This is a genomic window from Paraburkholderia phenazinium (genome assembly GCF_900100735.1).
Classification (GTDB): Bacteria; Pseudomonadota; Gammaproteobacteria; order Burkholderiales; family Burkholderiaceae; genus Paraburkholderia; species Paraburkholderia phenazinia.
The window spans coordinates 399,898-628,833 of the sequence record NZ_FNCJ01000003.1; the positions used below are offsets into that span (position 1 = coordinate 399,898).

Sequence of the window (228,936 nt, forward strand, 5' to 3'; positions counted from 1 at the left end):
GCACCAGCAAGGGCAGCCATTCATGCGCAAACCAGCCGCGCGCGGACAACACGGCGCCAAGCAAGGCGACGGCGAGGCCGCCCAGCCCGGTCGCGACCTCAAGCGCGGCGCTCTGGCGCGCAAGATCATCCAGCAAGGCCGAGCGCTGCTTTTGATAGGTGGCGATGTCGGCGAGAAATACCTCGCGGCGCCGGCCGGTCGCCTGGAAGGCGGCGAGTTCGGCGAGGCCCTGGATCGTTTCCGTGAGATGCGCGCCAAGTTGCCCCAGCGCGGCGCGGGCCTGACTGCCCAGACGGTCGATCTTGCTGCGCGCGAACACCGGGGTCAGGCCTGCCCAGGCGAGGAACGGCAGCAGGACCAGGGCGAGCGGCCAGGCCGCCCATGCCAGCAGCGCCAGCACACCGGCGGGGATCAGCACCGCAACGAAGGCCGGCGCCACAGTGTGGGCGTAGAAATATTCGACCGTCTCCACGTCCTGGGTTGCCAGCGCCACCAGGTCGCCGGAGCGCCTGCGCAGCAGATAAGCGGGAGCGAGGCGCTCGAGCTTGGCGAACAACTCAATGCGCATTTCCGCGAGCAGCCGGTACGCCATGTCATGCGCGAGCCACGATTCCAGCCAGTGCAGCGTCGCCGCGACCGGGGCCGCGAGCAACAGGCCGACCGCCAGCGCGAAGACCGGCCGTCCCGAGGCGACCCCGGCAACCACGAGCGCGCCCAGGATGCCCACGCCAATGAAACCCAGCACCCGGCCAATGCCGCACAGCACCGTCAGCGCCAGCTTCACCCGCCATGGCCAGATGAAGCGCAACAAGGTATGCAAGGTCTCGCCCCAGCCGATTCCCGCCGCGTCCTCGGCGAGCGGCCGAACCTGCGGCCCCGACGACGCCGGCGCCGCGCTCAAAGGTTCCATCGCGACCGGGCGTTCGCCGCTTGCCGCGACCTGCGGTCCCATCAGGCGGCGATACGCCCCGGAGCGCATAATCAGTTCGGCGTGCGTACCGCTCTCCACGACCCGTCCGTGATCCAGCACCAGGATCCGGTCGGCGCCGATGACGCTCGACAGACGGTGCGCGAGGATCAGTGTCGTGCGACCTTTCATTAGCCGGTCCAATGCCTGCTGGATGATCGCCTCGTTTTGCGCGTCGACCGCCGACAGCGCTTCGTCCAGCAACAGGATGGGCGCGTCGCGTAGCAGCGCGCGGGCAATCGCGATGCGCTGGCGTTGCCCGCCGGAGAGCGTCGCACCTCGTTCGCCGATGCGTGTCGCATAGCCGTCCGGCAAGGCCTTGATGAAATCGTGGATATTGGCCGCGGTAGCGGCGGCGACCATCTCCGCGTCGCTGGCGTCGTGCCGGCCGAGCCGCAGGTTGTCGGCGATCGTGCCGTCGAACAGCGTGCTGTCCTGAGAGACGATTGCGATCATGCCGCGCACCTGGTCCGGGTCGAGGGTGCGGATGTCGTGGCCGCCGATCTTGATCACGCCGGCCTGCGCATCGTGCTGGCGCAGCAAGAGACGCAGGATGGTGGACTTGCCGGCTCCGCTCGGGCCGACGATTCCGACGGTCTCGCCGGCGCCGATCTCGAAGCTAAGTCCCGCATGGGCGTCGGCACGACGGCCCGGATAGGCAAAGCCAACGTTGTCGAAGGCGATGCTCGCGGCGAGATCCGGCACCTGTGCTCCACCCCCAGCCGGCGCGTCGCTGCGGGCCTCCAGCAGCGTATGGATGGCGCTCGCCGCCGATTGCCCGATCATGCCCTGGTGCAGTACCGAGCGCAGGTCGCGCAGCGGCCGGAAGATTTCCGTTCCGGCCATCAGGATGATCAGCAGCGCTTCCAGGCTCATTTCGCCATGGCTCACGCGCCACGCGCCGAGCGCGATGGCGGCGGCCGCGCCGAGGCCCGTGCCGAGATCGGTGAAGAAGCGGGTGAGCAGACCCAGCGCCAGTACCCAGAATGTGCTGCCGGACAGGGCTCGTGCACGCTCTGCGAGCTTTTGCGCGAAAGCGCCGCTCTGACCGAACGCCTTGAGCGTAGGGAGACCCTGTACCGCATCGAGGAACTCTTCCCCAAACGCCTTGAACGCTCTCGCACGGGCGATGGCCGCGCGCTTGTCGGCGTTGTGGACCAGCATCGGCAGCGCGAGCGTCGCGAGTGCGGCGACCAGCAGCACGGCCGCGGTCGGCACATCCCACCAGGCCAGCACGGCGAAGATCACCACGGGTGCGCAGGCGGCAATAATGAGCTGCGGCACGTAGGCGCCGAAGAAGGTCTGCAACTGCTCCACGCCATCGATGACGGCGAGCATCACGCCGCCGGTGCGCTCGGCGCCGAACCACGCCGGTCCAAGTTCGGCGATACGGTCGAACAGGCGCGCGCGCAGCACCGACTGAACGCGCCCGGCCGTCCCTTGCGCGAGGACGATCCGGCGATGGTCGAGCCAGGCCCGCAGCAACATGCAGGCGACCGTGCCGGCCGCCGCCAGCGCCACCTGCCGCAGCGGCGCGCCGCCGAAGGCAAGCGCGAGGACCCGGCCGAGGAAGACGAAGCGCAGAACGCCAAAGCCCATGGCGAGCAAGCCAAGGCCCACCGCGCCGGCCACGCGCAGGCGCAGCCCTGCCATCATCAGCCACAACCTGCTATCGAAATACATGCCTGTCTCCGGTCGATTCAGTGCCACATCGGGTTTATGCGACCTTACCTTGTGCCGGAGGGGCAGGCAAAAGATGGTTTTTCAAGGGGTGTTGAATATCCTACAATACCTCCCTATGTCCAACATCCCTCCTCTCCCAGCGTTGCGCGCCTTCGAGGCGGCGGTGCGGCTCGGCGGCTTTGCCCGGGCGGCGGCCGAACTGAACGTGTCGACCAGCGCCGTCAGCCATCAGATCCGTAACCTGGAGGAATTGCTGGGCGCCCGCCTCATCGAGCGCAGCACCGGTATCGGCGGGATTCGTTTGACAGCCGCGGGGACCACCTTGCTGCCGGCCGCGAGCAGTGCGCTGTCGCTGCTGGAGGATGCGTGTTCACAGATCAAGGGCGTCGCCAGACAACTCACTGTGTCGGCCAATGTGCCGTTCTCCGCCATGTGGCTGGCGCGCCGTCTTGCCGAGTTTTCAGGCCGCCATCCCGAGACCCGGCTGAATGCGATCATTCAGGATGGCGAACCAGATTTTGCCCGCTATGATATCGACCTCGCTGTGGTGCACGTACCGGAACACAAGCTGCGCCCCGATGACGTGATCCTGCTGCAGGAGGAGGTGTTTCCGGTCTGCAGCCCCGAGCTGCATCCGTTCGCCTCCACAGCGGTGTGTCGTTGCCGCCTGTTGCAGGAGACGCACGACAACTCCCCTGAAATCGATTGGCACACGTGGTCGGCGCATTTCGGCCTTCCCAACGATTTCGAAACCAAGATCGTCCGCTATAGCAGCTTCAGTCAGGTGATTGGTGCGGCCATTGGGGGCGCTGGGCTCGCGTTAGGCCGCTCGCCGCTGATTGACCCGGAACTGGCGAGCGCTCGCCTGGTGCGGCTATTTCCTGACCTGTCGCGCCCGGCGTCCTGGCGCTTCGTCCTGCGTCGAGGCCCAGGGCGCCAGCACCGGATGCTTGACCCGTTGATTGAGTTCCTCCGCGCGGAGGCCGCAGTACCTGCAATGCGCCCTATCGATGCTTATCTGATATCCGCGAACGCTTGAAGCAACCCTCGACGTCCGTCACCCGAGCGTCGCAAGATATTGGTGTACGGCCTGAATGGCGGCCGCCCCTTCCCCCACGGCAGCCGCTACTCTCTTGACCGAGCCGCTGCGCACGTCACCGGCGGAAAAGATGCCGGGCCGGCTCGTCTCGAGATCGTGCGGCGGCCGCTCCGCTGTCCACTGGTCGCCCGTATCGGCGCCGGTCAGCACGAACCCATCCTTGTCGAGCGCGACACAATCGCCAAGCCACTTGGTACTCGGCTCGGCCCCAAGAAACAGGAACACGTGCCGGATGGGCTTGTGCTCGATCTGCCCCTGCCGGTTCCACGTGATCGACTCAAGTCTCGATTCGCCGCATAACTCGACGATCTTTGTCCTCGTGTGAAGCGTGATGTTGGCCGCCGCGTTGATCCGCCTGATCAGATACGCGGACATGCTGGCACTCAGTCCGTCGCCGCGAATCGCGACGTGGACATGACGGGCGAACCTTGCAAGGAATACGGCAGCCTGTCCGGCCGAATTCCCACCGCCAACCACGATCACCTCTTCGTTGTTGCAGAACGCACCCTCCATGAAGGTTGCACTGTAGTAGACGCCGCGCCCTTCGAAATGCCCAAGCCGCGGCAGGTCGGGTTTCCGATAACGCGCGCCGGTAGCAATGACGACCGCGTCGGCGTAGACGCCCTCATCATGATCCAGTCCGAGGTGAAACGATTGGTTCTCCGTGCAATCGATCTTCAGTGCCTCGATGGGCACGCCGACCTCGGCACCGAACTTGCGACATTGCGACAGGCCTCGGCCGGCTAGCGCCTGCCCCGATATGCCGGTCGGAAATCCAAAGTAATTCTCGATCTTCGAACTGGTGCCCGCTTGCCCTCCTGGCGCCTTGGCGTCCAGCACCGCCACTTTGAGTCCCTCCGAGGCGGCATACACCGCGGCCGCAAGCCCCGCGGGTCCGGCGCCGACCACCACGAGATCGAAGCGCTCGCCGTTCAGCCGGTCCGGGCTCAGGCCGATCGCATCGGCGGCGGCCCGGTTGCTCGGTTGTCTGAGCACGGTGCCTTGAAACGTGACCAACACCGGAATATCGGCCTCCGTTACGTCATAACGTGTCAGGAGCTCTTTTGTTTCCGCGTGCTCGACAATATCGAAGTAGGCCGAAGGCTGGCCGTTGCGGCTCAGGAAGTGACGCAGGCGCAGCGTTGGGGCTGAGGAGGTACTGCCAATCACCATCACGCCGGTATGCTGTCCCTGGATGAAAGCGACCCGGCGCAGGATGTAGGCGCGCATGATGGTTTCGCTTAACTCCGCTTCGGCAATCACAAGCGCGCGCAGTGACTCCTCGTCTATGACGATGACCTCGCAATCGGAAATGGCGCGCGTCGTTGCCGCTGCGGCCCGGCCGGCGAGCGTGCCAACCTCGCCGGTGAAACTGCCGGGGCCATGTGTGCCGAGGAATCTGGGCCCATCAACGGAGCCTCTGGTCGACTCGATCGTTCCGGAGAGAATGGCGAACATCGCGATGTGCCGGTCGCCTTCGGAATAGAGGATGTCGTTGGCTTTGAGCCTGCGTCGCTCGCCGTAGCGCTCCAGGATCGCCAGTTGCCTCTCGTCCAGCGTGGGATATATCTGGTGATAGCGGCTGCCGCCTGATGCCAGCTCGTTGGGCTTGCCTGAAGAGTCTTTGCTCATAGCGGATTCCGTCAAGTCAAGAAGCGATCCTTGTCGTGGAGCGGCTGCACCCACTATCCGTATGATATCTCCGCTTGCGACACGCGAGCGAGCCGTGCCTGCTCGCGTGTCCCTTCGCGTGTCCCTTCGCGTGTCCGCTTATCTGTCCGCTTATGTCACCGTTCAGGCGGCGACTTTTCGTTCCACGCCAAGCGGCAATTCAGGCATCTCCCGGTCGGACTGCGGCACGGAACCCAGCCGGCGATGCACGTCATGCGTCACGAAACCCTGTTCGCGGCTCGGCACATCGAACCACTCCCGATGCGCGAACGAATCGCGGATGTCTTCGAGACCGCTTTCCCAATGCTCCTGCATCGTGTCGATGCTGAACTCGTAGTCCTTGTAGTGCCCCTCATACGGCTTGTTCTTGTAGATCAGGTGCACCACATTGATCGCGCTGCCGTCGGCCGCCTCTTCCGCGAGGCGGAAGAGCGGATCGGTCTTGCGCAGATCGGGCGGAACGTGCGCCAGCAACTCCTTGATGAAGCGTGCATGCTTCTGACGATCCGCGAGCATGCTGGTAATCGCCCGCGTACGGCTCGAGTACTGAATATCTTTGGCACGCTCGGACACATCGAGGAAATCCCCGGGCGCATTGCCTCTCGCGCTCCACAGATCGACCTGAAAAACCAGCGCATCCTTGTGGTCCGCATCGCGCAGCACTTCGGTCAGCGGTGTGTTGGAAACCAGACCGCCGTCCCAGTAGTACTCGCCGTCGATTTCAACCGCCGGGAAACCCGGCGGCAACGCCCCTGACGCCATGAAATGCTCCGGCTCAAGACGCATTTTCGTGTTGTCGAAATACACCAGGTTGCCGGTTCGCACGTTCACGGCGCCCACCGAAACGCGAATGTCGCCGTCATTGATACGGTCGAAATCGGCGAACTTCAGCAGCGTTTCCCGCAGCGCGGCCGTGTCGTAATGACTGACCATGTTGGGGCTTTGCTTGCCAAAACCTGGCAGCGGCGATGGCACGCGCGGCGAGAAAAAGCCCGGCTGGCCCTCGGTGAGCGCGCGCCCGGCGGCCCACATGCTCGCCCACTTGCGCGACAGGTCGTGCAGCCCGAAGCCCGGCAGCGTCCATGCTCCCACCGCGCCGAGCCAGTCGCGCGGATGGCAGATCGAATTCCAGAAGCCGCGTAACGCTTCCACGCGTTTGTCCGGCGCATTACCGGCGATGATCGCGGTATTGAGTGCGCCGATCGAAACACCGGCAATCCAGTTCGGTTGCACTCCGGCCTCGGCCAGGCCTTCGTAGACGCCTGCCTGGTAAGACCCGAGCGCGCCGCCGCCCTGAAGCACCAGGGCAATTTCGTCGTAGCGCGGCAGCACGAAAGCATCTTGCTGCCGGTTGGTTTTTTTTGTGCTGCTGCGCATACGCACTCCCTTATTGCATTGACCAGCCGTGGCTGACAATCACGGACTGCCCCGTCAGCGCCGACGATTCGAAGCCCGCAAGAAACGCGACCGTATTGGCGACGTCTTCGACCGTGGTGAATTCACCGTCCACGGTTTCCTTGAGCATCACGTTCTTGACGACTTCGGCTTCGGAAATGCCGAGGGCCTTGGCCTGCTCGGGAATCTGCTTGTCGACGAGCGGTGTGCGCACAAAGCCTGGGCACACCACGTTCGCCCGCACGCCGCGCGGCCCGCCCTCTTTCGCCACCACCCGGGCCAGTCCCAGCAAACCGTGCTTGGCCGTCACATAGGCAGACTTCAGTTTCGATGCCTCGTGCGAATGCACCGAACCCATGTAGACGATCGAGCCGCCCTTGCCGCCCGCGTACATGTGCTTGATCGCCGCCTTGGTGGTGAGGAAGGCGCCATCCAGATGGATCGCCAGCATCTTCTTCCAGTCGGCGAACGCATACTCCTCGATGGGAGCGACGATCTGGATGCCCGCGTTCGAGACGAGCACATCAAGACTGCCCAACTCCTGCACAGCACGTTCAATGCCGCTATTGACGGCTTCTTCGCTGGTGACATCCATGGCGACTGCGAGTGCCTTGCCGTCCGCCGCGACGATACTGCTGGCGACCTTCTGCGCGTTCTCGAGATTCAGATCGGCGATGACCACCGCGGCGCCGAGGCTCGCGAGTTTGCGAGCGCACTGCTCGCCGATACCGCTTGCTGCACCGGTCACAAGTGCGACTTTATGATTCAACGACATGTTGCTTTCCTTGCCTTCAGGTTCACGAACCGCTATTGATTGACCGCGAGCTTCACGCTCCCGGTTGAGGCCATCTCGGTTGACGCCAGATAGTCCAGCGCAACCTCGCCGATATCCAGGGTGAGATTGGCGATCACATGCCGCGCGCCAACCACCCGCTTCACCGGTAGATCGGCAACGGGCGCGAGAGCGTGCGCATGCAGTTCGAGCGCGGCCGGACCCGACCACGCGCCCAGCACGCTCACGTCGCGCAGATAGAAGCGCACCAGTTCGCAGATGCGCGGCGAACCATCGACATGCGGTATCACCTTCAACAGGTAATTCGGTGTGTCCGCAAGCTTTTTGCGTTCGGTTTCCAGGTCAAGCGGGACATGCTTGAAGCCCATCGTGCCGGTGGCGACACGTTGCGTACCGTAGTCGAGCGTGCCGAGCAGCATGTCGTTGCCGTCGACGCTCAAGGTCGGCTTGGCGAGCTTCTTCGGAAAGCCCCAGATCTCCCGGCCGCCGGCGATCGGGCCTTCGTCATCGAGGTACATCGAATGCGTGTAGTTGCCGAGGCGCCCTTGCTGGTCGCGCACCGAGATGACCTGACCGCTTTCGGTGTAATCGCCGAAGCCCGACGAGTCCGGCATGCGAATAAATTCGTAGTGCACGAGATCGTTTTCCGGATGCAATGGCTCCGGCACAATGGCGCGCAGCGCGTCGAAATCGGTCTCATACGAAATGATGAAGTACTCCCGATTGATGAAGCGGTACGGCGGGCGAGGATAGGCTGGATTGTGAACAGGCATCGCAAAAGCGTCTTTGCGGATCGAAGCAAGGTTCATGAGACTCCTTATGGCTGGCAGCGCATACCGCGCCGGTGCAATGGTAGAGGCAATCGTCACGCGATGCGTACCGCCGTTTCTCAAAACACCGTTGTTGAAAATGCAACACCGGCGCTGGAACTTCGGCTGCGTCGTGCAACTCGGTGGGCGTTCAAATATGAGGCGCCAACGGCATGGCAAGCAAAATCGTTGCGGGTTCGGTGAAATCGTTTCGTAATGCGCGCGCCCCTTGCTTGCGGACCCTCATAGGTTATTTCCTGGGTAAAGACGGCGAGGACAATCGATTTCGAGTTTCGGCCAACCTTGAAGAGTGGCGAGACGCAGAGGAAGACGCCGGATTTACGCCGCTATAATTGACGCGATCTCAGATCGGAGGGCGCAAGCATGAAGTCGATTCTAGCGATGCTGACGGTGATGCTGTCGACGCAAGCGCGGCCGGCCTGAAGCTGATAGACATACCTGCGGACGCCGAAGGCCCGGCCTTGAAAGGTGCGGTTTGGTATCCCTGCGCCGAGGCGCCGTCCGATTTAAAGATTGGGCCGATCAGCGCGCCGGGGACAAAAGACTGCCCCGTTATGGGTAACAAGTTGCCACTAGTAGTGATTTCGCACGGAGCCGGCGGCTGGTTCGGCGGCCATCACGACGTTGCCGAGACGCTTGCCAACGCCGGCTTTGTCGTCGCCGCGATTGATCACCCACTGGATAGTGGCCGCTCGAAGATACGGCGTCCGGGCGACATCGCCTCCATGACCGAACGGCCAACTGACATCAAGCGGTTGATCGACTACATGCTTTCGGGCTGGCCGGACTCATCGCGGATCGACCCACAGCAGATTGGTTTTTTCGGGTTTTCAAGGGGCGGCTTTACAGGCCTGGCTCTAATCGGCGGTAGTCCTGATTTCCAGTTGTTGCTGGCCCACTGCCCGACCTATCCAGGCAATCACTGGTGCGAGCAAATCCGCAATGACTCCACTTTTGCTCAATCCCTGACACATGATCGACGGATCAAGGCTGCCGTGATTGCGGATCCGGGACTCGGCGCCGAATTTACAGCGAACGGATTGAAAGATGTGACGGTCCCGGTTCAACTCTGGGCCTCAGCATTCGGCGGGGACGGCGTGTCGCCGGAAGATGCCGCGACCGTCAGTCGAAATCTGCCGACGAAGCCGGATTATCGGGTGGTGCCCAATTCCGGCCATTTCGCGTTCATGGCCCCATGTGACGCCGAATTTACCAGGACAGTGACCAACTTTGGCGAGCCAGAGATTTGCACGGATGCGAACGGCTTCGATCGTGTGGCGTTTCATCGGTATTTTGACGCCGACGTTCTCGCTTTTTTCCGCAGCCATTTGGCCCAAACCGGTCAGCCCTGAATGGTGAGCCGGTGGCCGGCACTGGCGCCTCTCCCGGGTCGCCTTGGCGAAACCACGCACAGCGCCGGATGCGTCGTGGACCGCTGAAATCACCACGTTGGCCCAGAACCGCGAATCAAATCCCAGGTACCGGAACGGCTTGATCCAGATCAGCAGTCGCGGTCCATTCGTTGTCCATGATGAACACATACAGCATCCATCGGCGAGGTCCAACATGTATCGGCACATTCTTGCCGCCATCGACGGCAGTGACACATCCGCGCGAGCGTTCGAAACCGCCGTGCAACTCGCCCGCGAGTCCGGCGCAGAGTTGCAGCCACTTTATGTCGTCGATGTGCCGTTGATGGTCTACGACGCCCCTGGCTACGATCCAGGCGTCGTACGCGACGCGTTTCTTAAGGAAAGCAAGCATCTGGCTGACGACGCGCTTGCCCGGATGAAGCACGACAGCGTCCACGGGGCGCCACGGATCATCGAGACCAATCCGGTTGGCGGCGATTTCGATGTCGCCCATTGCATCCTCCATGCCGCCACCGACCTGAAGGCCGATCTGGTCGTGATGGGCACGCACGGCCGGCGCGGAATCCGGCGGCTCGTGCTCGGCAGCGTCGCCGAACGCTTTTTGAGGATTGCCGAGTGTCCGGTCCTGATGATCTCGGCCCACGGCGTTCCCGAGGTGGCCACAGATACGGTTGGTGCAGTCGAAAGCGACAAGAGCTCAACCTGCGCTGCAGAACGCCTGCCGACCGCGTGACTGGCGATCCTCGTTAGCGGATTGCCAGCACCGCGGCCCCCGTCAGTTTTCCCTCGCGCAGATCGGCGAGCGCCTGGTTTGCCTCGCCGAGCGGATAACGGGTCGTTTCGATGTCGAGCGCAACCTCGGCAGCGAGGCGCATGAACGCAAGCCCGTCTTCCCGCGTGAGATTGGCCACCGACACCACGCGCCGCTCGCCCCATAAAAAGTCATAGGGAAAGGATGGGATATCGCTCATGTGAATCCCACCGCACACCACCACACCGCCTTTGACCACGGCCTGCAACGCAAGCGGCACGAGTGCACCGACTGGAGCGAACAGCAGCGCGGCGTCGAGCTCGTCCGGCGCCGCTTCGTTGCTGCTGCCGGCCCACGTCGCGCCGAGCCGCAGCGCGAGCCGTTGCGCCGCCATATCGCCGTCACGCGTGAATGCATAGACCGAGCGTCCTTGATGACGCGCGATCTGGGCGACGATATGCGCTGCCGCGCCGAAGCCGTAGATGCCGATCCGCTGCGCATCGCCTGCCATGGCCAGCGTGCGATAGCCGATCAGTCCCGCGCACAGCAGCGGCGCTGCCTCCAGGTCCGAATATTGTTCCGGCAGATGGAAGCAATAGCGGCTGTCGGCGACCGTGCGCTCCGCATAGCCGCCGTCAATCGTGTACCCCGTGAAACCGGGTTCATCGCACAGATTCTCGCGACCGGAGCGACAGTAACGGCATTGGCCGCACGTGTGGCCCACCCATGGGACACCGACCCGTTGCCCAACACTAAAGCCGCTTACACCCGGCCCCACCGCGGCAACGGTGCCGACGATCTCATGGCCGGGGATCACGGGTCGCTTGGGATGGGGCAGCTCGTGGTCAACCAGATGCAGGTCGGTGCGGCAGACGCCGCAGGTATGGACGTCGATCAACAACTGGCCCGCTGCGGGGACAGGGTCCGCAACCTGCAGGTCGCGCAGTTGTCCGTCGGCGCCGTCGAATACCATTGCACGCATGTCACATCTCCCTTGCGCGATGCTTGCCACAGGCACGGTCATGGGAAGCGCGCTGCCCCACCTTGTCGCGTACCCGCTTGATCGCGAGTACCTGAATGTACTCCTGGATCCGCGCGCCGGCCGACAGCCGGCTGACTTCATCACGTACCATGCGAACCAGATCGTCTTCGCTAAGCGCCGTCCCTTGTGCGATCTCAAGCAGCGGCACCAATAGTGTATCGCGAGGCATGACAGAACTCCCCAGGGTGAACAGATACAGCGGATGGAGGTACACCTTAGGGACGTCAATTCAACGCAACGTGCGAGCCGTTCCTGCGTACCGATACGCTATAGGGTGTACGCTCGCCCCGGTCCACCGCTTGACGCACATCACGTTGCTTGCCGGTTGGATCGATACTTGAACGTTTCACACAAACGATTCGACTCGGGTGCCGCCTGAAACCATGCTTGATCTGCATCACCCGCTTTCCTTGCACGGCGGATAGACTTCAGATCATGGATCGCGCCTGGCAGATCCGGTTGATTCGAAATGCGCGGTAAGAGCCCTCGCGCACTTTTGGCGCCCGTTGTGCGGGCGCCCCTTTTTATCTGCCGAGTCATCGGGAAAGCACGACCTCATGCTTGAAAGACCGTGCGTCGCCTACCGGAAGCACCAAGCGTCCATAGGTTTCGTTGAGCATTAGCGCTGCAGACATCGAGAAGGCGCGCGGTGCGTTTCGGTGCAGGTGCGTTGCCTGTATCTGCGGCGCGCGTGTCAGCGTCTGTGCGCCGTTAGCGTCAAAGTTGAACCGTTATGACCGGCTCGACAGTGATGCAGATCAAGTCGCGGTGCGCTGAGGCGCCGATCCGCGGGTATATACGGATGCTGGCGGCAAAGCCCGTTATTCCGGCTCGCCGACCACTTCACGAAAATTTATCTCGGCACGCCGGATCTGCGCCGCGCAGCCCGCATAAGTCCACGCCGGTTCGCCGTCGCTCGCATACATGCCGCGGCACATGCCCTTCAAACGGATGGTGGTGGTGCCGTTTTCGTCGGTGCGCCGATCCGCCCAGAAATACGCTATGCCCGATTCGAGCGGCGTCCTGGTTTCGATCACGGACTCGTCGAGCCGGCTGATCGGCGTGCGGGAGTACAGTTGGACGTAGAGCCGCGTGCGGTTCCATACCTGATCGCAGGCGCTGCGCGAAATGCAAGTCACCCAGGCATGTTCGCGCGCCTCCTGAAGTTGCGTTTCGGTATCGCGAAACGCTGACAGTTGCGATTCGGTGCTGCATCCAGCCAGAACTGCAGCCGCGATCGCCAGTCGCAGCCAGGTTTTCATATGCCAGGCATCACCGGGTAAGATTCAGTATGGTCTTCGAAGCCTTTGACGCCAGGAATGCCTTGCGCTGCCACGCGCATGGCCTGCACCGCATCGGTCGACCAGATCACGCCCCACAGATGCACCACGCCGTCGCGCACGACGATATTGCGGCCGGCGAACGCCCATGGGTGGCCGCTCAGTTCACCCATCAACATGGCTCTGATCTCGCGGTCGCTTGGCGAGACCTCCGGTGCGGGCTCTTCCGGAACGCTCGCTAACGCCTGCACGAGATTGGCACGGCTAACGATGCCCACCACCCGGCCGTCGCGCAGCACTGGCAGGCGCTTGATGCGTTTCGTTTCCATCAGGTTGGCCACTTCGCTCAGCGGTGTAGTTTCGTTGACGGAAATCACCTCCTGCGTCATCGCATCCGCTACCGTGAGGGCGTGCGACTTGACGTAATCCACGGCGTCGCGGCTCGCAGAAAGGTGGTCCAGCCACCACGAGCGCCGGCGCTCAGCGGTCTCGAGTTCCGTGCGGTGAATCAGATCGCCTTCGCTCAGTATGCCGACGAGGTGGCCGTCCGCATCGAGCACGGGCGCACCGCTGATGCCGTGGTCCACGAGCACTTTGGCGGCCTCCCGTACGGTCATTTCAGGTTTGACCGATACGACGGTCGTGGTCATTACATCGAAAACGCGCATGACTATCTCCCAGGGTGGATGTCGTGAGCCGCCCGTACTGGCGGTGTGAGCGCTGATAACGGGTGTATGGCATGCGTCGCATGCCGCGACCCGAATTCGGATTCCGGACGCGCCGTGACCCTCACGCTTCAGACTACGCAATGCAGCGGCCGCCCAGTTGACGCACGTCAATGGCGCCCCCCAAGAAGCGCCGGGCTGTTGTTGGCGCGAGCGCCCTATTCCTGACCCCGGCTCCCGACGATGCAACCTTCAGACATTAGGCCGCCGGATTACGCGTGGCGTGCTCGAACTGGGTCTGCCGATCCTGGTCGACGCCACCTTCCTCAAGCAACGGCATCGTGCGCGTTTTATCGAACTGGCTACCGAGCTGGGCACGCCGGTATTTCTGCTCGATTTTTACGCGAGTCCGCGACGCCTCGCGCAACGTGTATGGAAGCGTTCAGGGGACCCCTGGCGCGCTTCCGACGCCGGTCCCGCAGTACTGGTGAGGCAACTGGCCAACGAGGAGCCGCTGACGCCGGAAGAGGCTGCGCTCACGGTCGGCTTCGACACCGACGTTCCGCCCGGTTCGTACGAGAACCCGCGATACTGGCACCGTTTGATCCTGCGCCTGCAGCGCGGCGCGCGCCACGGCGAAATCCCGGACAGCGCGCCGAGGTTGAGGCAGGCTTGACCTGATCAACCACCGGTCAGGGCGGTTCATAGACATCGCATGCCGGAGTGACATGCGTCAACACCAGCACCGGCGCAGTCCATACACTCGCCCTATGTCCGTTCAATGGAGTCCCCGCCGTGAATGCACCAGGAAGCACATTTCGCAACGTCAGCGTTGCCTGCCTGCTGGCCACGGCGAGCGCTGCCGCGTTCGGGCAAGCTGAACCGGACGGGCTCGTGGACCAGCATCATTGCATGTTCTGCCATACCAACGATGCGCCCTTTCTCGCCCCTTCGTTCCAGCAGATCGCCGATCGCTACCGCAACGTGCCGAACGCCAGCGCGATGCTCGAAGAAAAGCTGCGGCTCGGCGGCAAGGCTCACTGGGGTGATATGGCGATGCCGCTGCCGGCAGATCGCGGAGGGCCGATTTCTCCGCAGGATGCCCATGCGCTCGTTCAGTGGGTCTTGATCCAGTAGTGCCTGGGTTGTAGTGCCTGGGTCGTTTATCGGGCGCGCTGCTCGATCGCCGGTGGTGTGCTGCGATCAGCCCCCCGCTCCCCCATCGAGCGACGCCGCCCGCATCGCCTCGGCAGGATTGGTGAAAAACTGCCGACGCAACTGCGCAACCTGCGCATCGTGATCCGGTTGGGACAAGCCACGCTTGTCGATCTGCGCACGCTGCGACGCATAGTCCGCATAACGGGCACGCCAGGCGTCGTCGTCTTTCTGCATCTGGACGACCCGTTCCGCCGCTGCGGGTCCCAGTTTCTGCGCGATCTGTGCGCGCATCTCGTCAAGCGACGCCCCCTGCTTCTGTAACTGGGCAATCTCATCTACCGACGCCTGCTGTTGCCGGGCCCGCTCGCGAGCCGCGCGTTCTTGCGGCGGCAATGTTGCATCCAGAGTCGCGAGGCGTGCGGCCTTTTCTGCTTCGGTGAGGGTTGGGTCCGAGTTGATGCGCAAGCGCGCCAGATCGTTTCGTTGACGCTGCTGTTCGTCGCCGAAAAACGGCTTGCTCCATTCGCCCATCATGCGGGTGCTCAACGCATCGCGCTGGTCGAGCGCCAGTTGTACCGCATCGAGATCCAGCTTGCTGCCAGGCATGCTGGCCGGCTGCGGCAACTGATCCCGCGCGGTGAGGTACGCGGTGTAGCGTTGCCATACGGCCACGGCTTCATCGTTGGCAGCCGTGCCCTCGAGCTGCGCGGCGATCTGCCGGCGCACCAGCGCATCCAATGCGGTTGCCGACATCTCGCTCTGCGCGCTCAGGAAGTAATCGAAGAAATCGCGTACCGCCCGCGTGTGTGCGAGGCGTCCGCCGGCCACGAGCGGCAGGCGCGGCGGCGACGATCCATTCAGCGAGGCGGGCAGCGCATTGGCGGCAGGGCCACCGGCGAATGGGGCGTTAGTGGCTTGCGGTGCCGCCGGCGAACCATCCGCATGCTGCGCTGCGGCACGACTGGCGCGCAGCGGCGCGGTATTGAACCAGAGCGTGGCCCCGATCGACACCGCGCCCACCACCGCAACAGCGAGCCATGTGCGGCGCGCGCCGACGGCGCGCCCTTGCCTGCGTGACATCGCTCAAACGCCCTGGGTCTTCAACCGGTTTGCGTGAGTGCGGATGACCGCCACCGGGTCGGCGGCATTCTGGCCGAGTATGCCGAGCAACTGGTTGATTTCGTCGAGGTGGTTCCATTTGTACGTCGTGCTGAGCACCTGGCCATAGAGTGCGCTGCAGACCGCCACCACGCCGTCGTTCGGTCCAGCCTGGCGGTTCACCATGACCACACCGCTGCCGTATAGCAGCGGCGTTGCCGGGTCGAGGACTTCCGCGGGGTCAAGCGGGCCGGAGACACTCGTATCCACAGCGCCCTGAATGCCGAGTATCGAGGTCGGCTGGATGGCGCTGCCGGCCCACGAGTACAGCAGATGCGTATTGCCGTTGACGGTTTCGGTGGGCGCACCGGTCTGGCAGGAACCGGGCGCGCCGAGGCCGGCACTCGGATAACTCGAGTTGAAGGACGCGGCGCCCGCGGTGGTCAGCACGCCGAGCGCTGCGAGGGCATTCTGGTTGGTGTTGTGGGAGTCACTGGTCACCACGCCGAATAGATTGGCGAACGCTGCGAGGATCGGCGTCGACAAGCCGGTCGGGTCTTTTTGCAAGGCCTCTTGAACGAAGTCGGCAAACTGGGAGCCGAAATGCGGTGTGCCGATCGTCGTCACCGAAGCCACGAGATCCGGCGCGACAGCGGCGACATAGCGCGAGGTCAAACCGCCCTGGCTATGGCCGATCAGATTGACTTTGGTTGCGCCGGTCGCGGCCAGCACCTGCTTCACGTAGGCGAGCAACTGTTCGCCGCGGCCATTCGGCCCGGCGTCGCTCTGAAAGCCCGACAGGTCCGCGACATAGACGTTCGCGCCATGCTGTTCGAGATCCGCCTGGATGCCGTAAAAGTAGTCGAGTACGCCGAGGTACTTGGAGGTGCCGGTAATGCCGTGCACGAGGATGATGGGATAGCGAGTGGCCGCATAGTCGTCGGTACTGGCCGGCGAGCTGGCGGCGACGGCAGGCGCGACCGCGGAAGGAGCGAGGGTCATCAGCGCAGCAAGCGGTGCGTTGCTTAGCACCGCAGCTACAGCCCATGCGATGACACGAGAAGCTTTTGATTTCGACATATGACAGTCTCCGGTGCAAAGTTGGCGTATTTAGCACTGGAAAACGGTACCGGGGCAATAGAGCGAGGACTCCAAAACGTTTGCGCGGCGGGGATTTCTAGCGTTAACGGGGATGTTGCGATGCGGTGTGAATGTCAATGTTTAAACATCGAGGATGCGCTCCGCATGTGCGCTTGCCGTTGCGACGTCGTGATATGACAAATCCCGTATACGTTAAAGATCGCCAATTGATAAAGATAACTAACATTATAGATTGACAGAATTTCCCGGTGTGGTCGGCTCGCCGGTGAGCCACCCGCGTGGCTCAAGCGCCCGACAAGCTAGAATAGCCGCCGCCCTTCCCGGACAGATTTGGCCTGTAAACAGATAGAAATCTATGCATTCCGCATTCGAGAAAATCCGCCTCGGCAAATGGGTCAAGCCCGTGCCGGTTTACCAGGCCCTCGAGCCGCGAAGCGCCAAAGCAGGCACAGCGCCTTTTCGCATAGAATCGCTGTCACATCCACGTCGGACCGGTAGCTAAAGAACAATGCGGGGTAACCCGGAGCAACGGGGGCAGCGCGGCTATCTGCACCCTAACCTTTCCTTGCCTGAGATTGCCGGTTGGCAAAAGCGTCGCTATGAAACCCGCCCTATGAAAGCTGAAGTATTCGTTGCCCGTCAGCCGATACTCGATCGGAACGGCGTCACCGTCGCGCAGGAACTGTTGTTCCGGGAGACCGGCAAGGATGCAGCCCAGGTTCAGGACGATTACGCGGCCACCGCTGCTGTGGTCGAGCGCACCGTAGGCGTGTTTGGTATTGAACACGTGCTCGGTCATGGCGATGGTTTCCTGAACTGCACGGGCGATTTCCTCCATTTCGGCAGTGTCGATGTTCTGCCCGCAGCGCGTTTTGTGCTTGAAATTCTTGAAGGAACCGCGCTCACCGCCGAACTGGGCGAGCGCTGCGACGAATTGCGCCATGCGGGCTTTCGCATCGCACTCGACCATGTGCGTTCCATTAGCTCGCAGACTGAGCGTTTTCTGCCGCACGTCGATATCGTCAAGCTCGACTGGCCGTACATCGCAACCGACGAACGCAGCCATGTCGTCGAGGACTGCCGGCGTCACGGAAAACGGGTGCTCGCGCAAAAGGTCGAAGACCGGACCGATCATGCCGCAGCAATGCTCGCCGGATGCGACCTGTTTCAGGGCTTCTACTTTGCACGGCCACAGCTGCTGACTGCCAGCAGAACACCCTCCCGGTTCGCGGCGGTCTTCCGGGTGCTCGAACTGCTGCGGGAAGACGCAGGCAGCGGGCCGCTGGAGGAGGCGCTCAAACATGCGCCCGCCCTCGTCATTCAACTGCTGCGGCTTGCCAACAATGCAAGCCAGCGGCGCTGGCGCCACGCCCCCATCACGTCGATCGGACAAGCGGTGGCGGCGGTCGGCAGCAAAACCTTGATGTTGTGGTGCTGCCTGTTGCTGTATGGCAATCCGGCGGACCTGCAATTCGGCCGCAGTCCGCTGGCGCAGCTCGTAGAGCAAAGGGCGAACTTCATGGAGCGGGCGGCCACGGAACTCGCGCCGGAGGATGACGGCTTCCACGAAGCGGCGTGGCTCGCCGGGCTGCTGTCGCTCGCGTATGTTCCTTGCGGCGTCACGGCCGAAGTGTTTTTCGCCGACATGCCGATCGACGCCGTCATCCAGCAGGCCATCCTCGGACACGAAGGCGTGCTGGGTACCCTGCTCGCGATTGCCGAGCATCTGGAACAAGGGCAGTTTGACGCCGCATACCAGCAAGCGGGTGCGCTCGGCACGGAGTTCGCCGTAAAGCTGCCGGGTCTGGTCCTGTGAGCTGAACAAGCAGGTCGGGTGTGCGCCTGGCGGCGGACATAAGCCCGGCTCATCGGCGGCGTCGTGATACTCAAGCTGACGCCACAAGTGCTGGTGGGATGAGCGCGGCCAGCTCATGCTGGCCTAAACATGCCCCTTGTAGGCCGTGAGCGGTTGCCCGATGCGCGCGCCCATCTCCGCGCCGAGCGCCTGCAGGCCGCTCAGCGGCCGCACCATCACTTCGAAATCGACGATCCTGCCGGTCTCGTCGAAGCGGATGAAGTCGATCCCTTTGAGGTTCTTGTCGCCAACCCGCGCACTGAACTCGAGCACGACACTCAGGCCGTCATCCGAGGCGAGCTGGCGATGGTAGGTGAAGTCCTCGAATACCTGCAGGACGGTTTTCAGCGCCAGTTCCAGCGCAGGCGCCGAATGATACGGCGTGAACGCCATGGGCGAACGGAATACGACCTCCGGGTGCGTAATCGCGCCAAGACCGCCGAGATCGCGGCGCTCGATCATCGCATGCCACTTCGCAAGCGACGGCGCGACTGCAGGATGCAAGCCGGCAGGTGGGGACGAGTGGCTCTGGGTAGTAGTCAACATGCTCTCCTCGTGGAATCTGGATTCAACGGCCGGGCAATGATGTTCAGCGTAACCGCGACTTCAGAGCGTCGCCGCAAGCGTCGCACCCTGCAGGATCGCCCGCTTCGCGTCGAGTTCCGCGGCGACGTCCGCTCCGCCGATCAGGTGCACCGCGCAGCCCGCTGCACGCAAACCTTCGTACAGTTCGCGCAGCGGTTCCTGTCCCGCGCAGATCACGATATGGTCGGCCGCCAAGGTCTGCCGCTCGCCATCGATGCTCACATGCAGGCCGGCGGCGTCGATGCGCTCGTAGGTGACGTTCGACGACATCGCCACGCGGCGCGCCTTTAACGAGGTGCGGTGAATCCAGCCGGTGGTCTTGCCGAGCTGCTCGCCGACCTTGGTGGCCTTGCGCTGCAGCAGATGGACACGGCGCGCCGGCGTCTCGACGTGCGGCATGCGGATGCCGCCGCGCGCTTCATAGGCGGTGTCGATACCCCATTCGGCGTAGAACTTCGCCGGCTCGACGCTCGCGCTCGCGCCTTCGTGGGTCAGGTATTCGGCCACGTCGAAGCCGATCCCGCCGGCGCCGATCACCGCCACGTTCGCGCCGACCGGCTTGCCGTCGCGCAGCACATCGAGGTAGCCGAGCACATTTGCGCGGTCCACGCCGTCGATCTCGGGCACGCGCGGCGTCACGCCGGTCGCCAGCACGATCTCGTCGAACTGCCCGTCGACCAGGCGCGCGACGTCGATGCGCGTATTGAGCCGCACGTCGACGCGCTGCAGTTCGAGCTGCCGGCGGAAGTAGCGCAGCGTCTCGTTGAACTCTTCCTTGCCGGGGACTTTCCTGGCGATGTTGAACTGGCCGCCGATCTGCGCGCCGGCCTCGAACAGCGTGACGTCATGCCCGCGTTCGGCGGCCGTGATCGAGAAGCTGAGGCCCGCAGGACCCGCGCCCACGACCGCGATCCGCTTGCGCTGCGGAGCCGGCTCGATCACGAGCTCGGTTTCGTGGCAGGCGCGCGGATTGACAAGACACGAGGTGATCTTGCCGCCAAACGTGTGATCGAGACACGCCTGATTGCAGCCAATGCAGGTGTTGATTTCATCCGCGCGCCCCTCGCGCGCCTTGCGCACGAAGGCGGGGTCCGCGAGGAACGGCCGCGCCATCGATACCATGTCGCACACGCCATCGGCGAGCAACTGCTCGGCGACTTCAGGCGTGTTGATCCGGTTGGTCGCGATCAGCGGAATGCCGACCTTGCCCATCAGCCGCTGCGTGACCCACGCATACGCGGCGCGCGGCACCTTGGTGGCGATGGTCGGAATGCGCGCCTCGTGCCAGCCGATGCCGGTGTTGAGAATCGTCGCGCCGGCCGCCTCGATCGCCTGAGCGAGCTGGATCACCTCGTCGAGCGTCGAGCCGCCTTCGACGAGATCGAGCATCGACAGCCGGTAGATCACGATGAAGTTCTTGCCGACACGCTCGCGCACCCGCTGCACGATCTCAACCGCAAAACGGATGCGGTTCTGGTACGCGCCGCCCCACTCATCCTCGCGATGATTGCTGCGCCGCGCGATGAATTCGTTGATCAGGTAGCCTTCCGAGCCCATGATCTCGACGCCGTCATAGCCCGCATGCTGCGCGAGCGCGGCACAGCGCACGAAATCGGCAATCGTCTGCTCGACCTCCTCGCTGCTTAGCGCATGCGGCGTGAACGGATTGATCGGCGCCTTGAGCGCACTCGGCGCCACCAGCGCGGGGTGATATGCGTAACGGCCGAAATGCAGGATCTGCATGGCGATCTTGCCACCTTCGGCATGCACCGCGCGTGTCACGACGCGATGGCGCTCCGCCTCCGCTTCTGTGGTCAGCATTGCGCCGCCGGCCGCGGGCCTGCCCCGCTCGTTTGGCGCGATGCCGCCCGTGACGATCAGGCCGACTTCACCCCGTGCCCGCTCCGCATAGAACGCGGCCATCCGCTCGAAACCGTTCGGTGCCTCTTCCAGGCCAACGTGCATCGAGCCCATCAAGACACGATTTCTGAGTGTCGTAAAGCCGAGGTCAAGCGGCGTCGTCAGATGCGGATAGGGATTCATCGAAGTTGTCTCCGTTTATGCAACCAGTTGCACGGATACTAGCTCGCAGTCGTCGTTAATGCAACTGGTTGCATTAAATTTCCCGGTGGAGGATCCTGTGTCCCCAATATGGCAAGATGCGCGTATTCCTGTGGCCTCCGCTGATTCGATTTCGACATGTCCCTGCCTCATGCACTGCTCACCTCGCTTGCCGAACGCCCCGGCTCCGGTTCTGAACTGGCGAGCCGCTTCGACCGCTCGATCGGCTATTTCTGGCACGCCACCCATCAGCAGATCTATCGCGAGCTAGGCCGTCTGGAGGAAGCGGGCTGGATTGAGTCGCTGCCTGCCGAGTCGGGGCGTGGCCGCAAGCGTGCCTACCGGATCCTGCCGGCCGGCAAAAAGGAACTGCGGCGCTGGATTGCCGAAAGCGAGAACCCGACGCCGCTACGCGACGAGTTGATGGTGCGGTTGCGCGCGGAGGCGGTACTCGGTCCTGCTGGCCTGGAGGCGGAAATCGAGCGGCGCCTCGCGCTGCATCAGGAGAAACTCGACCTGTACCGCGAAATCGAGGCACGCGATTTCCCGGAGGATCCCGCATCGCGAACCGCGCGCCTTCAGCATCTGGTGCTTAAGGCCGGCATCGCGCAGGAGCAGTTCTGGGTCGAGTTCTCCCGCGAGGCGCTCGACATATTGGGTCCATCGAAGCGGAAATGATGGTGTGACGGCAAGCGCGGTTGTGCGGCTCGCGTTTGCGCTGAGGTTTCGATGCAAACGTGCGTCCTGGACTTGGCGGTTGCATGCACGGCTCTCGCGAAATTTTTTCGCCCGCGCTTGACAGCGCCTACATGAGCAACTAATCTCTACACGCTGCTTAGCTCAGCGGCCGTAAGCGTTTAACGTCAACCAACGCGCAACATCGATCCCGGGTGAATTTTTTCGCCTTTGGGTCGTCTGCGCATGAGGTTGACGAAAATGTCTTGCCAGTCTTACCCACTCCTTCATCGGCTTCCAGCAAGCCATCTCCCAGGTACTCCGCTTTCTGCCGGCGCGCAATTCGCCTGGCGGATGCCTTTGCCTGCTTCGTTCCCGCGCCGTTTCGCCAAAACTGCCTGCAAATGGCGCGGCGTTTCGCGTCTGCCGCACTGCCCTCCAGCAAGCATCGCAGCAAGCTGCGCGTCTGCCCTGCACAGCGGCTTCGATCCTGCTTGCAGGCGAAGCAAGCGTGGTGATTCCGATGAAATTGGCAATTAAATAAGCAGTCCTAGGTAGATTCCACTCCGAAAATACCATTCGGAATAACTCTATTAAACAGGTGAAACCTTGAAACTCAACCATCTTAGCTTTCCCTCGTCCGACGTCGAAGCGACGGCCGCATTCTTCGAGCGTTACCTTGAATGCAAGGTCGCACCGGCTGGAAGCGGCCGCTTCCTGTCACGTCCCGACTTCGACATTGTTATCGAACACGCCGAAGGTCGCGTCGACGAATGGCCCAGGAATTTCCACATTGGAATCGAGCTCCCGGCAGTCGACGACGTACAGGCCATGTACGAGCGTTTCGTGGCGGAAGGGATCAGAATGGAGACCCAACTGCTCAAACATCCGCGGGGCTCGCGGTTCTTCTGCTGGATTCCCGGCGGCTTCTTGCTGGAGGTCAACACGCGCGCGGACGTCGCGGAGCGTTATCGTCCGATGTTCGCGGGCGGCCAGACGCTGAGCGCTGACTCCTCGCAATAACGCGGGAACCACGGGCGCTCGATAGCGCCCGTGCAAGCCCGTGTCGATACGTGCAACTTGCCCCGCTCACCGTCGCCGTATCGCGAGGCAACGAAGCGGGCCACTGACGCATGCAGATAAGCGCGGCACATAGGGTTGGAGTTAGCGCCGGGTTGCGTCTATCCTTGTTTCACCGCCTCGCCGCCCACCGCGCCTTGATGCATTTCGCGCTGAGCGTAGCCGCCGCGGCGCTTGCAAGGTTCACGCCTCGCAGGCTAAACCTCAGAACGGAGAAAACCAAATGACAGTTTCGATCTCGCGTCGCGCTCTCATGCTTCTCGCCGGCCTCGCGCTCGCAGGCACCGTCTCGCTCGCGCAAGCGGCGCCTGTCGCCTTTACCGTCCCGCTCACCGGCGACCAGCAGGTGCCGCCGGTCCAGACTCCCGGCAACGGCACGGCCAACCTGACCTACGACCCAAGCACACGGATCGTCACGTGGAATATCACCTTCAGCGGCCTCTCCAGTGACGCCACCATGGCACACTTTCACGGTCCCGCTCCGGCCGGTAAAAATGCCGGAGTAAAAGTCTGGATCTCGCAGAAAGGCACGATGTCGGTGACCAGTCCGCTCAGCGGTCAGGCCACGCTATCGCCTGAAGAGGCACAGGAATTCATCGCTGGCGACATGTATATCAACGTGCATACGAAGACCAACCCGGGCGGCGAAATCCGCGGTCAGGTCGTGCCACCTAAATGAAACTTAGGGAGACTAAGAGCAGTTGATAGCCATTGAAAGCAACTGACCTGATACGTCGCTGCGTCCTCACAGATAAGCGGCGAGCAACATCACCGCGATCGCGCCGGCTATCAGCATCAGCAGCGCCAGCCACGCTGGCGTCTGCCGCGGCGCGGCGACCGATGCGGGCAAGGGCTTGTAGCCGGTCAGCATCGGCCGTACCAGGTTGTGGCCCTTCACTAGCGCATAGAGCGTGATCACCAGCACGTGCATTGCGACGGCTGCGAGCAGCACGTCCCACACCACCGCATGCAGCGTCGAAATGGCATTGGCGATCCAGGCGGGCACCCATTCGCTTAACGGGCCTTCGTCGGCCACTTCGTTGTAGACGTAGAGACCGCTCAGCGTTTCCAGCAACAGCAACGCGAGCAGCAGCAACACCATCCAGCCGCCCGCCGCATTGTGGCCCACCTGGTCGTCCGGTTCACGGCGAAACAGATGCCGCAGATGTCGCAAGGCCGCTGCTGGCGAGGCGACGAAACTGCCGAAGCGCGCCGTCTCGCTGCCGAAGCAGCCCCACAGCACACGAAACAGCAACAACGCCAGCAGCGCCTCGCCTATGCGCACGTGCCAGTCGATCCAGTTGAGCTTGAGCGTCGCATAAGCCGAGGCGACCAGCACCACCACCAGCCAGTGAAACAGGCGGGTCGGCGCATCCCACACAAGCACCCGGCGGCGCACGGGTGGCTCCCCATGCACCGGCGGCGGAACAGGATCGTCAGCGTTCATAGGTCGCGCCCTGGCAAACGAGACAGCATCCGGACGAGGTTTGCAACTAGTCTAGAACAGATACAAACCCGCAATGAACACGGCACCCGAGAACAACAGCGCCGTGACGCAATAGCCCATGATGTCGCGTACGCCAAGGCCGGCAATCGCCAGCGCCGGCAGCGCCCAGAACGGTTGCGCCATGTTGGTCCAGGCCTCGCCGTAGGCGATCGCCATCGCCGATTTGCCGAGGTCGGCGTGCAATGCCTGAGCCGCCGGCATCACAAAGGGCCCCTGCACCACCCAATGGCCGCCGCCGCTCGGCACCGCGAAATTGATGACCGCGGAACTGAGGAACGCGAGCAGCGGGAAGGTATGCACATTGGCAATTTCCACGAACCACGTGGTGATGATGCCGGCCAGCCCCGAATGATCCATCAGCGCCTGAATCCCGGCGTAAAACGGAAACTGGATCATGATGGCGGAGGCGCCCTTCGCTGCGGCGCCGACCGCTCGCGCATACGCCATCGGCGTCTTGTGCAGCACCATGCCGGCGGCGAGGAACACCAGGTTCACCGTGTCGATATCGAGCGTAAACCCCTTCTGGACCGTACGCACCACCAGATACGCCGCGCACACCAGGGCGACCAGTAGCGCCAGAACGCGGCTCTCCTCGATCCGCTCGGCGAGCGTCGCATTGGCCGGCAGCGTGCGTTCGACCGAAGGCGGCTCTTCGAGCAGCGCCGGGTCCACCGCCACCACGTCTTCAGGCTTGGGCATCATCAGCCGCGCGAGAATCGGCAGCAGCAGGATCAGTCCAAACGTGATGAAGGCGTTGTAGCCGGTGAAAATCGTATGCGACACCGGAATCAGCCCAATGGTCTTTTCCATCGGATTGCCCTTGGTGGCAGCCACCAGCGGCACCGAGCCGGACAGGCCGCCGTGCCACGTCAGGAAGCCCATATACGCACAGGCCACCAGCAGACGGTAATCGGTGCCCTTGACTCGCCGCGCCACTTCGCGCGCCAGCATCGCGCCGAGCACGAGGCCGAAGCCCCAATTGATGGCGCATGCCACCGCCCCGCAAAACGCCACCAGCATCACGCCCTGCGCGGGCGTGCGGGCCGAACTGGCCAGTCCCACCAGCAGGCGTTTGACCGGACCTGAACTGGCGAGTGCATGGCCGGTGACGAGAATCATCGCCATCTGCATCGAGAACGCCAGCAGATTCCAGAAGCCGCCGCCCCACATGACGACCAGTTCCGCCGGCGCCTTGGGCGTCAACCCAAACGCGAGCGCGAAGGTCGCAATGGTCAGGAAAATCGCGAAGATTAAAGGGTCAGGCAGGACGCGATGCACCACCTGCGTGAAAAAGCTCGAGATACGCTGAATCAACTGTCTACTCCTCGTCACCAATGATATTTTTAGTGGGCGCCGTGATGCGGCCTTCTGCCTTTTGTTGGCGGCCTTCCGATGGTGGCCTTCTGTCGAGCCCACTGCCCCGGCCGCGATTTTTGCATGAAACCCGGGGTTTTGCTGCGGCGCGGGCAAGCGCCTTCGCCGCGCCATTGGGATGGCGCGTCACGCAGACAACGAAGAGGGATGCGCCTAGATGGGGGTGGCGTGCGAGCGCCGGTAGTGAATATGCGCCGGCACCTGCAGCGACTCGGGATTCGCATTGCCCTCGAGCATCGCAAACACGGATCGCAAGCTATGCTCGGCCAGTTGCCGGCTGTCCTGCACGATCGCGTCGATGGCAAGCGGCAGGCAATCGAGCAGTTGATGATCGTCGAACGACATCAACAGGTCAGGCGCCTGCGCCAGCTTGTGCGCCTCGCTCATGAACGACAGAACCCCTTCGAGCAAGGTGATCGAGCCGGTGAACAGCGCCTGCGGATAGCGCCCATGCGTGGCAAACCATTCCTGCATCAAGACGCGGCCGGATTCGCGCTGGAAGTCGCGCTCGTACACCCAGTCGCTCTGCTCGGCAAGACCATGCGCGGCCAGCGCCTGACGGTAACCGGCGAGGCGATCGCGGCTTGCCGACACTTCCGGGCGGCCGCCGAAGTACACCACTTCGCTCGCGCCCTGCTTGAGCGCGTCGCCGACCAGCGTCGCGACGATTTCGGTGGCGTCCGTGACCACATACGGAATCTCGCTGTCGTCGACCCGGCGGTCGGCGAACACGAGCGGCAAGCGTTTTACCCACTTCTGATAGCGCTCCGCTTCCGCCGTGCACGGCACCACCACGAGGCCGTCGACCTGATGCGAAACGAGGTGGGCGATCCCCTCGGTTTCGCGCACCGGGTCTTCATCGCTCGTCACCACCACGAGCTGGCAGCGGTACTGCTCACGGCATTGCCATTCCATTGCCTGAGCCAGCGCGGAGTGTACGGAGTTTGTGATATCGGGAATAACCAGGCCGATCGTATTGCTGCGGCGCGAACGCAACGCGCGGGCCGATTGCGAGGGCGTGAAATGATGCTCCTTCGCGACCTGCAGCACCCGTTCGACCGTGGCGGCGGAAATCCGGTAGCGTTCCGCATAGCCATTCAGCACCATGCTCGCGGTCGTGCGCGAAACGTTCGCGAGACGTGCGATGTCATCAATGGTCAGGCGCTCGAACTGGGTCACGCTGGCTTCCTCGCGGCAGTAGGTCGACGCCCTCGCTTCATGCAAACCCGGCAGGCCCGGCAGCGGCTGCTGCGGCGAGCTGCCATCGGCCACGGGCCTATGCGGCATGCACCAGTCAGGTCGTGGCGGGAGGCGCCGCCACACCGGTCAACACCGGGTGGCGGGCGGCACTGCATCGACGTTGATTTCAGTGCCAGATGGTACTACGCGGATGAGCCGCTGAGAACTTGCAGTTTTTACAGGTTACTGCTTATAGAGGTTCAGCGGTACCGGGATGAACTTGTCCACGGCCTGGCCGTCGACCAGCTTCTTCGCCGTCTCTACGCCATACTGGCCGATCAGTTCCGGCTGCTGCTGCACGGTGGCCGCCATCGAGCCGGCCTTGACAGCGGCAATCGCGTCGTCGGTGGCGTCGAAGCCCACCACGGCCACGTTCTTCAGGCCAGCCGCCTGCAGCGCCTTCACCGCGCCGAGCGCCATCTCGTCGTTCTGCGCGAATACGCCCTGGATGTCCTTGTTGCTCTGGATGATGTTTTCCATCACCGACAAGCCCTTGGCGCGATCGAAATCAGCCGGCTGTTTGGTGACGATCTTCACGCCGCCCTTCGCCTCCACTTCGGTATCGAAGCCGGCGCCGCGCTCGTTCGCGGCCGACGAGCCCGGAATGCCCTGCAACTCGACCACATGACCCTTGCCGCCCAGCTTGTCGACGAGGAAGTCCGCAGCCATCTTACCGCCGGCCTTGTTGTCCGAGGCGATATGCGAGCTGACCTCGGCGCCGTTCACGCTGCGGTCGAGCGAGATCACCTTGATGCCCTTGCCGGTGGCTTCCTTGACGACGTTGGCGACAGCCGACGAATCGGTCGGATTGATCAGGATCACGCTGACCCTCTTCTGGATCAGGTCTTCGACGCTCGCCTGCTGTTTGGCCGGATCGTTTTGCGCGTCGACGGTGATGAGGGTCACGCCTTCCTTCTTCGCTTCGTCTTCGGCGCCCTTGCGCAGCGAGACGAAGAACGGGTTGTTGAGCGTCGAGATCGACAGGCCCACCGTCACGGCGCCGCCTGCGGCCGGTGCCGAGGCGTCGCTCGCAGGAGCGGCGGCGGTGGTGTCCGGGCCTTGCTTCGAACAGGCGGCCATGCCGACAACCAGCAAAGCAGCGACGAGTGGCGAAACCAGCGGGGAAATCATTTTCTTCATGGTCGTCTCCTGAGTCCTATCGGTAGAGTGTGACTGCATCATTTAGTCGTACTACGCGGCTTGCGCCGCTTCTGCGGTAAAAAAATCCTTGCGGCCGCTTCGTTGCAAGATGCGCCGAAGCGGCCGCGTAACCCGGTCTTACTTCTTGTTGCCCCGGTCGATCAGCACGGCGAGCAGGATCACCCCGCCCTTGATAACCTGCTGGTAGAACGACGACACGTCCATCAGGTTCAGGCCGTTATTCAGCACGCCGATCAGCAATGCGCCCACCAGCGTGCCGAAGATCCAGCCGCGCCCGCCTGTCAGGCTGGTGCCGCCCAGCACCACCGCGGCGATGGCGTCGAGTTCGTAGCCGGTGCCGGCGGTCGGCTGGGCGGAATTCAGGCGCGAGGTCAGCACCACGCCGGCAATCGCCGCCATCACGCCGGAGATCGTGTACACCCACAACTGAACGCGATCGACCTTCACCCCCGAAAGCCTGGCCGACTCGGCGTTGCCGCCGGTCGCATAGACGTGGCGGCCAAACACGGTCTTCTTCAGCACGAACCAGAAAACGGCGAACATGATGAGCATCAGCACCACCGGAATCGGCACGAGCCGCGCCACATAGCCGCCCCCCAGCATCGAGAAGAAGTCGCTGTTAAAGCTGCTGATCGGGCTGCCGTTGGAGACCACCAGGGCGAGCCCGCGCAGCACGGTCATCGAGCCGAGCGTGGCGATGAACGGCGCCACCTTGCCTTTGCTGATGACGAGGCCGTTAAAGAGCCCCATCACGCCGCCGGCGGCGATGCCGGCGAGCGTCGCGAGCACGGCCGGCGTGCCGCTTTGCATCAGACTCGCAATGATCACCGACGAGAGCGCCAGCACCGAGCCCGCGGACAGATCGATGCCGCCCAGCAGGATCACAAGCGTCATGCCGAAGGCAATCAACGCATTGATCGACGCCTGGCGCATCACGTTGAGCAGGTTGTCGAGCGTGAGGAAGTTGGGGCTGATGATGGAAAGCCCCACCGCGATGATCAGCAGCGCGATGAACGGCCCGAGCTTTTGCAGCGTGGCCTTGTTACTGGGTGTCATGGTCAATTGCGCCATTTCGTGTCTCGCTCGGGTCTCGATTGCCGGCTGCGTGGGCTGTCGGCAAATGGGTTGATCAGGTGTGTCGCCGCTTATGACTTATAAAACCGTGCTAAGCCGTACTAAGCCGTGGCCGGGTTGCCGCCGGTGGCGGCCGTCATGAGCACTTCCTGGGTGGCGCCGGCTGCCGCGAAGATGCCGTTCTGCCTGCCTTGGTGCATCACCAGGATGCGATCGCTCATCGCCAGCACTTCGGGCAACTCCGAGGACACCATCACGATCGCCACACCCTGTGAGGCCAACTGGTTGATGATGGTGTAGATCTCGGCCTTGCCGCCCACATCGACGCCGCGAGTGGGCTCGTCGAGCAGCAGCACCTTGGGCGGTTCCGCGAGCCACTTGGCGAACACCACCTTCTGCTGGTTGCCGCCGGAGAGCGACTTCACGTCCAGCTCCGCATCGCGGGTGCGAATGCGCAACTGCTTGATCAGGTCGGCGACGGCGGCGCGTTCGGCGCGCTCGTTCACGACGCCGAGACGCGCGTAGCGATCCAGATGGACCAGCGTCGCGTTTTCGCGCACCGACATGCCGAGCACGAGGCCCTGGCTCTTGCGGTCTTCGGTGACAAAGCCGATGCCGGCCGCAATCGCGCCGGACGCATCGCGCACCTCGAGCGTGCGGCCGTCGAGCGAGACCGAGCCTGCCGTCTTGCGGTTCAGCCCAAACAGCGTGCGCAGGATCTCGCTGCGGCCCGCTCCCATCAAACCGGCCACGCCGAGCACTTCCCCGGCGCGCACGTCGAACGAAATGCCGGAGATGTTGCCGTCGTCGGCGAGGCCCGACACAGCGAAGCGCACCTCGCCGGGCGTATGGTTGCGCTTCGGAAAGCGCTCGCCCAGCTCGCGCCCCACCATCAGGCGCACCACTTCATCGAAACCGGTGTCCTTGACCGCACGTTCGCCCACAAAATGGCCGTCGCGCAGCACGCTGACCTTGTCGCAGATGCGGAAGATTTCTTCCATCCGGTGCGAGACGTACACCAGCGCCACGCCGCGCGCCTTGAGCGCCAGCATGATCTCGAACAGCGTCTCGATCTCGCGGTGCGTGAGTGCGGCGGTCGGCTCGTCCATCACCAGCACGCGTGCGTCGAGCGAGAGCGCCTTGGCGATTTCCACCAGTTGCTGCTGGCCGATCGAGAGGCGCCCGGCTTCCGTTTGCGGATCGATATTTTGCGCGCCGACCATGTCGAGCCATTTGCGCGACTGCTTGCGCATCGCGGCGGAGTCGACCACGCCGAAGCGGCTGGGCTCGCGGCCGAGAAACAGGTTCTCCATCACCGACAATTGCGGAATCAGATTCAATTCCTGGTGGATGATGGCGATGCCGGCGCGTTCGGCGTCGACGGTGTGGCGGATCTGCACGGCCCGGCCGTCGATCAGGATCTCGCCGGCATCGGCCTGGTAGACGCCGCTCAAAATCTTCATGAGCGTCGACTTGCCGGCGCCGTTCTCACCCATCAGCGCGTGAATCTCGCCCGCGCCGATCTTGAAGTCGACACCTTCGAGCACGCGCACCGGCCCAAAAGCCTTGCCGATGCCCCGCATGGTCACTTGCATGACACGCCTCTTTCAGAAAAACGCCGCGCCGCTAACGGCTTGCGCGGCGCTCAAAAAATCACACCCGAATGCAGGATCACATTCGCGTAGGGACTGCACTCGCCGGTGCGAATCACAGCCTTGGCCTGCTGGCAAAGGCGCTTGAATTGCTCATGCGGCACATCCTCGACAGCAACCTCGGCAACGCGCAACTGCGTCATGCGCTGCGCTACCGCAGCGTTGTGCGTCAGGCTTTCGCTTGCGAACACCGCGCGCTCGACCTTGAAATCGGCCAGCACGCTGTCCAGCACGTCGAAGAAGCCCGGCACGCCAAGCGTGAGCGAGACGTCGATACATTCGACGCCATCGGGAATCGGCAGACCGCAGTCGGCAATCACGACGCTGTCGGTGTGGCCCATGCCGGCCAGCACGCGGGCGATATCGCGGTTCAGGTGTCCGAGTTTTTTCACGCTTGAGCCTTCAGAAACTGTTCGAGTTCGGCGAGCGTGGGCATGCCGCCCTGCGCGCCCGCGCGGGTGACGGACAAGGCGCCCGCCGCATTGGCGCGGCGCATGGCCTGCCCGGCCCCCAGATGCCAGAACGCGGCGAGCGCGCCGTTGAAAGTGTCGCCGGCGCCGGTGGTATCCACCGCTTCGACCTCAAAGCCAGCCTCGTGGACCAGTTCGCCATCCTCACGACTGGTGTAGGCGCCTTCCTTGCCGTGGGTCATCGCAATGCGCCCCGGCATGCGTCGCAACACTTCGGCCCACGGCTCGCCCGCGGTTTGCAGTGCAGCGGCGAGTTCGTGTTCGTTCGGTGTGAGCAAGGTGGTCAGCGCGATCAGCTCGGCAGGCAACGCAACGGCCGGCGCCGGATTCAGGAAGAACGGCTTGCCGAGGCGCCTCGCGAGCCTTGCCGCATGCAGGACCGTGTCGAGCGGCACTTCGAGTTGCGCGAGGACGATATCGGCCTCCGCGAATGCCTCGTGCGCACGATCGAGATCGGCGGCAGCGAGTTCATGATTGGCGCCCGGCACCACCACGATGGCGTTGTCGCCACCGGACAGCGTGATCGAAGCAATCCCGGTCGCGGCGTTTCCAGTAGAGACCCAGCGTGTATCGATGCCCTCGCGCACGAGGGTCGCCTTCAACTGTTCGCCGAATGCATCCGCACCGACGCAGCCGATCATCGTCACTTCGGCGCCCAGACGCGCTGCCGCGACCGCCTGGTTGGCGCCCTTGCCGCCCGGCCAGGTGGCGAAATGCGTGCCGAACAGCGTTTCGCCAAGACGCGGAAACGCCTCGGTCGCGACCACCATGTCCATGTTGATGCTGCCCACCACCACTACGCGCGCCATACCGCTCCTTCAAACTGCCCGCCCCGCGCTGTTGACGGGAGCGTGAATTTTTGTCGTGCTAAAACGTAATCAGCTTTGGAGCGGATTTATACCAGAGCCGTCCGCCGGACGGAAGGTCTCCCAGGGTATAACCCGATAAGGGTCAGGTGAGCAGGTGGATGGCACCTGCCTGTATCTGCAAGAAGCAGGTTTAGCTGCGCCGCTGTTCCAGCCGTTGTTCGAGGCGTCGCGGGATCAGAACGGGCAAGCGCAGGAGGAAGCCGAAGAAAAGCCGCAGATGCATCCACGACAACAGCAGGTTGTCGCGCAGGTAGTTGAAATGCGACACACCGCCCTCTTCGGCGCGGAAATAACGCACCGGGGCGTCAATGTTGATCGGCCGCACGCCTTCCCAGCACAAACGCACGGCGGCCTCCGGATCGAAATCGAAGCGGCGCATCCAGACGTGCTGACTCATCACCTTGCGCAACGGCTCGACCGGATACACGCGAAATCCGTACAGCGAATCGCCGATGCCGGCCCACAGGGTCTCGAGGTTGGCGCAGCCATTGGAGAGCCGCCGGCCATAGACGCGCGCCTTCGGCGCCTGCGCGTCGAACTTCGGCATGCCGAGCACCATCGTGCCCGGTTGTGCCTGCGAGGCGTTCATGAAACCCGGGATCAGACTGGCCGGATGCTGGCCGTCGGAGTCCATTGTCAGGACATGCGTGAAACCGAGGCGCGCGGCTTCGTCGAGACCGTGCAGCACGGCCGCGCCTTTGCCCTGGTTGTGCGGCAGCACGATGACGCGCAGCCCGGCATCCTGCTCGGCCAATGCCTGCAAACGCGCGGCGCTGCCATCGGTGCTGCCGTCGACCACCACCCACACAGGGTTCCAGTGTTCGCGCGCGCTGCGCACGGTTTCATAGACTTTTTCGCCGGGGTTGTAGCTCGGAATCAAAACCAGGTGAGTTGGCGAGGGGCTCGTTGTGCGCATGGAATACAGCAAATCGAATAAGGGTTTTTTATGGTCGGTCTAATGCCCGGCTTGATCGTCCGTCTTACGGTCCGCTTTGTGGTTCGCTCCGTGGTCCGCTTTGTAGCCCATCCGTCACGCGCAGATTGCGCCGCCGGCCGCGCCATGCGTGCCAGGTGCGCGGCGCGTTCAGCAGCGCCGACACGTAGTACACGCCCTTGAACAGGCCGAGCGAGCGCCAGATCGGCGTGTTCTCGAAGATATCGCCGGCGAGGAGCGAGAGCAGCGCCTCTTTCATGCGCAGCACGTTGCGCGGCGCCATGAAGAGCTCGCGCATCGCCGGCGAGGTCATCCGGTAGATGAACCAGGAGAACGCTTTGGGCCCATGCCGCAGACGTTTGTCGAAACGCGCCAATGCTGCATCGGCGCGCGCCGGATCGCGCAGGCAGACGTCGATCGCCTCGGCGCCGGCGAACGCGCTTTGCATCGCCAGCATCACGCCGGACGAGAACACCGGATCGATGAACGCAAACGCATCGCCCAGCAGCAGGAAATTGCGGCCATGCGTCAGCTTGCCGGTGTACGAATAGTTGCCGGTGGCCGTCACCTCGTTCACGCGCTCGGCATGCTCGAGGCGTTCGGCGAGCGGTGCGCACAAGGCGATCGTGTCGGCGAAAAACGCTTCGAGCGAGCGGCCCTTCGGCCGGCTTTTCAGGTAATGCGGCCACACCACCGCGCCGACACTGGTAGTGCCGTCGGCAAGCGGAATGAACCAGAACCAGCCGTGCTCGAACCAGAAGACGGTGATGTTGCCTTCGTGCTCGCCGAGGTTGCGCTGTGCGCCGCGAAAGTGCCCGTACAGCGCGGAGCTGTTGTGCCTGTCGTTGCGGCGCTTGCTCTTGAACTGGTTCGCGAGCAGCGTGTCGCGGCCCGAGGCATCCACCACGAAGCGCGCGCGGCACCGCTCTTCACTGCCGTCTTCATGCTGCGCGCGAATCACGGCGCCGGAGCCGTCCGGCAGAAACGCGACGTCGCGCGCCTGGCAGCCTTCCACCACCTCCACGCCATGTACCGCTGCATTACGCAGCAGCAGGTGATCGAGCTCCGAGCGCCGCACCTGATAGGCACCCGGCATCGATTTGTCCCACGCATCGGCGAACAGGAAGCGCTCCATGCGGTTGCCATGCTGCGGCGAAACAAATTCGGCGCCCAGCTTGACCATGCCGATCGCCCTCACCTGCTCGCCCACGCCAAGGCGGTCGAACAGGCGCAGATTGGCGGGCAACAGCGACTCGCCGATATGAAAACGCGGGTGCCGTGCCTTCTCCAGCAGACGCACGCGGTAGCCGCGGTCGGCGAGCAAGGTGCCGGCGCTCGAACCGGCCGGCCCGCCGCCGATCACGATGACATCCCAGAGCGCTGCGTCAGGTTGAATTGCTTCGGCCATCGTTTTCCTCTCGATACTGACGTTGCCTCGTGAGCACGTGCCGTGCCACGCCGTCAGTGTCAGGCGAGACCACCGTTGATGGACAGTACCTGGCCAGTCACATAAGCCGCGGCATCGGAGACGAGGTAGGCGACCATGGCCGCGACTTCCTCAGGTTGGCCCGCGCGCTGCGCCGGCACTAGTTGCTTGATCCGCTCAGGCGCAAATGCCGGGTCCGCCATGGGCGATTCAATAACGCCGGGCGCCACCGCATTCACGGTAATGCCGCGCGAAGCCAGTTCGAGCGAGAGCGATTTCGTCGCGCCGATCAAGCCGGCCTTCGCCGCCGCATAGTTCACCTGACCGCGATTGCCCATCACGCCCGCCACCGACGCCATGTTGACGATGCGCCCCCAGCGGGTGCGGATCATCGGCATCAGGAGCGGCTGGGTGACGTTGAAAAAGCCGTTCAGCGTCACATCGATCACGCTGCGCCATTGCTTCTGGGTCATGCCGGGCATCGGCGCGTCGTCGTGGATCCCGGCGTTGTTGACCAGAATCTGCACGGGCGCCTGCTCCAGCATGCCTTCGAGGGCGATCCGCGTCGCGTCGGCATCGGTCACGTCGAAGGCGATCGCATGAGCTGTGCCCCCCGCCGCGACGATTCGCTGTACGGTGGCCTCGGCCTGCGCGAGGCCGCGGTTCGCATGCACCCAGACTTCGTGGCCCGCCTGCGCCAACGCCACGCTGATGGCCTGTCCCAGCGCGCCGCTGCCGCCTGTCACAAGCGCTCGCATCGACTCTCCATTACTCTTTGCTTTCAAGACTCACCGAGCACGTCCGTGCACCGCCGGCACGGGCCCGCTCGCTAGCGGATCCGGTGCGCCGCCACGTATGCGGCCAGCGCCCCAAGCGTGGCGAAAATCTTCTGGTTGTCCGGATTGTCCGAACGCAGTTCGAAGCCATACTTCTTCGAAATCAGCAGCGCAATTTCGAGGATATCGATCGAGTCGAGTCCCAACCCTTCGCCGTACAGCGGGGTATCGGGGGTGAGCTCGTCGAGTTGCACGTCTTCGAGATTCAGTTCGCCGACGATCAGCGCGGCGAGCTCTTCTTCCAGTTTATTCATTGTCTTGTCTGCCGGGATCAATGCCAGTGGAAGGGGGGCCAAACGCCCGCTATGCAGCTTCTGCGCGGCCCCCTTCAGGACAGCGTCTGGGCGCAGCAGGCCTTGTTACCCCGTCGGACCGGCACGCTGCCCGCTGTATATGGGATTGTAAGTCTGCGGCGATTCTAGAGGAGCGGTTCTGGCTCGTATACGGTGAAAGGGTTACATGACGTTTTGTGGCGGCTGCGTCCACGAGTCAGGGTCCGAAAGGCGAAACCCCGTGCGCGCCTTGCTTTGGACGGTGCGCTAGAATTGCGCCCGCCGCACGCCGTGCACGCAATCACACAAACAGTTACAAAACCGGGTGCGAACCCGGTGCGTTCAGACTGGTCTTTACACAGGTTCCGGTCAGGAACGAAAAATGCGTAGCAAGCGGTACCGTCGCTGACGGCCAGTGTGTCAATCATGTGATGAAAGAGCCGGCGGCATATCGTCCGAACCGGCTTTGAAATATCCCCACTTATGCAGCGTATTGACCTTATTCCCGATGCGCGAACGCGCATCTCGCTCCCTCGTATCCTGCGCGGCGCCGGAACCGTCGGCGTCATCGCGGCCTGCGAGATCGGCACGCATTACGCGGCCAGCACGCCTCGCGCACAAGGTTTCGGTCTCGCCGTGGTGGTCGCGCCGCTGCTGTTGATCGGACTCGCCGCTGCCGCCCGCGCGCCGCAGCGCGCCTGGCTGCTGCCGCTGTGGGCCTGCTTCTGTGCCGCCCTATGGCTGGCGCGCGAGCCGCTGATCCGCCACTTCGGATGGGGCGCCTATCTCGAGCAACTGAGCTTCAATCTCATCATGGCGTTCGTGTTCGGCCGCACCCTCGCGGCGGGCCGCCAGCCGCTCTGCAGCCAGTTCGCCACGATGGTCCATGGCACGCTCACGCCGGCGGTGGCGCACTACACGCGGCAGATTACGCTGGCGTGGACGGGGTTTTTCCTGCTGGTCGCAAGCGTCTCGACGCTGCTGTTCGTTACCTCGCCGCTGGTTGTGTGGTCAACCTTCGCCAACTACATGACGCTGCCGCTGGTTGTCGTGATGTTCGTCGGCGAGCATGCCTGGCGGCGTATTGCACTGCCCAACGTGAAACGCTCCAGCATGCTCGCCGCCGCCCGTGCCTACCGGCATACCATGCACGGCCGCGCCGAACGCGCACAATGAAGCCGGGCTCGATGCCCACGCTGCGGCACAGACCCAAGATCACTGTTTTCACTGACGTTATGCCGAGCTTTCCTCTGCTATTCCACTCCTCGTCCGCCGAGACGATTGCCTGGCGCGACGGCACGCCGGTTTCGGTGCGCGAGTTTCTCGCCGACGTGACGCGTCTCGCCAGGGCGCTGCCGGCCGGCGGCCATGTCTTCAACATGTGCACCGACCGCTACCGGTTTGCGGTCGGCCTGTGTGCGACCCTGGTCGCCGGCAAGATCAGCCTGCTGCCCTCGGCGCACACGCCCGAAGCGGTGCGGCAACTGGCGGCCTTCGCGCCGGACACGTTCTGCCTGCACGATAGCGCCCACTGCAGCGTCGAGTTGCCGCGCTTTCGCTTTCCTTCGGAGTCCGGTGCGAATGCGCCAGACAGTGGCGCTGAGACTCATGCCGAGACTCATGCCGAGACTCGCGCTGATCCGAACGCTGAGATCTCTGTGCCGCAGATCGATGCAGAGCAGGTCATGGCGTATCTGTTCACTTCCGGTTCGACCGGGGTGCCGGTGCCGCATGGCAAGAAATGGGGTTATCTGGTGCGCTGCCTGCGCACCTCGGCCGCGCGCCTCGGCCTCTCGGAGATGGGCGCCTGCACGCTGGTCGGCACGGTGCCGCCGCAGCATATGTACGGCTTCGAAACCACCGTGCTGCTGGCCTTGATTGGCGGCTTCGCGTTCGGCAACCGGCAGCCGTTCTATCCCGGCGATGTCGCCGCCGAACTCGCGGCGCTTCCGCAGCCGCGGGTGCTGGTCACTTCGCCAGTGCATCTGCGCGCACTGATGATGTCGGGCCAGGCGCTGCCGCCCGTCGCGCTGGCCTTGTCCGCGACCGCACCGCTCACGCAGGATCTGGCGCGCACCGCCGAGGCGCGGCTTCATGCGCCCTTGCTCGAAATCTACGGCAGTACCGAAAGCGGTCAGATCGCCACGCGGCGCACCGCACTGCACAATGCCTGGCAGCTCTATCCGGAGCTGAAGCTGGAGACGCGACATGCGCAAGGCAGCGCAAACGACCGCGGCGATAGCGCAGACGATGTCACTGTCTGGGTGTCCGGCGGTCACGTGGAAACGCCCGTGCCGATGGGCGACGCGCTCGAACTGCTTGACGATGGCCAGTTCCTGCTGCACGGACGCAAAGGCGATCTGGTCAATATCGCCGGCAAGCGGACCTCGCTCGGTTATCTGAATCATCAGTTGAACGAGATACCGGGCGTGGTGGATGGCGTGTTCTTTATGCCGGATGCGGCTCCCCGTGCTGCAGGCGCCGCGTCCTCCGTGTCTGCCGCGAGCCCGGGTCCTGTGTCCGATCCTGAGGTGGCGCGCGTGGGGCGTGGCGAACCGGTCACGCGTCTGCTTGCTCTCGTCGTAGCGCCCGATCTCACGCCCGCCGACCTGCAGCGTGCCTTGCGCGATCGCATCGACGCCGCGTTCATGCCGCGCCCGCTGATCTTCGTTGCCTCGCTGCCGCGCAATGCCACCGGCAAGCTGCCGCGCGACGTGCTGACGGCATTGGTGGCGCAACATACGCGCAGCGCATCGCTCGCGGCACAGAACGGCCCGACCACCCTCACCTTCACGATCGCCCCCGATCACGCGGCCATCCCCGGGCACTTCCCCGGCCAGCCGATCGTGCCGGGTGTCGTGCTGCTCGACCACGCCATCAGCGCGATCGGCAGCGCGCTGAACCGCTCGCTCGACGCCTGCCGCGTTAGCTCGGCCAAGTTCCCGAGTCCCGCGACGCCAGGCACACCGCTTGATCTGAAGTTCGAGACCACCGCCAGCGGCACGATCCGCTTCACCATCAGCGCCGCCACGCGCACGGTGGCGAGCGGCGTGCTGGCGGCACCCGCGCCCGTCGAAGAAGCGGTGGCATCATGAAGCGCCCTGCATGGACCCAGCGCAAGGAGCGCAGCAATCCGGCGCTGATGCGCCTGATGAGCTGGCTGTCGCTACGCCTCGGCCGGCGCGCGAGCCGGATCGTTCTGGCGCCGGCGGCGATCTATTTCCTGCTGTTTTCGCCTGCCGCATGCAAGGCCTCGCGCGACTACCTGAGTCGCGCGCTCGGCCGGCCGGCGGCCTGGCTCGACGTCTGGCGTCATCTGGTGGTGTTCGGCACCACCATCCATGACCGCATCTATCTGCTCAACGACCGCTTCGACCTGTTCGATCTGCGTCTCTACGGCGAAACCCTCGTGCCCGAGGCGCTGGCCGAAGGCCACGGCGCGTTTCTGATCGGCGCGCACCTGGGCAGCTTCGAAGTGATCCGCGCGATTGGCCGCACGCAACCGAACCTGCGCGTCGCGGTGACGATGTACGAGGAAAACGCGCGCCGCATCAACGAAATCCTGGCCTCCATCAATCCTGCGGCGAAGCCGGACGTGATTGCGTTGGGCCAGGTGGATTCGATGCTGAAAGTGCGTGAGTCTCTCGACGCCGGCAGCATGATCGGCATTCTCGCCGACCGCACCTTGCTCGGCGACGCACGCGACTCGATGCGCTGGCTCGATTTTCTCGGCACGCCCGCAGCGTTTCCGCTCGGGCCGCTGCATATGGCGGCCATGCTGCGGCGCCCGGTGATCTTCATGACCGGGTTGTACCGCGGCGGCAATCGCTATGACATTCACTTCGAAAAGCTGGCCGATTTCTCCCAGGTCGAACGCGGCGAGCGCAGCGCTCAGGTGCAAGCTGCTCTCGGTCAGTACGTCGCTTTGCTTGAAAAATACTGTCGCGCAGCGCCGTACAACTGGTTCAACTATTTCGACTTTTGGCACACTGAATCGGCCGATGAAAGCGCCAATCAACAGGCCAATGAGAAGGCCGCTGGATTGGCCGCCAGGCCCGCGGCCCGAAGCGCTGCAAAATCGGCCAGCGAATTTGCCTCTAATCTGGCTACGAATCGTGCCAGCGGATCGACCGTGAAGCCGGTCGCGCCTAACACCGATCTGATTACCCCGAGCAGGAAGACCTGAGATGTCTGCACGCCCCCTGTCCCGTGTTTCGCTGCGCCGCAAGGCCGGTATGCTGGCCGCCTCGGCTACCTTGGCCGCGGCGGCCCTCATCCCCATTACCGCCCACGCGGCCAGCCCCGACGCCTCAAGCTGGACGCTCGACCGTCTGATGTCGACGCTCGGCCAGAAGAAATCCGGCCACGCGACCTTTGTCGAGACTAAATACCTCTCGATTGCCACCGAGCCGGTGACGTCCTCCGGTGAACTGGTATTCACCGCACCGGACCATCTGGAAAAGCGCACCGATAGCCCCAAGGCGGAAGACCTTGTCATCGACGGCGACAAGCTGACGATCGCCCGCAACGGCCACCGCTACACGCTCGCGCTGACGCAGTATCCGGAGCTATCGGCCTTCATCGACAGCATTCGCGCGACGCTCGCCGGCAACCGTTTTGCGCTCGAACAGGTCTATAAAGTGGTCGTCACGGGCGCCGGCGACGACTGGACACTCACGCTTACGCCGCTCGATGCGCGCATGCTGAAGTCGATCAGCACGATTACGCTGACCGGCACGCGCGACCTGCTGCATACGGTCGAGATCCAGCAGGCCGACGGCGACCATTCGCTGATGCGTCTGCAAAACGACACGGCCAACTGATGCGCGAGCCGCTTGCCACCGTCACGCCAGCGCAGGGTCTCGGCCATGCGTTGCGGCAACGCGCGGTGCTGCTGTGGCTGGTGTTCCTGCTCGCCTGTGCGGTGGTGATCAGCCGCACCACGTTTACCGCCGACCTGTCCGCCTTCCTGCCGCGCTCACCAAGCGCCGGGCAGCGCGTGCTGGTCGACCAGTTGCGCGACGGACTGGTGTCGCGGCTGATTCTGGTGGGCATCGAGGGCGGCGACTCTGCCGCCCGCGCGACCCTGTCGCGACGCATGGCGGCCAGCTTGCGGGGCGATGCGCAGTTTGCTTCGGTCAACAACGGCGAGCCGGTGAGCGAGGCACGCGATCAGCGCTTTATCTTCGAGCACCGTTATCTGTTGAGTCCGGCGGTGACGCCGCAGCGCTTCTCGGCTGACGGACTGCATCAGGCGCTCGGCGACAGTCTGGATCTGCTCGGTTCGTCGGCGGGCATGTTCACCAAGGACCTGCTGCCGCACGATCCGACCGGCGAAGTGGCCACGCTCGTCAACCGGCTCGACAGCGGCGCGCAACCGAACTCGCAGGACGGCGTCTGGGCCTCGCGCGACGGCCGGCGCGCGGTGCTGGTCGTGCAGACCGCCGGCGCCGGTTCCGACACCGACGCACAGGCTCGCGCGATGGCCGCGGTGCAGCGTGCCTTCGATGCCGCTGCCGGCAGCATGCCGAATCCTTCGTCGTACCATCTGCTGATGACCGGGCCCGGGGTGTTCTCCGTCGAGACCCGCGACAACATCAAGCATGACGTGGCGCGGCTGTCTGCCGTCAGCCTCGTGCTGATCGTCGCGCTGCTGCTGGTCGTGTACCGCTCGCCGCTCGCGCTGCTGCTCGGCTTGCTGCCGGTGCTCTCGGGCGTCGCTGCGGGGCTTGCCGCGGTCAGCCTCGCGTTCGGCACCGTGCATGGCTTGACGCTCGGCTTCGGCACGACGCTGATCGGCGAAGCGGTGGATTACTCGATCTATCTGTTCGTGCAGTCCTCGCGGGTGCAGACGCGGGGCGGCGCTGCAATGACTCCAACAACAGCAGCGACAGCAAACACCGGCCGCGACCCGGCGCTGCGCGAATGGATCGCCACCTATTGGCCGACCATCCGCCTCGGCGTCTTGACCTCGATCTGCGGCTTCGCCTCGATGCTGTTCTCCGGCTTTCCCGGGCTCGTGCAACTGGGGCTGTATTCGATTGCGGGCTTGACGAGCGCTGCGCTCGTCACGCGCTTCGTGTTGCCGCATCTGCGCGGCGCACGCTTTGCGATTCGCAATGTCGTGCCGCTTGGGAGCGCGCTTGCACGCTTCACCGCTGCCGCGCCGCGCTTGCGCTGGCTGCTGGTCATTGTGCTGGCGGCGTCGGTGGCGACGCTCGGGTTGCATCGCCAGCAGATCTGGAGTCACGAACTGTCTGCGCTGAGCCCGGTGTCGCCGCAAAGCCTGGCGCTCGACGAGAGCCTGCGAGACGATGTCGGCGCACCCGATGTGCGCTATCTGGTGGTGATCTCGGGGGCGAGCCAGGAAGCGGTGCTGGAAGGCGCCGAGAAGGTCGCCGCGCAATTGCAGCCGCTGGTGGACAAGGGCGTACTGGCCGGATATGAAAGTCCGGCGCTGTTTCTGCCGAGCGTCGCTACACAGCGTGCCCGGCTCGCCAGCCTGCCGCCAGCCGACGTGCTCACCGCGAGGATGCGCGAGGCCGTCGCCAACCAGGCGATCAGCGTGAAGCCGGAAGCGTTCGGGCCGTTTATCGCGGACGTTCAGGCCGCGCGCCAGCAAGCGCTGCTGCAGCGCGCGGACCTGCAAGGTACGTCGATGGCGCTGGCCGTCGATGCGCTGCTGACCGAGCGCGCCGGCCGCTGGAGCGCGATGCTGTCGCTGCGTGCGCCGGCTCACGCGGCCGCCGCCGCAAGCCCAGGTCAAGCTGCAGCCAGCGACACAGCGAGCCTCGATGCCGCGACGATCCGCGCCGCCGTGGCCCAGGCACAAGTGCCCGATGCGCTCTTCGTCGACATGAAGGCCGAGGCCGATCGCCTCTATATCAACTACGTGCGCGAGGACATTCACCTGTCGCTCGCCGGGCTTGGGGCGATTGTCGTGTTGCTGCTGATTGCGTTGCGCTCGCCGCAGGCAGTCGCGCGCACGCTTGCCCCGCTGCTTGCCGCCGTGCTGGTGGTCAGTGCCGGTCTCGCACTAGCGGGTGAACAACTGACGATCCTGCATCTGATCGGCATGCTGCTGATCGTGGCAGTGGGGTCCAACTACGCGCTGTTTTTCAACCGCCCAGGCCACGCGAGCGATGGCGTTCCGGCGATTGCGCCTCAAACGCTGGTCTCGCTGTTGATCGCCAATCTCGCCACGGTGGCCGGCTTCGGCCTTCTGGCGCTCGCCCGGGTACCGCTGCTCAAGGCCTTCGGCCTGACGGTGGGACCCGGCGCGATTCTCGCGCTGCTGTTCTCGGCGATTCTCGCGCCTGCCATGACGAAGCGTGCGGCGCAACGGACCAGCGCGGCCGTGCCCGACGAACCACGCCGCGGAGAGCGCGTATGACGCCTACCAAGCCAGGCTCGCAAACAGAGGTTCAGCAGGCACCGCAGCCACCGAATGCCTTCAGCGCTCCCGGCGCGGCTGCTGCGCGGACTACTTCCGACGTGTCTGCAGCCCCTATCGCCCCTACGACAACAGAAGCTCCCGGTGCTCCGCGCCGCTGGAAGCCCTCGCCGTTCATCACCGGCACGGCGGCGCTGCATGCCGGCGCAGCGGCGGCCGTGGTATTGCAGCCAGTACTCTGGCCGTGGGCGCTAGGCAGCGTCGTCGCCTCGCATCTGGCATTGACGGCGGCCGGCTTGTGGCCGCGCAGCACGCTGCTCGGTCTGAACTGGACCGCGCTGCCGGAAAGCGCGGACCGGCAGATTGCGCTTACCATCGACGACGGACCGGACCCCGAGGTCACGCCGCGCGTACTCGATTTGCTCGAGCGCTACGGTGCCCACGCGACGTTCTTCTGCATCGGCGAGGTGGCGCGCCGCCATCCGCAGATTGTCGAAGCGATCGTCGCGCGCGGGCATGCGGTCGAAAATCACAGTCAGCGGCACCGGCACAACTTTTCGTTGCTCGGGCCGCGCGCGCTCGCGCGTGAGATTGCAGCCGCGCAACAGACACTCACGGAGATCAGTGGGACGCGGCCGCTGTTCTTTCGCGCCCCCGCCGGTCTGCGCAATCCGTTTCTCGAACCGGTGCTGTGCCGGCTCGGGCTGCAGTTGGCGAGCTGGACCCGGCGCGGCTTCGACACGCGCACCCGCGACGCCGCCGTGGTGACGCAGCGCCTGCTGCATGGCCTGGCGCCACGTGACATCCTGCTGGTGCACGACGGCCATCCGGCCCGCGACGCGCGCAACCAGCCGGTCGTGCTTGATGTTCTGCCGGCGCTACTCGGCGCGGCCGCCGCCGCGCAGTTGCGCTGTACCACGTTGCGCGCGGCGATCGCACCGGGAGTCGGCGATGTTTGAGACGCACTGCGAACGCGTGGCGGCGTCATCCCCGCAAGCCACGCCGCCCCACGCGCTCCTGACGCAGCGCAGCAGCCAGGCGCGTGCACGCCGTTTGCTACCATTGATGGATAGACAGGGCCGCTAACCGGCGCTGCCCCATCGACCCGTAACAGGACCGTACTGTAGTGAAACCTCTCCTGCTCTCGCACTTTACCGCCACGAGTTGTATCGGCCGCGGACTCGACGCCACGCTCGCCGCGCTGCGCGCCCAGCGTGGCGGCCTCGCGCCGTGCCGCTTCGAGCGCGCGAGTCTCGACACATGGATCGGCGAGGTGGAGGGTATCGATGCCGAGCCGGTGCGCACCGACCTGAGCGAGTTCGACTGCCGCAACAACCGGCTCGCGCAACTCGGCCTGACGCAGGACGGCTTTGCCGAGGCGGTCGCCGCAGCCGCGCAGCGCTATGGCGCGCAACGGGTCGGTGTATTTATCGGCACCAGCACGGCTGGCATTCTGGAAACCGAACGTGCCTACCAGCAGCGCGATCCGCAAAGCGGCGCCCTGCCCGCCAGCTTCCGCTATGCCGAGAGCCACACGCCCTATTCGGTGGCCGCCTTCGTGCGCGCGTATTGCGCGCTGCAAGGACCGGCACTGGTGGTGTCGTCGGCCTGTTCGTCCGGCGCCAAGGTGTTCGGTTCGGCGCGGCGCATGCTGGCCGCCGGGCTGATCGATGCCGCCGTGGTCGGCGGCGTCGATTCGCTGTGCCTCACCACGCTGTACGGTTTCAACTCGCTCGAATTGCTGTCCTCGGGACCGTGCAAGCCGTTCGACGTCAAGCGCAGCGGTATTTCGATCGGCGAAGCGGCCGCTTTCGCACTGCTCGAACGCCCGCAGGAAGCGAACGACTCGGCTGCGGGCGCGCCGCTTCACGATGGCGCGATCCTGCTCGCGGGCATCGGCGAATCGAGCGACGCGTATCACATGTCGTCACCGCATCCGGAGGGCCTCGGCGCCCGTCTCGCGATGGAACAGGCGCTCGCGAGCAGCGGGCTCAGCCCGCAGGAGATCGACTACATCAACCTGCATGGCACCGCCACCCCGAGCAACGATGCGGCCGAGAGCCGCGCGGTGAGGACCCTGTTCGACAGCACGCCGTGCAGCTCGACCAAGGGAGCGACGGGCCACACACTCGGCGCAGCCGGGGCGCTCGAAGCGGTGATCGCCGCGCTCGCCTTGCGCGAGCAGTGGCTGCCCGCCGGCATCAACACCACCGAGGCCGACACCGCGCTCGGGCTCAACTACCTGCTGACGGGTCGAGCGGCTCCGTTGCGCACAGCCCTCAGCAATTCGTTCGGCTTCGGCGGCACCAATTGCAGCCTGCTGTTTGCACGCGCCGCTGCGGCGCGCAACAGAGGGGGCGCAGCATGATCGCCTTGACCGCCTTTATCGACAGCGTCGGCTTGCTCGGGCCAGGGCTTGCCAACTGGTCCGATGCCAGGGATGTGCTAGCCGGCCGCGCGGCCTACGTGTGCGCCCGCACCGTCGTCCCCGCACCCGCCAGCCTGCCCTCCGCCGAACGCCGCCGCACTGGCACAGGCGTCAAGCTGGCGCTCGCGGCCGGCCTCGAGGCGTTAGCGGCAAGCGGCCGCGACGCGGCGTCGCTTGCTACCGTGTTTGCCGCCTCGGGCGGTGACGGTCAGAACTGCCATGTGATCTGCGAGACGCTCGCCAGCGACGACCGGGCCCTTTCGCCGACGCGCTTTCACAACTCCGTGCACAATGCGCCGGCCGGCTACTGGAGCATCGCGACACAGGCGATGGCGCCGTCCAACGTGTTGTCGGCGTATGACGGCAGCTTCGCCGCAGGCTTGCTCGAAAGCGTCTGCCAGGTCGCGGTCGACGGCGTGCCCACGCTGCTGATCGCCTTCGATACCGACTACCCGGCGCCGATGCGCGAAATGCGGCCGATCCCCGATGCCTTCGGCGTGGCGTTGGTGCTCGCGCCGGTGGCTGGTGCGAACACGCTGGCGCGCATCGACGTGCAGCTCACCGATGCACCCGCGAGCGTGCTCGCCGCGCCCGAGCTCGAAGCGCTACGCCTTGGCAACCCGGCAGCCCGCGCGCTGCCTTTGCTCGACGCACTCGCCGCGCAAGCTCCGGCGAGTGTGGTGCTGGATTACCTGCAGGACGTCCAGTTGCGAGTCGACCTGACAATGTCGAACCGTTCCGGCGAGTTTGCGCCATGAATTTAGGCTTTCCGCTCTCGCCGCCGCTCGATCATGCGTGGATTGCCGCGCATATCCCGCACAGCGGCTCGATGTGCCTGCTCGACGAGGTCGCCGAGTGGGACGCCGAGCGCATCCGCTGCACCGCGACGAGCCATCTCGATGCGCACAATCCGCTACGCGCGCACGGACGGCTCGCCGCCGTCTGCGGCGTCGAATACGCGGCTCAGGCGATGGCGGTGCATGGCGCACTGCTGGGCGCAGGCGAGGAACGTCCGCGTGCGGGGTTTCTTGCCAGCGTGCGGGAGGTCGAGGCGCAGGTGGCCCGGCTGGACGGACTGGATGGGCCGTTGAGCGTGGAAGCCGAGCGCTTGAGCGGCAATGGCAATAATATTCTGTACCGCTTCGCATTGAGCTGCGGCGCGCGCGTGCTGCTGACCGGCCGCGCCGCCGTCATGCTCGATGCCAGCGGCGTTACCCTAACGGCCGGGCTCGCATCGAGCACCGGCGCTACTTCAGGACCCGCGTTATGAAGAAGTTCAGACTGTTGCTCACCGCGCTTGGCGCGCTCACTTTCGCGACGCTCACGCCGCTAGCCCACGCGGACTTCGCCGAGGGCGCGCATCAGTTCAAGACCGACGTGAAGACCGCCGGCAAGGAAACCGGCCATGCGATTGCGCATGGGGCACGTGCCGTCGGACATGGGGCGAAGACGGCCGGTCACGCGGTGGCGCACGGCGCAAAAAGCGCCGGCCATGCGATTGCCAATACCACCAGCCACGGGTACCACGCGACCAAGCAGTGGGTGAAGGAAAAGACCTGACACCGTCGATGCCGCTCGCGCGGCATCGGGCGGCGTAGCGGCGCAGGCCGCGCGCGGCCCCCCCTCAATGCTTGACGACTTCCTGCCCCACGGCATAAAGCTCGCACTGCGTTCCGCCCATCCGTATGCACTCGGCGAGCGCCCGCTGCCCGGCGTTTTCGCCCAGACGGTACGCCCAATGTCCATCCGGCGACAACGCGAACGCGCGCGGCGGCGCGAGCCACAGGAAGTGCCGGTAACCGTCGCGGCCGGCCGCCTTCAGATACGGCACAGCGTCGACATCCTCGATGTCCGGGCCCGGTGCATGGGCGCGCAGATCGTAGCGAACCTCGAACGGCAGCCCCAGCGACGTCAGGAACTGGCCGACTGCCGGCAACCAGATCGGCAGGCCGCTGTACAAGCTGAACATGATGTGGCCGTCGCTGCCGAACGTACCGTAGTCGATGAATTGCGCGTGGCCTCCGGCGCTCTCATAGGCCGTGAGCATCCGCTTGACGAGCGGCGGCGGAAATAGCGAGTCGTTGTCGCCGTACATCCATAGCGACGGCACCCGGGTGGTCTTGCCATACGCGCCGAATGCCTCCACCAGGCTGCGCTCGGAGCCCGGGCAATTGGCGAAATGCAGGCCGCCGGCGAAGTTGATCAGCGCCACCACACCCGGCGGATTCAGCGAGCCCAGCGCCATCGTGGCTAAGCCACCGTGCGACTGGCCGATCACCACGATGCGCCTGGCGTCCACGTAAGGCAATTTTTTCGCGTAGTCGATTGCGGCAAGCACGTCGGCGGCCTGGGTGAGGCCGTCGTCTTCGTCGTTGCAACTGTCGGCCCGGTAGGTCCCGCCCGACTTCGCGAAACCTTCTCGCATCGGCACGATCACCGCATAGCCGCGCCGGACGAATTCGAGCGCCTGACCGTAGTAGTCGGCGCTTTGCTGGAAATGCGGATCGCCCCACTCCTTGCCGTGATTGATGACGACCAGCGGAAACGGCCCGTCGCCGGGCGGCGCGTAGATGTGCGTTTCGAGTTCGACGTGAAACAGGCCGTGTCCCTTCGGCACCATCACCGATTCGTCGCGCAGCGTCGCCGCCCCTGCCGCTTGCGCGACACATACGGTGAACGCAAGCAGCAGGCGCAGTAGATTCATCAGCGTCCCCTCATCAGCGCATGTTGCCGGTATGCCCCAGAGAATAGCGTCCCGGCTGCGGCCACACTGTCAGGCCGTGCGGTTCCATGCCGACCGGAATCGACTGGATGTTACCGGTTGTCGTATCGATCGCGTACACCACATCGTCGAAGCGGCCGGAGAGCCACAGCATCTTGCCGTCGGCGCTGACGTTGCCCATGTCGGGACTGCCGCCGCCGGGAATCGGCCAGGTGACCAGCACCTTGCGGGTGGCGAAGTCGAGCACCGAAATGCTGCCCTTGCCGTGCTTCGGCCCATGCACGAGATTCGAGCCGCGGTTCGAGATATACAGCTTGGTGCCGTCGCGGCTCGGATAGAGCCCGTGCGTGCCGACGCCGGTATGGATGAAGCCGATCTTGGTAAAGCTGTCGCCGTCGACGAGGAACACGCCATCGGCCATCATGTCCGCCACGTAGAACACCTTGCCGTCAGGCGAGATGCGGATGTCCTGCGGCATGCCCTTCGCATTGATTTGCAAATAGCCCACCACCTTGCGGTTCACCATATCGATCTTGGCCAGCTTGCCGCCGAATTCGCAGGTGAAGAGCGCGTATTTGCCGTCAATCGAAAAGTCCGCGTGGTTGATCCCCTTGCACTCCGGCACATCGAGGCTGGCCTTCAAGGCCATCGTGTGGGCGTCGCGAAAGTCGAGGCGCGCGCGCGCTTCCGCGACCACGATCGCTTCCTTGCCGTCCGGCGTGAAATACATGTTGTACGGATCGTCGACCTTCACCGCCTGGCCCGGCTTGCCGGTCTTCGGATCGATCGGCGTGAGGCTGCCATCGGGCCGGCCTTCCGCATTGTTCGCCACCCACAGCGTCTGCAGGTCCCAGGACGGCACGACGTGCTGCGGGCTGTAGCCAACCTTGAACTTGTCCACTACCTTGAGGGTGGCCGGATCGATCACATAGACATCGTTCGAACGCAGGTTGGGCACATAGACGCGCTGCAACGCACCCGCTACCGCCGGACTCAGATGATTGACACCCGCCTCGCTATACAGGTTGGCGGGGTTGACCACCGGCGGCATGCCGGCCACGGTAGTAACGCTCGCCGCGGCCGCGGCGGGACCCGCCATCCACAGCCCCGACAGGACGACGCCAACCGACGATGCAAGCCGCACCCAGCGACTGGAACGGAAAGCCATAGCGATGAACTCCATGAATAAGTGAGTGACGCAAACGAATAACGAAAACGCGTAACGGACACGCATCACGAAAACGCAAAACTCAGCGCCCCGCCGTATCTCTCTTGATGGCGTCGATGGTGCGCGACACGATCGCGTCGACGCCTAGCTGGCCGAGTTCCGCGGTCGCCCGGCGCGGATCGCCGCCGTAGACGCCGTCGGCCGGGCCGAGCTTAGGCCCGCTGCGCAGCTTGTCGACGCGCACCATTTGCGGCGCGACCGCGAGCAGCAGCGCGGTGTCCGCGAGGCCCGCATGGGTGCCGATTTCGTCGTCGTGAAAGCCATGCTCGCGCAGGATCGCGTTGTAGCCATCCGAACTGGTGCCGTAGTACTCCGGCGGCACAAAGGCGCGCGCTTGTGTACCGGCCCATGACTTGTTCAGTTGTGCCACCACACGCTTGACGTCGTTCTGATAGCCGCCATGGTCGCCGAGAAACACGATGTTCTTGAAGCCATGCACGGCGAAGCTGTTGGCGGCGGACTCGAGCAGCTTCTCGAACACGTCGTCCGGAATCGTGATGGTGCCGGGAAAGCGCATATGTGACGTTGGCGGCGCATAGCCGCCTTCCGGCACATAGGCGATGATCGGCGCGACCAGCGCATTGCCGAGCCCCTGCGCGATGCGCTGCGACAACACCGCGACGCGCGCGTTGTGCTTGCCGAGCGCGACATCGGGGCCGCTTTGCTCGGTGCCGCCGATCGGAATGATGATGGTGGTTTTGCCCGCCTGAACTTCGTCGCGGACCTCGGTCCACGTCAGGTTTTCGAGGAACACGGTTTTCGGCGTTTGCGCGAAAACGGTCTGGATAGCGGTTTGTGAAGCGATCAGCAGAACGATCGACGCGAGGCTTCGCCGCAGTGACAAGCGCATGAGGAGTCCCATTCCGGAGATTTGACGACGCCTGTGAGTATATCCGCCGCTACGGCCCGCGCAGGAGGCTTTGTGGGGTCTTTATTGGGTCGGCATTGACCAGCGATAAGGCACGGCGTTACGGGTTATCCCTGGGGCATGAAGGGCCGCCAAACCTTTCTTTTTACTTTCAACATTCTTTCTGTTGCTGTTAAATGAGGTTCTTCCTTTAACGCCTGGAGACCTTTCTATGTCGAATTTCATGCAAGGTGCGGTAACGCTCGGCAGCTGCATCGGCGTGTTCACGCTGGTCGTTGCATTGATCGAAATGCTGGGGGGATGAGCCCCCCAGCGAGGCCGCAAACCTTAAACCAGCACCTCAAACGGGCGCCGGATTGCGTTCGGCAAACCCTTCCTGATGCCAATACGGGTACGCCGGACGCACCGCGCTCGCGGCATCGAGCTTCGCCATCTGCTCGGCGCTCAGGTTCCAGCCGACTGCACCGAGGTTCTGCCGCAACTGTTCCTCGTTGCGCGCGCCGATCAGAACCGTGGCGACCGTGGGCCGCTGCAACAGCCAGTTCAAGGCGATCTGCGGCACAGTCTTGCCGGTTTCGGCGGCCACCTCACCGATCGCGTCGAGCACGCGAAACAGATACTCATCCGGCACCGGCGGCCCCATGTCGGCGGTCTTGTGCAGGCGGCTCTTCTCCGGCAGCGGTTGGCCGCGCTTGAGCTTGCCGGTCAGCCGCCCCCAGCCAAGCGGACTCCACACCACCGCGCCCACGCCCTGGTCGAGGCCTAGCGGCATCAGTTCCCACTCATAGTCGCGCCCCACCAGCGAGTAATACGCCTGATTGGCGACGTAGCGCGGATAGCCATACCGGTCCGCGACATCCTGCGATTTCATCAGATGCCAGCCGGAGAAATTCGACACACCGGTGTAGCGGATCTTGCCTGCCCGCACCAGGTCGTCGAGTGTCGACAGGACTTCGGCCACTGGCGTTCTGGCGTTCTGGCGTCGAAACCGTGCAACTGGAACAGGTCGATATAGTCGGTTTGCAGCCGCTTTAATGCTGCGTCGACGGCCTGAATCAGGTGAAAGCGCGACGAGCCGACGTTGTTCGGTCCATCGTCGAAGCGGAAGGTCGCCTTGGTCGAGATGATGACCTTGTCGCGCTTGCCCTTGATGGCCTCGCCTAGCACCGCTTCAGAAGAACCGCTCGAATAGATGTCGGCGCTGTCGAACATCGAAACGCCCGCGTCGAGGCAGATATCGATCAGGCGGCGTGCCTCGGCCACATCGGTTGCGCCCCACGCCTCGAAGAATTCGCCTTTGCCGCCAAACGTGCCGGTGCCGAAACTGAGCACCGGCACCTTGAAACCGGATGCGCCCAAATGTCTGTATTCCATCGAATGCCCTCCATCAGGTTGCGATTGGGTTGCCAACGGAGGCTCAGTCTACGCGCGTCCTTCGAATCGCGTCGGCAAGCCGGCGCGCTTGGGACGGGTCATGCGTCTCACGCTACTAGCAGCTCACGAGCGCATGCAGTTCGTCGATGTTGAACGGCTTGGCCAGAATCGCGACGCCGATATGCCTGGCGCGTTCGAGCTCGTCGGCATAGCCGGTCATCAAGGCGATCTTCTGTGCCGGCCACTCGCTGCGCACCCGTTCGGCGAGGTCGACGCCGTTAAGCTTGCCGGGCATCTGGATGTCGGAGAGCACCAGCTCGAACCGTTCGCCGGCAGTCAGCACATCGAGCGCCCGGTCGGCGCTGGCCTCGTGATGCACGGCGCAGCCGAAGGTTTGCAGCACGGCAGCGATGCCCGCCGCGACGTCCTCGTTGTCCTCTACCAGCAGCACCATGCCTTGCGAGATGGAGCGCTCGTCGGGCGACGCCTGCTGGGCTACCGTTGCGACGGCCCGGGCTTCGCGCAGACGCGGCAAATAGAGCCGCACGGTCGTGCCGCTGCCCACCACGCTGTCGATCTTGGCGGTGCCGCCCGACTGCTCGCACATGGCGAGAACCTGGGCCAGTCCAAGCCCGGTGCCCGAGCCCTTCAGCTTGGTGGTGAAAAGCGCTTCGAAGGCGCGCCGGGCAACCGATTCGGTCATGCCCTCGCCGTCGTCGGAACAGGAGATCAGTACGTATTCGCCGTCCGGCAACAGCGTGTCGCTCGAGACCAGCCGGACGTTCTGGCAGCGAATCACAAAGCGTCCGCCGTGCGGCATCGCATCGCGCGAGTTGACGGCGAGATTCATGATGGCGAATTCGAGTTCCGTCGGATCGACCAGCACACGCCAGATATCCGTGACCAGATTGACGCTCACCTGCACCTTGTCGCCCACCGCCGAATCGATCAGCGTGGCGGCGCCCGGCAACCATTTCGCGAGATCGACCGGTTCCTGCTTGAGCGGTTGTTTGCGCGCCACGCTCAGGAGACGCCGCGTCAGCGCTTCGGCCGTGGCGGTGGCGCGCTCGACTGCCTTGACCTCGTTTTCGACGTTCCTGAAGTCCTTGTGGCGCGCCATTTGCATGTTCGACGACACCACCATCAGCAGGTTGTTGAAGTCGTGCGCGACATTGGCGACCAGATTGCCGAGCGCCCCCATGCGTTGCAACTGGCGGCTCGACGCCTCAGCCGACAGGCGCATGGCCACTTCGCCCTGCCAGCGCTCCCAGGCGATTCGCTCGGTCTCGAGCTGGCGCAGCGAGAAGAACACCAGCAGCCAGATGGCAATGCATGGCGCCACCGTAATCGCACCGATCAGCAGGAAGTGACGCCACCACTGCTGGAAAATCGTATCCGTCGCATAGGCGCTCATCACATACAGCGGATAGTCGCCCACCCGCCTGAACGCCAGCAGCCGCTCGACGCCGTCGACGCTCGAGGTCATGCGCACATGGCCGAACAGTTCCTTGTCGCGCAACGCATCGGTAAACGGTGTGCGGGCCGTCAGCGAGGTGCCCGGCGGCCAGCCTGGATAGCGCACCAGCAACTGGCCGTCCTGGCGGTACAGACCGAGTGCGAGCGAGGGGTCGCCGTCCGTCAGCTCGCGGTAAAAGCGCGAGAAGTAGTCGTTGCGCAGCGCGATCGTCACCGCACCGAGAAACCGGCCGTCGGCCGCCGAGCGGCCCAGCGTCGTATTGAACACATCGGTCTGCGAGATCGCGCCGTACATCGGCAGCGAGAAGTAAGGTTCGGGGCGAATCGCCCGCGCCGAAATGAAATCGTCGCGCGTGCCGATCGACAGCGTCGGCGCCGGATAGGCGCGGCTATTGACCAGCAGCTTGCCGTCCGCTCCGAAGATCGCAATGATGGCCACCTGCGGGAAGTCGCCGCCGATCACGCGCAAGCGATGGTGCAACTCGCCTTCGTGGGCGCGAATCGTGGCCTCGTCGTCATCGTCGAGCAATTCGAGGATGCGGGCGCTGATCTGCTGGTTCAGATCGAGCACCTTGACCGCCTGCTCTTCGGCCACACGCGTGAGGCGGTCGATCATGTTGTCCGAATCGGCCACCCGGCGCTGATAGTCTAGGTAGCCATAGCCCCCGAGGCAGGCAAGCGGAAACACGATCGAGACGAGCAGCACCACCAGCAAAACGCGCCGCGTCGCAGCAAAGTTGCGTAGCGGCAGCGGAAAGTCGGCGGCGGCGCGCTCCGCGTGTTGCACGTGACGATCTCCTGTGAGAGAAGATGGATTCAGTGTAAGCAGAACTGGACGGTTCGGTTTCGCCTGACTTTACGACAGCCCGCGCGGCAACACAAACACCTGGCGCGATCGGCAGGCTCAATGGCGTCGGCTTGCGAGCCGTCGTGTTTAGATCAGACGTTTGCCTTTCAACGCTTGAGGAATGCTTACGGATCGCCGCAGCAGCGCGCCTAGGGCTTTTCCTTAGCAGTCGGCGTGGGCAGGACGCCCTTTTTCGACTTGCCGTCCTTGCTGTCCTGTTGCGGCGCTTCCTTCTCGATCTCGGCGCGCGCCTGCTCCCAGTATTCGTCCGGGTGGCCCTTGGGATCGGTTGCCCGCTCCCACAGGTAATACGCGCGGGTGCGGATCTTTTCCTCGGTGCTGACTTCCTCGCGGGACTCTGCGTTTGGCTTTTCGTTTGGCTGCTCGTTTGGCTGCTCGCTTGCCGCTTCGATACCCGGGTACTGCTGCTGGTCCTGTGCCATCTTGCCTCTCCTGGTGTCATGCCTCGATGGGAGCAACCGCCGCCGCGTTGCCTCGCTGCCCGGTTCACGCGCACGCGACGCCAGGCGGCGGCGACTACGCCCACACCTTCAGCAAGCGCTGTACCTGGCGGCGGCCATGCCCTCAAGCGGTCTTGCCGGTGTCGTCCGTGGTCAGTTGCTGTTCGAGACCGTCCAGTACGCGTTGGGTTGCGCGGCTCGATGCATCGAGCGCAAACAGCAACAGCGAGCGGCCGGTGACCTGGTAAGCGGCTCCGGCATAAAACGCCGGCAACTCGTCGCGTACCGGCATATTCGTATCCAGCAGACAGGTCCATTGAGCGCCGTCCGGAATCTCCGGCAGCGTGAAATTGACCACGTCGTGATGCGCATTGAGGACCAGCAGCAAGGTCGCGTCGGAGGCCGGCCGGCGGATGCCGCTCGCCTGGGCGCGGCCGTCGATCACCAGCCCGAAGCAGCGCATCGCCGCGTCGTCCCATTGCTCCTGATTGAGGTCTGTGCCGGCCGGCGACAGCCAGCGCGTATCCGTCACCTCCAGCGCGGCGTTGTATTCGCCGGTCAGAAAGCGGCCGCGCCGCAATACCGGCAAGCGGTGCCGCAGCGTGGTCAGGTTCTTGACGAACTCGGTGAGCGCGCGCCCTTCATCGTCGATGCCTTCCCAGTCGAGCCAGCTAATCTCGTTGTCCTGACAATACGCGTTGTTGTTGCCCTGCTGGGTGCGGCCGAACTCGTCGCCGGCGAGAATCATCGGCGTGCCCTGCGAGAGCAGCAAAGTGGCAAGCAGGTTGCGCTTCTGCCGCTCGCGCTGCTGACGGATATCCGCATCGTCGCTCGGTCCTTCGACGCCGAAATTCCAGGATTTATTGTCCGAGTGGCCGTCCTGGTTATCCTCGCCGTTGGCCGCGTTGTGCTTGTCGTTGTACGACACCAGATCGCTGGTGGTGAAACCGTCGTGAGCGGCGATGAAATTCACGCTGGCCCATGGACGCCGGCCGCGCCGGTTGAACTTGTCGCCCGAACCGGTGAGCCGTTTGGCGAGGTCAGGCGCCATGCCTTCGTCGCCCTTCCAGAACGCGCGGGTGGTGTCGCGGAAGCGGTCGTTCCACTCCGCCCAGCCGGGCGGAAAGCCGCCCACCTGATAGCCGCCGGGGCCGCAGTCCCACGGCTCGGCGACAAGGCGCACGCTCGAGAGCACCGGATCCTGCCGGCAACTGTCGAGAAAGCCGCCGCCTTCGTCGAAGCCGTGCGGCTCGCGGCCGAGAATCGTGGCGAGATCGAAGCGAAAGCCATCCACCTTCATCTCGCTCACCCAGTAGCGCAGGCTGTCGGTCACCATCTGCAGCACACGCGGATGCGACAGGTTCAGCGTGTTGCCGGTGCCCGTGTCGTTGATGTAATAACGCGGTTCATCCGGCATCAGACGGTAGTACGAGGCGTTGTCGATGCCCTTGAACGAGAGCGTCGGGCCGCGTTCGTTGCCCTCGGCCGTGTGGTTGTAGACCACGTCGAGGATCACTTCGAGATTGGCGTTGTGGAAGCGGTCGACCATCTCCTTGAACTCTTCCACCGACGCATTCACCCCCGCAAAGAAGCGCGGATCCGCGGCGAAAAAACCGATCGTGTTGTAGCCCCAGTAGTTCGTCAGACCTTTGTCGAGCAGATAGCTGTCGTTGACGGCCATGTGGATCGGCAGCAGTTCGACCGTCGTGACGCCCAGGCCCTTGATGTAGTCGATGACCGCTTGCTGGCCGAGGCCGGCAAAGGTGCCGCGCAGGTTTTCCGGCACGGCGGGATGGCGTTTGGTGAAGCCGCGCACATGCGTTTCGTAGAAAATCACCCGCTCCCATGGCAGCGCATTGCGTTCGGGATGGGTCCACGAGAAGGTCGTGTCGACCACCTTGCACTTGGGCACGAAGGGGGCGCTATCGCGCTCGTCGAACGAGAGATCGCCGTCCTCGTGCTCGAGCGTATAGCCGAAGATCTCCGGCGCCCATTTCAGCTCGCCGATATGCGCTTTCGCATACGGGTCGAGCAGCAGCTTGTTCGGATTGAAGCGATGCCCTTCGGCGGGTGCATAGGGGCCGTGTACCCGATAGCCATACACCGCGCCCGGCTTCAGGTCGGGCACGAACACGTGCCAGACCTCGTCGGTAAATTCGGGCAGTTCGATGCGCTCAATTTCCTCGTTGCCGCTCGGATCGAACAGGCACAGTTCCACCTTGGTGGCGTGCGCCGAGAACAGCGCGAAATTGACGCCGACGCCGTTCCAGGTCGCGCCCAGCGGGAAAGGCACGCCTTCGGCGATGCGGGCCGCGTAGCGCGTGGGAGGGGCTTGAGTCGCCTCGCGTGACATGGTTCTTCCTTTGACGATGGGAGGTCCGCGCACAGGAACCGGTGCGAGAGCCTAGCTCAAGCAAGTTACGGTCCTGAGGTGGACTTCGCCCCGGCATGCAGGCGATGCGAATGACTCGAATGCTAGCGGCGAAGTTTGGACGGCGGGCAGAACGGCGGCGCTGTCCCCGCGGTCCCCTCTGCCCCTCAAGGCGCCTCGTACGCGCGGCATGTCGTCGCCGCTTCGAGAATGCGCAGCAGGCGCTGCGGCGTGAGCGGCTTTGTGCAGTGCGCATCGAACCCCACGGCTTTCGCGCGGGCCCGGTCGTCCGCCGATGAGAATGCCGTGCACGCCACCAGCAGCATATGCGAGGTGGCAGGATCGGCGCGTAGCCGCCTTGCCAGTTCGAGACCGTCGAGCCCCGGCATCTTGATGTCGAGCACGACCGCGAAGGGTTGCCACTCGGCGGCCAATTTGCAAACCGCCAATGGGTCTTCGAGTGCACGGCACTCGAAACCGTCCGCAATCAGCAGCAACTGCAAAGCGTCGGCAGCCTCGCGATAGTCGTCGACCACCAGCACACGGCGATGCGACACGCTCGCGTGGGCGATCGACCGCCACACCACGACGTCGTCGTTATCGTTCATCCCGTAGTCTGCGGTCACTGTTCTCTCCCTGGCGCCGGAAACGGGCACATCGGATATTAGCCGCAACATTCGCTCCTGATAGCGACGCGACAGGTCTTATGCCCAGGTGTTCTTCTCGGACACGGTTGCTACATGACCTCAAGCGATGCAGGTCGCATAACTCATGACGTTCATGGCTACACAGCGGCCGCGGCGTCTGCGCCCACGCTTCAAGAAGTATCAAAATGCACCTGGCCTGACCACCCTCGGAAAACCCTTGAGGACGCAACCAAAGCCGCCTGGCCACGGATTTGGCATAAGAATCAGGGAAAGTCCCGAGTCGTCCTGGCGCAAGCGCAGCGCGTGCGCCAAAAAGAAAAGGCATTCAGGCGGCCTACGCAACGGTGCGGCCGGCCTGAATGCCTGAATGCCTTCGCAGTGATCGCGCGATGCTACTTCTTCTGCACGCGGGCAATCTGTCGTTTTGCTGCGTCGTAGACATGCTCCGGCGTAAAGCCGAACTTGCGTTTCAGATCGGCCAACGGCGCGGACGCACCGAACGTGCGCATCACCACTTTCGTGCCGAAACGACCCACGTAGCGGTCCCAGCCGAGTTCGGCGGCCTGTTCGACGCAAACCCGCGCAGCGACGTCCGGCGGCAGCACCGAATCCTGATACGCGACGTCTTGAGCTTCGAAGATGTCCCACGACGGCATCGACACAACGCGTGCCGCAATGCCCTCGCCCTTCAGCTTTTCGTAGACCTCCACGCAGATCGACACCTCGCTGCCGGTGGCGAGCAGCAGCACTTGCGGCTTCTGGCCCGCGTCAGCATCGGCCAGCACGTAGGCGCCCTTGCGCACCCCTTCGGCCGATGCGTACTTGCTGCGATCGAACGTGGGCAATGGCTGGCGCGTCAGCACGATGCACGATGGATGACGCGGCTTCGACAAGGCCACCCGCCAGGCTTGCGCAACCTCGTTGGCATCCGCGGGACGCAGCACCGTTAGTCCCGGCACGCCACGCAGCGACGCCAGTTGTTCGATCGGCTGGTGGGTCGGGCCGTCCTCGCCGACGCCGATCGAATCGTGCGTGAACACGAAGAGCGCGGGCACTTCCATGATGGCCGACAAGCGGATCGGCGGCTTCATGTAGTCGCTGAAAATCAGGAACGTCGAGCCGTAGGCACGCAGGTTCGACAGTGCGAGACCGTTCACGACCGCCCCCATGGCGTGCTCGCGAATCCCGAAGTGCAGATTGCGGCCGCCATAGCTGTCGTGCTCGAAGCTGCCCGCGCCTTCGAACTTCAGATTGGTCTTGGTAGACGGCGAGAGATCGGCCGCGCCGCCCAGCAGCCAGGGCACGCGTGCGGCGATTGCGTTGAGCACCTTGCCCGAGGCATCGCGCGAGGCGACGCCTTTCGCGTCTGCATCGAAGGTGGGGATATCGGCGTCCCAGCCGTCTGGCAATTCGTGCGCTTCGATCTGTGCAAACTCGCGCGCGAGCTCCGGATACTTTTGCCGGTAGGTATCGAGCTTAGTCAGCCACTCGCTGCGCGCCGCCTTGCCGCGTGCGCCGATGCCGTCGGCAAAGCGCGCCATCACGCCGTCCGGCACATAGAACTTCTTGTCTTCAGGCCAGCCGTAAAAGCGCTTGGCGGCAGCCACTTCCTCGTCGCCGAGCGGCTCGCCGTGCGCCGCCGAGGTGTCCTGCTTGTGTGGCGCGCCCCAGCCGATGATGCTGTTGACCACGATCAGCGTCGGCTTGTCGGTGACATTTTTTGCTTCGGTAAACGCGGCTTCCAGTGCGGCGGCATCGTTCGCGTCGGTGACGTGGATGGTATGCCAGTGGTAGCCGTGAAAGCGCGCCTCGACGTCGTCGCTATAGGCGAGATCCGTGTGCCCTTCGATCGTCACGCGGTTGCTGTCGTAGATCCAGGTGAGGTTCGACAACTGCAGATGCCCCGCAAGCGAAGCCGCTTCATGCGAGATGCCTTCCATCATGTCGCCGTCGCCGCATAGCGCATAGACGTGATAATCGAACAGCGGCGCATCGCTCTGGTTGAAACGGGCCTCGTACCAGCGCGCCGCCATCGCCATGCCGACGCTATTGCCGAGGCCCTGGCCCAGCGGCCCGGTGGTGGTTTCGACGCCGCTCGTGATGCGGAATTCGGGGTGTCCGGGCGTCTTGCTGTCGAGCTGGCGGAATAGCCTGATGTCGTCCAGCGACACGGCGGGCGCACCGGTCGGCTTGCCGTGTTCATCGACGGCCTTGACGCCCGCCAGATGCAACAGCGAGTACAGCAGCATCGACGCATGCCCTACCGACAGCACGAAGCGGTCGCGATTGGGCCACAGGGGCTCGTCGGGGTCGTAACGCAGATGGTTTTGCCATAGGTGGTAAGCAACCGGGGCCAGCGCCATCGGCGTGCCGGGGTGGCCGGAATTCGCCTTTTGCACGGCATCCATCGATAGCGTACGGATCGTATTGATGCATAGCTGATCGAGGGAAGGATCGTTTTGCATGGGAAGCTCCTGTTCGACGAGTGACGACGCGGCGACGACCGGCAGCGGCCGACCGTCCGATCATGCGCCGATGCGCGGCAATAGCCAACTGCAAGCCAGGTGCCGGGCAACCCACGGTATCACGCATAATTTGCGCCCGCTCGCAGCACAGATCCAGCTTTCCGGGTGCGGCCCCCGTACCCGCCTTTGAGGACCTACTTTGTAAAAAGGAGAGCGCCATGGCCGCACCGTCAAGGTTCCGGTGCGGCCCGGTCTGCCGCGACAATCGCTCGGCCGTACTCGATCGCGGCGCGGCGTGCTTCGTCTGCGCTATCGTAGGGGCCGATCTGCGGCGCGCCGTCGAATGGAAACAGGATCCGCCGGTCGGCCTTGCGGATGACCTTTAGGCCACCGATATATCGGCCGTCCCCCGTGCTGTGGTAACTCGCGAAGATCTCGAATTCATCATCGGCTACGTCGGCTTTGTGTCGCGCCATGCTGCATGCTTTCCAGGTAGAGGCTTGCTTCGCCGCGTTCCTTTGCGCTTGCCGGGCGGCTTCGCGCATAGGGGGTGTTTCACGAGCATCGAGCAACCCCTGTTCCTGGACATGCCGAAAGACCGCGTCTGGGTAGTTCGCCGCCAGGTACATTGGCACGCGCCCGAACGCAACGATACGTTAGCCCATCGCGCCCACCACGATGCGCGCTGCCGCCGCGATAACATCGTCGCGCGCCTTCGCATCCTGCTGCGGTTGCGTGTGATAGATGCCGAGGATCAGCGGCGGCCGCGACGGCGGCCAGACCAGTCCGAGATCGTTGGCGGTGCCGTAATCGCCAGTGCCGGTCTTGTCGCCGCGCGTCCAGCCGGCGGGAAGCGCCGCGCCGATCCGCTGCGCGCCCATCTGGTTGCCGCGCAGCCAGTCCAGCAATTGCGTGCGCTGCGCGAGCGGCAAGGCCGCGCCGAGCGTCAGCGTCTGCAGGCTGCGAACCATCGCAGCGGGCGTCGCGGTGTCGCGCGGATCGCCGGGTATTGCGTCGTTCAGCGAGGTCTCCAGACGATCCAGCCGGAACACAGGATTACCGATCAGGCGCGCATACGCCGTCACGGCGTTTGTGCCACCCAGCAGCTTGATCAGCAGATTGGCGGCGGTATTGTCGCTGCGCTGGATCGCGGCCGCGCACAGTTCGGCTACCGTCATGCCCTCGCTGACGTGCTCAGCCGTGACGGCCGAGTAATGCACCACGTCGCTTTGCGCGTAGTGAATGCGCTGCTGCATGAGCCCGGCCACCTGCGTGCTGCGCGCCAGAATCGCACCGATCAGGATCACCTTGAAAGTGCTGCAGAACGGAAAGCGCTCGTCGGCGCGATGGCCGATCTGCGCACCGGTGGCGGTATTCAGGGCAAACACGCCAAGACGGCCACCCGAGCTTTGTTCGAGCTGGGCGAGCTGGGCTGCGGGCGAATCTGCCGCGGACGTTTGTGCGGCCCGGGCGCCGGCGGCGAGGGCCAACGGAAGGGTCGCGGCAATCCGCAACCATGTGCGGCGGTGTTGAGAACAGGTCATCAGGAAAATCTCGTGGGCTAAGGGTGGCAACTAAGCGTGGCAACTAAGGATGGCCACTAAGTGCCAACCAAGCATGCCAACTGAAGGCTGAACGTAAACGTTCCAGGAAGACGCGACTATCGTCCCTTTGCGCGCGGATGGCAAACGAGGATAATTTGGCTCAGGGTAAAGAAAATCTTTTGGCTAGCCATCCATGCGTCCACATCTGCCGCTCAACGCCTTACGTGCTTTCGAATCGTCGGCACGCCACCTGAGCTTCACGCGCGCCGCGCTCGAACTGAACGTGACCCAGGCGGCCGTCAGCCAGCAGGTGCGCATGCTGGAAGAGCGGCTCGGCACCGCCCTCTTCAAGCGGCTGCCGCGCGGGCTGGGCATGACCGACGAAGGGCGTGCGCTGCTGCCGGTCCTGAGCGACGCGTTCGGCCGCATCGAGAGCGTGCTCAAGCAATTCGAAGGGGGGCATTTTCATGAGGTGCTGACGGTAGGCGTGGTCGGCACCTTCGCGGTCGGCTGGCTGATGCCGCGGCTCAAATCGTTTCGCCAGGCGCATCCGTTCGTGGAGCTGAGGCTCCTGACCCATAACAATCTCGTGGATCTCGCGTCAGAAGGTCTGGACTTTGCGATTCGCTTCGGCGAGGGCATCTGGCCGGGCACCCACAACGAGTTGTTGCTCGACGCACCGCTTAGCGTGCTGTGCGCGCCGGAGATTGCCCGCCGGCTGGCGGCGCCGGGCGAGTTGGCACGCGAAACCCTGTTGCGCTCCTATCGCGCCGACGAGTGGAGCCTCTGGCTCGCCGCTGCGGGGCTCGATCCATGGAGCGTCAACGGCCCGGTGTTCGATTCGTCGCGTTTGATGGTGGAGGCGGCGGTGCAAGGCGCCGGCGTGGCGCTGGCGCCGCCGCGCATGTTCGAGCGCGAGTTGCAGACCGGTGCGCTGGTTTGCCCGTTCAAGACCGAAGTGAAAACCGGCAGCTACTGGCTCACGCGGCTGAAATCGCGGCGCATGGCGCCGGCGATGGAGGTGTTTCGCAACTGGATACTGTCCGAGGCGAACGGCATGCCGCTTGCTGACTGATCGGTACCGCGGGATTCCGGCTACGGCGTAACGACCTCGCGCCGATCCCCCGCCACCTTGAAGGCCGCGGTCAAGGCGCTCAACTGTTGCGCCTGACTCGCGAGCGAGCTCGCCGTCGCCGCGCTCTCCTCGACCAGCGCCGCGTTGTGTTGCGTGACTTCGTCCATCTGCGTGACGGCGAGGCTCACCTGCTTGATGCCCTCGCTCTGCTCGCGCGAGGCCGCCGCAATCTCCCCGACGATGCGCGCCACCCGGCTGATCGCCGCTTCGACCTCCTGCATCGTGCCGCCGGTTTGGTTGACGAGGCCCGCGCCATTCTCGACGCGCGAAGTCGACTCCGCGATCAGCGCGCCAATCTCCTTGGCCGCGGCCGCCGAACGCTGCGCGAGGCTGCGCACTTCGCCGGCCACCACCGCGAAACCGCGCCCGTCTTCGCCGGCGCGCGCCGCTTCGACCGCCGCGTTCAAGGCGAGGATGTTGGTCTGGAAGGCAATCGCCTCGATCGCCGTGATGATGCCGGTCATCTTCGACGAGCCGGCATGAATCGCCTGCATGGTCTCGACCATGCTGCCCACCGAAGCGCGTCCGCGCGCCGCCATCTCGGAGGCATGCGAGGCCAGTTCGCTCGCATGGCGGGCGTTTTCCGCGTTCAGTTCGACGGTGGCGGTCAACTGCTCCATCGCCGAAGCGGTTTGTTCGAGAGAGGCCGCCTGCTCCTCGGTGCGCTGCGACAGATCGAGATTGCCCGCGGCGATCTGCTGCGTCGACGAAGCGATCGAATGCGAACCGGCCCGCACCGTCGTGACGGTGGCGCCGAGCCTGGCCTGCATCGCCGCGAGGCCGCGCAGCAACAGCGCCATTTCGTCGTTGGAGCGGATCGGCACCTGGGTGGTCAGCTCACCGGCCGCGATCGCGTCGAACTGGCGCAGCGCGTCGTGCAACGGCGTCATGATCGCGCGGCGCAAGGTGCGCCAGCTCAGGAAGGCTACCGTCAAACCCAACGCGATGCTGCCGAGGCTCGCCCACAGCAGCCGGTGAAAACGCGCCGCCGAGCGTTCGTTGGCCTCTTGCGCCTGCTGGTTCAGATACTGTTCGAGCGCGCCCTGGCTCGTATTCATCGCGGTGTAGAGGCCAATCAGACGGTTGGCGCGGCTCTCGTCCATCCAGTTGGTGTCGCCGCTGCGGATCGCCGCGATCAGTTGGTCGATGGCGTCGCGCCTGACGGCCGTGCGTTTCGCGGCGAGATCGTCGGTAAGCTGTTGCAGCTCCGGCGTCTTCGGCAGCTCGCGGAAGCTGTTCCACCATTTGTCCGACTCGGCTAGCAGCGCGCCTGCGCGGTCGAGCTGCGCGGTGAGTTGCGGCGAATGCGGGTTGCTCATCGCCCAGTCGAGTCCGAAGCGGGCCCGCGACATGGCGGTCCCCGACTTGCCCAGCGCCACCACTGAGGCGAAATGCACCGCGTAGGCGTCGTGCTGCGCGTCGTTACTCTGCGACATCCCGACCATGCCCAGCACGCCGGTCCCGATCAGCAACGCGGCGAGGAAGGCGATCGTGATCGCAATCCGCAGATTGATGGTGAGATTCTTCGTCATCGTAGTCGGTGGTCTTTCCAGGCTGGACGTGCGGGCTCCGCGCACGTTCGGGCAGCAACCTCGCCGCTCGCTTCGTTCCACACAAGGAACAACGTATCGTATTTGGAAAGTATAACGACTCGCCGGACGCGGCAAAAGCAATTTTGAGAATGTGTGGCGCGTATTCGACGCCACGTGGGGCCGCGGTGCGGGGATGCTGTTCTCGAAGTGACTCACCAGACTGTGCGCCCAAATGGGCATCCAGGCGGGCACCCAAGCGCGGCAAACTACTCGCCGATCCACGAGCCGCGCAGGTCGCTATCGTGCAGCAGTTGCAGCAAGGTGCCCGCCGGGCGGCTGAGCCGTTTCGCGGCAAGCGCGATGAATTCCACCGCCGGCAGCACCGGCAGACTGGCGTTGTTGACTGGCGGCGCGAGGCCGCGGGCGGCCAGATACTGCGGCCGCACGGTGATGCCCAGGCCGCCGCGCGCCGCGGCAATGCAGCCGGCGTGGCTGCTGCTCGTGCACACCACCTGCCAGCTAAAGCCCGCTTCGGCGAGCGCATCCAGTACGACTGCGCGCGTCACGCTCGGCTCGGCCACGAGGATCAGCGGCAGCGGCTGCGTCATATCCACCAGCGTGCCGGTGCGCGCGAGCCACTCGAGCCGCCCCGTGAAAAGCGGTACGCCACGCCGGTCGCCAAGGCGCCGCTTGCCGACCAGCAGGTCGATCGAGCCGGCATCCAGCAATTCGTAGAGCTTGCCGGTCATGCCGATGGTGATCTCCAGCTCCACATCGGGATGGGCGTTGCGAAATGCCGCGAGCACAGTGGGCAGCGGCCCGAGCGCGACGTCATCCGAGGAACCCAGCCGCACACGGCCTTTCAGGCGCGGCGCGCGAAACTGCGATTCGGCGCGCTTGATGGCCTGCAGGATCACGCTGGCATGGGCAAGCATCGCCTCGCCATCGGGCGTCAGGGCGAGTGAGTGGGTGTCGCGCACGAACACCCGCCGGCCGATCTCGTGTTCCAGGCGGCGAATGTGCTCGCTCACGCTCGACTGCGTGAGGCCGAGTTGCCGCCCCGCCTCCGTGAAGCTATGGCACGCGGCGACGGTGGCGAAGGTCTTGAGCCAGATGGGATTGAGCATGCGCCATTGTTATCGGCAATATCGATAACAGTCAACGTCCTTAGTGGGGTTCCCGATTGACTGGCATGTCAATATCATGTCGGCATACCCAACGCTTGCCTCGCAGATCACCTTGCACCGCCATGCTGCGGTGCAAAGCGACTGAGGCGGCCCCGCATGCCGAGAAGTTCACCATGAGTAAGGATTCAAGCCAGACTGCGTTGCTCTGGATCGTCGCTGCCGGTTTTTTCATGCAGTCGCTCGATACGACGATCGTTAACACCGCGTTGCCCTCCATCGCCCATAGCCTGCACGAAAGGCCGCTGGCGATGCAGCCGGTGATCGTCGCCTACACGCTCACCATGGCCATGCTCACGCCCGCCTCGGGCTGGCTCGCCGATCGCTTCGGCACACGCCGGGTCTATTTCGCGGCCATCCTGATCTTCGTGCTCGGCTCGCTATGCTGCTCGAGCGCGCATACGCTGGGACAACTGGTGATCGCGCGGGTGCTGCAAGGCGTCGGCGGTTCGATGCTGCTGCCCATCGGGCGGCTTGCCGTGCTGCGCAGCGTCTCCGGCGAGCAGTATGTGTCGGCGCTGGCGTTTATCTCGGTGGCGGGGCAGGTCGGGCCGATCGTTGGACCGACGCTCGGCGGCTGGTTCGTCGAAGCCATCTCGTGGCACTGGATTTTTCTGATCAACGTGCCGATCGGCGCGATTGGCCTGTTTGCCGTGCATCGCTATCTGCCGCGCAGCACCACTTCGGCTGCGCCACCCTTCGACCTGGCCGGCTGCGCACTGCTCTCGCTGTGCATGATCGCCTTTTCACTCGCCGTGGATACACCGGTACAGACGCATCGCGCCGCTTGGGCCACGGGTCTGTTCGTACTCGGCCTCGTCTCCGCCCTCGCCTATGTACCCTACGCGAAGCGCCGCGCCAATCCGCTGTTCAAGCTCAAACTGTTTAGCGAACCTAACTTCAGCGTCGGGCTGATCGGCAATCTGGTGTGCCGGATCGGTTCGAGCGCGGTGCCGTTCCTGCTGCCCTTGCTGATGCAGTTGCAGCTCGGCTATACGCCGCTGCATTCCGGCATGATGATGTTGCCCGCCGCACTCGCCGGCACCGTCGCCAAACGCTGGATCGCACCGCTCATCCGGCGCTACGGCTACGACACGTTCCTGCTGGTCAACACCATCATCGTGGGCTCGGCAATTGTCGGGTTCGCGCTGATCTCGCGCGGCACGCCGCTCGCACTCGAAATTGCCGTGCTCGCGGTGTTCGGCGCGGCCAATTCGATGCAGTTCGCGGCCATGAACAGCGTCACGTTGAAGGGGCTCTCACATGAGGACGCCGGCAGCGGCAACAGCCTGTTCTCGATGGTGCAGATGCTGGCAATGGGGCTGGGTGTGTCGATTGGCGGCGGGCTCGTCAATCTGTTCTCGGCACAACTCGGCTCAGCGGCGCTCGGTTTTCGCTTGAGCTTCGTGTGCGTCGGCGTGATTACGCTGGTGTCCGCGCTGGTGTTTCGGCGCCTCGAAGAAGCGCCGCTGGCGCCGGCTGGCGTGGGACGCGCGGCGTCCAGCGTTCCGATGGCCTAGCGGATGTGATCGCCAAAGAGACCGAGCAAGCCGATGATGATCAGATACAACGCCACGATGTAGTTAAGCAGGCGCGGCACCGCAAGGATCAGAATGCCGGCGATCAGCGCCGCGAGCGGGCCCATGTTGGTCACGATATGCATGTTCTTTTTCTCCTGGATCGATAGCGGAAAATTCCGCGTGGCTACTGGCGCCGGCAACCGGCGCGCTGCGCCGCAAATGCCGCGGGTGCGCTCGCACAGCGGCGAACCTTGCGTGGGCGGCTGCTAGAGCCGCTTGCTGTGAGGCAGCAATCCGCATGCCTGCCTGAGTCCATTCTATGCCCTCTATCCGTCGCAGCATCACCCGCCTGCCAAGGTGCGGGCCTCCTTCGACTTGAGCGTTTCATTGACCGCGCCAACGGCTCGGGCCGCCACGCGATTGAGCGAGCGCAGTGCGCAAGCCCCGCCCATCTGCTAACCTGATTGTCTTCCCGACTACAGCGTCCTCAGGCGCGTTTCTCATGCCCATCCGGTTCATCACTGCGCACAAGCTCGCCACCCGCGCCACGCTTGCCGCGGTACTCGCGCTCCCCTGCGCAGCGTTCTCCCAGGTGCAGGCTGTCACCAACGAGCCTGTCAACCTGATGTCCGGACCCGGTGACGACTATCCCGTGGTCGCCGGACTCGCGCCCAATCAGCCGGTCGAGGTAATGGGCTGCGTGAGCGGCTATGAGTGGTGCGACGTCGTGCTCGACGACCTGCGCGGCTGGGTCTACGGCGGCGCTCTCACCTATGCGTATGAAGGTAATTACGTGCCGCTCATCAGCTACGGCGCGGTGATCGGCTTGCCGGTGGTAGTGTTCTCGTTCGACTCGTATTGGGACAACTACTATCGCGGCCGGCCGTGGTATGGCGATCGCGATCGCTGGCGCCATGGCGGGCCATCCGGCTATCCTGGCCATCCGTATCAAGCGCCGCCGCAACAGTCCCAGCCGTACCGGCCACCGGGCCAGCCCTATCCGAACGGCGGCAATGCATACGCGCCGCCGGGCCAACCGGTCTACCGTCCGAACACCGGACCGGTCCCGCACGGCGGACAGCCGCAGCCTCAAGGGCAGCCGCAGCAGCAATTCGGCGGTCGTCCGCCGGCGCCGGTGCAGCCTCAGCCTCATCCACAGGCGCAGCAGCCGCAGCAACAGTTCGGCGGCCGGCCGCCGATGCAGGAGCGTGCGCAACCACAGCAGCAGCCGCAGAGCCGCGGACAGCAAAACGAGGGACATCGCGAGCCGCCGCAGTAGCCTTGCTCACGTCGTGAAGTCCGCCTGGTCAGACGAACAAAGGCCATCCCCGGCGCGCGACGCGTCGGGTTTCCGGTTCAGATCTGTACCCTCGGCGAGCTTCACGTCCAGCGCCGCTTCCCCGGCAGGCGCGAGCGCCAGATCGGCGCAGGCGGCCCACGCCGACAGCGTATCGCCGAACCCGCCGCGCGCCCGGCTCGCGCGCCGCGCACTGGTGACCACACGCGGCGCGGCGCTCCACGCGATGCACGCGCCGCTCGCCAGCAACTGCTCGACGAGAGCCACATCCTCACTGCATGCGAGCGGAGCGAAGCCGCCCGCCCGGCGATAGGCCTGCGCGGAAACGCCTAGGTTGGCGCCGTGCACATGCCGATGCCCATCGGCGTCCAGATAGATCCGACCGAAGTAGTCGCGCACGTGTGGCGGATGCGCGGCCCAGTCGTCGACGCAGATCGAACCGCACACCGCATCCACGCCCAGCGCCAATTGCGCCGCGAGCCAACCCGGTCCGACGCGGCTGTCCGCATCCGTAAATGCCAGCCAGCGTGCGCCCGCCGCGAGCAGGCGCTGTGCGCCGGCACCCCGCGCGATGCCGACATTGCGCGCCTGCAACACGAGCGTTTCGACGCCGCAGCAGGTGGCGATTTCGCTGGAGCGGTCCGTGCAATCGTCGAGCACCACGATCGTTCGCACCACTTCGCCGCCTAGCGCGGGATCGCGCGCCGCTTCGAGGACTGCGGCAAGGCAGCTTGCCAGCGAAGCATCCTCGTTGTGGGCGGGAATCACGACGCCGATCATGCGAGCCCCTCGTGTTGCGCCACTGAGCGTGGGTCGGCGGACCACACGTCGAGCAGTACATCCGCATCTTCGTGATGGGCGAGCCGCGCGAGTCCGCAGCGTGTATCGAGCACGGCATGGACCGTCGCCGCGGGCTGCGGCGCGGCTTCGAATGGCCGCCGCCAGTGGCACGCCAGCAAGGTGCCGTCCGGCGTGAGCGCAGTCTTGATGCGGTCGGCCAACTGCTGCAGTTCCGGCTCGCGGAGGTAATAGGCAAGCTCGCTGATCACGATCAGATCGAATGCCCCGTCCGGCCAGTCGTACGGGATAGTGCGGCGCTCGACGCACACGTGCGGCAGCGCCGACAGGCGTTCGCTGGCGAGACGCACGGCCGTTTCGTTCAGATCGGCCACGAGCAGGCTGTCGCAACGGGCGGCAAGCTGCGCCGACAGTTCGCCGTTCGCGCAGCCCGGCTCGAAAGCGCGCCGGAAGCGCTCGCGCGGCAGCAAGGCTAGCGTCAGCAGGCGCTTGCGGCGCTCGTACCAGCGGTTGCGAAAACCCCAGGGATCGTCGCAAGCTTCATAGAGCGATTCAAAATAACCGTTGGATGAAATCATTTCGGATACCTTGTCATATGGCCTGCGACTTAGAGAGCCCACCTGGCGCCGCCCGCAAGGTCGAAGCGGTCCGGGTGCTCGCGAATGCCGGTGTCGCGCTCCTGCAGCAAGCGCTCGCCGAGTGCAGCCAGGTCGCGCTCGGCATGGCTTTGTCGAAGGAACACCGGCAGATCGGCCATCGCGCGAGCAAACCGTGCGTCGCGGCACAGCGGCGCCGCGCCGAGCGCCCGACCGGCATGCTCCATCACCGTGGTGGCGGCCGTCTCGACCAGCAGACGCGTGCGCAACGCTGCGCTCTGGTGGTTGCCACCGGGATCGGCGTCGATCTGCGCAGCGCTGGCGCGTAGCACCGCCGCCGCACCGGCGAGCGCGACGTCGATTGCGCCGAGATGCGCGAGACGGTGGACATCTGCGGGGCGGCCTTCTGCGGGGCGGCCATCCGCGGGGCGGCCACCCGCGCGCTGCGTGACGGCCGCGGCAACCATGCCGGCGATACCGGCTGCCGCGCCGTACCAGCATGCCGCGATCCCCGCGCCGCCCTGCCAGAAGCCGGCCCGTCGAACATAGTCATGCGGCGCACCGAGCTGGAACGCGCGGGCCTGTTCGAAGCGGACATCGCCGCTGCCGGTCGCGCGCATGCCGACTGCGTGCCAATGCTGCGTGGAAACCGAAATCGACGGCTGATCGAGTGCGACTGCGGCCAGCACCGGCGCGTCGCCGAGCCACGCCGTCACCAGCGCGTGGCTGAGCGCGCGGGCGCCCGAGCACCATGCCTTGACGCCCTCCAGTTGCAGTTCGCCGTCGGCAAGCGGGGTCGCCGTGACGCGGGCGTCGGGCGCTTCGGCCGCCCATACGCCCCAGCGGCTGCCTTGGGGCGCGGCAGGTCCATTCAGCTCGGCGAGGATCGCCAGCGCATCGGTGTGACCTTCGAACAGTTTGACGAGACCGAGATCGCGTGCCGCCACCGCCGCCAGGGCGCGCCACCTCGTCAAGGTACGGCCGCTGCCCGGCAACGGCAGACGGTCATGGCCGGCGTCGACCATCTGCGTGAGGATGGCCCCGAGTGCAGCGGGGTCCGACGGGTCGAAGCTCGCGTGGCTCAGGAAACTTTCGAGCGCAGCGGCTGAATTTTTTACAGAGTCCTGATGATTGGCAGAGACCAGGTCATCGTCAGTCGATGCGCCATGGGCACGCCGCCGCGCCTCGTGATCCGCTGCACGCACACGGGTATCCAGCATGGGGCCTCCGTTGACCGCGTCGATTGGACTGCGCGGCCCTTCGGCAACCGCAGCGCTTGCTGCTGTCGAGCAAGCGGTGTGCCGCGGCTGGTTCGCCGGTTCACAAAGCGCGACGCCGGCGCAGGCAGCATAATGACGAGGTGAGCGGCGCGATCGTTTGTCGCCCTGCTGGCCAAAGCGGCGCAAGGAGACCAGAGCACGATGAAGCATGCCCTTTCGAGCGACGACCTGTTGCAACGCGCCGTGCTCACCGAACTGCATGCGGCCGGATTGCCTGCCGGTCGCGTCGGCGTCACGGCGCACGCCGGTATCGTGACGCTACTCGGCCACGTCGAGCACGCCGACCACAAACAGACCGCTGAGAACGCGGCGTTATGGGTCGAAGGCGTCAGGGCCGTGGTCGTCGCCATCGAGATTTGCGCTCCCGGTGCGGCCAGGCTGCGTGACGACCAGATCGCCAGTGAGGCGCTTATGCGCCTTGCGTGGGACGCGTGGGTGCCGCACGACGCGCTCAAGGTCACGGTGGAACAGGGAAGCGTGACGCTGGCCGGTCAGGTTGACCGGGCGGAGCAGAAAGCGGCCGCATTAGAGGATGTCAGGCGCCTCTTCGGAGTGGCCGCGGTATCCAACCGGATCACGGTCAAGCGAGGCGGCAAGGGAGTACGGGGCTGAGAGCGCCAATGCCGGCCCGATTCGCGAGCCGCTACGCATCACGCGAAGCTCCCCGCCTTAAGAAGCTGACTCTTGCAGCAGCGCCCGGCAATGGCGTGCAATCTGCCGCTCTTCCTCGGTATGCAGCACGCGTACTTTGCCGGCCGGATCAGCGGCGTCCAAACCGAGAAACGCCAGGCCCGAGCAGACCCGGCGCCGCACCTCGGCGCTGTGCTCGCCGATGCCGCCGGCAAACACCAGCAAATCGATCCCTCCGAGCAATGCAGCGTACGCACCGACGTATTTGCGCACTGCCGTGGCGAATACGTCGATCGCCAGTTCGGCTTCCTGATCCCCTGCAGCGCTACGTCGTTCGAGCGCCTGCATATCGCCCTCACCTCCCGTAAAACCGGCAAAGCCGCTCTCGCGGTTCAAGAGCGTTTCGAGCCGCTCGGCGTCTAGCTGTTCGGTGCGCATCAGATACAGCAGCACACCGGGGTCGAGGTCGCCGCTGCGCGTGGCCATCGGCACGCCGCCGGTCGGTGTCAGGCCCATCGATGTATCGACGGAGCGCCCGTCGCGCAGCGCGCAGACGCTGGAGCCGTTGCCCAGATGCGCAAACACCGCCCGCGCAGGCAGCTCGGCGCCAAGGCGCCGAGCGAGCGATTCGTACGACAAGCCATGAAAACCGTAGCGAATCACCCCAGCCTGCGCATAGCGGCGCGGCAGCGCCAACTGCGACGCCGACGCAGGCAAGGTGCGATGGAAGGCCGTATCGAAGCAGACATAATGGCGCGCGTCGCCGAAAATCCGCGTGGCTTGATCGATCAGCGCCAGCGCCGGCGGGATATGCAGCGGCGCGAAATGCACCGCGGCCTGCAGTTGCTGCCTGACCTCGGGAGTGAGAAGCTGATGCTCGCGCAGGTGCGGGCCGCCGTGCACCACGCGATGCCCCACCGCCACCGGACGTGTATGTCCATGCTCGGCCAGCACGCTGGCGACTTTCTGCAAGGCGTCAGTCTGCGACTGCAGCACGTGCGTCGCTTGCAGCAGCACCGTGCCGTCCGCCGCTTTCATTGTCAGGCTGCCATCGGCGCGGCCGATGCCCTCGGCGCTTCCTTCCAGCAGCAGTGCTTCGTCATCCTGAGCGGCGTTGAACAGCCCGAACTTCAGCGACGACGAGCCGCTGTTCAGCACCAGAATCGCCGGCGGGTTGGTCTGCGGGTTGATTGGATTCTCTGGCATTACCCTAGCCTGTCCACGTCCAGTTACGGATCTCGTCGCGGTCGATCCCTTCGGCATGCGCATACGCAATCTGCTCGATGATCTGGCCGCGCAGCCATTCCTTGACATGGTCGCCTACGCCGCGCAGACCCGGCACGCGATCGATCACGTCGATCGCCAGCGAGAAGCGGTCCACCTGGTTGATGATGGCCAGTTCGAGCGGCGTATTGATGTTGCCCTTCTCGTGATAGCCATGGACGTGCAGGTTCTCGTGATTGGTGCGGCGGTAAGTGAGCTTGTGGACCAGCGACGAGTACGAGTGGAAGTTGAAGATGACCGGTTTGCTGGTGGTGAATAGCGAATCGAAATCGCGATCCGACAAGCCGTGCGGATGATCGGTGTCGGGCATCAGCCTGAACAGATCCACTACGTTCACGAAGCGGATTTTCAGGGTGGGAAACTTCTCCTTCAGGATCTGCACGGCCGCGAGCGACTCCATGGTCGGGATGTCGCCCGCGCAGGCCATCACCACGTCCGGCTCGGCGCCCTGATCGGTCGATGCCCAGTCCCAGATGCCGATACCCTTGGTGCAGTGCGTGACGGCCTCCGTCATATCGAGGTACTGCAGATGTGGCTGCTTGTCGGCGACGATCACGTTGACGTAGTCGCGCGAGCGCAGGCAATGGTCGGCTACGCTCAGCAGGCAATTGGCATCGGGCGGTAGATAGATACGCACCACGTTCGGGCTCTTGTTGGTGACGACATCGAGAAAGCCGGGGTCCTGATGGGTAAAGCCGTTGTGGTCCTGACGCCAGACCAGCGAGGTAATCAGCAGGTTGATGGACGGCACAGGCTGCCGCCATCTCAGTTCGAGCTTCGATTTTTCGAGCCACTTGGCGTGCTGGTTGAACATCGAGTCGATCACGTGCACGAACGCTTCGTAAGTGGCGAAGAGTCCATGGCGGCCGGTCAGAACATAGCCCTCGAACCAGCCTTCCAGTGTGTGTTCGCTGAGCATTTCCATGACCCGGCCGTCGACCGAGAGTTCGCCGCCATCCGCGTCGCTCGGCAGCGTATTGGCAAGCCAGGTTTTCCCGGACACTTCGTAGATCGCGGTCAGCCGGTTGCTGGCGGTCTCGTCGGGGCCGAAGACGCGAAAGCCGCTCATGTTGCGGCGCATGACCTCGCAGAGAAACTTGCCGAGCACCTCGGTGGGCGGCACATAGGCCGCGCCGGGCGCCTTGACCTCGATGCCGTACTCGCGAAAGTCCGGCATCTCGAGCGCCTTGCATAGCAGGCCGCCGTTGGCGTGCGGATTGGCGCTGATGCGGCGCGCGCCGGTGGGCGCGAGTTCGCGCAATTCCTCGACGAGCCGCCCCTGCTCGTCGAACAGATCTTCCGGGCGGTAACGCCGCATCCAGCTCTCGACGAGTTTCAGGCTTGCGTCGTTGGTGGCCGGATCGAGAATCGGCACCTGGTGGGCGCGCCACGATCCTTCGACCTGATGGCCGTCCACCTCCTTCGGTCCGGTCCAGCCCTTGGGCGAGCGCAGTACGATCATCGGCCAGCGCGGCCGCTCGGCACGGCCGCTCGCGCGCGCCTGCTGCTGGATCGCGCGGATTTCGCCGATGCAGTGTTCGAGCGTGGCCGCCATTTTCTGATGCATGGCCTGTGGCTCGTCGCCCTCCACGAAGTACGGCTTGTGTCCGTAGCCCGTCAGCAAGGCCTCCAGTTCTTCACGCGGGATGCGGGCGAGAATGGTCGGATTGGCGATCTTGTAGCCATTCAGATGCAGCACCGGCAACACGGCGCCGTCGCGGATCGGATTGAGGAATTTGTTCGAATGCCACGAAGTGGCGAGCGGTCCGGTCTCCGCTTCGCCGTCGCCGACCATCACGGCGACGATCAGATCCGGGTTGTCGAACGCTGCGCCATAGCCATGCGACAGGCTGTAGCCGAGTTCACCGCCTTCGTGGATCGAACCGGGCGTCTCCGGTGTGCAATGCGAACCGATGCCGCCGGGAAACGAGAACTGGCGGAAAAAGCGCCGCATGCCGGCTTCGTCTTCACTGCGATCCGGGTAGATCTCCGAGTAGCGGCCTTCAAGGTAGCTGCTCGCGAGCGTGGCCGGTGCGCCATGGCCGGGACCGGCGACGTAGATGACGTCCAGATCGAGCTGTTTGATGAGACGGTTCAGATGCACCAGCAGGAAGCTCTGCCCGGGATCGGAGCCCCAGTGGCCGAGCAGGCGCCGCTTGATGTGTTCGGGCTTGAGCGGCTCGCGTAGCAGCGGATTGTCGCGCAGATAAATCATCCCGGCTGCGAGGTAGTTGCAGGCGTTCCAGTAGCGGTCCATCTTGCGCAGGGTTTCGGCATCCAGCACGGGGGTGTTCGTGTCGATCTCGGCCATCGGGTGACTCCATGAGGTGGTCCCGCAGTCGGCGCTGCGGCGGGCGCCGCAGTTGAGTTGGAGCTTGAGTTTGACGTTGAGCGCGCAGTTCGGCGCGCGCTCAACGACTAGGCAGGCGTGTGACGCGCCTTCTCGAACACTGCGACCCACTTGCGGTACTGCCCGGCAATCCGCTGCGCAGCCTCTGTGCGGCTGGCCTTGCCGGCCTCATAGTCGGCGACGGCATCGAAAAAACTGGTCCGGCCGACCGCGAAGCCGATGAAACCGTCTACGTGTGCCGCCGTTTCGAGCCAGTCGATCACCTTCTGCTCATCCGCGCCGCGGCCGAGCACAATGCAACTGACATGACCACGGCCGCCGCGCCGCGTGGCCGCGACCACGCGCTCGCAATCCTCGCGGCGGTCGAGCCCTTCGATTTTCCACACCGCCGGTTCGACGCCGGCATCCTGCAACGCCGTGATGGCGTCGCACATCAACTGCGGACGCAATTGCAGGTCGTAGGCCGCGGCCTCGCCTTTCACGCTTTTCAGTTGCTCGTCGGTGGCCGGCACCAGCAACTCGAACATCAACAGTCGCCCCTTGTCGAGACAATAGTCCGACAAACGCTGCAGGCGCTCGGCCTGACGACGGTTCATCTCCGCATCGTCGGCCGGGTTGTAGCGGACCAGCACCTTGACGAAGGTCGCATCGACCGCCTCGATATGCTCGGCGAACGCTTCGCCATATTCGAAGTGGAACTCGTTCGAACCGCTCTGCTCAACCGAGGCCGCGGTGACGTAGCCGCGCTCGTGGGCATCTCGCAAGATCCGTGCCCCGAACGCCTCGTCCACCAGCACGCCGGCGCTTTGCTTCGGCACGCCTTGTGCCGCTGCGGCGAGAAACCCTTCGTAGATGAGTTGCTTGCTGTCTTCCACCTTGGCCTGCTGCTCGGCGTCGAGCGGAAACTTGAAGTGGAACATGCTGCTCACGTAGGAATTGCGGTGATCGAACGGCAGCAGATAGAGTGGTTGATCGTAACCCGATGGCATGACGAGATCCTCCGTTGGGCGCCTGCGCACAGGTTGCGTCGGCGCCAGAAAGCGGCTGAATCGGCCCGCATGACGATGCGGTGTTGGTGTGACAGGGGCGGCGCGGCAAGGTTCGCGCCCGGACGGACGCCCTACTGCGGGTGGCTCGCCGCGCGGATGACGGCCCCCTCCGGTTGGCCTTCCTGCGGAAGGCCGGCCCCCCCCGGATGGCCGGCCCGCCCAAATCCATCATAGTGCGCAGTGCTTGTGCCAGCCAGATGACAGTCACCCTGCCGACAGCGCCCCCAGATCCATGCTGGCCAGCTCGCCGATATGCTCGACGGTCACATCCGCCGGCGGGTAGCCGGCAATCGCGGCCGGGTCGTGCGCATAATGCCCCTGGCGCGGAAAGACCGTCGTCAGACGTTCCTGCCAGATCTGCTTCATCGCAGCGAGAATGCGCAGCTTGTCGTCGATCATCACATAGCGCCGCGCCGGGTAGCGCTGCACCACCTCGTCGAGCATCTGCTCCTTGTGGATGTAGATCAGCACGCGCCCTTCCACCGCGTCCCAGAGCCCGGCCTGTTTGATCTTGCGGGGCTGGAATACCACGTCGCCATCCGAAAGAATCACGGTGGGGCCGAGCGTGCTCAAACGCGCCAGCGCCGCGAGCGCACCGGGATAGAGACGCGTGGCGAACGGATAATCGATCAGGAACGACGACATCAGCATCAGCCGCGTGTCGCACTGGCGCTCCTCGCGGTAGCGTTGCAGCGCACCGAGATAGTCGGCGTAGCCTAGTTCGCTGCGCAATGTTTCGAAGATTTCCCAGTACCGGTCGCTGCTTGCGCTGCCAAACTGCTCAGTCAGGTGGGCACGCAAATCCGCCACCACCTGATCGTTGTCCAATAACGTGTTGTCGCAGTCGAGCAGGAATACGACTTCTTCAGACGTGCTCATACGCCAGGTTCCTCCGCAACATAGGTGTCCGGTAGCTTCAGCCGCTATTGATCATACTCGCGCTCACTCGGCGGCGTCGTTCAGGTATGCAATGGAGCGACCGGCTGCGGGGGGGCGGTGGCGCTCGGCAAGCTGCGAATGGTCGGCTTGCTGGTACGTCACGCCAGCCATGATGACATTCAAATTCATTGATAAGTAATACGTATGACTTTCCTGTGGCGTGGCAATCGACAAGACGACCCAAGCCTTGCAAGCAAGGCAGGCATGACTCGCACTGGATGCACGTGGGGGAAGAAAAGAAAAAGATGCGCGCTCCCGGGACCAAACTGGGCGCGCGCATGTCACTTGCTACACGGCAGCATCAAAAGGACCGGGGAATCCATGGTTTGGCGCCACCGCAACTCCAGATTACTCGCCTCTACCGGATCCCGAAAGGGGTAAAACCACAGCATCGTCGCTTCAATTCCGCAACAATTGAAGCGACGTTGAGCCGCTTGATTCCCCTGATTTATACCGGCTCGATCGCTCTATTTTGCGAGCACGCCTAACTAGCGTCCGGCGTCCATCGCTCCTCTCGCGCCACCCGTTCGAGCGCCAGTTCGAACATCGCCCGGGCCCGATTCGCCACTTCAGCCAGATAACGATGCAACGCGGCATCGGCTGGCGTGCGCGACATGCAGTCGTCGCTGTACTGCTCGAACGACGACAGTTGCCGCACCAGATCGGCAAGATGGCGCGGGCACTCGCATGCAATCGTCGAGGACATGCCCGCGATCGCCGCCAGCGCTTCGTCGGAGTAGCGGCGCGGCGTGCGCGCGTACGCCCCGACAGCGTCGCGCGTCTGGCGGCCCGGCGACAGGTCGCGCAGGATCTGCAGCGCCTGGGCCTTTTCGAGCGGCTCGCGGTAGACCCGCACACCCGAGTGGCGCAGCGCATTGACGCTGTGCTCGGTACCGAAGGCATAGACCACCGCGACCACTTTGGCGTGACAGGTTTCGCCCAACGCGAGCACGGCGTGCACGAGTTCGTCCTGCAGCGAGGCGACATGAATCATCAGCGCGTCGGCTTTGAGCGGATGCGCCTGGGCGTCCTTGATATCGTCGAATACAGTGAGCCGTGGCTGGCTGGCCGACTGTAGTTCCGGCAGATCGCTACGCAGGCGCCGCGCCAGCGACGTGCCGACAATCGCAAGGGTCGACTCGGCGGCGCTTTCTACCGGGTCGGGTGGAAAGGCCGCCTCGGCATAGGTCAGCGCCAGGCGGTCCAGTTGATCGAGTTCGAGCCTCGCGATCGAGCCAATGGCGTGACCGCGCTCGACCAGTTTTTTCAGCAAGATCAGCCGCCGCACGTCTTGCGACGAATAGAGGCGCTGGCCCGACGCCGTCTTGGGCGGCGAGACGACACCGTAGCGCCGCTCCCAGATGCGCAAGGTCGTGACGGGCATCCGCGCAAGCCGCGCTGCCGCCCCGCTGCGGTAGCACGGAAGCTTGGCTTTCTCTTCTTCACCAATGGCTGACATGGAAGTGACACGCTCGCAAAAGATCTACAGGATCATCGTCGCTGATGTTGCTCCGACGCACGAACGACTCGTCCATGATCAATGATAGGCGTCCATTCCGACTCACACCAAAGTCAAAATCAACATATTTCGAGTCATTAGCGTTTCACCCTGGTGCTATGCAATCCGGTCGCGGCACCAGCCTGTCTCCGTATTCGCACGCATTGCGCCTGCCCGGCTTGCTGTGCGAAATTGCCTTGAGCCAATCACGCGCTCAGCCGTCAATCCAACAAAATTTTTAAAAGAAGAGGCGCTCATGTCCACACAGAAGGCGGCGGAAATCGCCGCCCGGTTCGACCGGTTGCCCCCCTCGCGCACCGTCTGGACCATGGTGATCCTGATCTCGCTGGGCGGCGTGTTCGAGTTCTACGACCTGTTCTTCACCGGCTATGTCGCGCCAGGCATGATCGAATCGGGGCTCTTCAAGCCTGAATCGCTCGGTTTCTTCGCGGCGCTCCAGCCGCTCGCGGTAGCCGGCTTCGGCACCTTTGTGTTCGCCACCTTTGCGGGCCTCTGGATCGGCACGGTGGCGTTCGGCTTCGTGGCGGACCGCTTCGGGCGCCGCGTGGTGTTCACGTGGTCGCTGATCTGGTACATGGTCTGCACCATCATCATGGCGTTCCAGACCTCGGGCTTGGCGCTCGATATCTGGCGTCTGATCGCCGGCATCGGCATCGGCGTGGAACTGGTCACGATCGACACCTACATCTCCGAGTTGATCCCCGGCGGCGAGCGCGGCCGCGCGTACGCGGTCAACCAGTTCATCACCTTTTCGGTCGTGCCGGTGGTGGCGTTCCTCGCCTACATACTGAAAGGCACACAACCGCTCGGCCTCGAATACTGGCGGGTGGTGATCCTGATCGGCTCGGTCGGTGCGGCGGTGGTCTGGATTCTGCGCCGCAAGATTCCCGAAAGCCCGCGCTGGCTCGCCCGCCACGGCAGGATCGAGGAAGCGGAGCGCATCGTCGCCGACATCGAGCGCCGCGTCGCGGCAGAGAAAGGCGTGGTCCTGCCTGCGCCGCAGCCGGTTGCGCCCGAACAGTCCGGTACCGGTTCATACGGGGAAATTTTCGGGCCGTCGTACCGGACCCGCACGCTGATTCTGTCGATCTTCAACATGGCCCAGGTGATCGGCTTCTACGGTTTCGCCGCCTGGGTGCCGACCCTGCTGATTCATCGCGGCATTCATGTGACGGCGAGCCTCGGCTACGCCTTCATCATCGCCATCGCCAATCCGTTCGGGCCGCTCTTGGGCGTGTGGTTTGCCGACAAGCTCGAACGCAAGACACAGATTTGCGGCGGGCTGATCACGATGGCGGTGGTGATCGGGGTGTTCTCGCAGGCGTCCGAGCCGTGGCTCCTGATCGTTCTCGGCGTGCTCTTCACGCTCGCCGCCAACATCATGTCGTACGCGTACCACGGCTACCAGGCCGAGCTGTTTCCGACGCGCATTCGCGCCCGGGCGATCGGCTTCGTGTATTCGTGGAGCCGCATTTCCGCGGCGTTTGCGGGGCTGGCCATCGGCATCCTGTTGCATGGCTATGGGGTGCCGGGTGTCGCCGCGTTCATCGGCATCTCCATGCTGGTGGGGATCTGCATGATCCTGCTCGGACCATCGACGCGCGGCCGTTCGTTGGAGTCGATCAGTCATTGACGCTTGCGCGCCTAAAAGAAAGGCCCGGCTACGCGCCGGGCCTGCAAAGGTCACCCGCCGCGCACTGTGAAGCGGCGAGGGGCAACTGGACGTGACTATCGAAGCAATCAGGCTTCAATGTATTCATTGCGGCTTAAAGGGAGCTTAAACGTGCGCAGCGTCTCTGCGTAAGCCCCGCTTCGCTACCCCGTTCGCTTCATCGCCTTCATCCTCCGCACCACCGGCTTAAGCGATGTTTAAGCCTGACTGCCTACCCTGCACTTGTGCCGGCGCCGATGCGCGCAACGACACGCGACGCAGCACGCGAACAGCGTGGCTCGAACGCGCGCGACGCGGCCGGACGGGGTAAGGCGCGCGCGGCGCCTGCCTTGGCTATCGTGAACTGTGCGAAGGAGATGTCATCATGAACAAAACCGCGATGTGGCGTCTGACGGTGGGCGCACTGGCTACCGTCTGCAGCCTGCAATTTGCATGGGCTGCGCAGCCCGGCTTGCCGCCGGCCCAGCATGCCGGTGCGATTACGTACTTGTCAGGCGGCATCGGCAGCGATCAGTCAGCGGCAATCAAGGATGCGATGCATAATTATCCGCTCGTGCTGGAGTTCGTCGGCACGACGCATAACGGCAACGAGTACCTCGCGGACATCCCCGTGCAGATCGCCGACATGCACGGCAACAACGTCCTGAACGCCAGCGCACACGGCCCCTTCATGCTGTTGTCGCTGCCGAACGGACGCTATACGATTACCGCCACGCACGACGGCAAAACCAAACAGCGTACCGTGAACGTTGCGTCGGCGACGCATGCCCATGAGATGTTTGCATGGCCAATGTAGAGGGGACCAGTATGCGTCCCGGCCGTTGCCGCCAGCCCTGGCAGGCTGGCGTAGCAGCGGCATGAACGAGGCGACGCGCAGTTATGACCGAATCTGAAAACTCCAGCCGTATCGCCGCGGACGAAACCCGGGCGTCCTCAGGCGCCACCGCAAGTCGCACGCCGCCGGCGCAGCGCCCTGCCGGATCGTCGCGCACGCTGTGGGTCGTGCTGCTAACCCTGCCCGTGACGATCGCAGCGCTCGCGATCGCCATCGAGCTGTTCGGTCTTCTGCTACGTCTTGGCGGCCAGTGACGCAGCGCGCCTCCTGAGGCGGCCCGAGGCCGTCCGAGGCGCCGCGCTCAGAAAATAAAACCCGTGTTGATGAACTTCGAGGTGTGGTCCGAGACGATCGCATCGAGCAGCGCCTTGCTGCTCTCGGTCTGCTTGGCGGCCACCATCGAGCGGATCGAAAACGCCCTCAGCGCGTCCGTGACCGACAAGGTACCCTCCGCCGAATCCTTGCGGCCGGCAAACGGAAACACGTCGGGCCCGCGCTGGCACTGGCAATTGATGTTCACGCGGCACACCTGGTTGACGAGCGGGTCGACCAGTTCGCCGATCACCACCGGGTCCGAGCCGAAGATGCTGACCTGCTGGCCGTGGTCCGAGGTGGTCACATAGTCGAGCGCCGTTTCGAGGTCGTCGAACGGCGTCACCGGGATGATCGGACCGAACTGCTCCTCGCGGTACAGCATCATGCCTTCGGTCACCGGATAGACCACTGCCGGATAGAACAGCGTCTTGCAGAACACCCCGCCGCCTTCATTGATGACGCGGGCGCCTTTTGCTTTCGCATCGTCGATCGCCTCGGTCATGTACGCGGTGCGGTGCAGGCCCGGCAGCGGCGTGATCGACACCCCCGGCTCCCACGGCATGGCCACTTTCAGCTTCGCCAGTTCCGCCGAAAAGCGCTCGAGGAACGCTTCGACGATCGAGCGGTGCACGATCAGCATCTTCAGCGCCGTACAGCGTTGCCCGTTAAACGACAGCGCGCCCAGCAGGCACTCCTTGACGGCCAGATCGAGGTCCGCATCGGGCAGGACGATGGCCGCGTTCTTGGCGTCGAGCCCCAGCACGGCGCGCAGCCGGTGCGACTTCGGATGCTGTTTCTTCAGATGGTCGGCCACCTTGCTGGAGCCGATCAGCGCCAGCACGTTGATCTTGCCGGAGGCGAGCATGTGCGGCACCACCACGGCGCCCGGCGCATAGATGGTGTTGATCACGCCCTTGGGAAAGGCGTCGCGAAACGCTTCGAGCAGCGGATAGAACAGCAGCGTGCCGTACTGCGGCGGCTTGAACACCACCGTATTGCCCATCAGCAGCGCGGGGATCAGTGTGGCAAAGGTCTCGTTGAGCGGATAGTTGTACGGCCCCATGCACAGCACGACGCCAAGAGGCGTGCGGCGAATCTGCCCGATGGTGCCCTCGGCGATCACAAAACGCGAATTGCCGTTGTCGAGTTCCTTGAGGGCGTCGATGGTGGCCAGCATGTAGGTGACGGTCCGGTCGAACTCCTTTTGCGAGTCCGCCAGGCTCTTGCCGATCTCCCACATGATCAGATTCACGATCAGGCTGCGCTGCGCCACCATGCGTTTGATGAAATCCTGCATGCAGGCAATGCGCTGCGCGACCGTCATGGTCGGCCATTCGCCGCGGCCCGAATCGTAAGCCTGCACGGCCGCGTCCAGCGCGGCGTCGCTTTCCACCTCGCCCATCACCGGATAGCTGCCAATCTCCATCTGCGCAACGCCGCCATCGGCCTGCTGCACGCACACCGGCGACAGCACGGTCTTGCAGGCGCCGTCCCAACTGCGTAGCTCGCCGTTCACGAGCGACACGCGCTGGTGAATCGGCGCGGCGAGGCGCGCCGATTCGGGAATGGCGTCGGCGGTGGGAAACAGATGCTGGAGGCTTTCAACAGAGATCGTCGACATGGGCAGGCCTTCGGTGGTTGAGCGTCACGGCATGAACGCGGCACATCGCATGGAGCATCGGGGCCGCAGCTCGAACGCTGCGGCCTTCTCAGTCTAGCCAAACATCAAGACATCTGTGACCGCGCTGGATCTTCTGGCCGCGCCTGTAGCAGACGCGCACCGGCAGCGACCCGGCACGGCCCCGCCGCTAGTCGAAAGCAAGTTCGGCGTCGACCTGCTGGCCGAGCGCCAGCACCGAGCCGAAGCCCGCCATCACGATCGCGTTCTGGCCGAAGGTCAGTGCGCCGCCGACCCGCGCATCGGCGCGGTAGGCGCTCATGGTGTCGAGCGGCTCGTTCGGCCACTCGGGATCGGGCATGCCGCTCGCCTGGTCGAGCGTGGGAATCGGGCAGCGCGCGCACGGCTTGACGAGCTGAAGCTGCACCGTTTCGTCGCGCGTCCAGATCGCGAGATTCTCTACGTAATCTTCTTCATAAGCGTCGAGCCCCGCTACCACCAGGTTGGGCCGGAAGCGGTTCATCGGCACCGGCGGCGCGCCCTTGGCGGTGAGGCGCCGGTTCAGGTCGGCGAGCGACGCCTCGCCGATCACCAGCAGCGGAAAGCCGTCGGCAAACTGCGTGATGGCCGGCGTGTCGCCGGTCCAGCGTGGGTCGACCACGCGCCGCCCGGCCGGATCGAAGCGGGCAAGCCGCGCAGGCTCGCCGAGGAACGCGGAAAACCAGGCCGTGGTGTGCTCGCCGGTGTCCCAGGCCGCCATGGTGTCTTTCCAGACCGTCGCCGTGAGCGGCGCCGGCCGCTCGAGCGCCGTGACGGCGAGCGGCCGGCGCAACTCGGCCATGCCGGGCGCCGTGATCACCAGTTCGTCCTCGCCCAGCGCCACCCGGATCAAGGCAAGCTGCCCGTGGCTGCGCTGCGTCAGCATCTGTCCGCCTGGGTCGGTCACCATCCAGTTGCGGTCGTACTCGAGGCCCGTGGGCATCAGCCGGGCTTCGTTGAGCGCGATCCCAGCGCAGGATTTGATCGGATAGACGTATAGACTGCTGACGGCTGGCATATGGTCGGGATAAGGAGGTCGTTATATCGCGCAATTGTAATGCGCTGCTCCGCGCTGCGCTGCCGGCCAAAAAGCATAACGCGCCGCCGCCCCTTGCCTCGCGCCTTAATCAGCCCCAGACGCCGACGCGGCAATATATTCCCGCGCTGAGGGCCGGACCTTTGTTTCCGCCGTTACGCCGGCGCTCGCTTGGACGTAAAATTCCCGGGCGCGGTGTCGCCGCGCAGCCACGGCGGGCGCAGCGGCATGCCCACTGGCTACTGATATCTGCTTGCGCGGACCCCGCCACGCCCATAAGGCGCAGCGGGTCGGCGCACTGGCACGCGTGTCTGGCGGAAATCCTCGCCGCTGAACCACTCGACGCACTCGAAGCGCTGCTGCCCATGCGGCACAGCGTCTCGCGCTTCGCAGTCCATGCACCTTACAGCATGCACGGAAGCTGGGCGGACGGTCGAGGGCGTGCGTCACTGGATAGCTCTTGTAGAAGAATCCTTACCATCACCGAGACAGGAAATTCATTATGCTGACGAAATCCGTATTGACCGTTGCCGAAACGACGCAGATTCTCGACGCCGCGCGCGCCGAGGCCGAGAAGAACAAATGGGCTGTCACGATTGCGGTGGTCGATGACGGCGGGCATCTGCTCTCCTTGCTGCGTCTGGACGGCTGCGCGCCGGTCGGCGCCTACATCGCGACCGAGAAAGCCCGCACCGCCGCGCTCGGCCGCCGCGAATCGAAAGTCTACGAGGACATGATCAACGGCGGGCGCACGGCATTCCTGAGTGCGCCGCTCGCGGGCACGCTTGAAGGCGGCGTGCCGGTGATCGTCGACGCTCAGGTGATCGGCGCTGTCGGCGTGTCCGGCGTGAAGGCCGACCAGGACGCGCAGGTGGCCAAGGCGGGCGCGACCGTGCTCAACGGCTGAACCCCGGCCGCGCTCGACGAGGCAGCCCCCTCGCCGCAGCGCAGGACGCACGCAGCACACCATGCAACACCACGCAGCAGAAACGCATTGCCCAGCATCAGCCTAGCAGGAACAGGCCGGTGGCCCCACACCGGCCCAGCCAATTCAGATGGAGCAGTCCATGACTCAAATGACCAAGCGAAGCGGACTGCAGGTAGCCGCGAATCTCGACCAGTTTGTCGAACAGGAAGCCCTGCCGGGTACCGGTGTCGACAGCGCCGCCTTCTGGGCGGGCTTCGACGCGCTGGTGCACGACCTTGCACCGAAGAACCGGGCGCTCTTGGCCGAGCGCGATCGCCTGCAGAGCGAACTCGATCAGTGGCACCGCGCCCATCCGGGCCCGGTACGCGATCTGCGCGCTTACCGCAGCTTCCTCGAAAGCATCGGCTATATCGTGCCGGTACCGGCGCGCGTCAAAGCCACGACCGACCACGTGGACACCGAAATCGCCGAGCAGGCCGGCCCGCAGCTCGTCGTGCCGCTGTCGAACCAGCGTTATGCCCTGAACGCCGCCAATGCGCGCTGGGGCAGCCTGTACGACGCGCTGTACGGCACCGACGCGATCCCCGAAACCGACGGCGCCGAGAAGCAGGCGGCCTTCAATCCGGTGCGCGGCGCGCGCGTGATCGCCCGCGCCCGCGCGTTCCTCGACGAAGCCGCTCCGCTCGCGCAAGGCTCGCACGTGGACGCTACCGGCTATCGCGTCGAAAACGGCGCGCTGGTGGTCGCCCTGAAGAACGGCACCGCGGCTTTGAAGACCCCCGCGCAATTCATCGGCTATCAGGGCGATGCCGCTGCGCCCTCCGCCGTGCTGTTGAAGCACAACGGCCTGCACTTCGAAATCCAGATCGACGCCAACGATTCGATCGGCAAGACCGATGCGGCGCATGTCAAGGACGTGCTGATGGAAGCGGCGGTGAGCACGATCATCGACTGCGAAGACTCGGTCGCCGCCGTCGACGCGGACGACAAGGTCCAGCTCTACCGCAACTGGCTCGGCCTGATGAATGGCGATCTGACCGAAGAGGTCACGAAGAACGGCAAGACCTTTGTGCGCCGTCTGAACGCCGATCGCGTCTATACCGCCGCGAACGGTACGGCGCCGGTCGTGCTGCATGGCCGCTCGCTGCTGTTCATCCGCAATGTCGGTCATTTGATGACCAATCCGGCCGTGCTGACGAAAGACGACGAGGAGATTCCGGAAGGTATTCTCGACGCAGTGGTGACCACGTTGTGCGCGCTGCACGACCGCAAGCACAAACTGAATTCGCGCACCGGCTCGATCTATATCGTCAAGCCGAAAATGCACGGCCCGGCTGAAGTCGCCTTTGCGAGCGAACTGTTCGGACGCGTCGAAGACCTGCTCGGCCTCGAGCGCAACACGATCAAGATGGGCATCATGGACGAGGAGCGCCGCACCAGCGTCAACCTCGCTGCTTGTATCGCCGAAGCCTCGGACCGGGTGGCCTTCATCAACACGGGCTTCCTCGATCGCACCGGCGACGAGATGCATACCGCGATGGAAGCCGGCCCGATGCTGCGCAAGGGCGAGATGAAATCGACCGCGTGGATCGGCGCTTACGAGCGCAGCAACGTGCTGGTGGGTCTGGCTGCCGGACTGCGCGGCCGCGCGCAGATCGGCAAGGGCATGTGGGCGATGCCGGATCTGATGCATGCGATGCTGGAACAGAAGATCGCGCATCCGAAGGCCGGCGCCAATACCGCCTGGGTGCCCTCGCCGACCGCTGCCACGCTGCACGCGCTGCACTATCACCAGGTGGACGTGCAAGCGGTGCAGAAGGAACTCGAGAAGATCGATCTGGCGAGCGTGCGCGACGAACTGCTGGATGGCCTGCTGACGATTCCGGTCGTCGAAGCCGCCAGGTGGAATGCCGACGAGATTCGCCAGGAAGTGGAGAACAATGCGCAAGGCATTCTCGGCTACGTGGTGCGCTGGGTCGATCAGGGCGTCGGCTGCTCGAAGGTGCCGGACATCAACAACGTCGGCTTGATGGAAGACCGCGCCACGCTGCGTATTTCCAGCCAGCATATCGCCAACTGGCTGTATCACGGCGTGGTGACGCGCGAGCTGGTGCAGGAGACGCTCGAGCGCATGGCCAAGGTGGTGGACCAGCAGAATGCCGGCGATCCGCACTACCAGCCGATGGCGCCGGATTTCGACAACTCGCTCGCGTTCAAGGCGGCCTGCGCGCTGGTGTTCGAAGGACGCGCACAGCCGAGCGGCTACACCGAGCCCTTGCTGCACAAGTTCCGGCTCGAAGTGAAGAAGGTTTGACGGCGGCGCTTGCCTAGCCGAACCCTTGAGTTGACGTAACTGATCTGACGTAACCGGGTTGACGGGCGCCGCGCCGATGCGGTGCCCGTTTTTCATTGGGGCCTGTGCATCCCGCCGCCCGCGCGTGGCACACTATCAGCGTTATCCGTGAGGTGGCCCATCATGGAACGCATCTTCCTCAACCGCGCGGCTGCCGGCCGCGCGCTCGCCCAGCATCTGCAGGCCTATGCGCAGCGGCCCGACGTGATCGTGCTCGCACTGCCACGCGGCGGGGTCCCGGTCGGTTTCGAAGTCGCCACGGCGCTCAACGCACCGCTCGACGTGCTGATGGTACGCAAGCTCGGCGTGCCATGGCAAACGGAACTGGCCATGGGCGCGATCGCCTCCGGCGGCGCACTGCATGTCGACCGACGGCTCATGCGCGAAGCCGGCGTTAGCGAGGCGCAGTTCGAATCCGTACTGGCGGACGCCCAGCGCGAACTCGCTCGGCGCGAAGCGTTATACCGCGAGCACCAGCCGGCGGCTGACGTGGCTGGCCGAACTGCGATTGTGGTCGACGACGGCATGGCGACCGGCGCCACCCTGCTCGCCGCGCTACGCGCCTTGCGTGGCTTGGGCGAGCGCGCTCCGGCGAAGCTCGTCGCCGCACTCCCGGTGGCGCCGGCGGATGCCGAAGACCGTCTCGGCGATGCCGCCGACGAGTTCGTCTGTGCGCTCACGCCACCGGTGTTCTTCAGCGTCGGTCAGTTCTACCTGGATTTCGGCGAGACCACCGACGATGACGTGCGGGCCCTGCTCGGCGCCGCTTTCATGCCGCCGCGGCCGTGAGATGCAGCGGCAGATAGGCCTGCAGATACTCTTCGAACTCGGCCTGCACCTCCGGATGGCGCAGCGCGAATTCGACGGTCGCCTTCAGATAGCCGAGCTTGCTGCCGCAATCGAAACGCGTGCCGAAGTAGCGGTAGGCCAGCACCTGCTCCTCGGCGAGCAGCGACTGCACCGCGTCGGTCAACTGCAGTTCGCCGCCCGCGCCCGGTTTCAGCGCGCGGATATGCTTGAAGATGGTCGGCATCAGCACGTAACGGCCCACCACACCGAGGTTCGACGGCGCCTTGTCCGGCGCCGGCTTCTCGACGATACCCGAGAGCTTGATCACGTCTTCTTCCCACTCGCGGCCGTCGACCACACCGTAGGACCGGCTATCCTCGCGCGCGATGGTCTCCACGCCGATCACCGAGCTGTGATAGTGGTTGAACACGTCGACCAGTTGCTTCATCACGGGCTGCGTGCTGTGTAGCAGGTCGTCGGCGAGGATCACAGCGAACGGGCTGTCGCCCACCAGTTTCTCCGCGCACAGCACGGCGTGGCCGAGACCCAGCGCCGTGGCCTGGCGGACATAGAAACAGTCGACGTTGGCCGGTTTGATGCCGCGCACCAGTTCCAGCAATTGCTCCTTGCCGCGTGCCTCGAGTTCGGCCTCGATCTCGTACGACTTGTCGAAATGATCTTCAATGGCGCGCTTGCTGCGGCCGGTCACGAAGATCATCTCGGTGATGCCGGCCGCAATGGCCTCTTCAACGGCGTACTGGATCAGCGGCTTGTCGACGATGGGCAGCATCTCCTTGGGACTGGCCTTGGTGGCCGGCAAGAACCGGGTCCCGAGACCTGCCACAGGAAACACGGCTTTGGTGACTTTCAGCATGGTATGCGTTCCCACATCGGTTGATGAATGTATGCGATTCGCCAGATAAGCGCCGACTGGATTTCATCGAAAGCGTCGTTGAAATCTAATTCACGTTTCGACAAAATTAAAGTTACTGGCGCGAAAAAATATTGGCCTGGATAAATTATTGGTGACACTTGACGACACAGGAAACAATTACGCCAATAATGGCCAGGTTGTCGTAATTTTTACGGACTCGCAGCCGTCCGGAATGCCACTTAGGATGCCGCACTACACGGCGCCCTCTTCGTTTTCGTCGACCGGCGGCAATTTGCCTGGCTTCATGCGCAAGCGGCCGATCGGCTCGTTGCGGAGCGCCTCGCGGTAAGCCGACGCGGCGACAAGGATCAGGAGCACGGCGATGCCGGCGAGCAGATGCAGGTTCATGACTCCACCTCTGGGCAGAAGAATCAGAGCCTCAAATTATCATGAAAAAATCCACAAATAATTCGCACATAAAATCGCCATACGTTTAATTACAAATCGAAATATATTCGATTTGATTGCACGTTTTCCAGCGATTTTTTTATGCATTTTTTGCGTCCGTGCTGCTCTACGATGTGCATGCGGCGGCAGGCGCGTATTGTCCTCATGGCGCGCTCGCGGCAGCACACTCCCCCTAAGTAAAGGACCGCGCATGAGCGATTCAGCATTCGATGCCGGCGGCGCATCCCTGCCCGCTTCCACCTCTGTCCCGGCCCGCCCGCGGCACGACGCGCGCGTGGACAGCGCCGGCAAGGAGCACGTGATCGATGCGATGCGCGGTTTCGCTGCCCTGCTGGTCGCCTATTTTCACTGCCGCCAGGTCGCCTGGATCGGCATGGAGAGTTTTCACCAGAGTGTCGGCCATGCGTTGAGCTTGAGCACGATCGCGGCTTACCTGACCTTTCCCATCGCATGGGGGTCGGCCGGCGTGCCGATTTTCTTCGTCATCAGCGGGTATTGCATTCATCGCGGCGGCGCCTTGAAGCTCGCGCAAAATCCCAACTACCAGCTGGATACGCTCAATTTCTGGGCGCGCCGCTTTGCGCGCATCTATCCGGTGCTGCTCGCCGCGCTACTGCTGACCTGCGCACTCGACTGGATCAGCTTCCAGTTGCCGCCCGTCAATCACAAGCTGCGCGAGATCGGCCTGCATGCGTTCCTCGTCAACCTGTTCTCGCTGCAAGGGGTGGCAGGCAAGACATATGGATCGAACGGCGCACTGTGGACCCTGTCGCTCGAGGTGCAGTTCTATGCGATCTATCCGTTGCTGTTCGCGCTACGGCGCCGGCTCGGCATGACGCCGGTGCTGGCGCTGGTGGCGCTCGTCAATATCGCTTCGGCCTACGCGCTGGAGCGGCACGATGTTCAGTTCTTCACCTCGTACTGGTTCTCCTGGACGCTCGGCGCGTGGATCGCGGATGCGCGGGTTCAAACGAGCGCTGCCGGACACGCGCGGCCAGCTCCCAACTGGCTTTATGCCGCGGCGGCGGCGCTGATTGCGCTGGGCTGCGTGGCCTTCCATTTCGGCCAGTACGGCGCTTTCCAGTTCTGGGCGCTCGGCTTCGCTGTGTACCTCTACAAGGCGCTCGAACGGCCGCGGGCAGTTCAGACGCCTGCCTCGTCCATTTCACCGATTGCGCGTGTGCTGTCGCGTTTCGGCGATTTCAGCTTTTCGCTCTACCTGATCCATCTGCCGATTTTCGTGCTGCTATCGTCGTTGCTGTATCGCTCGGCGCTGCAGTCGTCGATCTGGCCGTCGTTCGGCTTCATGCTGGTGGCTGTGCCGGTTGCCTACGTGTTCTACCGGCTGGTCGAGCTGCCGGCGATGAAGTGGTCCGCAAGCCTCAAGCCGAGGAATCGCGCGGCTACTCGTGCAGCGCGGGCGTAAGAGCGGTTGCAGCCTCACGCGCCTCCCGCCAAACCCAACACCGCAAGCAAACTATTGTCAGCAAACGTTCGAGCGCTAGCCGTGCGCTGATAAAAAGGCGAAAGGGTCGCAGTTGTCTGAACCGCGACCCTTTCGCTTACCACACCTCACTCACGTTCCTGCCTTCAGGCCGTACCATGCCCGGTGCCTATGCAGCGCTCGCTCCCTGTTGCCGCCCAACCACGTCCTTCAGAATGCGCTCGACGCCTTCGACATACGTCTTCGTGCCAAACCGGCTCAGCGCCGTCTGATAGCCATTCCTGACGAGCCGTTCGCGCAGCGCGGTATCGCTGCGCAGCTCGGCCAGCGCGTCGGCGAGTGCGTGTGCATCGCCTGGCGTGCACAACACGCCGTTGACGCCATCCTCGACGATTTCCAGCACGCCGCCGGCTCGCGCCGCGACTACCGGACGCTGCGCCAGCATCCCTTCGACGATCACCCGGCCAAACGGCTCCGGCGTAATCGAGGTATGCGCGATGGCATCGACCGCACACATGCAAGCGGCGATATCGTGCTGAAAGCCCAGAAAATGCACCCGCTCACCGAGTCCGTGCCGCGCGACAAACGCACGCAATTCCACTTCGTACGGGTCTTCGCCGAACAGCGGCGCGCCCACCAGCACCGCGTGCATGTGCGGATTGAGAACCATCGCTTCGAGCAGCACGTGCTGGCCTTTCCAGCGCGCGAGGCGGCTGAACGAGCCGACGAGGAAGGCGTCCTGCGGCAATTTCAGGCGGGCGCGCAGCGTCGCTGCCGGCACCTCGCGCAGCGCATCGAACGGGCTCGCTGAAATGCCGTTGAAAACCACGTCGATGCGTTTTTTATCGAAGCCGGTCAGTTCGGCAAAAGCGCGCGCCGATGCGGCCGAATTGGCGATCACATGAGCGAGACCGAGCTTCGCGCACCATTTGATGATGCGCAGTTGCTTGCCGCCGAAATGCTCAGGGCTCACGATATCGCGCAAGTGCCACACTACGGGGCGCCGTGCGAAGCGTCCCGCGAGCGCGCCGATCACCATCGCGCGCTGGGTGTTCGCATAGATCACGTCGGCGTGTCGAGCACGGGCCACGGTGGCCCGCACCAGCGCGGCCACACCCTTGAGCGCCTGGCCGAGCGGCGGCGTGCCGCCCTGCTTGCGCACCTCGCGCAGCGCACCGGAGTCGAGCACGCGCACGTTCACACCGGCCGTATCGAGCGCCGTGCGAAACGGGCCGTCGTCGAACAGCACCACTTCGATGCGCGCGCGCAGCGCCTTGACGATTTCGAGCAGCGACAGTTCCGCGCCGCCGAGCACGCCGCTCTGGTCGAGCGCCAGCACGCGCGGCGCCTTGACGGCTCCTTTAGCCTCGGCGGGCGGCGCCACATACGGTTCGTAAGCCGGCAACGAGGCACCCTGCAAGGCCGGCACGGCGGCCCGCACATGCGCGAAGAAGCGCTCGCGGAAATGCGCGGCCGAGAAGCGCTCGGCGTTGGCGCGGCAATCGGCGGCGGAAAAACGGCTCGCGTGAGTATCGAAATCCTCGACCGCGGCGATGATCGACTCGGCGCGCTGTTCCTCGAAGAACATCCCGGTGGGACGCGGGCCCGACAGATCGCGCACCGTCTCGAGCGCCCCGCCCTTGCCGTAAGCGATCACGGGCGTGCCGCAGGCCTGCGCCTCGACCACCGAGATGCCGAAATCCTCTTCTGCTGCGAACACGAACGCCTTGGCGCGCTGCATCTTGTCCTGCAGCACCTTGAACGGCTGGTAGCCCATGATCTCGACATTCGGCGCCGCCCTGGCGCGAATCTTCTGCATGTCGGGACCGTCGCCGATCACCACCAGACGCCGCTCTGGCATCCGCGCAAACGCTTCGACGATCAAGTCGATCTTCTTGTACGGCACCATCCGCGACGCGGTCAGATAGAAGTCTTCCTTCTGCTCGTGCAGCACGAAGGCCTCGACGTCCACCGGCGGGAAAATCACATGCGCCTCGCGCTGATAGACCTTCCTGATGCGCCGGGCAATGAATTGCGAGTTGGCGACAAAGGTGTCGACCGAGTTCGAGGTGCGGATATCCCAGTTGCGCATGTAGTGAAGAATCAAGCGCGCCAGCGCGGACTTCGGCCCGGCGGTCAGCTTCGACTGTTGCAGATACTGGTGTTGCAGATCCCACGCATAACGGATCGGCGAATGCACATAGCTGATATGCACCTGGTCGGGCCCGGTCAGCACGCCCTTGGCGACCGCGTGACTGCTCGAAATCACCACGTCGTAGGCCGATACGTCGAGTTGTTCGATGGCAATCGGCATCAGAGGTAAATACGTGCGGTACTTGCTGCGAGCCTTGGGCAGCTTCTGGATAAACGACGTGGTCACCGGCTTGCCGCGCAGAAAGCTGCGGTCGTCGAGAAAATCGACCACGCTGAACAGGTCCGCATCCGGAAAGCACGCAACGATCTGCTCGAGCACCTTCTCGGCGCCCGCATAGGTCACGAGCCAGTCGTGCACGATCGCCACCCGCACGTTCTTGTCCACGCGCGGCGCCTGCCGGGGCGGCGCGTGCGGTGCGGGCAGCGTGGTGAGTTCGGCCAGCGCGCTGCGCTGGCTGGGCCGCAATACGGCTTCATCAAGGACATCCTGGTTCATGCGCTCTTCCTCGGATTCAGTCGCAACAGCAGCGAACGCGCAAGATCGCGCAAAGCGGGCGTCATCGTGATCGACCACGCCACATTGGCGGCCACCACCACCGCGCCGGCAGCGATCGCCAGCGAAAGACTGGGCAGGAAACTGGCCAGCCACAGGCTCACCAGCAGAAACGCGAGATGCGCGAGCATGTCGAGCGCAATCGGCCGGGCGCGAATCGCCGACAGCCATAGCAGCACGCCGTAGTCGAACAGCGCGCGGCCCGCAACGGCCACGGCCGCACCGGTCAGCCCGAAGTACTTGATACCGAACCACAGCGCGGCGGCAAAGAGCGGCAACTCGAACAGGCCGACGCGCGCGGCCACCGCCGGGTTGACCTGAGACTGGATCATGATGCGGGTCACATTGGCCTGACCGACGAGCCACACGGAGACGATCAGGATGCGGCCTACGGGTGCTGCGACGGTGGCGATCTCGTTGCCTACCCATAGATGCAGGAACGGTCCAAGCACGAACATCGCCACCAGCGCCACCGGCGTGAACGCGCCATTGAGAAACTCGAGCGATTGCTGCGTGATCAGGTCCGCATGATCGCGGCCCACCGCGGACAGCCGGGGAAACAGCGTGCGCACGAGAGCCGTGGGCACGATATTCAGGCGCGTGACGAGGTTCTGCGGCACCGTGTAGAACGTCACAAAGCGTGCGCCGAGGCCGGTGCCGAGAAATACCTTGTCGAGCGAATCGGCGACCATGGTGGTGATGCTCGCAATCAGCATCCAGCCGCCGAAGTTGAAGAGCCCCTTGGCGACGCCGAGCTGCGGCGGCAGGATGCGCCGCAGATTCAGCACCTTGAGCGCAGAACGTCCCAACAGCCCCGCCGCGATCAGCCGTGCCACCACCGCCGCCGCCAGTACATTCTGCAAGCTCGGCCCCATCAGCCACGCCGCGGCCAGCGGCAGCAACTGGAAAATGAAGGTGCCGATGGTCTGATTGGTGTTGTAGACGCCAAAGCGCTCGGCGCCGTTGATCGCCCCGGCGAACACCCACGAGACGTTGGCAATCGGAATCGCAACCGCCAGCCACGGCAGCGCCATGTAAACCTCATGCTGCAATTCCGGTGACACTTTGGTGAAATACGCGGTGTAAAGAAAGGCGCCGAAATAAATAATCAGTCCGCCGACCACACCCGTTACCAGATTCAGCCAGGCCGCACTCCAGAACACGCGGGCGCTTTCATCCGCATCGTTCGAGGCGAGCGCCTTCGAGATATGGTTTTGCGCAGCCATGCTCATGCCGAGATCGAGAATCGAGAAATAGCCGATCAGGGTCCATACGAGGGCAATCACGCCATAGCGTTCGACGCCCAGCAGCCGGATATAGGACGGCACCGTGACGAGCGAAACGAAGGTCGGCAGCACCAATCCGAAGAAATTGATGGCTACGTTCTTGAGAATGCCTTTGTCCATCGGATGCCTTTTGATTCAGAAGTGCGGGCTGCTGCGCGCGTCGCGATGCACGGACGATCCTTCACACCGTACGCGGCGCAGCGCCGTTGAGTCTGCTTCGAGTAAAGCACGTAAAAAATGCGCACCGTCCGTCATAAATCGACAGAAAAATAATTCGCATCACGATGCATGTCGCAATGCAACGCAACGCGCAGTGGCAAGGCGAAGCCGGGTGTTCACACGCCGGTCATGGCGACGCACACGCCATGACACACGCCATCCCCTCAAGCCGGTTTCCAGCGGTACATCATCACCTTGCCGCGCGCGTCCTCTTCCACGAACACGAGGTATTCACCGTTGCTGCGCCGGTATGCGCTCACGCCGTTGGGCACGTCCACCCAGCCCGACGCCTTGCCGACCTCCGCTCCGGGCCGGATCACGCCGACTTCCTTGCCGCTGTCCTTGTCGAGCACATGCACGGCCCCGACCGGTTCGACCGCGAACACGTACTGGCCTTCCACGGTAAGGCCGATGATGGTTTGGACCGGCTTGGCCTGAGGCTGCCACGGCAGCGTGATCGCGTAGCGCTGCACCGGCTTGCCGCTCGACCAGTTGTCGTAGCGCACCAGCACGCGGCCGACCTCCTTCCAGAAACCACGGTCGACCGGCGCCTCAGCCGTATAACCGGTCACATAGAGCGAGTCGGTTTCCGGCACATAGATGGCGCGGCGCAGTTCCGTGAACGGCTGCGGCATCGGGTAGGTGGCCATGTCCTCGTACGAGTAGAGCGGATTGCCCTTCGCGTCGAGGCCGCCGAAATGCAGGCGGTGGATGCCCTTGGTGTCGCTCGTGCGCCAGATGTCGCCGGCGCTGTCGACCCACCAGCCCCAGCCGCCCGCGAGCTTGGTGCCGGTTGTGTTGGGCGTGAATTCGTCGCTCGTGAATTTGCCGTCGCCGCGCGTGTCGCGCCAGATCCAGTCGCCGCCCGGCGGCGCGTCGGGCACACCCGCGACCGGCCGCTCGCGGCCCGCGATGAAGCCCGAGGGGATGGCGGTTTCGCCATCATGTGCGGCATCGAAGCGATAGATCTTCAGATGGTCCGCGTACATGTCCGTCAGATAGAGGAACGTGTGCCCCTTCAACTGACGGGCGATCGGCAAGCCCGGCCATTGGTCGGTGTGGAACACCGGATCGTCCGGATACCTGAAGCGGTTAGACAGGAAGCCTACATATTTCCAGTCCTGTCCCGGCGGCTTCGTCAGGTCCAGGTCGAAGCGCTTGTTGCCGGTGTAGACGCTGTCGGGGCGCGCTGGATCGACCCAGGCGCCATCGACGAACAACAGCCCCTGTACCTGCCAGAGTTGCCGGCCGTCGGGCGCATAGCTTTCCAGCGTGGCGCCAAGTCCCGCACCGAGCGGCGCGTAACGCGGGCCGATGCCGTTGGTGGCGACGTAGACGTTGCCGCGCGCGTCGACGCCTACGCCGGTCAAGCCATTAAAACGCTGCGGCCCCGGCCGTCCCGCGACGCCTGAGAAGATGCCGCCGCGCTCGCCGAGCGTGCCCGATTCGGCATAGCGTCCTTCGTTCTTGCTGAAAAACAGCACCTGCTGGCGTGGGCCGTTGTCGGCGACCAGCACCTTGCCATGGGCATCGACTGCAACATCGACTGGCACCGCATCCGCCGGCAGCGGCAGCGTATCGGCCAGCAACTGGCCGCTCGCCGAATAGTGCGCGATGCGCGGCGCGGGATCCGTGAGCGAGCCGGTGATCACCCATAGCGTGCCGTCGCCCGCCAGCGCGATGTGCCCCGGTTCATGCACGGTCCATGTCGCTTTGCGTTGCATCGATTCGGCGTCGTACACCTCGATCCGGTTTTGCGTGCTGTTCGCGGCATACAGCGTCGTATCGCTGGCAGCGAGACCGTCGATGTCGGCACGGGTGCCGGTGGGCACCTCGTTCATCATCAGAAAGCCCGCGGCGAGCTGGGCGTGCGGATCGACTGCGGTATTTCCCCCACTGCCCGCATTTGCAGTATTGGCCGCATTAGCCGTATTGGCCGGCGGCTGGAACAGCGCACTGAGTTTCGGGTCTTCGATCTTGCGGCGCGAAATGCCGAACCACTGCTTGCCCTTTTGCGGCCAGATGCCCTGGCCGACCAGATGGCCCTTCTCGTTGCCCACCGAAACGGCCATGTACACGTAGTGGTGATTCAGCGCAATCGCGTTGCCGCCGCCGGTGCCCCAGCCATGCGTGCCGCCCGCGAAGACGAGCATCTTGCCGTTCTGATAGGTACTGGCTTCGGCGCCGCTCTCGTCCCATGGCGCGTTGGTGTAGACCTTGCCGTCGGGGGCGACCGCGATCGCAGTGATATTGATCTGGGTCCACGTGCCGTCGCCGAAGCCGAAGGTATTGCCGATCCATGAGGTCTTCGCGTTCAACACGGTTTCGGCCGAGGCAGCGCAGGCTACGACGAGACAAAGCGTTGCGGCGAGCGGCTTCGCGAAGCTAAAACGGGGCAAGGTGTTTCTCCAGTCAAGGCCGTGCGGCGGCGAGAGCGGCGCGCACGGGCGGGCGAAGTCCAATGAAATGATGGCCGGAGCGGCACAGGCAATGCGAATCGACGGTACGGCGCACGGCGCGGGTAGCGCATGCCGGGACGGCACGTACAGGCGTCCACGTCCGGCAGCGTTCAGCAGGTCGCACCGGGTGACTACCGGGTGACATTACGCGGGAAATCCGCCGCGATGAAAATCGAAAATAATTCAAAAATATTCACCGATAAAAGCACGTATATATATTTAATTTAAAAATATTCGGGGCTTGGCTGTTGCACTGCCGCCGTTCGGCGACATCCCTGGGTTACCCGCTCGCGCGGCCTTCTGCCGTGTGCCTGCTCGCTCGCATTCTGGCGACGGCGCGACTTCCGGAATTAATTTTCGGGGGCTGTTTCGTCCCGCGCTATTTGTTCATTTCATTCGCGTTTTTTCATCAATTTCTTTTCCCTAGAATGCATTCCACTGCCGTTGCGGCCGCCACGCAAAGCGGATGTGGTCCAGCGACGCACGCCATGCCCCTGCCGCAAACGAGTTCGCTCGACGGCCCACCCGATGCCCACCATGGACGGTTCATGACAGCTAGTGCCCTACCTGCCTCGCCTTCCCATTCGCGCCGTATCGTGCAGCTCGACGGCCTGCGCGCGATCGCCGTGCTGGCGGTCTTCGCACAGCATGCGTTGAAGGCGCCGCTGTGGATGGGCGTCGATCTGTTCTTCGTTTTGAGCGGTTTTCTGATCACCGGCATTCTGCTGGAACGCAAGGCGCGGCAGCAGTCGTACTTTGGCTATTTCTACGCGCGCCGGGCCCGCCGCATCCTGCCGCCGTATCTGCTGTTGATGGCGGTCTCCTCGCTGCTGTTCGGCTTTGGCTGGGCGAAGCATTGGGAGTGGTATGCGTTCTTCGCCACCAATATCGGCGATGCGCTCGGCCAGAGCGGCCATGACAGCCTGAACGTGCTGTGGTCGCTGGCCGTCGAGGAGCAGTTCTACATCTTCTGGCCGTTCGTCATCCTGCTGCTGCCCGAGCGCGCGCTGGCATGGGTCGCCGCCGCGCTGATCGTCGCCGTGCCGGTGCTGCGCGCCGTGGCGACGCCGTGGTTCGATACCTACTGGCCGATCTACTACCTCACGCCGTTCCGCATGGATCTGCTGGCGGCAGGCGCGCTGCTCGCCGTTGCGGTGCGCCGCAATCCGCAAGCGTTGCAGCCATTCAGGCCGCTCGCCGTGCTCGGATTTTTCGCGGCACTGGCTGCGCTGGCGTGGCTGCATCTGCACTATCCGCGCTTTCGCGCCGAAAACACGCCGCTCTCCAACGCCGGCCTTTACAGCATTTCGCTGGTGCTGTGCACCTCGATCGTGGTGATCGCCCTGCAAAGCAAGGGCATCGTCAAGCGGCTGCTGTGCAATCCGGTGCTGGTCTATATCGGCACCATCAGCTACACGATCTATCTGATTCACCTGAGCGTGCTGTATACATTGTGGCCGTTGCATATGAACCGTGTCGTGACTGCCGCGCTGGCGCTCGCGATTACGCTGGCCTATGCAAGCCTGACCTGGTTCGCCTTCGAGAAGCGCCTGATCCACGGGCCGACGATGCGGGCGGCTCGCACTGGCCCCTCGGCAAGTGGTTCGATGGGCAGTGCGTCGGCCGCACCGCAGTCGCGCGCATGAAGATCGCCAATGGACTGCGCGGCGCCGGCGGCGTCCTCTTGCTGATGACAGCTTGCGCATCAGCGCGTGCCGACGCACTGCCCGTGCAAGGCGTGCAGCGCGCCCAGAGCGCGCCGGCCCTGCGTGCGCAGCAAGCCGCGCCTCAAGCGAAGGTGCTCGTCGAAGCCTACGGCGACTCGACCACCCTCGGCATTTCCTGCAGCGAGGGTCATTGCAGCCCGCGCCCGCAAAACGCGGTGGCCTATCTGCAAGATGCGCTGCATGGCGCCTACGGCGAGCGTGTCAGCGTGGTCAATCTCGGTGTAGGTGGCACGATGGCCTACCAGTTGCGCGACGGTACCGATCGCGCCCGCGGCCTGCCATGGGCACAAAAGCTTGCCGCATCGGATGCGCAGATCGTCACGATCAACTACGGCATCAACGAAGTGATGCACAACCAGACGCCCGAGCAGTTTTACGAGGCCGAGACGGCGCTCGTAAAAACCGCGCTCGCGCTTGGCAAAGAGCCGGTGCTGCAGACCTCGAACCCGATGCCCGACGCTCGCCTCAACGCCCGTCTCGCCGCGATGGTGGCCATGACGCGCCGGGTGGCCGCCGAACAGCATGTGCCGCTCGTCGACCAGTACGCCTATATCGGCGCGCTGCCGGACTGGCGGGCCATGATGTCCGATGGCGCGCATCCGAAGCCCGAGTTGTACCGGCTAAAGGCCGCGCAGGACTTTAGCGTGGTCGACCCGCTCGTGCAGCGGCTGCTGGCGGGTTCGTCGTAGGCACACGCAGGTTTTCCCCTTCTCTCCTGAACGTCTTTTTTCTTACCGTTACCCAAGGCAACCTATGAGCAACCCACGCAAAGCGATCATCACCGGCGTATCGGGCCAGGACGGCGCGTATCTGGCGAAACTGCTGCTCGATAAGGGCTACCAGGTGACCGGCACGTATCGTCGCACCAGTTCCGTCAATTTCTGGCGCATGAACGAGCTCGGCATTGCCGGGAATCCGAATCTGCGGCTGGTCGAACACGACCTGACCGACTTTGGTTCCACCTTGCGACTGCTGGAGGGCGCGCAGGCCGACGAGCTTTATAACCTCGCCGCGCAGAGCTTTGTGGGGGTGTCGTTCGATCAGCCGGTTACCACGGCCGAAGTGACCGGGATCGGGGCTTTGAACTTGCTTGAAGGGATCCGGATTCTGAGTCCCAAGACGCGCTATTACCAGGCTTCGACCTCGGAGATGTTCGGCAAGGTGCAGGCTGTGCCGCAGCGCGAGGACACGCCGTTCTATCCGCGCAGCCCGTACGGCGTGGCCAAGCTGTTTGCGCACTGGACCACCATCAATTACCGCGAGTCGTATGGGATCTTTGCCAGTAGCGGGATTCTGTTCAACCACGAATCGCCGCTGCGGGGGCGCGAGTTCGTCACGCGCAAGATCACCGATACGGTCGCCAAGATCAAGCTCGGCAAGCAGGATGCGCTGGAGCTCGGCAATATGGACGCCAAGCGGGACTGGGGCTTCGCGCTCGAGTACGTCGAGGGTATGTGGCGCATGCTGCAGGTCGATGAACCGGATACGTTTGTGCTCGCAACCAATCGTACCGAGACCGTGCGCGATTTTGTGCGCATGGCGTTTGCAGCGGCCGGGTATCAGCTTGAGTTCTCGGGTAAGGAGCAGCGCGAGATCGGGATCGATGTTGCCACTGGCAAGACGCTTGTGCGGGTGAATTCGAAGTTCTACCGGCCGGCTGAGGTGGACCTGCTGATCGGTTGCGCCGACAAGGCTAAGGAGAAGCTCGGGTGGGAGCCGCAGACGCGGCTCGAGCAACTGTGCAAGATGATGGTGGCCGCGGATCTTGCGCGGAATCAGGAGCATGAGACGTTTTAATGGCTTTTGGATCGCGTGCGGCGCCCGTTGTTTTGAAGCGGGCGCGGCGCGTGACTGCGAGTTGGCCTCCAGTAACCACCATCTCCCGCAGTCTCATCAAGATCTGGTTCACACTTCTTCGCCCCTATCTGATCTTTCATATCAAGTTGGCCATCTATTTTGAAAAAGTGTGATGCTGTGCCAACAGTCTGCCTTTTAAAATAATAGACATACTTCAAGCCAACTTCTCTTTCGTTTGCGAAGGGCGCATGACCTCGCCCCCTCCAGAAAGACCGCCTTTACGCCGTCCTGAGGAAGCAGACGCGGCGGTCTAGCCGCGCCCAGTTCGACATCCGCGGCGAGTGCCGCATACAGTCCGCGCGCCGCGGCCGATCGATCCAATGTTCGTCGGGCGCGCGTTGTAGCTCAGTGAACCTCTCCGGCAGCGATCGCTTCGCTATACACGGCGGCCACCCGCTTCGCAATCACCGAATTGTCGAAGTTGGCTCGCGCGTAGGCGCGGCAGGCATCGGCGTCAGGCAGTTTCAAAGAGCCATCGAGCGCAGCCCCCAGTCCTTCCGCTATCGCTGCCGCGCCCGTGGCCGGCAGCACCAGATCGGGCGACAGCCCCGCCACGGCTTCGGGCAAGCCACCCACCGGCGTCACCAGCACCGGTGTGCCCGAGGCTAGCGATTCCACCGTAATGAGCCCGAACCCTTCCAGCGCCACCGTCGGCACCACGCTGATCGTCGCCGCTCGGTACAGCGCAGCAAGATGCTGATCGGGCACGAACCCGAGCAGCTTCACATTGTCGTCGAGTCCGGCTTCGCTGATGCGTGCCTGCAGTTCCTCCTGCAAGCGGCCCTTGCCAGCGATCAGCAGCAATACATCCGGCACGCGCTTCTTGAGCAGCTTCACCGCATCGATCAGGTCCTCCAGCCCCATGCGCCGCACCAGACGCCGCACCGCCAGCACAATCGGGCGGCCCTGCGGCAGTTGCAACTTCAGGCGCGCCTCGGCCGGAGTAATCGGCAGGTTGAATTGATCGACGTTCACGCAGCCCGGCACCACCCGCACCCGCTCCGGCGAGATGCCATAGCGCGAGGTGAGGATCTTGCCGAACGCATCCGACAGCACGATCAGACGCGACGAGCGTGCATACACCGACTGTTCCAGATAACGCTTGGCGCGCTGGCCAAACGAGTCCGCGCCTTCGACATGGCTTTCGTCCGCCCACGGCCCCTGGAAATGCGAAACCTGCGGGATGCCGCGCGTCACGTCGAGACCGGGAAACGTGTACAGCGCGAAATGCGAGGAGATCACATCCGGGCGCTGCCGTGTGATCTCGCGGCGCAGCGCCCGGCGGGCCGCCATCAGGCGCAGCGGCAACGATTGCGCCGCCGAGCCGAAGCCCTGAATCGCACCGTCCGTGTCCTCCGCGACACGCGGCGAACCGGCCACCACGCCGCGCACCGCGACCCCTGCCCCCGGCAACGCGCCCACCAGCGAGTAGTACATGCGGTCGAGCCCCCCTGCACGCTCCGGGAACCAGTGCATGCCGATTTGCAACGATTTGATTGAGCCGGTGTTCATAGCGGTGTTCCTTGCGTGGCGTGTAAGTTCGGTTGCTGTGGCGAGCGCGTTCATCATTCGACCGCCCTGTATTCAGTTGCGCTGTATTCAATCCCCTTGTGACCGGCCAGCACGTTCGCACCGAGCGGTTCGCTGTCGGTCGTGACCGCGGCCGTCGCGCCTGCGCGCCGGCGGTCTTCCTGTTGTCCAGCCAGTTGCCGGTACAGCGCAATGTATTGCGCCGCCATCCTCGCCCAGCCGAAGCCGGTCGCCAGTTCGTTGGCGGCCACGCCCATGGCGCGGCGCGCTTCGCCGGAGGACGCGAGCCTGGCGATCGCGCCGGCGAGCGCCTGCGGATCGTCCGGATCGTCGAGGACGATGCCGCATTCCGGGGTAATGATCTCGGCGCCCCCTGCCGTGCGTGCTGTGACGACCGGCAAGCCCGCGGCCATCGCTTCGAGCAGCGACAGGCTCATCGCTTCGTAGCGTGACGGAAACACGAAGGCATCGACCGAGTGCATCAGCACCGGCATCTCTTTCACCAGCCCGAGGAAATGCACGCGATCGGCAATACCAAGCGTGCGCGCCTGCTCGGGATACGGACTGCCAGGCAAATACCCCGCCACCGCGATATGCACGTTATCGGGCAAATGGCGCAACGCCTCCAGCACCGTGCCGAGGTTCTTGCGCGGCGTGCGCAGATCGCCTACGAACAGCAACAGGAACGCATCGGCGGGCAAGTTGAACTTCGCGCGGTCACCCTGAGCCGCCGCGAAGCCCTGGGTATCCACGCCGTTATAGATCACGTCGACGCGGTTGCGTGGCGTGAGACCAATCGCGCGGATCTCGTCGGCCACCTTCTGCGAGACTGCCGTAATCACGCGCGAACGCCGGTATGCCCAGCCCTCGAGCGATGCGTTGGCCCGCGTATAGACGAACTGATAGGCCGACCACAGGCCCTTGGTCAGCCCGAACGGGTAGTACTTGCTGCCGAACCAGCCGCTATGCACGAAGTGCGCGGTGTTGACGTCGGCGGGCATCCAGGTAATGAAGCCGTTCACATGCAGCACGTCGTACTCGCTGCGATGCGTGCGCAGCCATAGTGCGCTCTTGAGCGCAAAGACCTGCTGGCGCAGCAGGTTGGTCGGCCACCAGCGGCCGATTTTCATCGGCACCCAGCGCACGTTCGGATGCGCAAGGAGTTCGGGAGCGACGTGCGATGCGACGAGCGTGACGGCAATATTCTCGTCGAGGGCCGCGCGGGCGATTTCGTGGTTGACGCGTCCCTGGCCGTCGTTATGGCGCACCACATGCGTGACAATGACGACTCTCAATCAGGTGCCTCCGTGCAGAAAAAGCTCTCGGCGGCGTTGTTGCTTTTGCCAGTGCACCGCCGAGAGGATCGAAAAAAGACTCATGAAAAGCAGCAGTCCGCCTGTGCCCACCAGCGAATTGGTGAACACCAGCATCGTGAAGATCGCCAGTCCCAGGCTGACCGAGGCGGAGACGAATTTGTCGTCGCGCATCTTGAACGAGGCCAGCACCGCGCGGACCATCAGCCACAGAATGCCGGACAGGTACAGCAGCGTGCCCGGCCAGCCGAGCACGAACGGAATGTTCATCACGCCGCTATCGAAGTTGCCGTACTGGCCGAGCTGGCCGCCGTCGTTCGACAGCTTGGTAGACGTGCCGGTCGCGCCCATCCCTTCGCCGGAGACGTCGGTAAACGCGGTCTTCGCGAAGGTCGCGTAGAACTGGTTGCGCGCGGCATAGCTCTGATCGTCCTTGAGGTTGACGATACTGTTCAGGCGCGTCTGCATCCGCTCGGCCACCGGCCCCACCGCCAGCAGCGGGACGCACAGACCCGCGAGCAGGATGGCGCTGCCGACAATGCGCAGCCGCACACGGTTGTTCGATTTGACCAACTGGATCAGCAAGGCGACGACCCAGCCACCCCACGTCGAGCGCACAAGGCTCAGTCCGAACGAGAAGAAACCCAGCACGGCGGCGATCCAGCGCACGCGGTGATTCGCGGCCATCACGTAGACCATCGCCCCCATCATTGCAAACGCAAACGGCCCCGACGAGTTCATCGTGCTGAAGACGCGCACGCCCATCGGCACCGGGTCGCCCTGCGAGTTCATCTGCGAGCCGAGCATCCAGAGCGCATCCCACGGCGGCATGATGGCGAACTGCACCAGCCCGTAGGCGCCCATCACCAGCATGCCCCAGATGAAGGTGTTGACGATGGTGTCGCGATACGCCGGATAGTCGCGCGTATTCGCCATGATGTGAAAGCCGATCAGGATCGGATAGAGCCAGTTACAAAGGTCGTAGGTGGCCGCGAGCGGCCCGCTCGACGCCACGCCGACCATGAACGCGTACGCCAGCCCCGCCAGAATCAGCAGCACCGGCAAGCCGCGCCGTTGCGCGAGCACCGGGTAATGGCGGATCAGCGACAGGCCGCTGATCATCGTTACCGCCAGCGGGGCAATCTGGATCAGGCTGGTGGGCGTGAAGGCGCCCTTCGACCAGTCGGCCAGACGCCGCACTTCCGGGCTCAGGAACCATAGCCACCACATGAAGCCCACATAGCGTGCCGGGCTCTTGAAGTACAGCCACAGGCCCGTCATGGTGGCGAGCACCGGAAAGGCGAGCGTCAGCACCGAGCCCTGATGCGCCGCCACCAGCAAAGCGGTGACGAGCCACAGGAGCGCGGGCGGCCCCCACTCCAGCGGGTCGCTGTTGAGGCGGCGAACGGCGCCGCTCGCGACGCTTCGCGCGATTGTCGACATCGGTTAGAGACCTCCGCGGGTCTGGCTGTGGGGGCTGACCTCGGCACGCGCTTCAGCGCGCAACTCGGTGCGCGGCTCAGCTCGCGCTTCGCCCGGCGTCGCCGCACGTGCCTGCGGCGCAGCGCGGCGGCGCAGCAGTTCCTCGGTAATCCGCACGTGCTGCAAGGCGAAGTGACGCGTCGTCAGATCGCGTGAGACCAGTTGTTCAGCGGCCGCCTGCGCCTGGCGCAACGCTTCGTGCGGCGCGCCGACCAGCCGGTCGACTGCTGCGCGCAGGGTTGGTGCGTCGAACGGCGGCACATACGAGGCTGCCCGATACGAGAAGTAATCGGTAAGCGTGCCGACATCCGTCACGACCATCGGCTTGCCGAGCGCCGCCGCTTCGAGCATCACCGTGATGCCGGAGGCGTGCGAGTTCGGCCGCAGCGGCACCAGTACGAGGTCGGCCCAGTCGTACAGCTCACGCGCCTTCTTCAGCCCCGCTGCCGGCGCGATCTCGACATTCGGAGCCCGCAGCTGCGCCGGAATCCGCCGACGCGTCGCCAGCCTGACGGTATAGCGCGGGTCGTTGCCGAACGCCTTGATAAGCGTCTCCCAGTCGCGATCGCGGTCGTTGCCGATCGCGGCGATCCGCACCGGTGTATGCGCTTGCCACTCTTGCGGCGACTGCACCGGGAAGTCGCCGGTGTTCAGGCCGTAGTAGACATGGGTCGCCTTGCGGTCGAGGTAGCGCTGGCACAGTTCGGCGTTTTCGCTTGCCAGCGTGGTCAGCACGTCGGCCCGCGCAATCAGCTTGCGATACAGCCAGCGCCGCAGCATCCCGTAGCTGGGCCACTTGTCGAGCAGCCAGACGCTCTGCGCGAGCAACAGCGGCGGCGCCGTGCGACGGCCGTTCAGCAGCAGCACCAGCGCGACCGACAGGTACTCGTGTTCGGTGTGCGTCCAGATCACGTCCGAGCGCAGGATCTCGTCGCGGTTGCGCAGCGTATGGATCAGGTCGAAGCCGAGCAGCGCCTTCAGGCCGCGCCGCAGCAGACGCACCGGTGCGTTTTCGCGGGTGTCCTGCGAATAGGTCAGCGCGAACTCTTCGGACTCCGCATGGTGGTAGCCGTACAGGCACCCAATGTTCTCGCCCTTGCGATAGAAGCGCGGATCGGCGCCGTAAAACAGGTGCACGTGGACTTTCGTCGTCATTCAGGCACTCCGGTCTGCGGGGTGACGCGGTTTATAAATGGCTGCATGGCGGTGCATCAGGGCTACGCAAGCGCGCTCCGCCGACACGCCGGCATGCGTCACGAGGTTGCCGCACGGCGCGCTTCGTGGGCGCCGGTACGCACCGCGCGCCAGCGCGAGAGCCGCAAGCGGCCCTGCTTCGACGTCAGTGCCAGCAGCGCATGCGCGAAGCCGGGATAGACCCGCGTGCCGACCAGCGTGTACCACCACCAGGCCGCTTCGCGCCGCAGCGGCGGCAGATGGTCGCGCAGGATCAGGTGCAGGTTGTAGGCGGCGTTGCGCACCGCCATCATGGTCTGCGCGTCGCGCCGGTCGTCGTCGAAGCGCTCGGCCGGGTAATGGTCGACCGCCACGCGCGGGTCGTAGACGAGCTTCCAGCCCGCGTTCTTCACGCTCATGCTGAACGCCATGTCGTTGTGGACCTGGGCGCCGGCGCCGCGCAGCCGTGCGTCGAAGCGGATTCGTTGGATCGCCTCGCGCCGGTAGCTCATGTTGGCGCCTTTGAGCAGATCGACTTCGCGGGCGCCGCCCACGCCCAGGTGGTGATTGCCGATGATCTTGCCCGACGGCCTCACCTTGCCGACCAGCGGCCGTGCGCCGTCCAGCACGCGGCCCTTCTCGTGCACCCAGTCACGGCCGCCGAGGGCGCCCAGACGCGGATCGCTCTCGAAGGCGGCAGCAATCCGCTCGACCCAGTCGGGCCGTGGCGCGGCATCGTCGTCGGTGATCGCGATCACGTCGCCGTGCGCCGCGTCGAGGCCGCGGTTGAGCGCGGCCACCTGCCCCGGCTTCTCGACCAGCGCCACGGAGAGCGGCAACGCGCCTTTGACCGCCGGATCGCGCAGGCAGACGTGCGTCGCAGCGTCGTCGGGGCGGGCGACGACGACCACTTCATCGGGGACGCGCGACTGCCGTTGCAAGGCTTCAAGGCAGCGCGTCAGGTCGGCCGGGCGGCGAAAGGTGGGAACCAGTACAGTTACTTTCATCGCGTCATGCTCCTTGTCGGGTCGTGGCTGCTTTCATGGATGCAGCAGCCGGCTCGGGATTAGGCACTCAGGTATTCCTGCACGGCGGCATAGCCGCGGTCGTAGCCGCCGCGCGCACGTTGCGGGATAGCGTTGAAAATGCCGCCCTGCACGTGTACGCCGGCCGCCTTAAGGCGCTTCAGTGAGTCGGCGATTTCCGCTTCGCTATGCACACCTGAGCGAATCACGAAGAACGTCGAACCGGCATAGCCGCCGATAATCGACGCGTCGGTCACGGCCAGCACCGGCGGCGTATCGATCAGGATCACGTCGTAGCGCTTGGCCAGACCTTCGAGGTACTGCGGCAGGCGCGGCGACATCAGCAGCTCCGACGGATTCGGCGGACGCTGGCCACAGGAGACGAAGCTCAAGCCCTCGATGTCGGTGGGACGAATCGCTTCTTCGAGCGAGATCTGCCCGCTCAGCAGTTCGGACAGGCCGTTATCCTGCGCGCCGCCCACGTAGCGCTCGAGCGCGCCGCGCCGCATGTCGCCGTCGATCATCAGCACCCGCTTACCCGAATGCGCCAGCAGGACCGCCAGGTTGACCGTCAGGAAGCTCTTGCCGACCCCGGGCATCGGCCCGGTCAGCATGACGATGCGGTTCTTCGCATCCATCATCGTGAACTGCATCGAGGTGCGCAGACTGCGCAGGCTTTCGATGCAGACGTCCTTCGGCCGCGCATCGGCCAGCACCGAACTCAGGCGGTTGCCGCCCCGCTCGAAGGCGTTTTCCAGCGCCGCCTGTTCGGACGAGAGCGGCACCAGCCCGAAGATCGGCAGATGAAACATGCGTTCGACACGTTCTGGATCGTCGATGCCCTTGAACATATTGCGGCGCAGGAACACAAAGCCGGTACCGGCGATCAGGCCCAGAATCACTGCCGCCGAGAGGATCAGCACCTTCTTCGGCTTGACCGGCGTACCGGGGCGCAGCGCGAGGTCGACGATATGCACGTTGCCGCCCGTGCCGACCCGTTGCACCGACAACTCCTGAATCCGGTTGAGCAGCAGCACGTAGATGTCTTCGGCCACCTTGGCGTCGCGCTGCAACTGCACAGCCTTCACTTCGGTAGCCGGCAGATCGCGGAAGCGGTCGCTGTACTTGTCACGCTGCGCTTCGAGTTCACTCATCTGCTCGCGGGCGGCCTTGATGAGCGGATGCTCGTCGCCATAGCGCTCTTCGAGCGAGGCGATCTGCAGGCGCTGCGCCGAGATCTGCTGCTCGTACTGGACGCTACCTTCCAGATAGACCTTCGCTTCGTCGCTCGCATTGATCGAGCCCGACTGGCGCTGATAAGCGGTAAGCGCGGCTTCCGCCCGTTCGAGGTCGCTCTTCAGGCGCGGCTCCTCGGTCTTGAGGAATTCGAGCATCTTGGTCGCGTCGGTCTGCTTGGCGGCTATATGCTGTTGCAGATACGACTCCGCCAGCGCGTTGGCGACCAGCGCCGCGTGCGCGGGGTCCTTGTCTTCCAGCGAGATTTCGATCACGCCGGTCTGCTTGCCCTGCTCCTCGACCTTGATCGCCGACTGGAACGCCGTAATGGCGTCCAGTTCGTTGGCGCGCATCACCGTGAATTGCGTGCCCGGTCGCGCTACCAGCTTGTTGACGAGAATCGTCACGCCGCCGCCCTGCTCGGTCTGGCCCGTCGCGCCGCGCAACAGCAGCGTGCCGTCCGGCGCGCGCAGCTCATAGCTCGTGTCGGAGAGCGCGGTCAGCACCATTTTCTGACCTTCGAGCGCCGGGCTCACCTCGACGGAATCGACGTCGGCCTCTTCGCCGCCCCATGCGTAGCTGGTGAGGCCCAGCCACGGCCGCGCCGGCACGCCGGGCGTGGCGAGGCGCGCCGCGAGGCTGCCCAGCAGCGGGATGGTCTTCGGCTCGACGCTGAAGTCGAGCTTGCACTGCTTGACCACCGGCCCCACCACGCCGCGGCTCTTGATGATCTCGATCTCGGCGTCGGTGGGCAGCGAAGTCTGGCCGCTGGAAATCACCGCGCCTGTCTGCGTTTGCGTGAGCGCTTGCGAGGTGTTGTCGGACTCCTCCACGCGCACGTAGGCATCGGCCGAGTAGATCGGCTTGGCGATGAAACAGTAGAGCCCGGCAATCGCGACGATCGTCACCGCGATGGCAATCAGCCACCAGATGTCGTCGAGAATCACCTGCAGCAGTTGACCGAGGACGACGTCCTCTTCTTCGGTCTTGGCCGTCATGGCCAGATGCGGATTCAGTTGAGTGCTCACAATTCGATCCCGGTTGGGTCGCCTCGGGCCCGGCGCCGCGCACTCTCCTCGTGCGGCGCTGGACCTTCGGCGGGTCAGGCGCCTAGCGCGTGAGTTCCTTCAGATAGAACAACGTCTGCACGCTCGGCAGCACTTGCTGGATGACACGGTTGAAGGTGGCCCCAGGCGAGGTACCCACGTAGACCACATCCAGCGGTTGCAGCTGGAATTTCGACGACAGCATGATGGAGTCAGGCTGCGTCATATCGAGGCGGTACACCTCCGGATGCGTGGGGTTGTCCTTCATGCCGCGCATCACGTAGATCTGGCGCGGGTTCGCGTCGGTATCGAGAATCCCGGTGGCCTGGGTGAGCGCGTCGGCAATCGTCAGGCGGCCGCGCATCATCTGCACCGTGATCGGCGTCTTTACCTCGCCCATCACGAATACGCGGCTATCCACCCGGTCCGGCACGTTGACGATGTCGCCGGCCTGCAGCATGACGTTCTGCGAGGTGTCGCCGCGGTCGAGCAGCTTGTCGGCGTCGAGCACGTAGAGCTGGTTATTGCGGGTCAGACGCACGCGCTGGATATCGGCGATTTCCGTGCTGCCGCCCGAGCGCGTAATCGCATCGAGCAGCGTGAGCGGCACGTCGCTGATGGCGAGCGGTCCCGGCGACTTCACTTCGCCCGTCACCTGCACTTTCTGGCTGCGGAACGACAGCACGCGCACGTCGACCTGCGGATTGCGGATGTACGGCACGAGCCGCGTAGCCAGCTCGCTGCGGATATCGCCCACGGTCCGGCCCGCCACCTGCAGGCGGCCGACGAACGGAAAGAAGATCGAGCCATCGTGCGCGACCGTCTGGCCATACGGGTCGGCCTGGCCCGGCAAGGCCGTGGTGTACGGCTGCTGTACCGCACCGGCAAGGGTCTGGGTGGTGTTGTCGCCGGTCGACAGCGTACTGCCGTTAGGCGTCGTCAGTTCTGGGTGATCCCATACCGTGATGCCGAGAATGTCCTGCGGCTCCACGCGGTAGATGTACTGCGACGGGTCGGAATACTTGCCGGGCGGCAGCGTCTGCTGCTGCGTCGCGGCCTGCTGCATCTGCTGGGCGACCAGCGTGGGGTCGATCAAATGCACCGGATAGGTTTCCGTCGGGCTCGCGTGGGAGTCTTCCTTCAATCGCGAGGAGTCCAGATAATTGCCAGGTGCGATGCAGGCTGACAGAAAAGGCGTCAGCAAAAGCGCAACAATGAGATTTCGTTTCAGCATATTTTCTTCAGCCATTCCATGACCAGGTGTTCGATGAACATGAGGCTCTCGCGATACTCGCTTTCCGCCCTGCCATGCGGGTCCACCACATCGGAGTCCGCCCACTTGCCGAGCGGATAGACCTTGCCGCGCGAGGTCGGCTCCAGCGCCTCGACGTCCTTCACCTGGCGGTGTTCGGTGACGAGGATCAGATCCGCGTCGCGCACGATCTGCGGCTTCAGGCGCCGCGACTGGTGCATGCCCGGCGTGATGCCGCGCTCGGCGAGCAGGTGGCGCATCATCGGATCCATTCCCCAGCCGTCGACAGCGCGGATGCCCGCCGAATGAAAGCGGATCGCACGCCGTGCCGATCCTTCCGCGGCAAGGGCGCTGTGCTGGCGTGCCTTGAACAGCATCTCGGCAGCCGGCGAGCGGCAGACGTTGGCGTGACACACAATCAGAACGTTGGCGAACATAGGCGGACTCCTTGGCTGGAGGTCACTGCGTGGCGGCGGCGCCGGCCGGACGGGCTGCGTGATTCGCGTAATTCGCATGACTTGCCTCGCTTGCGTGCAGCGCCTGACCCAGGCCCTGTACGCCGGCCTCGGCTGCGGCCCCGGCGCGCGGCGCACGCTGGCGGCCGATGGCGTGATACTCGATGCCGAGCTCCTGCATGGCTTCCGGTTCGTACAGGTTGCGGCCATCGAAGATCCGCGGCGCTTTCAGGTGCTGCTTGAGGCTGTCGAAATCGGGACTCTTGAAGACTTTCCATTCCGTGAGAATCACAAGCGCATCGGCGCCGCGCGCCACGTCCATCTCTTCGCTCTCGAACGTGAGGCGGGCGTGCTGTTGCGGCACGTGCTGCAGGTCGAGCGCAAACACCCGTTTTGCCTCGTCGACTGCAACCGGATCGTAGGCCTTTACGCGTGCGCCGCGCTTGAGCAGCTCGGCGATCAGCGGCCGGCTCGGCGCTTCGCGCATATCGTCGGTGTTGGGCTTGAACGCCAGGCCCCATACGCCAAACGTGCGGCCCGACAGATCGTCGCCGAGCCGCGCGACGATCTTGTGCGCGAGAATCTTCTTCTGCGTCTCATTGACAGCCTCCACGGCTTCGAGAATGCGCAGGCCCTGACGGTGTTCGACGGCCGTGCTGATGAGCGCCTGCACGTCTTTCGGGAAGCACGAACCACCGTAGCCGCAGCCTGCATAGAGGAAGTCGTAGCCGATACGCGGGTCCGAGCCGATGCCACGCCGCACCGCTTCGATGTCCGCGCCGACGCGGTCGGCCAGATTCGCGAGTTCGTTCATGAACGAGATGCGCGTGGCGAGCATCGCGTTGGCGGCATACTTGGTGAACTCGGCCGAGCGCACGTCCATGTAGAGCGTGCGTTCGCGGTTGCGGTTGAACGGCGCATAAACGCGCTTCATCAGCTCGCGCGCTTTCTCGCCGGGCACATCCTCGTCGCAGCCAAGCACGATGCGATCGGGCCGCGTAAAGTCTTCGACCGCCGCACCCTCCTTGAGGAACTCCGGGTTCGATACCACCGAGAACATGTGCTGCACGCCGCGCGCCGCCAGTTCTTCGGCGATCACGTTACGCACCCGCACAGCGGTGCCCACTGGCACGGTCGACTTGTCGACGATCACCTTGAAGCCGGTCATATGGCGGCCGATGTTGCGCGCCGCCGCCAGCACGTATTGCAGATCGGCCGAGCCGTCTTCGTCGGAGGGCGTACCCACCGCGATGAACTGGATATCGCCGTGCGCCACGGCCGCGGCCACGTCGGTGGAAAACGTCAGGCGCCCGGCGCGGCGGTTGCGCGCGATGATCTCCTGCAGGCCCGGCTCGTGGATCGGTACGCCGCCATTGTTCAGCACGTCGATCTTGCGCTGATCGAGGTCGAGACAGAACACGTCGTTGCCGATGTCGGCAAGACACGCGCCCGTCACGAGGCCCACATAGCCGCTACCAATGATCGTCACGTTCATGAATTACACCTCGGAGGTTGAATGTTTCAGTAAGCGTTGCTGCCGACAAAGCCCTTCCACAGCGTCAGCACGACGATCTTGATGTCGAGCCAGAAGGTCCAGTTCTGCATGTAGTACAGGTCGAGCTTGACGCGGCCCATCATCTTTTCGATGCGGTCGGTTTCGCCGCGAAAGCCGTTGATCTGCGCCCAGCCGGTAATGCCTGGCTTGATGCGGTAGCGGTGCATGTAGCCCTTCACCAGATCCTTGTAGATATCGTCGTGTTCGAGCGCATGCGGGCGCGGCCCCACCACCGACATCTCGCCGCGCAGCACGTTGATGAACTGCGGCAGTTCGTCGAGACTGGTGCGGCGCAGGAAGGCGCCCACCGCGGTGATGCGCGGATCGCGCCGGGTGGCCTGGGTCACCTTGCCGGCCGTCTCGGCGTGCACCTTCATCGAGCGGAACTTGTAGATCTCGAACTGGTTGCCGTCGATGCCCTTGCGCTTCTGGCGGAAGAACACCGGCCCCGGCGACGATAGCTTCACCGCCACCGCGATCACCAGCATCACTGGCGCCAGTGCGGTCAATGCGCCGAACGCGAACAGCCGGTCGAACACGCGCTTGGGCAACACCCGCAGATCGGTAATCGGCGAGGCCGCGAGATTGATCGCCGGCACGCCGAGCAGATCGACCATCGGCTGGTTGAACAGCGTCAGGCTGCGCACGTCCGGAATGAAGCGGATGTTCACGAAGTCGTTGCGCAACTCCATCACGAAGCGGTGAATCGTTTTCTCCTTCGAGATCGGCAGCGCCAGCCATAACTCCTTGATGGCGCGGCTGCGCACCAGATTGATCATCGCCGCGAACTCGCGCTCGACCGGCACGCCTTCGACGGCCTGGGACGCATCCGGATCCTGGTACGGATCGATCGGCGCGTCCTCGTCGTACACCGCCACCGGACTGAAACCGGCTTCCGGGTGGCTCCTCATCTGTTCGATCAGGAACTTGCCGTACGGTGCGCCGCCCACGATCGCCACCGCCTTGTGATTGAAGCCCTCGCGCCGCAAGCCCTTCAGAATCGTGTAGACCAGTGCCTTGGTGACGATCAGCAGCACGATCGTGGCGGCGGCCCAATACAGCAGCCACAGCCGCGACAGCAGATCCGAGCGGTGCAGGCTGAAGCTGATCAGCACACCGGTGGTTTCCACCATCACCCAGCCGCCACAGACGCGAAACAGCAGATCCATCAGCGGCTTGCCGCGCCACGACTGGTAGATGCCCAGCGCGGGAAAGAACACCACCACCAGCAGGCAGTCGAACGCCAGCGAAATGCTTTGCATGTCGTCCAGCCACAGCCACTTGCCGTTATGCAGGGCGGCTGCGAGCACGGCGCCGAAAGCGACCATGGCGATGTCGATGATTCTCGATAGAACGCTCAGCATGCGCGGCACCCTAGTTCGTCAGTCAAGTTCTATCCGTGAAGTAAGCGGGCATCTGCACCGCGGATAACGCATTCGCAATCCGCTTTCCTCTCAATTCGAAAAGCATGCGTCTTAATGGGTGAATACCCGTACAGGACTAGATAAGGCGGCATTAAAATTCGCACTGCAAGATCGCAAAATATCTCAAAATGTATCGGTCAAAAGTGCGCTATTTTTAATAGATTTTTTCGGAAATTTTTCCCTTTCCGAGCGAATTCCGATGTTCACCGCCAGCCCTGGATCTCGTCTCACGCGCGCTTCCAGAGCGAAGCTTGCACATGGCGAAATGTATGCGTGCCGCCCTTTTTTCCGTATGCCGCCCGGAAAAATCATTCCGGATAATTTTTTAAGCATTATTTTTCTATTTTTTCTCTGCGCTGCAATAAAACATAAATTATTCGAACGTTTTTTACCCCGCTCTTCGAATAATTTTTTGGAACTTCTATTTAACGCGCTTTTATTGGCTATTTACGCCGTGATACAACTCGATGCACTCACCCAGCCCCGAGGAGTACATCACCATGACAGCAACGGTCACGGCTTCCGTCGCCGGCACCCGGCCCGGCGCCGCCGCATCCCTGAAGGTCAAGCTGAAGGTTCATCCCGTCATCCTGGCGGGCGGCTCCGGCACCCGTCTGTGGCCGATGTCGCGTGAGCAATATCCGAAGCAACTGATCGGCCTGCTGGGCGCCGACTCGTTGCTGCAGTCCACCACCCGGCGCCTCGACGCGCTCGAGAGCGGGCACGCGCTCGCCGATCAATTGATCGTGGTTGCCAACGAAGAACACCGTTTCACCACCGCCGAACAACTGCGCACCAGCGGCAAGGCAAGCCGGCTGATTCTCGAGCCGGCCGGCCGCGACACCGCGCCGGCCTTGACGGTGGCAGCGCTCTCGATTGCCGCGCAGGACGAGGACGGCATCATGGTGGTGATGCCCGCCGACCATGCGGTGACCGACATCGAAGCGTTCCACGCCGCAGTCGCTGCCGGCGTCCAGCACGCCTACGAAGGCCACATCGCGACGATGGGCATCGTGCCGACCCACGCCGAAACCGGCTACGGCTACATCCGCCTGGGCGCCCCGCTTGACCGCGACGGCGCGCTCGATGCGCATCGGCTTGACCGCTTCGTCGAAAAGCCCCATCTCGAGCTGGCGCAACGCTATGTCGAATCTAAGGAGTACTGGTGGAATAGCGGCATTTTCATCATGCGCGCCTCGACTTGGCTCACGGCAATCAGGCATTTTCAGCCGGGCATTTTCGATGCCTGCGCGGCGGCGTATGCGGGCGGCAAGGCGGACGGCGATTTCTTCCGGCTGCAGCGCGAGGCCTTCAGCGCGTCGCCCTCGAACTCGATCGACTATGCGGTGATGGAGCAACTCGGCGGCGCACCGTCGGTGGCCACCGGGGTGGTCGTGCCGTTGCGCGCCGGCTGGTCGGACGTGGGCTCATGGGATGCGATCTGGCAGATCCTGCCGAAGGATGCGGACGACAACGTGGCGCGCGGCAACGTCATGTTCGAAGGCTCCGCCTCCACCTTCGCGCACTCCGAAGGCCGCCTGATTGCCTGCGTCGGCACCCAGGATCTGGTGATTGTCGAAACCGCCGATGCCGTGCTGGTGGCGGATAAATCGCGAGTCCAGGACGTGAAGAAGATCGTCGGGCGGATTCGCGCCCAGGGCGGCGCGCAGGCGGCGAACCATCGCAAGGTGCACCGCCCGTGGGGCCACTACGATTCCGTGGACAGCGGCGAGCGCTTCCAGGTGAAACGCATTGTCGTCAATCCGGGGGCGCGGCTCTCGTTGCAGATGCATCATCATCGCGCGGAACACTGGATCGTCGTGCGCGGCACGGCGCTCGTCACGCGCGGTGAAGAGCGCTTTATCGTCTCCGAAAACGAGTCGGCTTATATTCCGCTTGGGACAACTCACCGTCTCGAGAATCCCGGCAAGATGCCGCTGGAGATGATCGAGGTGCAGTCCGGCTCCTATCTCGGCGAAGACGACATCGTGCGCTTCGACGATACTTACGGACGGCAATGATCCCAACGGTGATGCAGACATCGACACTGCGGTTGGCACTGCGGACCCTGCGGCAGGTGCTCCTGCCGGCCGCGGGCGGCCCACTGGCTCATCCTGCGTGGGAAATGAGCTCTGGCGGGAACGGCGAGCGTTCGGAACGTTCGGCCGCACGGTCAGACGCGCGTTCAACCGTACTCTCGGCCGCCGCGTCGCCCGGATAACGGCGCAGCGGCGCGCGCAGTGCGCCGATCGGGCCGTGCAGCGCACCGTGCGAATGCGCATTCACCGGCCCGCCTGTCAGTGCGCCGTTCGGATGAGCCGCCAGTTGGCTGCTGACTTGAGCCGCGCCGTGTCCCCCGCCGTGACCCGTAGCATGACCGGCCAGCGGAGCATGCGCCGCTGCGTTCGCCGGCGCATCCGCGCGGACCCCGGCCGAGCTGACCGTCGGCGCGCCTGGCATGCTCCGCGCAGGTTGCAAGGGCCGCGTGTAGCCATGCGCCGTCGCGGCCTGGTGTGCTGCATGGTGTGCTGTGTGCGTTGCTGCGCTCACGGTGCGGCACGCACGGTCGATCCATTGACGCGCCCACTCTAGCGCATAGTCCTGTGCCGCATTGGCGTCCGTGAAGCGCGGACCGACGAGGCCCGAGCGCTCGACGCGCCGGCCGTCTTTCTCGATCTCCGCCCAGGCGCGATACATGGCGTTCGGCACGCGCTCCGCCGCGACATAGATGACATAGCCGCGCCGGTCGGCAATCTGCATGCCGCGCGCCGAGTAGCTCACCGGCAGCGGTCGCTGCGGATGATCGCAATGCAGGGGCTGCACGTTGCCGAGTTCAGCCGCGCGACGCACGGCCGGCTCGGTGCGCACGGCGTCGTGCGGCAGCGTGCCGGACAACTGGCGCGTCATGTCGGCGAGCGGATCGAGCGAGCGCCAGCCCTGCATGACGCCAGCGGGCGTTTGCCACGACTCGGGGCTCTTCCAGGACACGCCACGCATGCTGTCGTCGCGCGCGCTCACCGTCTCCGGTTGCGCAGCGGGCTTCGCCGGGGCCGGCGGCGTCGTCTGCGGCACGTAGACAAACGTGCGGCCCGTTTGCGACAGCAGCCTGGTCATCTCTGCGAGCGTGCCGTTCAGTTGCCATTCCTCGAAACGGCGGCGGCAGGTCGGACCCGACGGATAGCGCCCTGGCAGCTTCGACCAAGGCTCACCGGTTGTCAGTATCCACAGAACAGCATTTGCCACGATGCGTGGCTCGGCGCGCGGCCGGCCGCGTCGATTTAGACGGACCGCCGGCTCGTCGGAAACGAGCGCAGCGAGTAGCGCCCATTCGTCATTGCTTAGCTCATCGAAAAACATGCGGTTCTCCACACAGCCTGGCCAGGCTGCGACTTTGGGCGGCTCACGAATTCAGCGTGCACGATTCGTGTAGCGCCCCCGGTTGCACAAATATGTATTTACGTCCCGGCTAGATCGCGTTTGTCGCACTGCGTTAGTGCGAATGTTCCCCACCGCGAAGCACAAAACGTGGTCTCACTCGTGCATTGGAGAAATTGTGCAGGAAGCATACCACCACCAGGGTTTGCATGAATATGACAAAGACAAGTGTTACGGATGGAAACAAACTTGTGCTTTTTGTTGCGTTGAATTTCCAATAGCCGCGGCAGAAATTCAGGCAGTTCCGACAGCGCATCTGGCTATCGTGCACACCGTGCGGGAAGAATTTCCGCACCATTTCAGAAAATGAAGCAGAAAAAGTCTTATGCCTTTTTAATGGCGAATATGAGAGGCGTAGGCACCGTACAACACGCGGGTCAGCCCATATGCCGAACTTCCTTGTGGCCGTCTTGACGCCAATGCCCGGCCCTACGCGCACGCGCTCAACGCACCGGATTCGAGGCCTGCTCGCCCACCACCGTCAGCCATGGACGCACCCGCCAGTGGGTCACCAGGCCTTCCCGCACATAGGGATCAGCGTTTGCAAACGCTTCCGCGGCAGCCGGCGAAGCGCCGGCGAACAACAGCATCGCGTTGTCGGTCGGCTCGCCAAGCGCACCGGCCAGCACCAGCTCGCCACGCCCTGCGGCGGCCCACGCCAGCTTCAGATGCTCCTCGCGCCAGGCGGCACGGCGTTCGAGATAGTCGCTGCTCAGATCGTAGATCAGTAAGTAATGCATGGTTATGCCTCTTGAGTTCGAGAACAACAGATTCGGATTGCGTCAATAGCGTCAATATTGCGTGATTACATTAGTTACGGAATTTTGTGCCGATTTATTATTCCGTTGCGAGTGAATCGCCGTTATAAGAATGAACGCATTTTCCACTGCCGGCGAGACCGGATGAGTCCACTGAAAGGCCACGACGGCCACCGAAAATTCAATCCGGACTCCGTACTATTTGCGCGCTCTACGCCATCCCGCCGTACCCTGCCCGCCATCGCCTGGCGGCCGAAACGGGCTGCGCGCCTGGGGAAACCCCGCCTTGGCGGCTGTCAACCAGCCGACGCCGCCATCCGTTTTACCTGACAGTTTTGCCATAATAACGACGGCGATGGGCAAACGGATGCCTACGACGCCCGGTTGTACGACTACCAATAACAGTTTTCACCACCGATGGAGTGTCCCATGAAGATCCAATCCGCTCTCGCTGCCCTCGTCCTCGGCGCCGTGCTGGCCGCACCGGCTTTCGCCCAGAACAGCCAGCAGTCGAAGATGACCGTGTGTAACCAGCAGGCCGGCGACAAGAAAGGCGACGACCGCAAGGCCTTCATGAAGTCGTGCCTGTCGGGTTCCACGCCCACGGCGGCGCCGATGACCCAGCAAGAAAAGATGAAGGCATGCAATATGCAAGCCGCCGGCAAGAAAGGCGACGATCGCAAGGCCTTCATGTCGACCTGCCTGAGCAACAAGAGCTAAGCAGGCAAGCATCGCCCGGTCCGGCCGTCGCGCCCATCGTTACGGCCGTCGGACCGCTCAATACGTTTCAGCCGTCGCGGCGTTTCGCGCCGCCGCCCCGCCCATTCCCCACCTTTCAAAGTCCGTTCGCCGGAGCGCGGCATTTTCTTCTATGATGGCTGCGGAGACGGCCCATCTATAAAACACCATGCGCCATCGGGCCGCCATCTTGTCGTTGATGCCACTGTGCATCGAACGGAGGCAAGAATGGTATGGAGACACAAAAACCGCTGGTTCAGGCGGTGGCTGGTCGTCATCGTCTTTTGGGCGGTGCCGGTCGCGATCGTCGCGGTGCGCGAGATTCAGGAGGAGATGGCCTATAACGCCGTCGACCTCGAGCGCGCGCTGACCACGTGGGAGTTCACCGACGCGCAACGCGCCGCCGGCGCCCCAGCCCGCTGTCACGGCGAGCCCGATGAGGCGCGCGCAGCCGGCTGCCCGGCCGTCGTGCTGGCCGCCAATGCGCCCCGCCAGCAAGAAGCTCGCGACGAATATGCATTGCGCCGCACGACGCTGTTCGCCTATCTGTGGCACGCGTTTGTCGGTTACTGGATCGTGCCGGCTGTCGTGCTGTTTCTGATCGGGGCGCTGATCGGCGGCATTCGCCGTGCGCTGCGCCGGCCACCGACAGTCAAGAGCACGCCCAACCATTGAAGTATCGCCTGCAGGCGTCGAGCACGCCTCGCAGGCGCATCTTGCCGCCGCCCAAGGCGAGTCCTGATTGCGCCTCTACGACATCGCGGCAACACATTCGCACAATTCTTTCAAGTTAGTTTCATTCGTTCTGCCCCCCGGAAATCGGTAAAAAGCGCCTCGCAGAATCACGTCGCAGGCAGTGCTGCGGGCTTGCGCGGAGACGCCAGATTCGCTGCGAAAGCCAACGCGCTGGCGGCTTTCAAGTTACTTTCATGGGCCGTTTGAGATCGGTCAAAGTTACCCAACGAATTCTGCCGATCGGCCGCAAACGCCCGCCCCACAAGGCTTCTCGCGATGCCCCCGAGCGCACCCATTTTGTGAGCCTGTGATATAACTTCTCAGGCAACCCGGCAGTACACAACGAGGTTGCGCCCAGGAACCACGACGGAGAAAAACGATGCAAAGACGAAACTTCATGCTGAAGACCAGCGCCGCGCTCGCTTTCGGAGGCCTTACACTCGCTGGATGCACCACCTCGTCAGGCACTCCCGACAACGCCTCGACCAACTCATCGAAACGCCAGTCGATCGATGCCAGCGTCGACGGTACGATGTCGCGCCTCTTCCAGACGGTGCCCGGTTCGCGAGAGCTCGTGTCGAAGGCGCGTGGCGTGCTGGTGTTCCCGTCGGTGCTGCAGGCTGGGTTTATCGTCGGCGGCCAGTATGGCGAAGGTGCACTGCGGGTGGGCGGCTCCACCGTCGGCTACTACAGCACGGTGTCGGGTTCGTTCGGTCTGCAGGCCGGTGCACAGTCGAAGGCCATCATCTTCCTGTTCATGACGCAGGACTCGCTCGACAAATTCCGCAATACCGACGGCTGGTCGGCCGGCGGCGATGCTTCGGTGGCCCTCGTCAAAATGGGCGCCAACGGCGCGATCGACACCACCACGGCCACCGCACCGGTCGAAGTGTTCATCTTGACCAACGCCGGCCTGATGGGCGACGTCTCGATCAACGGGACGAAGGTGTCGCGTCTGAAGATCTAGGTCTGTGGCGCGAGGGTCTGCATTTGACTCTCGGGACCCAATGAAAAACGGCGATGCCATCATGTGCATCGCCGTTTTTTTACCGGCTTCGCAGCCGGTAACAGGGTATCCAGCAAGGGAGTCCAGCCGCGCGCCTTAACGCGGCGTGGTCGTATCGATCACCTTGAAGCGCGAACGCTTCTGCGCCCGGATCACCGACTGATAGGCGTCGACATACTGCTGCGCCATCCGGTGCGAGGTGAAGCGCGTCTCGAAGCGCTCCCGTACGCCGGCGCGCGGCACCTTGTGCAAGCGGTTCACTGCCGCGACCGCACCGATCTCGTCTTCGACGATATAGCCCGTCACACCGTCTTCCAGCACTTCCGGCACCGCGCCGCGATTGAAGCCGATCACCGGCGTGCCGCACGCCATTGCCTCGATCATCACGAGGCCAAACGGTTCCGGCCAGTCGATCGGGAACAGCAACGCGTGCGCGCCCGAGAGGAATTCGGCCTTCTGATGATCCGCAATCTCGCCGATGAATTCGACATGCGGCAGGTCCAGCAACGGCTTGATCTCGCGTTCGAAGTATTCGGTGTCCGCCGCGTCGACCTTCGCCGCGATGCGGATCGGCAGGCCGCAGCGCGCAGCGATGCGGATTGCCGTATCGACGCGCTTTTCCGGCGAGATGCGGCCGAGAAACGCCAGATACTTCTGCTCGACCGGCTGCGGCGTATACAGCTTCTCAGGCAGACCGTGATAAACCGTGGTCAGCCATTTGGCCTGCGGCAGCGGGTGGCGCTGCGAATTCGAAATCGAGATCACCGGCGCGGTGTTGAAGGTGTCGAACACCGGTTGTTGCTCCGGCAAATCGAGCCGGCCATGCAGGGTCGTGACGAACGGCGTCTCCTGGCGCTTGAACACCGAGAACGAGTAGTAGTCCATGTGAAAATGGAGCACATCGAACGACTCGGCCTGGCGGCGCACCAGTTCCATCAGCAGCATATGCGGCGCGATCCGGTCGCGAATGCCGGGGTCGAGGCGCAGCGCGCGTGGCCATACCGCCTCCAGTTTTGCGCTGGTGACCGAGTCGCCGCTCGCGAACAGCGTCACATCGTGCCCAAGGTCGACCAGCGCCTCGGTGATGTACGACACGACCCGCTCGGTCCCGCCATACAGCTTCGGCGGCACCGATTCGGTCAAGGGGGCGATCTGAGCAATTCTCATTGTTTGTCTCCGTTTATCTGACGGCGTGACATCGCGCGGCGAGGCGGCCGCCGCACGGCCCGCCGACGCTTTGGCCCGGCCAGCTTACGTAGCTTACTAACCTTCAATTATGGCCCGATTATTGGACCGATTGTTCCGCAATCTGCGCGAAAAAGCCCTAAGCCTTTCAATTCCTGCACGCTGTTACAGTCAGGAAACATCCTTGCCGCGCGCCGCGTCTCAGCGTCCAGGCCATTTCCAGGGCGGCAGATCGAGCTGGTCGGCGCCGGCAATGCGGGTCGCGCCGAGTTCCTTTTCGAGCACGATCGAATGGCTTCCGTCCTCGCGCTCGAGCGCTGCGATCAGGCGCGCCGCGTGCGACACCACCAGCACCTGCGAGTGGCGCGACGCGTGGGCAATCAGCCGCGCCAGCGCCGGCAGCAGGTCCGGATGCAGGCTGGTTTCCGGTTCGTTCAGCACCAGCAAGGCGGGCGGACGCGGTGTCAGCAAAGCTGCCACCAGCAACAGATAGCGCAGGGTGCCGTCGGACAGCTCCGCGCCTTTTAGCGGGCGCAGCAGCCCGTGTTGATGCATCGTGACTTCGAAGCGGCCATCGAGGTTGACCACATCGACGCTCGCGCCCGGAAACGCGTCGTCGATGGCGGCGTCGAGCGCGGCCGGGTTGCCGATTTCGCGGATCGTCTGCAGCGCCGCCGCCAGATCGGCGCCGTCGTCGCTCAGCACCGGCGTATGCGTGCCGATCTGCGGCAACCGCACGGGCGACTCGCTATCGGTGCGGAAGTGGTCGTAGAAGCGCCACGAGCGGATCTGCTCGCGCACCGCGATCATTTCCGGCGCGCTGCGCGGGTCGGAGAACTCCGTCATCATGCTGTCGAAGCTGGCGACCGGTTGCGGGATGGTCTGCCACTCGCCGCTGTCGTCGCGCGCGCGGATCGATGCGCCCTGGCGGTCCACCAACAGCGCCGAGGGCCTCACCAGCGGGCCGCTCCAGATGCATTCGCGCTTGATGACCGGATCGAGCGAGAACGCCGAGCTCGAGGGCGTCGGCAGGCCGAGGTCGATCGCATAGCCGAATTCGTCGCCGGCAAAGCCGAGCCGCAAATTGACCGGCTCGCTGCGGCGCACGCCTTGCACCGGCTGGTCGCCCGCCAGCATGCCGCGTGAGAAGCGTTCGGGGCCGGCCCACAGCGTCGACGGCAGGCCACCTTCGCGCGCGAGCGAGGCGATCACGCCGCCGCGCGCCGTCTCCGCCAGCAGCCGCAAGGCGCGATACACGCTGGACTTGCCGCTGCCGTTCGGCCCGGTGACGATATTCAGTTGCCCAAGCGGCACGATCAGTTCGCGCAGCGACCGGTAGTTGGCAATCGCGAGCGTCGTCAGCATCAGGACGAGCGCCCCGCATGGTCCGCGCCGTGCACCGGCACGCTGCGCAAGTCGGCGAGGAACGAGTCGCGCCACACACCCAGATCGTTCTTGCGCAAGGCTTCCATGTTGATCTCGTGGCGGCGCTGACGGGCCTCCAGCGGCATCGAAAGCGCGCGTTGCAAGGCCTCGCACATGCCCACCGCATCATGCGGATTCACCAGCAGCGCGCCCGTCAGTTCCGCCGCTGCGCCGGCGAAGATCGACAGCACCAGCACGCCCGGATCGTCCGGATTCTGCGCGGCCACATACTCCTTGGCGACCAGATTCATGCCGTCGTGCAAGGGCGTGACAAAGCCGATCTGCGACTCCCGAAACAGCGACATCAGCTTCCAGCGGTCATAACGTTGGTTCAGGTAACGGATCGGCGTGTAGTCGAGGCCCGAATAGCGGCCGTTGATGCGCCCTGCCTCGTATTCGAGGTCCTGCCGGATCTGCTGATAGGTGGCGACGTCCGAACGGGTGGGCGGCGCGATCTGCACCAGCGTGACATTGCCGCGCCATTCGGGCGAGCGCTCCAGCAAATGTTCGAAGGCGCGAAACCGTTCGACGAGGCCCTTCGAATAGTCGAGCCGGTCGACGCTCATGATCAGCTTGCGGCCTTCGAGGCTCTGCTTCAGGTCCAGCACATGCTGGCGGCTCTCATAGCGCTGCGCCTGCTCGGCGATTTCGTCCGGGAACACGCCGATCCGGTAGACGCCCGTGCGCAAACTGCGTCCGAACGCCTCCGCATGGCCTTCGGCGCTGACCGTGCCGCGCGCATGGCGCACCAGGTAGTCGTGAAACGCGAGCTGGTCGGTGGCGGTCTGGAAGCCCAGCAGGTCGTAGCAGCACAGCGATTTCACCAGCTCTTCGTGCGGTGGGATATTCAGGAGAATCTGCGGCGCCGGAAACGGGATATGCAGAAAGAAGCCGATGCGGTTCGTCACGCCTTCGGAGCGCAGCGCTTCGGCAAATGGGATCAGGTGGTAGTCGTGCACCCAGATCACGTCGTCGGGTTCGAGCAGCTTGATCAGCCGGTGCGCGAGCCACGCGTTCACGCGCCGGTAGCCGGCGTACTCCTCGCGCTCGTAGCGAGCGAGGTCGTTGCGATAGTGGAACACCGGCCACAGCGTGGCGTTCGAAAAGCCACGGTAGTACTGGTCGTAGTCCTTGCGCGTCAGTCCGACAGTGGCGAAGGTCACCGCGCCTTCGTGTTCGAGCGTCGGGCCGGCATTGGCGACGGTTTCGCTGACCACGTCGCCGCTCCAGCCGAACCACACGCCACCCGCGTCCTTCAAGGCGCCGAATACGCCGACGGCCAGCCCTCCGGCCGAGCCCCTGGTTTCCGTCGGGGTTGCCACGCGATTCGACACGACGATCAGTCGGCCCATGTCTGTTGTCCTCCTCGGTTCGGGGTGACGCCCGCAGAGGAGCGGCCCCTGGTTCGCTGCCCCCAGAATGACAGTTCGACCAGTCGCGAGGAAGTCAGTTGCAAGCCCGGCGCAAGCCGGGCCTTCAGGCGGGCTTGCCTGAGCGGTCCTACCTAAGCAGGCTTACTCGCCGCTCTTGCACGGAAACGCCTTGCCGAGCCCCAGGGAAATGGCCGTGCTGGCGTTATAACCAATCGCATTCGGATTCTCGGCGATGTACTTGCGCACCGCGTCCGTCAGCTGTTGCGAACGGGCGTCCTGCGGCAGGCAGAAATACTGGCCGACCCGCGGACCGGTGGTGCCGCCGATCGCGTCGATGGTGTTGAAGACGCCGTCAGCCGCGCCTTCGATATACGCGGCGCATGCGCTGCGCGACGCTACATCCGTTTTCTCGCACAGCCTGTTGAGGTCGCCTCCCGTGAACGCGGCAGCCGTTAGCGGTACGGCAAGCGCGCTGGCGCAAATCAAAGCCCGCAGCATGGTGATCCTTCCAGGGTAATTATCGAGCGGTCTGATGCCGCATAGAAACGGCGCGCCCCAAAGCGCGCCGTAGCCGTTATTTTGCACTGTTTTACCGCGGGCGCGGCATGCCGGCTTGTTTCCTTACTTCTGCTGCATTTGCTGCATGCGCGCCGTCAGCCCTTCGACGACGTCCGGTTCCTTGTACTGCTTGGCAAAGTCGAGCGCGTTCATGCCGATCTGGTTCTTCACCGACAGGTCCGCGCCGTTGTCGAGCAGCAGCTTCACCGTCGACACATGGCCGCCGCGCGCCGCCATCATCAGCGGCGTGGTGCCGTTCGGCGAGCCGGCGTCGACGTAAGCCGAGTGGTCGAGCAACAGCTTGACGATGTCGTCATGGCCGTTGGCGGCTGCGTAGTGCAGCGGCGCCCAGCCCTTCTTGTTGACCTCGGCGTCCTTCGAGATCAGCAGTTGCACCATCTCGACGTCGCCGTTCAGCGCGGCCAGCATCATGGCGTTCTCGCCGGCCTTGTCCGTGATCTCGATGTTGGTCTTCGGGTTGGCGACCAGCGCCGCCGCCACTTTGTCCGACTTCTCGCGGGCGGCCAGCACCAGCAGCGGCATGCCCTGGTCGTCGGTCAGATTCGGGTCCATGCCGTTTGCGAGCTGCTTGTTGACCTCTTTCACGTCATCGAACTTGACTGCCTTGATCATGGTGTCGGCCGGCGCGGCGTGGGCCGGCAGCGCGGCAAGCGCGGCGCAGGCGAAGCCGCCTGCCAGCGTGAGGCGCGACATCCGCGCGGCGGCGCGGCGCAGCGATGCCGCCACGCTGGTGCGGTTGGCGACGGACGAAGGCGCAGTCTGGGTGTTGAGGGCGTGAGTTTTGGTCAGGTATTTGTTCATATTTAACTTTAGGAATCGTCCCTATACTATTGATAATATTCGATTTCAAGCCTCATACGCCGGCTGGCGCGGGAATCTTGAAGAGCCGGAAGAAGTTTTCCGTGGTGGCGGCGGCCAGCGCCGCATCCGGCATCTCGCGTTGTTGCGCGATGAAGCGTCCGACATAACTTACGTACGCAGGTTCATTCGGCTTGCCACGATAAGGCACCGGCGCGAGGTACGGCGAGTCGGTTTCGATCAGCAAACGCTCGAGCGGCACGCGCCGCGCCACGTCCTGCACGTCGGTGGCGCTCTTGAAGGTGACGATGCCCGAGAGCGAGATATAGAAGTTCTGCGCGAGGGCCTGTTCGGCGATCGCCCACGGCTCCGTGAAGCAGTGCATCACGCCGCCCGGCTCGCCCGCCCGCTCCTCGGCCATGATCCGCAGCGTGTCTTCGGCCGACGAGCGGGTATGGATGATGAGCGGCTTGCCGGTGGCATGCGCGGCGCGAATGTGGGTACGAAAGCGCTCGCGCTGCCATTCCATGTCGGCGATCGTGCGGCCTTCGAGCCGGTAGTAGTCAAGGCCTGTCTCGCCAATCGCCACGACCTTGGGGTGTTTGGCCAGCTCGACCAGTTCGGCGACGCTTGGCTCCTGCGCGTCTTCGTGATCCGGGTGCACCCCGACCGAGGCGTAGACGTTCTCGTAGGCCTCGGCCACAGCCAGCACGGACGGCAGGCTTTCGAGGTCGACGGATACGCACAGCGCATGCGTGACCGAGTGGCTGCGCATGTTCTCGATGACCTGCGGCAGGCGGTCGGCGAGTCCTTCGAAGTTGATGTGACAGTGCGAGTCGACAAACATGGTGGTGTCCTGCGGTGAATCCGGTAGGTGTTCAGGTGTTGGAGTGATCGAGCCGCCGGCCGAGAATCATCAGATCGCGTTCGACGCCATCCAGCACAGCGACGCGCGGCAGCGCCCCCCAGTCGGCGAAGCCAAAACCGCGGAACAGGCGCAGGCTCGCTTCATTGTGGCCGAAAATGAAGCCAAGCACGGTATCGATGCCGAGCTCCGGCGCGGCGGCCAGCGACGCGGCCAGCAACTGCTTGCCAAGCCCTTTGCCGCGTGCCGCTTCGTCCAGATAGATGCTGACTTCAGCGGTGCGCTGATAGGCCGGGCGGCCGTAGAAATCCGAAAAGCTCAGCCAGGCGATCACCCGGCCGCCGTCTTCGACCACCCACAAGGGGCGCTTTTGCGGCCCATGCGCGTGAAACCAGCCAAGCCGGCTTTCGACGCTCACCGGCTCCAGATCCGCCGTGACCTGGCGCGACGGTACGGTCGAGTTGTAGATGGCAACGATAGCAGGCAGGTCGTCGAGCGTGGCATCGCGGTACGAAAGGCTCATGATGGCGGGTTAGTCAGGTGTCAGGTCTGAAAGGTCAGGCTTAAGCAAACAGGTCGCGATAGCCGATAAATAGCTCTTCGAAGACCAGCCGGGCGTTCAGCGGATGGTTTTCCACCGCCCGCTGGCGTGTCACGGTCTTGATGAAACGGGCGAAAGCGGTGGCGTCCGCCTGTGCAGCACAGCGGTCGAGCGCGGCCGCAGCCTGGGGAAAATAACGCGGCGCGCCGGCGGTACGCTGGGCCAGCAGATCGTAAAGCCAGCGCTGCAGCCAGCCCAGCACCAGCGGCACCGGCAGCTTCTGCAGCGCCTCGGCGCAGGCAAACGCATCGCATCCGGGGCCGGCGGCAAGCTGCTTGAGGGTCCAGTCGCGCAGCGTCCGGTTCTCGTCGCTTGCCAGCGCCAGCGCCGTGAGCGGCGCGCCGCCCGCCTCGGCGAGCAGCGCCGGGGCATCGGCCACGCCCTGCGCGGCGAGCCACGGCGTGGCGATCTCCGGCGCGGGGGCTGTCATGGGCCACTGACGGCAGCGGCTGATAATGGTGGGCAGCAAACGGTCGATGCGTGCCGACACCATCAGAAACACCACGCCCGCCGGCGGTTCTTCAAGCGTTTTCAGGAGCGCATTGGAAGCCGCGACGTTGAGCGCCTCGGCCGGCGCCAGCACCACGACACGTGCACCGCCGCGATGCGAGCCCACGCCGCAGAAATCCAGCAGCGCGCGCACCTGTTCGATCTTGATTTCCTTGCTCGGCGTGCGGGTCTTTTTGGCGTCGTCGGCGTCGGCCTTGTCGGCTTTTTCGTCCGCGGCCGCCGCGTTGGCAAGGCCTGCTTCGGCGGCCAGCGCCTCTGGCACCACGATCCGGTAGTCCGGATGGTTGCCTTGCACGAACCAGTTACAGGCAGCGCAGGCGCCGCACGGCTCGCCGTTCGGGAGCTGCGCTTCGCACAAGAGGCCTTGCGCCAGATGCTGCGCAAAGCGCAGCTTGCCGATGCCCGCTTGCCCATGGAGCAGCAACGCGTGCGGCCAATGCCCGCGCAGTTGTTGCAGGCGATTCCAGTCATCGGCTTGCCACGGATACATCATTGTTTCTCTTTTAATTCAATAGGTTAAGTGCGCATGCTCAAGCGTGAGGCGAGCTAGCGCATCGTTATAATGATTGTTTATATTTGTTTAAAATCAAAACGTTGCAATCAATTCTTCGAGCTTTTTCTGAATTTGCGGAATGCTCTGCGAAGAGTCGATGATAGCGAACCGGTACGGCGCCTCTTCGGCACGGCGCAGATATTCGGCACGCGTGCGAGCGAAAAACGCGTCCGATTCGCTCTCGAAGCGATCCGGTTCGCGCGCCGAACTGCGGCGCTCGCTGGCGGTGTCCGGCGGGATGTCGAACAACAGCGTCAGGTCCGGCTGAAACCCGCCCTGCACCCAGCGCTCCAGCGCCTCCAGCTTGTCGCGCGGCAGGCCGCGGCCGCCCCCCTGGTACGCAAAGGTCGCGTCGCTGAAGCGGTCCGACAGCACCCAGTCGCCGCGTGCCAGCGCCGGCTCGATCACTTCTGCCAGATGTTCGCGGCGCGCTGCGAACATCAGCAGGGCCTCGGTTTCGAGGTCCATCTTCTGGTGCAGCAGGATTTCGCGCAACGACTCGCCGAGCTTGGTGCCGCCCGGCTCGCGCGTCATGACGACCGTTCGGCCGCTTGCCGCGATATGCGCTTCCAGGCGCTCGCGAAACCACGCGAGATGCGTGGTCTTGCCCGCTCCGTCAATGCCTTCGAACGTGATGAATTTGCCCCGCGCCATCATTGCCCTCGAATATATTTGTCGACGGCCTTGTTGTGATCGCCGAGTGTGTCAGAAAAGATACTGCTGCCGTCGCCGCGCGACACGAAGTACAGCGCGGTGGTCTGTGCCGGGTTGAGAGCCGCCTGCAGCGACGCGACCCCCGGCAACGAAATTGGGGTGGGTGGCAAGCCCATCCGGGTGTAGGTGTTATAAGGCGTGTCGGTCTGCAGGTCGCGCTTGTGCAAGCGCCCCGTGTAAGCGTCGCCCATCCCGTAGATCACGGTCGGATCGGTCTGCAGCGGCATGCCGACGCGCAGCCGGTTGGCGAACACGGCCGCCACCATGGGCCGGTCCGAAGCCTTGCCGGTTTCCTTTTCGATAATCGACGCCATCGTCAGCGCATCATAAGGCGTTTTGTACGGCAGGCCCGGCGCGCGTGCCATCCAGGCCTCGTCGAGACGCTCGCGCATCAGGTGATAAGCGCGGCGGTAGACGTCGAGGTCGCTGGTGTTCTTGTCGAACAGGTAAGTGTCCGGGAAAAACAGCCCCTCACCGTTGCCGATCGAGGCCTCCGGCACGCCGAGCGCGTTCAGCAGGTCGGCGTCGCTCATGCCGGCCGTATCGTGCTTGAGCGCGGGATTCGCGTCCAGTTCGGCACGCATGCGCTTGAAGGTCCAGCCTTCGATGATCGTCGCGACGTACTCGTTGACGTCGCCGCGGGCGATCTTCTGCAGCACTTCGTACGGCGTCACGCCGCTCTTGAACTCGTAGTTGCCCGATTTGAGCTGGCTTTGCAGCCCGAGCAGGCGCGTCATGACGACGAACAGCTCCGGCTCGACCGGCACGCCGCCGCGGTTCAACTGCAAGGTGACGCTGCGCAGGCTGCTGTGCGGTTTGACGGTAACGTCGAGTTCTGCGGGTGTCAGGATGATCGGGGTGTTGGCCCAGTGATATCCGCCGGCAACGGCGGCTGCAGCCAGCGCGACGACGATCGTGCCGGCAACGAGACATTTCTTCAGGAGGGACATGCGAAACATGGCTGGGGTGAAGTCCATATAATACTTGCTTGCCCTAGCTAAAGTCAGAATTGACTGCTCTCTGAATCCATGAATGCACCGCTTGCTTCCGCTCCAGGCACCGCTGCTGCCGCCGCGCCGGTCACGCTCCCCCTGTTGCCGCGCCCTGCGCGCGAGGAATTCGACGCTGTCGTTGCGCACGGCGCCTATATGCTGCTGACGCAATTCGGCGTGATCGACGCGACCGGCGACGACGCAGCCAGCTTCCTGCACGGCCAGTTGACCAACGATACCCAGCATCTGGATGCGGCCAATGCGCGTCTGGCCGGCTACTGTTCGGCCAAGGGGCGCCTGCTGGCGTCGTTTCTGAGCTGGCGCAGCGGCGAGACGATCCGCCTGCTGGTGTCGAAGGACGTGCAGGCGGCCGTGCAGAAGCGCCTGTCGATGTTCGTGCTGCGCGCCAAGGCGAAGCTCGTAGATGCGACTGGCGAGCTGGCTGTGGTCGGTCTGGCGGGCGATGTGCGCAAGGCCCTGTCGGGCGTATTCGACGCGCTGCCGGACGGCGTGCACGTCAAGGTGGACGCTCCGGCGGGCTCGTTGATCCGCGTGCCTGATGCGCTCGGGCGGCTGCGGTATCTGTGGGTCGGACCGAAAGCCGAAGTCGAAGCGCGCCTGCCGCACTTCGACGGCAAGCTCACGCGCGCCTCGGCGGCGGTGTGGGACTGGCTCGACATCCGTGCGGGCGAGCCGCGCATCACCCAGCCGGTGGTGGAGCAGTTCGTGCCGCAGATGGTCAATTTCGACGTGCTGGGCGGCGTGAATTTCCGCAAGGGCTGCTATCCCGGGCAGGAAGTCGTCGCGCGCAGCCAGTATCGCGGCACGATCAAGCGGCGCACGTCGCTCGCCAACGTGGCCGGCGAACTCGCTACGGTAGCGCCCGGCATGGAACTGTTCCACTCGGACGATCCGGGCCAGCCGTGCGGCATGGTGGTGAATGCCGCCTGGGCGCCGGAAGGCGGTGTGGATGTGCTGGTCGAGGTCAAGCTCGCGGCGCTGGAGACCGGGTCGATCCACCTGGGCGCCGCCGACGGGCGGGCGCTGACCTTCCTCGCGCTGCCCTACACGCTGCCGACTGAGGTTTGATGCGGCCTGGAGGTGGGCCGTCCCGGCGCCCGGCAGGCATCTTGCGTGCGTCGGCCTCATGGCGCTCCGCTGCCTCCGTGAGCGCCCGCCGGAACCTGCCACCGCCACACCCAGCCACTCGCCCTTACTCCACCCCGGGAGACTCCCCCCGATGTGTCTGATCGTCTTCGACTGGCGGCCCGACGCGGCCGACGGGCCGCTTTTCACGCTTGCCGCCAACCGCGACGAGTTCTTTCGCCGTACCGCCGAGCCGATGCACTGGTGGTCCGAGGCGTCGGGTTTGCTGGCGGGACGCGATCTGATGGGCGGCGGCACATGGCTCGGCATGACGCGCGACGGCCGTTTCGCGGCATTGACGAACTACCGCGCGCCGCATGAGATGCGTGCCGATGCGCCGACGCGCGGCACGCTGGTGAGCAACTGGTTGCTGGGCGAACCGTCCGCCGAGCGCGGGCCGCTCGATTACCTGCAAGAGGTTGCGCGCGACGGCGAGATCTACAACGGCTTCAACCTGCTGATCGGCGACTGGTCGCGGCGTGAGCTCGGCTGGTACTGCAACCGTTCTGCCGCGCCGCCGGCCCTGCTCACAGCCGGCACGCACGGCATCTCGAATGCGGTACTCGATACGCCGTGGCCCAAGCTTGCGCGCAAGCGGGCCGAGTTGAGCGCGCTGCTGGCGGACGACCCGCTCGTGCCGCTCGAACGGCTGATCGAACTGATGCGCGACCCGCGCCTTGCCCGTGACGACGAGTTGCCGTCCACGGGGATTTCGCTGGAGCGCGAACGGGTGCTGTCGGCAGCCTTCATCGAATCCGCCGACTACGGGACCCGCGGCACCACGGCTTTGCGCGTGGTGGCCCATTGCACCCATGGCGAACATCTGAGCGCCGCCGTCGCGGAGCGTAGCGACGACAACGGCTCGCATCGCGTGGTCCGCCCCGGTGACTTCGAGCGGAGTTTCGCGTTCAATATCGAACGCCGAGGCTTGCTGCCGGAGGCTACGGTTTAGGCTTGGGCCTGGGCGGTCTTCAGTCCGAATCGAGGCCGAACGCCGAACGCAATGCCCGCGCCGCATCGGCATGGGCCTGCGCGACCTCGGGGACGAAGCCGCCCATCTTGAAGAACTCGTGGATCATCCCGGCATAGCGCATCAGCGTGACTCGATTGCCCGCCTGACGTAGCTTCGCTGCATAGGCGATACCTTCGTCGCTGAGCGGATCGTATTCCGCCGTCGCGATCCACGCCGGCGCCAGGCCGCTAAAGGATGGCGCGCCGCGCTGACCGTCGAGCGGTGCGAAACGCCAGTCGTCGCGATCGGCCGGCTCGCGCACGTACTGCTCGAAAAACCACTGGATCGTATCGCCCGACAGCAGATAGCCGTCGGCGAGCCGTGCATGCGAGTCGGTCTGTTGATGCCCCGTCGTGCCCGGATAGATCAGCAGTTGCAAGGCCGGTTGCGGCAGCCCGGCGTCGCGCGCCAGTACTGCGCAGACCGTGGCGAGCGTGCCACCGGCGCTATCGCCGCCGACGGCGATCCGCCCGGTGTCGATGCCGTACACGGCCGCATTGGCATGAAGCCAGCTCAGCGCATCGAAAGCGTCGTTTACGGCAGTGGGAAATTTATGCTCCGGCGCGAGCCGGTAATCGACGGACAAGACGGCGCATTGCGCGTCGCGCGCGAACATCCGGCACAGCGCGTCGTGGGTATCGACGCTGCCCACCGTAAAGCCACCGCCATGGTAGTAGACGAGCGCCGGAGCGGGCTGCGCCCAGCTCGGTTCGAGCGGCTGGTAAAGCCGCGCGCGGATTGACGCGCCGTCGCGCATCGGCACCGGCAGGTCCTCGACCGAGAACATCGGCGCACTCGCAACTTCGAGAATCGGCGCGCTCTTCTCATAGGAGGCGCGCGCCTCCTGTGCGGTCAGTTCGTGGTACGGCGAGCGCTTCGCCCGCGCGATCATGTCGAGCACCAGGGCGATCTTCGGATTCAGCGGCATCTATCGGCTCTCTGCCTTGACCTCCGGTTTGAGCGATAGCGGATCGGTCGGATTGCGCTGCTGCTCGATATCCTCATGACGCAGATGCACCGTCGGCAGGATCGCCGGATGGGTGAGGATGTAGAAGCGCCCTGCTCCGATCGCCTCGAAGGTCAGCTCGGCGACATCCTGCGCGTTCAGCTTGCCCGACTGCACCGCTCGCTGCAGTTGCTTGCCGGCGGCCAGTTGCGAGCGGGTCGGTGCCGCGTCGTTGCGCAAGGTTTCGGGCCGGGCGCGCTCGGCGTCGGCGATGCCGGTGGGCACGAACGCCGGGCACAGCAGCGAGCAACCCACCTGGCCGCCTGCGTTCTGCAGATCGTGGTAAAGCGTCTCCGTCAGCGAGACGACCGCGTGCTTCGAGGCGTTGTAGATGCCCATCGCCGGCGGCGACAGCAGCCCCGCCACCGACGCCGTATTGACGATATGCGCCGGCTCGTTCTGCCGCAGCATGATCGGCGTGAAGACGCGCACGCCGTGCGCCACGCCCATCACGTTGACGCCGAACACCCAGGCCCAGTCGTTGGCGGTGCTCTCCCACAGGAAGCCGCCGGAACCCACGCCTGCGTTGTTGAACAGCAGATGAATCTTGCCGAATGCGTCGAGCGCCGCGAGGGCGAGCGCCTCGACCTGGCTCGCGTCCGACACGTCGGTCGGCACGCCGATCGCGTCGGCGCCGGCCGCACGCAGGGCTTCGACCGTATGTGCGAGCGCGGCGGCGTCGACATCGGCCAATACGAGCTTCATGCCAAGAGCCGCGCCCTTGTCCGCGAACGCGCGCCCAAAACCGCTCGCCGCGCCGGTGATCACGGCCACTTTGCCTTCGAACTGGAACATCAGGTGTCTCCGATCCCATGCAACATGGTTGCGAGTTTTTTGAAGTTAGATCAGCTTGACGAGCTGCTTGCCGAAATTCTTGCCTTTGAGCAACCCGATAAACGCCTCCGGTGCGTGCTCGAGCCCCTGCGCGATGCTTTCGCGATAGTGCAGTTTCTTTTGCGCGACCAGCGTGCCGAGCTGGGTCAGTGCTTCGGGCCATACATCAAGATGCTCGGTGACGATGAATCCCTGCACCAGCAAGCGTTGCGTGAGCAGCAAGGCCGGATGCCTGAGCGGCAGCGGCTGGCCGTCATAGTTGGCGATCATCCCGCACAGCGCAATGCGGCCGAACGCGTTCATCCGCGCGAGCGCCGCGTCCAGCACCTCGCCGCCGACATTCTCGAAGTAACCGTCGACTCCGTTCGGCGTCACCGCTTTCAGGTCCTGATAGAGGTTGCCCGCTTTGTAGTCGACGCATGCGTCAAAGCCGAGCGTCTCGACCACATAGCGGCACTTGTGCTCGCCGCCGGCGATGCCGACCGCGCGCGCACCGGCCAGCTTCGCCAGTTGCCCGACGACGCTGCCGACCGCCCCGCTCGCCGCGCTGACCACCACGGTCTGGCCGGCCTGCGGCGCGATGATGCGGTTTAGCCCATACCAGGCGGTCACACCCGGCATGCCCACGGCGCCGAGATAAGCGGAGAGCGGCACATGCGTGTCGTCGACCTTGCGCACGCCGGTGCCGTCGGAGGTACCGAATTCCTGCCAGCCGAACGCCGCGACCACCTTGTCGCCCACCGCGAATTCCGGATGCTTCGACTCCACGACTTCGCCCACGGTGCCGCCGATCATCACTTCATTGAGCGGCTGCGGCGCTGCATAGGACTTGCTGTCGTTCATCCGGCCGCGCATATACGGATCCAGCGACAGATAGTGATTGCGCACGCGAAACTGCCCTTGCGAGAGCGGTTCCAGCGGTGTTTCGACGAGCCTGAAATTGTCCGGCGCGGCAGGGCCTTGCGGACGCGAGGCGAGCACGATCTGGCGGTTGATCTGGGTCATGACGAGCGTCTCCATGATTGTGGGTTGGGGCATGAAACCACGGGACGTGCGCAGCGGCACGCCCCGCTCCGCGTTCAACCGTCGCTGGGACCGGGTTTGGCGGACGGGTCGCTGCGCAGACGCTGATGCGTCACCTCGCGGCCGACGGCCAGGCGCCGCATGTACTTGAAGGTGCCGAGCGCCTTGGCGACGAAATGGCCTTCGCTATCGCGGATTTCGCCTTCGCAATAGGCCATCGTAGTCGAACGGTGCAGCACGCGTGCCGTAGCGCGCAATTCGCCGCGCCCCGGCTGCATGAAGTTGACTTTCATTTCGACGGTGACAACACCGACACCGTCGCCCGCAAGACTGCGCGCGGCCATGGCCAGCGCTACGTCGGCGAGCGTCATCGTCACGCCGCCATGGGCCACGGCCCACGTGTTCATATGGTTGGGCGCGAGCGGCAGCAGCACTTCGCTCACGCCGTCCGCGGCTGAGACCAGTTGCACGCCGAGGTGGTCGACGAAGGGGCTTTCGAGCACGGCTAGCGCGTTGGGGGCAACGGCGGGATCGGATGAGGTTGCGGTGGGATGGCTGGCCCCCGGACGGCCGGCCGCCGGATCGCCGGCCCCACCTTTCTGCGAATCAGTCATTGCTGGGCGTCAGACTTCGTAGTCGACGCACTCGCGCGATTCGCGCACCGCGCCGACGAACGTCTTCAGGGCCTGGTGCGTCGGGTGAACCTGATAGGCGTCAAGCGCGGCCTTGCCGGTGAAGTCGGAGACCAGCACGACGTCGTAGGTCGATTCGAGACCGGGTGCGGCGAGGCCGACTTCGAGGTGCAAGATGCCAGGGACGATGTCACGGCAGCCTTCCAGCTTTTCCTTGAGCTTGACAGCGTTTTCCGAACGCGAAGCGCCCTCTGCCGATTCCTTCAACTTCCACATGACAATATGTCGAATCATGGTGTTCGTAGCGCGTTGCGCTAGTCCGTTAGATTGGTTAAAGAGGCTTGTCCCGCCCGTATTTACGGCCCGTGCAGAGGCCTCGCCGGTGCGCTGCAAACCCACTCGTGCGGTTAAAAAGCAGGAACGAAACCGGTATTATTTGGTGTTGGCCAAAACCGTTTTTCGAGCCGTCGCGCTCACAGACCTTGAGATCAGGCAAGTCGAAGCAGCCCTCAAGCCTATCAAATTTACGGCCCTCTTGGTCTTTGCATCAACTTGGGTCTGTATGAGCCCAATGCTGCTGCGTTGCGCAGCAATGTCGCAAGGCGGGCCAGGCGTTCATGGACCGCGTTTCGAGCGTGTTGGAACGACGCGGCAAGGGCTTATATTTCTGGAGCGACATGCGAGCAAGCAAAGGATTCGTTAAGCGTCTGCCGACCCGGGCCAAGCCGCCGACTACACCGAGCGCTACGGTCATCGAGGCGAATATTCTCGACGCGGTGACATGGCACGAGTTAGTCCAACCTTATATTGACGCCGATGAGTCGAGGCTGGATCGCGGATGGGACTGGGTAAAATTCCTCTTGCTAGCTGAGCTTGTCGAGGAGATTTTCGGAAGACAAGTCACATATGTCCAGATCGTTTGTCCTGCCCCCGGAACAGAAACGCTGATTCCAATCGCGCAGATGATCATGTCGTCGGGCTACCCATTCGTGGCAGAACGAACCGAGCGCCCGGAATTTGTCTGGTGGCTAACCACGGCGCCTGAGACTTTTTTGGTAAATCATGGTATTCAACCTCTCAGCGCGCTCAAAGGGCTAATCGATACCGCGGCGCAATCGAGGGTTTCGAAGGACGAATTGGGCTCCACGCTGATCCGTTGGGCGGTGCCGACTTGCTGGAAAAATACGCTCACGCGGGATTGAAACGACTTGGCCGGCTTTGGCCCGTGATTGTAGGCAACGCGCGGAGGAACGATGGGCGCTATTTTTACTCTGATAGTGAATTGAGTCTAAAATTGAGCGATCGGTTAGATTTTTTGCGATAGGTATACGCTATGACTACGGTACTGGAATTGTTTCAGCCAGCAGACGGCGCGACACGGGCTGCTACCGATCGTCTCGTGAAAGACGCGCTTTCCTCCGATGAAAGCACCCGGGAGGTAGAGAAGCGTTTTGCGGCTCGATTCCTCCGCCTCCTTCGCGCGCCATCATCACTCAGCGACGAATTGTTGATGAGTACGACGGAGGGTATGAAGAGGGGCGAATTCGATCACCTCGTCGAAGAGCGCGCCGCGCAGGTTAAACGCGTCGCCAGAGAAAAGGGCGCCGTCGGATTCCGGCAGAATGATGATGTTCAAGAATTCGATCACAACCGCTGGGCGTCGAGGGCAAACAAAGACTGATCAGGCAATCCGCCGAAGCGAGCAGGCTCATTGCCATTCAGGCTCACCGTCCCAGAAATGCACCTTGTTTATGATGATGTCTCGGTGCCACGGGTTAGACAACAAATTGCTGATGCCCCCAAATCCCCTGACGAAGTTCAGGGGATTTTTGTTTAATCATGGCCACAATCGCGGCCTTGAAGGACTTCCCCCTCAATGAACATCGCCATCGAAGACCCCGCCCAAGCCGACATCATCACCTTGCTCGAGCACGGCGACGCAGAAGCCGCCAGGCTCTACCCGGCCGAGAGTAACCACCTGCTGCCAATCGACGCGCTACGCGAACCCAGCGTGTTGTTCCATGTGGCTCGCGACGCCTCCGGCACGGCGCTGGCAACCGGCGCCGTGGTCCTGAAAGGCGACTGGGCGGAAATCAAACGCATGTGGGTGGAGCCGCAGGCCCGCGGCCAGGGGCTCTCCAAAACCATCCTCGCAAAGCTCGAACAGCAAGCCCGTGCCCACGGGGTGCGCTGGCTGCGCCTCGAAACCGGCGTCGACAGCCATTCGGCGCTCGGCCTCTACGCCCGAGCCGGTTTTGTTGCACGCGAGCCGTTCGCCGACTACCGCCCCGATCCGCTGAGCGTCTTCATGGAGAAGGATCTATCCATGGAAACAACAGCGTAGTTGCCTGCCAGTAGACCTTAGCCCGGCAGCGCCGACTGAAGCGCTTCTTCTGCCCGCGCCTTCAGTGCCCCATACCCTTCCCGACCCGCAACCACGTCCGTGCTTTCATCGTAACGGCGCTTCGGCGGAAACACGCCGTACACGGAAATGGTCGATACAAACGTGTAGTGCGAAGGCGGTTCGCCGAGGGTCGACAGCAGCAAATCGATTTGCTCAGGGCCGTAGGCCGACGGGTCGATCACTGCGTCGAACCGGCGTCCGGCCAGCGCTGCCAGATTCGTGTCGCGGTCGCCCGTCAGCTTTTCGGCCTCCGGAAACAAGGTTCCTCCCATGATCAACACTCTCATGCAGACTCCGTCACCGGTTGCCTCGCTCTAGCGTGATCGCGGACGGATCCTGCGTCCACCCGCGCCTCGCTCACTTGCCAAGAAACACATCCCGATAGGCGCCGTAGAGCGACAGCAGCGGCACCGCAGTCATCACCGGCGTCAGCACCAGGGCACGCAGCGCCAGCGGGACCATCGGGGCGAACAGCACAGCCACCGTCATCGCGGCGAAGTACATCAGCGTCACCGGCCAGTTGCGCGCCGCACCGCTCAGGCTCGCAAGCATCGCATCGTGCGGCGTCATGTCGTGCAGCAAGACAAGCGCCGGAGCGAAGCAGGCCGAGGCGATCGCGACCGCGAAGATCGACGCGCCGAGCAGCGATTCGAGCGCACCGCGCACACCGTGGTCGCCGCCGTAGCTGATCGAGACGTTATGCACGCCGCTCGCCGTCACCGAGGCGTTCAGCGAGACATGGAACGTCGCCAGCAGGACCACGTAGCCGACGGCGACGATCGCCGCGCCGTACAGCCCGATTACGCACAATGCGTTGCTACGGCGTGCGAGCGCCGCAAAGGTCTCGCGCAGCGACACCGGCTGGCCCTTGCTGGCGCCGTCCTGCACGAACATCAACCCGCCGACCACGAGCGGCGCCAGCAGCACCGCCAGCGGACGCAACAGCGGCAGGAACCCCAGCAGCGTCGCGAAATCGGCGCAGAGCAACATCACGCTCAGCCACAGCACGGGCTGCTGGGCCACCGCACGCGCGCCGCTCACCAGCCAGTCGGCGATACGCAGGGGATTGACTTCTCTTCCACCGGAAAAAGGCAGTGCCGGCACACGATGGAGACGGGTTTCCTTGGAAACGGCGCTCGGGTAATCGATGTTCATGACGATTTCCTCAGTTAATGCGAAAAGTGTTTGTACGTACTACTAAGGGTTCAGATATCCGGTACTTCGGTGTTCGGGTATTTCAGTTGCTTTTCTTCAGGACGCCTGCTGGCGGTCGAGACTCGCCGAGACGGCGTCGATCTGCCGTTTCACATAGCGCGAGATGCCGCGCCAGGTAATTCGTGTCAACCAGATGCACAACGCAAGGCCGATGAGACCGATGGGCAGCATGACGATTGCGTAGGTGTATTCGCTGTCCGATGCCGCCACCCGGATCAGGTGGTGACCGTCGTCGATGGCAACCTTGCCTTCGCCGATATCCACCGAGTCCGAGCCGCTATGCGCGCTCAGGTGGTTGGGCTTGCCGTGCTGGTCTTCTTCCAGTTGGACGTGGTCGCCGTCGTCGCTCGAGATATCCCAGACCATCGACTTCGGATCCTTGGAGGTGCGGGCCAGCGAGATTTTCTCGTCGTCGTCTTTCAGTTCCAGTGCTTCCACGTCGTCGCGTGCGATGCTCCATGTGCCGTCATCGCTTCGGGTCAACAGGCGCCGTGCAGCGTCGGAGGTACTTTCGAACTTGAAATTGTCACCGTCGGTTTTGATCTCGATGGTGCCGGCTCGAGTGACGAGCTCAAGCTTGCTGTCGTCCTGCAGGTTGAAGACGAACCGGTCGCCGACGATCTTCAGGCTCTTCAGGTTGCCCGGCGTGCTGTCTTCGCTATCGTCGTCATTCGCTTCCTGCGCAGCCGACGCGGGCGACGCAGCCGACGCGGCCAGCGCCCCAGACGCGCCGCTCGCGGCAACGCCCGCGGCCGGTTTGGCGTGGTCGCTGCTGGTGGTGAAGCTGAACGGCAACATATCGCGGGTGGTCTTGCCGAAGAAATGATGACCGCTCAACGCGATCACACCGACCAGCCCGGCGATCGTCAGCCCCGCCGAAACTGCATAGCCCGCCGTGAGCAACGCCAGGTACACCATAAACGGCACCAGCAGCACCACGTTCAGCAGGCCCAGCCCGGAGATCGACATGATCACGCGGAACAGGTTGCGGAACGAACGGCTGTCTTGCCACTGCCGGTAGTTCGCCTGCGCCTTCAGTTCGCGGGCCAGCTTGACCGGGTCGCCCAGCGCGGCGATCACGTCTTCCTCGCGGCGTCCTGCGGCAAGCGCGTCGCCAATGTACTCCCGGTAATCCGCAATGATTTCATCGACCGCCTGCTTCGGCAGACTGCTTAGTTCCTGCCGCAGTGAATCAATGAATACGTCCTGCTTCATGGGTTTTCCCCTGTGTTCATTTTTATGCCGGGTTGTCCTAGCACGCCGTTCACTTCATCCACGAAACTGCGCCACTCGTCTTCCATCTCCAGCAGGCTACGGCGACCCGTGCCCGTCAGCGAGTAGTATTTGCGGGGCGGTCCCGAACTCGATTCGACAAGGTAGGTCGACACCCATGCTTCAGCCTGCAGACGGCGCATCAGCGGGTAAATCGTACCCTCGCTGATCTCCATCGTTTCCGCGAGCGTCGACACCAGTTCGTACGCGTAGCTGTCCCCTCGCGCCAGGACGGCCAGCACGCACATGTCGAGCGTTCCTTTTTTCAACTGCGTTTTCATCAAATTCCACGCTTCGTAGTGTGCGTTGCAAGGTACCGTGCTATGCACTGTCACCGGACGGACTGATAGCCGCGGTGACCATGGCTGAAATGTAGCAGGCTCTACTGTTTTATGCAAGGTACCGTTTTATACATCGCTCCCAAGCGCTTCGATGGTCAGATCCAGCAGCGCCCGTAAGCGGGCCACGCGGCGCAGGTCGCGGTGGTAACCCAGCCAGACGTCGCGCCCCGGCGGCGCTTCCCCCAGATCGATGCGCCGCAGTCCGGCGGTCGTGTCGCCCAGCGGACACGGCAGCACCGCAAAGCCGCCGCCCTCCGCGCACATCCGCGCCTGCGCGCCGCGGTTGTTGCTGCCGAACGCGATCCGCGCATTCGGCAGCATGCGTTTGACCCACTCCACATCCGGCAGCGTACCGAAAGCGCTGTCCATGCTGATAAGCGTGTACCCCGCGCCGTCGCCGGCTGGCGGCGCCACCAGGTCAATCCGTCCGTACAGGGCGTATTCCATGTGCATAAGCTTGCGCTGGATCACATCGGCTTCCTCGAACGGCGTGATGCGAAACGCCAGATCCGCCTCGCGGCGCGCGAGGTTATAGGGGCGCGCATCCGTCACCAGTTCGAGCGACACGCCGCGGTGCTGCGCCAGAAACCGCGCGAACACCGGCGTAAGCACATGAACGCCGAACCAGTCGGATGAAGAGACACGCAACAAACCGCTCAGCTGCGCGTCCTTGCCGGCCAGCGCCCGCGTGAAACCAAGCGCCTCCTCCTCCATTCTCTCGGCATAGGCGAGAACCGCCGCACCTTCGTCCGTCAGGACGAAGCCGTCGCGAGTACGCTGGAACAACGCGTGGCCTGTCGCCTCTTCGAGCGCGCGCAAGCGCCTGCCCATGGTCGGCTGGGTCTGGCCGACTTGCCGCGCGGCCGCCCCTAGCGTGCCGTGACGGGCAATCGCAAGGAAGATACGAACGTCGCTCCATTCGAGATCGTTTCCAGTCATTTTTGTTTGGCTGTTATTCGATAACGTTGATTTACGTGCGATTTCGTATGTCGGAGTATGGACGTATCGAAGCTCCGATTCAACCGGAAAGGAAATCATCATGTCCATGCAAGCCCTCATTCTCAACCGCTATCACGACCCCCTCGAACTGACCGAACTCGTCCGGCCTGAGCCGGCGCCCGGCCAGGTGCTGGTGCGGATTGCGGCCAGCGGTCTGAACCCGCTCGACACCAAGATCCGCGCGGGCAGCGCGGCGCATGCGCAGCATCCGTTGCCATTGGTGTTGGGGATCGATATGGCCGGGGTGGTCGAAGCAGTCGGCGCCGGCGTCAGCGCGTTCAAGGCTGGCGACGCAGTCTATGGCATGACCGGCGGGGTCGGCGGCATTCAGGGCTCGCTCGCCCAGTACGCGGCGGTCGATGCCGATCTGCTCGCGCTCAAGCCGGCCAATCTGTCGATGCGCGAAGCGGCCGCCCTGCCGCTCGCTTTCATCACGGCCTATTCGGGCATCGTGGATCGGGCGCGGCTGCAAGCCGGGCAAACCGTGCTGGTTCAGGGTGGGGCCGGCGGCGTCGGGCATGTTGCCGTGCAACTGGCGCTCGCGCTCGGCGCGCACGTGTTCGCCACGGCCAGCGCGCGCGATCACGATTTCGTCGCGGGCCTCGGCGCGACGCCGATCGACCATCGGGCGCAAACGGTCGAGCAGTATGTGGCGTCGTCGACGCAGGGAACCGGCTTCGATCTGGTAGTCGACACGGTAGGCGGCGCGACCCTGGATGCGTCGTTCGCAGCGGTCCGCCATTTCGGGCACGTGGTGAGCGCGTTGGGCTGGGGAACCCATGCGCTGGCGCCGCTGTCGTTTCGCGAGGCGAGCTACTCAGGCGTGTTCACCCTGTATCCGCTGCTAAGCGGTGAATATCGCGCCCATCACGGCGCCATGCTGGGCGAAGCCGCTCGGCTCGCCGAAAACGGCAAGCTCAAACCGAGGCTCGATCCGCGCCGCTTCGATCTGGGTACGGCCGAACTCGCCTACGAGGCGATCACGAGCGGCACGGCGCGCGGAAAAATCGTCGTGGACGTCGAGTAAGCGAGCAGCGCACCGCCTCAGATCACGAGCCGCGACACCTTGGTCCCTTCCAGCGAGATGCCGGCCATCAAGCCGGCATTGGTGAGCACGAACGCCACCACGGGACTCATGGCCGTCGAGGTATCGAGGTTGCCGTTCGCCCCGATCTTCGCGAGCGCGACGGTAGCATCGGCGCCGGCAGCCCAGCCCTGGCTTTGCGTGAAGCGGTCGAGCGCTTCCTGCGTCAGGAAGGCAAAAATGATGGCCTTGGATTGCGCGCCGATCTGCAGGCCGAACGAACCGGCGACGGTGCTGTAGTACCCCGTCGTCTGACCGTCGACACGCAAGCCGCCCTGCCCGTATTGGCCGCCGAACCAGAAGCCCGCCGCAAACACAGACGGAAACACCAGTACGCCGCGCGCTTTGGTGAGAATCTCCTGCGAACCGTGCACCGTGCTCTGCAGGCGAGCCAGCGTCGAATCAATCCCGGCGTTGATCGTATTGCGTTTCTGGGTGTAGTCCTCGGCCGTCTCACCCGAACCGAGCGGTGTGGTGGTGCAGCCTGCGAGAGTCAGGCCGCTCGACGCGATGAGCACACTGGTGCCGGTAATGAATTGACGTCGGTGCATGTGGCTTTCCTATGAAGAGAGGGTTGTTCGACCGTCCGCGCCAGCAACATTAGTACGGCATTGAAGTCCGTTTTCGAGCGCTCTGCAACCGCTTCATTGCAGGTGTAGGCAGGAAGCGACGCGTGGCGGGTGCAGGTGGGACCGCAATTGATGCGCGGAGTTCGGACACGGGGATGCCGCAGCGACGATCGGCTCATCAAACGAATCAGGGTTTGCCCGTTACAATACCGCCCAACCCAGTTCGACTCGAGGTCGCGGCTATGCCCTTTCTTCGTCTGCTGTTGTCTGGTCGCTCGGTGCGCCTCGTGGCGCTCGGCGTGCTTACGGTGTTGTCGCTCGGCGGCTGTGCCGGATGGTTCGGCCATGAGCCGCTGCGTGTGAGTGTCGCCGGCCTCGAGCCGCTCGACAGCCAGGGGATGGAAATGCGCTTCAACGTGAAGCTGCGAATCCAGAACCCCAACGAAGATGCGCTTAACTTCGACGGCGTCTCCGTCGATCTCCAGTTGAATGGCAAGGCCTTCGCCAGCGGCGTCAGCGATCAGCACGGCACGGTGCCGCGCTATGGCGAAACGCTGGTCAACGTACCGTTGACGGTGCCGGCCTTCACGGCATTGCGTCAGGCCTTCTCGCTCGCGGGCAGCGATACGCCGCCGGGCCACTACCCCTATGTCTTGAGCGGCCGTCTGGCGGGTGGCATGACCGGTGGCACGCGCTTTCTCGATCAGGGCGTGCTGTCGCTGCCGGGGTTGGGAGTCGCGGGTCAGTGACGATTCGCCAACCGGCAGAACACGGCAGCGTGCCGGCCAGGCGGCCATATGCGCGGACAGTAGTTGCGCGTTGCCGGACACACTGATCTCCCCCGCCCGCGAGGGCAACCGCTCAAGGCCCCTTCGGCCTTGAACGGCGCCTGCCTATACCGCCTTACACCACTTCGAACAGCCCCGCTGCGCCCTGCCCGCCGCCGATACACATCGTCACGACGACCAGCTTCGCGCCACGCCGCTTGCCTTCGATCAGCGCATGGCCGGTCAGGCGCGCGCCCGACACACCGTACGGATGGCCGACTGCAATCGCGCCGCCGTTGACGTTGAGCTTGTCGTGCGGGATGCCGAGCTTGTCGGCGCAATACAGCACCTGCACGGCGAACGCTTCGTTCAGTTCCCACAGGTCGATATCCTCGACCTTGAGCCCCGCCTGCTTGAGCAGCTTCGGCACTGCGAACACGGGGCCGATGCCCATCTCGTCCGGCTCGCAACCGGCCACCGCAAAACCGCGGAAGATACCCAGCGGCTGCAGTCCTTCGCGTTCGGCGACCTTCGCGTTCATCACCACGCAAGCCGACGCGCCATCCGAAAACTGGCTTGCGTTGCCGGCGGTGATCACGCCGCCCGGCAGCGCCGTGCGAATCTTCGACACGCCTTCGAGCGTCGTGTCGGCGCGAATGCCTTCGTCGGCGGCAATCGTCACTTCCTTCGTGAAGAGCCGGCCGCTGGCCTTGTCGGCGACGCCGGCGAGCACCGTCATCGGCACGATCTCGTCGTTGAACTTGCCGGCTTCCTGGGCCGCCGCCGCGCGCTGTTGCGAGCGCACGCCGTATTCGTCCTGACGCTCTTTCGAAATCGAGTAGCGCCTGGCAACGTTTTCCGCGGTCTGCAGCATCGACCAGTAGATCTCCGGCTTGTTCTGGTTCAACCAGCCGTCGGTCACCATGTGCTGGTTCATCTCGTTCTGCACACACGAGATCGACTCGACCCCGCCCGCGACAAACACGTCGCCTTCACCGGCAATCACCCGTTGCGCAGCGAGCGCAATCGTCTGCAAGCCCGATGAGCAGAAGCGATTGACCGTCATCCCCGGTACGCTGACCGGCAGGCCGGCGCGCAAGGCGATTTGCCGCGCGATGTTCATGCCTGTCGCGCCTTCCGGGTTCGCACAGCCCATGATCACGTCTTCGACGCGGGCCGGATCGAGTTTGGCGCGTTCGACCGCGGCTTGCGTCACATGGCCGCCAAGCGTCGCGCCGTGCGTCATGTTGAAAGCGCCGCGCCACGATTTGGCAAGACCCGTGCGGGCGGTCGATACGATTACGGCGTCAGTCATGCATGTCTCCTGCTTCCAATGTTGAATGTGGTTCGTTCGGACCAGCGGGCCGATGTGCTCTTTTCAGCCTGCGCAACCACGGGCTTTCATCGGCCCAGCAGCTCGGCGGACTGCACGCGCTTGACACCCGCCGCGTGCAGATCGCGCCAGGCGGCGTCGAGCGAACCGTTGAGATCGATGGCGCGCGACGCGTCTTCGATCAGTGCAACTTCAAATCCTGCGGCCCGTGCATCGAGCGCGGACCAGGCGACGCAATAGTCGGTCGCCAGGCCACAGCACCAGACGCGCTTCACGCCCACGTCGCGCAGATAGCCGGCGAGACCCGTCGGCGTCGTGCGATCGGCTTCGAGAAAAGCCGAATAGCTGTCGACGCCGGCATGGAGCCCCTTGCGGATCACAAGACGCGCATGCGCAATGTCGAGATCGCGATGCAGGGCCGCGCCGGGCGTGTCCTGCACGCAATGGGTCGGCCACAGCACCTGCTCGCCATACGGCAGCGTCAGCATCTCGAACGGCGTGCGGCCAGGGTGGTTAGCGGCAAACGAGATGTGCGAGGCCGGATGCCAGTCCTGCGTCAGCACGACGTGGCTGAAGCCTCGCGCCAGCTGGTTGATGACCGGCACGACTTCATCGCCATGCGCGACGGCCAATGCACCGCCTGGCATAAAATCGTTTTGCACGTCGACGACGAGCATCACATCCTCGGCATCTTTCATCGCGGCACCTCGCGTCATCTCGCTCGCCCGACTCACCTGACTCACTGTTGGCCAACTGCTCGCTGGCGACCCGGCGGACCTTCCACCGGCGCTTCGCGAGCCGCGCGCCTAGCCGTTAAATCCGCGGCCTTTCGCCGCCAACTCAGTGATGCTCGACGCCAGTTGCCACGCATCGCCGTTCGGACGCGCCGCGTAAGCGCGAATCGCCCGTTCGACGTTGTAGAGGCCAACCGTGTCCGCGTAGAGCATCGGGCCGCCGCGCCACAGCGGAAAGCCGTAGCCCGTGAGATAAACCATGTCGATATCCGATGCCTTCGACGCGATGCCCTCTTCGAGAATCTTCGCGCCTTCGTTGGCCAACGCGAACACCAGACGCTCGACGATTTCCTCGTCGCTGATCTTGCGGCGCTGTGCACCGGTTTCCTGCGAGAACGCCACGATCATCTCGTCGACCAGCCTGGACGGGTACGCCGTGCGGTCGCCCGCCTTGTAGTCGTACCAGCCGCCGCCGGTCTTCTGCCCGAAGCGGCCGGTCTCGCACAGGCGGTCGGCGATCTTCGAGTAGTGCATCTCCGGATGTTCCTGATAGCGGCGCTTGCGGATTGCCCAGCCGATGTCGTTGCCGGCGAGGTCGCTCATGCGGAACGGCCCCATGGCGAAGCCGAACTTCTCGATCGCTTTGTCGACCTGCGCCGGCAGCGCGCCTTCTTCAAGCATGAAGAGCGCCTGGCGGATGTACTGCTCGATCATGCGGTTGCCGATGAAGCCGTCGCACACGCCCGACACCACCGCAGTCTTCTTGATCTTCCTGGCCAGTTGCATGACGGTGGCGAGCACGTCTTTCGCGGTTTCCTTGCCGCGCACGACTTCGAGCAGCTTCATCACGTTGGCCGGGCTGAAGAAGTGCATGCCGACCACGTCTTGCGGACGCTTCGTGAAGGCGGCGATCTTGTCGACGTCGAGCGTGGAGGTGTTCGAGGCGAGAATCGCCCCCGCCTTCGCGACTTCGTCCAGACGCTTGAACACCTGCTCCTTCACGCCGAGTTCTTCGAACACGGCTTCGACAATGAGATCGGCGTGCTTCAGATCGTCGTAAGAAAGCGTGGGCGTAATCAGCGCCATGCGCTGTTCCAGCGCCTCGGGCTTGAGCTTGCCCTTCTTGACAGTGGCTTCGTAATTCTTGCGAATCGTCGCGATGCCGCGATCCAGCGCTTCCTGTTTCGTTTCGAGCAGCGTAACCGGCAGGCCCGCGTTGATGAAGTTCATCGCGATGCCGCCGCCCATCGTGCCGGCGCCGATCACGGCCACCTGCTTGATCTCGCGCACCGGCGTATCGGAAGGCACATCGGGAATCTTGCTCGCCGCACGCTCACCGAAGAACGCATGACGCAGCGCGCGGCTTTCCGGCGTCTGCACCAGCGCGATAAAACATTCGCGCTCGAACGCGAGGCCCTTGTCGAAGCCCTTCTTCACGCCCGCTTCGACCGCGTCGATACACTTGTGCGGCGCCGGGAAATTCTTCGCAATCGCCGCGACGCTGTTGCGCGCGAACTGGATAAAGCCTTCGGCATTCGCATGCTCGATCTTGCGATCGCGCACCTTCGGATGCGGACCGTTCTGTGCACCGACCTTGCGGGCAAAGACGAGCGCGGCTTCAGCCAGATTGCCTTCCACGACTTCATCGAAGAGCCCCGAGCCAGCCAGCTTCTCCGACAGCACCGGCGCGCCCGAGACGATCATGTTGAGCGCGGCTTCGAGGCCGATGGCGCGCGGCAGACGCTGCGTGCCGCCCGCACCCGGTAAAATGCCGAGCTTCACTTCCGGCAGCGCGATCTGCGCGCCGGGCGCTGCAATACGGTAATGCGCGCCGAGCGCGAGCTCCAGGCCGCCGCCCATGGCGACGCTGTGGATCGCCGCGACAACCGGCTTGGCGCTGCCTTCGACGGCCTTGATGACCGTGGCGAGCGTCGGCTCCTGGGTTGCTTTGGGGGTATTGAATTCGGTGATGTCCGCGCCACCCGAGAAGGCTTTGCCGGCGCCCGTCAGCACGACGGCCTTGATGGCCGGATCGTTCTGCGCGCGCTCGAGCCCTTCGACGATGCCGGCTCGCGTCGACAGACCGAGCCCGTTGACCGGGGGATTGTTTAGCGTAATGACGGCGACGCCGTCATGAGTCGTATAGTCCACTGCCATCTGCCTGCCTCCATGCGGTAAGGCAGCGCATCGCGCGCTGCCTGTGCCGGTTCATTGTCCGACATTCCGGGTCAGCAAGCAGAATACACAAAAAAGCACGCTCGTTCAATTTATTGCGGGAAAGGGTTTGCCCTGGGGCGCTGAGGGCATGGCTGGCGTTGCTGGTATTACGTCAGGCCGCGCCCTCCCGCGCCGACGGCAGCACGTGGTCGCGGAACATCTCGCGCAGCTTGAGCTTCTGCAGCTTGCCAGTGGCCGTATGCGGCAGTTCGTCGACGAACACCACATCGTCGGGGATCCACCATTTCGCCACCTTGCCCTCGTAGAAGGCAATCAGCTCCTCGCGCGTCACCTCGACGCCCTTGCGCTTGACGACCACCAGCAACGGCCGCTCGGTCCACTTCGGATGCGAACATGCGATGCACGCCGCCTCCGCCACCGCCGGATGCGCGATGGCGACGTTCTCGATGTCGATCGAGCTGATCCATTCGCCACCGGACTTGATCACGTCCTTGCTGCGGTCGGTGATGTGCAGAAAGCTGTCGCGGTCGATGGTGGCCACGTCGCCGGTCGGAAACCAGCCATCCACCAACGGCGAGTCGTCCTTGCGGAAATACTGGTCGATCACCCACGGCCCGCGCACATGCAGATCGCCGAACGCGACGCCGTCCCACGGCAACTCGTCGCCGTCCGGGCCAACGATCTTCATGTCCACGCCGTAGATCACATGGCCCTGCTTCTCGCGCAGCTTGCGTTGCTCGTCGGGCGAGCGCTGGCTCTGCTCCCATGTGAGCTTCGACAAGGTGCCGAGCGGCGACATCTCCGTCATGCCCCAGGCATGAATCACTTCGACGCCATAGTCGTCCTGGAAGGTGCGCAGCATCGCCGGCGGGCAGGCCGAACCGCCGATCACCGTGCGATTGAGCGAAGAAAAGCGCACCCCGGCCTGCTTCATATACGCGAGCAAGCCGAGCCAGACGGTCGGCACGCCGGCGGAATACGTGACGCGTTCCGCTTCCATCAATTCGTAGAGCGACTTGCCGTCGAGGTCCTTGCCGGGGAATACCAGCTTCGCCCCCGTCAACGGCGCGGCGTGCGGAATGCCCCATGCGTTGACGTGGAACATCGGCACCACCGGCAGCACCGAATCGCGTGCCGAGAGGCTCATGGCATCCGGCAGCGCGGCGCTCATCGCATGCAACACGGTCGAGCGATGCGAATACAGCGCGCCTTTCGGATTACCGGTCGTGCCCGAGGTATAGCAAAGATACGAGGCCGCGCGCTCGTCGATCAACGGCCATTCGTACTCGCCATTCTGCGGAGCGAGCAAGGTCTCGTAGCTGGTCACCGGCGTCTGCATCTCGGGCAGATGCGCGTCATCGGTCAGCGCGATCCAGCCGCGCACCTTCGGACACTGCGGGGCCAGCGTATCGACCAGCGCGGCGAAGCTGATGTCGAACAGCACGTAGCTGTCGTCGGCATGATTGATGATGTAGGCAATCTGCTCGGGAAACAGGCGCGGGTTGATCGTGTGGCATACCGAGCCGAAACCGGTCGTGCCGTAGTACGCCTCCAGATGCCGGTAGCCGCACCACGCCAGTGTGGCGACCCGCTCGCCGGGCTGCACGCCGAGCGCGATCAAGGCCTGGGCCAGTTGCTTGGCGCGCTTTTCGCAGTCGCGATACGTATAGCGATGCATATCGCCTTCGATGCGCCGCGAGACGATCTCCGTGTCGCCGAAATGCCGCGCGGCATGCGCCAGCAGCGAGGATACGGTGAGCGGCACGTCCATCATCTGGCCCAGCAACGGCGTCGTCATAAGCAAAGCTCTCCTCGCGGTGTTTCCGTCATCTCTCTCAGCTCGGATGCCACGCGGGGTCTGGCTGGCGGCGCAGACTATCGGCCAGCCAGCAGCGCCGCGGGCGCCGACTTACAATATCGGTTAATCCAGAGGCGCTCAATATGTCGTTTTCCCCAAGCATTTCCGGCCTGTCCGGGTCGATGGCGGCGCTTGCCGACGCTCTCGGCACCCCGCGCGAAGGCGCATTCGCTCAACTCGGCGGGGTCTTCATGACCCGCTTGCCGGCCGCACCGCTCAGCGCCCCCTACGTGGTCGGCTTCTCTGCCGACACTGCAGCCTTGCTCGGTCTGGACCCAGAGGTCGCACACGATCCGGCCTTCGCCGAGTTCTTCTGCGGCAACCCCACGCGCGACTGGCCCGCCGAGCTTATGCCTTATGCTTCGGTCTACTCGGGGCATCAGTTCGGGGTATGGGCCGGTCAATTGGGTGACGGCCGCGCGCTCGGCTTAGGTGAAGTGGAACACGCGGGCGCACGCTATGAGTTGCAACTCAAGGGCGCCGGACGTACACCGTACTCGCGCATGGGCGATGGCCGCGCGGTGCTGCGCTCGTCGATCCGCGAGTACCTGTGCTCCGAAGCGATGCACCACCTCGGCATTCCGACCACCCGCGCACTGTGCGTAATCGGCTCCGACCAGCCGGTGCGGCGCGAAGAAATGGAAACGGCCGCGGTCGTCACGCGCGTCGCGCCGAGCTTCGTGCGCTTCGGCCACTTCGAGCATTTCTATTCGAACGACCGGGTCGACGCCTTGCAGTCGCTTGCCGATCACGTGATCGAACGCTTCTATCCGCATTGCAAGGAAGCGGACGATCCGTATCTGGCGCTGCTCAACGAAGCGGTCTTGTCGACGGCGGATCTGCTCGCGCAATGGCAGGCGGTCGGCTTCTGCCACGGCGTGATGAACACGGACAATATGTCGATCCTCGGCCTCACCATCGACTACGGTCCGTTCGGCTTCCTGGACGGTTTCGATGCGAGCTACATCTGCAATCACTCCGATTCGCAAGGCCGCTACGCGTACCGCATGCAGCCGCAGATCGCCTACTGGAACCTGTTTTGTCTGGCCCAGGGGCTGCTGCCGCTGTTGGGCCAGCAGCACGACGAAAGCGTGCGCGGCGAGGCAGCGGTAAAGGACGCGCAAGGCGTACTCGAAGGTTTCAAGGACCGTTTTGCGCCCGCTCTCGAACGCCTTATGCGCGCCAAGCTCGGCCTGCAAACCGAACGCCCGGGAGACGACGCTCTGGTCAACCGCCTGTTCGAGGTCATGCAGGCCAACCGCGCGGACTTCACGCTGACCTTCCGCCATCTGGCCCGCGTCTCGAAACACGACGCGAGCGGCGACGCGCCGGTTCGCGACCTGTTTCTGGACCGCCCGGCGTTCGACGTCTGGGTGAACGACTACCGCGCGCGGCTGTCCGAAGAAACACTCGACGACGCCGAACGCGCCATTGCAATGAACCGCGTGAACCCCAAATTCATTCTCCGCAATCATCTGGCCGAAACGGCGATCCGCCGCGCCAAGGAGAAGGACTTTACGGAAGTCGAGCGGCTGGCGGCGGTGCTGCGCCGTCCCTTCGACGAACAACCGGAACACGAAGCCTATGCCGCGCTACCGCCCGACTGGGCCAGTTCGCTGGAAGTGAGTTGCTCGTCATAAGGCCCGCGTTCGCGCCCCTAACTAAACCGACATCGAGACAGGAACCGACCATGAACTCCGACGACACCAAGACCCCCGCGCATCCGGTGCAGAAAGACGACGCCGAATGGCGCAAGCAGCTCTCCGAGATGGAGTATCAGGTGACCCGCCATGCGGCCACCGAGCGCCCGTTTACCGGCCGCTACCACGACCACTGGGACCGCGGCATCTATGACTGCGTCTGCTGCGGCACCCCGCTGTTCGAATCGGACACCAAGTTCGACGCCGGCTGCGGCTGGCCGAGCTACTTCAAGCCGATCAACGGCGAAGTGATCGCCGAGAAAACCGACCGCTCGCACGGCATGCTGCGCATCGAGGTGCAGTGCAAGAATTGCGGCGCGCATCTGGGTCATGTGTTCGAGGACGGTCCGGCGCCGACCGGGCTTCGGTACTGCATCAATTCGGCTGCGTTACAATTCGAGCCCAAGTAACGCAACGCGGGCAATATGGGTCCGGCGGCGTTGCTGGACGGCGCGCTGCCGTCCGTCACTCCGCGCCCATTTTTCCCTCATTCCTCGACATCCCCGCCCAGATAATGAAATTCCTGTTCGATCTGTTCCCGATCATCCTGTTTTTCGTCGCGTTCAAGCTGTGGGGCATTTTCACGGCAACCGCCGTGGCGATCGTCGCGACGCTGGTGCAGATTGCCTGGGTGGCGTTCCGCCACCGCAAGGTGGACCCGATGCTGTGGGTGAGTCTCGGCGTCGTCACGGTGTTCGGCGGCGCCACGCTCGTGCTGCACAACGACACCTTCATCAAGTGGAAGCCCACCGTGCTGTACTGGGCCTTCTCGGTGGCGCTGATCGTCTCGCAACTGGCGTTCAACAAGAACCTGATCGAAGCGATGATGGGCAAGCAGATCACCCTGCCGCATCGCATCTGGAGCCAGCTCAGCGTGATCTGGGCCGTGTTCTTCGTGCTACTCGGCATCCTGAACCTGTTTGTTGCGTATCACTTCTCGACCGACGCCTGGGTCAACTTCAAGCTGTTCGGCGCGACCGGGTGTCTCGTGGTGTTCATTGTCGGCCAGAGCCTGTGGCTGTCGAAGTATATGAAGGAAGAAGAGTGACATGAGCGACAACCCGTTCCTGCACGCCACCACGGCCGAGCGCGCGACGCTCATCGAAGCCCGCCTCAGCGCCGCGCTCGCGCCCATTGCCTCGATCAGCGTGCGCGACGACAGCGCGCAACATGCGGGGCATGCCGGCGCCGAAGCCGGTGGCCATTTCAGTGTCACTATTGTGGCAGCCGCTTTTGCCGGTAAGGCCCGCGTGGCGCGGCACCGCTTGGTGTATGATGCGCTGGCCGATGCCATGCAGCGCGGCATTCACGCCCTCGCAATCACGGCGTACACGCCCGAAGAATTCGATTTGCTGTCCCGTTAGGAAACTTCCGATGACCTTGAACAAAACCCGCCTCTGGGTATTGCTGGCCGCTTTTGCGGCTGCGCCTGCGTTTGCACAGAATATCGCCGTCGTGAACGGCACGCCGATCCCGAAGGCACGCGTCGATGCACTCGTCGACCAACTCGTCCATCAGGGTCAGCAGGATTCGCCGCAGTTGCAGGCGGCCGTGCGCGAAGAACTGATCAACCGCGAAATCCTCTCGCAGGAAGCGGCTCGCCGCGGCATCCCGACGCGTCCGGACGTCAAGGCGCAAATCGCCGTGGCTCAGCAGACCGTCGTGCTGCGCGCGCTGATCGAAGACTATCTGAAGAACAACCAGCCGACCGACGCCGAGATCAAGGCACGCTATGACTCGCTCGTGAAGGACGCTGGCGGCAAGGAATATCACCTGCACCACATCCTCGTCGACAACGAGCAGCAGGCCCAGGACCTGATCGCCAAGATCAAGGCTGGCGCGAGCTTCGAAGATCTCGCCAAGCAGTACTCGAAGGACCCGGGATCGGGCAAGAACGGTGGCGACCTCGACTGGTCGGATCCGAAGGCCTACGTGCCTGAGTTCGCCGCAGCCGCCGAGAAGCTGCAGAAAGGCCAGATGACCGACACGCCGGTGCACACGCAATTCGGCTGGCACATCATCCGTCTCGACGATACGCGCGACATCACGCCGCCGCCGCTCGAGCAGGTGCGTCCGCAGATCGTCCAGCAGATCCAGCAGGAAAAGCTGCAGGCGTTCGAAGAAGGTTTGCGTAAGAACGCGAAGATTCAGTAAGCAGAGTTAGACGCTGGGGATACTTCCAGCGTCTGCTTCGATGTTCTGACTGCGGCACCAGAAAAATAGCGTACCAATGGGTACGCTATTTTTTTGAAGTGCTTATGCGATTGATTTCGAACGAAAAAATTTCGCTATGCTGAGGGGCAGCAATCGCCCTGTGCAGTTAAACAACAAAGCCGCCCTCGGGCGGCTTTGTTGTTTTCGGCAACCTGGTGCGCAGTTACCCCAACCAGCGTCGCGCATTCTGGAACACGCGCAGCCACGGGCTACCGTCGTTCGCATTCCACCCTTCCGGATGCCAGCTCATCTGCACCGTGCGATGCACACGCTCGGTATGCGGCATCAACACGGTGAAGCGGCCATCCGGCGTCGTCACCGAGGTAATGCCGTCCGGCGAGCCGTTCGGGTTGAACGGATATTGCTCGGTAGCCTGACCGCGGTGGTCGACAAAGCGCATCGCAACCGCCACCTTCGACGCATCGCCTTGCTGCGAGAAGTCCGCAAAACCTTCGCCGTGCGCCACGGCCACCGGAATGCGCGAGCCTTCCATGCCGCTGAAGAACAGCGACGGCGACTGCTGCACTTCGACCAGCGAGAAGCGAGCCTCAAACTTCTCCGACTTGTTGCGGGTGAACTTCGGCCATGCCTCGGCGCCCGGGATCATCGATGCAAGGCTGCTCATCATCTGGCAACCGTTGCAGATGCCCAGCGCGAACGTGTCCTTGCGAGCAAAGAAGGCGGCGAACATATCGGCCAGTTCTGCGTTGAAGCGGATCGTCTTCGCCCAGCCCTCGCCTGCACCCAATACATCGCCATACGAGAAGCCGCCGCAAGCCACTGCACCGGCAAAATCGGCCAGCGTTGCACGACCGGCCAACAGGTCGCTCATATGCACGTCGTAAGCATCGAAACCGGCGCGGTCGAATGCATACGCGGTTTCGAGGTGCGAGTTGACACCCTGCTCACGCAGGATCGCCACGCGCGGACGAGCGCCCTTGCCAACGAACGGCGCGGCCACGTCTTGCGCCGGATCGAAGCTCAGCTTTGGCGTGATGCCAGGATCGGCTGCGTCGAGCAGCGTGTCGTACTCGGCATCGGCACAAGCCGGGTTGTCGCGCAGACGCGAGATGCGCCAGCTCACTTCGCTCCACGCACGATGCAGCTCGGTACGCGGCGCTTCATAGATCTTCTTCGCGTCACGATAGATTTCGATGGTGCCGCGCTCGTTGAGCTTGCCGACCACGTGCGAGCACGCCGACAGGCCATGCTCGCGCAAGGCGGCCAGCACCGCATCGCGATCCTGCGCACGCACCTGGATCACCGCGCCCAGCTCTTCGTTGAAGAGCGCGCGGATCGTGCGGTCTTCGCGGCGGCCGCTGGTCTGCTTGGCCCAGTCTTTGGCGTCGCCGTAGTCGAATTCGTGATTCGGATCGAGCGTCAGCATGTCGACGTTCAGCGACACGCCCACGTGACCCGCAAACGCCATTTCGCAGACCGTCGCCCACAGGCCGCCGTCCGAGCGGTCGTGGTAAGCGAGCAGCTTGCCGTCGCTGTTCAGCGCCTGGATGGCGGCAAAGAAGCGCTTCAGGTCTTCGGCGTCGTCGACGTCCGGCGTCGTGTCGCCCACCTGCTGCGTGACTTGCGCGAGGATACTGCCGCCGAGGCGATGCTTGCCGCGGCCCAGGTCGATCGCGATCAGCACCGAGTCGCCCGCTTCGTCGGCACGGCGCAGTTGCGGCGTCAGATGACCGCGGACGTCTTCGACCGGCGCGAACGCCGAGATGATCAGCGAGACCGGCGCAACCACTTCCTTCGCCACGCCCTGGTGTTCCCACTTGGTGCGCATCGACAGCGAGTCTTTGCCCACCGGAATGCTGATGCCGAGCGCCGGGCACAGTTCCATGCCGATCGCCTTGACCGTGTCGAACAGCGCCGCGTCTTCACCCGGGGCGCCGCAAGCGGCCATCCAGTTGGCGGACAACTTCAGCTTGTCGAGCGACGCAATCGGCGCCGCGGCGATGTTGGTGACGGCCTCGCCGACCGCCATGCGGCCCGACGCCGGCGGGTTGATCACGGCGAGCGGCGTGCGCTCGGCCATGGTCATCGCTTCGCCGCGATAGCCCGCGTAGTCCATCGTGGTGATCGCCACGTCGGCCACCGGCACTTGCCACGGGCCGACCATCTGGTCGCGCGCGGTCGTGCCGCCCACCGAGCGGTCGCCAATCGTAATCAGGAACGACTTGCTCGCCACCGTCGGATGACGCAGCACGCTCACCGCCACTTCCGACAGGTTGATGCCGGTGACGTCGACCGGCAGCAGCGTGGTCTGAACGTGCTTGACGTCGCGATGCATGCGCGGCGCCTTGCCGAGCAGCACTTCCATCGGCATGTCGACCGGCTGATGGGCGTTGTCGTCTTTCTGTTCGGTGTCGATCAGCTTCAACTGGCGTTCGTTGGTCGCCGTGCCGATCACCGCGAACGGGCAGCGCTCGCGCTCGCAGATGGCCTGGAATTCGGCCAGGTCAGCCGGGGCAATCGCCAGCACGTAGCGCTCTTGCGCTTCGTTCGACCAGATTTCGCGCGGCGACAGACCGCTTTCTTCAAGCTGGATCTTGCGCAGTTCGAAAATCGCGCCCTTGCTGGCGCCGTCCACCACTTCCGGGAACGCGTTCGACAGACCGCCCGCGCCGACGTCGTGAATGCTCAGGATCGGATTCTTCTCGCCAAGCTGCCAGCAGGCATTGATGACTTCCTGCGCGCGCCGCTCGATTTCCGGGTTGCCGCGCTGCACCGAGTCGAAGTCGAGTGCAGCGGTATTGGTGCCGGTGGCCATCGAGCTGGCGGCGCCGCCGCCCATGCCGATGCGCATACCCGGGCCGCCGATCTGGATCAGGAGCGAGCCTTCCGGCAGGTCGTGCTTGTGGGTGTGCTGATCGGAGATGTTGCCGATGCCGCCCGCGATCATGATCGGCTTGTGATAGCCGCGCACGGTGCCCGCGACGTTCTGCTCGTAGGTGCGGAAATAGCCGCCCAGGTTCGGCCGGCCGAATTCGTTGTTGAACGCGGCGCCGCCAAGCGGACCGTCGATCATGATTTCCAGCGGCGAAGCGATGCGGTCCGGGCGGCCATAGACTTCCTGTGCATCGGCCGGGTTGCGGTGGCCGACTGGCTGCACGGCGTCACGGGCGTTTTCCCATGCTTCGCGCGCGTCCGGCAAGTCGAGGTTCGATACCGTGAAGCCCGTCAGACCTGCCTTAGGACGTGCACCGCGGCCGGTTGCGCCTTCGTCGCGGATTTCACCGCCCGCGCCGGTTGCGGCGCCCGGGAACGGCGAGATAGCGGTCGGGTGGTTGTGCGTCTCCACCTTCATCAGCGTGTGCGTCAGCTCGGTGTGGCGGCCGTAGTGCTCAGCGAGCTCGCCACCGGTCTGGCCCGGCTTGCGCGGGAACCAGCGCTCGGCGATGCCGCCCGCCATGATCGCCGAGTTGTCCGAGTACGCAACGATGGTGCCTTGCGGATTGAGCTTCTCGGTGTTGCGGATCATGTTAAACAGCGAGATGTCCTGCTTCTCGCCGTCGATGGTCCATTCCGCGTTGAAAATCTTGTGGCGGCAGTGCTCGCTGTTGGCCTGCGCGAACATCATCAGCTCGACGTCGGTCGGGTTGCGGCCGAGTTTCGTGAAGGCGTCGACCAGGTAGTCGATCTCGTCGTCGGCGAGCGCGAGGCCCAGTTCCGTATTGGCGGTTTCCAGCGCGCCACGGCCGTGGCTCAGCACGTCCACGGTTTGCAGCGGCTTGGCCGGCAGTTCGTCGAACAGGTGCATGGCGTGCTCGCGCGACGGCGTCACGCTTTCGGTCATGCGGTCGTGCAAGGCGGCGATCACCGCTTCGCGGGCTTCGTCGGACAGGGCTTTCTTGCCGCCCAAGAGGCCGCTCTTGAGCGTCACCGTATATTCGACGCCGCGCTCGATGCGGCGCAGCTGCGTGAGACCGCAGTGGTGCGCGATGTCCGTCGCCTTGCTGGCCCACGGCGACACCGTGCCAAAGCGCGGCACCACGAGGAAGGTCTCGCTCGCGCCGCGCTCCTTGGCGTCGACGAACGGATCGCCGTAGTGCATCAGCGCCTCGATCTTCGCGCTGTCTTCAGCCGTAAGCGGCGTCTGTGCGTTGACGAAGTGCAGATACTGACCGCGCACGCCGGTGATATTGGCGTCGATGCGCGTGAGCGTCTCGAGCAGGCGGGTTTGACGGAAATCGGAGAGGGCCGAAGCGCCGGGGAAACACGAGAAGTGGGCCATGGACTTGACGTTGCGTCTATGAGTCGCGCGTGCAGGCGACGTGAGGCGAAAGGGAAGTCCGAGATTATACCCCGTCGGAGGCCCGCCAGCGCCTGTGCCGGTGCGGTTTTACCGTTGCGCGCGGCGCCTCGCCGGTCGATATCGGGATTGGGTGCGGCTTGGCGGGCAAACCGGTTTGACTGCTATCATTCGGCCTTTCACCAGATCGGCGCAGCAACCCTTCGCATGCGCCGCATGCCACGCACACGGGGAACGCCAGCTAAGCCGCGTTCCGCCGGCAAATCGAATCAATCATGGATGTCATCGTCATTGGCGGCGGAATTGTGGGCGTCGCCACCGCTTATCAACTGCGCGCAGCAGGCCACCGGGTATGCGTGGTCGAACGCTATGCGACGGTCGCGCAAGGCGCGACCTACGGCCACGGCGGCACGGTCCTGCCGACGCCGCTCGATGTGTGGTTCGGGCCGACCTTCATGCAAAGCCGCCACGCCGCCAGGAACGGGGTGATCCGCAAGACCGGCTTCAACGGCGCGGCGCGCCTGTTCGAGCGGCAACTGGCCACCTGGCAGGAACCGCAAGCATTCAACCGCCAATATGGGCTGCTGCGGCCGCTGATCGAAGCCTCGCGTGACGCCATGGCGGACATCGAGGCGCGTTTCGGGCTCGAATTCGAACAGTCGAACGGCGTGCTGTACCTCACGCGCTCGGCACAGGAATGGCAACTGACTCAGCCCGCGCTCGAGTTGCTGCGCCACTACGAAGTCCCGCATCACGTGCTGACGCCGGCCGAGTGCGCCGCGTTCGAACATTCGGTGCCGACCGATCCGGAATTCGCAGGCGGCGTGCTGTTCGACCAGGAACGCACCGCCAACTGCCCGCTTTTCACCAAGCTCATCAAGCAGACGCTCGATGCCCAGGGTGGCGTACAGTTCATGCTCAATCGCGAAGTCGAGGCGATCCGTCTCGACGGGGCGCGCGCTGCGGTCGAACTGGCGCCGCGGCTAGGCGAAGTCACCTCGTCGCGGGAAGTCGACGTGATCAACGCCGACGCCGTCGTGGTCGCGGCCGGCACCGGCAGCTTGCCGCTGCTGGAGCGGCTCGGCCTGCGGGTGCCGCTGCATCCACTGCGGATGCATACGCTGTCGGCGCCGATCGCGCATGAAGAATGCGCGCCGCATGTGGCGATCGTCGACGCCGTCAAGCGCATCACCATCACGCGCATGAATCACCGGCTGCGGATTGCCGGCGGCGCCGTGCTGCAAGGCGCCGGCCAGACCGACAAGCCGCTCTCCGAAGCGGTCACCAAAGACGCGCTGGCCCTGCTCGGCCAGGCGACCCACGACTGGATCCCAGGTGCCGCGAAGATTTCGGCGGCGCTGTCATGGGATGGCTTGAAGCTGCTCTCGCCCGACGGGCTGCCGCTGGTCGGCAATGCGCTGCATCCGCGCCTGTTCGTCAACGCTGGGCATGGCCCGGCAGGCTGGGGGCTCGCTTGCGGCGCAGGCAAGCTGGTGGCGGATCTGATCGGCGGTGTCACGCCGGAGTTGCCGGCGGACACGCTGGCCGCCTTGCGGCCGGAGCGGTTTGGGCGCTGAGGCGAACAGTTTCACCCATCACCCCTATTCGCACTACCATGGCAGTTCCGCGCCCGCCCGGGCCACCGCTTGACGCTGCCATGACCGAAGCCACACCTGCCGCCCGCCCCCCTGCGTCCGAACTTCCGATCCTGCTGAACCCGCACGACCGCGCGCTCGCCCTTCTGAGCGTCGTGGATCTGCGCGCGCTCGAAACCGACGCTGCGAGCGGCTTGCCGCCCCATACGCTCATGGCGCGTGCCGGCCATGCCGCGGCGCAGTTCCTGCGTGAGCAGATCGCGCAAGATCGCACAGGCGGCGCGGCAATGCCGGTCTGGATCGTCGCCGGCCCCGGCAATAACGGCGGCGACGCGCTGGTAGTGGCCGCCGAATTGCAGCGTACGGGAGTCGCCGTCGAAGTCTGCATGCCGTTTGAAGTCAAACCGGACGACGCCCGCTGGGCGCTCGGCGAAGCGCGCGCGGCCGGCGTGCCGATTTCCGCGTCGGCGCCTGCGTCGTTCGAGGGCTACGGCTGGCTGGTCGACGGCATGTTCGGGATTGGGCTTGCCCGCCCGCTCGAAGGTATCTTTGCCTCGCTCGCACAACAGTTGTCGCAACGTGCCACGCGGCAAGGCCGCGTGCTGGCTCTCGACGTCCCGAGCGGCCTCGACAGCGACACCGGCAACGTGGTCGGGAACAGCATCGGCGTGCGCGCCACGCACACCGTGACCTTCATCGGCGCGAAGCCGGGCCTCTTTATGGCGTCGGGACGCGATCTCGCCGGCGTCGTGACCGTCGCGCCGATCGGCGTGGACACGGCTGCCCGCACGGCAGTGCAGCTCAACGCCCCTACACTGTTCCGCGGCTTCTTGCCTGCGCGCGATTTCTCGACCAACAAAGGTTCGTTCGGCAGCCTCGCGGTGGTTGGTGGCGACACCGGCATGTGTGGCGCGCCGATTCTTGCGGCCCGCGCGGCATTGCACACAGGCGCAGGGAAGATCCATGTCGCGCTGCTCGGCGCCGGCGCCCCGCCCTACGACCCGCCGCATCCCGAGTTGATGCTGCACCCGATCGACGATCTCCCGCTCGACCAGATGGATGCGCTCGCGATCGGCTGCGGCATGGGCCATCGGGAGCGCGCGACCCAGGTGCTCCGCGACGTCCTGCCGCTCGACGTGCCCAAACTGCTCGACGCCGACGCGCTCAACCTGCTGGCAGGCGATGCAGCGCTGGCCGCCCAGGTGCATGCGCGCGGCGCGCAAGGCGACCCGTGCATCCTCACGCCACACCCGCTCGAAGCGGCGCGCCTGCTCGGTTGCGACGTACCGGCCGTGCAGCGCGACCGTCTGGCCGGGGGGCGTGCGCTGGCCGCGCGCTTTGCGAGCGTGATCGTGCTCAAGGGGACCGGCACTGTCGTGGCAGCGCCGGACGGCCGTCTGGCGGTCAATCCAACTGGCAACGCGGCACTCGCCACGGGCGGCACAGGCGACGTGCTGGGCGGCATCATCGGCGCCTTGCTGGCACAACGCTTGCCGCCTTACGAGGCGGCGCTGGCGGGCGTCTATCTGCACGGCCTCGCCGCCGACACGCTAACGGCGCAAGGCGATGGCCCCGCTGGCCTGACGGCGGGAGAACTCGCGCCAATGGTTCGCAAACTGCTGAACCGGATGTTTTATCCGGCGCGAGGGTGAAGGCGTCGATAGCGCGCTGCTGGCACGCGGTGGCGCGCGGGTAGCCATCAGCGCGGCTGGCCCGTCAGATAGCAAGGATCGCGCGCCTCACCCAATCCCTCTATCTGGACGCATTGCCCAAGCCCCTGCCCGCTTCTCTCCAACGCCGCTATACTGAATGACTGCGCTGGCCGGCCGGGAACCGTTGCGAACCCGTGAAGCCCGGCAGCGCGCCAGAGCATCCCACCGGCTGCGCTTTGCGCACTGCCTTTCTTTCGTGCCCCTTCGTTAGACGGACGATCATGACGTTGAACTCGCTCCCTGCCTGGTCCTCGCTGCAAGCCCATTACGAGCAGATTCGCGATGCGCATATGCGCGACTGGTTCGCCCCCGCGAACGATCCCGCGCCGACCCGTGCCGAACGCTTCGCGTTCGCCGGCGGCGGTCTCGCGGTCGATTTCTCGAAGAATCGCATCACCGACGAAACCCTCAAGCTGCTCGTGCAAGTGGCCCGCGAAGCAGGCGTCGAAAAACGCCGCGACGCGATGTTCGCGGGCGAAGTCGTCAACCCGACCGAAGGCCGTGCCGCCCTGCATACGGCGCTGCGCGCCACCGACCCGAACGCGCCGTTCCACGCCCAGGTTTTGGCCGAGCGCGCCAAGATGGCCGCGTTCGCGGATCAGGTCCGCAGCGGCGCATGGACCGGCTACACCGGCAAGCGGATTCGCTACGTGGTGAACATTGGCATCGGCGGCTCGGATCTCGGTCCGAAGATGGTCGTGCACGCCCTGCACCATCTCGCTACGCCCGAGATCACCAGCCACTTCGTGTCGAACGTCGACGGCGCCGATCTGTACCGCGTCATGCAGCAGATCGACCCGGAAGAGACGCTCGCCATCATCGTCTCGAAGACCTTCACCACGCTCGAGACCATGACCAACGCGAATTCGCTGCGCGACTGGTTTATCGAGAAGGGTTGCCCGGAAAGCGCGCTGGCGAAGCACTTCGTCGGCGTGTCGGCCAACCCGGCCGAGGTCGTCAAGTTCGGCATCGCCAAAGAGAACGTCTTCGAGATGTGGGACTGGGTGGGCGGGCGCTATTCGTTGTGGTCGGCCGTCGGCCTGTCGATCATGATCGCGATCGGACCGAGGCAGTTCGACGAACTGCTCGCCGGCGCCAACGAAATGGATCAGCACTTCCGCGATGCGCCGCTCGAGCGCAACCTGCCGGTGCTGCTTGGCATGATCGGCATCTGGTATCGCAACCTGTTCGGTTCGCAAAGCTATCTGGTGGCGCCGTATTCCGAAGCGCTGCATTATTTGCCGTCGTATCTGCAGCAACTGGAAATGGAGAGCAACGGCAAGTCCGCACGCCTCGACGGTGTAATGGTCGACTATCCGACCTCCGCCGTGACGTGGGGCGAACCGGGCACGAATGGTCAGCACGCATTCTTCCAGATGCTGCACCAGGGCCCGACGATCGTGCCGATCGATTTCATCGCCGTGCTCACGCCCGAGCATCCGCTCGTGAGTCATCATCCGAAGCTGCTGGCGAACTGCTTCGCGCAAAGCGAAGCGCTGATGCTCGGCCGTACACTGGAAGAAGCGAAGAAGGTGGCCGGTCCGGACAAGCCGGAACTGGCGCCGGCCCTGGTGTTCCCGGGCAATCGCCCGACCAGCACGCTCATCCTCGAAGCGCTCACCGCGCGTTCGCTCGGCGCGCTGATCGCGCTGTATGAACACAAGGTGCTGGTGCAGGCGTCGGTGTGGAACATCAACCCGTTCGATCAATGGGGCGTCGAGCTTGGCAAGATCCTCGGTAAGGTGGTCGAGGCTGACCTGACGGCGCCGAACGTCGATGCAGCGAAGCACGATTCGTCGACCTCGGCGTTGATCGCACGCGCGCGGGCGGCTTTGAAGCGTTGAACGGGTACGTTCGCGTCAGGCGGCGAATCGAGCGTCGCCTTTTAACCGCGTGAAGAAGCGATGAAGCGGGCCATGCACGGCCCGCTTTTCTTTTGTGTGCATCTCTTTTGTGCGCCTCAGGCGAGGCGCCCTGCCTCGATCGTCACCGTGGTATCGCAACGGCGTGCAAGCTCGATGTCGTGCGTCACAAGAATCAAGGTCGCACCGTTGGCCCGGTTCATCTCGAACATCAGATCGATCACGGCATGCCCGGTCGCCGCATCGAGACTGCCGGTCGGCTCGTCGGCAAACAGGATGGCCGGATGCGTGACGAACGCACGCGCCAGCGCGACGCGCTGCTGCTCGCCACCCGAGAGCAGCTTGGGATAGTGACGCGTGCGCTGCCCCAGCCCAACCTGTTCGAGCAGACCACGCGCCCGCGCCGCCGCGTCGCGCGCTGCAATACCGCCTTGCAGTTCGAGCGGCAAGGTCACGTTCTCGAGCGCCGTCAGATGCGGCATCAATTGAAACGACTGAAACACGAAGCCGACCGAGCCGTTACGCAATGCGGCGCGTTCGTCCTCACTCAACGTGGTGAGTTCTTGACCGAGTAGACGAACCGACCCCGAGGTCGCGCTGTCCAAGCCTGCGAGCAGACCTAGCAGCGTAGACTTGCCGGACCCGGATGCGCCGACAATCGCTACACTGCTGCCGCCTTCGATGGAAAGATCGATATGATCCAGAATCGTCAGCTCGCCCGTTGCATCCTTAACCCTCTTGCACAACCCCCGCACTTCGATGACTGGATCAGTTTTCTTTTGCATGGTGAGGCGTAGGTTGAAAGTGCGCCTGGCTGCGCCGCGCGCCGCCGCGTTGAACACAGCCGTTAGCCTTGTCGTAATGACTGCGGCCATACCGCTTGCGGCCCATGCCGCCAATTCCGTCAATGCGCCCGAGGCGGCCAAACCCGTCATCGTGGTACTCGGCGACAGCATCTCCGCCGAGTATGGACTGCCCCGCGATACCGGCTGGGTGGCGCTGATGCGCCAGCGTCTCGCTAGCGAGCGAATCGATTATAGCGTTGCGAACGCAAGCATTAGCGGCGACACGACAAGCGGCGGACGCGCGCGGATGCCCGAACTGATGTTGCGGCTAAAACCCAGCATCGTGATTGTCGAACTGGGCGCGAACGACGCACTGCGCGGCGTCCCCTTGGCGACCACCGAAGACAACTTGCGCACGATCATCGAACAAGCGCAACAAGGTCATGCGAAGGTCGTGCTGGTCGGCATGTACGTGCCACCCAATTACGGCCCGGACTACACGCAAAAGTTCCATGGCGTGTATGAACAGTTGTCGAATGAATTTCACGTGCCGCTCGTCCCCTTCCTGCTCGCCGGCATCGCCGATAAACCGGAGATGTTCCAGGCCGATCAGATCCATCCGACGCAGCAGGCACAAGGCGTGCTGCTGAACAACGTGTGGCCGACACTCAAGCCCCTGCTGCACGCCAGCTCCTCACCCTGACAAACTTCTTACAATTTGTTGCGAACGAGCGGGGAACGGGCGTAGGGGATGTCGATCCGACACTTACGCTAACCGCGAAACCCCGGCTCGTTTTGAGCGCTTTTGTGAGGAGATAACGTTGAAATACTTACCGCTTATCGCTTTGGTCGTGGCAGTCTCTGCCTGCGCCGCTCAACCGCCGGCTGGCGTCCAGTCCGTTGGACAAAGCCAGCAATCGCCTAAGGCCGTCGCGCAATGTATCGCCCAGAAGTGGGCGGACGGCTCTCAACAGCAAGTCGTCTCGCAAGACACCATGGCAAACGACCAGGCACTCGACGTGTATGTGCCCGGTCAGCAACCGCCCACCGGTGCTGCTGCGGTGGTACGACCGGCGTACACCGGCACGGGCTCATGGGTGGGCTTTCGCGCCAACGGCGCTGCCGGTAGCGATGCAACCGGCGCGATCACCGCTTGCCTCTAAGCTAAGCCTCCACTCACCCCCATCCGGCGACAGATACGCCGGATAAGAAAAAACCCCGCAATTGCAAAATTGCGGGGTTTTTTTGTACTCGTGACTCAATCAAGATGCGCGCCGCTCACATGACGGCGCGTGCTGCGGATCAGTCGCCGCCTTGCTGCGTGCTGTCCAGCGAGCCATAGAACTTGACCTTCGAGCGAGCGCGCAACGCCTCGACATAGGCTTCGACCTCGGACTGCGACTGAGTTTGGGCAACCTCCTGCTGCGCAGCCGCGAGACGCCGCGGATCGATTGGCGCACCCGGCAACACGGCATTCACGCGATACACGGCATAACCTGCATCGCCCAGATCGACACCGACATAGGCCGGCAACTTTTGCGGATCGGCCTTGTAGATTGCGCTCAGTGCGGCCACCGGCAAACCCTGTGCATCGTTGCGCGAAACCTTCAGCGGCGCCGAAAAGCCCGTGGTCGCATTCGACTTCTGCAACTCAGCCAGCTTGGCGGTGCCGTCCTTATGCGCCATCTCGTCGGCCTGCACGGCGATCACCTTCTGACGCACTGCGTCCTTGATGGCGTCGAGCGCAGGCACGGCCGACGGCTTGTAGTCGGTGACGTGCGCAGCAATCAATGTGTTGCTGCCAACGTCGATAGCTTGCGTGTTGTTGTGTGCCTGCACCGAGTCGTTTGCAAACACAGCAGCAAGGAACTTCGCGTTGTTCAGCGGGCTACCCGGCGGCAACGCTGCGCTCGGTTGCGGCGTGACCGTAGCGGTCTGGAGCTGCAGCTTGTATTTGTCCGCAGCGGGCTGCAGGCTCTTGGCCTTTTCATAGACGAGCGACGTGAAGCCATCCGAATCGTCGGTGAATGCCTTGGCGGCCAGTTGCGCCTTCAGGTCCTTGGCAAGCGCATCCTTCACCGTATCGAACGGTTGCGTGACCGACGGCTTCACATCCGTTGCCTTCAGGATCAGCAAGCCCACGTCCGTCGGCACGACATCGCTGATCTCGTCCTTCTTCAGCTTGAACGCCGCATCGTCGAATGCCTGGCCACCGGCCATCATGCCGCGGCCGAAGTAACCCAGATCGCCGCCCTTCGAGGCCGAAGCCGGGTCCTGCGAATTCTGCTCGGCAACCTTCGCGAAGTCGTCCGGATGCGCCTTGACCTGAGCCAGCAACGCGTCCGCCTTCTGCTTCGCCTTGGCCTTGTCGTCCGGGCTAGCATTCGGCGCCACGGAGATCAGGATCAGGCTCGCACGCATTTGCGCAGCGGTCTGGTAGTGCGCGATGTTGTCGTCGTAGAACTTCTTGAGATCGTCATCCGTGGGTTGCATGCCTGCAGCCAACGCGGCCGGCGACATCACCAGATACTGAATCGTGGCCGTAGCGGGCGTTGCGAAGTCATTGCGATGCGCGTCGTAGTACGCCTGCAATTGCGCGTCCGTCGGCTGCACCTTCGCCACGTAGTCGTGCGGATTGAAGGCGAGCCCCTGCACCTCACGTTGCTGCTCAGCGAGTCCGGTCAGCGTTTGAGCGAGTGTCTTCGACGTGAAGGCACTGCCCTCGATGCTGCTCGGCAACTGCTGGGTGGCCAACGTATAACGCACGCGCTCGTCGTATTGATCGGGCGTCATGCCTTGCATGGCGAGCAGTTCCTTGTAGCGGTTCACGTCGATCGAACCGTCAGGATTCTTGAGCGATGAGATAACCGGATCGCTCAGCAAGGTGCGGCGCACAGCGTCGTCGGAAGCGGTCAGGTGCAGACGTTGCGTCTCGTCAGCCAGCACGCGCTGCTCGATCAGACCGTCGAGCATCTGCTTGCGCCGCTCCGGCGTATCGAACATCTTCGAGTCGAACTGGCCGCCGAGCATCTGACGTGCGCGGTCCAGTTGTTGACGCATCGCGTCGTCGTACTCGGCACGGGTGATCTTATGCCCGTTGACGCTGGCGACGTTGGCGCTTTCGTCAAAGAAGCCGCGGAAGCCTTGAATACCCACAAAGCCCAGTCCCGGTACGATGACCAGGATGAGCATGAACATCATCAGGCGTTTGTGATTGCGGAAGAAATCGAGCATGCGTTAAGGATGCCAAAAACGGAACGCCCGATATTACAACAGCGGGCAATAAAAAAGGCGAACCGGAGTTCGCCTTTCAAGGATACTGGCGGAGTGGACGGGACTCGAACCCGCGACCCCCGGCGTGACAGGCCGGTATTCTAACCGACTGAACTACCACTCCTTATACTACGTGCACTGCATGCCGAACCGGGAACTGGTGGGTGCTGAGAGGCTCGAACTCCCGACCTACGCCTTGTAAGGGCGCCGCTCTACCAACTGAGCTAAGCACCCGCTCCGCGATTCTGCTCACTACTTTTCTGCTACTTTAAGTCGCACCGCGATTTTGGGTTTTTCAACCGGCTCTTCAGCCCGCTCATCAACCCTTCACAACCGCGCCACCCTTATGCAGCAAGTCGATTAGTTTAGCGCATCTTTTAGCGCTTTGCCAGGCCTAAATTTAGGTACCTTGGCTGCCTTGATCTTGATCGCCGCTCCCGTGCGCGGATTGCGCCCTGTGCGTGCCGTGCGCTTGCCGACTGCGAAGGTTCCGAAACCGACCAGCGTCACCGAGCCACCCTTCTTCAACGTGCCTTTGACTCCACCGATCACAGCATCCAATGCACGTCCCGCCGCCGCCTTCGATAGGTCGGCTTGTTGCGCGATGTGATCGATCAATTCCGTTTTATTCATTCCAGCCCCCGAGAATGTTGTTGGGCAAACGTGATGGCGCGTGATCGCGCCGGGTACCAACGCAGCACGGCAAGGACGCCGAGCCAGCCCATTAGAATTGGCCGAAACCCTTGTGTCAAGCGGGGTTGCGCCGGATTCGAGGGTCGCCGCAGCGCGCTTTGATGACGAAATCTTGCAGGGGATAAATGCGCCGCCAACCCGGTTGGTTTGGCGTAAAGAATTTGATCCAACTAATGGGATAACGCGCACTAGCCCCACGCAGCAGGCGCCGCGCAAATAGCAAAAAACCCGCGGGCAATGCCGCGGGTCTTTTGTTGATCAGCAGACAACGCTGCGAACTGGCTTAGTGCTTCACCACTTCCGTCGCCGCGTCTTTGCCGGGCTCTGCCGCGACAGGCGTGGCAGGCTTCGGCTCCTCTTCCGGCAACGCTTGCGGCACACGTTCGAGCGCGAGCTCCAGAACCTTGTCGATCCAGCGGACCGGCACGATCTCAATCGCGTTCTTCACGTTGTCCGGAATCTCCGTCAGATCCTTGACGTTTTCTTCCGGGATCAGCACCAGCTTGATGCCGCCGCGATGCGCTGCGAGCAGCTTTTCCTTCAGGCCGCCGATCGGCAACACTTCACCACGCAGCGTGATTTCGCCCGTCATCGCCACGTCGGCACGCACCGGAATGCCGGTCAGCACCGATACCAGCGCGGTCGTCATCGCGATACCGGCGGACGGACCGTCCTTCGGCGTCGCACCTTCCGGCACGTGGATGTGAATGTCCTGCTTCTCGAACGCTTCGTCCTTGACGCCCAGACGGCGCGAACGCGAACGGACCACCGTGCGTGCTGCTTCGACGGATTCCTTCATCACGTCGCCGAGCGAACCCGTGCGAGTCACATTGCCCTTACCCGGCATCACTGCGGCTTCGATGGTCAGCAGATCGCCGCCCACTTCCGTCCACGCGAGACCCGTGACCTGGCCAACCTGATTTTCCTTCGCAGCCAGACCGAAGTCGTACTTGCGCACGCCGAGGAAAGTATCGAGATTGCTGCCATCGACCTTCACCGCGCCTTCTGCCTTCTTCAGCAGAAGCATCTTCACGACCTTGCGGCAGATCTTCGAAATTTCACGCTCGAGCGAACGAACGCCCGCTTCACGCGTGTAGTAACGAATGATGTCGCGGATTGCAGTTTCCGTGACATCGACCTCGCCTTCCTTCAGGCCGTTGTTCTTCTTCTGCTTCGGCAACAGATAACGTTGCGCGATGCTGACCTTCTCATCTTCCGTGTAACCCGACAGACGGATCACTTCCATCCGGTCGAGCAGCGGCGGCGGAATGTTCAGCGAGTTCGAGGTCGCCACGAACATCACGTCCGAGAGGTCGAAGTCGACTTCGACGTAGTGGTCGGCGAACGTATGGTTCTGTTCCGGATCGAGCACCTCCAGCAGAGCAGAGGACGGATCGCCGCGGAAATCCTGGCCCATCTTGTCGACTTCGTCGAGCAGGAAGAGCGGATTGCGCACGCCGACCTTGGTCAGGCTTTGCAGGATCTTGCCGGGCATCGAACCAATGTAGGTCCGACGGTGGCCGCGAATTTCGGCCTCGTCGCGCACGCCACCGAGAGCCATGCGCACGAACTTGCGATTCGTTGCGCGCGCAATCGATTGGCCCAGCGACGTCTTACCGACACCCGGAGGCCCAACGAGGCAGAGGATCGGCGCCTTCACCTTGTCCACGCGTTGTTGGACCGCAAGATATTCGAGAATGCGTTCTTTGACTTTCTCAAGACCGAAGTGGTCTTCGTCGAGCACGCGTTCCGCATTCGAGAGGTCGTTGTTGACCTTGCTCTTCTTGCGCCACGGCAAGCCGATCAGCGTGTCGATGTAGTTGCGCACGACGGTGGCTTCCGCCGACATCGGCGACATCAGCTTGAGCTTCTTCAGCTCGGCGTCGGCCTTCTTCTTGGCTTCCTTCGGCATGCGCGCAGCCGTGATGCGCTTCTCGAGTTCTTCGAGATCCGCACCTTCTTCGCCTTCGCCCAGTTCCTTCTGGATCGCCTTGACCTGTTCGTTCAGGTAGTACTCGCGCTGGCTCTTCTCCATCTGACGCTTCACACGCCCACGGATGCGCTTTTCCACCTGCAGGATGTCGATCTCGGCTTCGAGTTGCGCGAGCAGATGCTCGAGGCGCTCGATGACCGGGAACATCTCGAGGATGTGTTGCTTCTGGTCGAGCTTGAGCGGCAGATGCGCCGCAATCGTGTCGGCCAGACGGCCGGCTTCGTCGATGCCCGACAGCGAAGTCAGAATCTCCGGAGGGATCTTCTTGTTCAGCTTCACGTACTGATCGAACTGCGACACGATCGCGCGGCGCAGCGCTTCAGTTTCAGCGCTGTCGGCGTGGTCGGGTTCGAGCGGCATGACTTCGCACGAAAACTGCGTTTCCTGCTCTTCAATGGAGAGCGTCTTCGCCCGCTGCAAGCCTTCGACGAGCACCTTCACGGTACCGTCCGGCAGCTTCAGCATTTGCAGGATGTTGGCGATACACCCTACTTCGTACATGTCCTTTTCGGTCGGCTCATCTTTGGCAGCCGTCTTTTGGGCGACGAGCATGATGTGCTTGCCGCCTTCCATTGCTGCTTCGAGAGCCTTGATCGACTTCGGGCGGCCTACGAAGAGCGGAATCACCATGTGCGGGAAAACGACTACATCACGCAGCGGGAGCAGCGGGAGCGTAGTGCGTTCCGGCGGGAGGAGTTGGGTTCCTGACATTTCATTTCCCCATGAGTGGTATCAGTTCGTTCGATAGGTGAGGCCTGCTAAAACGATTACAAGGCCTCCGCGTGTGGGAAAAGTTCAGTGACTCCAAAGGAAACACAACCATCCTAACCCAAGATAAACAAAAAAGCCGTTCACGTTGCCATGAACGGCTTTTTTTGCAGAACTCGTCAAGCCGATCAATTCGAACCCGCGACCTTCGGCGCGTCTTCGTAGATCAGTAGCGGTTTGCCGTCGCCGTCGATGACGTTGTCGTCGATGATGACCTTGCTAACGCCTTTCATGGCCGGCAACTCATACATCACGTCCAGCAACGCCTGTTCCAGGATCGAGCGCAGACCACGCGCGCCGGTCTTGCGACGGATTGCCTTGCGAGCGACTGCCTGCAACGCACCCGGACGGATCTCGAGCTCGACGCGCTCCATGTTGAACAGCTTGTGGTACTGCTTCACAAGCGCGTTCTTCGGTTCGACGAGAATCTTCATCAGAGCCGCTTCGTCGAGCTTGCCGAGCGTGGCGACCACCGGCAGACGGCCGATCAGCTCAGGAATCAGGCCGAACTTGATCAGATCTTCCGGCTCCACTTCGCGCAGCACTTCGCCAGCATCGCGATCCTGCTTGCTCTTGACGCTGGCCCCAAAACCAATGCCGGTCTTTTCCGTACGGTCGACGATGACCTTTTCGAGGCCGTCGAACGCGCCGCCGCAAATAAACAGGATGTTAGTGGTGTCGACCTGGATGAAGTCCTGGTTCGGATGCTTACGGCCACCTTGCGGCGGCACCGACGCCATCGTGCCTTCGACCAGCTTGAGCAGCGCCTGCTGAACGCCCTCGCCCGACACGTCGCGGGTGATGGAGGGGTTGTCCGACTTGCGGCTGATCTTGTCGATTTCGTCGATATAGACAATGCCGCGCTGTGCTTTGTCGACTTCGTAGTTGCAGTTCTGCAGCAGCTTCTGAATGATGTTCTCGACGTCTTCACCGACATAGCCGGCTTCCGTCAGCGTCGTTGCATCGGCAATGACGAACGGGACGTTCAGAAGGCGTGCGAGCGTCTGCGCGAGCAAGGTCTTGCCGGAACCGGTAGGGCCGATCAGCAGGATGTTGCTCTTCGACAGCTCGATTTCGTCCTTCTTGTCGAGGTGCTTGAGGCGCTTGTAGTGGTTGTAAACGGCCACTGCAAGGATCTTCTTCGCGCGTTCCTGCCCGATGACGTACTGATCGAGAATTTCGCGGATTTCCTGCGGACTTGGCAGGTCGGACTTGGACAAGCCCGCCTCAATACCCGCGCCTGCAGCCTCGTCACGAATGATTTCGTTGCACAGGTCGATACATTCATCGCAGATGAATACCGACGGGCCTGCAATCAGCTTTTTGACCTCATGCTGGCTCTTGCCGCAGAACGAGCAATACAACAGCTTTTCGCTGTTAGAACCTTTTTTGTCCGCCATAGATGTGTGAGCCTCCGGACACTCGATTACATGATACGCCGTTTGCCCCTGCCTCGCAGTTGGAGCGAATGAGCAAAAGCAGTGACGGCGCTTGCCGCAGGCGTTTGGACGAATCTAATTATTTCACACCATAAACGCGGTCGTTCTCGCCCTCAAAAAAGGGCGAAAACGCGCCGACTTATGGACGCCTTATGGACGTTTGTGCAGCACCTGGTCGACCAGACCATACGCCTGAGCGTCGTCGCCGGACATGAAATTGTCGCGGTCGGTGTCGCGGGCGATACGCTCGACCGGCTGGCCGGTGTGATGCGACAGCAACTGATTCAGCCGTTCCTTCAAATACAGGATTTCACGCGCCTGAATCTCGATGTCCGATGCCTGACCGCGCGCGCCACCCAGCGGCTGGTGAATCATCACCCGCGCATTCGGCAGCGTGAAGCGCTTGCCCTTCGCGCCAGCCGCCAGCAGGAACGCGCCCATGCTGGCCGCGAGGCCCATGCACAGCGTCGACACGTCCGGCTTGATGAATTGCATCGTATCGTAGATCGCCATCCCGGCCGAAACCGAACCGCCCGGGCTGTTGATGTAGAAGCTGATGTCCTTGTCCGGATTTTCACTTTCAAGGAACAACAACTGCGCGACGACGAGGTTGGCCGTCTGGTCGTTCACTTCACCGACCAGAAACACCACGCGCTCCTTCAGCAGACGCGAGTAGATGTCATACGAACGCTCGCCACGGCCGCTCGTTTCCACGACGATCGGCACGAGTCCGAGCGCCTGCGCTTCGAGATCCCGCGACGACTGGGAGGTCAACGTGTCCAGCATTTGGGCGCGAAAGGTCATGCAATGGATCCTTGTACGGGAATATTGGTTCGATACCGGACAGGTGAGTACGACAGTGCCGTATTCAAGTGCGCAAAACCCAGCGCAACGCGATCGACACACGCTTTAAGAAAAAAACGGCGTGCGGGCCGTCGCTCCGACAGCCGGCACGCCGTTGCAGCGACGCTTACGCTTGCGCCGTTGCGCTTGCCAGTTCTTCGAAGCTCACTTCCTTGTCCGTCACCTTGGCCTTGCCGAGGACGAAATCGACGACGTTGGCTTCAACGACGTACGCTTCCATTTCTGCAAGACGCTGCTGATTGGAATAATACCAGCGGACGACCTCCTTCGGGTCTTCGTAGCTTTTCGCGAATTCGTCCACTTCGGCACGAATCTGCTCCGGCTTCGCTTGCAGCTCATTGGCCTTGACCAGCTCGGCCAGCACGAGGCCCAGCTTGACGCGACGCTCAGCCTGTTCCTTGAACATTTCTGCCGGGATCGGTGCGTCTGCAGCGTTCGGCACGCCACGTTGCGTCAGGTCCTGGCGCGCCATTTCGACGAGGCGTTGCTGGTCCTGTTCGATCAGCGCGTTCGGCACGTCCAGCTCCGAAATCTTCAGCAGCGCGTCCATCACCTGGTTCTTGACGATGGATTGCGTGCGGCGCTTCGCTTCGCGCTCGAGGTTGTCCTTGATTTCCGCGCGCATCTTGACCAGATCGCCGTCTTCGATGCCGAGCGACTTCGCGAACTCAGCGTCGATTTCCGGCAGGTGCGGCCACTCGATCTTCTTCATCGTGATCGTGAACTGCGCCGTCTTGCCCGCGACTTCCTTGCCGTGATAGTCAGCCGGGAATGCCAGGTCGAATTCCTTCGCTTCGCCGACCTTCAGGCCGAGCGCTGCCTTTTCGAATTCCGGCAGCATGCGGCCTTCGCCCAGCACGAACGCGAAGTCGTCTGCGCTGCCGCCCTGGAACACTTCACCGTCGATCTTGCCGACGAAGTCGACCGTCACGCGGTCGCCGTCTTTAGCCGCCGTATCCGAGCCGCCATCGCCGTGTTCGCCAGATTCGCCGCGAGCGTGGAAATGCACGCGCTGCTTGCGCAGGATGTCCAGCGTACGGTCGATTTCAGCTTCGCTGATGGTGGTCGTGGTGCGCTCGATCTCAGCCGTGGCGACGTCGCCCAGCTTGACTTCCGGGTACACCTCGAAGGTTGCGTCGAAAGCGTAGTCGCCTTCGGCTGCATCGGCCTTCGGCGCAAAGCTCGGCTGGCCGGCGACGCGCAGGTTCTCAGCGCGGCTGATGTCGAAGAATTCCTTGCCGACCTTGTCGCTCAGCACTTCGGCTTCCACCTGGCCCGAATACTGTTGCGTCACCATCTTGAGCGGCACCTTGCCCGGGCGGAAACCCGGCATGCGCACGTTCTTCGCGAGTTGGCGGATACGCGAGTCCACTTCCTTCTGCACGGCGTCCTTCGGCAGGGAAATCGTGACGCGGCGTTCGAGCTTGCCGAGGTTTTCAACAACGTTAGCCATGGCTTCAATCGTCCTAAAATTATTCGAGCGAATCAGTTATCTTCTTCGTGCCGCTATTCGACGTCGCTTCGCATTGCGTCACATCGATTCAGCGCCTGCGCCGCGGGCTTGCAGGCCACCGGCAGCACGGTTTGGGTCTAAAGAGCCGAATATTTTAGCAAACTATTCGCGCGCTTAGCCGGGATTCGATGTTTCGCACGCACTTTTGTCCGCTTTCGGGCGGGTTTGGGGTACGTTTGAGGGCGTTTTGGCGGCCTGCAGCGCTGTTTCTCCGGCTTTACCCGCCCCATGCCCGCTATGCCGTTCGACATATTTAGCCGCGCGCGGCATGCTGCTAAGCTAGCGGTCGCGCTTCGGGCTTACGCCCGCCTGCGCCGCCATCGCCACGATATCAACCATCAAGAGACACTATGCCGAACCCGTCGTCCGCGCCCGTCGTCGTCATTGCTCCCGATTCTTTTAAAGGCTCGCTGAGTGCCGAACAGGTGGCGCAAGCCATCGCCACCGGCGTAACGCGCGCGCGCACCGATGCCATCGTGCGCATCTGCCCGATGGCCGATGGTGGCGAAGGTACGCTCGACGCCATGCTCACCGGCGGCGGCGAGCGCCGCATGCTCACCGTGCGCGGCGCCGCGGGTCCGGTGCGCGAAGCGGCCACGGGCCTGCTTGCGGATGGCAGCGCGATCGTCGAAACGGCCGAGATTGTCGGCATTACCGATCCGGTCGGCATGGGTGTGCCGGTCGAGGTGCGCAGCTCGCGCGGCATGGGCGAAGCGATTCGCGCGCTGCTCGATGCCGGCGTGCGGCGCTTCTTCGTGGCGCTGGGCGGCAGCAGCACGAATGACGGTGGCGCGGGCCTGCTCGCCGGCCTCGGCCTGAAGCTGTTCGATGCCCAGGAGCAAGAACTCGAACCCACACCCGAACAATTGGCGCGGCTGCACCGTGTGGATGTATCGCAACTGGATGCGCGGCTCGCCGATGCATCGTTCGTCGGCATGTCCGACGTGGACAATCCGCTCACCGGCGAACATGGCGCCACGGCGGTCTTCGGTCCGCAGAAGGGCGTCAAGCCCGAGCAGATCGCCGGCGTGGACGCTGCCCTCGCCCGCTTCGCCGACCTCCTGGAACCGGCCCTGCAACGCACGGCGCGCAACCTGCCAGGCGCCGGCGCGGCAGGCGGCCTCGGCTTTGCGCTGCATATGCTGGGCGCACAGTTCGAACCGGGTGCGGAAACGGTCGCCCGACTGATCGGCCTCGATGCCGCGCTCGATGGAGCGGACTGGCTCATCACTGGCGAAGGCCGCTCGGACGTCCAGACGCTACACGGCAAGGCGCCGTTTATCGCCTGCGCCCATGCGCGCGTGCTGGGCGTGCCGGCCACGCTGCTGTCCGGTGCAGTCGACTCGAGCGCACTGCCGCGCCTCGCGGAACACTTCAGTGGTTGCTTCTCGCCGGCACCCGGCCCGATCACGCTCGAGGTTGCGATTCGCGATGCAGCCCGCTTGCTCGCCAACGAAGCGGAGCAGTTGACGCGTCTGAAGTACGGCATGCGTTGACCGGTGAGGCGGTTGCGGCAACAATCACAGCGCCACGACCGCAACCCTCACCACCGGGACGACCATGAAGGCATCCGCCAAAGCCGGACTCGAACAGTTTCTGACGTACCGCTTGCATGTATTGAACAAGCTGGCCGAGCGCGGCATCGGCGAGCGCTATCAGGAAAAGCTCGGCGTGACCTTGCCGGAGGCGCGCGTGATTGCTTCGGTGGGATCGTTCGGGCCGTTCTCGATCATGGATCTGGCGCGGCATGCGAACCTCGACAAGAGCCAGGCAAGCCGCGCGGCCGAAGCGTTGATCAAGCAGGGGCTCATCCAACGCGAGGCAAGCGTTGAGGACGGGCGCGTCGTGCTGATTTCGCTTACCGCCGAGGGACGCGAGTTATATCGCAAGGTCATGCCGATTGCACGCAAGTGGAACGTCGATCTATTCGATTGTCTCAACGAGGACGAGAGGGCGGCCTTCAGCGCCGCGCTCGACCGCATCATCGAAAGCATGCAGGCGCGCAGCGAGTGAGGCGCGCCGCCCACTTGACTGAAACCCCCACTACAACCCGCTATTGATCGCGCGTTGCCGCAAGAGCCCGAGCACTGCATCGCAGAACGGCGTCGGTACATCCAGCTTGCGGCCCAGCTCCGGAAAGACGCCGAGAATCGGTTCGATTTCCAGCGGGCGGCCCGCCTCGAAATCCTGCAGCATCGAGGTGCGAAAGGCACCCAGCTTGCGCGTCAACGCGACGCGCTCCGGCGCGCTCATGCCCGTCGGCAAACCCAGCCTCGTGCCAATCGCATCGGCCTCCTCCATCATCCTCAGCACCAGTGCATGCGTGAGCGGATCGTCGAGCAGCCGGTCAGCCGCAGAGCCTGTCAGCGCGCTCAGCGGATTCATGTTCATGTTGCCCCACAGCTTCACCCAGATCTCGGTGCGAATCTGATCCGAGACAGTCACCTCGAAGCCGCCCTCCTGCAGTGCCGCGGCAAATGCGTCGGCTTGCGCCGCCAGTGACGATAGAGGCGCACCGACAATCAGATGGTTGCCGCGCCCGCGTCGGATCACGCCGGGCGCGTCGGTCGACGACGACAGATGCACTACGCATCCGATCGACTGGGCCGGCGGCAATGCTGCCGACACCACGCCAGCCGGATCGACCGCCTCGATTCCATGACCTGCGAGCGGCCCAGCCAAACCGTTCAGGAACCACCACGGCAGACCGTTCATCGCCGCCACGACGACCGTTTCAGGCCCGATCAGCGGTTTGAGAGTCGCGGCAATCGCGGGCAGCGCCTGGGCTTTGAGCGCGATCACCACAAAATCCTGGACGCCGAGCGCCGCCGGGTCGTCTTCCGCGGCGACGCGAGCAACGTCTTCGCGCTCCTGATCGACAATCCGAATCCCGTCCGCGCGAATGGCATCGAGCGTCTTGCCGCGCGCAAGCACGCTCACTGCGTGTCCTGCGTGAGCGAGCGCTGCTGCGATCAGGCCGCCGATCGCGCCGGCTCCGACCACCGTGGTTCGAGTCTGTTGCGCATTCATACGAGCATCACTCCTTGTAAGACGGATCGACGCGCTCGACCTGGCGCAACAAGGCGTCGAGCACATCCTGACCCGCGCCATGGCGCGGATCGAACTGCAGCGAATCACGCGTACAACGCGCGGAGATATCGTCCGGGATCATGCGGGCCGCGCCGAGCGCTGCCGTCGCCAACTGGATTTCACACGCGCGATTGAGGGTCCATAGCCGCGCAAAGGCCTGCGCGATGGTCTCGCCGATCGATAGCAGACCATGGTTACGCAGGATCAGCAAGCGCTTGTCGCCGAGATTGGCGACGAGGCGCGGCCCTTCGTCGGCGCGCACCGTGATGCCCTCGAAGTCGTGATACGCCACCATGTCGTGGAGCTGGGCCGAATAGAAGTTCGAGTTCTCCAGCCCGGCTTGCGAGCATGCGACGGCAAGACCCGCGGTGGTATGAGTGTGCATCACGCAATGCGCATCGGGCAGCGCGCGATGCAGCGCCGCATGCACGACGAAGCCGGCCGGATTCACCGGATGTTTCGAGTCACCTACAACCTTGCCGTCGAGGTCGATCTTGACCAGGTTCGATGCACACACCTCGGTGTAGTGCAGGCCGAACGGGTTGATCAGGAAATGCCGCTCCGGTCCGGGTACGCGCAAGGTGATGTGGTTGTAGATCAGCTCGGTCCAGCCGAGCATCGCGAAGATGCGATAGGTGCCGGCGAGCTGGATGCGCAACGCCTGTTCGCTGGCGGGGGCGCCGGTTTGTACGCCCGGGTCTGCGGGCGGCGAGGTGTCGAGGGCGGGCATGGTCGTCTCCTGGACTGAGATTTGCCGCCAAGCGGCGGGCGCGGCACTCCCAGCATAGTGCAAAATTGGTTGCGCGCACAACTAGTAGCAATAGCTAGAACTTGATGTCCTCCGAGAGTCGCGGCCTCATTCAGGCGATGCGGATTGCTCTATTTAAGAGATCAGCTCACCGATAAAATTTCGTGGTGAACACCACTCGGCGCATGTGCGAAACAAGCACCCACTCCACGTCATAGCAGGCGCTTGGCGGGCGTCCCGAGCGATTCGCGAGCTCAACTCGGTCACAACGCGAGATCTCAGGCAATTCGCGCCACGCACCTAACCAGTGGCAGATGTCGGCACGAATCAACCAAGGGTATGCCCCGACGAAAACATAGCAAATATGCTAACATTCGAATGAATTGGTCCATTGTCTACTACAACGAGCGCGTCAAACGTGACGTCCTGTCGCTCCCCAAAGACGTCCTTGCTGACTATCGCCGTCTATTGGATTTGCTGGAAGAACATGGAGTTGACCTTCGCATGCCGCACTCGCGAGCAATGGGAGATGGATTGTTCGAGTTGCGTCCGCGGGGGCGTGAGGGTATCGGAAGAGTGTTCTACTGCACGCATGTCGGGCGCCGAATTGTCGTCCTCCACTCATTCGTGAAGAAATCCCAAGAGACGCCGGCAGACGAACTGCGCATTGCCCGAAAGCGTCACAAGGAGGTACGCCATGGCTAAACAACGATCGAAGCGTGAACTCAATGAGCGGTTCAGCCCCGTCGCCCACACAGCAGAGGACGACGCCAAGCTCTTCGCCGATCCAGAGTTCAAGCAAGCGTACGATGCGCTCGAAGACGAATACGCGGCCTTGCGCGTCATTTTATCTGCGAGAAAAGACGCGGGCCTCACACAGGCGCAAATAGCTGAGCGCATGGGCACGACCGCATCCGCTATCTCGCGTCTCGAAGCGTCGTTGACCAGCGAAAAGCATTCGCCCTCTTTTTCCACACTGCGCAAATACGCCGCCGCGTGCGGCAAAAGACTCGTTATCTCGTTCGCTTGAGCCTCGCGCTAAAATCGGCGCGTGAGCGAGACACTACGCACTCAAGATGCAAAAAACCCCGCCAATCATCGACTGGCGGGGTTTTCACAAATACGTGGTGCGAGGAAGGGGACTCGAACCCCTACACCATTGCTGGCGTCAGGACCTAAACCTGGTGCGTCTACCAATTTCGCCATCCTCGCAGCCGGGTCTAGCGCATGCGCGCCGCGCCCGATGTTTGGCTCGCCAACGGCGGCCCCTCCCCGGCAAAGCCGGTTCGGCAACACGTCCGAAAGCGTAAGCGCGAGATTCTAACCGATTGATTTGCGCTTGTCTGCATTTGGCCAACGTATGTCGATGCTACAATTTTTGGCTAATGTTCGTACGGCACGCACGCCGTGCCCCACCGTGCTTCAGCCCCACACTCCATTCAAGTGAATTTCGACGAATATTGCCAGCAGAAGGCGGCGCCTCCCGGCTCGAGCAGCTACTACGCGCTCCGTCAGGCGCCCGCCGGACGCCAGCCGCTCCTGACCGCCCTGTTCGCGCTGCGCCGCGAATTCGAGGAAACAGTCAAGGAAACCAGCGATCCGACCGTCGGCCGTACCAAGCTCGCCTGGTGGCAAAAGGAAATCGCCGCACTCGCCGCCGGAACGCCCTCGCATCCCGTCTCGAAGGCGCTCGCCGCGCATCTGGGTGGCGGCGTCAAGGCTACGGGGGCCACCGAGGCGGCTGCGACCACCGCGGCCATCGAAGCCGAATACCCAGCACTACAAACCCTGCTGGCCGGCTTCGAAATGGACCTCGATCAGGCCCGCTATCTCGACTACCCGAATCTGCGCCGCTATCTGCAAGGCGTCGGCGGCACGTTTGCAACGCTGGTCGCACGCGCCACCGCGCAGAACCCGGCGCAGGCCGCCGATTGGGCAACCCCGCTCGGCCAGGCACTCCTGCAGGCGCAACTGGTCGCCGAACTCGGCAACGACGCGCGGCACGGACGCATCTATATTCCGATCGATGAAATGCAGCGCTTCAACGTCACCGCGGCCGATCTGATCAACCGCAAATACAGCGACGCGTTCACGGAGATGATGCGCTTTCAGACCAAACGCGCCCGGGACGCACTGAACGCCGCCCTCGCCGCCCTGCCGGCCGGCGAACGACGCGTACAGCGCACCTTGCGGGCGCAGGCCGCGCTCGCGCTCGCCTTACTCGACGAGATCGAACGCGACGGCTACCACGTGCTGCATCAAAGCATCGCGCTCACGCCGATCCGCAAGCTGTGGATCGCGTGGCGCGCCGCGCGTCAGCGCTAGGTGAACGGGGGCAGCAAAAAGCACAACGCTGCACTTGCACACCCCTGAGCTATCCGCGACAGCCTCTGCGCAACCTCACGCGCGCAGCAACGGCAACGGCTCGAAGCGCTGCTGCAGAACGGCCGTGGAATCCAGCCCCCACCAAGGCCCAAGCACGGTTGCATAGATCTGGCGGAAGTCGACGCCCACCGGCAAGTTGCCACCGCCATCAAGTTGGGTCAACACCGGCGGCGCGCCGTACAGGCCGCCACGCACCCGCCCACCCATCACAAAATGCGGTGCGACCGTGCCGTGGTCGGTGCCGTTGCTCTGATTCTCGCGCGGCCGGCGGCCGAACTCCGCGTAGGTCATCACGAGCGTATTGTCCCAACGCCCCAGCTCGACCAGCGCCGACTTCATCGACGCAAATCCCTCCGCGAGCTGCTTGAGCAGCGCGGCCTGCTGTCCGGGCTGGTTCTGGTGCGTGTCGAAGCCGTTCAGCGTCAGGCGGATCACCGCCACGCCCTGCCCGTTCAACGGCTTGCCCTGCGGCGTGTCGCCGGCGGCCAGCACCTGCATCGCCGTCTTGATGGAAGTGCCGAACGCCCCTGACGGAAAAGCGGTCTTCAGCGGGAATTGCCCTTCGCGCGGACGCAAGCGGTCGGCGGCCTTCACGATGTCGTTCTCGACGTCGAGAATATGCGCCAGCTCGGGATTACGCTCGTGCAGCGAGACTGGCGTCACGAGCCGCGAGGCCTTGACGAACTGCGCTGGATTGACCAGCGCAATCGCCCGTGCGCCGTTGGCAAGCGGCCCCATCTCGGCGCTGCCGATCACCACCCCGTCCGCCACAAAACCCGGCGGCACGGCATGCTGCGCGAAGGCCCGTGTCAGCCAGCCTTCGCGCAGGTACTGATCCGAGCGCGAGGCGGTGTCCCATATCTCGATCGAGCGGAAATGCGACAGGTTCGGCTTCTCGTAGCTGACACCCTGCACGATCGCCAGTTGCTGGCTTTGCCACAGCGGCATCAGCGGCTGCAGCGAGGGATGCAAGCCGGTGCGCTCGTCGATCTGGATCACCTGCTCGCGCTTGATGCCGATGTTCTTGCGCAACTGGTAATACGTCGGATCGGCGTAGGGGATCACTGTGTTCAGACCATCGTTGCCGCCCTTCAGCTCCACGAGGATCAGCAGATTGCCGTAGCCACCGCGCGCCAGCGCGCTCGATTCGCCAGTTGGGCTGGCTGGCGCCTGCGCGCCGAACGCCCGCGGCAACCAGAGGGCGGCGGCCGCCATCGTGGTCATCGAAAGAAAATCGCGCCGTTTCATGCTGCACCTCGTTCGGTTATGGCTGCGCAGAGCGCGCCGCCCGGCTTGCGCCGCTTGTTTGCAACGCAGTTCATTTCAACTGGTAGGCCGGGTCCATCAACAGCGCCTCCAGATAGGCGCTGGCGGTCGAATCGGTTTCGATCGCGTCGACCGGAGCAATCGGCAAGACTGCATGCTGCAACTGCAAGTCCGCCGAGAGGCCTGCCTTCGCCGCCGGCGCGGTGTTGAACTGGGCGAGCCAGGTATCGATATCAAAGCGTACTCCCCCCTGACCCACTCGCGCCATGGCACGCTGCACCATCGCGCCCTTCGGATCCTGGCTCATGGCGTTCGGCGGGCGATGCGGCGCGGCAGTCTCGGTGGCGCGGAAGATCTGCTCGACGAACTGCTTGCGGGCGAGCAGCGTCGTACTGTTGATCCACGTGGTGCCGCCGGGCCAGCCCTTGACGTTGGGCGGATAGAACAGGTTTTCGCCGAGGGTGCGAATTTCGCCGGCGAACGGCGCCGTGCTGTCGTAGCCGATATCGAATTCGCGCAGCGCTCCCACGACGAACTCAGCAGGCGACTTCACGAGGATGCCGCGATTGCGCTCGTCCCAGAAGGCATCGCTCAGGAAGAGACCGTGCAACGCGACTTTGATGTCGTAGTGACTGGCGCGAAAACGCTGGGCAATCGGCGCGATCTGCGCCGGGTCCGGTGTATCGGAGACGAACTCGCGCCACAGCTTGTTCGTGACGAAGGTGGCGGTCTCCGGACGGGCCAGCAGAATGTCGAGCACCTGATCGCCGTCGAACGGGCCGCTCTGTCCGAGCACCGTCTTCACGCCGCCGTCATGCTGGTTGGCGCGCCACACGTAAGCCTGGGAATCCGGGTCGAGCGTCCATCCGGTATAGGCGCGAGCCGCCTCGGACACATCCTGCTGCGAGTAGTGGCCCTCGCCGAGCGTAAACAGCTCCATCACTTCGCGAGCGAAGTTTTCGTTGGGCTTGCCCTTGCGATTGCTGGCGCCGTCGAGGTACTGCAGCATGGCCGGGTCTTTCGCGACGGCGTGCAGCATCTCGCCGAAACTGCCCAGCGCGTCGCGCCGCAGCAGCATGTTCTGCTGCGCCATCTGCTGCGGATAGCCGACCTTGTCCTGCCCCGAGGTGAAGTGGTTATGCCAGAAGAGCGTCATGCGCTCGGTCAACGGCGACGGCGTGGTCAGCATCTCGCGCACCCACCATGCGCGCAGCTCTTCGTAACGCTGGCCGCGCGTGCGTTGCTCAGCCTGACGCTGATCCTGGGTCCAGACCTTGCGCTCGTCGCGCGTCGGGATCGGCTCCAGCACCCAGGCTGGCATGGGCGTGAAGGCCTCCGTGCGCACGGAGGCCAGTACCTTGTCGACCGCCTGTTCTCGCGTAAGGCCGACGTACTGGGCGACCTCAGCGTTATCCGGCGCGAAGCCCACCCGGGTCAGGAAAAAGCGCGCGTCGTCACCGTCGAGCAAGGCCGAGGCCGATTCGTCCTCGGCCTCGGCCTCGGCTGCGCCAGAAGTATGGTGTTTGCTGCGCTGGGTGTGGCCAGGCGCCGCGGCTGCGCCATCCTGGGCCGCCGCAGGCAGCGCACACCCAAGCGCTGCTGCAAATGCCGCGACGGCCAGCAACGGAGCCGACATGCCGCGGGTCAGCGAGAACAGCGTTTTCATTGTTAGTCGTCCGTGGTCGGTGGCGGTGGTCGGTGGCAAGCAGGCTCGCGCGTGACATGCAATTGTCCCCTCTGGCGACTCAACGGCAGATCGGGCTGGAAAGTTGACGGGGGAAGTGCAACGAAATTTTTCACGCGCCTCGCAGCGCACTACGCGGCACACGATGCCGGGCGTTGGATCCCGGCGCCCTAGCGCTTGTACAACTCGCGTACGGCGTCTTCGATATGCTGGCGCAGCAGACGCCGCTCTTCGGGCGTCATGTGGCCGTCGCGGCGGCGTTGATCGAGATCGGGGGGAACTGCAGCACGCATCATGGCGTCTGAAGCAGGATGATCGAGATTGGGATTGGGATTGCGCGGCTGGTGAGACAGCTTGAGGCCTCGGGAACGCGGCGCGTGGGCGCTCGATGCCCGTTCTTCAGAGGACTGGGCATGGGCGAGCGTAGGGCCTAATGTGCCCGCGAGTGAGCCGGCCACTGCCAGCGCAATCACGCTTAGGCGCACATTCGGCCAAACCCCTCCCTTCATCTTGTTCCCTTCGTGGTGCGGCAACCGGCTACCCTAAATGCGTATACAGAACCCGGAAAAGATGCCGGGTGCGAGAATTTTTAGTCGAGTGAAGTATCCACCGAACAGCCGCATTCAGTAAAGCAGTCTACGCGTCACCGCTTTACGTCGTGCCACAGTGCGGGTAAATTTTGTAACTGACTGTAACCCGCGAATTGATGCAAACTCGCACCACTTTGTAATCGCGCTAAGATGCCGACCATGGAAACCAAAAACCCTTCGAAAATCCTCGTCGTCGATGACGATCCGCGTCTGCGCGATCTTCTGCGCCGCTACCTTGGCGAACAGGGCTTCAACGTCTACGTCGCCGAAAATGCGCCGTCAATGAACAAGCTCTGGGTGCGCGAGCGATTCGACCTGCTGGTGCTCGACCTCATGCTGCCGGGTGAAGACGGTTTGTCGATCTGCCGCCGCCTGCGCGGCAGCAACGACCGTACGCCGATCATCATGCTCACGGCCAAGGGTGAAGACGTCGACCGTATCGTCGGCCTCGAGATGGGTGCTGACGACTACCTGCCCAAGCCGTTCAACCCGCGTGAGCTGGTGGCGCGGATCCACGCGGTGCTGCGCCGTCAGTCGCCGTCCGAACTGCCGGGCGCGCCGTCCGAGACCACCGAGGTCTTCGAATTCGGTGAATTCGCTCTCAACCTCGCTACCCGCACGCTGACCAAGGCCGGCCAGGAAATCCCGCTGACCACCGGCGAGTTCTCCGTGCTGAAGGTGTTCGCCCGCCATCCGCGGCAACCGCTATCGCGCGAAAAGCTGATGGAACTGGCGCGCGGCCGCGAATACGAAGTGTTCGACCGCAGCCTGGACGTGCAGATCTCGCGCCTGCGCAAGCTGATCGAGCCGGATCCGGGCAGTCCGCGCTTCATCCAGACCGTCTGGGGTCTTGGCTACGTATTCATTCCCGACGGCGCAGCCTGAGCTTGATCGCGCTTTCCGTGTTTGTTTTCAGATAAGAAGGGCCCATGCGGATCGACCGGCGCCTCCTGACGCTCGCGTTCGGTGGCCTTTTCTGGCGGACCTTTCTGTTGATTGCACTGCTGATTGCAGTCAGTCTCGCCGCCTGGTTCCAGAGCTTCCGGGTGATCGAACGCGAGCCGCGCGCGCAGCGCGTGGCGTTGCAGCTCGTCGCCATCGTCAAGCTCACGCGCACCGCACTCCTCTATTCCGATCCCGACCTGCGGCGCGCGCTGCTGCAGGATCTGGAGAGCAACGAAGGGGTGCGCGTGTATCCGCGCGAAACCACCGACAAGTACAAACTGCAGCCGGACGAGTCGCTGAACCGCCTGATCGAACACGACATCCGCGGGCGCCTCGGTGACGACACGGTGATTGCGCAGTCGGTCAACGACATCCCAGGCGTGTGGATCAGCTTCAAGATCGACGACGACGACTATTGGGTGGCGCTCGACCGCGACCAGCTCGACAACGCCACCGGCCTTCAATGGGCCGGCTGGGGCGTGTTCGCGCTCGCGCTGTCGCTATTCGGCGCGGCTTTCATCACGAGTCTCGTGAACCGGCCGTTCGCGCGCCTCGCCATGGCCGCCCGCAGGGTGGGTTCGGGGCAGTTGCCCGAGCCGCTGCCTGAGCGCGGCATGGGCGTGGCCGCCGAGACCAACCGCAGCTTCAACCAGATGGTGCAGGACCTCGAACAGCTCGAAGCCGACCGCGCACTGATGCTGGCTGGCATCTCGCACGACCTGCGCACCCCGCTCGCCCGCCTGCGCCTCGAAACCGAAATGAGCCCGTCGGATCAGACCACCAAGGACGCCATGGTGGACGACATCGAGCAGATGGACATGATCATCGGCCGCTTCCTCGATTATGCGCGGCCGGTGCAAAGGGTCCCGGAACCGGTCGACCTTTCCGTGATCGCAGGAGAACTGGCGGCGCGGATCGCGTCGGAAGACGGCATGCGGCTCATCACGCGGCTCGCGCCCTCGGCGGTGATCGAGGCCGACGAAACGGACATGCGGCGCGTGATCGGCAACCTGCTGGAGAACGCCCGCAAGTACGGCCTGAGCGAAACCGACGGCATCCCGCACGTGATCCTCGAAACGCGCGTCTCGCATTCGCGAGTCGAGCTTTCGGTAGTCGACGAGGGGCCCGGCATTCCGGAAGACCAACTCGCGCTCGTCACCCGGCCGTTTTACCGGGTCGATACGGCGCGCAGCCAGGCCAACGGCACCGGCCTCGGCATGGCGATCGTGCAGCGCCTCGTCGGCCGTTACCGCGGCGGCCTGCGCCTGCGCAACCGGACCCCGGGGCCGGGACTCGAAGTCACGATCGAGTTTCCGCTCGCCAAGGGAGCCTGAGGCCCGCTGCGCGTTGCTAGCGTGGCTGCGTCGCCGAAGCCGTCTGCTGCACTGCGCGACCGCGCAGGCACTACGCGCAATGCACCCGCCGCGAATCCTGCGGAAAGCGGTGACATTTGCACAAGCTATCGGTTCAGTGAAGAAAAACTATTCGCTTTGTTAGTTAAAAACTATTGCTGCGATGCATCAATAGAGTTATAATTAAGCCTGTGTAACGTATTTGTTACAGCGAGCAGGTAGCTTGAACAGGCTGTTTTTCCAACTCATTGGCAACCTTCACAGGAGTATTCCGCATGAAAACCGTTGGCGACAAACTCGAAGCGTTTACCGTTACTGCAGCCAAGCCGGGCTTCAACAACCATGAAGAAAACGGCGTGTCGGCGTTCGAAGACATCACCGAAGCGTCGTTCCCGGGCAAGTGGAAGATCATTTACTTCTACCCGAAGGACTTCACGTTTGTGTGCCCGACGGAAATCGTCGAATTCGGCAAGCTGGCTGGTCAATTCGCAGAGCGCGACGCTGTCCTGCTGGGCGGCAGCGTGGACAACGAATTCGTGAAGCTGGCATGGCGCCGTGAGCACAAGGACCTGAACAAGCTGAACCACTACGCGTTCGGCGATGTAAAGGGCGAGCTGATCGACCAACTGGGCGTGCGCGACAAGGAAGCAGGCGTGGCACTGCGCGCAACGTTCATCGTCGACCCGGACAACACGATCCAGCACGTTTCGGTGAACAATCTGAACGTCGGCCGCAATACGGAAGAAGTGCTGCGTATTCTGGACGGCCTGCAAACGGACGAACTGTGCCCGTGCAACCGTTCGGTTGGCGGCGCAACGCTGTAACCCTTGCAAGTCGGAAGCCCGCTAAGCTTGAAAGAGCCGGCGGGCTTTTTTATCGGCAACCTGATAGGAGATATCAATGGAATTCTTGTCTGCGATTAAAGCGCTTGTACCTGACTATGCTAAAGACATTCGTTTGAACCTGGACGGCACGATTGCACGTTCGTCGCTGGAGGGTAATGACGCGGTAGGTGTCGCGCTGGCGGCGGCGTTTGCGGCGAAGAGCGCGGTGATTGTCGATGCGATTCGCAATGCGGGTGTGTTATCTCCCGAAGAGGTCAATGGCGCGCTGACGGCTGCTGCGTTGATGGGGATGAATAATGTCTGGTATCCGTATGTCGAGATGACGGATAGTGCGGATTTGAAATCGCAGCCGGCTGGTTTGCGGATGAATGCTTATGCTTCGCATGGTGGCGTCGATAAGCGGCGGTTTGAGATGTATGCACTCGCGGCTTCTATTATTGGCAAGTGCCATTTTTGTGTTAAGTCGCACTTTGATACGCTTGTTGCTGAGGGGATGAGTTCCACTCAACTTCGCGATGTCGGGCGGATTGCTGCAGTTGTTAATGCCGTGGCGCAGGTTATTGTGGCTGAAGGGAAGTAATCACGCTTTTCACTTTCAGTGGGACGCTGCGCGGGGTTGCTTTTTGCGTGGCGTCTTTGGATTTTTATTTGGCTTTTTTGCCTGCGTGGCGCTTTTGGTGGTTATATCTACGGCGTTGGCCTTCCCTTGCATTCTTAGTGGTTTATTAGCTTCGCCCCGCACAGGGGCGAAGCTAATAGATCGATAACAAATCAAGGAAAGGCCAACACCACATGAACAACAACCCAAACAAGGCGCCGCAGGCAAACAGCCAAAAGCGCCGCGCAGGCAAAAAACAATCACTTCTTGATTAACAAAACCGCCGCCTGAGCCTCAATCCCCTCACCTCGCCCTAGATACCCAAGCTTCTCATTAGTCTTAGCCTTAACATTAACCCGCTCAAGCGGCAGCCCCAAATCCTGAGCAATATTAACCCGCATAGCCTCGATATGAGGCGCAAGCTTGGGCGCCTGAGCAATCACGGTGCTATCAACATTCCCAATAGAAAACCCAGCCTGAGCAACCCGAGCCGCGCACTCGCGCAACAAAACCCGCGAATCCGCCCCAGCAAACCTGGCATCAGCATCAGAAAAATGCCGCCCAATATCCCCCAGCGCGGCAGCGCCAAAAAGAGCATCGGTAATCGCATGCAACAACACATCCGCATCCGAATGCCCCAGCAACCCGCGGTCATACGGCACCGTCACGCCGCCAATAATGAGCGGCCGCCCCGGCACCAGCGCGTGCACGTCATACCCCTGTCCGATTCTGAAATCCATAGCGTGTAGTCCGGTTATCAACGATAAAACTCTTCAGGAAGCCGCTGGCCGGCTCAAAATCGCCTCCGCCAAATCGAAATCTTCCGGATACGTAACCTTGAAATTGCGCAAGCTGCCCTGCACCAGCAGCGGCGCATGCCCCAGCCACTCGATCGCGCTCGCCTCGTCCGTCAGGTCGTGTCCATCCTGCTGCGCCCGCAAGATCGCCTCGCGCAACATCCCGATCCGGAACATCTGCGGCGTCTGCGCCTGCCACAGACCGTCGCGTGGCTCGGTCCGGGCAATCCGTCCGCCGCTGTCCGGCGCAATGCGCTTTAACGTGTCCGCCACCGGCAGCGCCATAATGCCGCCCACCGGGTCGTCTTTCAGCGCGCCAATCAGCGTGCGGATCAAGCCCGGGGTGATGCCGGGGCGCGCGGCGTCGTGCACCAGCACCCAGTCGTCGTCGTGTGCGCCAAACTCGACCAGCGCGTGCAGGCCGTTCAGCACCGAGGCCTGGCGTGATGCGCCGCCGCAGCGGCGTACCGCAAAACGCAGGCCGGCAAAGCGGCGGGCGTCGAAATGCTGGTCGTCGGGGGCGATCACCACTAGCGTCTGCGCGAACTCGCTGCAGGCGTCGAACGCGGCCAGCGAGTAATGCAACAGGTCGCGACCGGCTACAGTGCGATATTGTTTGGGCATCGCGGCGCCGGATCGGCTGCCGGTGCCTGCGCACGGAATCAGAGCAAAAAGACGTGAAGTCACTGGTGCGGACGCCGCGAAGTCAAAGTAAAGGACGGATTTTATAATAGGTCCTTCGCATCCACGCCATGACACGCGTAAACTTGCCGATCACGTGTGACCCATCGGCCGCCTTTTCCCTCTATGCCAGATATCGCCGCATCATCGCAGTCCTCTTCGCCCGTCGCGCTCGTCAAGGCCGGCCAGCGTTTCGCCTTCGACGGCACGCACGGCTCGTCCGATGCCCTGCTGATCGCCCGCTATCACCTCGCCTATCGCGAACAGGTGCCGCTCCTTGCCGTCGTCTGCGCAAGCGCTGTCGACGCCCAGCGCCTCGCGCAAGAGATCGGCTTCTTCGCGCCCGAGGCTCGCGTGCGCCTGCTGCCCGACTGGGAAACGCTGCCGTACGATACCTTCTCGCCCCACCAGGACCTCGTCTCCGAGCGTCTCGCCACCCTGCATGACCTCGGCGAAGGCCGCTGCGACATCCTGCTGGTGCCCGCCACCACCGCGCTCTATCGCATGCCGCCCGCCTCCTTCATGGCGGCGTACACGTTCTCGTTCTCCCAGGGCGAGCGGCTCGACGAGGCCAAGCTGAAGGCGCAGTTGACGCTAGCGGGCTACGAGCACGTGAGCCAGGTGGTGCGTCCGGGCGAGTATTGCGTGCGCGGTTCGCTGCTCGACCTGTTTCCGATGGGCTCGCCGCTGCCGTACCGGATCGATCTGTTCGACGATCAGGTCGATTCGATCCGCGCGTTCGACCCCGATACGCAGCGCAGTCTCTATCCGGTGAAGGACGTGCGCCTGCTGCCAGGCCGCGAATTCCCGTTCGACGAAGCCGCCCGCACCGCCTTTCGCAGCCGCTGGCGCGAAGTGTTCGAAGGCGACCCGAGCCGCGCGTCAATCTATAAGGACATCGGCAACGGCGTGCCGTCCGCGGGCATCGAATACTATCTGCCGCTCTTCTTCGAAGAGACCGCCACGCTGTTCCACTATTTGCCCGAGGGCGCGCAACTCGCGTTCGTTGGCGATCTGGAAGCGGCGATCCGGCGCTTCACCAACGATACGAAGCAGCGTCACAACTTCCTCTCGCACGACCGCGACCGGCCGATTCTCGAGCCGCAGCGCCTGTTCCTCTCGGACGAAGACTTCTTCACGTTCGCCAAGCCGTTCGCGCGCCTCGTCTTGTCGGCCAATGCCGGCGGCTGGTCCACGCCGCTGCCGAACCTCGCCATCGACCGGCATGCCGACGATCCCGTCGAAGCCTTGCGCGCCTATCTGCAAAGCACGCCCAACCGCGTGCTGTTCGCCGCGGAATCGGCAGGCCGGCGCGAGACGCTGCTGCAGTTGCTGGCCGACAATCATCTGCGGCCCACCTCGAGCGACAGCTTTAACGACTGGCTGACGAGCGACGAACGCTTCGCACTCGGCGTCGCGCCGCTGTCCAGCGGCTTCGCGGTACCGGCGGACGGCATTGCGATCGTCACCGAAACCGAACTGTACGGCCCGCTCGCGCGCCGCAGCGGGCGCCGCCGCCAGGAACAGGCGAGCAACGTCGATTCGATGGTGCGCGACCTCTCCGAGCTGAAGGTGGGCGACCCGGTCGTGCATTCGCAGCACGGTATCGGCCGCTATATGGGTCTCGTGACCATGGATCTCGGCGAAGGCGAAACCGAGTTCCTGCACCTCGAATACTCGGGCGAAAGCAAGCTCTATGTACCGGTCGCGCAGTTGCACGTGATCTCGCGCTATAGCGGCGCCGATCCGGAAAGCGCACCGCTGCACTCGCTCGGCTCCGGCCAGTGGGAAAAGGCCAAGCGCAAAGCCGCCCAGCAGATTCGCGACACCGCGGCCGAGTTGCTCAACCTGTACGCGCGCCGCGCCGCGCGCGAGGGTCACGCGTTCGCGCTCGAGCCACGCGACTACGTGAAATTTGCGGAGAGCTTCGGCTTCGAAGAAACGCCCGACCAGGCCGCTGCAATCGCTGCCGTGATCGGCGACATGACGAGCGGCAAGCCGATGGATCGGCTCGTCTGCGGTGACGTCGGCTTCGGCAAGACCGAAGTCGCGTTGCGCGCGGCCTTCATCGCCGTGATGGGCGGCAAGCAGGTGGCGCTGCTCTCGCCCACCACGCTGCTCGCCGAGCAGCACACGCAAACCTTCTCGGACCGCTTCTCCGACTGGCCGGTGCGCATTGCCGAACTGTCGCGCTTCAAGTCGACCAAGGAAGTCAACGCGGCGATCCAGCAGATCAACGACGGCAGCGTCGACATCGTGATCGGCACGCACAAGCTGCTGTCCTCGGATGTGCAGTTCAAGCGCCTGGGTCTCGTCATCATCGACGAGGAACATCGTTTCGGCGTGCGTCAGAAGGAAGCCTTGAAGGCGTTGCGCGCCGAAGTGGACGTGCTGACGCTCACGGCCACACCGATTCCGCGTACGCTCGGCATGGCGCTCGAAGGCCTGCGCGACTTCTCGGTCATCGCCACCGCGCCGCAAAAGCGGCTTGCCATCAAGACCTTCGTGCGCCGCGAAGAAGACAGCGTGATTCGCGAAGCCATGCTGCGCGAGCTGAAGCGCGGCGGCCAGGTCTACTTCCTCCACAACGAAGTGGAGACCATCGAGAACCGCCGTCAGATGCTCGAAACGCTGGTGCCGGAAGCACGCATTGCGGTCGCGCACGGCCAGATGCACGAACGCGAACTCGAGCGCGTGATGCGCGATTTCGTTGCGCAGCGCGCCAACGTGCTGCTGTGCACGACCATTATCGAAACCGGCATCGACGTGCCGAGCGCCAACACGATCCTGATTCACCGCTCCGACAAGTTCGGCCTCGCGCAGTTGCACCAGTTACGCGGCCGCGTGGGACGCTCGCATCACCAGGCCTACTCGTACCTGCTCGTGCACGACCCGCAGGGGCTCACCAAACAGGCGCAGCGCCGCCTCGAGGCGATCCAGCAGATGGAAGAGCTCGGCTCGGGCTTCTATCTGGCGATGCACGACCTCGAGATTCGCGGCACCGGCGAAGTGCTCGGCGACAAGCAATCGGGCGAAATCCAGGAGATCGGCTTCCAGCTTTACACCGACATGCTGAACGATGCCGTCAAGGCGCTCAAGGAAGGCAAGGAGCCCGATCTCACGGCGCCGCTCGCGGCCACCACCGAGATCAACCTGCACGCCCCGGCGATTCTGCCCGCCGATTACTGCGGCGACGTGCAGGAACGTCTGTCGCTGTACAAGCGCCTCGCCAATTGCGAACACAACGATTCGATCGACGGGATTCAGGAAGAGCTGATCGACCGTTTCGGCAAGCTGCCGCCACAGGCGCACGCGCTGGTGGAAACGCATCGCTTGCGGCTCGCCGCGAAGCCGCTGGGGATTTCGAAGATCGACGCCGGAGAATCCGTCATCGGTCTGCAATTCATCCCAAATCCGCCCATCGACGCGATGCGGATCATCGAAATGGTGCAGAAACACAAGCACATCAAGCTGGCCGGCCAGGACAAGCTGCGCATCGAAACGCGCAGTCCCGATCTGGCGGTGCGCGTCGCCACGGTGAAGGAGACGCTGCGCGCACTCGGCTCGCCCACGCGGGGAACGGCAACCGCGGCGGCACGCTGAAGCCCGGCAGCCTGAGTCGAGCTGACAGGCCTGCGAGCCTTATGCTGCGGCGCGCAAGACGCGCGCCGCAGCATATCGAACTGCAAGCCGGGGCAGCGTTTTTTGGGTATGATCGAAAGACTTAAAAGTCGGAGTTTCGTCATGTCTCAGGTTGCTGAATCAGCGCGTTCCGCACACACGCCCGCCTCTCCTGCCGCGTCCTCCACCTCTTCCGCGCCCGTTTCGCTACCCTGGGTCACGCGCCTCGTATCGATGGATACGGTGAGCCGCAATCCGAATCTCGGCTTGATCGAAATGGTGCGCGACGAACTGCGCGCAGCCGGCATCGAAAGCACGCTGACTCACGACGCAAGCGGCAAATGGGCCAACCTGTTCGCGACGATTCCCGCATATGACGGCGAGACCAATGGCGGCATCGTGCTATCCGGCCACACGGATGTCGTGCCGGTCGACGGGCAGCAGTGGGACAGCGATCCGTTCAAACCGGAAGTGCGCGGCGACAAGCTCTACGGCCGCGGCACCTGCGACATGAAAGGCTTTATCGGCGCCGCGCTCACGCTGGTGCCGGAAATGCAGCGCACCAGGCTCGCCAAACCGATTCACTTCGCGCTGTCGTTCGACGAGGAAGTGGGCTGCGTCGGCGCCCCGCTACTGATCGCGGATCTAATGAAACGCGGCGTCAAGCCGGATGGCTGCATCGTCGGCGAGCCGACCAGCATGCGTCCGATCATCGCGCACAAGGGCATCAACGCCTATCAGTGCTGCGTGCGCGGCCAGGCGGCGCATTCGTCGCTGACGCCGAAGGGTCTGAACGCGATCGAGTACGCCGCGCGCCTGATCTGCTATATCCGCGATATGGCCGATCAGTTCCGCGAGCAAGGTCCGTTCGACGAACTCTACGACGTGCCGTTCACCACCGCGCAGACCAGCACCATCCAGGGCGGCAACGCGATCAATACGGTCCCGGCCGAATGCCGCTTCCAGTTCGAATTCCGCAATCTGCCCACGCTCGACCCGGAGCCGATTTTCGCGCGCATCGATCAGTACGCCCGCGAAACGCTGCTGCCGAAAATGTTGCGCGAACATGCGTCCGCCGCCATCGAATTCTCGAAGATTGCCGCAGCACCGGGGCTCGATTCGTCGGAACAGGCGGCGATCACGCAACTGGTGCGTGCGCTGACGGCAGATCAGGACAAGCGCAAGGTCGCCTACGGCACCGAGGCGGGACTATTTTCGCTGGCGGGGATTCCGAGCATTGTGTGCGGGCCAGGCGATATCCAGCAGGCGCACAAGGCCAACGAATTCGTCGCATTGGAACAACTCCTGGCCTGCGAGCGCTTCCTCGGCAAGTTCATCCACAGCATGTCGGTGGAGGCCCATTCGCATTGAGACGCGCCGCGCGGTAGCGAAGATTGCGCGGCGAATTTGAACGGCGGCACTTGAACTGACGCACGCTGCCAGACTCAAAACAGAACGAACGATTACACCCCACGCCATGTCCACCGCCACGCCGCAGCACACCGACCACACCATCGACGGCGAACCGATCCCGACGCTCGACGCCATCGCCACGCAGCACTTTGCGTTGACGCCGTGGGTCGCCCGCACCCCGGTGTTCGACAAGCTCGACTTTCCGTCGCTGGAAGGCACGGTGGTGAACTTCAAGTTCGAACTGTTGCAGGCGGGCGGCAGCTTCAAGACGCGTGGCGCGTTCACCAACTTGCTGGCGCTCGACGAAGCGCAGCGCAGCGCCGGCGTCACCTGTGTGTCGGGCGGCAATCATGCGGTGGCGGTCGCGTATGCGGCAATGCGTCTTGGCATCGGTGCGAAGGTCGTGGTGTTCCGCTCGGCCAACCCGGCGCGCATTGCGCTGTGCCGTCAGTACGGCGCGGAAATGGTGCTGGCTGAAAACGGCGCCGAGGCCTTCGAGATCGTCCGGCGCATCGAGGCCGAGGAAGGCCGCTACTTCGTGCATCCGTTCAACGGCTATCGCACGGTGCTCGGCACCGCCACGCTCGGCTACGAATGGGCCACCCAAACACCGGATCTGGACGCCGTAATCGTGCCGATCGGTGGCGGCGGCCTCGCTGCCGGCGTTTCGACCGCATTGCGGCTGGCGAATCCGCGCATCCATGTGTACGGCGTCGAACCCGACGGCTCCGATGCAATGGGCAAGAGCTTCGCTGCCAATCACACGGTCAAGATGGGGCACATGCACAGTATTGCCGATTCGCTGATGGCGCCACATACGGAGCAGTACAGCTACGAATTGTGTCGGCGCCACATCGACCAGTTGGTGACAGTTAGCGACAACGAATTGCGCTCAGCCATGCTGACGTTGTTCACGCAGTTGAAGCTCGCGGTGGAACCCGCCTGCGCAGCCGCCACCGCGGCCCTGCTCGGTCCGTTGCGTGAGGCGCTGCAGGGCAAGCGCGTTGGGGTGCTTCTGTGCGGCGCCAATATCGATGCGCTCAGCTTTGCTAGCCATATCGAACAGGCACGCTCGCTCGAGTCATAGTTTCCGGAGCGATTCCCGAGCGCAGCGCGCCCTTAAAAGCACTACCCTATCCTCCAGACGTTGGCTATCATGGCGCCATCGACTTCAAGGAGGAATCCCTTATGAGCATGATCAAGGAATTTAAAGAATTTGCCCTTAAGGGCAATGTGATGGATCTGGCAGTCGGTGTGATTATCGGCGGCGCCTTTTCCACCATTGTTAATTCAATTGTCAAAGACCTGATCATGCCGGTCGTCGGCGTTGCTACTGGCGGCCTCGACTTCTCCAATAAGTTCGTCCGCCTGGGCGACATCCCGGCGAGCTTCAAAGGCAGCCCCGAGTCGTACAAGGATCTGCAGACCGCAGGTGTGGCCGTGTTCGGCTACGGTTCGTTCATCACGGTGCTGATCAACTTCATCATCCTCGCGTTCATCATTTTCCTGATGGTGAAGTTCATCAACAACCTGCGCAAGCCGGCTGCCGCCGAAGAGCCGGCGCCTGCTCCGACACCGGAAGACGTGCTGCTGCTGCGTGAAATCCGCGACTCGCTGAAGAACGCGCCGCGCACGCCTTAAGACGCGTCGGCCTCTTCGCCGTTTCAGCCGTTTCAGCCGCTTCAACTGTCAAATCGCCCGCGCACCCGCGCGGCGATGCATCGAACCAAAGTACACCAAAGTAAAAAAGGCCTGCTGCGAAACGTTTCGCAGCAGGCCTTTTTCATTCACCGGCGACTCGCGCCTCGGCAAAAGTTCGCACTACGTGGAATCGCCACCGGCGGTTTTCTCGGCCTTGACGGTGGCCGCACTCTCGATCAGCTGTTCAAGCTGCGTGAAGTTCACCGGCTTGGTCAGGTGCGAGGTGAAGCCTGCGCCGAGACAACGGCGCACGTCCTCATCCGTGCCGAAGCCCGTCAAGGCGACAGCCGGCACGTCCGAATGCTCGCGGAACGCCTTGATGAAATCGAGGCCCGTGCCATCGGGCAGTCCGACGTCGCTGACGATCAGCTCGAACGTCGCCGACTGCGTGGCCGCCAGCGCATCGGCCACCCGGCCCACCACCGTCACCTCGTGACCGAGGCCGCGAATCAGTTGCGCCATCACCTCGGCGGTGTCGACATGATCCTCGATCAGCAAAATCGTCAGCATGCCGGCTGCATGGGCCGCGGCCGGCGCAGGCACAACCGCCTGCTCGACCGGCTTGGCGGCTGTCGGCAAGGTGATCGTAAAGGTCGCACCGCAGTGGGCGCCTGGGCTCTGCGCGATCACCGTGCCGCCGTGCACGTCGGTGAGGGCCTTGGTAATCGCGAGTCCCAGTCCGAGGCCGCCGAACTGGCGGGTCATGTTCTGGTTGCCTTGTTCGAAGGCGTTAAAGAGCTTGCCGATCTGGTCGGGCTCGATGCCGATCCCGGTGTCCTCGATCGATATCTGCACCTGCATGCGCTCATCGCGCGTGCGTACGTAGATATGACCACCGTCCGGCGTGAATTTAGCGGCGTTGCGGATCAGGTTCCAGAGCATCTGCTGCAAGCGCGCGCGGTCGGCCAGCACATAGTGATGCTGGGCGGCCTTGTCGATATGCACGTCCTGCTGCTTGACCTGGATCTCGCTACGGAACAGTTCCAGCACGCTATCGATCACCTCGTGCACGTCCACGGTCTCGAGCGACAGCCGCAGCTTGCCGTTCGCCACCCGGGTGAGATCTAGCAGGTCGTCGATCAGGCGCGCCTCGAGTTCCACGTTGCGGCGGATCATCAGCACACATGAGCGCGCCTGTTCCGGCAGCTCAGGAATCAGTTCGAGCACCCGCGCTCCGGCCAGCACCGGCGTGAGCGGCGTGCGCAGTTCATGCGAGAGCATCGCCAGAAAGCGGTCCTTGGCCCGGTTGGCCTCTTCCGCGGCATGCCGCGCGGCCTGCTCCGAGGCGAGCAGCCGCTCGTGTTCCTCGATCGCTTCGCGCTGCGGATGGATGTCCGTGCAACTGCCGAACCATTTCGTGACCACGCCGTCGGCATCGTGCATCGCCACGATGCGCGCGTCGAACCAGCGGTAAGCGCCGTCATGGCGGCGAATCCGCAGTTCGTGCCGGTAGTCGCCTGCGCCACTCCTGACCGCTTTGAGCCAGGTCTGGCGGATTTCCTCGCGATCGTCCGCGTGCACGGCTTCGAGCCACGCGAGACCATGCGAGCGGCTCTCGTCGAGCCCGGTGTATTCGAACCACTGCTTCGACAGAAAATCGCAGTCGCCGTTGGCGCCGCAAGTCAGCACCAGATGCGGCAGCGCCTCGGACAAGGTGCGGTAATGCTGCTCGCGGTCGCGCAGCAGCACGGCCTCGTCCGAGGCCCGCTGCAAACGCACCTGCGAGAGCACCCGCTCGACCGCTTCGGGCAGATAGTCGAGATAATCGCCGGACTTCGGCACCACGTCCGAGACACCGGCGCGCAATGCCTCGATGACGCGCGACTCGTCCGTAAAACCGGTGACAAGGATGGCCGGAATCCGCACGCCCTCGGCGCGCAGGCGGCGGAAAAAATCCAGTCCGGTTTCCGGACCGTTGAGCTGGTAGTCGAGCACAAGCAGGTCCGGCGCGCCGGAGGCGATGCGCGCGCGGGCACTATCGACATCGGAGCAAAGCGTCACGCGGCAACCGGCCCGCTGTAGCGACTTGCGAGCGAGACGCAAGATGCCCTCGTCGTCGTCGACGACAAGCACGTAAGCCGCGGGCGGCGTGGATACGTCTTCGGTCATGCTGGTTCTTTCTTTGGGTAGATCTATTCTCACGGATTTCAGGCTGATACATCCTCAGGCAACATCAGGCCCCCCTCACGACGCCGCCAGACGCTGGCCCTGCGGCAGCTTCACCACCTGCAGGAAGAAGCCGAGCCGGCGCACGGCCTCGATAAACGCGTCATACTCGACGGGCTTCGTGATGTAGACGTTGCAACCGAGCTCATAACAGCGTTCGATTTCGCGCGGGTCGTCCGTGGTCGTCAGGACGATCACCGGCACGGCCGCGGTCTGCGGCGCTTCTTTCAGGCGGCGCAGCACCTCGAAGCCATCCACCCGCGGCATCTTCAGATCGAGTAGCACCACGAAGTTCGCCAGATCCTGGCGCGGCGGATATTTGCTGGCGGCATCCCCGCTCGGCGGATCGCCGAAGAAATAATCCAGCGCCTGCTGCCGGTCGGAAAACCGCAGGAAGCCGTTCGAGATGCCCGCCCGGCGTAAATTGCGTTCGACGAGCGTGGCATGGCCGTCGTCGTCTTCGATCAGAATGATGCTGACCGTTTCCCCATTCTTCATACTGCCTCCGTGCCGGCCGTTCGCCAGTGCGTGACCATTTGTTAGTGTTTCATACTTTGCAGGCTAGCCGCGCAGGCCGTGAGGCACACTGGCCTGGATCAAGCGCCTGGCTACCTCCCCGGTTTTGACCCCGGCTCGCTGGCCCCGTCACAAGCGCGCCGGCTGCTCCGGCAGCACCACGAAAAACGTCGATCCGGCACCTTCGGCCGACTCCACCCAGACGCGCCCGCCGTGCCGCTCGACCATGCGCCGCACCAGCGCGAGCCCGATGCCGTCGCCTTTGGCCACTTCACCGTGCAGCCGCTGGAAAGCCCGGAACACCTTGGACATATAAGCCGCCGGGATGCCGAGCCCGTTGTCGCGCACGTAATAGGTGCGGGTACGCAAGACCGGTGGATGACTCTCGTCCACCGGCTCCGCCTCGCATGCCCCCACCTCGATTCGGCCTACCCGGTCCGGATCGAGAAAGTTGAGCGCATTGCCGATCAGGTTACCGAAAATCTGCTCGATCGCGCCCGGGTCGCCCCAGGCGGGCGGCAACTCGCGCACCGTCACCTGAGCGCCACGTGCCTCGATCGTCCCGGCGAGGCCGTCGACGACCCGCGCCACCACCCGTCCGATACTCACGCGCTGCCACTGATATTCGAGGCGGCCGGCCCGCGAGATGCGCAGCAACGCCTCGATGATCGCCGCCGCGCGCGTCACAGCGGTCCGCAAAAACTGCAGCGACTCGCGTACGTCGCCATCGAGCACGTTGGTGAGGCGCTGTCGTTCGGCGTCCGGCAACCGGGCCGCATCGATCGTGGCGCGCAGCTCGTCGCAGGAAACCTGCAACTCCTTCGAGAAGCCCTGCAGATTGACGAGCGGCGAGCGCAAGTCGTGCGAGACGCTGTAGATAAACATCTCGTTGTCCTGGGTCTCCTGGCGCAATTCCTCATTGACCCCGGCGAGTTCCTTGGCACGCGCCTCCAGCCGCGCCTTGAGCACCGCCTGATCCTGCTCGGCCGCGCGCAGCCGTGCGCCGGTCTGGTGCAGCACGGTATCGAGCGCGGCGATTTCATCGTTGCCCGAGAGCGGCGCACTCAGCGGCCGGCCGTGACCGAGACGCTCGGCGTTGCCAGTCAGCACCTCGAGGCGGCGGCCGATACTGCGCGCAAACACCAGCGCGGTGATGCCCCAGATCAGCATCGAGCCGAGCACCGCGGCGATCAGCGCATATTGCTGGCGAGCCCGGGTTTGCGCGAGCGAGGCGTTGCGCTCTGCATCGAGCCGCGACTCTTCGTTGACGAACGCATCGAGCTGGTCCCGAAACAGCGCCACCTGGCGCGGCACGGAGCCTGCTTCGAGGGCGACGAACGGCGCCATGCTGCGCCCCTCATGCAAAGCCTTCGCTATGTCGTCGGCCTGGGCCCGGTACGCATCGACGGTGGCGCGCATCTGCTGCACGCGCTCGGCCTGCTGTGGCGTGTCGCCCACCAGTTGTTCGAGTTGCGACAGACGGTCCCCAAGATCGACCCATGCCGCATGGCGGTCTAGAAACGTGGGGTCGCCGACCACCATACCCGTGCGGACCCGCGCGGCCTGGCGCAGCAGCGGATCGATGAGTGAAGACGACTGATACAGGATGTGCTTGCTGTTGGCCACCCACTGCGCGGCTTGTGCCGCTTGCTGCTGGGTATCGAACACGAGACCGAGCAATGCGAGCTCGACGACGCTCGGCATCGCAATCAGCAGCAGCCCCTTGGTGAATAGTTTCATGTGCCCTGTAGTCTGTCCGGACGCCGCACGGTCCAGGCGGCGGGCTGCGCGTTGCCCCCACGCGGCACAGTCCGCCGAACCGCCGCAGCGGAACCGGGCCATTATCGACGTGAACCCGAGATATTTCAATGTGCTGCCCTGGAAGCGCTGCCTAACATAAAAATGTCTTTTTTTAACGGCGAGGGACTCCCCTACAGGGCGCGTGCGTCTATCATTGAGACAGAGGTATTGGGGATGCGAATGCGCACGGCAGGGCGATTCGGCACGATTCGTGCGGATGGGTGTGAGGCAGATTGATCGTCGAATCACCGTGAATCTGGCATTTTCGTATGCTATAAAAGATCGACGTGCGGCGGCGCGAAGCCGGGAGTGGTCGCATGAGGACGCTGCGTTTCTTGCAATTCTTTTTCAGGCGAATTTTTATGTCCTTCCCGAAAAAGCGTCGGCGCGCGAAGGTGGACGGCGATGAGTCGTTCCTGGCCGTGCTGCGGCACTTCAAACCGTTCGGCCAGCTCGACACCAAGATCGCGCGCGCTCGCGCCCAGGACGAGCCGGTTCTGTATGCCCACGTGCTGCCTGGCCTGGACGTCCTCCTATGCAGCGTGCGTGGCGCGCAACCGCCCTATCCGGCGCCCGCCGAACTGCGCAGGCGCTGCATCGAATCGATCGCCAATGCCCTCGAACAGCCGCTCGACGGGCTGGAAAACGGCGGCTACTGGTACGAGGCAGACGGCTTCGGCTTTCTGGTGTTCGCGAGCCGTGCACGCGGCCGGATCCTGCCGGAATTCGGCGCCACGCGGGCGGCGGTCGGTGGCCCGCGCCGCGGCGTGCGGCGCCAGGATGCCGCAGGAGACGCCACGCCGCGTTCGCTGCGCTAACTGTCTTTCCGCTGTTTTAACGTAAAAGCGCGCTCATGCTTTCATGAGCGCGTTTGTCGTTTACAGGGTCCATTTAGTGGGCCCATTTACCGGGCCCACTATGCCGCTTCGGGTTGCGCTGCTTCCGTCAGGCCCAACGTTGCGCGGCCCCTTTCCCCTCCGGGCTGCGCTGTGCCGATTGCCCGCCCCGTGCGTTGCCTAACTGCCTCTGTAGGTGGTGGCTGCGTTCGCCGGTGTCGATGCGCTCGGCGCGGCCTTGGTCTTGCCGCTCGCCGTGCCCATGCCGGCGCCCGTGCCGTCCAGCGACAACGGCGCCCGCGCCTTTTGCTTCTGCCCCGGCGGCGGTGCGCTGGGCTGCGCGCGCTCGTTCGCCAGCAGTTGAGCACACGGCAGCGGCTTGTTGTTGCTCGGGGCAATCAGCGGAATCAGCGCGGCCAGCGGGTTGATGAGCCCGAGGCCGACCATTGCCCCGCCACGCAGCGCGAGAGCGGTCGCGTTCACGCCCACATGTGGGTCTTTGAACGTGCCTTTTACGTATAGCGGCGAGCGCAGCGTAAATACCCGGAAGCCTTTCGTATGCGGGTGGACGCCGAGGTCCATCGTCTCGTCGCGCAGATTGACGTTGCCGTCGATGTCGATCACGGCGTCATCGGTATCGAGCGCGAACACCCGCGGGTCGAGCACGCCGTTGGTCGCCACGAAGTCGGCGGCGGCGCAGTTGATCTTCACGTCGGCCGTGCCGAACAGCTTTTCATAGACCACGTTGGCCACATTCAGGCCGGCCGCTTCCATCAGCAAGCGGCTCACCGTGCCATCGGTGACGAGCGCTTTCACCTCGCCGTTCGCCGTCGCCGCCAGTGCGGCCGGCGAGTTGCCGGTTGCGGACAGCGCCGCGTCGCCGTTCACTTCACCGAGCGCGTTTTGCATCGTCTTGAAGTTCGGGAACAACTGCTTGAGCTTCAGATGGCGCGCCGAGGTCGAAAAGCGCCCCTTCAGCGGCGTGGCACTGCCGTCCAGATGAATCTCGGACGAAAGCGTGCCGCCCGCCACCCCGAACGACAGGGGCACCAGCGAGAGCACGCCGTCGGTCATCACCACATGCGTGTACACGTCGGTAATCGGCAGGTCCGGGTTCTTGATGAGACGCCGCCCGGTGAATTTCACATCGGCGTCGATCGCGTTCCAGCGGTCGGTGCGGAAGGCCTCGACCGGCAACACCTTGCCCGCCGGCTGCTGCGTCGTGTCGCCACGCCTCGCCTTGCTGGCGTTGGAATCCGCGCCGATTACCGGAGCCAGATCGGAGAACTGCAGCAGGTTCGACACCAGTTCGCCCTGCAACAGCGGACGCGGTTCGCGAGCGGTGTAGGTCAGCGAGCCGTTCAGGTCGCTGCCGCCCACCCGGCCTGTAAAGTTTTCATACTTGAAGACATTGCCGTCACGCTTGAACTGGCCAACCAGCCGGCCCTCCGTGGCATACGGGGGCGTATCCGGCAGGGTCACCCCCGTCAGCGAATACAGACGCGCCATGCTCGTGCCTTGCAGCCACAGGCGCAGATCGAGCGCGGCGAGGTTGGCCGGATCCGTGATCGTGCCGACCAGCGCCACGTGCAGGTCGCCGGCCTTGACGTCGGCCTGCAGCGGGAATGGCCGGTTGACGTCCTGCAGTGCCAGCACGCCGCCCAGCTTGCCGCTGCCCGATACCGGCGTGTGGTTGTAGGAGCCCTTCACGGTCCAGCCGATCGCGTACGGCGGAACGGGTGGTCGCGCGCCGGCGCCCACGCTGCTCGCGGCGTTGACCGGTGCGGAGGCCGCGGATGTCATGGTCGCCTCGCTGCTGGCGGTCGTGCCGGCACTCGCGCCAGCGGCAGGCGCGGCGCCGGAGCCGGCGCTGCCGGGTGCAGCGGCCGCGCCCTGCGAAGCGGAAGAAGTACCGGATGCCGTCGAAGTAGCCGAGGCGGCTGAGGTGCCTGACGTAGCCGCAGCGGCCGACGCAGCCGCCGCCTCCGATGCTGCGATCGCATTCGCCTGGGCCGTAAGCCGGCTCGCGCCTTCTTTGCCGACCACCTGGGCGGACGCGCTGCGCGACGACGCTTCCTGCTCCTTCATGACCTCGCCGATCGGAATTGGCTGGCCGAGGGTGTCGACCACAACCTGCACCTCGGTCTTCTTCTGTTGATCCGACAAGGCGATATTGCCTTTGGCGAAGGCAATATCGTGCAGATCCAGCTTCCATTCCGACGGCCCAGCCGAGGACTGCAGCTTGAAGGTCCAGTTGTCGCGTCCGTCGACCAGCCGCTCCAGATCGACCGCGGGATTCACCAGATTGATCGCCGGAATCACAATGTCATGCGCCAGCAACGGCAGCACCGCCACCTCGAAGTCGATCTCGTCGAGCGTCGCGAAATGCGGTTGTTTGGCCCAGTCGGGGTTGGCCACCGTGATATTGGCAGCCGAAAAACGCGGCCAGGGCACCCAGGCGCGCCAGCCCGTCTCGCCCACCGGATGGCGCCAGCCGACTTTCAGATCGCCCTCGATGGCAAACGACCGGCCAATCGCCTCGCTCACTTTCTGGTCGACCCACGGGCGCGCGCGATTCCAGTCGAACGTCAAAACAAAAACCGCCAGTACGGCGATCAGGACCACAATGACCGCCACGAGCCATGCGATGATCTTGCCAATTCGTCCGCCGATCGTCCGCGACACTGCCATGAGGAACTCCGCTCTTCTCTGTTTGCGTATCGGACAGCAGTTAGCATGCCCGGTTCACCGCGCCGGCCATCTGGCACGGCCAGTCATGGCAACGTGCTGAGGCGCGAAACGCGGGGCCTGCATTGTACCTATCACCCAGATTCCTACTATGACGGACACTCCGATCGCCGCCGCCGAGGACATCGCCCGGCGCGACCCGTTGAGCGGCCAGATGCTGCTGCAACCTACCCGCTTCGCCCTCTACGCAGGCGACCGGGTCGCCATTACCGGCCCGTCGGGGTCCGGCAAGAGCGTATTTCTGCGCGCCTTCGCGCTGCTCGATCCGCTCGATGGCGGGCGCGTGGTCTGGCACGGCACGCCGGTCGAGCGCGCGGCGATACCACGCTACCGGCGCAACGTCGCCTATATCCGCCAGCGCCCGGCGATTCTGGACGGCAGCGTCGAAGACAACCTGCGCTATCCGTTTTCGCTGAAGGCCTATCGCGACGTGCGCTTCGATCGCGCGCGGGCCGCGTCGCTCGCCTCCCAGGCCGGCCGCGGCGCAGACTTTCTCGACAAGCGGGCCAGCGACCTGTCGGGCGGCGAAGCGCAGATCGCCGCGCTGATCCGCGTGCTGCAGCTTGCACCCGAGGTGCTGCTGCTCGACGAACCCACCGCCTCGCTCGACCCCGAGTCGTCGCATGCCATTGAGGGGCTGGTCAAGGCCTGGTTTAGCGCCGGCGACAAGCCGCGCGCCTCGGTATGGGTCTCGCACGATCCGGCCCAGGCACAGCGCATGAGCGAGCGGCACCTGAGCATGCGCGCCGGCGTGCTGGCCGAAGCGGCGTTCACGCCCAATGCCGATGAGGAACCCACCCGATGACCCTGCAAAACCTCAGCCTGTGGGACGTGGCGATCGCCGCCCTGCTGATCGTCGTCAACGGCGCGGTGTCCGTGGCGCTCAAGCTCGATCTGGAACGCAAGCTGGCCTGGGCCGCTGTGCGCACCGTCGTCCAGTTGCTGGCGATCGGCTATGTGCTTGGCTGGGTGTTCCGCTTCGACCGCTGGTTTGTGGTGTTGCCGTTGATGGTGCTGATGACCCTGATCGCCGGTTTCGCGGGTGCGCAACGCGGCGCGCGCACCTATGCCGGCCAGCGCGCCGACAGCGTGCTGTCGATCTGGCTCAGCTCATGGCTGGTGGCCGCCGTGGGTCTGTTCGTGGTGATCCGGATTCACCCGTGGTACGAGCCTCAATATGCGATTCCGATTCTCGGCATGATCCTCGGCAACACGCTCACCGGGGTGTCGCTCGGCATCGAGCGGATGACCGAGGAGCTGACCTCGCGCCGCGACCGCGTGGATATGGCGCTCGCGCTCGGCGCGACCCGCTGGGAAGCGGCCCAGGGCCCGGCACGCCAGGCGGTGCGAGCCGGGATGATTCCTACCCTCAACCAGATGGCGGTGGTCGGCGTGGTCAGTCTGCCCGGCATGATGACGGGCCAGGTGCTGGCCGGCCAGTCGCCGCTGCAGGCTGTGCGGTATCAGATCGTGATCATGTTCCTGATCGCCGCCTCGTCCGCGCTCGGCACGGTGGGCGCAGTGCTGCTGACGTATCGGCGGCTGTTTTCGCCGGAGCACCGGTTTCTGGCATCGAGACTGATCGAGCGGGCCGCGCCCGCCCGGCAGTGAATCAACGTTTCGCCGACACCGCGACCTGAGTCCCGTCAGTCAGCGTCAGCGTCTTCGTGCTGCCGTTGGTAGGCATCGTAAAGCGCACGATCTGGCTGATCCTCACGTCGTTCGGACACTTGAGCGTCTTGCCCGCATGGGTGACGCTCTTGGTGCCGTGTGGCGAGAGGGCCTGGAAGCTCATCTGCACGGTCGCCGTGCCGTCGTCGGCGACCACCGGCGCAAAGCGGATCTGCGTTTGCCGCAGCACCGTGCCGTTGGTATCGAGCGGCAGCGAGTCGTAGTTCGGACATTGCTCCACCGCCGCAACCGGGCTGCCGGGCGGCGTCGTCTTCCATGTGAAGTCGTCGGATTCGCCGGAGCGGATGGTGCGCGTCTCCTGCGCGTTGCCGAACTCCTTCGACGTGACCTTGACCGTATAACGGATTGGGCCATCCGGTGCGGCTTGCGAAGTCACGGTGATCGGCGTGACGGCGTGGGCTAGCGGCGCCAGCGTGCAGGCCAGGGAGGCCACAATGGAAACGGCGGCAGAAACGGCGGAGAGTCTGAAGCAGGGGCTCATACGGTCACCTCGTCGTTGTGCCGCTGCACGCTCGCGTCGCAAGACGCGCAGCGAATTTACCTGGAGCCCTGCCAGTCTACCGCCAAGCGGACCCGAACGCGCTTCGCGGGGATCGGGTGTTAACCCGCTTGCGGTAAGACGTTTTCTGCGTTTCCGAATGCGAGCAACGGATGGCTTAAAAGCCGGTCAGCACCAGTTTGCCGATCGCGCGTCCCTGTTCCAGCAACTGATGCGCACGCCGCACATTCTGCGCATTGATCTTGCCGAGGTCCTCGCCGACGGTCGTGCGCAGCGTGCCCGCGTCGACGAGCCGGCCCACTTCGGTGAGCAGCTTGTGCTGTTCGATCATGTCCGGGGTGCCGAACATCGACCGCGTGAACATGAATTCCCAATGGAACGCAGCGCTTTTCGCCTTCAGCAGTTCGACGGCAATCGGGCGGTCGTTTTCGACGATCGTACAAATACCGCCCTGTGGTTTGACGACGGCTGCGGCAGCCGGGAAATGCTTGTCTGTATCGTTGAAAATCAGCACGAAATCGACCTGCTCGAAGCCGATCTGTTTCAGTTGTGCGGGCATGTCGCCGAAGTGGTCGACGATATGGTCGGCGCCCAGTTCGGTTGCCCACTTCGCCGACGCCGGACGCGAGGCGGTTGCGATCACGGTCAGCCCGGCCAGCTGCTTGGCCAGTTGAATCCCGATCGAGCCGACCCCGCCCGCGCCACCGATAATCAGCACCGAGCGGCCCTTGTCGGCGCCCTGCGGCGACACCCCGAGGCGATCGAACAACGCCTCCCATGCGGTAATCGCCGTCAACGGCAAGGCGGCTGCGTGCGTGAAGTCGAGCGAGGCCGGCTTGCGGCCGACGATACGCTCGTCCACCAGGTGATATTCGCTGTTCGCACCCGGCCGCGTGATGCTGCCGGCGTAGAACACCGGGTCGCCCACCTTGAACAACGTTACCTCGGGGCCTACTGCGGCCACCGTCCCGGCTGCGTCCCAGCCGAGCACGCGCGGCGCGCTCTCCACGGTGTCTTTCGGCGAGCGAACCTTGAAATCGACCGGGTTCACCGAGATCGCCTCGACCTTCACCAGCAGGTCGCGGCCCTTCGCTTCAGGTTTGGGAAGCTCGATGTCGAGCAGCGCTTCGGGATGGTCGATGGGCAAGTAGCGATAAAGACCGACAGCTTTCATGGCAGCTCCTGATTCGTTCGTGAGATAAATGGGATAAACGTTGCGCTCCGGCGCGCAGGGCTCGACTGCAGGGCTCGCGTCGCGCCACTTCGCTCGGACTGTGCTTATCTTAGGACGATCCTTGCCTCTCCAGAACAGGCATAATGGCTTAAACATTTTCTTGAAATTCAGAATAATGGCAAAGCCAGTCGCCTCCCCTGTGTCTGCTGTCCAGCATGAGCGCGAACGGCTCGATCTGCTCGATGTGGCTCTGTTCGTGCGGGCCGCGCTGCTCGCCAATGTGTCGGCGGCCGGCCGCGAGTTCGGTTTGTCAGCGGCAGTGGCAAGCGCGCGGCTCGCTCAACTCGAGCGGCTGCTCGGCGCCCGTCTGTTGCATCGGACCACGCGCCGCATCAGCCTCACGCAGGAAGGTGAGATTTTCATGACGCGCGCGCAAACGCTGCTCGATGCCGCCGCCGCGGCGCGCGCCTCAGTCGGCCGTGCGCAAACCGAACCGCAGGGACGCTTGCGGGTGTCGATGCCGTCGTCGTTCGGGCGCCAGCATGTGTCGCCGGTGATCCCCGAATTCCTGCGCCGTTATCCGGGCGTGAGCGTCGATCTGCGACTCTCCGACCACATCGTCGACCTGGTCGACGCCGGCGTGGATCTGGCGATCCGGCTCGGCGCGCTGAAGGATTCGACGCTGGTGGCGAAACGCCTGGCGGTCAACCGCCGGGTGATCTGCTGCGCCCCCGCATATCTGAGCGCGCGCGGCACGCCGCATCATCCGGCCGATCTGGCGCAGCACGAATGCGTGATTCTGGCGGACCAGAACAGCTGGGCCTTCGAGACGCCCGCCGGTCCGCTCGACGTACGCGTGACGGGCCGCCTCGTCACCGACAACGGCGAAGTGATCCGCGATGCCCTGCTAGCTGGTTTCGGCATTGCGCTCAAATCGACATGGGATGTAGCGCCCTATTTGCGCAGCGGCGAACTGGTGACGATCCTCGACAGCTATCCGCTCGCCGAGACGGTCGCGATCTGGGCCGTCTATCCGAGCCGCGCCTTCGTGCCGCCGAAGACGCTGGCGTTGATCGAATTTCTTGCCACCCACTTCGGCGATCCGCCGTATTGGGATGTCGAGCCGCGTTGAGTCGCATTCAAACGCTGGCTCGACCCAAGTTCAGTGCTTGCCGCGGTGCTCCCTCTGCGGCTCGCCTCGTGAGTTCGCGTTGCTATGCGCGTCGTTCTGCGTTTTCTGCTGATACTCGTCGCCGCCGCGCCGGTCAGTGTCCTTCAGTCCGCGCTGCAGGTCGCGATGGGCCTGCTTGCCCACGCCGCGCGGTTCGTCCTCGTGTTGCGACTCGACGCTCTGATCCGTTTCATGCGGTAGCGGCGCAGCCTTGTCCTGCAATGAGTCCGCGTCCCGGCCAGCGTGCAGACCGGTCTCTTTACCGTGCGCCCGATGCTTGCCGCCACCGTGCGACACTTGGGATGATGTTTTCATGGCGTCCTCCTATGTTTCGATTGCCTTCGGGCGCGCCGGTGAATCCGGCCCGCTCGTTCAATCGACGTCCGCGCCATCAAGGCGCTTCCTCATGGCAGCGTTGATGCGTTGCCGTGTCTTCGCGTAGTCGGCCCACGGGTCTTGCGGCAGCCCCGCGAGCCGCTCGTGCAGATTGGCGACCGTCCACTGGTCACCGCTCTTCGTATCGGCCATCTCACCCCACGCGAGCGGCACCGATACGCCGAGCCCCGGTCGCGCCCTCGCGGAAAACGCCGCCACCGTGCTCGAGCCGCGGTTGTTGCGCAGGTAGTCGACGAAGATCTTGCGCTTGCGGTTCTGTGGGCCCATTTTCGCGGCAAAGTGGTCAGGCAGCGTGGCCGCCATATGCTGGGCCACCGCCTGGGAAAACGCCTTCACCTCGTCCCAGCCCGCGTGTTTCGTCAGGGGCACGACGACGTGCAACCCCTTGCCGCCGCTCGTCTTGCAAAACGACACGAGCCCGAGCTCCTCGAGCAGCGTGCGGGTCAACTGGGCGGCTTCGATCATCTTGTCCCAGCCGAGTGCCGGGTCGGGATCGAGATCGAACACCATGCGGTCGGGTTTCTCGATGTTCGAGGCGAGTGCGTTCCAGGTGTGCAGCTCGACCGTGCCCATCTGCGCCGCGCCGATCAGCGCCTTGAGCGTATCGATCGTGATCAGCGGCGGATGGCCGCGGTCGAGACCCGGATGTTGCGTGACGTTAGGGATCGACAGCTTCTGGCTGTGCTTCTGGAAAAACAGCTCGCCGCCAATGTCCTCGGGAGCCCTTACCAGCGAGACCGGGCGGTCTTTCAGATGTGGCAGCAGCCAGTCCGCAACCGATTCGTAGTACTGCACGAGATCGATTTTTCGTGTGCCGGTGCGCTTGTCGATGATGCGCTCGGGATGCGATATTTTCACGCCGGCCACGGACGATGACGCCGAGCTCGACGCACTTTCCGTCTTGCGGCGCGCACGGGGCTTCGCTTGTGATTCCGTTGCAGGTTCAGCCGGGTTCGGTTGCACTTCGGCTCCTTCGCGCGGCGTTTCCCTGACGATCTGCCGCGCCGGTTTATCGCGTCGCAAGCTGATGAACGATGCCTGGCGCACGATCTGCTCGTCGGTCCACTCCGCGAAATTGCATTCGCAGACAAGCTCCGGTTTGACCCAGTGAACCGGCGTGCGGCTACGCTCGCGCGGCGCGGCGGCGAACGGCATGCGCGAGGCCTCCAGCCGGTCCAGCGCCTTCTTCACCGCGCGCAAGAGGGTCGCGTCAAAACCGGTGCCGACGCGGCCGGCATATTGCAGTTTGCCTTTGCCGTCATACACGCCGAGCAGCAACGCGCCAAAAGCCGCGCGGCTGCCGGCCGGCTCGCTATAGCCGCCGATCACGAATTCCTGACGCCGGCGGCATTTGAGCTTGATCCACGTGGAGCTGCGGCCCGCAGCGTAATGGCTATCGCGCCGCTTGCCGATGATGCCTTCGAGGGCCATGTCGCAGGCGCTCTTCAGGAGCTCGTCGGCGCTAAAGGCGAAGTCTTCCGAAAAGCGCAGGACGCTGTCGTCCACGCCTTCCAGCAGCGCATGCAGGATCGCGCGGCGCTGCATCAGCGGTACACCGCGCAGGTCATAGCCGTTTAGAAACGCGATGTCGAACAGGTAAATGACAATGTCTTGTGGCCGGTTCGCATCGAACGCGTTTTGCAAAGCCTGAAAGTTCGGCACACCCTTTGGATCCAGCACGACCGCCTCGCCATCGAGCCATCCGCTCTCGATCTGCAGTTGCGCGAGCGCCCCGACCTGTTTGCCGAAGCGCGCCGTCCAGTCGTTCCCGGCGCGCGTGTAGACACGTACCGGGTGTTTCGCAGCGCGATGATCGATGCGCATCAGCGTCCGGTAGCCGTCGAACTTGATTTCATACGACCATTCGTCACCTGCCGGTGCGGCGTCGATCAGCGTCGCCAGTTGCGGTTTGAGGGTGGCGGGCAACCGGGCCTTTGCGGCCCCCTTGATCGCCGACGAGTCGGCCCGCGGGCGCGCGCTCGAATGCGCGGAGGTCTTGCGTGTGCGGGACGCGGTGGGTTCGTTGAACCGATTGTTAGGCCCACCGCCAAGCACACTGCCCGGCTGCTCGGCCAGCACATCGAAGTCGGCCTCGCTGCGCGCCGCTTTGTCACGTTCCTTGATAAGCAACCACTGCTCCTTGTCGCCGCTGCCGCGCATATGGCTGCGCACCAGCGTCCAGCCACCGTGCAGCTTGTCGCCCATCAGCGTGAACTTGAGCTTGCCCGCCGCATACGCCTCACGCGCATGGGCCACCCCGCCGGCCGGCTCCCAGGTGCCGCGATCCCAGACGATGACCGACCCCGCCCCGTAGTGGCCGGGCGGAATCTCGCCCTCGAAGGAGCCATATTCAAGCGGATGATCTTCGACATGCACGGCAAGCCGCTTCACCGACGGATCCAGACTCGGCCCCTTAGGCACCGCCCACGATTTCAGCGTGCCGTCGAGTTCAAGCCGGAAGTCGTAGTGCAGGCGGCGGGCATCGTGTTCCTGGATCACGTAGGACAAGGCGTGCGCAGACTTGCGGGATGCAGCCTTGGCGCCTGCCTTACGCGCATGCTTGCCTGACGGTTCGGGCGTCTCGTCGAAGCGGCGCTTGCGATGATAGGGATCGAGCCGGCCGGTCATGGGAGTAGTTTGAAAGCGCCCTTACGCAGCGCTGCGTTTGCTGCGAGGCGCGGAATTCTTGTTCGAGGCGGCCGAACGCGCGCCGACGCTGCTCGCCCGTCGCGTCGTGCCGGTCCTGCGACGTGACGGTGACGCGGGCTCTTCTGCTTCATCATCGTCCTGCGCTGCGCGGGACCGCCCGGCCGCTTTGCCCTTGCCGCGCCCAAGGCTGCGCTTGAGCAGATCGGACAGATCCAGAATCTCGGCGGACTTGCGCGACTCACGTGGCGTTTCGACGTCGGTGATCTCTTCGGTCTTGCCCGCACGGACCTTGCGCTCGACGAGCGCCAAGATGTCGTCGCGGAAGGTGTCGTGATAGGCCGATGGGTCCCAGCTATCGCTCATGTCGTCGATCAGCTTTTTCGCCATGTCGAGCTCGCGCGCGGTGAGGCCAGCCTTCTTCGAATCTTCGGACGGCAGCTTCAATTCGCCGAAATCGCGCACCTCGTCGGCCCAGCGCAGCGTGTTGAGCGCGAGGACCGGGCCGACCGGAATCAGTGCGGCGAGATGCTGCTTGTTGTGCAAGACGACGTTCGCGATGCCGATCTTGCCCGACGCCTTCAGCGCCTCGCGCAGCAAGGCGTAGACCTTCTCGCCCTTGCGGTCCGGCGCAAGGAAATACGGCGTGTCGAGGTAGAGAAACGAAATTTCCGGCGCCTCGACGAACGCGAGGATATCGACGGTCTGGGTGGATTCGGGGTTCGCCGAGCGGATCTCGTCGTCGGATAGCACGACGTATTTGTCCTTCTCGTACTCGAAGCCGCGCACGATGTTCTCGCGCGTGACTTCCTTGCCGGTCCGCTTGTTGATCTGCCGGTAGCCGATCGGATCGATCGAGCGCTTGTCGAGCAGGTTGAAGCCGACTTTTTCCGATTGGGTAGCCGGATACAGTTGCACCGGGACATGCACGAGGCCGAAGCTGATCGCGCCTTTCCAGATCATGTGTGACATCGTGCGCTCCCAAAGGCCGGAACCTTCGGTCAAGCAGCAAGCGTGCCACCGGTGCGCAGGCTGCGGCGCGCGGCGCGGGGCCGCTGACACGCGCCGCGCGCTCTGTAACTCTTGCGCCGCTTCGGCAAAAGCTACGGCCAGTGCTACGACAAAGCGACGCTAGCTCAGCTCGCAGGGCACCGCAGCATAGCCCCGAAAACGCACCCTGCCGCCGCGCGTCGGCGCGCCGCTCAAGCGGTACGCCGGGAAACGTCGCACAAAGCGCCCGATTGCGATGCGCGCCTCGAGACGCGCGAGCGATAACCCGGCGCACTGGTGAATGCCGAAGCCGAAGGCAAGATGGCGATTCGGTTCGCGGCGGATGTCGAAACGCTCGGGATCGGCGAACTGCTCCGGGTCGCGGTTTGCCGCGCCGATACACAGCGTCACCGGTGTGCCGCGTGCGACCGCGACGCCGCCAATCTCGGTGTCCACAGTCGCCATCCGGTTGCCGAGCTGATTCGAGCTTTCGAAGCGCAGGCATTCTTCGACCGCGCTCTCGATCAGTCCGGGCTCCTGACGCAAGGCCTCGCGTGCGTCGGGCCACTCACTGAGCGTGACGAGTCCATTGCCGATCAGGTTGGTGGTGGTCTCATGGCCCGCGTTGAGAATGAAGATGCAGTTTTGCAGCAGTTCAGCTTCCGAGAGCCGCTCGCCCTCCACTTCGCCCTCGATCAGCCGTGTCAGCACGTCGTGCTGCGGGTCGCCGGGCGCACGCCGGCGGCGCGCTACCAGATCCTGCAGATACTCGATGAATTCGCTCACTGCGCGGTTGCCGCGTTCGAGTTGCGTCTCAGTGAGCGCCGGCTCGAGCGCACCGAGAATCGCCAGCGACCAGTCGCGTAAAGGCGCGCGCTCGGCATGCGGCACGCCCAGCAGATTGCCGATGATTTCAAGCGGAATTGCTGCCGCGAACTCGCCGATCAGATCGAGATGTCCCTGAACGGCAGCGCGCTCCAGCAAGCCATCCACCAGCCGGATCAGATCGGGCTCCATCGCCGCAATCGCCCGCGCCGTCAACGCGCCCGCAATCAGCTTGCGCACCCGCGTGTGCAGCGGCGGATCGTTGAATACCAGGCTCGTCGTGTGGTGCGCATAGAGCGGCGACGCCCCGTATTTCGGCTTGAATTCGACGGTCTTGTCTGAGCTAAAGGTCTTGGGATCGCGGTAGACCGCTTGCACGTCCTTGTAGCGTGTCAGGAATAGCGAGCCGTCCGGCATGCGCTTGACCGGCTCATGCGTGCGCAGCGCCTGGTAGACCGGATAGGGGTCGGCATAGAAGGCGGGCGTCAGATGCTGCAGATTGAAGTCGCGGGCGATGATCTGTGCGTCATCGCCAGGCACAGGCGCGATCATAGGGTGTCTCCGGTCACAGGGTGTCTCCGTGGTGGTTGTGCTTCTCGGGCCTGACGCCTGGCGTGGCCGCCCTCTCCGCGCCTTGCGTGCCGGCCCAGACAGAGCGCCACCGCGCTACGTAGCCGGCAGCAGCATCGAAGGCTTCAGTATGGCCTCGCGGCGCCGCGGACGCAGCACGCCGACCCGTTACAATAGCGGGATTTTCCGCGCGCGCCGCGCGCTCTTTCCTGCGTCGACATGAACCTCGTCATCCAAAGCCCCGCGCCCCTGTCCGCCGACCACCATAAGACGCTCCTCGCGCTTGCGCGCGGCTCGCACGCCGCCGTCATCGACGCCCACGCGATCCGCATCGCCGACGCGAACCCCGGCCAGCGCGCCGATCTGGAGGTCTACTGCGGCACGCATGCGCTGGATTTTGCGTTTGTCGAGCCTGACCGGCAGTTGCGCGACTTCGGGCTGGCCGCGATGGATATGGATTCGACGCTGATTACGATCGAATGCATCGACGAAATCGCCGATTTTTGCGGCTTGAAAGCCGAAGTCGCGGCCATCACCGAAGCGTCGATGCGCGGCGAAATCAAGGATTTCAACGAAAGCCTCACCCGCCGCGTGGCGCTGCTCAAGGGTCTCGACGCGAGTGCGCTGAAGCGCGTGTACGAGGAGCGGCTGCGCCTGTCGCCGGGGGCCGAACAGATGCTGGCCGGTGCGAAAGCGGCGGGCCTGAAAACCTTGCTCGTCTCCGGCGGGTTCACGTTCTTCACCGAGAAACTGAAAGCTCGCCTCGGTCTCGATTTCACGCGCGCCAATACGCTCGAAATTGTCGACGGCAAGCTGACGGGCCAGGTGACGGGCGAGATTGTGAATGCAGAGGTCAAGGCGCGCACGCTGCGCGAGACCTGCGCCCAACTCGGTATCGCGCCGAGCCGGGCAATCGCGATGGGCGATGGCTCGAACGATCTGAAAATGATGGCCGAAGCGGGGCTATCGGTGGCGTTTCGGGCGAAGCCAGTGGTGCGCGAAGCGGCGAGTGTCGCGTTCAATCATGTGGGACTGGATGGGTTGTTGCGGTTGTTCTGAGCTGCCTATGCCCCTCGCACCGAGGGGCAATCAACGAGACACAGCATCATCCGAGACCAGCATGCTTAGCCATGCTCAATAATAATTGCGATGCAGATGACGACAGTCATCACTGCGCACAACACACACGTCCCGTAACCACACCAGGCCATAACGCGGTCGACGTTTTTCTGTGACTCTACAAAACGAAGTAGATCAAACATGTGATCCTCCCATTGGAACCAGAATTTTATCCTATTTACGATAAATTTTTCCACACTAGGTGAACATGCATTGCCGTGTATGCAACGGCGATGAGGCCAGTCATGCAGATCGAAATGGGGACTATTCCGAGAGGCGGGGAAGTGACTCCAGGTTGCACGCGCTTCGAGCGCGATTGCGCAATCAACCCTTCGCTGTGAGCCTTCGTCGTCGCAGTCATAACGATAATGGAGCAAGCAAATGCACTCACGCAAAACAAGGCAATGCAGAGTTCCGGCACAGGCATCGCGCCTCTTGCCTCTAGCGCAGTGACGGCCTCGTAGGTCGCGGAAGCAGAAAGCGCCATCGCCGACCATAGCAACTGACCGTCCTTGACCGACTCGACAATCAACTGCCTCGCAGCATCGTAGCCATGAGCGACTGCCGCGAGCGCTATGGTAAAAACCGGTCCGACGATCGGCGCGGCGAGATTCAGCGGTAACCAGAAAAAGAGATCCATTGAAGTTCGATGTGTAGAGGCTGTGCGAAAGCCCGATTCGCTCCATCGTAACGACAACGTTTAGCCAAGACTATTCGGCCGATTGGACAACGCGACTACTCGCGCAAGGTTCGCCACAGAAACAAAAAAGCCCACCGGGGCCGTATCCCGATGGGCTTCTCCCAACCATCCAGCACCGCCAACGCGCGAAGGCGCAAACCTCGTCAGGCCAAGGTGCCCAGACTGTTCTCCATATCCGCCCGCAGATCGGCCTCTTCCTCGAGCCCGATATAGAAGCGCACCAGCGTACCGCGATGCGGCCACTGCGCCGCCGTGCGCATCGACGCGATGTCGTACGGCATCACTAGGCTATGCGCCCCGCCCCAGCTCCAGCCGATCGAAAACAATTCGAGCGACTCGCAGAACGTATCGATTTGCGCGGGTGTGTAGCGGCCATCGAACACCACCGAAAACAACCCACCTGCCCCCGTGAAGTCACGTTCATAGAACTCGTGTCCCGGGCAATCGGGCAACGCCGGATGCAGCACGGCCGCGATCTCCGGGCGCGTCTTCAGCCATTTAGCAAGCGCCAGCGCGCTGCGGTCGTGCTGCTCGAAGCGCACCTGCATGCTCGGCAGGCTGCGCAGAATCAACGAGCAGTCGTCCGATGAGACGCCGATGCCCATGCGCATGCGCGCAGACTTCAGCTTCAGATGGAGCTCTCGGTCCACGGTAATGGTCGCACCCATCAGCACATCGCCGCCGCCGGACTGGTATTTGGTCAGCGCCTGCACCGAGATATCGACGCCGTGCTCGAACGGGCGAAACGCAAGCCCGGCGGACCAGGTGTTGTCAATCGCGGTGATCACGTTACGGGCACGCGCCGCCGCGGTGATCGCCGCCACATCGGGCACCTCCATGGTCACCGAACCCGGCGCTTCGAGCCAGATCAGACGGGTATTCGGCTGGATCAGCTCGGCAATCCCAGCGCCGATCATCGGATCGTAATACCGCGCGGTGATACCGAAATCGCGCGCCAGCCAATCGCCGTGATCGCGGTTCGGCGAATAGACGTTGTCCGGAATCAGGACATCATCGCCCGCTTTGACAAGACCAAAGTAGACATTGGAAATCGAGGACAGCCCCGACGGCTGCAGCAGCGCATGATTGCCGCCTTCGAGAGCCGCGAGCCGCTGGGCCAGTACGAGCGAGGTAGGCGTGGCATGCAAACCGTAGCGCCACTGACCGTCGTTGCGCCAGTCGAGCGCACGCATCGTCGCAAGATCGGGGAACACCACGGTCGAGGCGCGCGCCACCGGCACCGCGAACGATTCGAAGCCCGGCGTGAGCTGGTCTTCAGCGCGCACGATGCGGGTCTGCAGGCCGCGCGGGGGTTTGGATTGGGTCATAGTGATTTCGCGTAAAGCCAAAACAGAACGGATAGCGTGCGCTGCGGTGCAGCGCTTACTCGCCAATCGAGAGGTTGCTCACCCCATTCACCGTATGCGCGCCGCTCGCAGCGGGCGCCGCCGCGCCGCTCGCAGCGGGCGCCGCCGCGCCGCTTGCCGGCGGCCGTGCTGCTGCCGCAGCCGGAACCGGTTGGCCGGCCGCCAGCGGACGCAAGTCGAACGGTTGCGGATCGGAGTCGTCGACGTTCATGCGGTCGCCCGCCAGCGAACCGTCTGCCGCAAACTTGCCGACCCAGTTGCCGGTGATATGAGTGCCGTCGTTCGACTCCTCGACTTCGAGGGTGTCACCGTCGCGGTCGCCTGCGATCAGGATCACTTCACCCGTATCGGTGTACTGATATTCACCATGTACACCCGACGGATCGTCGGTCTTCGCTCCGAGCCGCAGCACGATCTGACGCGTGCCCAACGTGCCGGCATAGCGCGGAAACTTCGCAAATTCCGGGCTCGGCTTGAGCGGCAACCGGATCGGCGGCGGCGCGGCCAGTTCCTTGACCGCATCGCTTTGCGCCCACACCTGCGTGGGCATCAAGCTGCCCGCACCGGCCAGCAGCAGCACCGCCGCTGCACCGGGGATCCAGCCGCGCCAGCGCGCGGCGCTCTTAATCGCTTTCGATTCCAGCATCCGTTCCTTCCTGTTGCATGAAGCGAGGCGCTACCCGCCCCGCGTCAGATCCGCTCGAAGATCGCCGCGATGCCCTGGCCGCCGCCAATGCACATCGTCACGAGCGCATACCGCCCGCCGATGCGCTCCAGCTCGTACAGCGCCTTCACGGTGATCAATGCGCCGGTCGCACCGATCGGATGGCCGAGCGAAATGCCGGAGCCGTTCGGATTGACCTTCGCGGGATCGAGCCCGAGTTCCTTGCTGACCGCACACGCCTGCGCGGCAAATGCTTCATTGGCTTCGATGACGTCGAGGTCGGCGACCGTCAGGCCGGCGCGCTCCAGCACCTTGCGGGTGGCCGGCACCGGACCGATACCCATGTAGGCCGGGTCGACGCCAGCGTGCGCGTACGCCACGAGGCGCGCCAACGGCTTCACGCCGCGCTGTTCGGCGACGCTGCGCTCCATCAGCACGACCGCGGCGGCCGCGTCGTTGATACCGGACGCGTTACCGGCCGTCACCGAGCCGTTTTCCTTCGCGAACACCGGCTTCAACTTCGAAAAGTCCTCCGCCGATGCGTTCAGGCGGACGTGCTCGTCCTGCTCGAACACGACGTCACCCTTCTTCGACGCAATCGTGATCGGCAGAATCTGTTCCTTGAAATAGCCGCTCGTGATGGCGTGGGCCGCGCGGCGGTGCGACTCGAGCGCAAGCGCGTCCTGCGCCTCACGGCTAATGCCGAATTTCTGCGCGACGTTCTCAGCCGTCACGCCCATGTGGATGCCCTGGAAGGGGTCGTTGAGGGCGCCGAGCATCATGTCGACGAGACGCGCATCGCCCATGCGCTGACCGAAGCGCGCAGCAGGCATGATGTACGGTGCACGGCTCATGTTCTCCGCACCGCCGCCAATGGCAATATCCGCATCGCCGAGCAGCACGCTCTGCGCAGCGGAGACGATTGCCTGCAGACCTGAACCGCACAGGCGGTTCACCGTCAGCGCGGGTGCGTGCTGCGCAACGCCGCCGTTGAGGGCCGCCACCCGGGCCAGATACATGTCCTTCGGTTCGGTGTGGACTACGTTGCCGAATACCACATGGCCGACTTCGTCACCCGACACCTTGGCGCGCGACAACACCTCGCGCACCACGCGCGCGCCAAGGTCGGTCGGCGAGAAGTCCTTGAGGCTGCCACCAAAGTCGCCAATGGCCGTACGTACTCCGCTAACCACCACTACGTCTCGTTGCATTGCTCGCTCCTCTACTCTCTGATAGTGATTCTCGCCTGCCAGGGTGCGTACCAACGCTCGCTGGCTACCTTGTTCATTATCGTCGGGCCGTCCCGGACAGGCCATGGGGTTTAGTCAAGCGCGGCGTCTAATCCCCTGCTGCCAGCGCCTTCTCGACCGCCGTATGATGCGGAATCGGCGCCACCGCCCCGAAGCCTTGCGTGGACAGTGCCGCCGCCATATTGGCGTAACGTGCCGCGGCAAACGGATCATCACCCGCGACGATCCGCGCGATAAATGCGCCGCCGAAGCAATCGCCGGCGCCGGTCGCATCCACGGCATTCACGACGTGCCCAGGAACCAGACGCCGCTCCTCCGGCGTGGCCACATAGGCGCCCTGCTTGCCGAGCTTGAGCGCCACGACCCGCGGCCCGAGCGCCAGCAGGAAGTCTACGATTTCATCGCGGCCCGTGAGTCCCGTCAAGACCGTGACGTCATCCCAGCTTGGAAGACAGATATCCGTGTAACGGATCGCTTCGACCATCACCGCGCGCGCTCTCGCGAGCGGCCAGAGTTTCAGGCGCAGATTGGTGTCGAAGCTGATGCGCACGCCGTTTGCGCGTGCATGGCCGATCGCGGCGAGCGCTGCGTCGCAGGCGCTCACGCTAATCGCGAGGCTAATACCGGACAGATGCAGCACCTGCGCAGCCGCCAGCGCGTCGAGCGGCAAATCATGCGGTGCATAGCGGCTCGCCGCCGAACCCGCCCGCAGATAGTCGAACTGGTGGCCGTCCGGGCCGTGCGAGACGAAATACACGCCGGTGGGCGCGTGCGCGTCGATCTTGATCATCGACGTATCCACCGACTCACATTGCCACAGATCGAGCAGCAGGCGGCCGAAATGATCGTCGCCGACCGCCGACACAAACCCCGCCGTCGCACCCTGCCGGGCAGCCGCAACACAGAAGTTCGAGGTGTCGCCGCCGAACCCCTGCAAGTAGTTCGGCTGGTCCTTCGACGACTGGTTGAATTCAACCATCGCCTCGCCGAGTGCGAGGATTGCCGGGCTCGCCGCCGTGGCCATGGCTTACACCTCGCCCCACAGGTCGTGGCCGTCCGCGCCGGTGATTTTCACCGAGACGAAATCGCCGACCTTGTAGCGCTTCGAGGCCTTGGTGGTGGGCGCGATATACACAACGCCGTCGATCTCCGGCGCGTCCGCGGCCGTGCGGCCGATGCCGCCGTCGGCATTGATCTCGTCGACCAGCACCTTCAGCGTCTTGCCGACCTTGCGCGCGATGCGCTTGGCCGATACTTCCTCGGCCACTTCCATGAAACGCGCGCGGCGCTCTTCACGCACTTCGTCGGACAAGGCGCCGTCGAGTTCGTTGGCGGTGGCGCCTTCAACCGGCGAGTAGGCGAAGCAGCCAACGCGATCGAGTTCCGCTTCGCGGATGAAGTCGAGCAGCGTCTGGAACTGCTCTTCGGTCTCACCAGGGAAGCCAGCGATAAACGTGCTGCGGATCGTCAGGTCCGGGCACATCTCGCGCCATGCGCGCACGCGCTCCAGCACCTTCTCGGCGTTGGCCGGGCGCTTCATGCGCTTCAGCACTTCCGGATGGGCGTGCTGAAACGGCACGTCGAGGTACGGCAGCACGTGGCCCTTGAACGGACCTTCGGCCATCATTGGAATCACTTCGTCGACGCTCGGGTACGGATAGACGTAATGCAGACGCACCCACGCGCCGTACTGCGCGGCCAGTTCGCCGAGCGCGCCGACGAGATCGGTCATGCGGGTCTTGATCGGCTTGCCGTTCCAGAAACCGGTGCGGTACTTCACGTCCACGCCGTAGGCGCTGGTGTCCTGCGATATCACCAGCAGTTCCTTCACGCCGGACTTGAAGAGGTTTTCCGCTTCGAGCATCACTTCGGCGACCGGACGTGACACGAGGTCGCCGCGCATCGACGGGATGATGCAGAACGTGCAGCGATGGTTACAACCTTCGGAAATCTTCAGATACGCGTAGTGACGCGGCGTGAGCTTCACGCCCGCTGCCGGCACCAGATCGACAAACGGATCGTGCGGCTTCGGCAGATGGCTGTGGACCGCCTGCATCACTTCGCCCAAGGCGTGCGGGCCGGTCACGGCCAGCACCTTAGGATGGACTTCTTCGATCAGGCCGGTGCCGCTTGCGCTCTTCTTCGCGCCGAGACAACCGGTGACGATCACCTTGCCGTTTTCGGTGAGCGCCTCGCCGATGGCGTCGAGGCTTTCCTGCACGGCTTCGTCGATGAACCCGCAGGTATTGACGACCACCAGGTCGGCGCCGTCATACGTGCCGGAGATCTCGTAGCCTTCGGCGCGCAGTTGGGTGATGATCTGCTCGGAGTCGACCAAGGCTTTCGGGCACCCGAGGCTGACGAAGCCAACCTTCGGAGCTGCATTGGTGGGCGAAATGGGGGAGGAAGCTTGCGACATAGGGGCGGTCCGGCGGATGGAGGTAAACGTAACCTCGCATTGTACCCCGTGGCAGGCGCCGCACACCCGCGCCCGGCGAAGGCGGGTCAACCCAGCGGGCTGTTGTTGCAGCAGCGTCGCCAGCCCGACTCTGCACCGGACAGCGCATGCCGGCGCCGCGAGAGGCATGGGGCGTGGCCCCCAATGAGGCTTAACCGTCGGCCAGAGGCCGACCTACCCTTTCGGATTGCGCGATTCGGTGTCGCGACGCAGACGCACGCCGTAGCCGAGACCACCCTCTTCGCTCAGAAACAACACGCCGGCACTCTCAAATGCGGTCGTCACTTTGATGATCGTCGCGAAATGCGCATGGATTTCCTCGCCCGCGGCTTCGAGACGTTTGACCGTAATGATCGAAACGCCTGCCATCTCCGCGAGCTTCGCCTGGTCCCAACCGAGAAGCGCTCGGCCTGCCCTGATTTGTATGCCCGATATCATGCTTGACAATAGGTATCTCTATTGATACTTTTAGTATCATACACGGTGGAGGTACCTATGGCTACAAATCCAGCGCCTGCGGACTGCAGGATGACACGATCAGCCTCTTATTTCCTGGTCGACGACGTGTTTGCGACGGCAGAGTTCTATCGTGACGTGTTGGGCTTTACCTTCGACGAGTTCTTTGGTGTCCCGCCAAGCTTTGTCATGGTCCAGCGCGACGACGTGACCATCATGTTCCGGCAGGTGCGGCCACCAAGGGCGGCGGTCGCGCGGCCCAACTCAACCATCATGGACGAAACGTTTGATACCTATATCCACGTCTCGAATGTGGATCAACTGGCCGCGGAGTTGCGCGCGAAGAAGGCCGATATTGTCGAAGGACCGGTTGATAGAATCTACGACATGCGAGAGCTGCTCGTGCGCGACTGCAACGGATATGTCATTGCATTCGGGCAGGGCTGAGTCCGATAGCTCGTCGGAGATCGGTTCGATGGGGTGAGAGTCCATTGGCGCATCGTGCGTCGGCGCTGTTTGCCCGCTATCACTGCGGATTCCACCGGTCAATGCAACACAATAGAAGCTGCGTAATAGAAGCTGCGCGATCGGTGGGAGCGTTGCCGTGTTTCAAATGCGGCACACATGGCAGGCGGCGATTCGTTATTGCAGGCGACACGTTCGCCACCGCGAACAACTGCAATAGACACCTGGCCCATGAAAGTGATTGCAATCATCCTGCTCGCCACGCGTACCTGTCGTCCGCCGGCAGGCAGCATCGCTTCCCAGGCGCCTTCTCACCGGCTAGACTTCGATCATCACACGGGACTCTTACCGGACAGGTGACCGATGCCTCCATCCGATGCAGGTTTACTTACCGCTGTGCTCGATGCCGTCGCCCAGCGCGGCAGTCTGGTACCGAACGACTGGACGAACGTCGTCTCGTTTGTCTCTCTGCGGCCGCCCGATAGGTTCGATCGTGACGCATTCGAAAGACTGCGCTCGATGATGAAGGTTGGCTACGGCCTCGAACTGACTGTTGTCGGCGGCGCCTACGGATGTTTCAAGCTGTTCGTGCGTGTCGAGCATTCACCGGACGGCAAGGCAACGACTGTGGAAGTAGATTCCAACACGCAGCCCGATCCGGATCTATTGGGCATCGTCCTGCGGCAAATCATGAATTCCCCGTCCTTGAGAAAGGAGCTCGCCGAAGCCGGCATCGCCAAGGTGCAGACCCGCGAGGTCACGTACGACGTGCGCACCGAGGAACGCAGTCCGGGCCACGGCGGCGACCGGCCGATCATCATCGTGAATGGGCCGGTCGGCTCGATCGGCAACGAGAACACGATTTCGGGCACGGACATCAGCGCCGGACAAGATCGGCCGCCGGCCAGCCGCGACTCGCGCAAGCCTGGGCAAGAAATGTGACCGGGATCCCAAAAGAGAAAGGAGCGAGAGAGTGAACAAGACCACCGAAGTCAAAGGCGCTGTGGTTTCGATAGGCGACTTCAACGAGATCCACGACGTCAACGTGCAGGTCAACATGGTCGAGGCAATGGCCGACGGCGAACTGCGCTCGCTGGCCGAGCAGCTCGCTTCCCTACGGCAGGCGCTACAGTCCAAGGCGGCATCGGCCGACGATTTCGTCGAGCTCGGCCAGCTTGCCCAAGCGGAAAAGGCCGCTCAAGCCGGGGACAAGACCGGCGCGTTCGATGCGCTAAGAAAGGTCGGTCGGTGGAGCCTCGACGCCGCCAGGGATCTGGGCGTCGCCCTCCTCGCCGAAGTCATCAAGAAGTCGGCCGGGATCGGCTGACGTGCAGGCAGTTCAGGAACTCCCGAGAAATTCAGATCCGGCAGCCGTACGAAGTAAAGAGCGGCCTCATCCGGGAAAATCCGCACCAACCGCCATCCAGATACAACGCAACGTCCTGCCTCCCCGAAGGCGAAGTTTCGGCGAGAGCCCCGACACAACCAGGCTCAATCCGTAATCAGCGATTCCGCCCAGGAATGGGTACCCATATTGCCCGTCCCATTACTCATCCAGTCATAGTCACCATATCCCGCACCCTCGCCCGGCCACGGATTCATGAAATAGATCATCTGCCCGTCGTCGTCGTAGCCGTCGAGGACAAGAAAATGTCCACCTCCATTGGGCCACTGCCAAAGAATAACGACGGGATTGCCCTGATCGATTGCGGATGTCACGGTTTGATAGGCAGCCGGCTCGTCGTAGTAGGTCGAGTCGCGCCGTCCTAGCGACCACAAAATGCCGGAGATGCCCGTGGTGCCCGTCATATAGTTGGGGGCGTTAGCCGACGAGTCGTCCCAATCGAAATCGCTATTTCCACACGCATAGTCAATACCGCTCACCCAATTGACGATACTGCATTGCGTCGTAGAGACGCCGCGGTAAGTCAATACTGCATTGGCATCCGCAGCCCAGCACCATTCGCTATGATCCTGCGTCACGATGGGAACATTAAGCTGTTGCGATGCGGCGCAGGCGAGTATCGGAAAAGCTAGCTGCAGCGCTCCCCCGATCCATCGGGAAATCGCGGTAGTCGTCTTCATTGAGAATTCTCCGGTTGCATCAGTCGCACGGGGCGTAGGCCACGACGGATACTGGTGCGCAAGTCGGGCAATATCTGCGACTCGGGAATGGCCGTGGGAACTTGATTCGCATCGAGGGTCTGTTCGCCCAGCATCGCCCGCGCACTACTCAGCGGGACATATTGCGGCACCGATTGACCGGCTGCGGGTGAAGCGATTTCGACAAAGTCGGCCACGCCTTGAGGGCTGCGAATGAAACGCAACTGGGGAGGAGGAACCTGGTTGGCATAGCGCGACACGACCCTGCTGACTTCCTGTGCCAGCCCACTCGCACCAGCGGAGACCATTTGCCAGTGGTCTCGCATTTTGGCGACCGTGATCAAGCCAACCGGTCTATTGCCGAGCATCACGACGAATCGCCACTCGCCGCCTGGATACGTGCTCGATGCGATGCTGCTACCGGCCAGAATCGCACGGGGATCGATCAGGTTGACCTGAAAGCCGTAACCAATGGTCGCATTGCGCAATTCATTGTAGTCCTCAACATCCATGATACGAACTGTGCGCCCCTGGTTTGCGGTAGCAGTCAGTCGATTCGCCAACGTCGTCAGACCTTCTTCAGCGGCTTGACGTTGCGCTGTTCCTTGAGCGATCGAGATGGTATCAGCATCAGAGCTTAGATTGGCCGAGTGCCCGACCGGCGCTCCTGATACAGAGTGGCATATCAAGATCGACGCGATAAGCAGAGTGGCGACTTTATATCCTTTCTGCATCGGAATACTCCAGATATGGATGATGCATTAAATGATTGTTTTTATTGTCGGATTCCCCCGGCAGTATTGGACTGCTTATCGACGAGTGTAATCGTCCGTAAGATCGCCGAAACCTGTCAGAATAGACAGTTATCCTAACTGTCATGTTTAACAGGTTTCTTTTGCGTCAACAGCTGATAAGATCGGACGGGTGCCGGTCCGTCCGTGATGAAATTGATCAGGCGGACCCGCTACAAAGAGAAGTACGGGATGTGCTGCGACTTCGTGTTCGGCGTCGAGTTATGTCTCGCGGCCGGACATGAGCCCGCCCGCAAGCTCGCGCTGCGGCGTCTCGTGCCAATTGTCGTTTCAAGATATTCGAAGAATCACGCGCCGCTACTGCGCCTGAAGATCGCGCTCAGGCGCCTGGGCGCGACGGAACCCGTCTCGGCCATTGGCGTCACCCCACCAAAGCCCAGGTTACCCGTCGCAGCAGCATCGCACGCCCTAACGGCCTCGACCCGCCAGCCGCTTACTTCTTCTCCGGCTCCGGGTTCGTCTGCGGATTGGCAGGCGTAAACGGGAACGTGCTGAACATCGACTTGGCCTGGTTCTGCATCTGCTCCTGCATCTGCACGAACATGTTCTTCGACTGCTCGATATAGCTGGTCATCATGCCCTGCATCATCGGCGCCTGCATGTTCATGAACTGCGACCACACCTCGGGATTCATGGCCTTGCCTTCATACAGGTTCTTCGACTGATCGGCGAGCTTGGCCTGGATGTCGATGAATGCCTGGATGTTCTTCTCGAGATACGTGCCCATCATGCCCTGCATCGCGTGTCCGTAGAAACGGATGATCTGCGAAAGCATCGACGACGAGAACATCGGCAAACCGCCGCTCTCTTCTTCCAGAATGATCTGCAACAGAATGGCGCGCGTCAGGTCCTCGTTGCTCTTCGCATCGATGACCTTGAAATCCTCCTGATCCAGCACGAGCTGCTTGACGTCAGTCAGCGTGATGTACGTGCTTGTCTCGGTGTCATAGAGCCGACGGTTCGGATATTTCTTGATGAGTCGTTCGGCAGTTTTCTTTGTAGTAGTGGTCATTTAACGCCTTTGAGCGCCATTGAAGCGCAGAAACGGCGTCCTGTCGCACGAGCAATCTGGCCTTCGATTGCGCGCACGAGACGCCGCCGGAAACACCTGAACCATGCAGTACTCCGTCTCACGACAGAGCACCTCACGGATCAGCCCATGTGCAGACCGCCATTCAGCGAGAAATCGGCTCCCGTCGAAAAGCCCGATTCGTCCGACGCGAGCCACGCTACGATCGAACCAATTTCATCCGGCTGGCCGAGACGGCGCACCGGAATCGTCGCAACGATCTTTTCCAGCACATCGGGGCGGATCGACTTGACCATATCCGTGCCGATGTAGCCCGGCGAAACGGTGTTGACCGTCACGCCCTTGGTCGCCACTTCCTGCGCCAGCGACATCGTGAAACCGTGAATGCCGGCCT

At 63.8% G+C, this 228,936-nt stretch carries 203 protein-coding genes, 3 tRNA genes and 2 pseudogenes (2 of these 208 cut by a window edge); 78 read left to right on the top strand and 130 right to left on the bottom strand.

Translation table 11 applies throughout. The annotated features are described in order from the left end of the window. Nucleotides 1-2,650 carry the 5' portion of an ABC transporter ATP-binding protein gene (locus BLQ92_RS08915; protein WP_090683518.1) on the bottom strand. The gene continues 884 nt to the left of window position 1, outside the view, so the window shows 2,650 of its 3,534 coding nt (coding positions 1-2,650); the start codon lies at nt 2,648-2,650; its stop codon lies beyond the left edge, outside the window. 115 nt (nt 2,651-2,765) lie between these two features. On the opposite strand from BLQ92_RS08915, the gene BLQ92_RS08920 reads away from it, so the two are divergent. Beyond that, complete coding sequence (locus tag BLQ92_RS08920; RefSeq protein ID WP_090683520.1) at nt 2,766-3,689, top strand: LysR family transcriptional regulator; 924 nt, start codon at nt 2,766-2,768, stop codon at nt 3,687-3,689. An 18-nt stretch (nt 3,690-3,707) separates the two neighbouring features. Here the strand turns inward: BLQ92_RS08920 and BLQ92_RS08925 are convergent, their stop codons facing one another. The 4 genes from BLQ92_RS08925 to BLQ92_RS08940 form a co-directional block, all read right to left on the bottom strand. Next, nucleotides 3,708-5,381 (bottom strand): FAD-dependent oxidoreductase, encoded by a 1,674-nt coding sequence (locus BLQ92_RS08925; RefSeq protein WP_090683521.1) that lies wholly within the window; start codon nt 5,379-5,381, stop codon nt 3,708-3,710. 162 nt (nt 5,382-5,543) lie between these two features. Continuing rightward, nucleotides 5,544-6,797: a DUF3734 domain-containing protein gene (locus BLQ92_RS08930; RefSeq protein WP_090683523.1), complete on the bottom strand. Its 1,254-nt coding sequence runs from the start codon at nt 6,795-6,797 to the stop codon at nt 5,544-5,546. 10 nt (nt 6,798-6,807) lie between these two features. Continuing rightward, nucleotides 6,808-7,590 carry a 3-hydroxybutyrate dehydrogenase gene (locus tag BLQ92_RS08935; protein WP_090683525.1) on the bottom strand — a complete coding sequence of 261 codons (783 nt, stop codon included), beginning with the start codon at nt 7,588-7,590 and terminating at the stop codon, nt 6,808-6,810. 32 nt (nt 7,591-7,622) lie between these two features. After that, entirely contained in the window at nt 7,623-8,417 is a 795-nt protein-coding gene (locus tag BLQ92_RS08940; RefSeq protein ID WP_090683526.1) for an acetoacetate decarboxylase, read from the bottom strand. A 173-nt stretch (nt 8,418-8,590) separates the two neighbouring features. Here BLQ92_RS08940 and BLQ92_RS39285 point away from each other — a divergent pair, with 173 nt between their 5' ends. The 3 genes from BLQ92_RS39285 to BLQ92_RS08950 all read left to right on the top strand — a co-directional run bounded on the left by BLQ92_RS39285 (nt 8,591) and on the right by BLQ92_RS08950 (nt 10,544). Then, on the top strand, nt 8,591-8,770 hold the full coding sequence (locus BLQ92_RS39285; RefSeq protein WP_143016546.1) for a hypothetical protein: 180 nt from the start codon (nt 8,591-8,593) through the stop codon (nt 8,768-8,770). Beyond that, entirely contained in the window at nt 8,771-9,790 is a 1,020-nt protein-coding gene (locus tag BLQ92_RS08945; RefSeq protein ID WP_244896630.1) for an alpha/beta hydrolase family protein, read from the top strand. Nucleotides 9,791-10,004: 214 nt separating this feature from the next. Continuing rightward, nucleotides 10,005-10,544: a universal stress protein gene (locus BLQ92_RS08950; RefSeq protein ID WP_090683528.1), complete on the top strand. Its 540-nt coding sequence runs from the start codon at nt 10,005-10,007 to the stop codon at nt 10,542-10,544. A 13-nt stretch (nt 10,545-10,557) separates the two neighbouring features. On the opposite strand, the gene BLQ92_RS08955 is transcribed toward BLQ92_RS08950, so the two are convergent. The 4 genes from BLQ92_RS08955 to BLQ92_RS08970 all read right to left on the bottom strand — a co-directional run bounded on the left by BLQ92_RS08955 (nt 10,558) and on the right by BLQ92_RS08970 (nt 13,552). After that, entirely contained in the window at nt 10,558-11,544 is a 987-nt protein-coding gene (locus tag BLQ92_RS08955; RefSeq protein ID WP_090683530.1) for a zinc-dependent alcohol dehydrogenase family protein, read from the bottom strand. A 1-nt stretch (nt 11,545) separates the two neighbouring features. After that, nucleotides 11,546-11,773, bottom strand: coding sequence for a DUF3562 domain-containing protein (locus BLQ92_RS08960; RefSeq protein WP_143016547.1), 228 nt, complete (start codon nt 11,771-11,773; stop codon nt 11,546-11,548). Nucleotides 11,774-12,425: 652 nt separating this feature from the next. Continuing rightward, nucleotides 12,426-12,866, bottom strand: coding sequence for a putative periplasmic lipoprotein (locus tag BLQ92_RS08965; protein WP_090683533.1), 441 nt, complete (start codon nt 12,864-12,866; stop codon nt 12,426-12,428). Beyond that, nucleotides 12,863-13,552, bottom strand: a complete 690-nt coding sequence (locus BLQ92_RS08970) for a CBS domain-containing protein (protein ID WP_090683534.1) — start codon at nt 13,550-13,552, stop codon at nt 12,863-12,865. Before BLQ92_RS08970 ends, BLQ92_RS08965 begins: the two co-directional genes overlap by 4 nt. A 157-nt stretch (nt 13,553-13,709) precedes the next feature. Here BLQ92_RS08970 and BLQ92_RS08975 point away from each other — a divergent pair, with 157 nt between their 5' ends. Beyond that, the gene (locus BLQ92_RS08975; RefSeq protein ID WP_090683537.1) at nt 13,710-14,225 is read left to right on the top strand and encodes a P-loop nucleotide/nucleoside kinase family protein; all 516 of its coding nucleotides are present in this window, start codon (nt 13,710-13,712) and stop codon (nt 14,223-14,225) included. 119 nt (nt 14,226-14,344) lie between these two features. Further along, nucleotides 14,345-14,686 carry a c-type cytochrome gene (locus tag BLQ92_RS08980; protein WP_090683539.1) on the top strand — a complete coding sequence of 114 codons (342 nt, stop codon included), beginning with the start codon at nt 14,345-14,347 and terminating at the stop codon, nt 14,684-14,686. 66 nt (nt 14,687-14,752) lie between these two features. Here the strand turns inward: BLQ92_RS08980 and BLQ92_RS08985 are convergent, their stop codons facing one another. Both BLQ92_RS08985 and BLQ92_RS08990 read right to left on the bottom strand, forming a co-directional pair. Continuing rightward, nucleotides 14,753-15,787 (bottom strand): lipase secretion chaperone, encoded by a 1,035-nt coding sequence (locus BLQ92_RS08985; protein WP_090683540.1) that lies wholly within the window; start codon nt 15,785-15,787, stop codon nt 14,753-14,755. Nucleotides 15,788-15,790: 3 nt separating this feature from the next. Beyond that, nucleotides 15,791-16,885 (bottom strand): triacylglycerol lipase, encoded by a 1,095-nt coding sequence (locus tag BLQ92_RS08990; RefSeq protein WP_090683542.1) that lies wholly within the window; start codon nt 16,883-16,885, stop codon nt 15,791-15,793. 634 nt (nt 16,886-17,519) lie between these two features. Between BLQ92_RS08990 and BLQ92_RS08995 the strand changes: the two genes are divergently transcribed. Further along, nucleotides 17,520-18,722, top strand: a complete 1,203-nt coding sequence (locus tag BLQ92_RS08995) for an EAL and HDOD domain-containing protein (protein WP_175772244.1) — start codon at nt 17,520-17,522, stop codon at nt 18,720-18,722. Nucleotides 18,723-18,845: 123 nt separating this feature from the next. On the opposite strand, the gene BLQ92_RS09000 is transcribed toward BLQ92_RS08995, so the two are convergent. Then, entirely contained in the window at nt 18,846-19,307 is a 462-nt protein-coding gene (locus BLQ92_RS09000) for a nuclear transport factor 2 family protein (RefSeq protein ID WP_090683545.1), read from the bottom strand. 60 nt (nt 19,308-19,367) lie between these two features. Further along, the gene (locus tag BLQ92_RS09005; RefSeq protein WP_090683546.1) at nt 19,368-21,389 is read right to left on the bottom strand and encodes an oxidoreductase; all 2,022 of its coding nucleotides are present in this window, start codon (nt 21,387-21,389) and stop codon (nt 19,368-19,370) included. 156 nt (nt 21,390-21,545) lie between these two features. Between BLQ92_RS09005 and BLQ92_RS09010 the strand changes: the two genes are divergently transcribed. The 3 genes from BLQ92_RS09010 to BLQ92_RS09020 all read left to right on the top strand — a co-directional run bounded on the left by BLQ92_RS09010 (nt 21,546) and on the right by BLQ92_RS09020 (nt 23,841). Then, nucleotides 21,546-22,085, top strand: a complete 540-nt coding sequence (locus tag BLQ92_RS09010) for a PadR family transcriptional regulator (protein WP_090683548.1) — start codon at nt 21,546-21,548, stop codon at nt 22,083-22,085. 606 nt (nt 22,086-22,691) lie between these two features. Next, nucleotides 22,692-23,105 carry a VOC family protein gene (locus tag BLQ92_RS09015; protein ID WP_090683550.1) on the top strand — a complete coding sequence of 138 codons (414 nt, stop codon included), beginning with the start codon at nt 22,692-22,694 and terminating at the stop codon, nt 23,103-23,105. A gap of 280 nt (nt 23,106-23,385) precedes the next feature. Next, nucleotides 23,386-23,841 carry a CHRD domain-containing protein gene (locus BLQ92_RS09020; protein ID WP_090683551.1) on the top strand — a complete coding sequence of 152 codons (456 nt, stop codon included), beginning with the start codon at nt 23,386-23,388 and terminating at the stop codon, nt 23,839-23,841. Between the two features lie 66 nt (nt 23,842-23,907). Here BLQ92_RS09020 and BLQ92_RS09025 read toward each other — a convergent pair whose 3' ends face one another. The 12 genes from BLQ92_RS09025 to BLQ92_RS09080 form a co-directional block, all read right to left on the bottom strand. Beyond that, nucleotides 23,908-24,609, bottom strand: a complete 702-nt coding sequence (locus BLQ92_RS09025; RefSeq protein WP_090683553.1) for a cytochrome b/b6 domain-containing protein — start codon at nt 24,607-24,609, stop codon at nt 23,908-23,910. Nucleotides 24,610-24,660: 51 nt separating this feature from the next. After that, nucleotides 24,661-25,983 (bottom strand): TIGR00366 family protein, encoded by a 1,323-nt coding sequence (locus BLQ92_RS09030; RefSeq protein WP_090683554.1) that lies wholly within the window; start codon nt 25,981-25,983, stop codon nt 24,661-24,663. Between the two features lie 213 nt (nt 25,984-26,196). Next, the gene (locus BLQ92_RS09035; protein ID WP_244106167.1) at nt 26,197-27,330 is read right to left on the bottom strand and encodes a LacI family DNA-binding transcriptional regulator; all 1,134 of its coding nucleotides are present in this window, start codon (nt 27,328-27,330) and stop codon (nt 26,197-26,199) included. A gap of 135 nt (nt 27,331-27,465) precedes the next feature. Further along, complete coding sequence (gene rbsB / locus BLQ92_RS09040) at nt 27,466-28,422, bottom strand: ribose ABC transporter substrate-binding protein RbsB (protein ID WP_090683556.1); 957 nt, start codon at nt 28,420-28,422, stop codon at nt 27,466-27,468. 138 nt (nt 28,423-28,560) lie between these two features. Then, on the bottom strand, nt 28,561-29,499 hold the full coding sequence (locus BLQ92_RS09045) for an ABC transporter permease (protein ID WP_341806676.1): 939 nt from the start codon (nt 29,497-29,499) through the stop codon (nt 28,561-28,563). Nucleotides 29,500-29,618: 119 nt separating this feature from the next. Next, nucleotides 29,619-31,112, bottom strand: a complete 1,494-nt coding sequence (locus BLQ92_RS09050; protein ID WP_090683559.1) for a sugar ABC transporter ATP-binding protein — start codon at nt 31,110-31,112, stop codon at nt 29,619-29,621. Between the two features lie 50 nt (nt 31,113-31,162). Beyond that, nucleotides 31,163-31,561: a D-ribose pyranase gene (gene rbsD, locus BLQ92_RS09055; RefSeq protein WP_090683561.1), complete on the bottom strand. Its 399-nt coding sequence runs from the start codon at nt 31,559-31,561 to the stop codon at nt 31,163-31,165. Continuing rightward, nucleotides 31,558-32,448 (bottom strand): ribokinase, encoded by an 891-nt coding sequence (gene rbsK / locus BLQ92_RS09060; protein WP_090683563.1) that lies wholly within the window; start codon nt 32,446-32,448, stop codon nt 31,558-31,560. The genes rbsD and rbsK overlap by 4 nt, the downstream gene beginning before the upstream one ends. A gap of 190 nt (nt 32,449-32,638) precedes the next feature. Then, nucleotides 32,639-33,424 carry a glycosyltransferase family 2 protein gene (locus BLQ92_RS09065; RefSeq protein WP_090683565.1) on the bottom strand — a complete coding sequence of 262 codons (786 nt, stop codon included), beginning with the start codon at nt 33,422-33,424 and terminating at the stop codon, nt 32,639-32,641. 64 nt (nt 33,425-33,488) lie between these two features. Then, a complete protein-coding gene (locus tag BLQ92_RS09070; RefSeq protein WP_090683567.1) occupies nt 33,489-34,850 on the bottom strand; it encodes an NAD(P)/FAD-dependent oxidoreductase in 1,362 nt (453 codons plus the stop codon). A 59-nt stretch (nt 34,851-34,909) separates the two neighbouring features. After that, complete coding sequence (gene fabG, locus BLQ92_RS09075) at nt 34,910-35,626, bottom strand: 3-oxoacyl-ACP reductase FabG (RefSeq protein ID WP_090683568.1); 717 nt, start codon at nt 35,624-35,626, stop codon at nt 34,910-34,912. A 71-nt stretch (nt 35,627-35,697) separates the two neighbouring features. Further along, entirely contained in the window at nt 35,698-35,958 is a 261-nt protein-coding gene (locus BLQ92_RS09080; protein WP_090683570.1) for a phosphopantetheine-binding protein, read from the bottom strand. A gap of 501 nt (nt 35,959-36,459) precedes the next feature. On the opposite strand from BLQ92_RS09080, the gene BLQ92_RS09085 reads away from it, so the two are divergent. The 10 genes and pseudogenes from BLQ92_RS09085 (at nt 36,460) to BLQ92_RS09130 (ending at nt 47,357) form a co-directional block, all read left to right on the top strand. Beyond that, nucleotides 36,460-37,152 (top strand): COG4648 family protein, encoded by a 693-nt coding sequence (locus BLQ92_RS09085; protein ID WP_090683572.1) that lies wholly within the window; start codon nt 36,460-36,462, stop codon nt 37,150-37,152. 59 nt (nt 37,153-37,211) lie between these two features. Next, on the top strand, nt 37,212-39,071 hold the full coding sequence (locus BLQ92_RS09090; protein ID WP_090684034.1) for an AMP-binding protein: 1,860 nt from the start codon (nt 37,212-37,214) through the stop codon (nt 39,069-39,071). Beyond that, nucleotides 39,068-39,976, top strand: a pseudogene (locus tag BLQ92_RS09095) (LpxL/LpxP family acyltransferase); the annotation flags it as partial. The gene BLQ92_RS09090 and the pseudogene BLQ92_RS09095, both read left to right, overlap by 4 nt. 235 nt (nt 39,977-40,211) lie before the next feature. Further along, the gene (locus BLQ92_RS09100; RefSeq protein ID WP_425194914.1) at nt 40,212-40,799 is read left to right on the top strand and encodes a LolA-related protein; all 588 of its coding nucleotides are present in this window, start codon (nt 40,212-40,214) and stop codon (nt 40,797-40,799) included. Next, the gene (locus tag BLQ92_RS09105; protein ID WP_090683575.1) at nt 40,799-43,369 is read left to right on the top strand and encodes an MMPL family transporter; all 2,571 of its coding nucleotides are present in this window, start codon (nt 40,799-40,801) and stop codon (nt 43,367-43,369) included. The genes BLQ92_RS09100 and BLQ92_RS09105 overlap by 1 nt, the downstream gene beginning before the upstream one ends. Next, nucleotides 43,366-44,328, top strand: coding sequence for a polysaccharide deacetylase family protein (locus BLQ92_RS09110; RefSeq protein ID WP_090683578.1), 963 nt, complete (start codon nt 43,366-43,368; stop codon nt 44,326-44,328). The genes BLQ92_RS09105 and BLQ92_RS09110 overlap by 4 nt, the downstream gene beginning before the upstream one ends. A gap of 167 nt (nt 44,329-44,495) precedes the next feature. Beyond that, nucleotides 44,496-45,737, top strand: a complete 1,242-nt coding sequence (locus tag BLQ92_RS09115) for a beta-ketoacyl-[acyl-carrier-protein] synthase family protein (RefSeq protein WP_090683579.1) — start codon at nt 44,496-44,498, stop codon at nt 45,735-45,737. Next, a complete protein-coding gene (locus BLQ92_RS09120) occupies nt 45,734-46,555 on the top strand; it encodes a beta-ketoacyl synthase chain length factor (RefSeq protein ID WP_090683581.1) in 822 nt (273 codons plus the stop codon). The genes BLQ92_RS09115 and BLQ92_RS09120 overlap by 4 nt, the downstream gene beginning before the upstream one ends. Next, nucleotides 46,552-47,067, top strand: a complete 516-nt coding sequence (locus BLQ92_RS09125) for a hotdog family protein (RefSeq protein WP_090683583.1) — start codon at nt 46,552-46,554, stop codon at nt 47,065-47,067. Before BLQ92_RS09120 ends, BLQ92_RS09125 begins: the two co-directional genes overlap by 4 nt. Next, a complete protein-coding gene (locus BLQ92_RS09130; protein WP_090683584.1) occupies nt 47,064-47,357 on the top strand; it encodes a hypothetical protein in 294 nt (97 codons plus the stop codon). The genes BLQ92_RS09125 and BLQ92_RS09130 overlap by 4 nt, the downstream gene beginning before the upstream one ends. Before the next feature lie 64 nt (nt 47,358-47,421). Here BLQ92_RS09130 and BLQ92_RS09135 read toward each other — a convergent pair whose 3' ends face one another. The 11 genes and pseudogenes from BLQ92_RS09135 to bla form a co-directional block, all read right to left on the bottom strand. After that, nucleotides 47,422-48,501 (bottom strand): CocE/NonD family hydrolase, encoded by a 1,080-nt coding sequence (locus BLQ92_RS09135; RefSeq protein ID WP_090683586.1) that lies wholly within the window; start codon nt 48,499-48,501, stop codon nt 47,422-47,424. A 13-nt stretch (nt 48,502-48,514) separates the two neighbouring features. After that, entirely contained in the window at nt 48,515-49,687 is a 1,173-nt protein-coding gene (locus BLQ92_RS09140) for a YncE family protein (protein ID WP_425194912.1), read from the bottom strand. 82 nt (nt 49,688-49,769) lie between these two features. Then, nucleotides 49,770-50,597 carry a creatininase family protein gene (locus BLQ92_RS09145; protein WP_090683588.1) on the bottom strand — a complete coding sequence of 276 codons (828 nt, stop codon included), beginning with the start codon at nt 50,595-50,597 and terminating at the stop codon, nt 49,770-49,772. 358 nt (nt 50,598-50,955) lie between these two features. Further along, nucleotides 50,956-51,989: pseudogene (locus BLQ92_RS09150) on the bottom strand (aldo/keto reductase). A 115-nt stretch (nt 51,990-52,104) separates the two neighbouring features. After that, on the bottom strand, nt 52,105-54,252 hold the full coding sequence (locus BLQ92_RS09155; RefSeq protein ID WP_090683590.1) for a hybrid sensor histidine kinase/response regulator: 2,148 nt from the start codon (nt 54,250-54,252) through the stop codon (nt 52,105-52,107). 209 nt (nt 54,253-54,461) lie between these two features. After that, the gene (locus BLQ92_RS41370) at nt 54,462-54,755 is read right to left on the bottom strand and encodes a DUF2934 domain-containing protein (protein ID WP_090683592.1); all 294 of its coding nucleotides are present in this window, start codon (nt 54,753-54,755) and stop codon (nt 54,462-54,464) included. A 142-nt stretch (nt 54,756-54,897) separates the two neighbouring features. Next, on the bottom strand, nt 54,898-57,126 hold the full coding sequence (glgX, locus tag BLQ92_RS09165) for a glycogen debranching protein GlgX (RefSeq protein WP_090683593.1): 2,229 nt from the start codon (nt 57,124-57,126) through the stop codon (nt 54,898-54,900). A 185-nt stretch (nt 57,127-57,311) separates the two neighbouring features. Continuing rightward, on the bottom strand, nt 57,312-57,752 hold the full coding sequence (locus BLQ92_RS09170) for a response regulator (protein WP_090683595.1): 441 nt from the start codon (nt 57,750-57,752) through the stop codon (nt 57,312-57,314). 431 nt (nt 57,753-58,183) lie between these two features. Then, nucleotides 58,184-60,256, bottom strand: a complete 2,073-nt coding sequence (gene tkt / locus BLQ92_RS09175) for a transketolase (RefSeq protein ID WP_090683597.1) — start codon at nt 60,254-60,256, stop codon at nt 58,184-58,186. Between the two features lie 230 nt (nt 60,257-60,486). Beyond that, a complete protein-coding gene (locus BLQ92_RS09180; RefSeq protein ID WP_090684038.1) occupies nt 60,487-60,732 on the bottom strand; it encodes a DUF6723 family protein in 246 nt (81 codons plus the stop codon). 180 nt (nt 60,733-60,912) lie between these two features. After that, nucleotides 60,913-61,800, bottom strand: coding sequence for a class A beta-lactamase (bla, locus tag BLQ92_RS09185; RefSeq protein WP_090683599.1), 888 nt, complete (start codon nt 61,798-61,800; stop codon nt 60,913-60,915). Nucleotides 61,801-61,993: 193 nt separating this feature from the next. Here bla and BLQ92_RS09190 point away from each other — a divergent pair, with 193 nt between their 5' ends. Further along, a complete protein-coding gene (locus BLQ92_RS09190; RefSeq protein ID WP_090683601.1) occupies nt 61,994-62,875 on the top strand; it encodes a LysR family transcriptional regulator in 882 nt (293 codons plus the stop codon). Between the two features lie 20 nt (nt 62,876-62,895). Here the strand turns inward: BLQ92_RS09190 and BLQ92_RS09195 are convergent, their stop codons facing one another. Continuing rightward, nucleotides 62,896-64,467 (bottom strand): methyl-accepting chemotaxis protein, encoded by a 1,572-nt coding sequence (locus BLQ92_RS09195; RefSeq protein ID WP_090683603.1) that lies wholly within the window; start codon nt 64,465-64,467, stop codon nt 62,896-62,898. 266 nt (nt 64,468-64,733) lie between these two features. Beyond that, complete coding sequence (locus BLQ92_RS09200) at nt 64,734-65,594, bottom strand: LysR family transcriptional regulator (protein WP_090683605.1); 861 nt, start codon at nt 65,592-65,594, stop codon at nt 64,734-64,736. A gap of 122 nt (nt 65,595-65,716) precedes the next feature. Here BLQ92_RS09200 and mdtD point away from each other — a divergent pair, with 122 nt between their 5' ends. Next, nucleotides 65,717-67,171 (top strand): multidrug transporter subunit MdtD, encoded by a 1,455-nt coding sequence (gene mdtD / locus BLQ92_RS09205; protein WP_143016549.1) that lies wholly within the window; start codon nt 65,717-65,719, stop codon nt 67,169-67,171. Here the strand turns inward: mdtD and BLQ92_RS09210 are convergent. Next, nucleotides 67,168-67,314: a DUF3096 domain-containing protein gene (locus BLQ92_RS09210; protein WP_090683606.1), complete on the bottom strand. Its 147-nt coding sequence runs from the start codon at nt 67,312-67,314 to the stop codon at nt 67,168-67,170. The two genes, mdtD and BLQ92_RS09210, sit on opposite strands and share 4 nt — an antisense overlap. Nucleotides 67,315-67,673: 359 nt before the next feature. Between BLQ92_RS09210 and BLQ92_RS09215 the strand changes: the two genes are divergently transcribed. Beyond that, nucleotides 67,674-68,450 (top strand): SH3 domain-containing protein, encoded by a 777-nt coding sequence (locus tag BLQ92_RS09215; protein WP_090683608.1) that lies wholly within the window; start codon nt 67,674-67,676, stop codon nt 68,448-68,450. Between the two features lie 6 nt (nt 68,451-68,456). Here the strand turns inward: BLQ92_RS09215 and BLQ92_RS09220 are convergent, their stop codons facing one another. The 3 genes from BLQ92_RS09220 to BLQ92_RS09230 are packed head-to-tail and all read right to left on the bottom strand — an operon-like array spanning nt 68,457 to nt 71,082. Beyond that, nucleotides 68,457-69,248: a glycosyltransferase family 2 protein gene (locus BLQ92_RS09220; RefSeq protein WP_090683610.1), complete on the bottom strand. Its 792-nt coding sequence runs from the start codon at nt 69,246-69,248 to the stop codon at nt 68,457-68,459. After that, on the bottom strand, nt 69,245-69,844 hold the full coding sequence (locus BLQ92_RS09225) for an SAM-dependent methyltransferase (protein WP_090683612.1): 600 nt from the start codon (nt 69,842-69,844) through the stop codon (nt 69,245-69,247). Before BLQ92_RS09225 ends, BLQ92_RS09220 begins: the two co-directional genes overlap by 4 nt. A gap of 29 nt (nt 69,845-69,873) precedes the next feature. Then, a complete protein-coding gene (locus BLQ92_RS09230) occupies nt 69,874-71,082 on the bottom strand; it encodes an acyl-CoA dehydrogenase family protein (RefSeq protein ID WP_244106168.1) in 1,209 nt (402 codons plus the stop codon). 201 nt (nt 71,083-71,283) lie between these two features. On the opposite strand from BLQ92_RS09230, the gene BLQ92_RS09235 reads away from it, so the two are divergent. Beyond that, a complete protein-coding gene (locus tag BLQ92_RS09235) occupies nt 71,284-71,754 on the top strand; it encodes a BON domain-containing protein (RefSeq protein ID WP_090683613.1) in 471 nt (156 codons plus the stop codon). 57 nt (nt 71,755-71,811) lie between these two features. On the opposite strand, the gene BLQ92_RS09240 is transcribed toward BLQ92_RS09235, so the two are convergent. The 4 genes from BLQ92_RS09240 to BLQ92_RS09255 all read right to left on the bottom strand — a co-directional run bounded on the left by BLQ92_RS09240 (nt 71,812) and on the right by BLQ92_RS09255 (nt 77,334). Beyond that, the gene (locus BLQ92_RS09240; RefSeq protein ID WP_090683615.1) at nt 71,812-72,978 is read right to left on the bottom strand and encodes an acetate/propionate family kinase; all 1,167 of its coding nucleotides are present in this window, start codon (nt 72,976-72,978) and stop codon (nt 71,812-71,814) included. Nucleotides 72,979-72,982: 4 nt separating this feature from the next. Continuing rightward, nucleotides 72,983-75,367: a phosphoketolase family protein gene (locus tag BLQ92_RS09245; RefSeq protein ID WP_090683617.1), complete on the bottom strand. Its 2,385-nt coding sequence runs from the start codon at nt 75,365-75,367 to the stop codon at nt 72,983-72,985. 107 nt (nt 75,368-75,474) lie between these two features. Continuing rightward, nucleotides 75,475-76,395, bottom strand: coding sequence for a 2-deoxy-5-keto-D-gluconate 6-phosphate aldolase domain-containing protein (locus BLQ92_RS09250; protein WP_090683619.1), 921 nt, complete (start codon nt 76,393-76,395; stop codon nt 75,475-75,477). 264 nt (nt 76,396-76,659) lie between these two features. Further along, nucleotides 76,660-77,334, bottom strand: coding sequence for an HAD family hydrolase (locus BLQ92_RS09255; RefSeq protein ID WP_090683621.1), 675 nt, complete (start codon nt 77,332-77,334; stop codon nt 76,660-76,662). A 284-nt stretch (nt 77,335-77,618) separates the two neighbouring features. Between BLQ92_RS09255 and BLQ92_RS09260 the strand changes: the two genes are divergently transcribed. Next, complete coding sequence (locus BLQ92_RS09260; RefSeq protein ID WP_143016550.1) at nt 77,619-77,882, top strand: hypothetical protein; 264 nt, start codon at nt 77,619-77,621, stop codon at nt 77,880-77,882. On the opposite strand, the gene BLQ92_RS09265 is transcribed toward BLQ92_RS09260, so the two are convergent. Then, entirely contained in the window at nt 77,879-78,853 is a 975-nt protein-coding gene (locus BLQ92_RS09265) for a MerR family transcriptional regulator (RefSeq protein ID WP_090683624.1), read from the bottom strand. The two genes, BLQ92_RS09260 and BLQ92_RS09265, sit on opposite strands and share 4 nt — an antisense overlap. 295 nt (nt 78,854-79,148) lie before the next feature. Between BLQ92_RS09265 and BLQ92_RS09270 the strand changes: the two genes are divergently transcribed. From BLQ92_RS09270 to BLQ92_RS09280, 3 genes are all read left to right on the top strand, one after another. Further along, nucleotides 79,149-80,546 (top strand): MFS transporter, encoded by a 1,398-nt coding sequence (locus BLQ92_RS09270; protein WP_090683627.1) that lies wholly within the window; start codon nt 79,149-79,151, stop codon nt 80,544-80,546. A gap of 403 nt (nt 80,547-80,949) precedes the next feature. After that, the gene (locus BLQ92_RS09275; protein WP_090683629.1) at nt 80,950-81,381 is read left to right on the top strand and encodes a hypothetical protein; all 432 of its coding nucleotides are present in this window, start codon (nt 80,950-80,952) and stop codon (nt 81,379-81,381) included. A gap of 83 nt (nt 81,382-81,464) precedes the next feature. Beyond that, nucleotides 81,465-81,674, top strand: a complete 210-nt coding sequence (locus BLQ92_RS09280) for a hypothetical protein (RefSeq protein ID WP_090683631.1) — start codon at nt 81,465-81,467, stop codon at nt 81,672-81,674. Nucleotides 81,675-81,721: 47 nt separating this feature from the next. Here BLQ92_RS09280 and BLQ92_RS09285 read toward each other — a convergent pair whose 3' ends face one another. Together BLQ92_RS09285 and BLQ92_RS09290 are read right to left on the bottom strand one after the other, a co-directional pair. Next, the gene (locus tag BLQ92_RS09285) at nt 81,722-83,356 is read right to left on the bottom strand and encodes an NADP-dependent glyceraldehyde-3-phosphate dehydrogenase (RefSeq protein ID WP_090683633.1); all 1,635 of its coding nucleotides are present in this window, start codon (nt 83,354-83,356) and stop codon (nt 81,722-81,724) included. 187 nt (nt 83,357-83,543) lie between these two features. Then, complete coding sequence (locus BLQ92_RS09290; RefSeq protein WP_090683635.1) at nt 83,544-84,410, bottom strand: MOSC domain-containing protein; 867 nt, start codon at nt 84,408-84,410, stop codon at nt 83,544-83,546. Nucleotides 84,411-84,930: 520 nt separating this feature from the next. On the opposite strand from BLQ92_RS09290, the gene BLQ92_RS09295 reads away from it, so the two are divergent. The 3 genes from BLQ92_RS09295 to BLQ92_RS09305 all read left to right on the top strand — a co-directional run bounded on the left by BLQ92_RS09295 (nt 84,931) and on the right by BLQ92_RS09305 (nt 88,498). After that, nucleotides 84,931-85,335, top strand: a complete 405-nt coding sequence (locus BLQ92_RS09295; protein ID WP_090683637.1) for a heme-binding protein — start codon at nt 84,931-84,933, stop codon at nt 85,333-85,335. A 160-nt stretch (nt 85,336-85,495) separates the two neighbouring features. Next, entirely contained in the window at nt 85,496-87,670 is a 2,175-nt protein-coding gene (locus tag BLQ92_RS09300) for a malate synthase G (RefSeq protein ID WP_090683639.1), read from the top strand. Nucleotides 87,671-87,832: 162 nt separating this feature from the next. Continuing rightward, nucleotides 87,833-88,498 carry a phosphoribosyltransferase gene (locus BLQ92_RS09305; protein WP_090683641.1) on the top strand — a complete coding sequence of 222 codons (666 nt, stop codon included), beginning with the start codon at nt 87,833-87,835 and terminating at the stop codon, nt 88,496-88,498. Here the strand turns inward: BLQ92_RS09305 and galU are convergent. Together galU and BLQ92_RS39905 are read right to left on the bottom strand one after the other, a co-directional pair. After that, nucleotides 88,479-89,372, bottom strand: coding sequence for a UTP--glucose-1-phosphate uridylyltransferase GalU (gene galU, locus BLQ92_RS09310; protein ID WP_090683643.1), 894 nt, complete (start codon nt 89,370-89,372; stop codon nt 88,479-88,481). The two genes, BLQ92_RS09305 and galU, sit on opposite strands and share 20 nt — an antisense overlap. A gap of 252 nt (nt 89,373-89,624) precedes the next feature. Continuing rightward, nucleotides 89,625-89,780, bottom strand: a complete 156-nt coding sequence (locus tag BLQ92_RS39905) for a hypothetical protein (RefSeq protein WP_175772249.1) — start codon at nt 89,778-89,780, stop codon at nt 89,625-89,627. A gap of 250 nt (nt 89,781-90,030) precedes the next feature. Between BLQ92_RS39905 and BLQ92_RS09315 the strand changes: the two genes are divergently transcribed. Further along, on the top strand, nt 90,031-91,266 hold the full coding sequence (locus BLQ92_RS09315) for an acyltransferase family protein (RefSeq protein WP_090683645.1): 1,236 nt from the start codon (nt 90,031-90,033) through the stop codon (nt 91,264-91,266). Between the two features lie 187 nt (nt 91,267-91,453). On the opposite strand, the gene BLQ92_RS09320 is transcribed toward BLQ92_RS09315, so the two are convergent. The 3 genes from BLQ92_RS09320 to BLQ92_RS09330 form a co-directional block, all read right to left on the bottom strand. Next, entirely contained in the window at nt 91,454-93,934 is a 2,481-nt protein-coding gene (locus BLQ92_RS09320; RefSeq protein ID WP_090683647.1) for a glycosyltransferase family 4 protein, read from the bottom strand. After that, entirely contained in the window at nt 93,931-95,397 is a 1,467-nt protein-coding gene (locus tag BLQ92_RS09325; protein ID WP_090683648.1) for an oligosaccharide flippase family protein, read from the bottom strand. Before BLQ92_RS09325 ends, BLQ92_RS09320 begins: the two co-directional genes overlap by 4 nt. A gap of 263 nt (nt 95,398-95,660) precedes the next feature. After that, the gene (locus tag BLQ92_RS09330) at nt 95,661-97,895 is read right to left on the bottom strand and encodes an NHL repeat-containing protein (protein ID WP_244106169.1); all 2,235 of its coding nucleotides are present in this window, start codon (nt 97,893-97,895) and stop codon (nt 95,661-95,663) included. Nucleotides 97,896-98,503: 608 nt separating this feature from the next. Here BLQ92_RS09330 and BLQ92_RS09335 point away from each other — a divergent pair. The 3 genes from BLQ92_RS09335 (at nt 98,504) to gmd (ending at nt 101,479) form a co-directional block, all read left to right on the top strand. Beyond that, nucleotides 98,504-99,601 carry an acyltransferase family protein gene (locus BLQ92_RS09335; protein WP_090683652.1) on the top strand — a complete coding sequence of 366 codons (1,098 nt, stop codon included), beginning with the start codon at nt 98,504-98,506 and terminating at the stop codon, nt 99,599-99,601. After that, the gene (locus BLQ92_RS09340; protein ID WP_244106170.1) at nt 99,598-100,371 is read left to right on the top strand and encodes an SGNH/GDSL hydrolase family protein; all 774 of its coding nucleotides are present in this window, start codon (nt 99,598-99,600) and stop codon (nt 100,369-100,371) included. The genes BLQ92_RS09335 and BLQ92_RS09340 overlap by 4 nt, the downstream gene beginning before the upstream one ends. 64 nt (nt 100,372-100,435) lie before the next feature. Then, the gene (gene gmd, locus BLQ92_RS09345; RefSeq protein ID WP_090683654.1) at nt 100,436-101,479 is read left to right on the top strand and encodes a GDP-mannose 4,6-dehydratase; all 1,044 of its coding nucleotides are present in this window, start codon (nt 100,436-100,438) and stop codon (nt 101,477-101,479) included. A 405-nt stretch (nt 101,480-101,884) separates the two neighbouring features. Here gmd and BLQ92_RS09350 read toward each other — a convergent pair whose 3' ends face one another. The 10 genes from BLQ92_RS09350 to BLQ92_RS09395 form a co-directional block, all read right to left on the bottom strand. Next, complete coding sequence (locus BLQ92_RS09350) at nt 101,885-103,051, bottom strand: glycosyltransferase family 4 protein (protein ID WP_090683655.1); 1,167 nt, start codon at nt 103,049-103,051, stop codon at nt 101,885-101,887. A 53-nt stretch (nt 103,052-103,104) separates the two neighbouring features. Then, a complete protein-coding gene (locus BLQ92_RS09355) occupies nt 103,105-104,364 on the bottom strand; it encodes a glycosyltransferase family 4 protein (RefSeq protein ID WP_090683657.1) in 1,260 nt (419 codons plus the stop codon). After that, nucleotides 104,365-105,825 carry a glucose-6-phosphate isomerase gene (locus BLQ92_RS09360; protein WP_090683659.1) on the bottom strand — a complete coding sequence of 487 codons (1,461 nt, stop codon included), beginning with the start codon at nt 105,823-105,825 and terminating at the stop codon, nt 104,365-104,367. 3 nt (nt 105,826-105,828) lie between these two features. Continuing rightward, the gene (locus BLQ92_RS09365) at nt 105,829-107,019 is read right to left on the bottom strand and encodes a glycosyltransferase family 4 protein (RefSeq protein WP_090683660.1); all 1,191 of its coding nucleotides are present in this window, start codon (nt 107,017-107,019) and stop codon (nt 105,829-105,831) included. A gap of 98 nt (nt 107,020-107,117) precedes the next feature. Next, nucleotides 107,118-108,044 (bottom strand): glycosyltransferase family 2 protein, encoded by a 927-nt coding sequence (locus BLQ92_RS09370; RefSeq protein ID WP_090683662.1) that lies wholly within the window; start codon nt 108,042-108,044, stop codon nt 107,118-107,120. A gap of 59 nt (nt 108,045-108,103) precedes the next feature. After that, nucleotides 108,104-110,296: a polysaccharide biosynthesis tyrosine autokinase gene (locus BLQ92_RS09375; protein ID WP_090683664.1), complete on the bottom strand. Its 2,193-nt coding sequence runs from the start codon at nt 110,294-110,296 to the stop codon at nt 108,104-108,106. 112 nt (nt 110,297-110,408) lie between these two features. Next, entirely contained in the window at nt 110,409-111,578 is a 1,170-nt protein-coding gene (locus BLQ92_RS09380; protein ID WP_090683666.1) for a polysaccharide biosynthesis/export family protein, read from the bottom strand. Beyond that, nucleotides 111,572-112,033, bottom strand: coding sequence for an arsenate reductase/protein-tyrosine-phosphatase family protein (locus BLQ92_RS09385; protein WP_090683668.1), 462 nt, complete (start codon nt 112,031-112,033; stop codon nt 111,572-111,574). The genes BLQ92_RS09380 and BLQ92_RS09385 overlap by 7 nt, the downstream gene beginning before the upstream one ends. 22 nt (nt 112,034-112,055) lie before the next feature. Then, nucleotides 112,056-113,546 (bottom strand): UDP-glucose dehydrogenase family protein, encoded by a 1,491-nt coding sequence (locus BLQ92_RS09390; RefSeq protein WP_090683670.1) that lies wholly within the window; start codon nt 113,544-113,546, stop codon nt 112,056-112,058. Between the two features lie 26 nt (nt 113,547-113,572). After that, nucleotides 113,573-114,970: an undecaprenyl-phosphate glucose phosphotransferase gene (locus BLQ92_RS09395; RefSeq protein WP_090683673.1), complete on the bottom strand. Its 1,398-nt coding sequence runs from the start codon at nt 114,968-114,970 to the stop codon at nt 113,573-113,575. A gap of 118 nt (nt 114,971-115,088) precedes the next feature. On the opposite strand from BLQ92_RS09395, the gene BLQ92_RS40610 reads away from it, so the two are divergent. Together BLQ92_RS40610 and BLQ92_RS09400 are read left to right on the top strand one after the other, a co-directional pair. Continuing rightward, nucleotides 115,089-115,664, top strand: coding sequence for a hypothetical protein (locus BLQ92_RS40610; protein WP_244106171.1), 576 nt, complete (start codon nt 115,089-115,091; stop codon nt 115,662-115,664). Continuing rightward, a complete protein-coding gene (locus tag BLQ92_RS09400) occupies nt 115,654-117,051 on the top strand; it encodes a mannose-1-phosphate guanylyltransferase/mannose-6-phosphate isomerase (RefSeq protein WP_425194915.1) in 1,398 nt (465 codons plus the stop codon). The genes BLQ92_RS40610 and BLQ92_RS09400 overlap by 11 nt, the downstream gene beginning before the upstream one ends. Before the next feature lie 88 nt (nt 117,052-117,139). On the opposite strand, the gene BLQ92_RS09405 is transcribed toward BLQ92_RS09400, so the two are convergent. Together BLQ92_RS09405 and BLQ92_RS09410 are read right to left on the bottom strand one after the other, a co-directional pair. Beyond that, entirely contained in the window at nt 117,140-118,387 is a 1,248-nt protein-coding gene (locus BLQ92_RS09405) for a transposase (RefSeq protein WP_090683677.1), read from the bottom strand. Between the two features lie 521 nt (nt 118,388-118,908). Continuing rightward, nucleotides 118,909-119,205, bottom strand: coding sequence for a YciI-like protein (locus BLQ92_RS09410; RefSeq protein WP_090683678.1), 297 nt, complete (start codon nt 119,203-119,205; stop codon nt 118,909-118,911). A gap of 447 nt (nt 119,206-119,652) precedes the next feature. Here BLQ92_RS09410 and BLQ92_RS09415 point away from each other — a divergent pair, with 447 nt between their 5' ends. The 3 genes from BLQ92_RS09415 to BLQ92_RS09425 all read left to right on the top strand — a co-directional run bounded on the left by BLQ92_RS09415 (nt 119,653) and on the right by BLQ92_RS09425 (nt 121,663). After that, complete coding sequence (locus tag BLQ92_RS09415) at nt 119,653-119,943, top strand: PsiF family protein (protein WP_090683681.1); 291 nt, start codon at nt 119,653-119,655, stop codon at nt 119,941-119,943. A 246-nt stretch (nt 119,944-120,189) separates the two neighbouring features. After that, nucleotides 120,190-120,636, top strand: a complete 447-nt coding sequence (locus tag BLQ92_RS09420; RefSeq protein ID WP_090683683.1) for a hypothetical protein — start codon at nt 120,190-120,192, stop codon at nt 120,634-120,636. A 439-nt stretch (nt 120,637-121,075) separates the two neighbouring features. Beyond that, the gene (locus BLQ92_RS09425) at nt 121,076-121,663 is read left to right on the top strand and encodes a BPSL1445 family SYLF domain-containing lipoprotein (protein WP_090683685.1); all 588 of its coding nucleotides are present in this window, start codon (nt 121,076-121,078) and stop codon (nt 121,661-121,663) included. A 135-nt stretch (nt 121,664-121,798) separates the two neighbouring features. Here the strand turns inward: BLQ92_RS09425 and BLQ92_RS09430 are convergent, their stop codons facing one another. The 10 genes from BLQ92_RS09430 to mltG all read right to left on the bottom strand — a co-directional run bounded on the left by BLQ92_RS09430 (nt 121,799) and on the right by mltG (nt 131,255). After that, a complete protein-coding gene (locus BLQ92_RS09430) occupies nt 121,799-122,869 on the bottom strand; it encodes a glycosyltransferase family 4 protein (RefSeq protein WP_090683686.1) in 1,071 nt (356 codons plus the stop codon). A 219-nt stretch (nt 122,870-123,088) separates the two neighbouring features. Then, nucleotides 123,089-124,252: an AAA family ATPase gene (locus BLQ92_RS09435; protein ID WP_090683688.1), complete on the bottom strand. Its 1,164-nt coding sequence runs from the start codon at nt 124,250-124,252 to the stop codon at nt 123,089-123,091. Then, the gene (gene otsA, locus BLQ92_RS09440) at nt 124,252-125,664 is read right to left on the bottom strand and encodes an alpha,alpha-trehalose-phosphate synthase (UDP-forming) (RefSeq protein ID WP_090683690.1); all 1,413 of its coding nucleotides are present in this window, start codon (nt 125,662-125,664) and stop codon (nt 124,252-124,254) included. The genes BLQ92_RS09435 and otsA overlap by 1 nt, the downstream gene beginning before the upstream one ends. Nucleotides 125,665-125,826: 162 nt before the next feature. Next, nucleotides 125,827-126,183 carry a Rap1a/Tai family immunity protein gene (locus BLQ92_RS09445; RefSeq protein WP_090683691.1) on the bottom strand — a complete coding sequence of 119 codons (357 nt, stop codon included), beginning with the start codon at nt 126,181-126,183 and terminating at the stop codon, nt 125,827-125,829. A gap of 123 nt (nt 126,184-126,306) precedes the next feature. Further along, nucleotides 126,307-127,065 (bottom strand): ankyrin repeat domain-containing protein, encoded by a 759-nt coding sequence (locus BLQ92_RS09450; RefSeq protein ID WP_090683693.1) that lies wholly within the window; start codon nt 127,063-127,065, stop codon nt 126,307-126,309. Between the two features lie 52 nt (nt 127,066-127,117). Then, nucleotides 127,118-127,909 (bottom strand): TatD family hydrolase, encoded by a 792-nt coding sequence (locus tag BLQ92_RS09455; RefSeq protein ID WP_090683694.1) that lies wholly within the window; start codon nt 127,907-127,909, stop codon nt 127,118-127,120. Nucleotides 127,910-127,940: 31 nt separating this feature from the next. Then, entirely contained in the window at nt 127,941-128,450 is a 510-nt protein-coding gene (locus BLQ92_RS09460) for a GNAT family N-acetyltransferase (protein WP_090683696.1), read from the bottom strand. A gap of 40 nt (nt 128,451-128,490) precedes the next feature. Further along, entirely contained in the window at nt 128,491-129,531 is a 1,041-nt protein-coding gene (locus BLQ92_RS09465; protein ID WP_090683698.1) for a DNA polymerase III subunit delta', read from the bottom strand. 93 nt (nt 129,532-129,624) lie between these two features. Then, nucleotides 129,625-130,245 (bottom strand): dTMP kinase, encoded by a 621-nt coding sequence (tmk, locus tag BLQ92_RS09470; protein WP_090683700.1) that lies wholly within the window; start codon nt 130,243-130,245, stop codon nt 129,625-129,627. Beyond that, on the bottom strand, nt 130,245-131,255 hold the full coding sequence (mltG, locus tag BLQ92_RS09475; RefSeq protein ID WP_090684047.1) for an endolytic transglycosylase MltG: 1,011 nt from the start codon (nt 131,253-131,255) through the stop codon (nt 130,245-130,247). Before mltG ends, tmk begins: the two co-directional genes overlap by 1 nt. 78 nt (nt 131,256-131,333) lie before the next feature. Here mltG and ygfZ point away from each other — a divergent pair, with 78 nt between their 5' ends. After that, nucleotides 131,334-132,386, top strand: coding sequence for a CAF17-like 4Fe-4S cluster assembly/insertion protein YgfZ (gene ygfZ, locus BLQ92_RS09480; RefSeq protein WP_090683702.1), 1,053 nt, complete (start codon nt 131,334-131,336; stop codon nt 132,384-132,386). Between the two features lie 151 nt (nt 132,387-132,537). After that, nucleotides 132,538-133,395 carry an NRDE family protein gene (locus BLQ92_RS09485; protein WP_090683704.1) on the top strand — a complete coding sequence of 286 codons (858 nt, stop codon included), beginning with the start codon at nt 132,538-132,540 and terminating at the stop codon, nt 133,393-133,395. Between the two features lie 19 nt (nt 133,396-133,414). Here BLQ92_RS09485 and BLQ92_RS09490 read toward each other — a convergent pair whose 3' ends face one another. The 5 genes from BLQ92_RS09490 to BLQ92_RS09510 all read right to left on the bottom strand — a co-directional run bounded on the left by BLQ92_RS09490 (nt 133,415) and on the right by BLQ92_RS09510 (nt 137,244). Then, complete coding sequence (locus BLQ92_RS09490) at nt 133,415-134,383, bottom strand: alpha/beta hydrolase (protein WP_090683706.1); 969 nt, start codon at nt 134,381-134,383, stop codon at nt 133,415-133,417. Continuing rightward, complete coding sequence (locus BLQ92_RS09495; protein WP_090683708.1) at nt 134,384-135,256, bottom strand: SDR family oxidoreductase; 873 nt, start codon at nt 135,254-135,256, stop codon at nt 134,384-134,386. It abuts the gene before it with no gap. Between the two features lie 45 nt (nt 135,257-135,301). Beyond that, nucleotides 135,302-136,300, bottom strand: coding sequence for an NADP-dependent oxidoreductase (locus tag BLQ92_RS09500; RefSeq protein ID WP_090683710.1), 999 nt, complete (start codon nt 136,298-136,300; stop codon nt 135,302-135,304). A gap of 74 nt (nt 136,301-136,374) precedes the next feature. Next, the gene (locus BLQ92_RS09505) at nt 136,375-136,932 is read right to left on the bottom strand and encodes a PaaI family thioesterase (protein ID WP_341806685.1); all 558 of its coding nucleotides are present in this window, start codon (nt 136,930-136,932) and stop codon (nt 136,375-136,377) included. Between the two features lie 9 nt (nt 136,933-136,941). Then, on the bottom strand, nt 136,942-137,244 hold the full coding sequence (locus tag BLQ92_RS09510) for a Dabb family protein (RefSeq protein WP_090683711.1): 303 nt from the start codon (nt 137,242-137,244) through the stop codon (nt 136,942-136,944). Nucleotides 137,245-137,567: 323 nt separating this feature from the next. Between BLQ92_RS09510 and BLQ92_RS09515 the strand changes: the two genes are divergently transcribed. The 3 genes from BLQ92_RS09515 to BLQ92_RS09525 all read left to right on the top strand — a co-directional run bounded on the left by BLQ92_RS09515 (nt 137,568) and on the right by BLQ92_RS09525 (nt 139,294). Continuing rightward, a complete protein-coding gene (locus BLQ92_RS09515; RefSeq protein WP_090683713.1) occupies nt 137,568-138,152 on the top strand; it encodes a hypothetical protein in 585 nt (194 codons plus the stop codon). A gap of 131 nt (nt 138,153-138,283) precedes the next feature. Further along, nucleotides 138,284-138,631 (top strand): hypothetical protein, encoded by a 348-nt coding sequence (locus BLQ92_RS09520; RefSeq protein ID WP_090683714.1) that lies wholly within the window; start codon nt 138,284-138,286, stop codon nt 138,629-138,631. Nucleotides 138,632-138,826: 195 nt separating this feature from the next. After that, the gene (locus BLQ92_RS09525; RefSeq protein ID WP_090683716.1) at nt 138,827-139,294 is read left to right on the top strand and encodes a GNAT family N-acetyltransferase; all 468 of its coding nucleotides are present in this window, start codon (nt 138,827-138,829) and stop codon (nt 139,292-139,294) included. A gap of 17 nt (nt 139,295-139,311) precedes the next feature. Here BLQ92_RS09525 and BLQ92_RS09530 read toward each other — a convergent pair whose 3' ends face one another. The 5 genes from BLQ92_RS09530 to BLQ92_RS09550 form a co-directional block, all read right to left on the bottom strand. Continuing rightward, nucleotides 139,312-139,641: a Rossmann-fold NAD(P)-binding domain-containing protein gene (locus BLQ92_RS09530; protein ID WP_090683718.1), complete on the bottom strand. Its 330-nt coding sequence runs from the start codon at nt 139,639-139,641 to the stop codon at nt 139,312-139,314. 70 nt (nt 139,642-139,711) lie between these two features. After that, on the bottom strand, nt 139,712-140,509 hold the full coding sequence (locus BLQ92_RS09535) for a BPSS1780 family membrane protein (protein WP_090683720.1): 798 nt from the start codon (nt 140,507-140,509) through the stop codon (nt 139,712-139,714). A 96-nt stretch (nt 140,510-140,605) separates the two neighbouring features. After that, nucleotides 140,606-141,784, bottom strand: a complete 1,179-nt coding sequence (locus tag BLQ92_RS09540; RefSeq protein WP_090683721.1) for a DUF1700 domain-containing protein — start codon at nt 141,782-141,784, stop codon at nt 140,606-140,608. Continuing rightward, the gene (locus BLQ92_RS09545; protein ID WP_090683723.1) at nt 141,781-142,122 is read right to left on the bottom strand and encodes a PadR family transcriptional regulator; all 342 of its coding nucleotides are present in this window, start codon (nt 142,120-142,122) and stop codon (nt 141,781-141,783) included. The genes BLQ92_RS09540 and BLQ92_RS09545 overlap by 4 nt, the downstream gene beginning before the upstream one ends. 126 nt (nt 142,123-142,248) lie before the next feature. Further along, entirely contained in the window at nt 142,249-143,121 is an 873-nt protein-coding gene (locus tag BLQ92_RS09550) for a LysR family transcriptional regulator (RefSeq protein ID WP_090683725.1), read from the bottom strand. Nucleotides 143,122-143,221: 100 nt separating this feature from the next. Here BLQ92_RS09550 and BLQ92_RS09555 point away from each other — a divergent pair, with 100 nt between their 5' ends. After that, nucleotides 143,222-144,208: a zinc-dependent alcohol dehydrogenase family protein gene (locus tag BLQ92_RS09555; RefSeq protein WP_090683727.1), complete on the top strand. Its 987-nt coding sequence runs from the start codon at nt 143,222-143,224 to the stop codon at nt 144,206-144,208. Nucleotides 144,209-144,225: 17 nt separating this feature from the next. Here the strand turns inward: BLQ92_RS09555 and BLQ92_RS09560 are convergent, their stop codons facing one another. Beyond that, nucleotides 144,226-144,816, bottom strand: a complete 591-nt coding sequence (locus BLQ92_RS09560) for a BPSL1445 family SYLF domain-containing lipoprotein (RefSeq protein WP_090683729.1) — start codon at nt 144,814-144,816, stop codon at nt 144,226-144,228. Nucleotides 144,817-145,076: 260 nt separating this feature from the next. On the opposite strand from BLQ92_RS09560, the gene BLQ92_RS09565 reads away from it, so the two are divergent. Next, nucleotides 145,077-145,583 (top strand): LEA/WHy family protein, encoded by a 507-nt coding sequence (locus BLQ92_RS09565; protein WP_090683730.1) that lies wholly within the window; start codon nt 145,077-145,079, stop codon nt 145,581-145,583. 154 nt (nt 145,584-145,737) lie between these two features. Here the strand turns inward: BLQ92_RS09565 and BLQ92_RS09570 are convergent, their stop codons facing one another. From BLQ92_RS09570 to BLQ92_RS09585, 4 genes are all read right to left on the bottom strand, one after another. Next, complete coding sequence (locus BLQ92_RS09570; protein ID WP_090683733.1) at nt 145,738-146,916, bottom strand: acetyl-CoA C-acyltransferase; 1,179 nt, start codon at nt 146,914-146,916, stop codon at nt 145,738-145,740. Between the two features lie 86 nt (nt 146,917-147,002). Continuing rightward, entirely contained in the window at nt 147,003-147,632 is a 630-nt protein-coding gene (gene pncA / locus BLQ92_RS09575) for a bifunctional nicotinamidase/pyrazinamidase (RefSeq protein ID WP_090684051.1), read from the bottom strand. A 108-nt stretch (nt 147,633-147,740) separates the two neighbouring features. Continuing rightward, complete coding sequence (locus BLQ92_RS09580) at nt 147,741-149,825, bottom strand: 3-hydroxyacyl-CoA dehydrogenase NAD-binding domain-containing protein (protein ID WP_090683735.1); 2,085 nt, start codon at nt 149,823-149,825, stop codon at nt 147,741-147,743. Between the two features lie 172 nt (nt 149,826-149,997). Next, nucleotides 149,998-151,644: a 3-(methylthio)propionyl-CoA ligase gene (locus BLQ92_RS09585; RefSeq protein ID WP_090683737.1), complete on the bottom strand. Its 1,647-nt coding sequence runs from the start codon at nt 151,642-151,644 to the stop codon at nt 149,998-150,000. Nucleotides 151,645-151,787: 143 nt separating this feature from the next. Between BLQ92_RS09585 and BLQ92_RS09590 the strand changes: the two genes are divergently transcribed. The 5 genes from BLQ92_RS09590 (at nt 151,788) to BLQ92_RS09610 (ending at nt 155,558) form a co-directional block, all read left to right on the top strand. Then, nucleotides 151,788-153,344 (top strand): protein adenylyltransferase SelO, encoded by a 1,557-nt coding sequence (locus tag BLQ92_RS09590; RefSeq protein WP_090683739.1) that lies wholly within the window; start codon nt 151,788-151,790, stop codon nt 153,342-153,344. Nucleotides 153,345-153,394: 50 nt separating this feature from the next. After that, entirely contained in the window at nt 153,395-153,814 is a 420-nt protein-coding gene (gene msrB / locus BLQ92_RS09595; protein WP_090683741.1) for a peptide-methionine (R)-S-oxide reductase MsrB, read from the top strand. A gap of 104 nt (nt 153,815-153,918) precedes the next feature. After that, complete coding sequence (locus BLQ92_RS09600; RefSeq protein ID WP_090683743.1) at nt 153,919-154,452, top strand: septation protein A; 534 nt, start codon at nt 153,919-153,921, stop codon at nt 154,450-154,452. Nucleotide 154,453: 1 nt separating this feature from the next. Continuing rightward, a complete protein-coding gene (locus BLQ92_RS09605; RefSeq protein ID WP_090683744.1) occupies nt 154,454-154,768 on the top strand; it encodes a BolA family protein in 315 nt (104 codons plus the stop codon). A 10-nt stretch (nt 154,769-154,778) separates the two neighbouring features. Beyond that, on the top strand, nt 154,779-155,558 hold the full coding sequence (locus BLQ92_RS09610; protein ID WP_090683747.1) for a peptidylprolyl isomerase: 780 nt from the start codon (nt 154,779-154,781) through the stop codon (nt 155,556-155,558). Between the two features lie 223 nt (nt 155,559-155,781). Here BLQ92_RS09610 and purL read toward each other — a convergent pair whose 3' ends face one another. After that, entirely contained in the window at nt 155,782-159,858 is a 4,077-nt protein-coding gene (gene purL, locus BLQ92_RS09615; RefSeq protein WP_090683749.1) for a phosphoribosylformylglycinamidine synthase, read from the bottom strand. A 293-nt stretch (nt 159,859-160,151) separates the two neighbouring features. On the opposite strand from purL, the gene BLQ92_RS09620 reads away from it, so the two are divergent. From BLQ92_RS09620 to pgi, 3 genes are all read left to right on the top strand, one after another. Next, nucleotides 160,152-161,453 (top strand): FAD-dependent oxidoreductase, encoded by a 1,302-nt coding sequence (locus BLQ92_RS09620; protein WP_090683751.1) that lies wholly within the window; start codon nt 160,152-160,154, stop codon nt 161,451-161,453. An 80-nt stretch (nt 161,454-161,533) separates the two neighbouring features. After that, the gene (locus BLQ92_RS09625) at nt 161,534-163,123 is read left to right on the top strand and encodes an NAD(P)H-hydrate dehydratase (protein WP_090683753.1); all 1,590 of its coding nucleotides are present in this window, start codon (nt 161,534-161,536) and stop codon (nt 163,121-163,123) included. Nucleotides 163,124-163,404: 281 nt separating this feature from the next. Further along, nucleotides 163,405-165,027, top strand: coding sequence for a glucose-6-phosphate isomerase (gene pgi / locus BLQ92_RS09630; protein ID WP_090683755.1), 1,623 nt, complete (start codon nt 163,405-163,407; stop codon nt 165,025-165,027). 116 nt (nt 165,028-165,143) lie between these two features. Here the strand turns inward: pgi and BLQ92_RS09635 are convergent, their stop codons facing one another. Beyond that, a complete protein-coding gene (locus BLQ92_RS09635) occupies nt 165,144-165,830 on the bottom strand; it encodes an ABC transporter ATP-binding protein (RefSeq protein WP_090683758.1) in 687 nt (228 codons plus the stop codon). Between BLQ92_RS09635 and BLQ92_RS09640 the strand changes: the two genes are divergently transcribed. Then, nucleotides 165,829-166,533 carry an arylesterase gene (locus tag BLQ92_RS09640; protein WP_090683760.1) on the top strand — a complete coding sequence of 235 codons (705 nt, stop codon included), beginning with the start codon at nt 165,829-165,831 and terminating at the stop codon, nt 166,531-166,533. The genes BLQ92_RS09635 and BLQ92_RS09640 overlap by 2 nt on opposite strands. 118 nt (nt 166,534-166,651) lie before the next feature. Next, nucleotides 166,652-166,993, top strand: coding sequence for a hypothetical protein (locus BLQ92_RS09645; protein ID WP_090683762.1), 342 nt, complete (start codon nt 166,652-166,654; stop codon nt 166,991-166,993). Between the two features lie 139 nt (nt 166,994-167,132). Here BLQ92_RS09645 and BLQ92_RS09650 read toward each other — a convergent pair whose 3' ends face one another. The 8 genes from BLQ92_RS09650 to tig all read right to left on the bottom strand — a co-directional run bounded on the left by BLQ92_RS09650 (nt 167,133) and on the right by tig (nt 176,313). Next, nucleotides 167,133-169,064 (bottom strand): SurA N-terminal domain-containing protein, encoded by a 1,932-nt coding sequence (locus BLQ92_RS09650; RefSeq protein ID WP_090683764.1) that lies wholly within the window; start codon nt 169,062-169,064, stop codon nt 167,133-167,135. 86 nt (nt 169,065-169,150) lie between these two features. Then, a tRNA-Asp gene (locus BLQ92_RS09655) sits at nt 169,151-169,227 on the bottom strand. 34 nt (nt 169,228-169,261) lie between these two features. Further along, nucleotides 169,262-169,337 (bottom strand) — tRNA-Val (locus BLQ92_RS09660). 126 nt (nt 169,338-169,463) lie between these two features. Further along, nucleotides 169,464-169,781, bottom strand: coding sequence for an HU family DNA-binding protein (locus BLQ92_RS09665; RefSeq protein ID WP_279607918.1), 318 nt, complete (start codon nt 169,779-169,781; stop codon nt 169,464-169,466). A 298-nt stretch (nt 169,782-170,079) separates the two neighbouring features. Continuing rightward, complete coding sequence (gene lon / locus BLQ92_RS09670) at nt 170,080-172,500, bottom strand: endopeptidase La (RefSeq protein WP_090683768.1); 2,421 nt, start codon at nt 172,498-172,500, stop codon at nt 170,080-170,082. Between the two features lie 185 nt (nt 172,501-172,685). Further along, nucleotides 172,686-173,957, bottom strand: coding sequence for an ATP-dependent Clp protease ATP-binding subunit ClpX (gene clpX, locus BLQ92_RS09675; RefSeq protein ID WP_074298724.1), 1,272 nt, complete (start codon nt 173,955-173,957; stop codon nt 172,686-172,688). A 189-nt stretch (nt 173,958-174,146) separates the two neighbouring features. Beyond that, nucleotides 174,147-174,800: an ATP-dependent Clp endopeptidase proteolytic subunit ClpP gene (gene clpP / locus BLQ92_RS09680; protein ID WP_074264769.1), complete on the bottom strand. Its 654-nt coding sequence runs from the start codon at nt 174,798-174,800 to the stop codon at nt 174,147-174,149. A gap of 166 nt (nt 174,801-174,966) precedes the next feature. Then, a complete protein-coding gene (tig, locus tag BLQ92_RS09685) occupies nt 174,967-176,313 on the bottom strand; it encodes a trigger factor (protein WP_090683770.1) in 1,347 nt (448 codons plus the stop codon). 410 nt (nt 176,314-176,723) lie between these two features. Between tig and BLQ92_RS09690 the strand changes: the two genes are divergently transcribed. After that, the gene (locus BLQ92_RS09690; protein WP_090683772.1) at nt 176,724-177,869 is read left to right on the top strand and encodes a glycerate kinase; all 1,146 of its coding nucleotides are present in this window, start codon (nt 176,724-176,726) and stop codon (nt 177,867-177,869) included. Nucleotides 177,870-177,933: 64 nt separating this feature from the next. Beyond that, nucleotides 177,934-178,386, top strand: coding sequence for a MarR family winged helix-turn-helix transcriptional regulator (locus BLQ92_RS09695; protein WP_090683774.1), 453 nt, complete (start codon nt 177,934-177,936; stop codon nt 178,384-178,386). 30 nt (nt 178,387-178,416) lie between these two features. Here BLQ92_RS09695 and BLQ92_RS09700 read toward each other — a convergent pair whose 3' ends face one another. Both BLQ92_RS09700 and BLQ92_RS09705 read right to left on the bottom strand, forming a co-directional pair. Then, nucleotides 178,417-179,403 carry a 2-dehydropantoate 2-reductase gene (locus BLQ92_RS09700; protein ID WP_090683776.1) on the bottom strand — a complete coding sequence of 329 codons (987 nt, stop codon included), beginning with the start codon at nt 179,401-179,403 and terminating at the stop codon, nt 178,417-178,419. Between the two features lie 7 nt (nt 179,404-179,410). Beyond that, nucleotides 179,411-180,193 (bottom strand): class II aldolase/adducin family protein, encoded by a 783-nt coding sequence (locus BLQ92_RS09705; RefSeq protein ID WP_090683778.1) that lies wholly within the window; start codon nt 180,191-180,193, stop codon nt 179,411-179,413. 396 nt (nt 180,194-180,589) lie between these two features. Here BLQ92_RS09705 and BLQ92_RS09710 point away from each other — a divergent pair, with 396 nt between their 5' ends. Together BLQ92_RS09710 and BLQ92_RS09715 are read left to right on the top strand one after the other, a co-directional pair. Next, nucleotides 180,590-180,916, top strand: coding sequence for a type II toxin-antitoxin system RelE/ParE family toxin (locus tag BLQ92_RS09710; RefSeq protein WP_090683780.1), 327 nt, complete (start codon nt 180,590-180,592; stop codon nt 180,914-180,916). Then, nucleotides 180,909-181,241, top strand: a complete 333-nt coding sequence (locus BLQ92_RS09715; protein WP_090683782.1) for a helix-turn-helix domain-containing protein — start codon at nt 180,909-180,911, stop codon at nt 181,239-181,241. Before BLQ92_RS09710 ends, BLQ92_RS09715 begins: the two co-directional genes overlap by 8 nt. Before the next feature lie 95 nt (nt 181,242-181,336). Here BLQ92_RS09715 and BLQ92_RS09720 read toward each other — a convergent pair. Further along, nucleotides 181,337-181,423 (bottom strand) — tRNA-Leu (locus tag BLQ92_RS09720). A 231-nt stretch (nt 181,424-181,654) separates the two neighbouring features. Between BLQ92_RS09720 and BLQ92_RS09725 the strand changes: the two genes are divergently transcribed. Continuing rightward, nucleotides 181,655-182,536 carry a squalene/phytoene synthase family protein gene (locus BLQ92_RS09725; protein WP_090683784.1) on the top strand — a complete coding sequence of 294 codons (882 nt, stop codon included), beginning with the start codon at nt 181,655-181,657 and terminating at the stop codon, nt 182,534-182,536. A gap of 75 nt (nt 182,537-182,611) precedes the next feature. On the opposite strand, the gene BLQ92_RS09730 is transcribed toward BLQ92_RS09725, so the two are convergent. The 3 genes from BLQ92_RS09730 to BLQ92_RS09740 all read right to left on the bottom strand — a co-directional run bounded on the left by BLQ92_RS09730 (nt 182,612) and on the right by BLQ92_RS09740 (nt 186,055). Continuing rightward, a complete protein-coding gene (locus BLQ92_RS09730; RefSeq protein WP_090683785.1) occupies nt 182,612-183,844 on the bottom strand; it encodes a DUF1501 domain-containing protein in 1,233 nt (410 codons plus the stop codon). A gap of 70 nt (nt 183,845-183,914) precedes the next feature. Next, nucleotides 183,915-185,528: a DUF1800 domain-containing protein gene (locus BLQ92_RS09735; protein WP_244896631.1), complete on the bottom strand. Its 1,614-nt coding sequence runs from the start codon at nt 185,526-185,528 to the stop codon at nt 183,915-183,917. Nucleotides 185,529-185,716: 188 nt separating this feature from the next. Further along, nucleotides 185,717-186,055 (bottom strand): hypothetical protein, encoded by a 339-nt coding sequence (locus BLQ92_RS09740; protein WP_090683787.1) that lies wholly within the window; start codon nt 186,053-186,055, stop codon nt 185,717-185,719. A 231-nt stretch (nt 186,056-186,286) separates the two neighbouring features. Between BLQ92_RS09740 and ompR the strand changes: the two genes are divergently transcribed. The 4 genes from ompR to BLQ92_RS09760 all read left to right on the top strand — a co-directional run bounded on the left by ompR (nt 186,287) and on the right by BLQ92_RS09760 (nt 189,858). Then, complete coding sequence (ompR, locus tag BLQ92_RS09745) at nt 186,287-187,021, top strand: osmolarity response regulator transcription factor OmpR (RefSeq protein WP_006048917.1); 735 nt, start codon at nt 186,287-186,289, stop codon at nt 187,019-187,021. Between the two features lie 44 nt (nt 187,022-187,065). Beyond that, nucleotides 187,066-188,415: an ATP-binding protein gene (locus BLQ92_RS09750; protein WP_090683789.1), complete on the top strand. Its 1,350-nt coding sequence runs from the start codon at nt 187,066-187,068 to the stop codon at nt 188,413-188,415. A 293-nt stretch (nt 188,416-188,708) separates the two neighbouring features. Beyond that, nucleotides 188,709-189,257: a peroxiredoxin gene (locus tag BLQ92_RS09755; RefSeq protein ID WP_090683791.1), complete on the top strand. Its 549-nt coding sequence runs from the start codon at nt 188,709-188,711 to the stop codon at nt 189,255-189,257. A 76-nt stretch (nt 189,258-189,333) separates the two neighbouring features. Continuing rightward, nucleotides 189,334-189,858, top strand: coding sequence for a carboxymuconolactone decarboxylase family protein (locus BLQ92_RS09760; RefSeq protein ID WP_090683793.1), 525 nt, complete (start codon nt 189,334-189,336; stop codon nt 189,856-189,858). A gap of 278 nt (nt 189,859-190,136) precedes the next feature. On the opposite strand, the gene ispF is transcribed toward BLQ92_RS09760, so the two are convergent. Both ispF and ispD read right to left on the bottom strand, forming a co-directional pair. After that, a complete protein-coding gene (ispF, locus tag BLQ92_RS09765) occupies nt 190,137-190,616 on the bottom strand; it encodes a 2-C-methyl-D-erythritol 2,4-cyclodiphosphate synthase (RefSeq protein WP_090683795.1) in 480 nt (159 codons plus the stop codon). Nucleotides 190,617-190,649: 33 nt separating this feature from the next. Further along, nucleotides 190,650-191,360 carry a 2-C-methyl-D-erythritol 4-phosphate cytidylyltransferase gene (gene ispD, locus BLQ92_RS09770; RefSeq protein ID WP_090683797.1) on the bottom strand — a complete coding sequence of 237 codons (711 nt, stop codon included), beginning with the start codon at nt 191,358-191,360 and terminating at the stop codon, nt 190,650-190,652. A gap of 120 nt (nt 191,361-191,480) precedes the next feature. Between ispD and mfd the strand changes: the two genes are divergently transcribed. The 4 genes from mfd (at nt 191,481) to mscL (ending at nt 198,029) form a co-directional block, all read left to right on the top strand. Further along, nucleotides 191,481-194,957 (top strand): transcription-repair coupling factor, encoded by a 3,477-nt coding sequence (gene mfd, locus BLQ92_RS09775; protein WP_090683799.1) that lies wholly within the window; start codon nt 191,481-191,483, stop codon nt 194,955-194,957. A gap of 141 nt (nt 194,958-195,098) precedes the next feature. After that, nucleotides 195,099-196,346 (top strand): acetylornithine deacetylase, encoded by a 1,248-nt coding sequence (gene argE, locus BLQ92_RS09780; RefSeq protein WP_090683800.1) that lies wholly within the window; start codon nt 195,099-195,101, stop codon nt 196,344-196,346. 106 nt (nt 196,347-196,452) lie between these two features. Beyond that, entirely contained in the window at nt 196,453-197,475 is a 1,023-nt protein-coding gene (locus BLQ92_RS09785) for a threonine/serine dehydratase family protein (protein WP_090683802.1), read from the top strand. A gap of 101 nt (nt 197,476-197,576) precedes the next feature. Then, a complete protein-coding gene (mscL, locus tag BLQ92_RS09790; RefSeq protein ID WP_090683804.1) occupies nt 197,577-198,029 on the top strand; it encodes a large conductance mechanosensitive channel protein MscL in 453 nt (150 codons plus the stop codon). 180 nt (nt 198,030-198,209) lie between these two features. Here mscL and BLQ92_RS09795 read toward each other — a convergent pair whose 3' ends face one another. The 3 genes from BLQ92_RS09795 to BLQ92_RS09805 all read right to left on the bottom strand — a co-directional run bounded on the left by BLQ92_RS09795 (nt 198,210) and on the right by BLQ92_RS09805 (nt 202,511). After that, the gene (locus BLQ92_RS09795; RefSeq protein WP_090683806.1) at nt 198,210-200,198 is read right to left on the bottom strand and encodes a hybrid sensor histidine kinase/response regulator; all 1,989 of its coding nucleotides are present in this window, start codon (nt 200,196-200,198) and stop codon (nt 198,210-198,212) included. A 75-nt stretch (nt 200,199-200,273) separates the two neighbouring features. Beyond that, nucleotides 200,274-200,753, bottom strand: coding sequence for a response regulator (locus BLQ92_RS09800; protein WP_090683808.1), 480 nt, complete (start codon nt 200,751-200,753; stop codon nt 200,274-200,276). Between the two features lie 147 nt (nt 200,754-200,900). Next, entirely contained in the window at nt 200,901-202,511 is a 1,611-nt protein-coding gene (locus tag BLQ92_RS09805) for a sensor histidine kinase (protein ID WP_090683810.1), read from the bottom strand. A gap of 377 nt (nt 202,512-202,888) precedes the next feature. On the opposite strand from BLQ92_RS09805, the gene BLQ92_RS09810 reads away from it, so the two are divergent. Next, nucleotides 202,889-203,389: a hypothetical protein gene (locus BLQ92_RS09810; protein ID WP_074264787.1), complete on the top strand. Its 501-nt coding sequence runs from the start codon at nt 202,889-202,891 to the stop codon at nt 203,387-203,389. A 198-nt stretch (nt 203,390-203,587) separates the two neighbouring features. Here BLQ92_RS09810 and BLQ92_RS09815 read toward each other — a convergent pair whose 3' ends face one another. Then, nucleotides 203,588-206,098, bottom strand: a complete 2,511-nt coding sequence (locus BLQ92_RS09815) for an AsmA family protein (protein WP_090683812.1) — start codon at nt 206,096-206,098, stop codon at nt 203,588-203,590. 148 nt (nt 206,099-206,246) lie between these two features. Between BLQ92_RS09815 and BLQ92_RS09820 the strand changes: the two genes are divergently transcribed. Beyond that, complete coding sequence (locus tag BLQ92_RS09820; RefSeq protein ID WP_090683814.1) at nt 206,247-206,960, top strand: ABC transporter ATP-binding protein; 714 nt, start codon at nt 206,247-206,249, stop codon at nt 206,958-206,960. Next, a complete protein-coding gene (locus BLQ92_RS09825) occupies nt 206,957-207,766 on the top strand; it encodes an ABC transporter permease (protein ID WP_090683816.1) in 810 nt (269 codons plus the stop codon). Before BLQ92_RS09820 ends, BLQ92_RS09825 begins: the two co-directional genes overlap by 4 nt. Before the next feature lies 1 nt (nt 207,767). Here BLQ92_RS09825 and BLQ92_RS09830 read toward each other — a convergent pair whose 3' ends face one another. Both BLQ92_RS09830 and BLQ92_RS09835 read right to left on the bottom strand, forming a co-directional pair. After that, nucleotides 207,768-208,328: a DUF6013 family protein gene (locus tag BLQ92_RS09830; RefSeq protein ID WP_090683817.1), complete on the bottom strand. Its 561-nt coding sequence runs from the start codon at nt 208,326-208,328 to the stop codon at nt 207,768-207,770. Nucleotides 208,329-208,503: 175 nt separating this feature from the next. Further along, the gene (locus BLQ92_RS09835; RefSeq protein WP_090683819.1) at nt 208,504-209,520 is read right to left on the bottom strand and encodes a zinc-binding alcohol dehydrogenase family protein; all 1,017 of its coding nucleotides are present in this window, start codon (nt 209,518-209,520) and stop codon (nt 208,504-208,506) included. A 175-nt stretch (nt 209,521-209,695) separates the two neighbouring features. Here BLQ92_RS09835 and BLQ92_RS09840 point away from each other — a divergent pair, with 175 nt between their 5' ends. Then, nucleotides 209,696-210,652: a LysR family transcriptional regulator gene (locus BLQ92_RS09840; RefSeq protein ID WP_090683821.1), complete on the top strand. Its 957-nt coding sequence runs from the start codon at nt 209,696-209,698 to the stop codon at nt 210,650-210,652. A 30-nt stretch (nt 210,653-210,682) separates the two neighbouring features. Here BLQ92_RS09840 and BLQ92_RS09845 read toward each other — a convergent pair whose 3' ends face one another. The 4 genes from BLQ92_RS09845 to BLQ92_RS09860 form a co-directional block, all read right to left on the bottom strand. Further along, nucleotides 210,683-211,006, bottom strand: coding sequence for a hypothetical protein (locus BLQ92_RS09845; protein WP_244106173.1), 324 nt, complete (start codon nt 211,004-211,006; stop codon nt 210,683-210,685). A 57-nt stretch (nt 211,007-211,063) separates the two neighbouring features. Then, nucleotides 211,064-213,715, bottom strand: coding sequence for a DNA ligase D (ligD, locus tag BLQ92_RS09850; protein ID WP_090683823.1), 2,652 nt, complete (start codon nt 213,713-213,715; stop codon nt 211,064-211,066). Between the two features lie 21 nt (nt 213,716-213,736). Further along, a complete protein-coding gene (gene ku, locus BLQ92_RS09855) occupies nt 213,737-214,705 on the bottom strand; it encodes a non-homologous end joining protein Ku (protein WP_090683824.1) in 969 nt (322 codons plus the stop codon). Nucleotides 214,706-214,864: 159 nt separating this feature from the next. Further along, nucleotides 214,865-216,100 (bottom strand): cytochrome P450, encoded by a 1,236-nt coding sequence (locus BLQ92_RS09860; protein ID WP_090683826.1) that lies wholly within the window; start codon nt 216,098-216,100, stop codon nt 214,865-214,867. Nucleotides 216,101-216,337: 237 nt separating this feature from the next. Between BLQ92_RS09860 and serB the strand changes: the two genes are divergently transcribed. Continuing rightward, nucleotides 216,338-217,177, top strand: coding sequence for a phosphoserine phosphatase SerB (gene serB / locus BLQ92_RS09865; RefSeq protein ID WP_090683828.1), 840 nt, complete (start codon nt 216,338-216,340; stop codon nt 217,175-217,177). Nucleotides 217,178-217,415: 238 nt separating this feature from the next. Here the strand turns inward: serB and BLQ92_RS09870 are convergent, their stop codons facing one another. The 7 genes from BLQ92_RS09870 to BLQ92_RS09900 form a co-directional block, all read right to left on the bottom strand. After that, nucleotides 217,416-217,877: a hypothetical protein gene (locus BLQ92_RS09870; RefSeq protein ID WP_090683829.1), complete on the bottom strand. Its 462-nt coding sequence runs from the start codon at nt 217,875-217,877 to the stop codon at nt 217,416-217,418. 203 nt (nt 217,878-218,080) lie between these two features. Beyond that, nucleotides 218,081-219,265 (bottom strand): cystathionine beta-lyase, encoded by a 1,185-nt coding sequence (locus BLQ92_RS09875; RefSeq protein ID WP_090683831.1) that lies wholly within the window; start codon nt 219,263-219,265, stop codon nt 218,081-218,083. Between the two features lie 55 nt (nt 219,266-219,320). Further along, a complete protein-coding gene (locus tag BLQ92_RS09880) occupies nt 219,321-219,950 on the bottom strand; it encodes a hypothetical protein (RefSeq protein WP_090683833.1) in 630 nt (209 codons plus the stop codon). Nucleotides 219,951-219,994: 44 nt separating this feature from the next. Then, nucleotides 219,995-221,179: a beta-ketothiolase BktB gene (gene bktB, locus BLQ92_RS09885; RefSeq protein WP_090683835.1), complete on the bottom strand. Its 1,185-nt coding sequence runs from the start codon at nt 221,177-221,179 to the stop codon at nt 219,995-219,997. A 127-nt stretch (nt 221,180-221,306) separates the two neighbouring features. Continuing rightward, nucleotides 221,307-222,242, bottom strand: coding sequence for a sugar kinase (locus tag BLQ92_RS09890; protein ID WP_090683836.1), 936 nt, complete (start codon nt 222,240-222,242; stop codon nt 221,307-221,309). Nucleotides 222,243-222,245: 3 nt separating this feature from the next. Next, the gene (gene rimO, locus BLQ92_RS09895) at nt 222,246-223,637 is read right to left on the bottom strand and encodes a 30S ribosomal protein S12 methylthiotransferase RimO (protein ID WP_090683838.1); all 1,392 of its coding nucleotides are present in this window, start codon (nt 223,635-223,637) and stop codon (nt 222,246-222,248) included. A 213-nt stretch (nt 223,638-223,850) separates the two neighbouring features. Next, the gene (locus BLQ92_RS09900) at nt 223,851-224,045 is read right to left on the bottom strand and encodes a hypothetical protein (RefSeq protein WP_090683840.1); all 195 of its coding nucleotides are present in this window, start codon (nt 224,043-224,045) and stop codon (nt 223,851-223,853) included. 159 nt (nt 224,046-224,204) lie between these two features. On the opposite strand from BLQ92_RS09900, the gene BLQ92_RS09905 reads away from it, so the two are divergent. The 3 genes from BLQ92_RS09905 (at nt 224,205) to BLQ92_RS09915 (ending at nt 225,924) form a co-directional block, all read left to right on the top strand. Continuing rightward, nucleotides 224,205-224,579, top strand: coding sequence for a VOC family protein (locus tag BLQ92_RS09905; RefSeq protein WP_175772254.1), 375 nt, complete (start codon nt 224,205-224,207; stop codon nt 224,577-224,579). A 381-nt stretch (nt 224,580-224,960) separates the two neighbouring features. After that, nucleotides 224,961-225,539, top strand: a complete 579-nt coding sequence (locus BLQ92_RS09910; RefSeq protein ID WP_143016552.1) for a hypothetical protein — start codon at nt 224,961-224,963, stop codon at nt 225,537-225,539. Between the two features lie 31 nt (nt 225,540-225,570). Further along, entirely contained in the window at nt 225,571-225,924 is a 354-nt protein-coding gene (locus BLQ92_RS09915) for a hypothetical protein (protein WP_090683845.1), read from the top strand. 164 nt (nt 225,925-226,088) lie between these two features. Here the strand turns inward: BLQ92_RS09915 and BLQ92_RS09920 are convergent, their stop codons facing one another. The 4 genes from BLQ92_RS09920 to BLQ92_RS09940 form a co-directional block, all read right to left on the bottom strand. Beyond that, nucleotides 226,089-226,682, bottom strand: coding sequence for a C39 family peptidase (locus tag BLQ92_RS09920; protein ID WP_090683847.1), 594 nt, complete (start codon nt 226,680-226,682; stop codon nt 226,089-226,091). Continuing rightward, nucleotides 226,679-227,434 (bottom strand): hypothetical protein, encoded by a 756-nt coding sequence (locus tag BLQ92_RS09925; protein ID WP_143016553.1) that lies wholly within the window; start codon nt 227,432-227,434, stop codon nt 226,679-226,681. The genes BLQ92_RS09920 and BLQ92_RS09925 overlap by 4 nt, the downstream gene beginning before the upstream one ends. A gap of 511 nt (nt 227,435-227,945) precedes the next feature. Next, nucleotides 227,946-228,524: a polyhydroxyalkanoate synthesis repressor PhaR gene (gene phaR, locus BLQ92_RS09935; RefSeq protein ID WP_090683853.1), complete on the bottom strand. Its 579-nt coding sequence runs from the start codon at nt 228,522-228,524 to the stop codon at nt 227,946-227,948. Between the two features lie 140 nt (nt 228,525-228,664). After that, a protein-coding gene (locus BLQ92_RS09940) for a 3-ketoacyl-ACP reductase (protein ID WP_090683855.1) crosses the window boundary here: on the bottom strand, nt 228,665-228,936 show its final stretch. Its footprint extends 469 nt past the window's final position; 272 of the gene's 741 nt are visible here — the last part of the coding sequence; its start codon lies beyond the right edge, outside the window — the gene reads right to left on this strand; it ends in the stop codon at nt 228,665-228,667.

Coding starts and splice junctions, on each gene's coding strand:
- BLQ92_RS09300 (WP_090683639.1), top strand. CDS start 85,496: ATGACTCAAATGACCAAGCGAAGCGGACTGCAGGTAGCCGCGAATCTC.
- ligD (WP_090683823.1), bottom strand. CDS start 213,715: ATGACCGGCCGGCTCGATCCCTATCATCGCAAGCGCCGCTTCGACGAG.
- BLQ92_RS09170 (WP_090683595.1), bottom strand. CDS start 57,752: ATGAACGATAACGACGACGTCGTGGTGTGGCGGTCGATCGCCCACGCG.
- BLQ92_RS09795 (WP_090683806.1), bottom strand. CDS start 200,198: ATGACCGAAGACGTATCCACGCCGCCCGCGGCTTACGTGCTTGTCGTC.
- BLQ92_RS09820 (WP_090683814.1), top strand. CDS start 206,247: ATGACGGACACTCCGATCGCCGCCGCCGAGGACATCGCCCGGCGCGAC.
- BLQ92_RS09120 (WP_090683581.1), top strand. CDS start 45,734: ATGATCGCCTTGACCGCCTTTATCGACAGCGTCGGCTTGCTCGGGCCA.
- BLQ92_RS08935 (WP_090683525.1), bottom strand. CDS start 7,590: ATGTCGTTGAATCATAAAGTCGCACTTGTGACCGGTGCAGCAAGCGGT.
- BLQ92_RS09735 (WP_244896631.1), bottom strand. CDS start 185,528: ATGAAAACGCTGTTCTCGCTGACCCGCGGCATGTCGGCTCCGTTGCTG.
- BLQ92_RS08960 (WP_143016547.1), bottom strand. CDS start 11,773: ATGCCTCGCGATACACTATTGGTGCCGCTGCTTGAGATCGCACAAGGG.
- BLQ92_RS08965 (WP_090683533.1), bottom strand. CDS start 12,866: ATGAAAACCTGGCTGCGACTGGCGATCGCGGCTGCAGTTCTGGCTGGA.
- BLQ92_RS09495 (WP_090683708.1), bottom strand. CDS start 135,256: ATGTTCCAGTTCGAAGGCAAAGTGGCCGTGATCACCGGCGCGGCGAGC.
- BLQ92_RS08920 (WP_090683520.1), top strand. CDS start 2,766: ATGTCCAACATCCCTCCTCTCCCAGCGTTGCGCGCCTTCGAGGCGGCG.
- BLQ92_RS09215 (WP_090683608.1), top strand. CDS start 67,674: ATGCCCATCCGGTTCATCACTGCGCACAAGCTCGCCACCCGCGCCACG.
- BLQ92_RS09335 (WP_090683652.1), top strand. CDS start 98,504: ATGACAGCTAGTGCCCTACCTGCCTCGCCTTCCCATTCGCGCCGTATC.
- BLQ92_RS09410 (WP_090683678.1), bottom strand. CDS start 119,205: ATGCATTACTTACTGATCTACGATCTGAGCAGCGACTATCTCGAACGC.
- mdtD (WP_143016549.1), top strand. CDS start 65,717: ATGCTGCGGTGCAAAGCGACTGAGGCGGCCCCGCATGCCGAGAAGTTC.
- BLQ92_RS09840 (WP_090683821.1), top strand. CDS start 209,696: ATGGCAAAGCCAGTCGCCTCCCCTGTGTCTGCTGTCCAGCATGAGCGC.
- BLQ92_RS09730 (WP_090683785.1), bottom strand. CDS start 183,844: ATGAAACGGCGCGATTTTCTTTCGATGACCACGATGGCGGCCGCCGCC.
- lon (WP_090683768.1), bottom strand. CDS start 172,500: ATGTCAGGAACCCAACTCCTCCCGCCGGAACGCACTACGCTCCCGCTG.
- BLQ92_RS39285 (WP_143016546.1), top strand. CDS start 8,591: ATGGCAAGCAAAATCGTTGCGGGTTCGGTGAAATCGTTTCGTAATGCG.
- msrB (WP_090683741.1), top strand. CDS start 153,395: ATGAACTCCGACGACACCAAGACCCCCGCGCATCCGGTGCAGAAAGAC.
- mfd (WP_090683799.1), top strand. CDS start 191,481: ATGCCAGATATCGCCGCATCATCGCAGTCCTCTTCGCCCGTCGCGCTC.
- BLQ92_RS09905 (WP_175772254.1), top strand. CDS start 224,205: ATGACACGATCAGCCTCTTATTTCCTGGTCGACGACGTGTTTGCGACG.
- BLQ92_RS09405 (WP_090683677.1), bottom strand. CDS start 118,387: ATGTTTTTCGATGAGCTAAGCAATGACGAATGGGCGCTACTCGCTGCG.
- BLQ92_RS09545 (WP_090683723.1), bottom strand. CDS start 142,122: ATGAAAACGCAGTTGAAAAAAGGAACGCTCGACATGTGCGTGCTGGCC.
- BLQ92_RS09225 (WP_090683612.1), bottom strand. CDS start 69,844: ATGATTTCATCCAACGGTTATTTTGAATCGCTCTATGAAGCTTGCGAC.
- BLQ92_RS09085 (WP_090683572.1), top strand. CDS start 36,460: ATGCAGCGTATTGACCTTATTCCCGATGCGCGAACGCGCATCTCGCTC.
- BLQ92_RS09110 (WP_090683578.1), top strand. CDS start 43,366: ATGACGCCTACCAAGCCAGGCTCGCAAACAGAGGTTCAGCAGGCACCG.
- BLQ92_RS09220 (WP_090683610.1), bottom strand. CDS start 69,248: ATGATCGGCGTCGTGATTCCCGCCCACAACGAGGATGCTTCGCTGGCA.
- BLQ92_RS09510 (WP_090683711.1), bottom strand. CDS start 137,244: ATGATTCGACATATTGTCATGTGGAAGTTGAAGGAATCGGCAGAGGGC.
- fabG (WP_090683568.1), bottom strand. CDS start 35,626: ATGCGAGCGCTTGTGACAGGCGGCAGCGGCGCGCTGGGACAGGCCATC.
- clpP (WP_074264769.1), bottom strand. CDS start 174,800: ATGACCTTTCGCGCCCAAATGCTGGACACGTTGACCTCCCAGTCGTCG.
- BLQ92_RS09555 (WP_090683727.1), top strand. CDS start 143,222: ATGTCCATGCAAGCCCTCATTCTCAACCGCTATCACGACCCCCTCGAA.
- BLQ92_RS09000 (WP_090683545.1), bottom strand. CDS start 19,307: ATGTTGACTACTACCCAGAGCCACTCGTCCCCACCTGCCGGCTTGCAT.
- otsA (WP_090683690.1), bottom strand. CDS start 125,664: ATGGGCCGACTGATCGTCGTGTCGAATCGCGTGGCAACCCCGACGGAA.
- mltG (WP_090684047.1), bottom strand. CDS start 131,255: ATGTCCCTCCTGAAGAAATGTCTCGTTGCCGGCACGATCGTCGTCGCG.
- BLQ92_RS09290 (WP_090683635.1), bottom strand. CDS start 84,410: ATGCCAGCCGTCAGCAGTCTATACGTCTATCCGATCAAATCCTGCGCT.
- BLQ92_RS09255 (WP_090683621.1), bottom strand. CDS start 77,334: ATGAGCACGTCTGAAGAAGTCGTATTCCTGCTCGACTGCGACAACACG.
- rimO (WP_090683838.1), bottom strand. CDS start 223,637: ATGTCGCAAGCTTCCTCCCCCATTTCGCCCACCAATGCAGCTCCGAAG.
- BLQ92_RS09360 (WP_090683659.1), bottom strand. CDS start 105,825: ATGTCGACAATCGCGCGAAGCGTCGCGAGCGGCGCCGTTCGCCGCCTC.
- BLQ92_RS09370 (WP_090683662.1), bottom strand. CDS start 108,044: ATGAAAGTAACTGTACTGGTTCCCACCTTTCGCCGCCCGGCCGACCTG.
- BLQ92_RS09420 (WP_090683683.1), top strand. CDS start 120,190: ATGGTATGGAGACACAAAAACCGCTGGTTCAGGCGGTGGCTGGTCGTC.
- BLQ92_RS09875 (WP_090683831.1), bottom strand. CDS start 219,265: ATGACCCAATCCAAACCCCCGCGCGGCCTGCAGACCCGCATCGTGCGC.
- BLQ92_RS09265 (WP_090683624.1), bottom strand. CDS start 78,853: ATGTCAGCCATTGGTGAAGAAGAGAAAGCCAAGCTTCCGTGCTACCGC.
- BLQ92_RS09455 (WP_090683694.1), bottom strand. CDS start 127,909: ATGTTTGTCGACTCGCACTGTCACATCAACTTCGAAGGACTCGCCGAC.
- pncA (WP_090684051.1), bottom strand. CDS start 147,632: ATGAAAGATGCCGAGGATGTGATGCTCGTCGTCGACGTGCAAAACGAT.
- BLQ92_RS09270 (WP_090683627.1), top strand. CDS start 79,149: ATGTCCACACAGAAGGCGGCGGAAATCGCCGCCCGGTTCGACCGGTTG.
- BLQ92_RS09800 (WP_090683808.1), bottom strand. CDS start 200,753: ATGAAGAATGGGGAAACGGTCAGCATCATTCTGATCGAAGACGACGAC.
- ispF (WP_090683795.1), bottom strand. CDS start 190,616: ATGGATTTCAGAATCGGACAGGGGTATGACGTGCACGCGCTGGTGCCG.
- BLQ92_RS09740 (WP_090683787.1), bottom strand. CDS start 186,055: ATGAAGGGAGGGGTTTGGCCGAATGTGCGCCTAAGCGTGATTGCGCTG.
- tmk (WP_090683700.1), bottom strand. CDS start 130,245: ATGGCGCGGGGCAAATTCATCACGTTCGAAGGCATTGACGGAGCGGGC.
- BLQ92_RS09395 (WP_090683673.1), bottom strand. CDS start 114,970: ATGCTGAGCGTTCTATCGAGAATCATCGACATCGCCATGGTCGCTTTC.
- BLQ92_RS09385 (WP_090683668.1), bottom strand. CDS start 112,033: ATGTTCGCCAACGTTCTGATTGTGTGTCACGCCAACGTCTGCCGCTCG.
- BLQ92_RS09635 (WP_090683758.1), bottom strand. CDS start 165,830: ATGCAAAAGAAAACTGATCCAGTCATCGAAGTGCGGGGGTTGTGCAAG.
- BLQ92_RS09140 (WP_425194912.1), bottom strand. CDS start 49,687: ATGGCTTTCCGTTCCAGTCGCTGGGTGCGGCTTGCATCGTCGGTTGGC.
- BLQ92_RS09435 (WP_090683688.1), bottom strand. CDS start 124,252: ATGCTGACGACGCTCGCGATTGCCAACTACCGGTCGCTGCGCGAACTG.
- BLQ92_RS09465 (WP_090683698.1), bottom strand. CDS start 129,531: ATGATGTATCCGTGGCAAGCCGATGACTGGAATCGCCTGCAACAACTG.
- BLQ92_RS09585 (WP_090683737.1), bottom strand. CDS start 151,644: ATGACGACGCCGTTGCTGGGCCAGATGATGGACGTGCCGCTCACCGTA.
- BLQ92_RS09035 (WP_244106167.1), bottom strand. CDS start 27,330: ATGCCGCATAGGCCCGTGGCCGATGGCAGCTCGCCGCAGCAGCCGCTG.
- rbsK (WP_090683563.1), bottom strand. CDS start 32,448: ATGGCGCGCGTAGTGGTGGTGGGCAGCATCAACATGGACATGGTGGTC.
- BLQ92_RS09805 (WP_090683810.1), bottom strand. CDS start 202,511: ATGAAACTATTCACCAAGGGGCTGCTGCTGATTGCGATGCCGAGCGTC.
- BLQ92_RS09195 (WP_090683603.1), bottom strand. CDS start 64,467: ATGACGAAGAATCTCACCATCAATCTGCGGATTGCGATCACGATCGCC.
- BLQ92_RS09900 (WP_090683840.1), bottom strand. CDS start 224,045: ATGGCAGGCGTTTCGATCATTACGGTCAAACGTCTCGAAGCCGCGGGC.
- BLQ92_RS09430 (WP_090683686.1), bottom strand. CDS start 122,869: ATGAGAATTGCTCAGATCGCCCCCTTGACCGAATCGGTGCCGCCGAAG.
- BLQ92_RS09825 (WP_090683816.1), top strand. CDS start 206,957: ATGACCCTGCAAAACCTCAGCCTGTGGGACGTGGCGATCGCCGCCCTG.
- BLQ92_RS09565 (WP_090683730.1), top strand. CDS start 145,077: ATGCCCTTTCTTCGTCTGCTGTTGTCTGGTCGCTCGGTGCGCCTCGTG.
- BLQ92_RS09325 (WP_090683648.1), bottom strand. CDS start 95,397: ATGGACAAAGGCATTCTCAAGAACGTAGCCATCAATTTCTTCGGATTG.
- BLQ92_RS41370 (WP_090683592.1), bottom strand. CDS start 54,755: ATGGCACAGGACCAGCAGCAGTACCCGGGTATCGAAGCGGCAAGCGAG.
- BLQ92_RS09815 (WP_090683812.1), bottom strand. CDS start 206,098: ATGGCAGTGTCGCGGACGATCGGCGGACGAATTGGCAAGATCATCGCA.
- BLQ92_RS09415 (WP_090683681.1), top strand. CDS start 119,653: ATGAAGATCCAATCCGCTCTCGCTGCCCTCGTCCTCGGCGCCGTGCTG.
- rbsB (WP_090683556.1), bottom strand. CDS start 28,422: ATGAAGAAAATGATTTCCCCGCTGGTTTCGCCACTCGTCGCTGCTTTG.
- bktB (WP_090683835.1), bottom strand. CDS start 221,179: ATGCAACGAGACGTAGTGGTGGTTAGCGGAGTACGTACGGCCATTGGC.
- BLQ92_RS09280 (WP_090683631.1), top strand. CDS start 81,465: ATGACCGAATCTGAAAACTCCAGCCGTATCGCCGCGGACGAAACCCGG.
- BLQ92_RS09695 (WP_090683774.1), top strand. CDS start 177,934: ATGAAGGCATCCGCCAAAGCCGGACTCGAACAGTTTCTGACGTACCGC.
- BLQ92_RS09065 (WP_090683565.1), bottom strand. CDS start 33,424: ATGCGCACAACGAGCCCCTCGCCAACTCACCTGGTTTTGATTCCGAGC.
- BLQ92_RS09830 (WP_090683817.1), bottom strand. CDS start 208,328: ATGAGCCCCTGCTTCAGACTCTCCGCCGTTTCTGCCGCCGTTTCCATT.
- BLQ92_RS09445 (WP_090683691.1), bottom strand. CDS start 126,183: ATGCTGCGGGCTTTGATTTGCGCCAGCGCGCTTGCCGTACCGCTAACG.
- BLQ92_RS09425 (WP_090683685.1), top strand. CDS start 121,076: ATGCAAAGACGAAACTTCATGCTGAAGACCAGCGCCGCGCTCGCTTTC.
- BLQ92_RS09605 (WP_090683744.1), top strand. CDS start 154,454: ATGAGCGACAACCCGTTCCTGCACGCCACCACGGCCGAGCGCGCGACG.
- BLQ92_RS09540 (WP_090683721.1), bottom strand. CDS start 141,784: ATGAAGCAGGACGTATTCATTGATTCACTGCGGCAGGAACTAAGCAGT.
- BLQ92_RS09535 (WP_090683720.1), bottom strand. CDS start 140,509: ATGAACATCGATTACCCGAGCGCCGTTTCCAAGGAAACCCGTCTCCAT.
- BLQ92_RS09235 (WP_090683613.1), top strand. CDS start 71,284: ATGAAGCATGCCCTTTCGAGCGACGACCTGTTGCAACGCGCCGTGCTC.
- BLQ92_RS39905 (WP_175772249.1), bottom strand. CDS start 89,780: ATGAACCTGCATCTGCTCGCCGGCATCGCCGTGCTCCTGATCCTTGTC.
- BLQ92_RS09485 (WP_090683704.1), top strand. CDS start 132,538: ATGTGTCTGATCGTCTTCGACTGGCGGCCCGACGCGGCCGACGGGCCG.
- BLQ92_RS09210 (WP_090683606.1), bottom strand. CDS start 67,314: ATGCATATCGTGACCAACATGGGCCCGCTCGCGGCGCTGATCGCCGGC.
- BLQ92_RS09135 (WP_090683586.1), bottom strand. CDS start 48,501: ATGAATCTACTGCGCCTGCTGCTTGCGTTCACCGTATGTGTCGCGCAA.
- BLQ92_RS09890 (WP_090683836.1), bottom strand. CDS start 222,242: ATGGCCACGGCGGCGAGCCCGGCAATCCTCGCACTCGGCGAGGCGATG.
- galU (WP_090683643.1), bottom strand. CDS start 89,372: ATGCTGAAAGTCACCAAAGCCGTGTTTCCTGTGGCAGGTCTCGGGACC.
- clpX (WP_074298724.1), bottom strand. CDS start 173,957: ATGGCGGACAAAAAAGGTTCTAACAGCGAAAAGCTGTTGTATTGCTCG.
- BLQ92_RS08985 (WP_090683540.1), bottom strand. CDS start 15,787: ATGTCACGCAGGCAAGGGCGCGCCGTCGGCGCGCGCCGCACATGGCTC.
- ku (WP_090683824.1), bottom strand. CDS start 214,705: ATGTCACACATGATCTGGAAAGGCGCGATCAGCTTCGGCCTCGTGCAT.
- BLQ92_RS09020 (WP_090683551.1), top strand. CDS start 23,386: ATGACAGTTTCGATCTCGCGTCGCGCTCTCATGCTTCTCGCCGGCCTC.
- BLQ92_RS09125 (WP_090683583.1), top strand. CDS start 46,552: ATGAATTTAGGCTTTCCGCTCTCGCCGCCGCTCGATCATGCGTGGATT.
- BLQ92_RS09700 (WP_090683776.1), bottom strand. CDS start 179,403: ATGAATGCGCAACAGACTCGAACCACGGTGGTCGGAGCCGGCGCGATC.
- purL (WP_090683749.1), bottom strand. CDS start 159,858: ATGGCCCACTTCTCGTGTTTCCCCGGCGCTTCGGCCCTCTCCGATTTC.
- BLQ92_RS09600 (WP_090683743.1), top strand. CDS start 153,919: ATGAAATTCCTGTTCGATCTGTTCCCGATCATCCTGTTTTTCGTCGCG.
- BLQ92_RS09530 (WP_090683718.1), bottom strand. CDS start 139,641: ATGAGAGTGTTGATCATGGGAGGAACCTTGTTTCCGGAGGCCGAAAAG.
- BLQ92_RS08930 (WP_090683523.1), bottom strand. CDS start 6,797: ATGCGCAGCAGCACAAAAAAAACCAACCGGCAGCAAGATGCTTTCGTG.
- BLQ92_RS08995 (WP_175772244.1), top strand. CDS start 17,520: ATGAAAGCTGAAGTATTCGTTGCCCGTCAGCCGATACTCGATCGGAAC.
- BLQ92_RS09810 (WP_074264787.1), top strand. CDS start 202,889: ATGAGGACGCTGCGTTTCTTGCAATTCTTTTTCAGGCGAATTTTTATG.
- BLQ92_RS09835 (WP_090683819.1), bottom strand. CDS start 209,520: ATGAAAGCTGTCGGTCTTTATCGCTACTTGCCCATCGACCATCCCGAA.
- BLQ92_RS09870 (WP_090683829.1), bottom strand. CDS start 217,877: ATGGATCTCTTTTTCTGGTTACCGCTGAATCTCGCCGCGCCGATCGTC.
- mscL (WP_090683804.1), top strand. CDS start 197,577: ATGAGCATGATCAAGGAATTTAAAGAATTTGCCCTTAAGGGCAATGTG.
- BLQ92_RS09520 (WP_090683714.1), top strand. CDS start 138,284: ATGACTACGGTACTGGAATTGTTTCAGCCAGCAGACGGCGCGACACGG.
- BLQ92_RS09315 (WP_090683645.1), top strand. CDS start 90,031: ATGAGCGATTCAGCATTCGATGCCGGCGGCGCATCCCTGCCCGCTTCC.
- ompR (WP_006048917.1), top strand. CDS start 186,287: ATGCCGACCATGGAAACCAAAAACCCTTCGAAAATCCTCGTCGTCGAT.
- BLQ92_RS09295 (WP_090683637.1), top strand. CDS start 84,931: ATGCTGACGAAATCCGTATTGACCGTTGCCGAAACGACGCAGATTCTC.
- BLQ92_RS09320 (WP_090683647.1), bottom strand. CDS start 93,934: ATGAACCAGGATGTCCTTGATGAAGCCGTATTGCGGCCCAGCCAGCGC.
- BLQ92_RS09580 (WP_090683735.1), bottom strand. CDS start 149,825: ATGGCAGTGGACTATACGACTCATGACGGCGTCGCCGTCATTACGCTA.
- BLQ92_RS09755 (WP_090683791.1), top strand. CDS start 188,709: ATGAAAACCGTTGGCGACAAACTCGAAGCGTTTACCGTTACTGCAGCC.
- BLQ92_RS09710 (WP_090683780.1), top strand. CDS start 180,590: ATGAATTGGTCCATTGTCTACTACAACGAGCGCGTCAAACGTGACGTC.
- BLQ92_RS09240 (WP_090683615.1), bottom strand. CDS start 72,978: ATGCCAGAGAATCCAATCAACCCGCAGACCAACCCGCCGGCGATTCTG.
- BLQ92_RS09230 (WP_244106168.1), bottom strand. CDS start 71,082: ATGCTGGATACCCGTGTGCGTGCAGCGGATCACGAGGCGCGGCGGCGT.
- BLQ92_RS09625 (WP_090683753.1), top strand. CDS start 161,534: ATGACCGAAGCCACACCTGCCGCCCGCCCCCCTGCGTCCGAACTTCCG.
- BLQ92_RS09080 (WP_090683570.1), bottom strand. CDS start 35,958: ATGAATAAACTGGAAGAAGAGCTCGCCGCGCTGATCGTCGGCGAACTG.
- BLQ92_RS09245 (WP_090683617.1), bottom strand. CDS start 75,367: ATGGCCGAGATCGACACGAACACCCCCGTGCTGGATGCCGAAACCCTG.
- BLQ92_RS09880 (WP_090683833.1), bottom strand. CDS start 219,950: ATGCTGGAATCGAAAGCGATTAAGAGCGCCGCGCGCTGGCGCGGCTGG.
- tig (WP_090683770.1), bottom strand. CDS start 176,313: ATGGCTAACGTTGTTGAAAACCTCGGCAAGCTCGAACGCCGCGTCACG.
- pgi (WP_090683755.1), top strand. CDS start 163,405: ATGACGTTGAACTCGCTCCCTGCCTGGTCCTCGCTGCAAGCCCATTAC.
- BLQ92_RS09910 (WP_143016552.1), top strand. CDS start 224,961: ATGCCTCCATCCGATGCAGGTTTACTTACCGCTGTGCTCGATGCCGTC.
- bla (WP_090683599.1), bottom strand. CDS start 61,800: ATGACCTGTTCTCAACACCGCCGCACATGGTTGCGGATTGCCGCGACC.
- BLQ92_RS09460 (WP_090683696.1), bottom strand. CDS start 128,450: ATGAGCCTTTCGTACCGCGATGCCACGCTCGACGACCTGCCTGCTATC.
- BLQ92_RS09500 (WP_090683710.1), bottom strand. CDS start 136,300: ATGACCCAGATCAACCGCCAGATCGTGCTCGCCTCGCGTCCGCAAGGC.
- BLQ92_RS09100 (WP_425194914.1), top strand. CDS start 40,212: ATGCTGGCCGCCTCGGCTACCTTGGCCGCGGCGGCCCTCATCCCCATT.
- BLQ92_RS09005 (WP_090683546.1), bottom strand. CDS start 21,389: ATGAATCCCTATCCGCATCTGACGACGCCGCTTGACCTCGGCTTTACG.
- BLQ92_RS09025 (WP_090683553.1), bottom strand. CDS start 24,609: ATGAACGCTGACGATCCTGTTCCGCCGCCGGTGCATGGGGAGCCACCC.
- BLQ92_RS09560 (WP_090683729.1), bottom strand. CDS start 144,816: ATGCACCGACGTCAATTCATTACCGGCACCAGTGTGCTCATCGCGTCG.
- BLQ92_RS09550 (WP_090683725.1), bottom strand. CDS start 143,121: ATGACTGGAAACGATCTCGAATGGAGCGACGTTCGTATCTTCCTTGCG.
- BLQ92_RS09375 (WP_090683664.1), bottom strand. CDS start 110,296: ATGACGGCCAAGACCGAAGAAGAGGACGTCGTCCTCGGTCAACTGCTG.
- BLQ92_RS09350 (WP_090683655.1), bottom strand. CDS start 103,051: ATGAACACCGGCTCAATCAAATCGTTGCAAATCGGCATGCACTGGTTC.
- BLQ92_RS09920 (WP_090683847.1), bottom strand. CDS start 226,682: ATGAAGACGACTACCGCGATTTCCCGATGGATCGGGGGAGCGCTGCAG.
- BLQ92_RS09070 (WP_090683567.1), bottom strand. CDS start 34,850: ATGGCCGAAGCAATTCAACCTGACGCAGCGCTCTGGGATGTCATCGTG.
- serB (WP_090683828.1), top strand. CDS start 216,338: ATGAACCTCGTCATCCAAAGCCCCGCGCCCCTGTCCGCCGACCACCAT.
- tkt (WP_090683597.1), bottom strand. CDS start 60,256: ATGCAAAACGATCCTTCCCTCGATCAGCTATGCATCAATACGATCCGT.
- BLQ92_RS09650 (WP_090683764.1), bottom strand. CDS start 169,064: ATGCTCGATTTCTTCCGCAATCACAAACGCCTGATGATGTTCATGCTC.
- BLQ92_RS09200 (WP_090683605.1), bottom strand. CDS start 65,594: ATGCTCAATCCCATCTGGCTCAAGACCTTCGCCACCGTCGCCGCGTGC.
- BLQ92_RS09925 (WP_143016553.1), bottom strand. CDS start 227,434: ATGCAGAAAGGATATAAAGTCGCCACTCTGCTTATCGCGTCGATCTTG.
- BLQ92_RS09045 (WP_341806676.1), bottom strand. CDS start 29,499: ATGACACCCAGTAACAAGGCCACGCTGCAAAAGCTCGGGCCGTTCATC.
- BLQ92_RS09490 (WP_090683706.1), bottom strand. CDS start 134,383: ATGCCGCTGAATCCGAAGATCGCCCTGGTGCTCGACATGATCGCGCGG.
- BLQ92_RS09145 (WP_090683588.1), bottom strand. CDS start 50,597: ATGCGCTTGTCACTGCGGCGAAGCCTCGCGTCGATCGTTCTGCTGATC.
- BLQ92_RS09190 (WP_090683601.1), top strand. CDS start 61,994: ATGCGTCCACATCTGCCGCTCAACGCCTTACGTGCTTTCGAATCGTCG.
- BLQ92_RS09620 (WP_090683751.1), top strand. CDS start 160,152: ATGGATGTCATCGTCATTGGCGGCGGAATTGTGGGCGTCGCCACCGCT.
- BLQ92_RS08950 (WP_090683528.1), top strand. CDS start 10,005: ATGTATCGGCACATTCTTGCCGCCATCGACGGCAGTGACACATCCGCG.
- BLQ92_RS09050 (WP_090683559.1), bottom strand. CDS start 31,112: ATGCAAGTGACCATGCGGGGCATCGGCAAGGCTTTTGGGCCGGTGCGC.
- BLQ92_RS09715 (WP_090683782.1), top strand. CDS start 180,909: ATGGCTAAACAACGATCGAAGCGTGAACTCAATGAGCGGTTCAGCCCC.
- BLQ92_RS09845 (WP_244106173.1), bottom strand. CDS start 211,006: ATGAAAACATCATCCCAAGTGTCGCACGGTGGCGGCAAGCATCGGGCG.
- BLQ92_RS09365 (WP_090683660.1), bottom strand. CDS start 107,019: ATGACGACGAAAGTCCACGTGCACCTGTTTTACGGCGCCGATCCGCGC.
- BLQ92_RS08955 (WP_090683530.1), bottom strand. CDS start 11,544: ATGCGTGCAATGGTATTCGACGGCGCCGACGGACAACTGCGCGACCTG.
- BLQ92_RS09250 (WP_090683619.1), bottom strand. CDS start 76,395: ATGCCATCGGGTTACGATCAACCACTCTATCTGCTGCCGTTCGATCAC.
- ygfZ (WP_090683702.1), top strand. CDS start 131,334: ATGAATGCACCGCTTGCTTCCGCTCCAGGCACCGCTGCTGCCGCCGCG.
- BLQ92_RS09380 (WP_090683666.1), bottom strand. CDS start 111,578: ATGCTGAAACGAAATCTCATTGTTGCGCTTTTGCTGACGCCTTTTCTG.
- BLQ92_RS09505 (WP_341806685.1), bottom strand. CDS start 136,932: ATGACTGATTCGCAGAAAGGTGGGGCCGGCGATCCGGCGGCCGGCCGT.
- BLQ92_RS08940 (WP_090683526.1), bottom strand. CDS start 8,417: ATGAACCTTGCTTCGATCCGCAAAGACGCTTTTGCGATGCCTGTTCAC.
- BLQ92_RS09450 (WP_090683693.1), bottom strand. CDS start 127,065: ATGAACAAATACCTGACCAAAACTCACGCCCTCAACACCCAGACTGCG.
- BLQ92_RS09525 (WP_090683716.1), top strand. CDS start 138,827: ATGAACATCGCCATCGAAGACCCCGCCCAAGCCGACATCATCACCTTG.
- BLQ92_RS09285 (WP_090683633.1), bottom strand. CDS start 83,356: ATGTCGACGATCTCTGTTGAAAGCCTCCAGCATCTGTTTCCCACCGCC.
- BLQ92_RS09180 (WP_090684038.1), bottom strand. CDS start 60,732: ATGGCGCGACACAAAGCCGACGTAGCCGATGATGAATTCGAGATCTTC.
- phaR (WP_090683853.1), bottom strand. CDS start 228,524: ATGACCACTACTACAAAGAAAACTGCCGAACGACTCATCAAGAAATAT.
- BLQ92_RS08970 (WP_090683534.1), bottom strand. CDS start 13,552: ATGCGCGTTTTCGATGTAATGACCACGACCGTCGTATCGGTCAAACCT.
- BLQ92_RS09390 (WP_090683670.1), bottom strand. CDS start 113,546: ATGAACGTGACGATCATTGGTAGCGGCTATGTGGGCCTCGTGACGGGC.
- BLQ92_RS09860 (WP_090683826.1), bottom strand. CDS start 216,100: ATGATCGCGCCTGTGCCTGGCGATGACGCACAGATCATCGCCCGCGAC.
- BLQ92_RS09690 (WP_090683772.1), top strand. CDS start 176,724: ATGCCGAACCCGTCGTCCGCGCCCGTCGTCGTCATTGCTCCCGATTCT.
- BLQ92_RS09340 (WP_244106170.1), top strand. CDS start 99,598: ATGAAGATCGCCAATGGACTGCGCGGCGCCGGCGGCGTCCTCTTGCTG.
- BLQ92_RS09090 (WP_090684034.1), top strand. CDS start 37,212: ATGCCGAGCTTTCCTCTGCTATTCCACTCCTCGTCCGCCGAGACGATT.
- BLQ92_RS09640 (WP_090683760.1), top strand. CDS start 165,829: ATGGTGAGGCGTAGGTTGAAAGTGCGCCTGGCTGCGCCGCGCGCCGCC.
- BLQ92_RS09760 (WP_090683793.1), top strand. CDS start 189,334: ATGGAATTCTTGTCTGCGATTAAAGCGCTTGTACCTGACTATGCTAAA.
- BLQ92_RS09515 (WP_090683713.1), top strand. CDS start 137,568: ATGGACCGCGTTTCGAGCGTGTTGGAACGACGCGGCAAGGGCTTATAT.
- BLQ92_RS09105 (WP_090683575.1), top strand. CDS start 40,799: ATGCGCGAGCCGCTTGCCACCGTCACGCCAGCGCAGGGTCTCGGCCAT.
- BLQ92_RS09010 (WP_090683548.1), top strand. CDS start 21,546: ATGTCCCTGCCTCATGCACTGCTCACCTCGCTTGCCGAACGCCCCGGC.
- BLQ92_RS09130 (WP_090683584.1), top strand. CDS start 47,064: ATGAAGAAGTTCAGACTGTTGCTCACCGCGCTTGGCGCGCTCACTTTC.
- BLQ92_RS09400 (WP_425194915.1), top strand. CDS start 115,654: ATGTCGCGTGAGCAATATCCGAAGCAACTGATCGGCCTGCTGGGCGCC.
- BLQ92_RS08990 (WP_090683542.1), bottom strand. CDS start 16,885: ATGTCGAAATCAAAAGCTTCTCGTGTCATCGCATGGGCTGTAGCTGCG.
- BLQ92_RS09610 (WP_090683747.1), top strand. CDS start 154,779: ATGACCTTGAACAAAACCCGCCTCTGGGTATTGCTGGCCGCTTTTGCG.
- BLQ92_RS09750 (WP_090683789.1), top strand. CDS start 187,066: ATGCGGATCGACCGGCGCCTCCTGACGCTCGCGTTCGGTGGCCTTTTC.
- BLQ92_RS09705 (WP_090683778.1), bottom strand. CDS start 180,193: ATGCCCGCCCTCGACACCTCGCCGCCCGCAGACCCGGGCGTACAAACC.
- BLQ92_RS09570 (WP_090683733.1), bottom strand. CDS start 146,916: ATGACTGACGCCGTAATCGTATCGACCGCCCGCACGGGTCTTGCCAAA.
- BLQ92_RS08925 (WP_090683521.1), bottom strand. CDS start 5,381: ATGAGCAAAGACTCTTCAGGCAAGCCCAACGAGCTGGCATCAGGCGGC.
- BLQ92_RS09785 (WP_090683802.1), top strand. CDS start 196,453: ATGTCCACCGCCACGCCGCAGCACACCGACCACACCATCGACGGCGAA.
- BLQ92_RS09590 (WP_090683739.1), top strand. CDS start 151,788: ATGTCGTTTTCCCCAAGCATTTCCGGCCTGTCCGGGTCGATGGCGGCG.
- BLQ92_RS09305 (WP_090683641.1), top strand. CDS start 87,833: ATGGAACGCATCTTCCTCAACCGCGCGGCTGCCGGCCGCGCGCTCGCC.
- gmd (WP_090683654.1), top strand. CDS start 100,436: ATGAGCAACCCACGCAAAGCGATCATCACCGGCGTATCGGGCCAGGAC.
- glgX (WP_090683593.1), bottom strand. CDS start 57,126: ATGTCACGCGAGGCGACTCAAGCCCCTCCCACGCGCTACGCGGCCCGC.
- argE (WP_090683800.1), top strand. CDS start 195,099: ATGTCTCAGGTTGCTGAATCAGCGCGTTCCGCACACACGCCCGCCTCT.
- BLQ92_RS09275 (WP_090683629.1), top strand. CDS start 80,950: ATGAACAAAACCGCGATGTGGCGTCTGACGGTGGGCGCACTGGCTACC.